Consider the following 225,932-nt stretch of genomic DNA (forward strand, 5'->3'; position numbering starts at 1 on the left):
CCGAGCAGACCCGTGCGCTGATCCTGGAGACCGCGATGCGGTTGTTCCAGGAACGCGGGTACGACAAGACGACGATGCGGGCCATCGCCAAGGAGGCGGGGGTCTCCGTCGGCAACGCCTACTACTACTTCGAGGGCAAGGAACACCTGATCCAGGGTTTCTACGACCGGATCGCCACCGAGCACCAGGCGGCGGTCCGGGAGGTCCTGGACCGGGAGACCGATCTGGAGGCGCGGCTCGCCGGCGTGCTGACCGCATGGCTGGACATCGCCCGGCCGTACCACGAGTTCGCGGTCCAGTTCTTCAAGAACGCCGCCGACCCCGACAGCCCGCTCAGCCCCTTCTCGCCGGAGAGCGAGCACGCCCGCGAGCAGGCCATCAGCGTGCACCGGGAGGTGCTGGCCGGCTCGAAGTCCAAGGTGGCTCCCGAACTGCGGGAGGTGCTGCCGGAGTTGATGTGGCTCTCCCAGATGGGCCTGGTCCTGTACTGGGTCTTCGACCGCACCGAGGACCGCGAGCGCAGCTACCGCCTGGCCCGGCGCGGCGCCCGTCTCACCGCCCGCGGCGTGTCCCTGGCCCGCTTCCGCGTCCTGCGCCCGCTGGTGCTGGAGGTCCACGAACTGTTCACGGACTTCCTGCCGGGCATGACGAAGGCGCTGCCGGATCCGGGGCGCAGGCGGGGCGAGTGACTCAGATCCAGTTCAGCCGCCACAGGCGGAACACGCCCGTGCCGTCCGTCAGATACTGACTGCCGCCCACGTCCTCGGTGCTGACCACGTACTCCTTGCGCTGCCACAGCGGGAGCAACGGGACGTCCCGGGCCACGGCCTGCTGGATGTCCTCGAAGTCCTGCCCGGCCCGGCTGCGGTCGGCGAACTGCCGGCTGTCCAGGATGAGATGATCGACCAGCTTGTTGCTGTACCCGGTGCTCATGGTGGAGCCGGTGCCGATGAGCGGGGCGCCGAAGGTGTCCGGGTCGGGATAGTCGGCCACCCAGCCGACCGCCCACGCGTCCAGCTTCCCGGCGGCCCAGCGCTTCTGGAAGTCGGTCCACTCGTAGCCTTGGACGTCGACCTTGAACAGGCCGCTCGACTCCAGCTGCTTCTTCAGCTCCGCGGCCTCCTCGGCGCCCGCGCCACGACCCGTGCCGTAGCCGAAGGTGAAGCGCACCGGCAGGGCGACCCCGGCCTCGGTGAGCAGCTCGCGCGCCTTGCGGGTGTCCGTCTTCGGGTAGGTGTCGAAGAACGACGTGGTGTGGCCGGTGATGCCGGTCGGGATGAGCGAGTACAGCGGATCGACCGTGCCCGCGTAGACCTTCGCGGCCAGCCGCTCGCGGTCGACCAGCCAGGCCAGCGCCCGACGCACCCGCACGTCGTGCAGCGGGGAGCGGGAGCGGGTGTTGAGGTACAGGTTGCGGGTCTCGGAGCTGTCGGCCTCGGTGACGCGCTGGTGGGGGTCGCTCGGGTTCAGCGCGGAGAGCACCTCCGGCGGCAGCGTCCGGGTGGCGACGTCGATCTGCCGGGCCTGCCAGGCACGGTCGAGCTTCGCGGAGTCGGCGTAGTAGCGCAGCTCGATCGGGCGGCCGGTGCCGCTCAGATAGCCCCGGTAGCGCTCGTTGGGGGCGAGGTCGGCCTTCTGGTCCTTGGTGTACGCCGTCAGCCGGTACGGCCCGGTGCCGTCGGCGGCGGCGTCCGTGCGCAGGGCGTCGGCCGGGTACTTGTCCTTGTCCACGATCGAGCCGGCGCCGGTGGCGACCTTCAGCGGGAAGGTGGCGTCCGACGAGGACAGGTGGAAGGTGACGGTGTCCGGGCCGTCGGCGCTCACCGAGGCGAGCGTGTCGAACAGGGACGCCGGACCGACATCGGAGTCGATCTTCTTGACCCGGTCGAAGGAGTACTTCACGTCCTCGGCCGTCATGGCGCGCCCGCTCGGGAAGGTGATGCCGGAGCGCAGCGTGCACCGGTACGTCTTCAGGCCGCTGCCCCGGAATGAGCAGCTCGTCGCCGCGTCCGGGACCGGCTCGACCCCGCCCGGCTCGAACGTCAGCAGGGTCTGGAACACATTGCTGAACAGCGCCCAGGATCCGGCGTCGTAGGCGCCGGCCGGGTCGAGTGCGGTGATCCCGTCCGTCGTACCGACGGTGATGGTCCGGTTCCTGCTCTCCTGCGACGGCAGCAGCTGCCAGCCGCCGATCCCCACGACGGCGAGTACGAGCAGCGTCACGAGAATGCGCATGCGAACAGATCGCATGGTGGTGCCCTCCCCAGGCCCGTCAGGGCCCTACCCCTGGCCCAGCACGAATCGGTCACTCCCCTAAGTGACGCGGCTCACCTAACCACACGCGTTTCACCGGGGGGAAGGGCTTTCTGACCAGATGAGGAAGAACTTACCGAGGCGTGGTTTCTCCCGGGTTTCACAGCTCGTTCACGGCCGGGGTCCTGCTATGACCTCCGGCGCAGTGCGCGCAGGCCGCGCAACCCGATGACCCCGATGACCGTCCCCAATACGAAGGAAACGACCGCCAGCAGCAGGTGCACCCAGAAGTACGCGGTCGGGTGACCGTCGTCGAAGGCGAGCCCGCTGCTGTCCTTGACGAGGTTCTTGACGAAAGTGACCCAGATGACCCAGCTCCACACCCCGAAGGCGAGCAGGAACCAGGACACGGGGCGGCTGAGCTTCATAGGGCCAGTATCGCCGTTCCGGGTCCGGAGCCGTGTCGGGGGTGGGGCCGGAGGCGGGACTTCACGGTCCGGTGCCGGTACGTTCTCGATCGTGCCCGCACCGAAGAAGACCGGCCGGCGATCCCTGCTGGTGACCACCGCCACCCTGCTGTCCCTGTCCGTCACCGCGCCCGCCGCCCTCGCCGACCCGACCCCTTCGGCCTCGACGAGCCCGACGGCCACGCCCCCGGCCCGGATGTCGGCCCTGGGCGGTGTCCGGCTCGGGCAGCCGGGCACCCAGGTCAACCTCGCGCCCGGGGTGCCGGTGCTGCCCAAGGACCTCACCGCCCGTTCCTGGATCGTCTCCGACGCCGAGTCGGGCCAGGTGCTCGCCTCCCACAACGCACACTGGCAGCTGCCCCCGGCGAGCACGCTGAAGATGCTGTTCGCCGACACCGTGCTGCCCCGCTTCCCCAAGGGCACCCGGCACAGGGTGGCCCCGTCGGACCTCAAGGGCGTGGGCGCCGGCTCCAGCGTGGTCGGGATAAAGGAGGGCGACAGCTACACCGTCCACGACCTGTGGCTCGGAGTCTTCCTGCGCTCGGGCAACGACGCGGTGCACGTGCTGTCCGCGATGAACGGCGGGGTGAAGCAGACCGTCGGCGACATGCAGGACCACGCCGAGGAGCTCCAGGCCCTGGACACGCGCGTGGTCTCGCCCGACGGCTACGACGCGCCGGGCCAGGTGTCGTCGGCGTACGACCTGACGCTGATCGCCCGCTCCGGGCTCCAGAAGAAGGACTTCCGCGAGTACTGCTCGACCGTGCGGGCGAAGTTCGGATCCGCCGAGATCCGGAACACCAACCGGCTGCTGAGCGGCGACACCGACGTCCCGGTCTACCAGGGCATCGCGGGAGTGAAGAACGGCAACACGACGAACGCGGGCGCCACCTTCACCGGGGTCGCCGAGCGGGGCGGCAAGGTGCTGCTGGTCACGGTGATGAACCCGGAGAAGCACGAGCACAACGAGGTCTACAAGGAGACCGCGAAGCTGCTCGACTGGGGCTTCCAGGCGGTCGGCAAGGTCGATCCGGTGGGCGAGCTGGTGCCGCCGAAGAGCGCCGCGTCGGCCACCGCCCAGCCGGACGCCGGAGCGTCCGCCGGGCAGGCGAACGCCGGGAGCGGCGGGCCAGGGGCGAAGCCGGCGGCGAGCGCCGGCGCCGCGTTCGGCTCCGGCGGCATGGGGATCGCCCTGGCCGTCGCGGGCGGGCTGCTGGTGCTGCTCGGGGGCGGGGCGTTCCTGGTCAACCGCCGGTGGCCGCTGCCGGATCTGATGCGCCGTCGGACCCGTTCCTGAGCTCGGCCTCCTTGCTCCGGGTCGCCGTCCAGGAGGCGCAGAACAGTACGAGTTTCGCGGTGAAGTTGATCCACAGCAGCAGCGCCACGGGGACGCCGAACGCGCCGTACACGCTCTTCGCCGCGATCCCCTGGATGTAGCCGCTGAGCAGCAGCTTCAGCAGTTCGAAGCCGATCGCGCCGAGCAGCGCGGCGACCAGCAGGCGGTGGCGCGAGGGCTCGACCCCGGGCAGCAGGGTCAGCACGTAGAGCAGGACCAGGAAGTCGGCGAGCACGGCGATGGCGAACGCGGCGATCTGCAGCAGCACGCTGCCCCAGCCGTGTTCGTCCAGGCCGATCTGCCGGGACAGCCAGCCTATGGCGGCCGAAGCGAGGGTGGACGTGGCGAGCGTGACCAGCAGGGCGCCGCCGAGCCCCAGCAGGATGCCGGCGTCCTTGGCCTTGGCGAGGACCGGGTTCTCCTCGTGGTCGGGCAGCTCCCACACCGCGCGCAGGCAGTCCCGTGTCTGGCCGACCCAGCCGATGCCCGTGAACAGCAGCGCCGCGCCCGCGATGACGCCGACCGTGCCCGCGTTCTGCACCAGGGAGGTGAGGTCCAACTGTTCGGAGAGGCCCGGGAACTGATCGGCGATCCGGTGCTCGACCGTCTTCTGGCGGGCGGGGCTGAGCGTGGCGGCGGTGATCGCGGCGGCCACGGTCAGCAGCGGGAACAGGGCCACGAAGCTGACGAACGTCATGGCCGCGGCCAGCCGGCTCCACTTCACCCGGTCCAGGCGTTCGTAGGACCGCCACGCGTGCGTGACCATCAGCCGGGTGACGATCGGCCCGATGCCGGGGAGCTTCTTGAGCCAGTCCATGATCCGACTGTGCCCGCTGCGCGGGAGCGTCAACACCGCGTTTCTTCGCCAAAACCGTCATATGCGGGCTATACGGTCAGCTGTCATGAAGGATGCCACGCCACCGCCCAGCGCACTGCCCCGTTCCCTGCTCGTCCTCGGCGGCACGTCCGAGATCGCGCTGGCCACCGCCCGTCGGCTGATCGCCCGCCGCGCCCGCACGGTGTGGCTGGCGGGTCGCCCCTCGGTGGCGCTGGAGAACGCCGCCGGAAGCCTGCGGGAGCTCGGCGCGGACGTCCGCACCGTAGCCTTCGACGCGCTCGATCCCGAGTCCCACGAGACGGTCCTCGGCAAGGTGTTCGCCGAGGGCGCCGTCGACATGGTGCTGCTCGCCTTCGGCATCCTCGGCGACCAGGCGCACGACGAACGCGACCCGGTCCGCGCGGTCCAGGTGGCCCGGACGAACTACACCGGGGCCGTCTCGGCGGGCCTGGTCGCCGGCAGCGAACTCCAGGCACAGGGCCACGGCGCGCTCGTGGTGCTGTCCTCCGCCGCCGCCGAACGCGTCCGGCGCGCGGAATTCATCTACGGCTCCAGCAAGGCCGGTCTCGACGCCTTCGCCCAGGGCCTCGGCGACGCCCTGTACGGCACGGGCGTGCACGTCATGGTCGTACGCCCTGGCTCCGTGCGGACGCGGAAGACGGCCGGACGGCGACGGACACCGCTCGCCACCACGCCGGAGGCGGTCGCCGCGGCCATCGAACTCGGCCTGCGCAGGCGCTCGGAGACGGTCTGGGTACCGGGAACGCTCCGCCCGGTGATGTCGGCCCTGCGGCACGTCCCGCGGGCGTTGTTCCGCCGGCTCGGCTGAGCGCCCCCGAGTCCGCGGGCGACTGCGCGGCCGGCTACAACGGATCCGCGGCCGGACGGCGGCGCATCGCGGTACTACCAGGACGTCACGGCGCAACCCGCGGCGCGTACGCGTCCGCGTGGCCGGCCTGAGGCGGTACGACCGTTCCTCCGAAGGTGTACTCGCGCAGCTTGCGCCAGACGCCGTCGGTGCCCTGCTCGTACAGCGCGAAGCCGGTGCACGGCCACTCGGCGTCGAAGTCCGCCAGCTCCTCGAAGGCGCGGTCCATCGCCGCCTCGTCGATGCCGTGCGCGACCGTGACATGCGGGTGGTACGGGAACTGGAGCTCGCGCGCCACCGGCCCGGAGGCGTCCCGGAGCCGCTGCTGGAGCCGGGTGCACGCCTCGGCGCCCCGGACGACCCGGACGTAGACCACCGGTGACAGGGGCCGGAAGGTGTCGGTGCCGGACAGGCGCATCGGGAACGGCCGGCCGGCCGCGGCGACGTCGGTGAGGTGCGCATCGATCGCCGGCAGGTCGGCCTCGTCCACCTCGGTCGGCGGCAGCAGCGTGACATGCGTGGGGATACCGTGAGCCGCGGCGTCGCCGAAGCCCGCGCGCCGCTCCTGGAGCAGGCTGCCGTGAGGCTCCGGGACCGCGATCGACACGCCGATCGTTACGGTCCCCACGTCGTCTCCTGTCGTCGCGTCTGTTGTGTTCTCAGTCGTCCGGGTATCGACTGTACGGCTATGAGTGTCCTGTGGGCAGGCGCAGCGGAAGTGATGTGCAGCGCTCTGCCCGCGCGGACCCGGGCGGTCGTACGCCTCAGTGCTTCGCGGGGAGGAAGCCCACGCGGTCGTACGCCTGCGCGAGCGTCTCGGCGGCGACGGCGCGCGCCTTCTCGGCACCCTTGGCCAGGACCGCGTCCAGCGTCTCGGAGTCGTCCAGGTACTGCTGGGTGCGCTCGCGGAACGGCGTCACGAACTCGACCATGACCTCGGCGAGGTCCGTCTTGAGCGCGCCGTACATCTTGCCCTCGTAGTCCTGCTCCAGCTCGGCGATCGACCTGCCGGTCAGCGTGGAGTAGATGGTGAGCAGGTTGGAGACGCCCGGCTTGTTCTCGGCGTCGAAGCGGATCACCGTGTCGGTGTCGGTGACCGCGCTCTTGACCTTCTTGGCCGTGGTCTTCGGCTCGTCGAGGAGATTGACCAGACCCTTCGGCGTGGACGCCGACTTGCTCATCTTGATCGACGGGTCCTGGAGGTCGTAGATCTTCGCCGTCTCCTTGAGGATGTACGGCTTCGGCATGGTGAAGGTCTGGCCGTACCGCCCGTTGAAGCGCTCGGCGAGGTCGCGGGTCAGCTCGATGTGCTGGCGCTGGTCCTCGCCGACCGGCACCTCGTTGGCCTGGTACAGCAGGATGTCCGCGATCTGGAGGATCGGGTACGTGAACAGGCCGACGGAGGCCCGTTCGGCGCCCTGCTTGGCGGACTTGTCCTTGAACTGGGTCATGCGGCTGGCCTCACCGAAGCCGGTGAGGCAGTTCATGATCCAGGCCAGCTGGGCGTGCTCGGGGACATGGCTCTGCACGAAGAGCGTGCAGCGGTCCGGGTCCAGGCCGGCGGCCAGCAGCTGGGCGGCGGCGAGCCGGGTGTTGGCCCGCAGCTCCTTGGGGTCCTGCGGGACCGTGATCGCGTGCAGGTCGACGACCATGTAGAACGCGTCGTGGGTCTCCTGGAGGGCCACCCACTGGCGGACGGCGCCGAGGTAGTTGCCGAGGTGGAACGAGCCGGCGGTGGGCTGAATACCGGAGAGCACGCGAGGTCGGTCGGAAGCCATGTTTTTCATTGTCGCAGAGAGACGGGGTGGGGTCGGTGCGTGGGGAACTGCGGGCCGGTGGTGGCCGGTCGCGCAGTTCCCCGCGCCCCTTTCGGGGCGCTTCAGCCCAGGTCGACTTCCGGGTACAGCGGGAAGCCGGCCACCAAATCCGTCGCCCGCTGGGCGATCTCCTGCGCCACCTTCTCGTCCAGGACGTGGGCCGCCTTGGAGGGGGCGCCGGACTTGGTGGTGCCCGGCTCGGTGGTGGTCAGGACGCGGTCCATCAGGCCCGCCACCTCGTCCATCTCCGCCGTGCCCAGACCGCGGGTGGTCAGGGCGGGGGTGCCGACGCGGATGCCGGAGGTGTACCAGGCCCCGTTCGGGTCGGCCGGGATGGCGTTGCGGTTGGTGACGATGCCCGAGTCGAGGAGGGCGGCCTCGGCCTGGCGGCCGGTGAGGCCGTAGGAGGTGGCGACGTCGATCAGGTTGAGGTGGTTGTCCGTGCCGCCGGTGACCAGGGTGGCGCCGCGGCGCATCAGTCCCTCGGCGAGGGCGCGGGAGTTGTCGACGATGCGCTGGGCGTAGTCCTGGAAGGCGGGCCGGCGGGCCTCGGCCAGGGCGACGGCCTTGGCGGCCATGACGTGCGGAAGCGGGCCGCCGAGGACCATCGGGCAGCCGCGGTCGACCTGGTCCTTGAGGGAGTCGTCGCACAGGACCATGCCGCCGCGCGGGCCGCGCAGGGACTTGTGGGTGGTCGTGGTGACGATCTGGGCGTGCGGGACCGGGTCGAAGTCGCCGGTGAGGACCTTGCCCGCGACCAGGCCGGCGAAGTGGGCCATGTCGACCATGAGCGTGGCGCCGACCTCGTCCGCGATCTCGCGCATGATCCGGAAGTTCACCAGGCGGGGGTACGCGGAGTAACCGGCGACGATGATCAGCGGCTTGAACTCGCGGGCCTGGGTGCGCAGGGCCTCGTAGTCGATGAGGCCGGTGGCCGGGTCGGTGCCGTAGGAGCGCTGGTCGAACATCTTGCCGGAGATGTTCGGGCGGAAGCCGTGGGTGAGGTGGCCGCCGGCGTCCAGGGACATGCCGAGCATGCGCTGGTTGCCGAAGGCCTGGCGCAGCTCGGCCCAGTCGGCCTCGGTCAGGTCGTTGACCTGGCGGGCGCCGGTCTTCTCCAGGAAGGGCACCTCGACGCGGTCGGCGAGGACGGCCCAGAAGGCGACGAGGTTGGCGTCGATGCCGGAGTGCGGCTGGACGTAGGCATGGCGGGCGCCGAAGAGGGCCTTGGCGTGCTCGGCGGCGAGGGACTCGACCGTGTCGACGTTGCGGCAGCCGGCGTAGAAGCGGCGGCCGATGGTGCCCTCGGCGTACTTGTCGCTGAACCAGTTGCCCATGGCCAGCAGGGTGGCCGGGGAGGCGTAGTTCTCGGAGGCGATCAGCTTGAGCATCGCACGCTGATCGACGACCTCCTGGCCGATGGCGTCGGCGACCCCCGGCTCGACGGCGCGGATGACGTCGAGGGCGGCGCGGAAGGCCGTCGACTCGGTGGAGAGGTGGGCGGAATTCTCGGGCATCGGGAAACCTCCGGACGGCGTGCGTACAGCGTTCACGTTCGGCCCAGGCGCACGGCACTCTTTCCCGCTCGGGCCGCTCCCTGATGGTCCGTCCCATCCCAGCGCGCCAGTCACGGCCCGCTGATCAGCCTACCGGGCGCGCCGCGCGGCACAGATCCCGCGTCCACCATCCGAGCGAGGATAGGAAGGAGGTCACCGTCGAGTCAGAGTCGTCTCCGGGAGAGGCCGTGACCGCTGCGAAAGACCTCATCGCCACCGCCGACGCGCACTGCGCGCCCACCTACGACCCGCTGCCGGTCGTGATCGCCACCGGTGAGGGGGCGTGGCTGACGGATGTGGAGGGGAGGCGGTATCTGGATCTGCTGGCCGGCTACTCGGCGCTGAACTTCGGGCACGGCAACCGGCGGCTGGTCGAGGCGGCCCGGCGGCAGCTGGACCGGGTGACGCTGACCTCCCGTGCCGTCCACCACGACCGGTTCGCGGCGTTCTGCCGCGAGCTGGCGGAGCTGTGCGGGATGGAGATGGTGCTGCCCGTGAACACGGGCGCGGAGGCGGTGGAGAGCACGGTGAAGACGGCCCGGAAGTGGGGGTACCGGGTCAAGGGGGTGCCCGCGGAGATGGCGAAGATCGTGGTCGCGAGCGGCAACTTCCACGGCCGTACGACGACGGTCATCAGCTTCTCGACCGATCCGGAGGCGCGGGCGGACTTCGGGCCGTACACACCCGGGTTCCAGATCGTGCCGTACGGCGACCTGACGGCGATGCGGGCGGCGCTCACCGAGAACACCGTCGCCGTGCTGCTGGAGCCGATCCAGGGCGAGTCCGGGGTGATCGTGCCGCCGGCCGGCTATCTGGCGGGGGTGCGGGAGCTGACGCGCGAGCGGAACGTGCTGTTCGTCGCCGACGAGATCCAGTCGGGGCTCGGCCGGACCGGGCGGACCTTCGCGTGCGAGCACGAGGGGGTCGTGCCGGATGTGTATGTGCTGGGCAAGGCTCTGGGCGGCGGGATCGTGCCGGTGTCGGCGGTGGTGTCGAGCGCGGCGGTGCTCGGGGTGTTCCGGCCGGGCGAGCACGGGTCGACGTTCGGCGGGAATCCGCTGGCCTGCGCGGTGGCGCTGGAGGTGATCGCGATGCTGCGGACCGGGGAGTACCAGGCGCGGGCGGCCGAGCTGGGCGAGCGGCTGCACCGGCTGCTGGACGAGCTGGCCGGGACGGGCCGGGTGAGGGCGGTGCGCGGGCGTGGGCTGTGGGCCGGGGTGGACGTCTCCCCGGCGGTCGGCACCGGGCGGGAGATCTCCGAGAAACTGCTGGCCCGTGGGGTCCTGGTCAAGGACACCCACGGGTCGACCATCCGGATCGCGCCCCCGCTGGTGATCGGCGAGGAGGATCTGGACTGGGGGGTGGAGCAGCTGCGGGCGGTTCTGGAAGGCGCTTAGCGGCCGTCAGCGCAGCGGCAGGCCGGTGCCGTGCTCGTCGGCGGGCCGGGGGCCGAGGATGCGCCGGTCGGCCTCGGTGATGGGGACGTCGTGGATGCCGGCCTCGCGGCGGCGCATCAGGCCGTTGTCGTCGAACTCCCACAGCTCGTTGCCGTAGGAGCGCCACCACTGGCCGTCGGCGTCGCGGCACTCGTACTGGAAGCGGACGGCGATCCGGTTCTCGTGAAAGCTCCAGAGGTCCTTGCGGAGTGCGTAGTCGCGTTCGCGCTCCCACTTCTCGGTCAGGAAGGCGACGATCTCCTCCCGGCCGGTCAGGAACCGGTCCCGGTTCCGCCAGACGGAGTCCGGGGTGTAGGCGAGGGCCACCCGGCGGGGGTCGCGGGTGTTCCAGGCGTCCTCGGCGGCCTGCACCTTCTGGCGGGCGGTCTCCAGGGTGAACGGCGGATACGGCGGGCGGCCTTCGGTCACGGCGACCTCCTCAGATCGAGAACGGGCGTTCTCCACGTGCTGCGCCTAAGGTAGAGAACGACCGTTCTCAGCGTCAAGGAGATTCCGGATGCCGGCCCCGATCACCGAAGAACAGCACCGCCTGGACCGCGAAGCGCTCCTGGACGCGGCGGAGGCACTCTTCTACGCGCACGGCATCCAGGCGGTCGGCATGGACCGGGTCCGCGAGGCGTCCGGCCTGCCGCTGAAGCGGATCTACCGGCTCTTCGCGACCAAGGAGGACCTCGTGGTCGCCATGCTCCGGCGGCGCGACCGGCGCTGGCGCGCGAGCCTTGCCGCCCATGTGGAGAGCGTCCCGGACCCCCGCGCGCGGGTGCTCGCGGTCTTCGACTGGCTCGCCGGATGGTTCGCGGAGCCCGGCTTCCGCGGCTGCGCCTGGGTCAACGCCCACGGCGAGCTGGGCTCGTCGTCCGAACCGGTCCTCGCCGAGGTCCGGTCCCACAAGCGCGCCTTCCACGACCAGCTCGCGACCTGGGTACGCGCCACCGGCGCACCGGTGACCGAGGCGGTGTTCCTGCTGGCCGAGGGGGCCATCGTGACGGCGGGCATCAGCGGCGACCCGGCCCCGGCCCGGCACGCCCGCGCGGCCGCGGAGCGGCTGCTCGGCGGCTAGGCCCTGTCGTCGAACTCCCGTCGTCCGCCCGGAGGACGGGCCGCGCGGCGTCAGGTGCGTGCTCTGGGGTCCCCCCGGCCGAAGGCGGGGGGAGTGCCGGGCCCTGGCCCTCGTACCGGATGTACCTAGAGGATCACATGGGGCAGGAAGCGGGCGTACTCGTCTGTGATCAGGCCCGTGGACTCGCGGATGCCGAGGCCGGCGGATTCGTTCCGGACGACCCAGGCGCCGAGGACGACGTGGTTGCCGTCGAAGGCGGGCAGCGGGGCCAGTTGCTGGTAGCAGCAGGGCTCGTCACGCAGGACGGCCGGCGCGCCCGGCTCGTGCACGGTGACGCCCTCGCCCTCGCGGCCGAGGAGGGGCTTGGCGACATAGCCGGTGGTGTCGGTCAGGTCGCGGGGGCCGTCCAGGTAGGCGGGGAGGAGGTTGGGGTGGCCCGGGTACAGCTCCCAGAGGATCGGCAGAAGGGCCTTGTTGCTGAGCAGCATCTTCCAGGCCGGTTCGACCCACAGGGTGCTGCCGGTGCCGCCGCCGTTGTCCAGGGTGTCCAGGACGTGCCCGCCGAAGGCGTCGGTGGTGAGCCACTCCCAGGGGTACAGCTTGAAGATGCCGCGGATGAAGCGGAGCTGGTTGTCGACGAAGCGGCCGGAGAGGCTGTCCCAGCCGATCTCCTCCATGGCGAGCCAGTCGGTGGCGAGACCGGCCTGTTCGGCGGTCTCCTTGAGGTAGGCGACCGTCATCAGGTCCTCGCCGAGTTCGTCGGCCGAGGAGTGCGCGAAGTGCAGCGGGCTGCCGGGGGGCAGCAGGGCGGCCTGGGACCGCCAGGCGTCGACCAGGCGTTCGTGCAGGGAGTTCCACTGGTCCGCGCCGGGGAAGCGGTCCTCCATCCAGAACCACTGCGGGGACGCGGCCTCGACCAGGGAGGTGGGTGTGTCGGCGTTGTACTCCAGGAGCTTCGCCGGTCCCGTGCCGTCGTAGCGGAGGTCGAAGCGGCCGTAGACGGACGGCAGTTCGGCGCGGCGGTGCCAGGCCTCGGTGACCGCGGCGGCCACCCGCGCATCGGTGATGCCGAGGTCGGCGAGCCGGTCCTTCGCCACGATGTGCTCGGCCGCCTCCAGGCACATGCGGTGCAGTTCCTCGACGGTCTCCTCCAGCGCCTCGACCTCCTCCAGGGAGAAGACGTAGTAGGCGCTCTCGTCCCAGTACGGGCGCAGGGAGCCGTCGGGGTGGCGGGTGAGCGGGTAGACGAGGCCCTGCTCCTCCACGGTCTGCTGCCAGCCGGGGCGGGGTGTGATGGTTCGGCGTTCCATGTGCGTGGTCCGGTCAGCCGCCGGAGCTGCCCTTGCCACCGCCGAAGCCGCCGCGGTGGACTCCGCCGCCACCGCTGTGGTGGTCGTCGTCATCGTCGTACGAGCCGCTGCCCGAGCCGCCGCTGGGCTTGGTGAAGGAGCCGCCGTCGACCCAGCCGTCCTCCTCGTCGCCCTCGTAGTACCAGGCGGCGTCGAGCTGCTTCTTCAGGCCCTTCTTCTTGCCCGTCGACTTCCCGGGCGCGCTCGTGGTCCTGCACTTCTTGTCGGAGACGACCTTGTACCCCTTGGTGAGGTGGTAGCTGTCGCGGTCGACGCAGCGCTTGTCCGGGTCGTCGGAGGAGCAGGCGGTGAGGGCGGCGGCCAGCAGGCCCATTCCGCCCAGGACGACCGTGCCGGAGCGGAGCTGCCTTCGTGTCTGCGCCATGGTGGTTTCTCCCCCGTCGTATGCCGTGTTCGGCGGTCAGCCTAGAGATCGGTGTGCGTGCCCACCCCAGCGGGGCCCGGGTCTCCGGCTGCCCCTAGAGTCACTTCGTGTTGTTTGGAATGGTGTGCGCCCTTGGCGCGGCGGTCTGCTTCGGTACGGCGACGGTGTGGCAGGCGGTGGCCGCGCGGGCGGCGGGCGCCGAGGGGGACGGCGGCGGGGACGCGGCGCTGCTGCTGCGGGCGCTGCGCCAGTGGCGGTACCTCGCCGGACTCGCGCTGGACGGGCTCGGTTTCCTGCTCCAGATCGCGGCGCTGCGGTCCGTGCCGATCTACGCGGTGGGCGCGGCACTGGCGGCGAGCCTCGCGGTGACGGCGGTGGTGGCGGCGCGGCTGCTGCGGGTCCGGCTGAGCGGGCGGGAGTGGGCCGCCGTGGGGGTGGTGTGCGCGGGGCTCGCCATGCTGGGGCTGGCCTCGGGCACGGAGGGTGAGCGAAGCGGGCCGGACTGGCTGCGGTACGCGATGGTGGCGGCGGCGGTCGCCGTGCTGCTGCTCGGCGGGGTCGGCGGACGCCTGTCGGGGCGGACCCGGGCGCTGCTGCTTGGGCTCGGCGCCGGGTTCGGGTTCGGGGTGGTGGAGGTGACGGTACGGCTGATCGACTCGCTGCGGCCGGCGGATCTGCTCGGCAATCCGGCGACGTACGCGCTGCTGCTCGGCGGCGGAGCCGCGTTTGTGTTGCTGACCTCGGCCCTCCAGCGGGGGTCGGTGACGACCGCCACGGCCGGCGTGGTGATCGGCGAGACGGTCGGCCCGGCCGCGGTCGGCGTGGTCTGGCTCGGCGACCGCACCCGGGAGGGCCTGACATGGCTCGCGATCCTGGGCTTCGCGGTGGCGGTGGCGGGCGCCCTGCTGCTGGCCCGGTTCGGGGAGGCGCCGGCGGAGCGGGAGGCGTGACGAACGCGGGCTCGGTGGGCGGCGGATCCGCCGCCACGCCGCGCGGGCGTCGTGTGCCGGATCGGCCGGTTGTACGCCTGGCGCAGTCGCCGCTCGTCGTCCGTCAGGCCGGTTGCGCCCGACGAGGGGGACCGGGCGCGGCCATGTCCTACGGCAGTACCCGGCACAGCGTCTCCAGGGCGCCCGTCCACGCGCTGTCCGTCGGTGTCGCATAGCCGACGACGAGGGCGTCCACCGGTCCGGCGACGGCCTGTTCGTGGCGGTGGAAGGCGAGGCCGTGCAGTGCCAGGCCCTGGTCCGCCGCCGCCTGGATCACCGACGGCTCGGTACCGGGCGGCAGGCGCAGCACCGCGTGGAGTCCGGCGGCGATCCCGGTGACCGACACCCGTGGCGCGCGGTCGGCGACGGCCGCGGCGAGGGCGTCGCGGCGGCGCCGGTAGCGCAGCCGGGACGAGCGCACGTGCCGGTCGTAGGCGCCGGAGGTGAGGAACTCGGCCAGCGTCAGCTGGTCCAGCGCCCCGCAGGTGTCGACCTGGCCCTTGACGGCGGCCGCCTCCTCCGTCAGGGCCGGCGGCAGCACCATCCAGCCCAGCCGCAGCCCGGGGGCCAGGGACTTGCTGGCGGTGCCGATATAGACGACCCGGTCGGGGTCGAGGCCCTGGAGGGCGCCGACGGGCTGGCGGTCGTAGCGGAACTCGCCGTCGTAGTCGTCCTCCAGCACCAGCCCGCCGGTCCGCCGCGCCCAGTCCACGACGGCCGTCCGCCGGTCGGGGTGCAGCGGCACGCCCATGGGGAACTGGTGGGCGGGGGTGAGCAGTACGGCTCCCTCGGTGGTCAACGGGCCGGGGTCCGTGCCCCGTTCGTCGTACGGCAGCGCGGGTGTGGCGAGCCCCGCGTCCCGCAGCAGTCCGCGGTGGACGTCGAGCCCGTACGACTCCACCGCCACCGCCCGCGCCCCGCGCGCCCGCAGCAGCGTCCCGAGGATGCGCAGGGCGTGCGAGAAGCCGGCGGTGATCACGATCGCGTCGGGGTCGGTGCGCACACCGCGGGCGCGGGCGAGGTAGCCGGCGAGCGCGGTGCGCAGTTCGGGGCGGCCGCGCGGGTCGCCGTAGCCCAGAGCGTGGAAGGGGGCGGTGGCCAGGGCGCGGCGGGCGGCCTTGAGCCACTCGGCGCGCGGGAACGCGGCGAGGTCGGGGGTGCCGGGGATGAGGCTGACGGCGGGGCGAGCGGGTTCCCGGGGCCGGGGTGCGGTGTCCGCGGGCGGGGTCACGGCCCGCTCCCCCACCCGGGTGCCGGAGCCCTGCCGGGCGGTGAGCCAGCCCTCGGCGACCAGGTCGGCGTAGGCCTCCGCGACGGTGTTGCGGGCGAGGCCGAGGTCGGCGGCGAGGGTGCGGGAGGAGGGCAGCCGGGTGCCGGGGGCGAGCCGGCCGGTGCGGACCGCGTCCCGCAGCGCGTCGGTCAGGCCCCGGCGCACGCCGCCCACGCCGGTCGGTTCGAGGTGCAGGTCGACGCCCAAAGTGGCCCAGGATCTCGCCATGGAAATGGACCATACTCCTGGGCTGCCCGGCCCCTAGGGTCGAGGCCATGAGCACTGCACAGGAAACCGTCGAGTACGCCCCCGAGCAGCCGCCGCGGCTGCGCTGGGCCGAGCACGCGCCCGAGGTCTACAAGGCGATGATCCGCCTGGACACCGCCGCCAGGCAGGGGCTGGACCCCAAGCTGTACGAGCTGGTGAAGATCCGCGCCTCGCAGCTCAACCACTGCGCGTTCTGCCTCGACATGCACACCAAGGACGCCCTCGCGGCCGGCGAGAGCGTGGAACGCATCGTGCAGCTCAGCGCGTGGGAGGAGTCGCAGCACTTCTACACGGCGAAGGAGCTGGCGGCGTTCGAGCTGACCGAGGCGATCACCGTGCTCACCGAGGGCTTCGTGCCGGACGAGGTGTACGAGAAGGCCGCCAAGCTGTTCGAGGAGGCCGAGCTGGCCCAGCTGATCGCCGCGATCACGGTGATCAACGCGTGGAACCGGTTCGGCGTGACCACCCGGATGACTCCGGGCCACTACCGGCCGGGGCAGCACACGTGAGCCGTACCCAGCTGCTGGACCCGAAGGTGCACCAGGCGATGGTCGCGGTCAGCGCGGCCGCGAAGAGGGGGCTCGGCGATCCGGTCCTCGCCGAGCTGGTCATGATCCGTGCCTCGCAGCTCAACCACTGCGCCTTCTGCCTCGACATGCACGTCCGGGCGGCCCGGGAGAACGGGGAGTCGGAGGACCGCATCCAGCTCCTTGACGCCTGGGAGGAGACCGAGGACCTCTACGGCGAGCGGGAGCGGGCCGCGCTGGCGCTGACCGAGGCGGTCACGGTCCTCACGGAGGGCTTTGTGCCGGACGAGGTGTACGAGCAGGCCGCCAAGCACTTCGCGGAGGCCGAACTCGCCCATCTGATCGGTCTGATCACCGTCATCAACGGCTGGAACCGCCTCATGGTCAGCCGTCGCGTCCCGCCGGGGGGTATGCAGCCGTGAGCAAGGTGGAGCAGTTCCGTGCCCTGCACCGGGGACGCGCCCCGGGCGACCCGCTGATCCTGCCCGGCCCCTGGGACGCGGCCAGTGCGCGGGTCTTCGTCGCGGCCGGGTTCCCGGCGCTGGCCACGCCGAGCGCCGGGGTGGCCGCCTCGCTCGGGTACGAGGACGGGGACACCCCGGCCGACGAGATGTTCGCGGCGGTCGCGCGGATCACGCGGGCGGTGGACGTGCCGGTGTCGGCGGACGTCGAGGGCGGCTACGGGCTCGCGCCCGAGGAGCTGGTCGAGCGGCTGCTGGAGGCGGGCGCCGTCGGCTGCAACCTCGAGGACTCCGCCGGGGGTGTCCTCAAGGACCCGCACGCGCATGCCGAGTTCCTCGCCGAGGTCCGTTCGGCCGCCGCGGACCGGCTCTTCGTCAACGCCCGGGTCGACGTGTTCGTCCACGGCGACAAGGATCCCGAACGGGTCATCGAGCGGGCCGCGTTGTACGTGGCGGCGGGCGCCGACTGCGTGTACCCGATCCTGGCTCCGGCGGACGTGCTGCCGCTGCTGCGGTCCGGGATCCAGGGCCCGCTGAACGCGCTCGCCCGGCTGGACCCGGGCGGCCCCTCCCCCGCCGGACTCGGCGAACTGGGCGCCAGCCGGATCACGTTCGGGCCGGGACTCCAGCGGCGGGCGGCAGCGGCGCTCCAGCAGATCGCCGACGGGATCTGCGGGCGTCCGCTTCCGTAGCGCGTCCCGTTCTCCGTCAGCCGTTGACCTCACAACATGTGAAGGGTCAATGGCTTACCCGTTCTTTGCAGCGGAGTTGCAGACCGGGACGGCCTGCCGCCTACTGAAAGGGGGCCTTCAGCCCGGAAAGAACGGCCTCACATGACGATTGAACGCAACCCACGTTTCGACAGCGAGGAGAGCCGGCCGGCCCCCGCCCCCGGCTCCGCTAGCGTGACCGCCTCTCCCGCCGAGGCCCGCGCCCGGCTGGAGGAGATCCACCAGCATCTGCGGGACCAGTACGCCCGCCGTGAGGTCGTCGCCGACACGGTGACCGACGGTGGCATCATGCTCGACTGGGTGCCGATCGAGTCGCAGCTGAGCGACGGCGGCCGTATCGCCGACCCGCCCGGTGAGGACCGCCCCGCGCAGCCGGTCGCCGGGGACCGGCCCGCCGAGCCCACCCGGTTCGAGCTGGCGAACGGCAAGCTGGGACCGCCCGGCACCGTGCCCCTCGTACGCCTGCCGCTGGAGAGGATCCAGCCGGAGGTCGGACTGAACGACTGGCTGGCCAAGGGCACCTACGCGATGGTGGAAACGCCGGCGGGTGAGCTCGTCCCCCGCGCGACCGCCGCCGTGCACAAGTACGGCTACAGCCGCCAGGCCGTGACCTGCTTCGGCACCTCGGGGAACATCAACACCTGGCTCACCTACGTGGAGTACAGCAACGAGTTCTCCCTGGGGCAGCTGTCGATGAGCCGCGGCAGCGGGACCGGCAAGCAGACCCTGGAAGTCGGCCACCAGGTGTACAAGGACCTCTACGGAGACTGGCAGCCGCATCTGTTCACCTTCTACACGACCAACGGCTACACCCGGAGCGGGGACGATCTCGGCGGGTACAACCAGAACGTGCGCGGCTGGGTGCAGTACTCCAACACCGTCCATCCCGGCGCGCTGTCCGCTCCGCTGAGCACCCTCGGCGGCACCCAGTACCAGATGGGCCTGAAGGTTCAGCTGTCGCAGGGCAACTGGTGGGTGCAGGTCAACGGTGTCTGGATGGGGTACTACCCGGCGTCCCTGTACAACGCCGGCGGTCTGCGCTCCCAGGCGGACGGTGTGGCCTGGTACGGCGAAGTGGTGGACGACGGCAACGACCCGGCCACCACCCGGACCGACATGGGCAGCGGCCGCTGGCCCTACCAGGGCTGGCAGCAGTGCGCGTACATGAACAACCTCATGTACCAGTCGGACGCCGCCGGCACGATGCAGCCCTATCGCGGGTCGACGTGGGCACCCAACCCGAACTGCTACACGATCGAGGACCACTTCGCCGCCGCGGACGCCTCCTGGGGCTCGTACTGCTGGTGGGGTGGCAGCGGCAGGAACAGCTCGTGCCCCTAGCGGCCCAGCCACCGGAGGAGGGGCGTGCCCGCCCGGACTCCGCGCCGGGTCCGGACATCCTGCCGTGCCCGGGGGATCCCGACTGCGTGTGCGTACGCGTGGGATCGGCCGCGCACGGCGGGGCACCCCCGGCAGAGCCCCCGCCCGGCGGCCGGTCCGACGGCCCGGGCGGGGGGCTGTGCCCGCCGGGGTACGTGCCACGGCGGCTGGGCCCCCGCCCGGAACGCGGCGAGGGCGGCAAGACGATCCGCCGGCCGGGCCGCCCGGAGCGCAATCCGGCGGCCGGGGACGAGTGAGTCCTGCCGTCCGGGTCCGGTCAGGGCAGCCACCGCTTCCACGCGGAGGGATGGTTGTCCACCCACTTCTTCGCCGCCTCCTGCGGGCTCAGTTTCTGCTCGGCGATCATCAGGGAGACCTCGTTCTGGTCCTCCGTCGTCCACCTGAACCTCTTCAGGAAGGCCGCCGCCTTGCCGCCGGACTTCGCGAAGTCGGCGTTGAGGTACTTCTGGAGCGGGGTGTGCGGGTAGGCGCAGGCGACCTTCGCCGGATCCGCGTCACAGCCCTCCTTGTACGGCGGCAGCTTCACCTCGGTCATGGGGACCTTCTTGAACAGCCACTGCGGCGCGTACCAGTACGTCAGGAACGGCTTCTTCTCCTTGGCGAACTGCTTGATCTGCGTGATCTGCGCCGCCTCGGAACCGGCGAAGACGACCTGGTAGTCCAGCTTGAGGTTCTTCACCAGCGCCTTGTCGTTGGTGACGTAGGACGGGGAGCCGTCCATCAGCTGGCCCTTGCCGCCGCTCTCCGCGGTGCGGAAGAGCGAGGCGTACTTGTTCAGGTTCCTCCAGTCGGTGATGTCCGGGTGCTGCCGGGCGAGGTACGTCGGCACGAACCAGCCGATGTGCCCGGTCACCCCGAGGTCGCCGCCGCGCGCGATCGTCTTCTTCTCGGTGACGTACCGCTTCTCCTGGTCCGGGTGGCCCCAGTCCTCCAGGAGGGCGTCGACGCGGCCCTGGCTGAGAGCGTCCCAGGCGGGCACCTCGTCGACCTGGACGGTGTCGACGCGGTAGCCGAGCTTGTGTTCCAGGATGTACTGGGCGACGGCCACGTTGGACTGCGCGCCCACCCAGGACTGCACGGACAGGGTGACCGTCTTCGCGCCCTGGGCGTTCGCGAACGGGCTGGCCTGCTTGGTCATGTCGGCGGCGCCGCACCCGGTCGCGGTCAGCAGCACCAGCGAGCCCACCAGGGCGGTGGTACGTCGTCGCATGTCAGGCTCCCTTCTTCGTGCGTCGCTCGGTCGGCTGGGTCACCCGGTCGAGCATCAGGCCCAGGCAGACGATCGCGGCACCGGCCACCAGACCGGTGGCGAGGTCGCCCTGGGCGAGGCCGAACGCGACGTCGTAGCCGAGGGCGCCGCCGCCGACCAGGCCGCCGATGATGACGACGGCGAGGACCAGGACCACGCCCTGGTTGGCGGCGAGCAGCAGCGCGCGCCGGGCCAGCGGGAGCTGGACCTGCCACAGCTGCTGACGGCCGGTAGCGCCGAGCGAGCGCGCCGACTCCAGCGCGGCCTGGTCGACCTGGCGCAGGCCCTGCGCGGTGATCCGGACGACGGCCGGCAGGGCGTAGACGACGGCCGCGGCGACCGCGGGGGCCCGGCCGACGCCGAACAGGGCCACGACCGGGATCAGGTACACGAACTGCGGCATGGTCTGGCACACGTCCAGGACCGGCCGGAGGACCCGCTCGACGCGGTCGCTGCGGGCCGCGGCGATGCCGGTCGCGAAGCCCAGGACGAGGGTGACGGCGACGGCGGCGAGCACCTGCGAGAGGGTGTCCAGGGACGGCTCCCACACGCCGAGCACGCCGATCGCGGCCATGGCGAGTACGGCGGTGAGCGCGGTCCGCCAGGTGCCGATCAGCCAGGCGAGGGCGGCGACGACGAGCAGCACCGCCCACCAGGGCAGCCACTGGAGGCCGTCGCGGACGGGGTCCAGCACCCAGGTGGTGAAGTGCCCCGCCCAGACCGCGGTGCCGCCGATCACCGGGACGCCCGAGTAGAGGTGGGCGGTCATCCAGTCGACGGCGCGGTTGACCGGTTCGGCGATGTTCAGCGTCCAGCCGGCGGGCCAGTCGAGGGCGCCGAGCAGGCGGGTGGCGAGGGCGACGGCCACGGTGACGGCCAGGGCGTACGGCCCGCCGATGGTCCGCGGGCGGTCGGCCCCCGGGGTGCCGGCTCCGGCCGCCGCCGTGACGCGGTCCAGGACGACCGCGAGCAGCACGATCGGGATGCCGGCCGCCAGGGCCGCGCCGACGTCGACCGAGCCGAGGGCCTGGTAGACGCGGTCGCCGAGGCCGCCGCCGCCGATGACCGCGGCGATGACGGCCATCGACAGCGCCATCATGATCGTCTGGTTGAGGCCGAGGAGCAGTTCCTTGCGGGCCAGCGGGATACGGGCGGTCAGCAGCCGCTGACGCCAGGTGGCGCCGAGTGACTCCACGGCCTCCAGGACTTCGGGGTCGGCACCGCGCAGGCCCAGCGCGGTGAGGCGGGCCATCGGCGGGGCGGCGTAGACGACGGTGGCGAGGACGGCCGCGGGGACGCCGATGCCGAAGACCAGGACGACGGGGAGGAGGTAGGCGAAGGCCGGGAGCACCTGCATGGTGTCCAGGACCGGACGCAGGGCGCGGTCGAGCCGGTCGGAGAGGCCGGCGGCGAGGCCGAGCAGTGCGCCGACGAGCACGGAGGCGAGCACCGCCACGACCATCAGGGCGAGGGTCTGCATGGTCGGGACCCACATGCCGAGGGCGCCGCAGGCCAGGAAGGCGACGGCCGTGCCGGCGGCCAGCCGGGGACCGGCGACGCGCCAGGCGACCAGGGCGCCGAAGACCGTGACGCCGGTCCAGCCCGCGGCGAGCAGGGTGAGGTAGACGGCGCGTACGGAGAGGACGACCGCGTTGCTGATGTAGCCGAAGAAGTACAGGAACAGGGGGTGGCTGTCCCGGTTGTCGATGACCCAGTCGCTGGCCGTGGCGAGCGGCTTGGAGAGGCTGATCGTCAGCTCCTGCGGCCATGTTCCGCCGTGCAGAAGGGGCGACAGGACCGCGGTGACGAGCGCGAGCAGCAGGAGTTTGCCCGCGGCTCGGCTCTTGAGGAGGCGGGGTGCGGCGCTACGGGAGGTGGGGACGGTGAGGGTTGCCATCAGACGGCCTCCGGGCTGGTGCGGGGGGCCGGCGGGGTCGGAAGGCTGCCCGCGGCCGCGGCGGGGACACCGGCCACGACGCCGAGCAGGCGCTCGTGGTCGACCACTCCCAGGCACCTGCCCTCGTCCATCACGCGGGCGGGTTCTCCCGCTCGGGCCACCGCTTCGATCGCCTCCGCGACCGTCGCCTCGGGCCTGATCGCGGGGCCGCCCGTGGTCTCGTCCGAGGACGCCGGGCGCATGGCCGTACGGCAGGTCACCACCTGCTCGCGCGGCACGTCCCGGACGAACTCGCGGACGTAGTCGTCGGCCGGGGAGCCCACGATCTCCTCCGGGGTGCCCAGCTGCACGACCCGGCCGTCGCGCATCAGCGCGATGCGGTCGCCGAGTTTGAGGGCCTCGGTGAGGTCGTGGGTGATGAAGACCATCGTGCGGCCCTCTTCGCGGTGCAGGCGGGCCACCTCGTCCTGCATGTCGCGCCGGATGAGCGGGTCGAGGGCGCTGAAGGGCTCGTCGAAGAGCAGGACCTCGGGGTCCACGGCCAAAGCGCGGGCGAGGCCCACGCGCTGGCGCTGGCCCCCCGACAGCTGGCCGGGACGGCGGTGCTCCATGCCCTCCAGGCCGACCTTGGCGACGACCTCGGCGGCCCGCTCGCGCCGCTCGGACCTGCCGAGGCCCTGGATCTCCAGGCCGTAGGCGACGTTGTCGAGGACCGTGCGGTGCGGGAGCAGGCCGAAGTGCTGGAAGACCATCGCTGCGCGGTGCCGGCGCAGTTCACGCAGCCGGGCCTTGTCCATCGCGCGGACGTCCTCGCCGTCGATGGCGATGCTGCCGGCGGTGGGTTCGATCAGCCGGGTCAGGCAGCGCACCAGGGTGGACTTGCCGGAGCCCGAGAGGCCCATCACGACGAAGACCTCGCCCTTGCGGACGTCGAAGGAGACGTCCCGGACGGCGGCGGTGCAGCCGGTGCGGGCGCGGAGATCGGCGGGGCTGAGGCCGCTGAGTTCGGGGTCGGCCGGGACCCGGCCGGGCTTCGGGCCGAAGACCTTCCACAGTCCGGACACCGAGAAGACGGGCTCGGCCGTGGTGGGCGGCTTGCGGGTGGGGACGGTGAGCGTCATCGGGGATCTCCTCCGATCAGGTCGACGGCCTTCTCCCCGACCATGAGCACCCCGATCATCGGGTTGACGGCGGTCATGGTCGGGAAGACGGAGGCGTCGGCGATGCGGATGCCGTCGAGACCGCGGATCCTCAGCTCCGGGTCCACCACGGCCAGTTCGTCGTCGGCGGCGCCCATCTTGCAGGTGCCGGCCGGGTGGTAGACGGTGTGCGCGACCTTGCGGGCGTACTCGCTCAGCTCGGCGTCGCCGAGGATCTCCGGGCCCGGGCACACCTCGCGCTTGAGCCAGCCGGCCAGCGGTTCGGTCCTGGCGATCTCGCGGGCGATGCGGATGCCGTCGACCAGGGTCCGGGCGTCGTAGTCGTCCTCGTCGGTGAAGTACCGGAAGTCCAAGGCGGGCTTCACGGACGGGTCGGCGCTGGTGAGGTACAGCCGGCCGCGCGACTTCGGCTTGGGGATGTTCGGGGTCATCGAGACGCCGTACGACGGGCGTTCGTAGCCGAGGCGCTCCGGGTTGTCCGTGAACGGGATCTGGTAGAAGTGGAACATCAGGTCCGGGCCCGCGTGCCCGGGGTCGCGGCGGACGAACAGGCCCGCGTCGGAGTCCATCGCGGAGTTCTCCGGGATCGGGCCGTGGGTCTCCCAGACGATGACCGACTCGGGGTGGTCGAGGAGGTTCTCGCCGACGCCGGGCAGGTCGTGCACGACCGGGATGCCGAGCGCTTCGAGGTCCTGGCGGGGGCCGATGCCCGAGTGGAGCAGCAGGCGCGGGGAGTCGACGGCACCCGCGCACAGCACGACCTCGTTGCGGGCCCGTATCAGCAGTTCCTCGCCGTCCTTGGTGCGCACGTGGACGCCCTCGGCGCGGGTGCCGTCCAGCTCCAGCTTGTAGGCCCAGGTCTCCAGCAGGACGGTCAGGTTGGGGCGCTCGTCCATCACCGGGTGCAGGTAGGCCACGGAGGCGGAGGAGCGCTTGTTGTTCTCCGGGTGGTAGGCGAGGTCGAAGAAGCCGACGCCCTCGGTGAACGGCTTGCGGTTGAAGCCCTCGACCCGGGGCACCCCGAGTGCCGACCGGGCCGCGTCGACGAAGTCGCGGGCGATGGCGTTCCGGTCCTTCTCGTCGACGGAGACGATGTTGTTCTTCAGCCGGGCGAAGTAGGCCTCCATGGGGACGGCGCCCCAGCCCTTGGCGCCGGCGGCCTCCCACTCGTCCCAGTCGGAGGGCAGGGGCTTGAAGGAGATGAGGGTGTTGTGCGAGGAGCAGCCACCGAGGACGCGGGCGCGGCTGTGCCGGATGTGGGAGTTGCCGCGCGGCTGTTCCACCGTCGGGTAGTCGTAGTCGAGTTCGCCGCCGAGCAGGCCCATCCAGCGGCGCAGGGTGAGGACGTCGTCGCGGCCGACGTCGCTCGGGCCGCCCTCGATGACGGCGACGGTGACGTCGGGGTTCTCGGTGAGGCGGGAGGCGATGACGGAGCCCGCCGTGCCGCCGCCGATGACGACGTAGTCGAACTCGTGGGTGTGATCGGGCATCGGGTGGTTACTCCTGGGGGGTGGGAGGTCGAGCGGGGACCGGGAGCGGGGATGTGGGGCCCTGCTCCCGGGCCCGGGGGTGCGGTGGTCCGCGGCAGCGAGGGGTCAGCCGGCGAACCAGCGCACCGGCTTGGGCGCGAGGTTCTCGTAGACGTGCTTGGTCTCGCGGTACTCGGCGAGTCCGGCGGGCCCCAGCTCGCGGCCGGTGCCGCTCTTGCCGAAGCCGCCCCACTCCGCCTGCGGCAGATAGGGGTGGAAGTCGTTGATCCAGACGGTGCCGTGGCGCAGGCGGGCCGCGACCCGGCGGGCCCTGGCGGTGTCCGCGCTCCATACGGCGCCCGCGAGGCCGTACTCGGTGTCGTTGGCGAGGAGGACAGCCTCCTCCTCGGTCCGGAAGGTCTCGACGGTGAGGACCGGGCCGAAGACCTCCTCGCGGACGACCCTCATCTCGCGGTGGCAGGCGTCGAGCACGGTCGGCTCGTAGAAGTAGCCGGACTCGGGGCGGTCCGCGGACGGTTCCGGCCGCTTGCCGCCGCAGCGCAGCACCGCGCCCTCCCCGAGTGCGGCGGCGACGTACGCCTCGACCTTGGCGCGCTGCTGCTCCGAGACGAGCGGACCGCACTCGACGCCGTCCGCCGTGCCGCGGCCGAGCCTGATCTTCTGTGCCCGGCGGGCGAGTTCGGCGACGAAGCGCTCGCGGACGGACTCCTCGACGATGAGCCGGGCGCCGGCGGAACAGACCTGGCCGCTGTGGATGAAGGCCGCGTTGAGGGCCTGGTCGACGGCGGTGTCGAAGCCCTCCTCGGTGGCGCAGGCGTCGGCGAAGACGACGTTGGGGTTCTTGCCGCCGAGTTCGAGGGCGACCTTCTTGACGGTGGGCGCGGCGGCCTGGGCGACCTTGGTGCCGCTGACCAGGCCGCCGGTGAAGGAGACCAGGTCGACGTCGGGGTGCTCGGCGAGCCGGGCGCCGACGGTGTGGCCGGGGCCGGTGACGATGTTGGCGACGCCCTCCGGGAGGCCGGCCTCGGTCAGCAGCTCGATCAGCGCGACGGTCGTCAGCGGCGTGATCTCGCTGGGCTTGATCACGAAGGTGTTGCCCGCGGCGAGCGCCGGGGCGATCTTCCAGCTGGCCTGGAGGAGCGGGTAGTTCCAGGGGGTGATCAGCGCGCAGACGCCGACCGGCTCGTGCACGACCACGCTGTGGATGTCGGGCGAGCCGGCGTCCACCACCCGGCCCGGGGCCTCGGCGGCCACCAGGTCGGCGAAGTAACGGAAGGCGTCGGCGACACAGTCGATGTCGACGCGGCCCTCCTCGACGGTCTTGCCCGCGTCCCGGCTCTCCAGCAGGCCGAGCTCCTCGCGGTCGCGTACGAGGAGGCCGGCGACGCGGCGCAGCAGCGCGGCGCGCTCGGCGACCGGGGTGTGCGGCCAGAGGCCGTGGTCGAAGGCCCGCCGGGCGGCGGCCACGGCGCGCTCGGCGTCCTTCTCGTCACCCTCTGCGACCACGGCGAACGGCCGGGCGTCCGCCGGGTCGAGAATCTCCCGGGTCGCGCCGGAGATCGCCGTCAGCCACTCGCCACCCGCGTGGATGGTCGCCCGGGCCTGTCGTTCCGTTCTGTCCGCCATGATCGGTGTTGCCTTCCGTTCCTGTTTCGTGCCCCTGTGTCACCTGGGTGACCCGCTCAGAGACCGTGGCCGCCTGCCCCGGGCCTCCCCATCACATGCGCAATCGGTGGCCGAAAGTGGCCCGCGTCACTGAAAATACGGTCGAAGCACGGCCAAAAAGGGGCAAAGGTTGGCTGCGGCAGGATGTGGAAAGGTGGCGTGGCGGCCGGAAGACCGCGCTTCTGTGCGGCGGCAAGCGCCGAGCTGGTCGAGCTGGGGCGCGCCGGTGCGGAGGAAGCCGGACCGGGAGAGGGGGGCTAGGCGGTACCCGGCCCCTCGGCCATCAGCTCCCGTACGCAGCCGCGCAGCCAGGCGTGTGCCGGGTCGGCGTCGTGGCGCGGATGCCAGGCGAGTCCGATCTCCACCGCGGGGAGATCCAGCGGGATCTCGAAGGTGACCAGGCCGAGGGTGTCGGCCAGCGGCCGGCTCCACTGGCTGATCAGCCCGATCAGGTCGGTCTCGCGCAGCACGAACAGCGAGGCCGGATAGGTGCCGACGCCGCCCACCACCCGGCGCTCCAGGCCGAGCCCGGCGAGGGCGTCGTCGATCGGCCCGCGCTGCCTGCCGCGCCGGGAGACGATGAGGTGCCCGGCCGCCCGGGCGAACCGCTCGGGCGTCAGCTCGCCGTCGAGCAGCGGGTGCCCGGCCCGTACGACACCGAGCATGCGGTCCTGATGGACCGTCTCCACATGCACCTCGGGGGCGACCGAGTCGATCACCCCGACCTCCAGGTCGGCGGTGCCCTGGCGCAGCAGCGGCGCGTCCACGTGGCTCTCGTTCAGAAAGCGCAGCCGGATGCCGGGGGCCTCGCGGGCGGCGCGGGCGAAGAGGGCCGCGCCATGAGCGGCGGCGATCGTGTCGTGGCCGAGGATCGTGAAGGTACGGGTCACCGTGCGCACGTCGGTGTCCCGGCCCAGGGCGAACAGCGCCCGGGCCCGCTCCACCACCGCGCCGACCTCGGCGCGCACGGCGAGCGCGTGCGGCGTCGGCACCATCCGCCGGCCGGCGCGGACCAGCACCGGATCACCGAGCGCCCGGCGGATCCGGCCGAGGGTGCGGCTCATCGCGGGCTCGGACAGGTGCAGCCGGCGGGCGGCGCCCTGCACGCTCTCCTCCTCCAGCAGCACGTCCAGTGCGACCAGCAGATTCAGGTCCAGGCCCGTGGATTGCGTCATGCGCAGGCATCCCTTGCGAAGGTTGCACTGGAGTACAGGTCAGTGCCGAGCCTACGGTGAGAGCGCATCCCACACCACCCACCTGCTCCCGGGAGGAGCCGTGCCCGCGCACGCCCTGAAACGCTCGACCCTGCTGTCCCTGTGCGCCTGCGTCCTCGTCGCGCAGAGCATGGTCGCCGCAATCAACCTGCTGATCCCCCAACTCGGTTCGTCCGCACTGCACCCCTCGCACACCCAGATCCTGTGGACGGTGGACGCCTACGTCATCGTCTTCGCGGGACTGCTGATCCCGGCCGGCGCGCTCGGCGACCGGTACGGCCGCAAGGGCGCCCTGCTCACCGGCCTGGCCGTGTTCGCCGCGGGCGCCGCGACCAGCGCCCTCGCGTCCGAGCCGGCGCTGCTGATCGCGGGCCGCGGCCTGTCCGGCGCGGGGGCCGCGCTGATCACCCCGGCGACGATGTCGATCCTGGTGCAGCTGGCCGGCCCCGAGCGCCGCGCCCAGGCGATGGCGTCCTGGACGCTGGCCATCGGCCTGGGCGGTATGGCGGGCAACCTGGGCGGCGGCCTGGTCGGCCAGTACCTGTCCTGGCGGGCGCTGTTCGCCGTGATGGTCCCCCTGGCAGGCGTCCTCGCCGTCGCGGTGGCGCTGACCACCCCGCGCACGGCCCGCTCCGCGCCGAGCAGCCCCGACCCGGCCGGCACCGTGCTCCTCACCGCGGGTCTGGTCGCCGTGCTCTTCGGCATCATCGAGGGCCCCGACCACGGCTGGACCTCGACGCGCATCCTGACCGCCTTCGGGACGGGCGCCCTGCTGGTGGCGGCCTTCACCGCCCACGCCCTGCGCTCCGACGCCCCGCTGTTCGACCCGCGCGTCTTCCGCTCCGCCGGGCTGCGCGCCACCACGCTGGGCCTGGCCACCGGATTCTTCGGCCTGTTCGCGCTGTTCTTCGTCAATTCCCAGTACCTCCAAGAGGTCAGGGGCTTCGGGCCGGGGCTGACCGGGGTCGCGATCGTGCCGCTGATCGTCGGCATGGCCCTGGTCCCGAGGTTCGCGGCCCGCTGGTCGGCGCATCCGCGCCCGGTCGTCGGCACCGGACTCGCGCTGATCGGCCTGGGCCTGCTGGCCGCCTCCACGGCGGACGCCCACACGCCCTACCCGCTGTACGCCTGCTGGCTGCTGGTCATCTCGGCGGGCACCGGACTGGCCATGCCGGCCCTCACCCTGGGGGTCGTCGTCTCCCTCCCACCGCACCAGGCGGGGCTCGGCTCCGGGCTCGGCACCTCGGCCCGCGAGGTCGGCGCGGCCCTCGGTGTCGCCGTCGCCGGCACGGCCCTGGCCGGCCACGCCGACTTCGCGAGCGGGATGGGGCCGGCCCTGCGCGTGGTGGGAGCGACGGTGCTGGTGGCAACGGCCGTGGTCGTGGCAGGTTTCCGGGGCTCCGGCCGCGCCTCCCGGGCGCATTCGCAGGCGCCGGCGGTCAACGAACCGGTGGCCTGAACCTGTCGGCGGGTCCCGGCCTGCAGCACAGAATGCGGACACCGATTCGAGAAAGGACCCCACCGTGCGCCGTATCCCGACCTGTGTCCTGAGCGACGCGGGCCCGCCCCGGGTCAGCGACGGACACGCGGTGGACCGTTACGTCGAGATCGGGTCCCTCACGAAGGCGCTCACCGGCACGCTGCTCGCCCGGCTCGCGGAAGCGGGCGTGGTCGGCCTCGACGACCCCGTCGAACGGTGGCTCCCGGCGCCGCCCGGCACGGGCGTCACCCTGCTCGACCTGGCGCGGCACACCTCGGGGCTCCCCCGGCTGCCGCCCCGCGTCGGGCGCCGGGACCCGTACGCGGCCTTCGACCGGGCGGAGTTGCTGCGGCTGGTGCGGGGCCTGGACACCCTCGCCGTACGCCCGCCGGGGGAGGAGGAGTACTCCAACCTGGGGTATGCCCTTCTCGGCGCGGCCCTGGCCGCGGCGGGCGGGGCCGACTACGAGGAACTGCTGGACAGGTACGTCCTGCGCCCGCTGGACATCACCGAGGTGACGGCCCGTCCGCCCGCCGAACGGCGGCTGACGGCACCGGGGCTGCTGCCCGGCACGCGGCGCAGGCCGTGGACGATGGACGGGGCGATCCTGCCGGCGGGCGGACTGTGGGCGACACCGCGTGCCGTCGCCGATCTCGTCGTACGGCTGCTGGTGGAACGGCGGTTGGGCGAACCGGCCGTGAGCTGGCAGGCGGCGGGGCCGCTGCGCTGGCACAACGGCGCCACCGGGCACGCGTCCGCGTTCGCCGGGGCGTTGGACGACGGCCGGTGGGTGGTGGTCCACCGGCTGGGCGGCCGCGCGGAGGAGACGGACCGGGCCGGGGTCGAGGTGCTCAGGCGAGAAGGGTGAGGCGGCCCCCGGCTCCGGCCGGGCAGCGCCCATACGACGAGATCCCCTCCCGCAGCAGCGGGAGGGGATCTCGTGTCTGGAGCGCCGGGCAGGCCTTGCACCTGCATCTCCCCGCAGGAAGCGGGGCGTCTTTCCTTGGACCACCAACGCATCACCTGGTGCCGGGTTTCCGGCGGCCGGTGCGTGATCAACTATAGCGCACCGGCCGGCGGGGTCACACCACGTCAGGTCAGATGAGGCCGAGGCCGCGGACCGCCTCGCGCTCCTCCGCGAGCTCGTTGACGGAGGCGTCGATGCGGGCGCGGGAGAACTCGTTGATGTCCAGGCCCTGGACGATCTCGTACTTGCCGTCCCTGCAGGTGACCGGGAAGGAGGAGATCAGGCCCTCCGGGACGCCGTAGGAGCCGTCCGACGGGATGCCCATGGAGGTCCAGTCGCCCTCGGCGGTGCCGTTGACCCAGGTGTGGACGTGGTCGATGGCGGCGTTGGCGGCGGAGGCGGCGGAGGACGCGCCACGGGCCTCGATGATCGCGGCACCACGCTTGGCGACGGTCGGGATGAAGTCCTCGGCCAGCCACTTCTCGTCGTTCACGACCTCGGCGGCGTTCTTGCCGGCGACCGTGGCGTGGAAGATGTCCGGGTACTGGGTGGCGGAGTGGTTGCCCCAGATGGTCAGGCGCTTGATGTCGGCGACCGTGGAGCCCGTCTTCTTCGCCAGCTGGGTCAGCGCGCGGTTGTGGTCCAGGCGGGTCATCGCGGTGAAGCGCTCGGCCGGGACGTCCGGCGCGGCGGCCTGCGCGATGAGCGCGTTGGTGTTGGCCGGGTTGCCGACGACGAGCACCTTGATGTCGTCCGCGGCGTGGTCGTTGATGGCCTTGCCCTGCGGCTTGAAGATGCCGCCGTTGGCCTCCAGCAGGTCACCGCGCTCCATGCCCTTGGTTCGCGGACGGGCGCCCACCAGCAGGGCTACGTTGGCGCCGTCGAAGGCGACGTTCGGGTCGTCGGTGATCTCGATGCCCTGGAGCAGCGGGAAGGCGCAGTCGTCCAGCTCCATGGCCGTGCCCTCGGCGGCCTTGAGCGCCGGGGTGATCTCCAGCAGGCGAAGCTTGACCGGCACGTCCGCGCCGAGCAGCTGGCCGGAGGCGATGCGGAAGAGCAGGGCGTAACCGATCTGGCCGGCCGCGCCGGTGACGGTGACGTTCACGGGAGTGCGGGTCATGGCGTTCTCCGTATGACAGCTGGCGGTGGGGCTCCCTGCCCCGGGCGGATGATCGATCTCTTGGCGTCAAGAGAGATCCAGCGGTCAGGCTATCGCGCATCCGGCATGCGAGACGTCCGGGGCCGTGTGGCTCACCCCACAAGGGGATCAGCAGGGACGTATCGCCGGTGACGGCGGCGGACGGAGGGGCGGTACGGATACCAAAAGGCGGCCGTCCGTCCGGGAGAGGAGTGGACGGCGGCCGCCGGTGGGGGGTACCGGCGTACCGGACTCCCGTGGGGGTAACCGTTCGCGTGCCCAGGATCCGGCCCGCTATGCGCCGCGTCTTGGAATTTCCCCCTCCTAATTTTTTCCGGCCCGCTCCGGCCTGCCGTTTCCTACCTGTTCCTGCGTGTTCCTGCGGGTTCCTGCGTGCCGCGCGATCCGTCCGTCATTCCGTGCAGCCCGTCAGGCCCGAGGCGAGCGTGGCGCAGGCCCTGGCCTCGGCCGGGGTGCGTACGGCGACCATCGGGGTGTACCCGATCGTGTCCCCGGCCGCCGTGATGTCACCCGTCTGCCGGGTCTTGCCCACGGAGAGCCGCACGGTGTCGCCCGGCGCACCGCTGGTGATCCGGCCCCAGGCCGCGCCGCACGCCTTGTTGTAGCGGACCTCCAGGGTGGTGGTGCCGATGGTGGCGGTCTTGGCGGTGGTCACCAGGTCGCCGCCGCACCCCATGGCCTCGGCGTCCTTGCCGGTGCAGGCGGAGCCGGCGCACTTGACGCCGGGGGGCGGGCTCGTCCGGGTACGGGCCGCCGGGGAGGGCGACTTGGCGGCACCCTCCTTCGTGTGGCCGTCGCCGTCGCGATGGGTGAGGAAGAAGGCGCCGGCGATGAGCACGAGCACGCCGACCAGGCCCGCGAAGAACATCGTCACCTGCTGGCGGCGCGCGGACCACTGACCCGGTGGCGTCGGCGGCGCGGCCGCGGTCTGGCCGTCGAGAGGGGTGGGGGTGTCCGGTCCCGGGGCGCCGGAGGGGCCGGCCGGGGTGCGGGTGGAGACACCCGCGACGCCGGTAGAGCCGCCCGGGGCGCGGGTGGAGACACCCGCGACGCCGGTAGAGCCGCCCGGGGCGCGGGTGGAGACACCCGCGACGCCGGTAGAGCCGCCCGGGGCGCGGGTGGAGACACCCGGGGCGCCGGTGGGGCCGGCCGGGCGGGTCGGGGGGCGGCTGTTCGGGCGGGCGCTCGCCTGGGACGGGCCCCGGTAACCGGCCAGTCCCCAGGAGTTCTTGACGACCGGGGCTTCGCCTCCGTCCGCCGAGCCGCCCGCGGCGCCGTCGCGCGCCTCGGTGTCCGGGCCGGCCGGCTGGGCGGGGACGGTCGGCGAGACTCCGGCGGGACCGGCGACCCCCGGCACCGCGGCGCCACCGCCGCCCTTGCGGGCGGCCGGTCCCGCGTCCTCTTCCGTCGTCGCCCCGACGTCCCCGAGCGCGGCACGCGCCTGTGCGATGCGCAGGGCCTCCATGGTGGTGTCGTGCCGCATCTCCGAGCGGCTCCAGGCTCGTTCGGCCAGCTCCCACAGGGTGGTCAGGTGGACGGGATGGGTGCCGGTGACCTCGGCCAGCGCGATGACCGCGCCCTTGGGGGCGAGGAGCCGGCCGCCCAGGTACCGCTCCCAGGACGTCTTGCTCCAGCCCGTGCGGTCGGCCAGTTGCGCGATGCTCAGGCCGCTCTGGTCCACGAGCCGTCGCAGCCGGCCGGTGAACTCCTTGATCTGCGGGTCCAGATCCTCCGGCAAGGCTTTCCAACGAGGCATCGCTCCCCCTCTTCCCCCCGGTCGTGCTGACGTTCTCGCGCGCGGTCCCCCCGGTCCGCCCCCGTGGTCCGGTACCCGTCCTGGCCGGCCACCCACAGGGATGCGCTGACCAAGGATCCCAGTTCCGCAAGGCGGGTGCACACGCGCGGGGCGGCACTGCCGCCGCCGGGGGGTCAGCCGCCCGGGGTCACCAGGCCGGTCTCGTACGCCAGCACCACCGCCTGCGCCCGGCTGCCCAGATCGAGCTTGGTCATCGTGCGGTTGAGGTGGGTCTTGACGGTGGCCTCGCTGATGAAGAGGCGGTCGGCGATCTCCAGGTTGGACAGGCCGCGGGCGGTGAGCTTGAGGACCTCCGTCTCGCGGGAGGTGAGCACGCCGAGGTCGGGCGGGGCCGCGGTGCCGGCGGCGGGCGCCTGTTGCCGGGCGAACGCCTCCACCAGGCGCCGGGTGACGCTGGGCGCGAAGAGCGCGTCGCCGCCGTCGACGGCGGTGACCGCCGCGAGCAGCCGCTCGGGTCCGGAGTCCTTCAGCAGGAACCCGGAAGCGCCGGCACGCAGCGCCCCGTACACGTACTCGTCCAGGTCGAAGGTGGTCAGCACCAGGATCCGGGGCGGGCGTTCGGCGGCCTGGGCGAGGATCCGTTCGGTGGCCTCGATGCCGTTGACGCCGGGCATCCGGATGTCCATGAGGACGACGTCGGGACGGGTCTCGACGGCGAGCCGCACGGCCTCCTCGCCGTCCGCGGCCTCGCCCACCACCTCGAAGCCGGGCGCGGCGTCGAGCAGGCCCACGAGTCCGGCGCGGATGAGGAACTGGTCGTCCACGACGAGCACTCTGGTCACCGTACGGTCGTCCCCCCGCCGTGCGCTCCCGCTACCGCTCCGCCTCCGGCGCGTCCCTCCGGCTGCGCTCGGCGGCCGAGGTGGGCAGGGTCAGCCGGACCTCGTAGCCGCCCTCGGAGCGTGGGCCGACTGCGATCGTCCCGCCGTAGAGCTTGGCCCGCTCACGCATGCCAATCAAGCCGTGTCCACTGCCCGTCGGCACTCTGGCCGGATCCGCCCCCTCGCCGTCGTCGGCGACGCGGACGGTCAGCTCGTGGACGCCGTAGCGGAGTTCCACGCGCGCGCGTGCCGGGCCGGCGTGTTTGAGGGCGTTGGTGAGGGCCTCCTGGACGACGCGGTAGGCGCACAGTTCGACGCCGGGCGGCAGCGGGCGGGCGGTGCCCTCGACGGCGAGGTCCACGGGCAGGCCGCCGGCCCGGACCCGGTCGCAGAGTTCGCCGAGCCGGGCCAGGGTGGGCAGGGCGCCTTCGGGGGCCTCCGGGTCCTGCTCGCGCAGCACCTGGAGCATGCGGCGCAGCTCCTCCAGGGCCTCGCCGCTGGTGTCGGCGATGGTGCCGAGCGCGCCGCGCGCCGTGCCGGGGGCGGAGTCGAAGACGAACCGGGCGAGGCCGGCCTGCACGGAGATCACCGACATGTGGTGGGCGACGACGTCGTGCAGTTCGCGGGCGATCCGGCCGCGTTCCTCGGCGACCGCGCGCCGGGCCCGCTCGGCCTGTTCGGCGCGCAGCCGCCGGGTGAGTTCGGCGGTACGGCGGGCCAGGTGGCCGAACCAGACCAGCACCGAGCAGTACAGCAGCGCCTGGCCGAGCACGGACGCCATGGACGGGCTGTGGCTGACCACACCGGCGTACACCCAGACCGCGGTCATGGCGGCGGCGCAGGCCAGGGCGGTGCGCACCGGACGGACGGAGGCCACGGTGTACAGGGCGAGCATGGAGCCGAAGGTGGACACCACCGGCCAGTAGCCGAGGGAGATGTAGGCGACGGCGGCGGCCTGGACGACGGCGAAGACGGTGAGCGGGCGGCGACCGCGCAGGGCGACCGGGAGGTGGGCGAGCGCGACGAGGACGTAGGCGCGGGCGTCGAGTTCCGGCCATCCCTGCGACCGGGACTCCCGTCCGAGCAGAACGGCCACCACGACCATGGCCACCGCGATCAGGGTGTCCACGACGAGCGGGCGGAGGGTCCTCGGTCGCATCGCCGCAGGGTAGCCCGCACGCCCCGGCCCCCGAGTCAACCAGACGCGGTACCGCGGAAGTTGCAGACCCCGGGTGGCTACCGCCCGAGACGGTACGGCGGTTCAGCCCGGGGACGGAGGCGGCGCGCGGCGGGCGGCCGTAGCGTCGGGGACGGGGGAGACGGCGGTGGCCCGCGTCCCCGGGGGAGGCGCGGGCCACCTGCCGTAGCGGCTTCGCTACTTGGCGAGCGTGAAGTGCAGGATGTCCTTCAGGAACGGGATCCGCAGCCACGGGTCGGGCTGCACCATCATCGCCAGCAGGACGATCGCGAGTCCGAGGATGCCGTAGGTGGCGATGTCCGTGAAGCGGGAGCGGACGGCGAGCATGCCGACGCTCGGCAGAATCCAGCGCAGGACCGCGCCGGCCAGCAGGGCGGCGCCGACCAGCAGGGTGCCGACGCGGAACACGTCCAGCGCCGTCAGCAGCAGGCCGAGCGCGACCCCCGACAGCACGACGAGCATGGGCCACTGCCGGGCGGGCGCCGGGGCGCCGCCGGGCGCGGCCCGGCCGCCGCCCTCGGGCCGTGCGGTGTCCCTCGTGAACAGCGGGAAGCGGCGGGTGGTACGGCGCGGACGCCCCTCGGCGTCGGGGGCGCTGATCGCGTCACGCACGCTCGGCTCACCGCCGCGCGTGTTCTCAGCCGGCACTGCGCTCCGCCGCCTCGACCACGTTGACCAGCAGCTGCGCCCGGGTCATCGGACCGACACCGCCGGGGTTCGGGGAGATCCAGCCGGCCACCTCGGTCACGTCCGGGTGGACGTCACCGACGATCTTGCCCTCCGCGTTGCGGGAGACGCCGACGTCCAGGACCGCCGCGCCCGGCTTGACGTCCTCGGCGCGGATCAGGTGCGGGAAGCCGGCCGCCGCGACGATGATGTCGGCCCGCTTCAGGTGCGCGGACAGGTCGCGGGTGCCGGTGTGGCACTGGGTGACGGTGGCGTTCTCGCTGCGCCGGGTGAGCAGCAGCGGCATCGGGCGGCCGATGGTGACGCCGCGGCCGACGACCACGACCTCGGCGCCCTTGATCTCCACGCCGTGGGCCCGCAGGAGGCTGATGATGCCGTTGGGCGTGCAGGGCAGCGGGGCCGGCTCGTTCAGCACCAGGCGGCCGAGGTTCATCGGGTGCAGGCCGTCGGCGTCCTTGGCCGGGTCCATCAGCTCCAGGATGCGGTTCTCGTCGATGCCCTTGGGCAGCGGCAGCTGGACGATGTAGCCGGTGCAGGCCGGGTCCTCGTTCAGCTCGCGGACGACCGCCTCGATCTCCTCCTGGGTGGCCGTGGCCGGCAGTTCCCGCTGGATGGAGGCGATGCCCACCTGGGCGCAGTCGCGGTGCTTGCCGGCGACGTACTTCTGGCTGCCGGGGTCGTCCCCGACGAGGATCGTGCCGAGGCCGGGCGTGACGCCCCTCTCCTTCAGCGCCGCCACGCGGGCGGTCAGATCGGACTTGATCGCGGCTGCGGTGGCCTTGCCATCGAGAATCTGGGCGGTCATGCTCCCATCCTCCCGGATGACCGGGTCCCGGTTCCAATCCGGGTGTCACAGCTTGATCGATGATGTTGCACTTGCACAACACCTCGCTTTCCAGCTGGACAAGTAAGAGCGTGTTAAAGAACGATGAGCACACAGTGCCGCGGGCAGTGCCGGGGGGACGGACCGCATCACAGAACTCTCCTCCGAACCGTGCCGCGCGTCGTCCCCGCACTTGAGCAACGCAACGGAGGAAAACCGCCATGAGCTTTGGCGACCCGAACAACCCCTACGGCCCGCCGCAGGGCCAGCAGCCCGGCTACCCGCCCCAGGCGCCGCAGGGCTACGGCTACCCGCAGCAGCCGGCCTACCCCGGTTACCCGGGCGGTAACGCGATGCCGCAGACGATGCCCGGTCTGGTGACCACCGCCCGGGTCCTGCTCTACATCGTGGCAGCCGCGCAGATCCTCATCGGCATCTTCGCCCTGTTCGGCGCCGCAACGCTCAACGACGCGTCCAACGCGAGCGAGGACACCTTCGGCAGTAACGGCTTCGCCGACATCGGGCATGACGGCGCCGGCATCATCTTCGTCGTCGCGCTGCTCTTCCTCGGGCTCGCCGCGCTGTCGATCACGCTGGGCGTGAAGTTCTCCAAGGGGGGCCAGGGCATCCGCATCACGACCATGGTCTACGGCATCCTGGGTGCTCTCTTCGGCGTCCTGATCCTCATCAGCGCGGCCGACGCCGGCTCCAGCGCTGGTCTGGTGTGGGCCCTGATGTGGATCGGCTTCGGCGGCGTGATGGCGGCAGCGATGATCGTCTCGTCCGGCGCGGCCTGGTTCAACCGGCCGCGGTACTGAGAACTACCGACAGGCGCACCACCGGGCTGTGCCCCTCTCTTGGCAGAGGGGCACAGCCCGGTTCGCTTTCTCGGCGACGACGCGTCGCTCATGCCATCGACCGGCGCCAGAGACAGCCACCGATGGTAACTGGGAGCGAAGAAGAGGTAACTTGACGCACATGATTGGCCAATGATTAGCTCCCGTCGCCATCACATTGACCAAGAGATGGCCCACAGCCGATGACCAACGGCTGTGGAGCAGTACAGGGGGCCGTACGCCATACGCGCACTCCCCTGCAAAATCGGGAGTCTCACACTTGAATACTTCGTCGCGACGCAAGGTCCGCACCGGCATCTTGGCTGGTACGTCCGTACTCACCGCGGTCGCCATGCTCTCCGCTGCATCCCCCGCCCTTGCCGATACGGATGGCAGCACAACTGCACAGGCCGCCGCCTCGGTGGTGGAACGAGCCACCGGTACCAGCGACCTGGCTCAGTCGACTGCCGCCCCGGAAAGCGCAGCCCGCGCCGTCACCAGCTCCAAGTCGAGCACTGTGACGGTCACCGCGCCCACTGATTCCAGCGGTTACGTGGAGTCCACCGCAGCCGACGGCACTTCTCTCCGTCTCCACCTGCCCGAGACCCAGAAAGTCACCGGCGTCAAGGCCGGTGTAGGCACCGTTGTCTACGCGAACGCGGCCCGATCGACCGACATCGCGGTACAACCGATCGCGGACGGCGGAGCACGCGCCCTCGTCGCACTCAAGGACAGCACCGCTCCGGGCGAGTACCGCTTCGACCTCGAACTCCCTTCCGGCACCGAGCTGATCCCGGACGGCCAGGGCGGATACCTGATCACCAAGGAGGGAACCCAGGGCGCGACGGTGCTGGGTTCCATAGACGCGCCCTGGGCGAAGGACGCCAACGGGAAGGCGGTTCCGACCGCCTACCGGATCGAGGGCCGTTCGATCGTTCAGACGGTGACGACCACCGAGAGCACGGCCTTCCCCGTAGTGGCCGACCCAACGGTCAGCTACGGCTGGAACATCTACATCAAGTTCAACAAGAACGAGGTCAAGCGCCTCAATAACAAGGTGCAATACGCTGACTCCGCGGTGGCCCTGTGCGGTCTGCTCATCAACCCGGTGGCCGCTGTCGGCTGCGCCGGGATCAGCGGCGCGATCATCAAGAGGATCCAGCGCGTGTGGCGATACGCCGCAGACCACAAGCGGTGCGTGGAACTGTCGATCACGTACACCGGCTTCTTCAACGACATCAAGCACTACAAGTGCTGAGGCATGCCTCCGGGCGCGGCGGATCCTCCGCGGCCTGATCCGCGTCGTCCGAGCGCTGAACAACGCCAACCGCAACCGGGCCGCCCGGGCGGGCGGCCGGTCTCCCTGCGCGCGCCTGGGGCCCATCAAGCCGCTGCCGTGCCGGGCGCGTCCCGGCACGGCAGCGGCTGCGGCTCAGTGGAAGAAGTGGCGCGTGCCCGTGAAGTACATGGTCACGCCCGCCTTCTTGGCGGCCTCCACGACCTGCTCGTCACGGATCGAGCCGCCCGGCTGGACGATCGCCCGGACACCGGCGTCGATGAGGATCTGCGGGCCGTCGGGGAAGGGGAAGAAGGCGTCGGAGGCCGCGTAGGAACCGCGGGCCCGCTCCTCGCCGGCCCGCTCGACGGCCAGCTTGCACGAGTCGACGCGGTTGACCTGGCCCATGCCGACGCCGACCGAGGCGCCGTCCTTGGCGAGCAGGATCGCGTTGGACTTCACCGCACGGCACGCCTTCCAGGCGAAGGCCAGCTCCTTCAGCTCCGCGGCGGAGAGCGCCTCGCCGCTGGCCAGCGTCCAGTTGGCCGGGTCGTCGCCCTCGGCCTGGAGCCGGTCGGCGACCTGGAGCAGGGCACCGCCGTCGATCGGCTTGACCTCGACCGGGTGGGCCGGGGCGTCGGGGCAGCGCAGCACGCGGATGTTCTTCTTCTTGGTGAGGGCCTCAAGCGCGCCCTCCTCGTAGTCCGGCGCCACGATGACCTCGGTGAAGATCTCCGCGACCTGCTCGGCCATCTCCTTGCTGACCGGCCGGTTGACGGCGATCACGCCGCCGTACGCGGAGACCGGGTCGCAGGCGTGGGCCTTGCGGTGCGCCTCGGCGACGTCCGCACCGACCGCGATGCCGCAGGGGTTGGCGTGCTTGATGATCGCGACACAGGGCTCGGCGTGGTCGTACGCGGCACGGCGGGCGGCGTCCGTGTCCGTGTAGTTGTTGTACGACATCTCCTTGCCGTGCAGCTGCTCGGCCGCCGCGAGCCCGCCCTCGCCGGAGGTGTAGAGGGCGGCGGGCTGGTGCGGGTTCTCGCCGTAGCGCAGGGTGTGCGCGCGCTCCAGGGTGGTGCCGAGGAAGTCGGGGAACGACGAGTCGTCGGCGGGCGCGTAGGCGGAGGCGAACCACGACGCGACGGCGATGTCGTACTCCGCCGTGTGCCGGAAGGCCTCCGCGGCCAGGCGCTTGCGGGCGGCGAGGTCGAAGCCGCCGGTCTGCGCCGCGGCGAGGACGTCGGCGTACCGCTGCGGGCTGGTCACCACGGCCACCGACGGGTGGTTCTTGGCGGCGGCGCGGACCATCGACGGACCGCCGATGTCGATCTGCTCCACGCACTCGTCGGGCGAGGCACCGGAGGCGACGGTCTCGCGGAACGGGTAGAGGTTGACGACGACCAGGTCGAACGGCTCCACGCCCAGCTCGGCGAGCTGCCGCTGGTGGTCCTCCAGGCGCAGGTCGGCGAGGATGCCCGCGTGCACCTTCGGGTGCAGGGTCTTGACCCGGCCGTCCAGGCACTCGGGGAAGCCGGTCAGCTCCTCGACCTTCGTGACGGGGACACCGGCGGCGGCGATCCGGCCGGCCGTGGACCCGGTGGAGACCAGCTCCACACCGGCCTCGTGCAGCCCGCGGGCCAGCTCCTCCAGGCCGGTCTTGTCGTAGACGCTGACGAGCGCGCGACGGATGGCCCGCTTGTTGCTCTCGGCGGTCACTGGATAACTACCTTTCGTCCCTCAATGCGATAGCCGTTGCGGGCGAGCCGCCCCACGACCTCGACGAGCAGCCTTCGCTCGACTTCCTTGATGCGCTCGTGCAGCGCGCTCTCGTCGTCCTCGTCCCGGATCTCGACCACGCCCTGGGCGATGATCGGCCCGGTGTCGACGCCGTCGTCGACGAAGTGGACGGTGCAGCCGGTGACCTTGGCGCCGTACGCGAGCGCGTCACGGACCCCGTGGGCCCCCGGAAAACTGGGCAGCAGGGCCGGGTGGGTGTTGACGAACCGCCCGCCGAACCGCGCAAGGAACTCCTTGCCGACGATCTTCATGAACCCGGCGGAGACGACGAGGTCGGGCTCGTACGCGGCCACGGCCTCGGCGAGGGCGGCGTCCCACTCCTCCCGCGTACCGAAGTCCTTCACCTTGCACACGAAGGTGGGCAGCCCGGCCCGCTCGGCGCGGGCGAGCCCCTCGATACCGGTGCGGTCGGCCCCGACGGCGACGATCCGCGCGCCGTACGACTCGGCTCCGGTTCGCTCGATCTCGTCCAGGAGCGCCTGGAGATTGGTGCCGGATCCGGAGACCAGCACGACGAGGCGCTTGACCGCGGGGCCAGGGGTGGTGGCGGCCACGATGGGGCCCTTTCTCGGGTTGCGATCCGTGCACGGCCGTCGACCGGCCGGGCGGTTTGTACAGTCGTACGAATGCTTCGCACTCCCGGATACGGGGAAGTCTACGAAGCGGCCGACCGCCAGCAACGATACCGGCACTTCGGACGGGGCCCCCGGGACGGGTGGCCGGCCGGAAGGTAGCGTTCGCAAGGAATCACGAAGAGCAGCCTCGGGAACGCGGTCGTCGTGCGGTGCGTTCACGGGGTGGAAGCTCACGTCGACTGCCGTAGTCACCTAGGGGAAGACGCTCTTTTGATGCCCGATCGCAGCCTGCGACTCCTCACGTTCCCGCCGCGCCCGGCCCAGGGAGGCGAGCGTGGCGCCGCACTGCTGCGCGAGCAGCCGACGTCACCGCCGGCCCAGACCCCGCGCGGCGGCCCGGGCGGCTCGGGGCAGGGCGGGTCCGGCTACGGCTCCGGGCCGGGTGACCCGGGGCACGGCGGCTTCGGGCGGGGTGACTCGGGGCAGGGCGGTTCCGGGCACGGCGGGGAGCGACAGGACGACAATCCGTTCGCGCCGCCGCCGGAGGGGACTCCGGACCGGCCGTGGCAGCCTCGCCACCCCGGAGGAGCGACCGGGCCCGGGTACGGTCCGGGTCCCGGGCAGGGACATGGGCCTGGTCCTGGGCAGGCGCACGGTCCGGGGCCGGGAATGGGTCATGGTCCGTGGCAGGGACAGGGACAGGGACCGTGGCAGGGACAGGGACAGGGACAGGGTCCGTGGCAGGGACAGGGGCAGGGTCCCGGTCCGGGCGCGGGTCAGGGGCCGGGGCACGGTCAAGGGCCCGGCGATGGTTCGCCCTGGGGTAATCAGTGGAGTGACCGTCAGCCCGGCCGCTCCCCCGACGGCTTCGGTGAGCGGCCCGGTGGCGGCCCGCAGGGCCCCGGCGGGCCGGCCGGTCCGGACATGCGCTGGGACCCGACGGACCCGGCCCAGCGCCGCGCGCGGTACGCCTTGCTCTCCGGCATATGGGCGGTCTTCTTCGCCCTGTTCAGCTGGCCGTACGTGGCCCTGCTGCTGGGCGCGCTGGCCCTGTACTGGGGCAGCAGCGCGCTGCGCGCCAAGCCGCGCCGCCCGGAGCCGGGCGCCCCGGCGGCGCCCACCGGCCGGCCGCCCCAGACGACGGCGGCCGTCAGCGGCCTGGTGACGGCGTCCCTGGCCCTGGTCCTGGTGGCCTCGACCTTCACGGTCCAGCTGGTCTACCGCGACTACTACACCTGCGTGAACGACGCCCTCACCCACGAGGCCAAGCAGTCCTGCGAGACCCTGTTGCCGCGCGAGCTGCGGGGCGTACTGGGTACGCAGAACAGCTGACGCTCTCACTCGGGGGACTCCGGGTGGGAGCCGGGGTCGGACTCCGGGGGTGACCAGGGGGCGCTGCCGGCCGCGTCCCGGGCCGCGGCGGCCTCCTTCAGTGCCGCCCAGCGGGAGGCACGGGCGACATCGTCGTGCCAGTCCCCTGGGAGGGGCTCGCTGAACGCGGTCGGGAACGGGTCGGCGGCCGGCACGAAGTCGTACAGGTCCTCCTCGGCGGCTTCCGTTCGAGCGGGCGCCGGGCCCTTGTCGGTGCCCTTGGGCCGGGCCGGTCCCTTGGCTCTGTTCCAGAGCCTGCCCGTGGCCGCGACTCCGCCGACTGTGTCCCTGCCCGCGCTCGTGCCTGCGCCTGCGCCCGTCCCTGCGGCTGCGGCGTCCCCGCCATCGCCCGGGGCCGGCACCCCGCCGGTAGCGCCCGATTCCGGATCCGCCGCCTCCCCCGCGTCCCTCGCCTCCCCCACGTCCCTCGCCTCCCCCTCGTTCCTGGCCTGCACCGCGTCGCTCGCCTCGCCCGCGCTCCTCGCCTGCCCGTCATCCGTCCGGGCCGCGGCCCGCTTCGCCGCATCCATCACAGCCGCGGCCCGCTTCCCCGCATCCGTCACCGCCGTGCCCTTCTTCGGCGTGTCCGACGAGGCCGCGGCCTGCGCTCCCTGCGCTCCCTGCGCTCCCTGCGCTCCCTGCGCTCCCTGCGCTCCCTGCGCCAGGATCGCGCCGGGTTCCCCGCGCCGGCCGCGCAGGCGCCAGGCCCGTGCGCTCAGCGCCACCGGCAGCGCGAAGACCAGCGTCCAGGCCCCGGCCGCTCCCCCGGTCTGCCACCACAGCGGGCCGAGGCGGGCCAGGGCGGCGACGCCCAGGGGGCCGCCCGCCAGCGCGGCGAGCAGGGCGAGGGCCCCGGCGCAGACCGTCGCCGTCAGCAGGACCACCCCGGCGGTCCGGCCGGCCGACCAGCGGGCCGTTGACCGTCCCCCGGCCTCCGGCCGCCGCACGGCCGCCCGCGCCACGAACCACCCGGCCGTCATCCCGGCCACCGCGGGCACCAGCCCGGCCGCCCAGTTCTGCGGCGTACCGGCGCCCGGATCCGGCACCGCGGCCAGCAGCGGGAACGGCGGCAGCAGCGGGGCGGGGTCGGAGGCGAGCGGGTGGACCAGATGTCCGGTGCCGAGGGAGAAGCCGGGGCCGAGTGCGTAGGAGGCTGCCCACACCGCCGCGTTGGGGACGAGCGCGACACCGAGCAGCAGTACGGCGAACCGACCCGTCCAACCCTCCGTCAGCTGGAGGAAGGACGCCCGCGCCGGCCCGCCGTGCCACACCAGGGACACCCCGACCAGCAGCGCCCCGCCCCCGAAGAGCACCACCGTCGCGGCACCGGCGGCCCGTACGGCCGCGCCCAGCCGTCCCCGCGCGTCCGTGCCGAACCCCAGCCGCCGCACCGGCCCCGGCAGCACCACCAGCACGCTCCGCAGAAGCCCCCCGGCTCTCGGCTCCGCCCCGGCAGGAAGGTGCCCGTCGCGCCGGCGGTCGTACGCCGACGCCACCCCCGCGCCGGCCGCGACCGCCACGACGAGCGGCAGACACACCGTCACCCAGCTCCACTGTGGGCGCAGTTCGCCGCCCGAGCAGTACAGCGCCGCGGCGGTGCCGACACCCAGGTAGCCGAGGACCACGCCCGTCCACGCGGTCCGCGCCGGCACCGGTGGCGGGCCGTCCGGTTCGGCGGAGGCGTCGGTGGCGTCCCGCGCCGCCCGGTACACCAGCCACAGCGGCAGGGCGAGCAGCAGCAGCGGAGTGATACCGACGGGCATGGGAGCGCCGGAGAGCGTGTCGGTGCGGACCAGTTCGACGCCGTGCGCCAGCAGCCACAGGGCGGCGGCGACGTGCAGCGCCCCGGCCGGGCCGCTGTCCGGGTAGGGCGAGCTGACCCACAGCATCATCACCAGCACGGCGATCGAACCGAGCCCGAGTCCGGCCGCGACGGCCCCGCCCAGCAGGCTCGCGGTCAGCCCTGGCGAGCTGTCACGCAGCCAGGGGAGCAGAGGCGACAACGGCGGGCGGCGAGCGGTCATCCGGATCACGCACGCCATGCTCCCAACGACACGCGCTTTCCCGTCGTAACGGGCGAACTCCCGTAGTGTCGCTCAATATATGTTTATGTTCTTTTTCGCACGGAAGGGCGTACGGTGACGACGCAGAACCAGCTGCCACCGCCGAACGAACGCCGACGCCTGCGCCGGCCGCGCTCGCTGACGGCGGATCAGAAGACCTCCGAGCAGACGGGCTCGGGCACCGGGCAGGGCTGCCCGCAGCCGCTGACGCCCGCTCAGGCGTTCGACGCGCTGTACGCCTTCTGCGCCCCCGCCCTCGTCCGCCAGACATATCTGCTGACCGGGCGCCGGGAGCTGGCCCGCGAGGCCGTGGAGCAGGCCTTCCAGCTGGCCTGGCAGCGCTGGCCCGAAGTGGCCCTGGACCGGGACCCGGGCGGCTGGGTGCGGGCGGTGGCGTACGACTGCGCGCTCTCCCCCTGGCACCGTTTCCGCCCCCGCCACCGGTCCCCGGAACCCCCGCCCGCCGACCCCGCCGACCGGGCGCTGCTGCACGCGCTGCTCGGGCTGCCGCCGTCGTACCGGCGCACGCTCGTCCTGTACGACGGTGTGGGTCTCGACCTGCCGGAGACGGCGGCGGAGACGGAGGCGAGCACACCGGCGGCGGCCAGCCGGCTGACCCACGCCCGCCAGGCGCTGGCCGCGCGGCTGCCGGAACTGGCCGATCCCGCCGAGCTCCATCGCCGGCTGCTCGAACTGGCCTCGACCGAGCGGCTGTGCGCGGCCCGGCCGCCCACGGTTCGTGTCGGCTGCGAACGCCGGAACGTCTTCTGGACCCGCGCGGCCATCGCCTTCACCGTGACGATCATCGGCGCGACGACGCTCACGCTGCGGACGGCGCCGACGCGGTACGAGGCGCCGGTGGCCCCGGCCCAGGCGGTACAAGGGGTTCCGCCGCCCGGGGTGATGGGCCCGCTGTCCTGGGAGGAGCAGGCGCTGCGGGCGAAGCTGCGGGGTGCCGCCGCCAAGGGGCCCGAGAGGCTGGCGCCGGATCCGCGGTGAACGTCCGGAGGCCCGCCGTGGGGCGTGGGACCCAGTGCCGACGGCTGGCCCCGGCGTGGGACCGAGTGCCGACCGCTGGTCCCGGCGTGGGACCGAGTGCCGACCGCTGGTCCCTTGTGGCTGGTCGCGCCCACGCGGCTCAGCCGCATATCGACACAGCCCCGCGCCCCTGGGGAGCGGCAGTGCCGTCAGCTGCGTCGCGCCACCGCTGCGGCGCCGCCGAGCGTGGCGGGCGTAAACGCCGGTAGGCCCGTCCCTGCGAACGGGACGGGCCTACCGGCGTTCAGTCGACCGGCGTCGGAAACGCTCAGGCGCTCAGGATCTCCCGGGCCAGCTTCGCCGTCTCGGTCGGGGTCTTGCCGACCTTGACGCCGGCGGCCTCGAGGGCCTCCTTCTTGGCCTGGGCGGTGCCGGAGGAGCCGGAGACGATGGCGCCGGCGTGGCCCATGGTCTTGCCCTCGGGCGCGGTGAAGCCCGCGACGTAACCGACGACCGGCTTGGTCACGTTCTCCTTGATGAACGCGGCCGCCCGCTCCTCGGCGTCGCCACCGATCTCACCGATCATCACGATGAGGTCGGTCTCGGGGTCGTCCTGGAACGCGGCGAGCGCGTCGATGTGCGTGGTGCCGATGATCGGGTCGCCACCGATGCCGACGGCCGTCGAGAAGCCGATGTCCCGCAGCTCGTACATCATCTGGTACGTCAGCGTGCCGGACTTCGAGACCAGGCCGATGCGGCCCGGCTTGGTGATGTCGCCCGGGATGATGCCGACGTTCGACTGGCCCGGGGTGATGATGCCGGGGCAGTTCGGGCCGATGATGCGGGTCTTGTTGCCCTTCTTGCCGGCGTACGACCAGAAGGCGGCCGTGTCGTGCACGGCGATGCCCTCGGTGATCACGACGGCCAGCGGGATCTCGGCGTCGATGGCCTCGACGACCGCGTCCTTGGTGAACTTCTCCGGCACGAAGATGACGGAGACGTTGGCGCCGGTGGCCTCGATGGCCTCCTTGACGGTGCCGAAGACCGGTACCTCGGTGCCGTCGAAGTCCACGGTCTGACCCGCCTTGCGCGGGTTCACGCCGCCCACGACGTTGGTGCCGTCACCGAGCATGAGCTTGGTGTGCTTCATGCCGGTGGCACCGGTCATGCCCTGGACGATGACCTTGCTGTCCTTGTTGAGCCAGATAGCCATGGTGTGTTGTGTCCTCGTCCTGAGTGCTTACTTGGCGGCGTGGGCCAGTTCGGCGGCCTTGTCGGCCGCGCCGTCCATGGTGTCGACGCGCTGCACCAGCGGGTGGTTGGCGTCGGTGAGGATCTTCCGGCCCAGCTCGGCGTTGTTGCCGTCGAGGCGGACGACGAGCGGCTTCTCGACCTTCTCACCGCGGTCCTCGAGGAGCTTCAGGGCCTGGACGATGCCGTTGGCGACCTCGTCACAGGCGGTGATGCCACCGAAGACGTTCACGAACACGGACTTGACGTCCGGGTCGCCCAGGATGATCTCCAGGCCGTTCGCCATGACCTGGGCGGAGGCGCCACCGCCGATGTCCAGGAAGTTGGCGGGCTTGACGTTGCCGTGCTTCTCGCCGGCGTACGCGACGACGTCCAGGGTGCTCATGACGAGACCGGCGCCGTTGCCGATGATGCCGACCTCGCCGTCGAGCTTGACGTAGTTGAGGCCCTTCTCCTTGGCGGCGGCCTCGAGCGGGTTGGCCGCAGCCTTGTCGTGCAGCTCGTCCCAGTCGTGACGGAACTCGGCGTTGTCGTCCAGCGACACCTTGCCGTCGAGGGCGAGGACGTCACCGGAGGCGACCTTCGCGAGCGGGTTGACCTCGACCAGGAGGGCGTCCGACTTGATGAAGGTGTCCCACAGCTTGACCAGGACGTTGACGACCTTGTCCGCGACCTCGGCCGGGAACTTGGCGGCCTCGACGATCTCGCGGGCCTTGGCCTCGTCCACACCGTCGATCGCGTCGATCGGCGTCTTGGCGACGGCCTCCGGACGGGTGGCCGCCACCTCCTCGATCTCCATGCCACCCTCGACGGAGGCGATGGAGAGGAAGGTGCGGTTGGCACGGTCGAGGAGGAAGGAGACGTAGTACTCCTCGACGATCTCCGGAGCGGTCTCGGCGATCATGACCTTGTGGACCGTGTGGCCCTTGATGTCCATGCCGAGGATGTCCGTCGCGCGGGCGACGGCCTCGTCCGCGGAGGCGGCCAGCTTGACGCCACCGGCCTTGCCGCGACCACCGACCTTCACCTGCGCCTTGACGACGGACTTGCCGCCCAGACGCTCGGTGATCTCGCGCGCCGCCTCAGGCGTGTCGATGACTTCACCGGCCAGCACCGGTACATCGTGCTTGGCGAAGAGGTCCCTCGCCTGGTACTCGAACAGGTCCACGCGCTTCCGTCCCTATCAGTGATCTCGCGGTTCGTTGGATGCGTGGGCGTGCCGCGAAGGGCAACGTGACGTCCGCTTGTCACAAGGGAGGCGCACACGGTGTCCGAGCGCGCGGCATGTCCGTCTCGCAGGTTATCGCTGCTTGCGGGGGCCCCCTAAATCGCGGGTCACACCCGAGCGGTGATACCTGTCACATGATGCCGGAATTCCTGGCACGGCGTGCCGCCACATGGAGGGGTACGGGCGGTCTGCGAGACCTCACCGGGCTGGGGTTGACCCGGTGAGGCCCCCGGGCGGCCCCGGACGACCGGGGCCGGGGCGTTTGATCCCCACCCCAATGGGGACCACCCACCCCATCCGCGAGGCACCGCCCGGACGAGCCGACGGCTTTCGACCACCCGGGACCGGCCGCCCCGCGGAGTTGCTCCGGGCACGGGGCCCGACTGTCCACCGGGTGCCCTCGCGAGCCCGGTTCCACTCGCCTCTCCAGCCCTTCTCCGTCCTACCCGTTCCCCGCCCCGTTCGTTCGCCGGCTCAGCGGTCATGCCGTGTCCGGTATGGGCAGGGGCCGTTTCTCCAGCGCGGCGGCCATCACCTCGGGGAACAGGTCGGGCGTGCAGGCGAAGGCCGGTGCGCCGAGCGCGGCGAGCGCCACCGCGTGGTCGCGGTCGTACGCCGGTGCCCCCTCGTCCGACAGCGCGAGCAAGGCCACGAACTGCACCCCCGACGCCTTCATCGCCGCGACCCGCTTGAGCATCTCGTCGCGGATTCCGCCCTCGTAGAGGTCGCTGATCAATACGACGACGGTTTCGGCCGGGCGGGTGATCTGCGCCTGGCAGTAGGCGAGGGCCCGGTTGATGTCCGTGCCGCCGCCGAGCTGGGTACCGAAGAGGACGTCGACGGGGTCGTCCAGCTGATCGGTGAGGTCGACGACCGCCGTGTCGAAGACGACGAGCCGGGTGCTGATCGACCGCATGGAGGCGAGGACCGCCCCGAACACGGACGCGTACACCACGGACGCCGCCATCGACCCGGACTGGTCGATGCAGAGCACGACCTCCTTCTTCGCCGACCGCGCGGCCCGGCCGTAGCCGATGAGCCGTTCCGGTACGACCGTGCGGTGCTCGGGCAGGTAGTGCTTGAGGTTGGCCGCGATGGTGCGGTTCCAGTCGATGTCGTGGTGGCGCGGGCGGTGGATCCGCGCGCTGCGGTCCAGGGCGCCGGTCAGGGTCGCCCGGGTACGGGTGGCGAGCCGCTTCTCCAGGTCCTGGACCACCTTGCGGACGACCGCGCGGGCCGTCTCCCGGGTCGTCTCCGGCATCGCCTTGTGCAGCGAGAGCAACGTGCCGACCAGGTGCACGTCGGCCTCCACCGCCTCCAGCATCTCCGGCTCCAACAGCAGGGAGGCGAGGCCGAGCCGGTCGATGGCGTCGCGCTGCATGACCTGGACGACGGAGGACGGGAAGTAGCTGCGGATGTCGCCGAGCCAGCGCGCCACGGACGGCGCCGAGGCGCCGAGCCCCGCCGACCGGCCCCGGCCGCCCTGCGGTGTGTCGCTCCTGCCGTAGAGCGCCGCCAGCGTGCCGTCCATCGCCGCGTCCCGGCCGGACAGCACACATCCGGTACCGTCCGCCTGGTCCCCGCCGAGCACCAGCCGCCAGCGCCGCAACCGCTCCCGCGCCGGGTCGAGACCTTCCCCTGGCACGGGCCCGCCTGTCGAAGGCGCCGGCCCGCCCGACGGAGATGCCGTCCCGCCCGTGGTGGATGCCGACCTGCCTGCCGTGGATACCGGTGCACCCCCCGTGGATACCGGCCCGCCCGCCTCGGACACCGGCCCGCCCGTGGTGGATACCAGCCCGCCCGCCGTGGATACCGGCCCGCCCGTCGTGTCCGTCATGCGCCCACCCCCGCGAGGCTGTCGTCGTCCGTGGTGTCGTGCGTGGTGCTGTGCCTGGTGTCGTACATGGAGCCTGGGCTGGTGTCGGGCGGCGTGCCCTGCGGAGTGCCGTGCGGCCCGGCGTGAGCCGCGTCCAGGCCCAGCAACAGCCGCAGCACCGGGAGTACGGCGTCGGCGCGCCCGGTGTCGGGTGCGGCGGCGAAGCCGGGGATCGTGGCTGCTGCCCGGCCGGCGGCCCCGCCGGTGCGGTCCCCCGGGCCGCGCCGGACCAGTTCGCCGAGGGTTCTGCGTACACCGGGCTCGTAGGCCGCGAAGGTGCGCCGCAGCAAGGGCAGTACGTCCGTGAACGCCTCCGCCGGCACTCCGGTCAGCCAGCTGTCGAGCAGGCCGAGCAATCGCTCGTCGTGCACCAGCAGCAGGCCGCCCCCACCGCCGGCGAAGCCCTCGACCCAGGCGGCGGCAGCGGCGGGCGGCGTGCCCGGCGACAGCGCGAGCCCCATCAGCCTGGCCGCCTCCTCCGGCCGCAGCGCGCCGTCGTCCAGCAACAGCCGCACGGCCCGCCCCCGGATGACACCCGGCGCGGTGTCCCGCAGCGACAGCACCCGCAACACACCCCGCCACCGCTCCCGCAGCCCGCCCCCGTCACCGCGGTGCCCTGCGTGGTCCCGGGCGCCACGGTCCTGCCCGATGCCCGCGTCACCCCCGCTGCCTCCGTCCTTGCCGGTGCCCCCGTCATCACCCCCGTCTCCCGCAACCCCACCGGCCAGGCTCTCCGTCAGCAGCCCGACCGCCGTGTGCACCGCGTCCACATGGCCGCGCATCTCCTCCGCCGCGTCCGCGTCGAGGGCGGCGCAGGCCGGGGGCAGGCCGACGAAGACGCGTTCGGCGAGGCCCGCCGCGACGCCGGCCAGCGCGCCGGTGTCGGTGCCGCGCACGTCGCCGTAGCGCAGCGAGCGGACCAGGGCGGGCAGGGCCTGGGCGAGGTGGCCGACGTCGGTGTCCAGGGCCGCCCGGTCGGCGAGCACCCGCATGACCACGGGCAGCGCGTCCGGCAGGCCGGCCAGCAGGCACTGCTCGGCGAGCGCGGTGACGTCGGCGAGGGCGCGCGCCGCCACCGCGTCCGCCTCGGCCTTGGCCTGTGCCGCCGCCTGTACGGTCGTCCCCCACACGCCCGCCTCGGCGACCCGCACCGACAGTTCGGGCTCCCAGCGCAGCCGCCAGGTCTCCCGGAACGTGCCCGTGCTCCCCCGGGACCGGGACCGCTCCCCCCAGCCGACGCCGAGCAGCCGCAGCCGGTGCAGCAGCCTGCTGCGGCCGGCGTCGGTGTCCCCGCGCAGGTCGAGCTCCAGCTCACGCTCCAGCGCCTCGGGTTTGAGCCGCAGCGAGCGCTGCTGCCGGGCCAGGTCGCGCTGCAGCGGCACCGCGGGCGCCGACTCCGGGACCTCGCCGAGCACGTCCCCGACCACCAGCCGGTCGCGCACCAGCGCCAGCGGCACGTCCGATCCCTCGCACATCACCGCGCGCACCGCGTCGGTGGTCTCGCCGAGGCCGGGCAGCGGGCGGCCGCGCAGCGTCGCCAGGGCCTCGGCGAGCCGTACGGCCTCGATGACATGCGCGGAGGAGACGATCCGGTCCTCCTCCCGCAGCAGCCCGGCCACCCTGGTCAGCCACCGCTCGACCGGCCGGTCGGGGGCGTGGAACAGATGCGCGTACCACCCCGGCGAGTCGATGCCCGCGCCGTATCCGCCGGCCCGGGCGAGCCTGCGGTGGGTCCACGGCACCCAGGTCAGGTCGGTCCTGACCTTGGGCAGGCCCTTGAGCAACGCCCGATCGGCGGTGACGGTGGTCTTCTCGCGGAGCGCGGGCACATGCCAGGCCCCGCACACCACGGCCACCGCGTCCCCGGACTCCTTGCGCGCCTCCCGCAGCCGCAGCCGCATGTGCGCCTCGCGGACGAGATCCCGGGGGCGCCCGCCGGCGCCGTACCGCTCGCGCAGCGCGCCCATGGCCTCGGCCACTGCCGCGAACGGCGCGAAGGGGTCGCCGGTGCCCGGCCCCCGGTGTTCGACGACGTCCTCCCACCAGCGCTCGGGATCGTCGTATCCGGCCGCCTCGGCGAGCACGGCGAGCGGGTCGACGCGGAGCTGGTCGCCGTCGGAGACCGGACCGGATTCCGAAGCGCCGCCCCCGCCCCCGCCGCCACCGCCGTCTCCGTCGCCATCGCCGCTCATGTCCCCGTCGCCGTCGCCGTCGCCGTCGGGAGTGGACGCACGCGATTCCTCCGTCCACGCGAGCGTGTGCGTGGCCGGCAGGTCGATGAACCGGGCCGGGACGCCGTGCTCCAGGGCCCAGCGGATGGCCACCCACTCGGGGCTGAACTCGGCGAACGGCCAGAAGGCCGAGCGGCCGGGCTCGTCCACGGCGTGGGCGAGCAGAGCGACCGGGGGTCGCAGGCCCGGGTCGGCGGCCAGCGGGATCAGCGCGTCCGCCTCGGGCGGCCCCTCGATCAGCACGGCCGCCGGGCGCGCGGCGTCCAGCGCGGCCCGTACCGCGCGCGCGGAACCGGGCCCGTGGTGCCGCACCCCGAGCAGCAGCGGCCCGGAGGCGTACGCCGCGCTGCCGCCGGTACCGGTCATGCGCTCACCTCCCGGCAGGCGCGGTAGAAGTCGGTCCAGCCCTCGCGCTCGCGGACGACCGTCTCCAGGTATTCCTGCCAGATGACCCGGTCGGCCGCCGGGTCGCGGACGACGGCCCCGAGGATGCCGGCAGCGACGTCTCCCGGGCGCAGCACGCCGTCGCCGAAGTGAGTGGCGAGCGCCAGGCCATTGGTGACGACGGAGATCGCCTCCGCCGTGGACAGGGTGCCGCTGGGCGACTTCAGCTTCGTACGGCCGTCGGCGGTGACGCCGTCGCGCAGCTCACGGAAGACAGTGACGACCCGGCGGATCTCGTCGATGCCGTCGGGCGCGGCCGGCAGGTCGAGGGAGCGGCCGAGCTGCTCGACCCGGCGGGTGACGATGTCGACCTCGGCGTCGGCGCTCTCAGGCAGCGGCAGCACCACGGTGTTGAAGCGGCGGCGCAGCGCGCTGGAGAGGTCGTTGACCCCGCGGTCGCGGTCGTTGGCGGTGGCGATCAGGTTGAAGCCGCGGACCGCCTGGACCTCTTCGCCCAGCTCGGGGATGGGCAGGGTCTTCTCGGACAGGATGGTGATCAGCGTGTCCTGCACATCGGCCGGGATACGGGTCAGCTCCTCCACGCGGGCCGTCATGCCCTCGGCCATGGCGCGCATGACGGGGCTGGGTACGAGGGCGTCGCGGCTCGGGCCGTGGGCGAGGAGCTGTGCGTAGTTCCAGCCGTACCGGATCGCCTCCTCCGGGGTGCCGGCCGTGCCCTGCACGAGCAGCGTCGAATCACCGCTGACCGCGGCGGCCAGGTGCTCCGACACCCAGGTCTTGGCGGTGCCGGGCACGCCGAGCAGGAGCAGGGCGCGGTCGGTGGCGAGGGTGGTGACGGCTACTTCGATGAGGCGGCGCGGTCCCACGTACTTCGGTGTGATCACCGTGCCGTCCGGCAGGGTGCCGCCGAGCAGGTACGTCGCCACCGCCCACGGCGACAGCTTCCAGCGGGCCGGGCGCGGGCGGTCGTCCTGCGCGGCGAGCGCGGCGAGTTCGGCCGCGAAGGCGTGCTCGGCATGCGGTCGCAACGCCTGTGCGTTCTCTGCGCGGTCGGGTTCGGCGGTCGTCGGTCGCACGGACACAGTCATGGCTGAGGCCCCCTCCAGCTCGGCCGGTTCGGATCTGGCATCCACCGTGCACCACGCCACTGACAATCGCTCCGACCTGCACAGACGTGCTCGCCGGGCCGATTGTCAGTGGTGGGGCCTACCGTCGGTGACATGACTGAGCAGGGGGTGCGCTGGACCGCGGAGCAGGTGCTGGCACTGGCGCCTGACGCCGCGTCACGCAAGGCGGGGAGCAAACTCGGCGCGGCGGGGCCGTGGTCCGAGACGGGGAGCGGAGAGGGGACGGTGTGGGGGCTGTGCAAGGGCAGTGGCAGCAGGCCGTACCAGACGGTGGTGGACCTGTCCGACGCGGCCGGTCCGGCATTCAAGTGCAGTTGTCCGAGTCGTAAGTTCCCGTGCAAGCACGCGCTCGGTCTGCTTCTGCTGTGGTCGGGCGACGACGGCGCGGTGCCGGCCTCCGCGCAGCCGCCGGACTGGGCCGGGCAGTGGCTCGCGGGCCGGCGCAGCCGCGCCGAGACCAAGCGGACACGGGCCGAAGGGGGTTCCACGGCCGGGCCCGCCGACCCGGAGGCCGCCCGGCGGCGGGCCGAGCGCCGGGCCGAGCGGGTGACGGCGGGCGCGACGGAGCTGGAGCAGCGACTGGCGGACCTGCTGCGCGGCGGCTTGGCCGCCGCCGAGCAGGCGGGGTACGGGCTGTGGGACGAGACGGCGGCCCGCATGGTCGACGCCCAGGCGCCCGGACTCGCGGCCCGGGTAAGGGAGTTGGGGTCGATCCCGGCGTCCGGAGCAGGCTGGCCGGCGCGGCTGCTGGAGGAGTGCGCCCTGCTGCATCTGCTCGATCAGGGCTGGCTGCGCCGCGACGCGCTGCCGGACCCGCTCGCGGCCACGGTCCGATCCCGGCTCGGCCTGCCCGCCGCGCCGGACGGCCCGCCGGAGCGCGACCGCTGGCTGGTCCTCGCCCAGTACGACTCGGTGGATCCGAAACTGACGACGCGCCGGATATGGCTGCACGGCGCCGGATCCGGCCGGACCCGGCTGCTGCTGTCCTACGGCGCGGCGGGCCGGGCACCGGAGCTGTCCCTGCCGGTCGGCGTGGCCTTGGACGCGGAACTGACGGCGTATCCAGGCGCCGGTCAGCGCCGGGCCGCGCTGGGCGAGCGGTTCGCCCCGCCGGCACCGGCCGCGTTCCGCCCGCCGGGGGTGACCACCGCCGAGGCGGCGGCCCGGTACGGCGAGGCGCTGCGCGACGACCCCTGGCTGGACTCGGTCCCGGTCACCCTGGGCCGGGTGGTTCCGATCCCGGACGGCGACCAGTGGCAGCTGGCCGACGCCGACACGGACGCGGCCCTGCCGCTGTCCCGGACGGCCCGCTCCCGGCCCGGCCTGTGGCGGCTGGTCGCCCTGTCCGGCGGCGCTCCCGTCACGGTCTTCGGCGAGTGCGGCCACCGCGGTTTCACCCCGCTCACCGCCTGGCCGGAGGGAGCGGGCGAGGCGGTACCGCTGTGCTGACCGGCCGTACGGACACCCGCGGGGACGCCCAGGCAGGCGCAGGAAGAGAGGAAGGCAACGGGATGAACGGGGCACCGCCCAGCCGGAACACCACAGCGCCGGATAGCTCCTGGGAAGAGCTGGTCACCACCGCGCTCCTCGGCACCGACCGGCGCGCCCCGGCGCACGGCGCACCCGGCCGCGCGGCGCCGGTCGCGCTGCTCGACGCGGCCGCCGTGGCGACCGTACGGCGCCGGGCCGGGCTGCGGCCCGCGCCGGCGGCACAGCGGCCGGAGCGGGCGCCCGCCGACCCGCGCCCGGCCCTGCCCGCGGCGGCGGCACACAGGCTCACCACCCTGTTGGCCGACCGGTCCGGCGGTGCGTCCGGCGGCCGGCGGGGCAGTTCCCCGGACCTCATGGAGCTGCTTCCGCAGTGGCTCGCGGCGGCCAACGCGCACGGGTACGCGGCGCCTCCGCAGGCGCTGCCGGCCCTGCTCGACGCGGCCCGGGGCCGTACGGACCTGCGCCCGGCGGCCCTGGCGTTCGCGGGCCCGCGCGCGCTGTGGCTGGCCCGGCTGAACCCGGACTGGCGGTTCGCGCTGCGCGCGGCCCCGGGCGGCGGCGCGACGCTGCCCGATCCGAAGGACACCGAGGCGGTGCGGCGGCTGTGGCAGGAGGGGCTGTTCGCCGAGCGTGCCGCGCTGCTGGGCGCGCTGCGCTCCCGTACGCCCGCGCTGGGGCGCGAGCTGCTGGCGTCGACCTGGGCGACGGAGCGGGCGGAGGACCGGCTGATGTTCCTCGACTCGCTGCGCACCGGGCTGTCGGACGCGGACGAGCCGTTCCTGGAAGAGGCGTTGGGCGACCGCAGCCGCAATGTCCGGGCCACGGCGGCGGAACTGCTGTCGGCGCTGCCGGGTTCGGCGCTCTCCGAGCGGATGGCCGTACGGGCCATGGCGTGCGTGGCGCTGGACCGTACGGGAGACTCGCCGGCGATCGTCGTGGAGGCCCCGCACGAATGTGATCCCGGCATGGAGCGGGACGGCGTGGTGCCCACACCACCCGCAGGCCGAGGCGAACGGTCCTGGTGGATGGGGCAGTTGGTGGAGGCCGCACCACTCGGCACCTGGCCCGAGCGGCTCGGCGGGCGGACGGCCGAGGAGATCGTGGCGCTGGCGGTGACGGACGGCTGGCAGGGCGAACTCCACGCGGCCTGGTGCCGGGCGGCGGTACGGCAGCGGGACTCCGCGTGGTCACGGGCGCTGCTCGGCTCGCCGTCGGCACCGGAGGCGGGCGGACCGGGCGCGGTGTCCCTGGCCGAGCGGGCGAAGCTGCTGGCCGCGCTGGAACCGGCCGAACGGGCCGCGTGGGTGGCCGGGTTCATCGCGACACACGGCCTGTCGGAGGCGTTCCAGCTGCTCGGCGTGTGCGCCGTGCCGTGGGCTCCGGCCCTGGGCCGTGCGGTCGTGGACGCCCTCAACATCGCCCGCGATGCGGGCAGTTACCCGTGGAGCTTCAGCGGGGTGATGGGGCTGGCCGAGCGCTGCCTGGACCCGGCGGAGACGGTCCGACTGGAGGCGCTGCTGGCGATACCCGACGAGCGGGAGGACGCCGCGCCGGGCGCCGGCGGGTACTGGGCGGAGGCATTCCAGCGGCTGGTCACCACGCTGCGGCTGCGGGCGGCGATGACGCGGGAACTGGCCCCGCCCACACCGCCCACCGAACCGCCGGCGGCCGCCGATCAGCCCCCGGAAGCGGCCGGCTGACGGACGTTCTCCCGGACCCAGTCCACGATCGAGGTGGTCGTCGCACCCGGGGTGAAGATCGCCGCGACGCCCTTCTCCCTCAGCAGCGGGATGTCCTCTTCCGGGATGATGCCGCCGCCGAAAACCAGGATGTCCTCGGCCTCCCGCTCCTTGAGCAAGTCGATGACCGCGGCGAACAGCGTGTTGTGGGCACCGGAGAGGATGGACAGGCCGATCGCGTCGGCGTCCTCCTGGATGGCGGTGTCGACGATCTGCTCCGGCGTCTGGTGGAGCCCGGTGTAGATGACCTCCATGCCTGCGTCACGCAGGGCGCGCGCGATGACCTTGGCCCCACGATCGTGGCCGTCGAGCCCCGGCTTGGCGACCACCACGCGGATCGGACCGGCTGCCACACCCATCACTGCCTCCATCAAGCGACCACGGAAGCGATCGCTTCCGTCCGTATCGACAAGTACCGCACTTTTGGCGCGTTCCGCCACCGTCGCGAAGTGAACGAACGTTATCTCCAGCATCCCGCAACGGGCAGTTTTACGGCGCGCAGCGAGGGGGAAATCACATGGTGGGACATGAGGGCACACGGGGGTCGAGCCGTCCTCCGGCGTGCCGACAGGAGGTCGGCCATGAAGGTCACCTGGGTAATGCCGCTCTTTCTCCCGCTCTGCCGCCGCCTGTGGCCGGGCAGACTGGCCGGACTGTCGATGACACTGCTCAGGGCGACCGCCCTGGAGGCCGCGATCCTTGCCGGCCACCTCCTGCTGTACCCGACCGGCCTCGTCCAGGAACGCCGTTCCGGGGACCGGCCCGCTACGGACGGCACTCCCCGGCTGCCGGTGCCTCCCGGCCCGCCGGTCGTGCTGCTGCACGGCTTCATCGACAACCGCTCCGTGTTCGTCCTGCTCCGCCGCAGCCTCGCCCAGCACGGCAGACAGCGCATCGAGTCGCTCAACTACTCTCCGCTGACCTGTGACATACGCATCGCTGCCGAGCTGCTCGGCCGGCACATCGAGGAGATCTGCGAGCGCACCGGCAGCGCGCGGGTCGACATCGTGGGGCACAGCCTCGGCGGCCTGATCGCGCGCTACTACGCTCAGTGCCTCGGTGGTGACCTGCGGGTGCGCACGCTGGTCACGCTCGGCACCCCGCACGCGGGGACCCGGGTGGCACCGCTGGCGGACGCGCATCCGATCGTGCGGCAGATGCGGCCCGGTTCGGCGGTGATCGAGGAGCTGGCCCGGCCCGCGCCCGGCTGCCGGACCCGGTTCGTGAGCTTCTGGAGCGACTTGGACTCGCTGATGGACCCGCTGGAGACGGCCTGCCTGGAGCACGCCGATCTCGACGCGCAGAATGTCCGGGTGACCGGCATCGGCCATCTCGCCCTGCCCGTGCATCCCGCGGTGGCGGCCGGGATATGCGAGGCCCTCGACACCCCGCACCCCGAGGACCGGGTCGACGACGGCCTGACGGTGGCCTGAGGCCGGCCGCAGTCACGGCAGCACTCGGCGGTCACAGCCCGCACACAGCTGACACATCGCCACTCGACATCGAACACTCTTCGAACGCCAGGCCAAACTCGCGTCCGGGCTCCCCCGAAACACGGCCGAATGCCCGTTTCCGGCCCACGCGAAACCGGCGGAAGATTGTCGCGCCCAGGTACTGCCGGGTACAGTCGCCGCACTGCTCTGGCAGCCCCTGTTGTCGAGGCGAAAGAGAAGTTGGTGAACGACCGTCACCCGTCGGGGAGCATGACCACCCCGGCCCCGGCTTCCGACGCCTCCACCGCGCACTACGCGTCGTACGGCGCACAGGAAGTCCACTACGACGACCTCACCACGTACGGCGGTTACGACGCCACCGGTTTTACCGGCGGTGACCGAAGCAGCACGGCCTTCGACACCGACCCGCTCTTCGGCAGCCTTCCGGGCAACGAGCAGACCACCGGCGCGTACGACACCACGCAGTGGCAGACGAACACCGGCCAGACCCCGCACTACGACCCGTACGCGGCCCAGCACCTCGCCGCCTACGACTCCGGCGCCTACGACAGCACCGCCTGGACCGTCCCAGGGCAGGCCACCGGGAACGGCGTCAGCGGCCAGTGGGACACGAACGCCTGGCTCCAGCCCGACCAGTCCGGGACCGCCGAGCCCACCCAGCAGTGGGAGTGGGGCACTCAGACCTTCGACACGGGCGCGTACGACGCCACGCAGTGGAACTCCGCCGGACCGGCCATGGCGGCGGAGCCCGAGCAGGGTGGCGAACCGTTCGATCAGCAGGCCACCGCGACGTTCGAGGCGATGGGAGACCCGCAGACGTTCGAGCAGGGGGCGTACGACGACGCCGCCTTCGACGCGGACCCCTCGGGCGAGAGCGAGCCGGAGACCACCGGCGAACTGCCCGCCGTGACCGACCTGCTGGACGGTCAGGAAGAGATCATTCCGGCGCCGGCGACCCGCGCGGGCTCGCGCAGCGCGGCCCGCTCGCGGCGCCGTACGCCCGCCAAGCGCTCCGCGCTGCTGACCGTCGCCGTTCCCTCGGCCTGTGTCATGGGCGTCGCCGGGATCGCCGCCGCCTCGGTCGGGGCGCTCGCCGACGACTCCAAGGACACCTCCGCCACCGCCGCGGACGCGCAGCCGGTCAAGCCGGCGGTCGCCAACAGCAAGCTGGACACCCAGCTCAAGACCCTCTCCGCCGGCGCCGACGACTTCGCCGACCGGGCGAGCCGTACCCAGGAGCGGATCGACCTCAAGGCGCAGCAGGAGCTGGAGAAGAAGAAGGCGGCCGCGGAGGCCGCCCTCAAGGAGCGGCTGCGCCCGAAGTTCGCGCTGCCGGTCGCACAGCACGGGCTCAGCGCCTACTACGGCCAGGCGGGCATCAACTGGATGTCCGTGCACACGGGCATCGACTTCCCGGTCTCCTACGGCACCACGGTGATGGCCGCCACCGACGGCACCGTCACCACCAAGTGGAACAGCGCCTACGGCAACATGCTGATCCTGACGGCGAAGGACGGCACGGAGACCTGGTACTGCCACCTCTCCAGCTACCGCGTCGCCTCCGGTACGGCCGTCAAGGCCGGCCAGCCGATCGCCTACTCCGGCAACTCCGGCAACTCCACCGGTCCGCACCTGCATTTCGAGGTACGACCGGCGGGCGGCGCCGCCATAGACCCGCTGCCGTGGCTGCGCAGTCACGGGCTGGACCCGACGTAACCACGCAGGACATCGTCGACAAGGGGCCCCCGTCCGGCGAGGGCCCCTTCGGTTTACAGCTTCTCCACCGGTGCGTACCGCAGCAGCAGCCGCTTCGGCTTGGCGTCGCCGAAGTCGATCGTCGCCTCCGCGTTCGCGCCCGTGCCCTTCACCGCGACGACCGTGCCGAGGCCGAACTGGTCGTGCGTGACCCGGTCCCCGACGGTCAGTGCGACCACCGGCTTCTCCGCCGTGCGCCGCGTGGCGAACCCGGACGCGCCCGACGCCGAGGAGCGTGAACGGGTCGAGGACAGCGAGGCCGCGATCCCGGACGCCGGCCCGGAGGACACCGGTGCCGCCGCTCCCGTCCGCTTCCACTCCACATGGGCGGGCGGGATCTCCTCGAGGAAGCGGGAGGGCGGGTTGTACGACGGCTGGCCCCAGGCGCTGCGCATCGCCGAGCGCGTGAGGTACAGCCGCTCCCGCGCGCGCGTGATGCCGACGTACGCCAGGCGCCGCTCCTCCTCCAGCTCCTTCGTCTGGCCGAGGGCGCGCATGTGCGGGAAGACGCCGTCCTCCATGCCGGTGAGGAACACGACCGGGAACTCCAGGCCCTTGGCGGTGTGCAGGGTCATCAGCGTGATGACGCCGTCGCCGTCCTCCTCGTCGGGGATCTGGTCGGAGTCGGCGACCAGGGCCACCTGCTCCAGGAAGTCGGCGAGTGTGCTCTGCTCGCCCTCGCCGCGCTCCTGCTCGAACTCCAGGGCAACGGCCGCGAGTTCCTGGAGGTTCTCGATCCGGGTCTCGTCCTGCGGGTCGGTGGATGCCTGCAATTCGGCCAGGTAGCCGGTGCGTTCGAGGACCGCTTCGAGGACGGTGGCCGGTCCGGCGCCGGACTCCACGATGGTGCGCAGGTCTTCCATCAGCGTGTTGAACCGCTTGACCGCGTTCGTGGAGCGCGCGGCCATGCCGTACGCCTCGTCCACGCGCTTCAGGGCCTGCGGGAAGCTGATCTTCTCGCGCTGGGAGAGCGCGTCGATCATCGCCTCCGCGCGGTCGCCGATGCCCCGCTTGGGCACGTTGAGGATGCGGCGCAGCGGCACAGAGTCCTCGGGGTTGGCGAGGACCCGCAGGTAGGCGAGGACGTCCCGGACCTCCTTGCGCTCGTAGAAGCGGACACCGCCGACGACCTTGTAGGGCAGGCCGACGCGGATGAAGACCTCTTCGAAGACACGGGACTGGGCGTTGGTGCGGTAGAAGACGGCGACGTCTCCCGCGCGTGCCTTGCCGGCGTCGACCAGGCGGTCTATCTCGTCGGCGACGAACTGGGCCTCGTCGTGCTCGGTGTCCGCGACGTACCCGACGATCCCGGCGCCCTGCCCGGCGTTGGTCCACAGGTTCTTCGGGCGGCGGGACTCGTTGCGCTCGATGACCGCGTTGGCGGCGGACAGGATGGTCTGCGTGGAGCGGTAGTTCTGCTCCAGCAGGATCGTCGTCGCGTCCGGGTAGTCCTCCTCGAACTGGAGGATGTTGCGGATCGTCGCACCCCGGAAGGCATAGATCGACTGGTCCGCGTCACCCACGACGCAGAGTTCGGCGGGCGGGAGGTCGTACTCGCCGGGCGGGGTGTCGACGTCCTCGGCGGCACGCTCGCCCGTGCCGACCAGCTCGCGGACGAGGGCGTACTGGGCGTGGTTGGTGTCCTGGTACTCGTCGACCAGGACGTGCCGGAAACGGCGGCGGTAGTGCTCGGCGACGTCGGGGAAGGCGCGCAGCAGGTTGACCGTCGTCATGATCAGGTCGTCGAAGTCCAGCGCGTTCGCCTCGCGCAGCCGCGACTGGTACAGCGCGTAGGCCTGGGCGAGGGTCTTCTCGAAGCCGTCGGTGGCCTGGGCGGCGAAGTCCTCCTCGTCGATCAGCTCGTTCTTCAGGTTGCTGATCTTGGCGCTGAAGGACTTGGGCGGGAAGCGCTTCGGGTCGAGGTCCAGGTCGCGGCAGACCAGGGCCATCAGGCGCTTGCTGTCGGCCGCGTCGTAGATCGAGAACGACGACGTGAAGCCCAGCTTCTTCGACTCACGGCGCAGGATCCGCACGCACGCGCTGTGGAAGGTCATCACCCACATCGCGTGGGCGCGCGGGCCGACGAGCTGCTCGACCCGCTCCTTCATCTCGCCCGCGGCCTTGTTGGTGAAGGTGATCGCGAGGATCTGGCCCGGGTGCACGTTCCGCTCGGCGAGCAGGTGGGCGATGCGGTGGGTGAGCACGCGGGTCTTGCCGGAGCCGGCGCCGGCGACGATGAGCAGCGGGGAGCCGGCGTGCACGACCGCGGCGCGCTGGTTGTCGTTCAGCCCCTCCAGGAGCGCCGCCGAGTCGATCACCGGGCGCGGAGCGCCGTCGCGGTAGTACGCGTCCCGGTCCGGCGGCACGTCGAACTTCCCGCCGAACAGATCGTCCGGAATCGACTCCGGAGCGTGATCGTCCTCGGGCGGCGGTGGGGGTTCCTCCTGGTGCCCGCGAGGGGTCTGGAGGTCCGCCAGGAAGCTGTCGTCAAAGAGGCTGCTCATCGCTCTCCGAGTCTAGGGCGCCCCACCGACAACCGGTCGCCGTCCCCGGAACATGACCGGTTTCCAGAAGGGCCGATCTTCGCCTCGGCAGGCCCGCCCACCGTTTACGGAACGGAAGCGCCTGGTCACGCGGGCGTGAAACCACTCTCAGGTCACGGAAATGTATCGGACATACCTCGCACCAACCTTCACAGAAGACACACGAGTTGGCTAGGTTGCCGTCAGGCCGCACGACCCCCCTCCGGCGAACGTCGCCGGGCCGCGCGGCCTCCGCCGAGTCCGGCGCGCCCCCGCACGGTGCCCGGAGCCGGGGACCCACCGATCCTGGGGTGAATCGGCCGACTCCCGCCCGGGACGACGCCGTAGGGCAACCCTTCCAAGCAACCGCCCGAACCCGACAGCTAACCCGGTAGGCGGCAGCACGGAAGGAGTCGCCTCTCTTGGCGTCGCACCGCAAGCCGCGCCCCGGCGGGACCCCGGGAGCGGGCATCCGCACCCCAGCCCTCGCCACCGCCGCCCTCACCTCCGTGGCCGTGCTCTCCCAGAGCGCCGAGGCCACCCCCGCGGCCGGTCACGGCAAGCCGAGCCTGGAGGAGGTCGAGCGGAAGATCGACGATCTCTACCGCCGGGCGGAGTCGGCGGCCGGGACGTCCGGCACGAGTAAGGAGCGGGCTCTTCGGACCGAGCGGGCCGTTCGGAACGAGCGGGCCGGGCAGACCGGGCAGACCGAGTCGGCGGAGCGGGCCGAGGCCCCGCGGCGGCACGCGGACAGCCTGCAGCGGCTCCGGGACGAGGTCGCCCGGCGCGCGTCCCAGCCCCGCACCCTTCCCGCGCAGCGCGGCACCACCCCCGGCCGCGGCACGATCCCGCTCCAGCGCGGCGCGGGCCCGGCCCCGCGCACCGCCGGCCCCGCCCGGGACACGGCCGCCGTCCCGTCCGTTCGGAACACGGCCGTCACCCCGCACGCGTGGGACGCGGCCGCCGCCGGGCCCGGGTGGGACACCGCGGGCGTTCCCGCCCCGGACTCCTCCGTCGTGGCCGCCCGGGACACCGCCGCCCAGGAGGTTTCCGTCGTGCCCGCCCGGGACAGCGCCGTCGCGGGCCCCGCGGGCAGCCGGGCGGAGGCCGCCGCGAGCGGTCCGAAGGCGGCCAAGGCGGCCGTGCAGAAAAAGCTCGCCCACGCGCGCGTGCTGCTGTCGCAGCGGACCGCCCAGGGCGCCGCCGCGCCGTCCGGCGGGCACGCGACCAAGGCCAGGAAGGCCGTCGCCTTCGCCCGCGCCCAGCTCGGCAAGCCGTGCGTGTGGGGCGCCGCCGGTCCCGGCTCCTACGACTGCTCGGGCCTGACCCAGGCGGCCTGGAAGTCCGCCGGCGTCACCCTCCCGCGCACCGCGCGCGAGCAGGCCGCCGCCGGCACTCCTGTCCGGCCGGCCGAGGCCCGCCCCGGCGATCTGGTCTTCTTCCACGACGACGTCAGCCATGTCGGGCTCTGCACGGGCGACGGCATGATGATCCACGCCCCCAGGCCGGGCGCCTACGTCCGCGAGGAGCCGGTCTCCGGCGCCGGCGAGCCGGCCGTCCACAGTGTGGTGCGGCCGGGCTGACCCGGGGTACCGGAGATCAGGTCCACAGGACGGCGATGAAGATGTTGGCCGTGGTCAGCAGGCCGACCAGCCCGAAGAGGCCCTTGTCGATCCGCTCCTCGTCGCGCTTCACGTAGACCAGGCCGAGGATCACGATCAGCAGGGCCAGCTTCACGCCGATCTTGAGGGTGTTGACGTGGTGGTCGTCGGCCTGGTTGAGGCCGACGAGGGCCACGCCGGTGACCAGCATGGTGAGCGCGCCGTGCAGCATGCCGGGCACGAACCGGGCGGCGCCCTGGCCCATCGCCTTCATCTGGGTGAGGAAACCACCGAGCAGCGCGGCGATACCGATGATGTGCAAGCCGACGAAGAGATGGATGAGTACGTCCATGGTGCCGGAGCCTAGCCAGGAGGCCTCGGCCCTCCGGCCACCGGGCCCGCCGACCGGCCCCATGGATCTTGCATATATGCGCTCCATAGCACCCCACGACTCCCAGAGGTCCCGCTTTGCGCGCTTCGGTCACCACGCTGCGTGAAGGGGACGACTCCGGTGCGGCAGCACGGTCACATACGGTCACATCCCGGTCCGTCGCAGCCAGTTCCGTACAGTGCGTTACCCACTCGTCACCGTCCGGCCTAGCGTCCTCCCCCAGGTGACCGGCTCCCCACCGCCGCCCGACCAGGGAGGCAGTCGGCCACCACCCCCGAGAAAGGCCCGGCGACGGCCCGGTCCCCCTGTGTGGGCCGCCGCCGGGCGTACTGACCGCTCGGTCGTACGAGTCGGACGGAAGGACGTGACGGTCCAGGTGGCAGCGCACCGCAAGCCCCCACAACGCTCGCTCAGCGGCCATACGGCCCGCACGGCCGCGACGCTCGCTCTGGCGGGCGCGGCCACCGCGACGGGCTTCGACGGGACGGGGCACGCCGAGCCACAGCTGACGCCGGCGCAGGTGAAGGCCAAGGTGGACACGTTGTACCGAGAGGCCGAGGCCACCACCGAGAAGTACAACGGGGCGAAGGAGAAGGCCGACGCGGCCCAGGGGCGGCTGACCGCGCTTCAGGACGAGACCGCCCGCAAGCAGGAGAAGCTCAACTCGGCCCGGGAAACGCTGGGTTCGATGGCGGCGGCACAGTACCGGGACGGCGGCATCGACCCGGCCTGGCAACTGGCCCTCTCCAGCGACCCCGACCGGTACCTGGCCGGCGCCGCGTTCGCCGAGCGGGCCGGTGACCGGCAGGCCGTCGCGGTGTCGGGGGTCCGCGAGCAGCTACGGGAGATCGAGCGGTTGCGCGGTGCCGCGCGCATCGAGCTGACCTCGCTGCGGTCACGGCAGGCGGAGCTGAGACGGCACAAGAGGACCGTCACCGGAAAGCTGGACGAGGCCCGGCGGCTGCTCGCGCGGCTGACCCCGCGGCAGCGCACCGAGGTCACCGGTGCCGACGGCACGGGCGGACACGTCTCCCGGTCGGCCGCGGACCCGCGGAAGCCGCTGGAGCCGGCCGGGTCCTCCTCCCCCGCTCCGCCCACCACACGTGCGGCGGCGGCCGTCACCTACGCCTACGACAAGCTCGGCAGCCCCTATGTGTGGGGCGCCACCGGCCCCAACGCCTTCGACTGCTCGGGCCTGGTGCAAGCCGCCTACCGCTCCGCCGGCATCTCCCTGCCGCGCACCACCTACGCCCAGATCAACGCGGGCCGGCGGGTCTCCCGCTCCGAACTCCAGCCGGGTGACCTGGTGTTCTTCTACTCCGGGATCAGTCACGTCGGCATCTACGTGGGCAACGGCCAGATGATCCACGCCCCGAACCCGTCCGCACCGGTCCGCCTGGCCCCGGTCGACGAGATGCCGTTCGCTGGGGCGACGAGGGTGGCCTGAGGGTAGGAGCGAGGGTGAGGTGCGCGCGGGGTTCGCGCCGGGTGAGGGCCGGGCGGGGGCAAGCCCGTAGGGGTCAGGGCCCGTAGGGGGAGGTCGAGCGGGGTCAGGTCCGTACGGGTCAGACCAGCCGGCGCGCGGTCGCCCAGCGGGTCAGCTCGTGCCGGTTGGACAGCTGGAGCTTGCGCAGCACCGCCGAGACATGGGACTCGACCGTCTTCACCGAGATGAACAGCTGCTTGGCGATCTCCTTGTAGGCGTAGCCACGGGCGATCAGGCGCAGCACCTCGCGTTCCCGCTGGGTGAGGCGGTCCAGGTCCTCGTCCACCGGCGGGGCGTCGGTGGAGGCGAAGGCGTCCAGGACGAACCCGGCCAGCCGCGGGGAGAAGACGGCATCGCCCTCCTGGACACGGAAGATCGAGTCGACCAGGTCGGTGCCGGTGATGGTCTTGGTGACATAGCCGCGGGCGCCGCCCCGGATCACCCCGATGACGTCCTCGGCCGCGTCCGACACGGACAGCGCCAGGAAGCGGACGGGCCGCTCGGCGTCCGCCGTCAACGCGGCGCACCGGCGCAGCACTTCGACCCCGCCGCCGCCCGGCAGGTGGACGTCGAGGAGCACCACCTCGGGCCGGGTCGCGGTGATGACCGCGACCGCCTGGTCGACGTCCGCGGCCTCGCCGACCACCTCGACCCCGGTCTCGGCGGTCTGGCCGATCTCGGCCTGGACGCCGGTGCGGAACATCCGGTGGTCGTCCACGAGCACCACCCGTACGTGCCGCCCACCCGCGCCGCCGTTGTCGGGCCGGCCGGACCGGTCCGCCTCCGCCGCTCCCGCCGTGCCGTTCGCCTCGGTCGCGTCGCTCATGACGTCTTCTCCGCCCTCTCCATCTCCAGCTCGACCTCGGTGCCGCCGTCGGGCACCGCCCGCAGCCGGGCCGTGCCGCCGTTGCGTTCCATGCGGCCGATGATCGATTCTCTAACGCCCATGCGGTCGGCGGGTATCGCGTCGAGGTCGAAGCCGGGACCGCGGTCCCGCACGGACACGAAGACCGTCTTTCCCTCGACTTCGGCATAGACCTGTACGGCACCGCCCTCGCCACCGTACTTGGCGGCGTTCACCATCGCCTCGCGCGCGGCCTGCATCTGCGCGGCGGTCCTCTCGTCCAGCGGGCAGTCGCCGACGATGACGACCTCGATGGGCACGCCGTGCTTGTCCTCCACCTCGGCGGCGTTGCGCCGCACCGCCTCGGCGACCGTGTCCGGCTCGTCGGCCTCGTCCTTGCCGGTGCCCTCCGGCTTGTACAGCCAGGTGCGCAGGTCGCGCTCCTGGGCGCGGGCGAGGCGGCGCACCTCGTTCGCGTTGTCGGCGTTGCGCTGGATCAGGGTGAGGGTGTGCAGCACGGAGTCGTGGACATGGGCGGCGACCTCGGCGCGCTCCTGGGCGCGGATGCGCATCAGGCGCTCCTCGGACAGGTCCTGGGTCATACGGACCAGGTAGGGGCCGGCGAGCAGGGTGATGCCGACGAGGACGGCGAGCGCGGCCTGGAGGACCGCGCCGAGGTGTGCGGCCGAGCCCTGGAGCACGAAGACGGCGGAGACACCGGCCGTGACGAGCAGGACACCGCCGGCCGCGCGCAGCAGGGTCAGGGTTCGGCGCCGGCGGCCGGCCTCGACCCAGCGGGCCCGGCGGGCGTTGTCCGCCTGGCGCCAGACGAGGGCGACACCGGCCGCGACGAGCACGGCGGGCACCAGATAGGCCTTGGCCGCGCTGTCCAGATCGACGCTGCCGACGAAGACCATGGACACGATGACCATGAGGAGCAGTGCGACGATCTGGCCCCGGTCCGGCTTGCGGGCCACCAGTCTGCGGCGGCCGTCCGGTGAGGTCTCCGTGCCCACAAGCGACGGCTTCTGGTCGCTGACGCCGCCGACGCCGAGCGGGACGAAGAACCAGAACGCGGCGTACAGCAGCGCTCCGAGCCCGTCGGCCATGAACAGGCCGACGAAGGCGAGCCGCACCCAGATGACGGGCAGCCCGAGATGCCCGGCGAGGCCCCGCGCCACTCCGCCGAGCCAGCGTCCGTCGCTGCTGCGGTAGAGCTTGCGCGGCGGCCGCGGGTCGTCGAGTGGCAGGCTTGCGGCTTCCGGCATGCCAACGATGGTCACACGGCCGGCGGGGCAGGGCATCAGGGTCGGCCCCCGAGACGCCCCTGATCTTCCGTCGGGGCCGGTCCGGGTGGGCGGATCGGTCGGCGGCCCGAGCCGCGCGAACGCTTCCCCGCCCCGTCTCAGGGCCGATTTCAGGGTTGGCCCAGGGTCGTCCCGACTGCCGCGGCGGCGGACGGGCCGTCACCATGGACGCATGACGGATCACGAGCACGCCGCGACGGGTCCGGGACCCGGCCCCGGCCCGCGCCCGGCCCCGGGCACCGGGCCGACGGATGCCGCGCCCGCCGCGACGGAAGGGACGGAAGCGGCCGGCGCCGGCACCGCCGCCGGCAGCAGCACCGGCGCTGGAGACACCCACACCCACGCACACATCCACGCACACACCCACTCCCGGACCGGCACCCGGTCCCCCGCGGACGAGCCGGAGCGGCAGGAGGGCGCCGAGGCTCCCGGCCGGTTCCGGCGCGACCGCCGGCACAAGATGATCGCGGGCGTGTGCGCGGGACTCGGCCGGCAGACCGACTTGGACCCGGTGATCTTCCGGATCACGCTGGCCGTGCTGTCCGCGACCGGCGGCCTGGGCCTCATCTTCTACGGCTTCGCCTGGCTCCTGGTGCCGTACGAGGACGAGGAGCAGAACGAGGTCCGCAAGCTGTTCACGGGCCGGGTCGACGGCCAGGCGCTGGCCGCCGTGCTGTTCGCGCTGGTCGGCTGCGGGATCTTCCTGACGATGCTGAGAAACGGCGGGGTGCTGGCGTTCGCGACGGTGCTCTCGCTGCTGCTCGCGGGCGCCGGGTACTGGTCGCGGCGCCGTGGCGCCCCCGACCCCGACCCGCTGGCCGCGCAGGCCGCCGCCGACGCCCCGCCGGAGGCCCAGGCGCCGCCGGTCGTCACCACGTATCCCTCCTGGTGGCGGGAGCCGATCGTCAAGGACGGCAGCCATGTCGGCGGCACCGGCTATCTGTGGGGGCCGGGCGACGCCCGCCGGCGGGATCTCACCTCGGTCGTGGACGTCGGGGTCCCGAGCCCCTGGACGCACCCCGGCTCCATACCCCCGCCGCACACCACGCCCCCGAGACCGCGCGGCCCGCGCGGCCCGCGCTGGATCGGCGGCTGGGTGTTCCTGCTGGCCCTGCTGGCGGGCGGCCTGGGCACCGGGCTCGGCTGGCACACGCACCCGCTGGGCACCAGCCTCCAGACCGGTCTGGCGTGCGCGCTGGTGGTGTTCGGACTGGGCGTCACGCTCAGCGCGTTCCTCGGCCGGACCGGGGCCGGGACGGTGTTCCTGGCGCTGGTCACGGCGGCCCTGCTGGCCGGGGCGGCGGCCCTGCCCCGGGACATCACCGCCCACTGGCGGAACGCGTCCTGGAAGCCGGCCGAGACGGCCCAGCTGCGGTCCGCCTACGACCTCGGCACCGGGCGGGGCACTCTGGATCTGACCCGGGTGCATCCGGCCGAGGGGCAGACGGTCGCCACGGACGCCCGGGTGGGTGCGGGGCAGTTGAAGGTGATCCTGCCGGCGGACGCGACCGTGCGGATGAGCATCGATGTGGGGATGGGCGACATCCGTCTGCCCGGGGACGACGGAAAGGATGTGGACGTGGAGCCCGGCAGGCACCAGGACGTGACGCTGGCACCGGCCAAGGGTGCCGGGAAGTCCGGCACGCTGGACCTCACGCTCGGCGTCGGAGTGGGACAGGTGGAGGTCAGCCGTGCTGCGTCATGAGTTCCAGCCCGGGAAGCTGGTCGCCGGGCTCTTCCTCACCGTCACCGGTGCGGTCTATGCGGGGGACGCGGGCGGTCTGTGGGAGATCCCGTGGTTCATGGTCGTCCCGCTGGTCGTGGGCGGCCTCGTCCTGGCCGGTGTCACGGCCCTGCTGACCCGGGGGATACGCAGACGGAGTGGCGCCGAGAGCGGTCAGCGGTAGCCGCCGGCCCACCGTCGGGCCCGCCAGGCGGCGTCCAGGGAAAGGTAGGGGGTGCCGGCGAGGATCAGGGGAAGCCAGGCCATCAGATAGGCGAGGTCGTTGCCGTAGTAGTAGGGGGTGGTCGCCCAGCTCACCGTCAGCCAGAGGCTGAGCGAGATCAGCGCGCCACCGAGGGCGGCCAGCCGGCCGAACAGGCCGAGCAGGATGGCGATACCGACGGCCAGCTCGCCGAGGGCGATGGCGTAGCCGAAACCGACCGGGCTCTTCAGGGCCAGGTCGATCAGGGCCGGGGCGGCGGCGGAGTCACGGGCCGCGCGCATGGTCTCCCCGATCGAGCCGACGCCGCCGGACTTCATGAAGGCGCTGTCGGTGAGCTTGTCCAGGCCGGCGTAGACGAAGGTGACGCCGAGGAAGAGGCGCAGCGGCAGCAGGGCGTAGTGGCCGGCGGTGTCCCGCCAGCTGCGGGGGCTGTCCAGCCGGGGGGTGTGCGTGTCCGTCCGCATGCCGTGAGTCATCGCTGCCAGCCGCCTTTCGCCCGCCGTGCCACTCCTCACCTGACAATACGTATGACAAAGGAGGATCGTTCAATCCTCTCCCGGATGGAATTCCGCATTTCGGGTCCTCGTGCGAGCGGCGGGCCGGTCGGATCCGGACCGGATCTGCCGCACGGGGCGGCCGAGGATGCGGCCCACGGTGGTCAGTCCCCGAGGGGGAGAAGGCAACGCCGGGGTTCCGGGTGACGCTCTCGAAGCGGGCGAAACCGCAAGGTCCGGGGCCGCGGCGCGGTCGTCGGCGTCGGACGTCGGTTGTCCGTGGGGATCCGTCGGTGTCGCCTACAGGACCCTCTCGCTCATCGGTCTGCCGTTCTTGCCTCGTCTCGCCGGTCGTTCACTCCGTCACGACGACGATGCACCGGTTGGTCGCCACCCCGGCCGCGGTCACCACCTGCACCTCCACCGAGCCCGGCTCCACCTCGACCGGTACGGGCACGGTCAGGGTGGTGTCGGTGGGGTTGCGGAAGCCGCCGGTGACCGGGACCAGGGGGACGTGGACGTCGACCGCGCCGATGCGGACGACCATGCGGGAGAGCCGGTCGGCGGTGTGGGAGCCGGGCGGGACGAAGCCGCTGCCGCGGATCTCGATGTCGTCGCCGGTGCGGATCGGGCCGTCGAGGTCGCCCGGTTCGCGGGCGCGGACCACCGAGAGGATCACCGGTCGGCCGCCCTCGGAGTACTTGCCGGCCAGATAGGTCGCGGCCGAGATCAGCACGATCACGCCCAGGCCCCAGGGCAGGTCGGGCAGTTGGTCGGGGCGGCGGGCCAGCCGTACGGCGGCGAACAGCAGGGCGACGGCGCTGATGGCGACGTACTGGATGTCGGCGAAGGCACCCCGCCCGGAGTCGTCGGTGAGGAGGTCGGCGGCGCGCGGGCGGTGGGCCGGCACCTTCTGGAGCCGCTGGGCGAGGACGCGCACGCCCACCACCCGGCGGACCAGGACGGCGATGCCGCACACCACGGCGAGGACGGTCACCACGCCCGCCCCGCGCGCGAGGTCGAGGCCGGAGATCAGCGCGTCACGTTCGGCGTGGCCGGAGGCGGCGGCCAGGCGGGCGGCCAGCAGCAGGACGGCGTAGCCGACGAACAGCACCCAGCAGGCGGCAACGGTCCGGGAGGTGGAGAGGCGGTTGTCCTCTCCGATCACCGGCGCGAGCGCTCCGCCGCGCGCCCGGTGCAGGAAGCAGGCGGCGGTCAGCGCGACGGCGACGGCGAGCGCGGCGAGCAGGGCCGCGGTGCGGGCGCCGGTCCAGCCCGCGCCGATCGCGGTGAGTGCCTCGCCGAGCAGCAGCACGGTGACCGCGCCCCACACGGTGTACACGGTCCGCAGCCACAGCCGGGCGAGCCGTACCGCGCCCTCGGCCCGACTCTGTTCGGCGACGGCCTCGGCCCGCTGGGTCAGTTCCTCGGAGACCCACTGGCGGGACGCCGAGGCCGAGTGCGCCACGGCCGCCGGCAGGCCGAGGCCGACGGCGAACTCGTCGCGTCGGCGCAGAAACGCCGCGACGGCCCGCCGGTGTCCCTGCCGGGCACCGTGCGGACAGTCCCCGCAGGTGCAGCCGCCCTCGTGGACGCCCTCGGCACCCGTGTCGCCTCTCGCCTCCTGTACCGCCACGCCCGACGCCCGCCTTCCCCACGACCTGCCGACCCGGCCGCCGGTACCCGCGGTGCGCTGGGCGGCCCGGCAACTCCCCTGTGATGACAGCGAATTGTGCCCTACCTCAGGCCCTCCGGGGCGACCGGACAGGGTCACCGCGGGTGAAGCCGGAACCGCCGTGTTGACCCGGCTGCGAGAATCTCCGTGTGGCCGAGATCATCCAGCGGGACGGGACCTGGGCCTTCGACGGCAGCACGATCCGGATCACCCCCGGACCGCTCCGCTCCGTGCCGCGGTGCTCACGGACGAGGAGTTCGCGACGACCAAGGCGGTGATGCTCAGGGGCTTCGGCTGAGCGGGTCCGCCTCGGGCGGCTTCAGCTGAGCAGGTCCGGTTCGCTGCGACTGATGTCCTGCCACAGCGGCTGGTAGTTGATCCAGGCCACCAGGTCGCCGCCGAGCTGTTCGCGGGTGGCGACGGCCATCTTGTGGTCGATGAGCACCGGCCGGCCCGCCGCCTTGGCGAGCAGCTGCACCTGGCAGGACCGTTCCAGGGAGAGGAACCACCAGGCCGCCGCGTCCACCGAGTCGCCGACGGTGAGCAGCCCGTGGTTGCGCAGGACGAGGGCCTTGCGGGAGCCCAGTGCCATGGCGATCCGGCGGCCCTCGTCGGCGTCGACGGTGACCCCGGTGTAGCTGTCGTACAGGGCGAGGTCCTCGTAGAAGGCGCAGCTCTCCTGGGTGATGGGTTCGACGAGGTCGCCGAGGGCGGCGAGGGCGCGGCCGTGCACGGAGTGGCAGTGAGCGACGGCGACGACGTCCGGCCGGGCGGCGTGCACCTGGGCGTGCACGGTGAACGCGGCCTGGTTGACGTGGTAGCGGCCCTCGACGACCTGGCCGTCCTTGTTGGCGAGGACGAGATCGCCGACGGTGACGTGCTTGAACGGCATGCCGAACGGGTTGACCCAGAAGCAGTCGGTGAACTCCGGGTCGCGGGCGGTGATGTGCCCGGACACCCCGTCCTCGAACCCGGCCCGTCCGAAGATCCGCAGGGCGCCGGCGAGCCGCTCCTTGCGGTGCCGGCGCTCGTCCTCGACCGACTCGTGCATCGGCGGCATGGCGAACCGCAACTGGTCGGTGGGCAGCGGCAGGGGCGGGTTGGGCCCATGCATAGATCCTCCAGCGTGGGGATTGCTGTACGAGCCGGAAGTTACCGCCGGTCAGCGCAAAAGGGCAGAGCTGTTTTGTAAAGATGACGTACGCGACGAATACCCGACAGAGGTTGTCGGGATTGGCAAGGAGACTGGGCGCATGAACTGGGCATCCTTCACCATCGACGCACCCGGACTCGCAGTCGTCGCCGAGGAGCGCTTCGGCGCCCACCGGCACCACGTCCTCGCGACGCTCCGGAAGGACGGCTCTCCCCGCACCAGCGGTCTGGAGGTCCGTTTCCTGGGCGGGGAGCTGTGGCTCGGCATGATGCCGGGCTCCCTCAAAGCGCTCGACCTGCTGCGCGACCCCCGCTTCGCGCTCCAGGCCAATCCGGGCGCCGACGTGGGCAGCGGGGACGTCCGGGTCAGCGGGCGGGCGTTCGAGGTCGGGGACGGTGACGCCAAGGCCGCATACGTGAAAGAGGTGGAACCGCCGCAGCCGTTCCACCTCTTCCGCACCGAGCTGACGGAGGTCGTGCGGACCTACGTCGAGAACGACACCTACCTCGTCGCCGAAGTCTGGAAGCCCGGTGAGCCCCTGCGTACGCTCAAGCGCACCTAGGGGTTACTCCCACTCGATCGTGCCCGGCGGCTTCGACGTCACGTCGAGGACCACTCGGTTGACGTCCTTGACCTCGTTGGTGATGCGGGTCGAGATCTTGGCGAGGACGTCGTACGGCAGTCGCGACCAGTCGGCGGTCATCGCGTCCTCGGAGGAGACGGGCCGCAGCACGATCGGGTGGCCGTAGGTGCGGCCGTCGCCCTGGACGCCCACGCTGCGGACGTCGGCGAGCAGGACCACCGGGCACTGCCAGATGTCGCGGTCCAGGCCGGCCGCGGTCAGCTCCTCGCGGGCGATGGCATCGGCCTCGCGCAGCAGGTCCAGCCGCTCCTTGGTGACCTCGCCGACGATGCGGATGCCGAGGCCGGGGCCGGGGAAGGGCTGGCGCTGGACGATCTCGTCCGGCAGGCCCAGCTCCTGGCCGACCATGCGGACCTCGTCCTTGAACAGCTTGCGCAGCGGCTCGATCAGCTTGAACTCGAGGTCCTCGGGCAGGCCGCCGACGTTGTGGTGGGACTTGATGTTCGCGGTGCCGGTGCCGCCGCCGGACTCGACCACGTCCGGGTAGAGGGTGCCCTGGACCAGGAACTCCACGGCCGGGCCCTCGTCGGCGATGATCTCGGCCTGCGCCTGCTCGAAGACGCGGATGAACTCCCGGCCGATGATCTTCCGCTTCTCCTCGGGGTCGCTGACCCCGGCCAGCGCCTTCAGGAAGCGCTCCTCGGCGTCGACGACCTTCAGCTGGACGCCGGTGGCCGCGACGAAGTCCTTCTCGACCTGCTCGGTCTCGCCCTTGCGCATCAGGCCGTGGTCGACGTAGACGCAGGTCAGCTGGGAGCCGATGGCCTTCTGGACGAGGGCGGCGGCCACGGCGGAGTCGACACCGCCGGACAGACCGCAGATCGCGCGCTTGTCGCCGACCAGCCGGCGGATGGCCTCGACCTGCTCCTCGATCACGTTGCCGGTGGTCCAGTTCGGCTCAAGGCCGGCACCGCGGTACAGGAAGTGCTCCAGCACCTGCTGGCCGTGCGTGGAGTGCATGACCTCGGGGTGGTACTGGACGCCGTAGAGCTTCTTCTCGTCGTTCTCGAACGCGGCGACCGGGACGACGTCCGTGGACGCGGTGACCGTGAAGCCCTCGGGGGCGGCGGAGCAGGCGTCGCCGTGCGACATCCACACGTGCTGCTCGTCCGGGGTGCCCTCGAAGAGGGTGGAGGAGTTCCGGGAGACGTGCAGGTCGGTACGGCCGTACTCGCGCGACCCGGTGTTGTCGACGGTTCCGCCGAGGGTCTGCGCCATCAGCTGGAAGCCGTAGCACATACCGAAGACCGGGACGCCGGACTCGAAGATCTCACGGTCGAGGGTGGGCGCGCCCGCCTCGTACACGGACGAGGGGCCTCCGGAGAGGATGATCGCCGCGGGCTTCTTGGCGAGCATCTCCTGGACCGGCATGGTGCTCGGCACGATCTCGCTGTAGACCCGCGCCTCGCGGACGCGACGGGCGATGAGCTGGGCGTACTGCGCGCCGAAGTCGACGACCAGAACGGTGTCGGGGCTGGCGGCAGCGGGAGTCGCTGATGACACGGGGTGCCTTGCCTTCCGGCGGTGGGGCGGGGGTCTGTGTTTCCGATTCTAGCGGGGTGGGCGTGGGAGGCCGCCCGGTCGGCCGGGAAGGTGCCGTGCCATACTGGGCGCATGCTCACGCAGACGACCCGCTTCTTTACCTATGGCATCCGGCCCGCCGGCTGCCATGGTCGTGCTGCTTGAGCGAACCGCCAAGCGACTTCCCAGGCGCCCCGGGCCGACAAGGCCCGGGGCGCCTGTCGTTTTCCGGGTCGTGTCGTTTCCGGGGCACCCATCCCACCGAGGAGCCCGACATGACCACCACCGCGCCGGACACCGCGCCGGAAGCGACCATCGCCGACGCCCGGGAGCGCATCGACGCGCTCGACGACCGGATCATCGGTCTCATCCAGGAGCGGATGGCCGTCTCCTCCGTCGTCCAGCAGACCCGTATCGCCTCCGGCGGACGGCGGGTGCACCTGTCCCGCGAGATGGAGATCCTCGCCCGCTACCGGGACGCCCTCGGCAAGCCGGGCACCGGCCTCGCCATGACCCTGCTGGAGCTGTGCCGGGGTCGTATCTGAGTTCGGTCCCGCTCTCACCCGTACGGCGCGTGACCGGCCCGCGCACCGCTTCGTTGAGGGGGGTGTCCGTGCCAGCCAGGGGCGGGCCCGATCAGAACCACGCGTGGCTCGCTGGAGCGATGAGACGCACGGGTCGTGCCGTACGTCGTGGGACCTCGCTCCAGGTAAGTGACCGGACGGCAGGGGACAGCAGCCCGGTCACCCAAGAGAACGGCCGGCTCCGGGGACGCCCGGGGCCGGCCGGCGGAAAACTGCACACAGGTCACAGGGCATACGAAACAGGCGGCGCAATCCCCCGGCGCCGCTCCCGGGATCCGGCGCTGCCCTGACGCCGGTGCCGGCTGATCGAAGGGCCCCGCGGCCTCTCCGTCCCGCGGGGCCCTTCGGCGTACCCCCGGCCGGGCGGGCATCCGGCGTGACCCAGATCACACAAAAAACCCGGGGTATCCGGAGCAACCCTTCTCGCTTTCCGCTGATCAAACCTGCCGGATCAAGAAGCGGCGAGAGGGACCTGCCTTCGGAGGGGGATGCAGGTCCCTCTGGTGCCGTTCCGGGTCACTGTCCGTTGCGGTCACCGTGTCTCTGCGGTCGCCGTTGCGGTCACCGTTCCGGTCACTGTGCCCTTGCGGCCGCCGTTGCGGTCACCGTTTCGTTGCGGTCGCCGTTGCGGTCACTTCTTCGGCGGTACCGCCGGCATCCCCAGGAACGGCAGCCGCAGCGCGCCGAACGCCTCCGCCGGGACCACCGGAGCCTGCGGTTCCACCGGCTTCAGCCGCTCGTACGCCGCTCCCGGCGCCGGCCGCGCATCCCCCTCGCCCTTGTTCGGCCAGAACGACATCGCCCGCTCGGCCTGGGCGGTGATGGTCAGCGAGGGGTTCACACCCAGGTTCGCCGAGACGGCCGCGCCGTCCACGACCGAGATGCCGGGGTGGCCGTAGAGCCGGTGGTACGGGTCGATCACGCCCGTCTCCGGGGAGTCGCCGATGGGGCAGCCGCCGAGGAAGTGCGCGGTGAGCGGGGTGCCCATCAGCTCGCCGACGTTGCTGCCGGCGAAGCCGTTGATCTCGGCGGCGAGCGCGGAGGCGGCCTCGGTCGCGGCCCTGATCTGCTTGGGGTTCGGCGATCCGTGTCCCTGCCGGGCGGTGAGCAGGCCCTTGCCGACGCCGCCGGGCTTCAGATACGTGGTCAGCGAGTTGTCCAGGGACTGCATGACCAGCCCGATGATGGTCCGCTCCGACCAGCGCCGGTTGGACAGGGAGCGGGCGACCAGCAGCGGGTGCCGGGCCGCGTTCGCCAGCCAGGCCAGCACGCGTGAGGAGCCCTCCGTGTACGGCACCTGGAGGATCGACAGGCCGCCCATCGAGTTGGAGCCCTTGCCGTAGCGGACCGGCTCGATGTGGGTGTTCTCGTCGGGGTGGATCGAGGACGTGATCGCGACGCCCCGGGTGAAGTCGGCCTTCGGCGCGCCGGTCGCCCTGCGATAGCGCCGGTTGTCGGTCTGCGCACCGACCAGCGCCTCGGAGTTGGTGCGGGTCAGCTCCCCGAGCCGGGGGGACAGGTACGGCAGCTGACGGCCCGCCTTCATCCGGTGCAGCAGGGTCTGGGTGCCGTAGGTGCCGGCGGCGAGGACGACCCTGCGGGCGGTGAAGGTCCGGCCCTCGCCCTTCTTCTTCCGGTCCGTCGGCAGGGTGGCGAGCGCGTAACCGCCCCGGGAGTCGTCCGTGACGGACACGACCGTCGTCATCGGGTGGACGACCGCGCCCGCCTTCTCGGCCAGGTACAGGTAGTTCTCGTTGAGGGTGTTCTTCGCGCCGTGCCGGCAGCCGGTCATGCACTCGCCGCACTCGGTGCAGGCGTTGCGCGCCGGGCCGGCCCCGCCGAAGTACGGGTCGTCCACCTGCTCGCCGGGTCCGGCCTCGGTCTTGCCGTCCGCGTCCTTGCCGTCGCCGAAGAACACGCCCACCGGTGCGAGGTGGAAGGTGTCGCCGACGCCCATCCGCTGGGCCGCCGCCTTCAGATGGACGTCGGACGGGGTCATGGTGGGGTTGAGCCGTACGCCGAGCATGCGCCGGGCCTGGTCGTAGTACGGCTTCAGCTCCTCCTGCCAGTCGGTGATGTGCCGCCACTGGGGGTCGTCGAAGAACGCCTTCGGCGGTACGTAGAGGGTGTTGGCGTAGTTGAGAGAGCCGCCGCCGACGCCCGCGCCGGCCAGCACCATGACGTTGCCCAGCAGGTGGATGCGCTGGATGCCGTACATGCCGAGCTGGGGCGCCCAGAGGTAGTTCTTCAGGTCCCAGGAGTTCTTCGGGAGGGTGGCGCGGGTGAAGCGGCGGCCGGCCTCGAGGACGCCGACCCGGTATCCCCTCTCGGTCAGGCGGAGGGCCGACACCGAGCCGCCGAACCCCGAACCGACGACGATGACGTCGTAGTCGTACCCGTCCTCGTCCCGGGTCTGGACAGACTTCTCCTGCGACACGTGCTCTCCTCGTTGAGAACGGGGGTTTCTAGCGGAACCGGAAGGCCTTCATCAGGCGGAGACTCGTGCTCATGAACGCGGCGTACTTCTCGTCCGTCATGCCCAGCGAGGGCGCCATCGGCAGCAGGCGCTGCTGGGACACCGTCTGGGCCTCGGTGTACTTGAGGATGCCCTCGGAACCGTGGCGGCGGCCGAGGCCGGAGTCCTTCATGCCGCCCATCGGGGACTGGACGCTGCCGTAGGCGGGCGCGTAGCCCTCGTTGACGTTGACCGTGCCGGTGCGCAGGCGGGCGGCGATGTCCAGGCCGCGGCGGGCGTTCGTCGTCCAGACGGAGGAGTTGAGGCCGTACGGCGTGCCGTTGGCGCGTTCGATCGCCTCGTCGTCGGTCCTGAAGCGGTAGACGGAGACGACCGGGCCGAAGGTCTCCTCCTCGCAGACGGCCATGGAGGGCTCGACGCCGTCCAGGATCGTGGGCTCGAAGAAGTAGGGGCCGATGTCGGGGCGGGCCACACCGCCCGCGACCACCTCGGCGCCCTTGGCGACGGCTTCGCGCACATGCCGTTCGACGGTCGTCAGCTGGCGTTCGCCGACCAGCGAGCCCATGTCGGCGCCGTAGGCCAGTGAGTTGCCGAGCCGCATGGCCCTGGTGCGGGCGGCGAACCGCTCCAGGAAGGCATCGGCGATGGACTCGTGGACGTACAGCCGCTCGATGGAGATGCACAGTTGGCCGGCCGACGAGAAGCAGGCGCGTACCGCTCCGGCGGCGGCCTTCTCGATGTCTGCGTCGTCCAGCACCAGCATGGCGTTCTTGCCGCCGAGTTCGAGGGAGACGCCCACCAGGCGGGAGGCGGCGCCGACGGCGACCTCGCGGCCGGTGCGGGTGGAGCCGGTGAAGGAGACGTAGTCGGCCTGCTTGACCAGCTCGGGGCCGACGACCGGTCCCTCGCCGAGGACGACCTGGAAGACGCCCTCGGGCAGACCGGCCTCGACGAGCAGGTCACGTGCCCAGAGCGCGGTGAGGCAGGTCTCCGTGTCGGGCTTCATCACCACCGCGTTGCCGGCGGCGAAGGCGGGCAGGGCGTCGCCGACGGACAGCTCCAGCGGGTAGTTCCAGGGGGCGATCTGGCCCACCACCCCGCGCGGGTGGCGCAGTTCGAGGGTCTTGGTGAGGGTCGGTACGGCGCCTGCGTGCCGCTTGGGCTTCAGATAGGCGCCGGCGCGGCGGCCGTAGTGACGGGCGGCGACGGCGACGGCCTGCACCTCCTCGTGCGCGTGCAGCCTGGCCTTGCCGGTCTCCAGCTGGATCAGGTCGAGGATCTCGGCCTGCCGCTCCAGCATCAGGTCGTGAAAGCGGGGCAGGACGGCGGCTCGCTGCCGTACCGGGGTCTTCGCCCACACGGCCTGGGCGGCGCGGGCGGCCTCGAAGGCCCTGTGCACGTCCTCCGGGGTGGACTCGGGCAGGTCGGCCAGTTTCTCGCCGGTGAAGGGGGTGTGGTTGGCGGTGCGGCCGGAGCCGACGACGCCCTTGGTGAGCTGGGCCACCAACTCCGGGGTGACCACGTCGGCGGCGGTGCGGACGCCTTCGGGGGCGGGCGCGAGCGGATTGGTACCGGCGATGTCCGGGGCCTGCGTGTCCGTCATGACGCGCAGAGTATGCCGCAGCGCAAGCTTTGTGTACCCGTCGGTAACGCGGATTCACCGAGTGCTCACACGGTGCCAGTGATCACTGGCAGAGAATGCGCTGATCAGGGCGTTGACGGGGCGACGATCAGTCGATCCCGGGTTTTCTCGCGAGCAGCAGCCCGAGCGCGCCGAGCGGGGTGCGCCGGCGGGCGTCGGGCGCGGGACCAGGGGCCGGTGCCGCAGCGGACTCCGGCTCCGCCCCGGGACCGGGAGCCGGTACCGCAGCAGGCTCCGGCCCCTCCGCCTTCGCCTCCGCCGGCTCCGGCCGCGGGTCCGGTACGGAGGTGAGCCCGAGGTGGTCACGGAGTACGGCGGCGACCTCCTCCGCGCCGGGCCGGTCCGCCGGCTCGACGGCGTGCAGCCGGTCCAGCAGTGAGCCCAGCGCGCCGGGGTCCGCGTCCCCCGTCGCGGCGCGCAGCAGTGCGCCCAGGGACCACAGGTCGGAGGCGGGTCCGGCGCCGGGGCCCGCCGCCCGCTCGGGGGCGACGAAACCGGGGGGCGCGTCCTCCGCGTGCCCGTCGCCGATACCGAAGTCGGTGACCACGACCCGCCCGGTGCCGGCCTCCAGCAGGACGTTGGCCGGTTTGACGTCCCGGTGCACGATGCCGACGGCGTGCGCGGCGCGCAGCGCGCCCAGCACGGCGAGCCCGATGCGCGCGGCCTCGGTGGCCGGGAGCGGTCCGCGCCGCAGCACCTCGCGCAGCGACTCGCCCGCCACCAGCTCCATGACGATCCAGGGGGCCCCGGCCTCGGTGACGACGTCGTACACGGTGACGGCCGAGGGGTGCCGCACCCGGGTGGCGGCCCGGGCCTCGTGGTGCAGCCGGTGCGCGATGCGCCGGCTCTCCTCGTCGGCGGCCGGATCGCCGGGCAGCAGCGGCTCCTTGACGGCGACCAGCCCCCGCTCCTGTTCGTCCCGGGCACGCCACACGGTCCCGGTCGGCCCGGAGCCGAGGCGTCCGGTCAGCCGGTAGCGACCGCCGATCAGACGTGCGTCGGGCGGGTGTTCGCCGTCTTCAGTCATGTCACATGAGTACCGTGCACACCAGGCCGTTGTCGAAGCGGGCGGTCAGCCGGCCCACCGGAGCAGGCCGAAACCGCACGCGTCCTGCGGGTACCCCGCTCAGGGCTTCGTTATCTCCAGGTTGGCGATCGCCGCCTTCGCCACCTCTCGGCCGCGAGGGGTGACATCGCCCTTGGCCGGGTAGCCGACGGCCAGTTCGTACATGTCCCCCGAGCTGGTGCGGTAGTAGAAGATCCGGAGTTCGCGGGGGCGGTTGCGCAGGTCGTCGGACGGATAGGTGACGGTGTTCTCGGCGGCCTGCCGGCCGTGGTACGTGACGTCCGCGTCCGGGACCGTCTTCGTGGCCTTCGCCATCCGCAGGTCGTAGTCGCCGTCGCTCTTGAACTTCTCGTTGTCGTCGTACATCTGGGCCCGCGCGCTGGACTTGATGCGGTCCAGGGAGTCCTCCGACTTGCGGGCCACGTGCAGGCGGATCCAGATGGCGCCGCTCCAGTCCCAGTACGTCACCCAGTCCTTGTCCGTGTCGTCCTTGTCCGGCCGGGCGACCTGGTAGCCCGGGGGTACGGCGACGGTGGCGCCGAGCTTGGTCTCCTGCCGTTTCGCCCAACCGTCGGGGAGCGGGCCCGCGAAGGGGTCGGCGAGGACGAGGTACGCGGTGACGGCCGCCGCGACCACCGCCGCACCGGCACCGAGCCAGAGGAGACGACGGGGGCGGCGGGTGCGGCCCGGGCCGCCGGGGTGGGCGCCGGCCGGTGGCGTCCCGGACGGCACGGCGGAGGCCGTGCGGCCGAGGGGTGTGGGTGCCGGGGGCGCCGGGGGGTTCGCCGCCTGCTGGAGCAGGGTGCGGACCCGGTCCGCCGACGGGCGGTGCGCGGGGTCCTTGTGGAGCAGCCCGTTGATGACCTCGGCCAGCGGGCCCGAGGCGGACGCGGGCGGGGCCGGGGTGGCGTTGAGGACGGACTGGAGGGTGGCCGGCGTGTTGCTGCGGCGGAACGGCGACACGCCCTCCGTGGCCGTGTAGAGCACCACGCCCAGGGACCACAGGTCGCTCGCCGGTACGGGCCGCTGCCCCAGCACCCGCTCCGGCGCGACGAACTCGGGCGAGCCGACGAAACCGCCGGTGTCCGTGAGCCGCGGGTCGCCCTCGATCCAGGCGATGCCGAAGTCGGTGAGGACCACCCGGTCGTGCCGGCCCAGCAGGATGTTGTCGGGCTTGACGTCCCGGTGCAGGACGCCCGCCGCGTGCGCCGCCTCCAGCGCGCCGAGGACCTGCAGACCGATCCGGGCCGCCTCCCGCGCGTCCAGCGTGCCGTCCCGCAGCACGCTGCCGAGGGTGCGGCCGTGCACCAGCTCCATCACGATCCACGGCCGGCCGTCGACGACCGCGACGTCGTGGACGTTCACCACCGCGGGATGGTCGAGGCGGGCCGCCGCGCGGGCCTCGCGGCGCATGCGCTCGAAGGCGTTGGCCCGTTCCCGCTCGGGAAGGTGCTCCGGTACGCGGGGTTCCTTGACGGCGACCTCGCGGTCCACCGTCTCGTCCTTGGCCCGCCATACGGTGCCCATACCGCCGTGCCCCAGCTTGCCGAGCAACCGGTAGCGTCCCGCGACGAGCCGCCCGCCGTCCGGGTCCGGCCGCGGTCTCGGCGGCTGGAGGACAAAACTCGTCGTGTCGTCGGCCCCGCGGCCGGCTCCCCCGTCACTGCTCATGCGTCATCTCTACCGTGCGCCCGGCGCCCGCAGCCACAGGGAGGGCGAAGCGGTCACACACCCGTGACCGAGAACGTGTCGAGCGCCACGTCGAAGTACTCCCGCGCCTCCCGCACCTTCCCGACGGGCGCCGACACCCATACGTCGTACAGCCGCCCGTCCTCCTCCCAGACCAGGTCGTAGGTGTGGCGCGGGCCCTCCGCCGCACTGAAGCCGTTCCAGGTGAACTCCCAGAGCGCGGCCGGGTGTCCGGCGTGCGTGGTCCGGGAGACCCGGCCGTCGTGGTAACCGGGGTTGGTGACGGCCCCGTTGGCGGCCGACCGTTTCAGCACGGCCTCCGGGCCGCCCGGTTGCGACACGCTGATCTTGATGCCGAGGCGGAAGGTCTGCGCGGGCGAGAGGTAGAAGACGCGCTCGTCCTGCGGGCTGCGGGTGAAGTCCTCCGGTACGGCGAGGGAGAAGCCGGCCGGGTCCCGGGCCGTGCGGTAACCGGAGGGCGCGGTAGGCGAGTCGGTGGCGCTCGGACGGGGCGCGGTGGCGGTCGGGTCGGGCGCCGGTGGCGTTCCGGTCGCCGTCCGGGGCGGGGTCGTACCCGCCGTACCGCTCGTGCCGCCCGTGCCGGTCCCGGTCGCCGGGGTCGTCGCCGTGCCGCCCGGGGTGCCGCCGCCGTCCCCGTCCTGGTGCAGCAGCAGCGTCGCGGCCGACACGCCGGCCCCGGCCAGCGCGGCGACGAGCAGCGCCGCCACCAGCACCCCGCGCGGCGACGACCGGACCGGGGACGACTCGGCCGCCGGCCGGGTGGGTGCGTCCGGCAGCGGTGCGCCGCCCGGCAGGTCATGCTGGGTCGGCGTGTAGGGCGCGGGCGTCTTCGGCGTACGGCTGCCCCCGATGCGGTGGATGAGCCCGGCGCCGTGCACACCCACCGTGCCGGGGCCGCCCGGCGCGACCGGTGTCCGGCCGGTCTCCAGGTACGACCGCAGCATCCGCTCCGCGTCCGCCGCACCCAGCCGCCGGTCGGGGTCGCGCTCCAGGAGGCCCAGGACGACGGGCAGCAGCGGCCCGGCCTCGGCCGGCGGGCGGATCTCGTCGGCGACGACGGCGTGCAGGATGCCGCCGAGCGAGTCGCGGCGGAACGGCGACTCGCCGCTGAGCACCGTGCACAGCAGCGCGCCCAGCGACCACAGGTCGGACTCCGGGCCGGTACGCAGCCCGGACATCCGTTCCGGCGCGGTGTACTCGGGCGAGCCGACGAAGGAACCGGTCTCGGTGAGCGTCGTGGCGCCCGCGACCTGCGCGATCCCGAAGTCGGTGAGGACCACCCGGTCGGTCCCCGACTCGAGGAGGACGTTCGCGGGCTTGATGTCCCGGTGCAGCACCCCCGCCTCGTGCGCGGTGCGCAGCGCGCTCAGCAGGGCGATGCCGATCCGCGCGGCCTCGGCGGCGTCCACCGGGCCGTGTCGCGCGATCCGGTCGGCGAGCGAGCCGCCGTCGATCAACTCCATGACGAGGTAGGGCCGTTCGTCCTGCTCCACCACGTCGTGCACGACGATGATGTGCGGGTGCCGCAACTGGCAGACCGCGCGGGCCTCGCGGAACGTGCGTTCGCGACGGCGGCGCGTGTCCTCGTCCGGCAGCGAGTCGTCCGGAAGGAGCTCCTTGACCGCCACCTGACGGCCCAGCACCTGGTCGCTCGCCCGCCACACGACGCCCATGCCGCCGCGCCCGACGCGTTCCTCCAGGCGGTAACGGCCCGCGATCAGCCGGAAGCCGGCTCCCTCGGTCCCCATGCGCCCATCATGCCGCAGAGGGCGTCCACGTCCTCGAAAATCCGGTCGCCACCCGACGGCACTCGGCCTGCCCGGCGAGCGGGCACGAGCGGCACCGGCCGGCCCGGGTGCTACCGCGGCTGCTGCCAGCCCCGCAGCACCGCCGCGAACTGCTTGCCCCACGTCGGCCAGTCCGCCGCGGGCGACGAGAGGTAGATCACGTACTCGATGCCGTCGCGGGACATGTACGTCTCCTCGATCGCGCGCCGCGGTCCGGGGAACGGTGTGTCCTTCGCCTGCGCGGTCCAGGTGTACTCCCAGACGGAGCCGTCGAGGTCGCGGTAGAGGTTCTTCTCCAGCCGGACGCGGTGGTAGTCGACCAGCCGCCGCCCGAGCTGGTCGTCCAGGTCGAGCTGGTGCGAGTTGGCGTCCTTGAAGTCGGGTGAGGTGTCGATGGCGATCCGGACGAAGTGCTTGCCGCCGTCCGGCGTGTAGTCGACCTGCCGGAGGTCGCCGGGCACGCCGACGACCTGCCGCGACCAGCCCTTGGGCAGATAGATGCCGAAGCCCCAGTCGTCGTCGTACCGCCGCCACGACGCGGGCACCGCTCCCTCGGAACGCGCGCCGGCGCTGCCGCTCGCCGAGGGTGACGTCGTGGCCGGGCTCGCGCCGCCGCCCGTCGCGGCGGCCGGCTGCGAGCCGCCCCACTCCTGGAAGGCCACCGCCGCGCCGGCCCCGAGCACGGCCGCCATGGCGACGACGAGCGCGAGCGTGCGCAGCCGGCGCCGGGGCCGGGCCGGCGTCGGTCCCGGGGGCGTGGGCGCCACCACCGTCGGCCCGGTCGGGACAGGGACCGCGCTCACCGGCGCTCCGGGGAGCGTGCCGCCGGTCGGGTGACCGGGCCCGCCGAAGCCGGAGTTGCTCGTGGTGCCGGTGCGCAGGCCCGAACTCTGGGTGGGGACGAACTCCTGTGCGCTGCGCGGCCTGCGGCCCTCCGCCGCCTCGGCGAGCATGTGCTCCACCTCCTGCGCGCTCGGCCGCTGGGCCGGATCCTTGCGCAGCAGCGCGGCGATGACCGGTTCGAGCGGGCCGGCGTGGCGCGGCTCGGCAACCTCCTCCTCGACGACCGCCTGCATGGTGCTCAGCGGTGAGGTGCGCCGGAACGGCGAGCGCCCCTCGACCGCCGTGTACAGCGTGGCGCCGAGCGCCCACAGATCGGAGGACGAGCCGGGGTCGTGGCCGCGGACCCGCTCGGGGGCCAGGTAGTCGACCGAGCCGACGACCTCCCCGGTGCGGGTGATGGTGGTGTCGCCCTCGATCTGGGCGATGCCGAAGTCGGTGAGCAGCACCCGGCCGTCCCGGCCGAGCAGCACGTTGCCCGGCTTGACGTCCCGGTGCAGCACGCCGGCGGAGTGCGCGGCGCGCAGCGCCCGCAGCACCCACAGCCCGATCCGTGCGGCCTCGGCCGGCTCGAGCCGGCCGTGCTCCTTGACCGCGTCGGCCAGCGAGTTGCCCTCGACCAGCTCCATCACGATCCACGGCCGGCCGTCGTGTTCCAGGACGTCGTGCACGGTGACGACGGCGGAGTGGTTGATGCGCGCGGCGGCCCGCGCCTCGGCTCGGGTACGGGCGAGGAGAATGGCCTGATCGCTGTCGGAGACGTAGAGCGCGGCGGTCAACTCCTTGATGGCGACCGTCCGGTGCAACACCTCGTCGTGGGCGCGCCACACCCGGCCCATGCCGCCGCTGCCGATGGAATCGGCAAGCCGGTAGCGGCCCGCTATGAGCAGGCCCTGCATCTGATTCACGTTGCCCCGCAATGCTCTTGACAGGGTCAGACTAAGGACCACCCCTTCCTCTGGGAACAAGCGGGGTACCAAGGTGACAGCACTGTGACGGTTGCCGCCCGCGCGCCCGGAAGGAACCCGATCCGCCGGTATACAGGCTGCTCAACCGCTGTAGCGGTACGTCGCGGTGGCCTGCTCGAACAGCCGCGTCACCTCGTCCCGCTGCGCCTCCGGACCGCGCACCTGGACGATGTGGTAGCGGCCGTCGAGCAGCAGCGCCATGTTCCGCACGAAGAGGTCCCGCCCCTGCGCGTCGGTCCAGGTGAACTGCCCCTCGGCCATGGTCCGTCCGCCCACCTCGATGGTCCGCAGGCCGGTGGCCGTGGCCCAGCTGGAGTCGCGGTACGGCTGGAGTTCGCGTTCCTTGTCCCGCTGGTAGACCATCGGATCACTGCCGTACGCGGACGCCCCGTCCCGCCCCGGTACGACGACCAGCTCGAAGTTCCCGTGCGCGTAGACCACCTGGCCGCTGCCGTTCTTCGGGGTGCGGTCCCAGCCCTTGGCGACGGCGACCTGGAAGCCGTCCGGGTCCTTGCGCAGGGTGAACCCGTCGGCGACGGAGGGGTCCGCGCCGGTCTGGGTCTCGGTCGCGGGCGCGGACGCGGTGGCGCCGCCCGGCGCGCTCTGCCCGGCGGACGGCCGCCGGGTGGACGAGGGTGCGGGGCTCGCCTGTGCGGCGCTGCCGGTACGGTCGCCGCCCTTCCCCGGGTCCCGCCGCTCGCCCTGCTTCGGCATGAACAGCATCGCGTACGCGACCGCGCCGGCCAGCAGGAGCAGGATCAGCAGAAGCAGGGTCCGGCCGAGGCTGCGCGGCGAACGGCCGGCCTCCCGGGCCCGCTTGTGCCGGCCGTGCGGATGGGTCACGGGCAGCCCGGCACGGCGCCGGCGCACCAGCTCGCCGCGCCGCCGCACGATCGGCAGCCGGCTCGGATCCACGGGTGGCACGGGGACGACATGGGTGCCGGCGTCCGGCTCGGGTGCGGACCGCACCAGCGAACGCAGCCAGCCGCTCAGCTCCTCGACGTCCGGCCGCTCGGTGGGGTCCTGGCGCAGCAGGGACTCCACGACCGGCCGCAGCGGCCCGCACTCCTCGGCGAAGGCGGGCGGCTCGGCGCAGACCAGCTGCACCAGCTCGGCCGTCGACTCCTCCGGGTAGGGCGCATGCCCCTGCACGGCCCGGAAGAGCAACGCGCCCAGCGCCCACAGGTCGGTGGCCGGGCCGATCGGCGCCGCCAGCTGCCAGTTCTCGTGCACGGGCCCGGCCTGCTCCGGCGCCCATCGCTCGGTCACCGGCCCGACCACGGTCATCCGCACCTGCCGCGCCCGCTCGGCGGCGAGCGCGGTTCCGGGCCCTCGGCGCACGGCGGGCTGCTCGTCCCAGCGGCCGCTCTGCTGCGCGGGGAGCGCCGGAGCGGGGGCGAGTCGGGCGTGAGCCGCGCTCTGGTGGTTGGGTCCGGTCGACGCGGGCCGGGCCTGCGGGCCGTGCTCACCGCCCGGTGCCTGCCCGGGGCCGTAGCCCTGGCCCGGCACGGACGCGTGTCCCGTACGGCGTCCCCCTGCGGGAAGGCCGGACCGCTGGGCACCGCCGCCCAGGGCCGGGGGCGTCCCGCCGGACCCGGTGCGCGGCGCGGCGCCGTGCCACGGGGCGCCGCGCACCCCGTAGGGGTCGGCTATCCGGCCGGGCGGCGATGCGCTGCCCGGTTCCGGGGGGTACGACGACGGTGCCGTGCCGTCGGCCCGGTCGGCTCCGGTGCCGGTCTCGGCGGGCGGACGGGCGCCGGGCAGGGCGGCGCGCCCGTTCTGCTGCGCCTCGTGCACCCGGGCGGCGGCGTGGGCGCCCGCGCGGTACGCGGCGATGGCCCCGGCCCGGGCGGCCCGGATGTCCGCACCGCTCTCCAGGGCCTGCTGCCCGGCCGGACCGGCCGCGGCGGACACCCCGTTCGCCCCGGGCACCGGCAGCCCTCCGGCCGCCCGCGCCTGGATCGCGGCCCGCCGCGCGGCCTCGGGGTCGACGTCCGCGAACGGCGCGCCGACGGCTTCCTCGGCACGGCCGGCTGAACCGGAAGACCCCGTGCCTTCGGCGCCGGAACCCCGGCCCAGGGCTGCTCCGCCCCGGCCTTCGCCGCTCCCCGCCGCACCGTCCGGTTCACCCGGGCCGCCCGGCTCACCGGCGGAGCCCGGCCCGGTGCCGAGCGGCTCCCCTTCCGGAGCGGGCACCGGGTCGTATCCGCACAGCGCCTCCTCCGCCGCCCCGGCCGCGAGGCCGGTCAGCAGCACACGGCCGTCGTCGCAGACCAGGACCGTGCGGACGGTGATGTTGCGGTGCACCCAGCCGTGCGCGTGCAGCACCCGGAGTGCCATGAGCACGTCGGAGGCGACCTCGGCCGCCCGGTACGGCGTCAGCGGGTTCTCGGTGAGCAGGGCGGACAGCGGACGCGCGGCCACCAACTCGCTGACGATCCACAGGGACCCGCCCTCGGCGAACACGTCGAAGACCTGGTCCAGGCGTGGATGGTCGGGGATCCGGGCCGCGGCCTGGGCGGCCTCGACGGCGCGCCGTACCGCCGGATCGGCGGGCTGCCGGGTGGCGGTCCTGGCCTCCGGCGCCCGGCGGGATCCGCGCTCCCGGGCGGTGAATCCCTCGGGCAGCCCCTCCGCGTCGAGCACCTCGGCCTCGACGACCTCCGGCAACGGGACCTGCCGGACCAGGACTTCCTGTCCGCTGTACGTGTCGAAGGCGCGGGTCTCGGTGAATTCGTACTCGTCGGACGGGGGCAGTGGCAGGCGGTAGCGGTCGGCGAGCACCCGACCCGCGTAGTCGTCCACGTTGCCTCCCCCGGCCGCCCGGTTGGTCACATCCGTTCGCCTCACGGCCCGTTTCGCACACGCATGCGGCTGCGTACGGTCCGCGACCCTTCACGATACGTGCCGGAGGCAACCCGCATTGAGTGGATGACGGATTCTCACTCAACCAAACCGGCGCGGTGCGCCTATGACTTGGGGCGGAAGGATTTCGTCAGCGTCTTCCAGGTGTCCTTGCGCAGCGCGCCGTGCCAGTCGGCATCCTTCGCGGTGTACATCAGCGCGTAACCCAGGTGGTCGTTCACCACGAAACCGCGGTCGATCGTGCGGTACTCGGTGCCGCCCTCGACATAGGTGAACTCCCAGTCGGCGGTGTTCCAGCCGCGGTAGTCCACCTGCTCGATGCGTACCTTTCGGTACTGGGCACGCACCATGTAGCGCTCCTGGTTCTTCCAGTCCGCCACCGGGTCGTCCTTGGGCGTGCCGGTCCAGGCGACGAGCAGCTTCTGTCCGCCCGGCCCGGTGTAACGGTCGCCTGTGGCGCCGGCGGACCGGTACGTCCACCCCTTCGGCAGCCCGATCGAGTACCCCTGGCCGCCCTTGCGGGTGGAGACCACCGGAGCGCTCCCGCCGTCCTTCGCGCCGGAAGAACCGGACGCGTCGGCCGAGTCGGACGCGTCGGCGTCGTCGGCGTCGTCGGCGGACTCGCTCTCGTCGACGTCCGTCGCCGCATCGGTGCCGGCGGGCGCCGAACTCGCGCCGCCTGCCGGCTTGCCGGTGTCCTTGCCGGCCCCGGTGTCCTTGTCCCGCTTGGTGGATGCACTGGCACTGACCGCGGGCCCGGCCCCGCTGTTCTTGCCGTCGTCGCCGTTGAGGGCGAAGGCCAGCACGGTCCCGAGCACCGCGAGCACGACCACCACGGCGATGACCACCAGCGTGCGCTTGGGCACCACGTCGGTCAGCGGCGCCCGCGGCACCGGCCGCGTCGGCAGGTCCAGGTCCGGCGGCGGCACCACGTGCCAGCCCGAGCCGGGCTTGCCGGCGCTGGAGTTCGGCACACCGGCGGCACCCGCGGCCGGGCCTCCCGGTCGCGCGGCGGATCCGGCACCGGGCCCGCCGACGGAACCGGGCCGCGCCCCGGCGGACCCCGCACCCCCGGCGCCTACCGCGCCACCGGCGCCCGGTGCGGCCGGCTCGCTTGCGCTCTTCGTCCGCGTCGCCGCGGCGGTGGCCGCCCCGGCCGCCTTGCGGACCGAACGCAGTGCGCCGCGCAGCTTCTCCGACGCCTCCTCGCCTCGCTTGCCCTCCGGCCCGCCGGGCAGCACCGGCAGCGGAACCACCCGCGTGGCGTCCATCGGCTCCGGCTCGGGCGCGCGGATCACCGCGTTGAGCATGGCCCGGGCCCCGGCGTCGTCGAGCCGCTTGGCCGGGTCCTTCGTCAGCAGGCCGTAGATGACGTCCCGCAGCGGTCCCGCGTGCTTGGGCTCCTCCAGGGGCTCGGTCATCACCGCGGTGAGCGTGGCGATCGCCGAACCCTTGTCGTAGGGCGGCGCGCCCTCGACCGCCGCGTACAGCAGCCCGCCGAGCGACCAGAGGTCGGCCGCCGGTCCCGGCTTGTGGCCGCGGGCCCGCTCCGGGGAGATGTAGGAGGGGGCGCCGACGAGCATGCCGGTCGAGGTGATGGACGGGTCGCCCTCGACCTGCGCGATACCGAAGTCGGTGAGGACGACCCGGCCGTCCTCGGCGATGAGCACGTTGGACGGCTTCACGTCCCGGTGCAGGATGCCCTCCCGGTGCGCGGAGCGCAGCACGTCGAGGATGGCGAGCCCCACCTCGGCGGCGCGCTTCGGCTCCAGCAGGCCGTCCTCGCGGATGACCTCGGCGAGGGACTTGCCCTCGACCAACTCCATGACGATCCAGGGCCGGTCGTCCTCGTCGACGACGTCGAAGACCGTCACCGCGCTGTTGTTCCGGATCCGGGCGATCGCCTTGGCCTCGCGCAGGGTGCGCGTGATCAGGCGCCGCTTCTCCTCCTCGTCGATGTTCGACGGGAACCGCAGCTCCTTGACGGCGACCGTCCGGCCCAGGGTCTCGTCCTCGGCACGCCAGACCGTGCCCATACCGCCCCGGCCCAGCACGTCTCCCAGCCGGTACCGCCCGGCGAGGAGACGCCGCTCGTTCTTGTCCTGACGAGTCTCCTGACGAGATGTACCCGCCCGCTCCGCCTCCGACATGCGTCCCCTCAAACAACCCGCCCTGACAGAGCCTCCATTGTCTCTCACCCGACAAGTGGCCGACGCCCAGGGTGCCCCTGGCCGGGCCCCGCCCCTCACGCCGTGGAAGCCCCCCTGAAGCAGGTGTTCCGCTTACCGGGATGATGGGTCGCAAGAAGGGAGGAACCGCGATGCCGACGCTTCGGACAGTCCTGTCCATACCGGTGTTCCTCGCTCTGCTGCTCGCCCCGGCCGCATCCCAGGACACCTCCCCCGCCTCGGCCACGACCGCGGTTCTGTCGCTGCTCGTCACCGACGGCAGGGCACCCGCCGCGGCCCTGCTGGCCCGGGACGACGAGAGGGACGGGAGCCGCTTCCGCTACGCGGCCGCCGGCCGCGGCATCGCCCGCGCCGACCACTTCCGGGCCGGCAGCGTCACCAAGACCTTCATCGCGACGGTCGTGCTCCAACTGGCCGCGGAGCACCGGCTCGCCCTGTCCGACACCGTGGAGCGGCACCTGCCGGGACTGCTCCGGGGGCCCGGCACCGACGGCCGGCACATCACCCTGCGGGCCCTGCTCACCCACACCAGCGGGCTGGCCGACTTCACGGAAACCACCGGCGGCACCCTGCCCCTGACCCCGCTTCAGGCGGTACGCATCGCTCTCGACCTCCCCCCGGCCCGCCCGGGCCGCTACGTCTACTCCAACACCAACTACGTCCTGCTCGGCCTGGTCATCCGCCAGGTCACCGGTCACTCCTACGCCGCCGAGGCCGAGCGCCGCATCATCGCTCCGCTGGGTCTGACGGGTACCTCCTTTCCCGGGGCGCGCGGGTCACTGCCCTCGCCGCACGGCCGCGCCTACGCCGCCGACGGCTCCGACGTCACCGAGCTCGACCCGCGCGTGGCCGGCGCGGCGGGTGAGCTGGTGACCACGCTGGCCGACCTCGACCGCTTCTACGCGGCCCTGCTCGGCGGCCGGCTGCTGCCCTCGCACTGGCTGCGCGAGATGCGCGACACCCGTGCCGCACACGGCTCGTACGGCATGGGGCTGTTTCCGGTGAAGCTGCCGTGCGGCACCACCGTGTGGGGGCACAACGGCCGGATCTCGGGAAGCTACGTGCGCAGCGCAGCCACCGCCGACGGCCGCCGTGTCCTCACCTTCCGGCTGAACACGGACGCGATCGCAGATCCCCGCCTCGAACCGGCCTTGCTCGCTGCCGAGTTCTGCCCTCGCATCTGGTAGAACGGCCGGGCGCCGGGCAGAGATCCCGGCGGCGGTCATCCGTTCGGGTGAGGTTCGCTGCGGAGCGGGGCTCGCTCTCCAGCGGCTCGGCCGCCTAGAGCGGCACGATGTCCGGTGCGCCCAGCCGTGCCGCGTCCGCCGTCTGGTCGTCCGGCTGGAGCTGGGACTCGCGCTCGGCCTCCACCCGCTTCTCGTAGTGCTCGACCTCGCGCTCGATCTGGTCCTTGTCCCAGCCGAGCACCGGCGCCATCAGCTCGGCCGCCTCCCGGGCGCTGCGGGTGCCCCGGTCGAAGGTCTCGATGGAGATGCGGGTGCGGCGGGTGAGGACGTCGTCCAGGTGCCGGGCGCCCTCGTGCGAGGCGGCGTACACCACCTCGGCGCGCAGATAGTCGTCGGCGGCGTGCAGCGGCTCGCCGAGCGCGGGGTCGGCGGCGACGAGGTCCAGGACCTCCTCCGCCATCGAGCCGTACCGATTCAGCAGGTGCTCCACGCGGACCACGTGCAGTCCGGTGCGGGCGGCGATCCGCGCTCGCGCGTTCCACAGCGCCTGGTAGCCCTCCGCGCCGAGCAGCGGGGTCTCCTCCGTCACGCAGTCGGCGACGCGCATGTCGAGCCCGTGCACGGCCTCGTCGACGGCGTCCTTGGCCATCACCCGGTAGGTGGTGTACTTGCCGCCCGCCACGACCACGAGCCCCGGCACCGGATGGGCGACCGTGTGCTCGCGGGACAGCTTGCTGGTGGCGTCGGACTCCCCGGCGAGCAGCGGGCGCAGCCCCGCGTACACGCCCTGGACGTCGTCGCGGGTGAGCGGCACGGCCAGCACCGAGTTCACGTGTTCCAGCAGGTAGTCGATGTCGGCGCTGGACGCGGCCGGGTGGGCCTTGTCGAGGTCCCAGCCGGTGTCGGTGGTGCCGACGATCCAGTGCCGGCCCCAGGGGATGACGAAGAGGACGGACTTCTCGGTGCGCAGGATCAGGCCGGTGGTGGAGTGGATGCGGTCCTTGGGCACGACCAGGTGGATGCCCTTGGAGGCGCGGACGTGGAACTGGCCGCGCTCGCCCACCATGGCCTGGGTGTCGTCGGTCCAGACACCGGTGGCGTTGACGACCTGCTTGGCGCGGATCTCGTACTCCCCGCCGGCCTCCACGTCCTGCACCCGGGCGCCGACGACCCGCTCGCCCTCGCGCAGGAACCCGGTCACCCGCGCGCGGTTGGCCACCTTCGCGCCGTAGGACGCTGCCGTGCGCACCAGGGTCGCCACGAAGCGGGCGTCGTCCATCTGGGCGTCGTAGTACTGGAGGGCCCCGACCAGGGCGTCCTTCTTCAGGCAAGGGGCGACCCGCAGGGCGTGGCGGCGGGTCAGGTGCCGGTGCAGGGGCAGGCCCCGGCCGTGGCCTCGGGCCATGGACATCGCGTCGTACAACGCGACACCCGAGCCTGCGTACAGCCGCTCCCAGCCCTTGTGCTGGAGCGGGTAGAGGAACGGCACCGGTTTGACCAGGTGCGGGGCGAGGCGCTCCAGGAGCAGGCCGCGCTCCTTGAGGGCCTCGCGGACCAGGGCGAAGTCGAGCATCTCCAGATAGCGCAGACCGCCGTGGATCAGCTTGCTGGACCGGCTGGAGGTGCCGGACGCCCAGTCGCGGGCCTCGACCAGGCCGGTGGACAGGCCACGGGTGACGGCGTCCAGTGCGGTGCCGGCGCCGACCACTCCGGCTCCGACCACCAGCACGTCCAGCTCACGCTCCGCCATCGCCGCCAGTGCCTCGGCGCGCTGCGTCGGCCCAAGAGTCGCTGTCCTCACCGCTGCCTCCCGCTGTCGCTGACTCGCTCGCGTCGGCCGCGCCCATGGGCGAAGCCCGGTTCATCCCCTGCTCATGCCCAAATTCTGACCGGGTTGCCCGACTTCAGCCACCACGCGCTGCCAACCTGTGGACAACTCGCGCACAACCCCGGGAAGACACACGAACACAATCACACATAACGGTCATATGTGTACCTAGTCTGACAGGGCACTCGCTCATCCTGTCCACAGCGGTTGCGCACCTGTCCCGCTTCGGCTACTGGAAAGGACGGCCCACGCATGCCCGCAGACCTCGCCGTCATCGGACTCGGCCCCTACGGTTTGCCGCTGGCCCAGGCCGCCGTCGCCGCCGGTATCCACACCGTCGGCTACGCCACCGGCCCGGAGGCGGGCTCGCTCAGCCCCGCCGAGCTGCGCCGGATGCACGCGGCCGGCTTCCGGCCCGCCACCGATCCCACCCAGCTCGGCCGTGTCCGTACGGCGGTGATCTGCGCGCCCACCCCGCGTGGCGCCGATGGCGCGCTCGACCTCGGGCAGGTCGAGGCGGCGGCCCGCACGCTGGCCGCCCGGCTGCGCCCGCACACCACGGTCATCCTGGAGTCGCCGGTGCTGCCGGGGACGACGGAGGAGTTCCTGCGCCCGCTGCTGGAGGAGGGCTCGGGGCTGCGCGCCGGCCGCGACTTCCACCTCGCCTACTCCCCCAGCCGGGTCGACCCCGGCAACCGCGACCACACCCCCGCCAGCACCCCGAAGGTCATCGGCGGCCTCACCCCCGCCTGCACCGAGTCGGCCGCCGCCTTCTACGGCCGGCTCACCGACAAGGTCGTACGCGCGCGTGGGTTGCGCGAGGCGGAGACCGTGCAGTTGCTGGAGACCAACTACCGGCAGGTCAACATCGCGCTCGTCAACGAGATGGCCGTCCTCTGCCACGAGCTGGGCGTGGACCTGTGGGACGTCATCCGCTGCGCGGAGACCAAGCCCTTCGGCTTCCAGGCGTTCCGGCCGGGCCCGGGCGTCGGCGGCCACGGCGTCCCGCAGGACCTGACCGGGCACGCCACCCGCACCCTGCGCATGGTGGAGCTGGCCCAGCAGGTCAACAGCCGGATGCCCCGGTACGTCGTCCAGCGCGCCGCCACGCTCCTCAACGAGCACGGCAAGTCCGCGCGCGGGGCCCGTGTCCTCCTCCTCGGCGTCACCTACAAGCCCGACCTCGCCGACCAGCAGGGCACACCCGCCCAGGAGGTCGCGGTCCGGCTGATGGAGCTGGGCGCCTCGATCAGCTACCACGACCCCTACGTGCCGTCCTGGAACGTCTTGGACCGCCCGGTCCCGCGCGCGGACTCCCTGTACGAGGCCGCCGCCGACGCCGACCTGACGATCCTGCTCCAGCAGCACCGGACGTACGACTTGCAGGGGCTCTCGGTGAAGGCCCAGCTGTTGCTGGACACGCGGGGGGCCACGCCTACGGGGGCGGCGCATCGGTTGTGAAGGGGGGCGCGTGGGGTGCGGGGGCTGGGGTCGGTGGTGTGGGGGATTCGACGCCGGCGCCTTGGGGGCAGGTGGAGCTCATCGCAGCGGCCACTGCGGCAAACTCCGGGGAGTGATCGGAGTGTCCACCCCTGTTCCGTGTGGGGGGTGGCCGCTCACTTCGCGCAGATCTGCAAGACACACCTCCTCCGGAACGTCACCAGCCGAAGCCGGATGCGGTCCCAGTGGGTGGGCTTGCGGTGGTGTCCCATGGGCGCCCCCTCCCGCGCAACGCGTTCCCGCCGAGCCGGCCTGGGCGCGCAGAAGGCCGGTCACCCCGCCCGGGATGACCGGCCCTTCAGGCGTCGTGGAGACCGCCCGGCGACTACCGCCGGTGCTGGCTGTCCGCCACCGTCACCTCGACCCGCTGGAACTCCTTCAGCTCGCTGTAGCCGGTGGTGGCCATGGCGCGGCGCAGGGCGCCGAAGAAGTTCATCGAGCCGTCCGGGGTGTGGGACGGGCCGGTGAGGATCTCCTCGATGGTGCCGACCGTGCCGAGGTCGACCTTCTGGCCGCGGGGCAGCTCCTCGTTGACCGCCTCCATGCCCCAGTGGTGGCCCTTGCCGGGCGCGTCCGTGCCCCGGGCCAGCGGGGAGCCCATCATCACCGCGTCGGCGCCGCAGGCGATCGCCTTGGGCAGGTCGCCGGACCAGCCGACGCCGCCGTCCGCGATCACGTGCACGTACCGGCCGCCGGACTCGTCCATGTAGTCACGGCGGGCCGCCGCCACGTCGGCGACGGCCGTGGCCATCGGGACCTGGATGCCCAGCACGTTGCGCGTGGTGTGCGCGGCGCCGCCGCCGAAGCCGACCAGCACGCCGGCCGCGCCGGTGCGCATCAGGTGCAGGGCGGCGGTGTACGTGGCGCAGCCGCCGACGATCACCGGGACGTCCAGCTCGTAGATGAACTGCTTCAGGTTCAGCGGTTCGTGCGAGGACGACACGTGCTCCGCCGAGACCGTCGTACCGCGGATGACGAAGATGTCCACGCCCGCGTCCACGACCGCCTTGGAGAACTGGGCGGTGCGCTGCGGGGAGAGCGCGGCGGCGGTGACCACGCCGGAGTCACGCACCTCCTTGATGCGGGCGCCGATCAGCTCCTCCTTGATCGGCGCCGCGTAGATCTCCTGGAGGCGGCGGGTCGCCTGCTCGGCGGGCAGCTCGGCGATCTCGTCCAGCAGCGGCTGCGGGTCCTCGTGCCGCGTCCACAGGCCCTCGAGGTTGAGCACGCCGAGGCCGCCCAGCTCGCCGATGCGGATCGCGGTGGCCGGGGAGACCACGGAGTCCATGGGGGCGGCCAGGAACGGCAGCTCGAAGCGGTAGGCATCGATCTGCCAGGCGATCGAGACCTCCTTCGGGTCCCGCGTACGGCGGCTGGGGACGACGGCGATGTCGTCGAAGGCGTACGCCCGGCGGCCGCGCTTGCCGCGCCCGATCTCGATCTCAGTCACGTCTGTGGCCTTTCCCTGATGCGTTTCAGCGCCTTCCAGTATCGCCGACGGGTACGGCAACGGCGGCCCCGGAGGGTTCCGGGACCGCCGTCACTGTCCGTCACGCACGCGCGTGGAGGCGCGCAGGTACGACCTGAGAGCTACCTCTTGCTGCTGTAGTTCGGCGCTTCGACCGTCATCTGGATGTCGTGCGGGTGGCTCTCCTTCAGACCCGCCGAGGTGATCCGCACGAACCGGCCATTGGCCTGCAGATCGGGAACGGTCTTGCCGCCGACGTAGAACATCGACTGGCGCAGACCGCCGACCAGCTGGTGGACGACGGAGGACAGCGGGCCGCGGTAGGGCACCTGGCCCTCGATGCCCTCGGGGACGAGCTGCTCGTCGGAGGCGACGCCCTCCTGGAAGTAGCGGTCCTTGGAGAACGATTTGCGGTCGCCACGGGACTGCATGGCGCCGAGCGAGCCCATGCCGCGGTACGACTTGAACTGCTTGCCGTTGATGAACAGCAGCTCGCCCGGCGACTCCTCGCAGCCCGCGAGAAGCGAGCCGAGCATCACCGTGTCGGCGCCCGCGACCAGGGCCTTGGCGATGTCGCCGGAGTACTGGAGGCCACCGTCGCCGATCACCGGGACACCGGCGTCCTTGGCGGCGAGCGCGGCCTCGTAGATCGCGGTGACCTGCGGGACGCCGACGCCGGCGACCACGCGGGTGGTGCAGATGGAGCCGGGGCCGACACCGACCTTGATGCCGTCGGCACCCGCGTCTACCAGGGCCTGCGCGCCGTCGCGCGTGGCGACGTTGCCGCCGATGACGTCGACGCCGGAGGAGTTCGACTTGATCTTGGCGATCATGTCGCCGACCAGCCGGGAGTGGCCGTGCGCGGTGTCCACGACGATGAAGTCGACGCCCACCTCGATCAGGGCCTGGGCGCGCTCGAAGGCGTCACCGGCCACACCGACCGCCGCGCCGACCAGGAGACGGCCCTCGGCGTCCTTGGCGGCGCTCGGGTACTTCTCCGCCTTGACGAAGTCCTTGACGGTGATCAGGCCCTTGAGGACGCCGTCGTCGTCGACCAGCGGCAGCTTCTCGATCTTGTGCTTGCGCAGCAGCTCCATGGCCTCGGGCCCGGAGATGCCGACCTTGCCGGTGACCAGCGGCATCGGGGTCATGACCTCGTGCACGCGGCGGCTGCGGTCGCTCTCGAAGGCCATGTCACGGTTGGTGACGATGCCGAGGAGCTTCTTGTCACCGTCGGTCACCGGGACGCCGCTGATGCGGAACTTGGCGCACAGCGCGTCGGCCTCGGCGAGCGTGGCCTCCGGGTGGATGGTGATGGGGTCGGTGACCATGCCGGACTCGGAGCGCTTCACCAGGTCGACCTGGTTGGCCTGGTCCTCGATGGAGAGGTTGCGGTGCAGGACGCCGACGCCGCCCTGGCGGGCCATCGCGATCGCCATGCGGGACTCGGTCACCTTGTCCATGGCGGCGGACAGCAGCGGGATGTTGACCCGCACATTCTTGGAGACGTACGAGGCGGTGTCGATCTCGTCGGGTGCCATGTCCGACGGGCCCGGCAGCAGCAGCACGTCGTCGTAGGTCAGCCCGAGTGTCGCGAATTTCCCGGGCACTCCGTCGACGTTGGCAGTCATGACACCTTCCCCAAATGGCCTTGATCGGTGCGGATGTCCATGCTAACGGGAAGCGTCGCTAGCAAATTCCACGGTACGGGGTCGCTTCAGGCTTCGTATGTTCGTACGGAAACTGCGGCGCACCTGTTCAGCGAGGGAGCTACGGGGGCTCCGCGCAGGGGGATTACTGCTCGGCGAGCGCCCTGAGGCGGCTCAGGGCCCGGTGCTGGGCCACGCGGACCGCACCGGGTGACATTCCCAACATCTGCCCCGTCTCCTCCGCGGTCAAGCCCACGGCGATGCGCAGCAGGAGCAGCTCGCGCTGGTTCTCCGGGAGGTTGGCCAGCAGCTTCTTGGCCCACTCGGCGTCGCTGCTGAGCAGGGCGCGCTCCTCCGGGCCGAGGGAGTCGTCGGGCCGCTCGGGCATCTCGTCGGACGGCACCGCGGTCGATCCCGGGTGGCGCATCGCCGCGCGCTGGAGGTCGGCGACCTTGTGGGAGGCGATGGCGAAGACGAACGCCTCGAAGGGGCGGCCGGTGTCGCGGTAGCGCGGCAGGGCGAGCAGGACCGCCACACAGACCTCCTGGGCGAGGTCCTCCACGAAGTGGCGCGCGTCGCCGGGGAGCCGGGACAGGCGGGTGCGGCAGTAGCGCAGCGCCAAGGGGTGCACGTGGGCCAGCAGGTCGTGCGTGGCCTGCTCGTCCCCGTCGACGGCACGATGCACGAGCGCACCGATCGCCCCATGGGCCGTGCCCGCCTCGTCGTCGCGCATCGGTCCATGGTGCCTTGCGGCCGTCCGGTCCGTCGCATCGTGCTCGTGGTTGTGCACCGAAGCGTTATGAGCAGGTGCGCCGGCACTCATTCCCTGCGCCCTCCCCTTCCGCTCGACCGACTCGTCCCCGAGAGACTCCACATCTCAAGGATGCGGCATCCGCGCCGAAACGAGCAGCGCGCGTCCGGCGGGCCGCCTTGCACATGCCCCTCCGGAGGCTCGGGGATGGCGCGCCGGGGCGGGTGCCAGGCGGCGCGGATGGGGTGGTTGTAGGCCCGGCGGATGGCTGGTGGGGGTGGGGTGGTGCACGCCGGAGCGGTTGCTTGGGGGCGGGGGTGGGCGGACTGTGCGCCGGGCGGGTGGCTGTGGTGCCGGTGGTGCGGTTGTATGCCCGGCGGGTGGCGGGCGTCTGGTGGCACGGTTCGTGCGGCTGCGCGCCGGGGCGGTGCCTGGTGGCGCGGGTGGGTGCGCCGAGGGTGGCTGCCTACCGGCGCGTCTCCAGTGTCCCGGCGAACAGGCAGTGGGCAGCCCCCTGCCGGTGGGTTCGGCGGAGTCCTACGCCGGGGTGCCGGCCGACTGGCTGGCCGGCCGGCCGGAGCGTCTGCCCTTGCCGTTGCCCGGTCGGCCCCAGGGCCAGGTGCTCACGCAGGTTCCGGAGGAGAGCGGTGCCCCGAGCCTCCGCCGAGCAGGCAGCGCGCCTGAGCGCACCGCACCGCACCGCATGAGCCGGCACGGTCAGCAGTCGGCGTACCCGAGTGGCACCGAGGTGCGGGAGGGGGTAGCCCCAGGAGCGGCGCCGCACCGCACCTCGGATCCCCTCACGGACGCGTCGGGCGACCGCCTCCCAGGCCAGCCGCAGCCCGGGTGCAGTACGGCTGCACGACAGCGGCTCCTCCAAAGAGGGCACCGCCGGCGCGGCAGACCTGTGGGGTACGGGGTGTCCCGGCGGCCGTACGGCACCCGTGCCGACGCACCACCCCGCGCCGGTTTCGGTGGGCACTCGCAGACGCCCCGAGAGGCACCACGCCCGAACCCAGCCGGCCCCGACGGGAGCCGACGCCACCAAGCCACGCCATAGCCCCGCGCCGAGCACACGACCGCCGCCAGTCGGACCACACAACCCCAGCCCGCCACGAGCCGGCCCCGGCCGACCCGCAGGGCCCGCGGCTGCTAGCGGACCAGGCCCCAGCGGAAGCCGAGGGCCACCGCGTGGGCGCGGTCCGAGGCGCCTAGCTTCTTGAACAGGCGCCGGGCGTGCGTCTTGACGGTGTCCTCGGAGAGGAACAGCTCGCGGCCGATCTCGGCGTTCGAGCGGCCGTGACTCATGCCCTCCAGGACCTGGATCTCGCGCGCGGTGAGCGTGGGCGCGGCGCCCATCTCCGCCGAGCGCAGGCGACGCGGGGCGAGGCGCCAGGTCGGGTCGGCGAGGGCCTGGGTCACGGTGGCCCGCAGTTCGGCGCGCGAGGCGTCCTTGTGCAGGTAGCCCCGGGCGCCGGCGGCGACCGCGAGGGCCACGCCGTCCAGGTCCTCGGCGACGGTGAGCATGATGATGCGCGCCCCGGGGTCGGCGGACAGCAGCCGCCGCACGGTCTCGACGCCGCCCAGGCCGGGCATGCGCACGTCCATCAGGATGAGGTCGGAGCGGTCGGCGCCCCAGCGGCGGAGGACTTCCTCGCCGTTGGCCGCCGTCGTCACGCGCTCGACACCGGGCACGGTCGCGACCGCGCGGCGGAGCGCTTCTCGGGCAAGCGGGGAGTCGTCGCAGACGAGGACGGATGTCATGACCGCCCTCCGCAGCTGATGCGCGTCACCTTGAGCCTCCAGGCTGGTACGGAATCGTCACCTGTGCGGTCGACCGTCTCGGACGCCTGCCCGAGCGCTTGTGGTTTCAACCGCCTCCGCACTCTCAACGACGGTCACTCGAAAGAGTTACGGGGCTGCGTACCGTCTTCGGCACTCTACGTGAGGGCGCCGACACGGTGCAGACATGCCCGTCGGGCTCTCAACTTTTCATCACAACCCATGCCCCATTCGGCCCTTTTTCTTCCCGTTTCGTAGTGTCCGGGGCTAGATTCGCAATGAGTCATATTTTCATCTCCTTAGACCGGAGATGTACGGTCGTTGGCACCGTATCCGCCCAGAACGGCTACAAGGGGTCACGCAATGGCAGATTTCTCCCGCCTTCCCGGACCGAACGCGGACCTGTGGGACTGGCAGCTGTTGGCTGCTTGCCGCGGGGTGGACAGCTCGCTCTTCTTTCACCCGGAGGGCGAGCGCGGGGCGGCTCGGAGCGCTCGCGAGAACTCGGCCAAGGAGGTCTGCATGAGGTGCCCGGTCCGTGCGCAGTGCGCGGCACACGCGCTGGCGGTGCGCGAGCCGTACGGCGTCTGGGGCGGCCTGACCGAGGATGAGCGCGAAGAGCTGATGGGGCGGGCACGCAACCGCCTGGTGGCGGCCTCCACCACCAGCGGGGACACCGCACCCCGCCACTGAAGGAACGTTTCTGCACCCATGGCCCGCCGGGTGCTTCCCCTCCCCGTCGGGCACGCCACGCGCGTGCCTGCGATCGCGGCCGTCGTGACCCTATGTGCGCCCCGCCGCCCGAGCCGCCCGGGCCAGCTGCTCCAGCGTCGCCGACACGGCCGGCACCTGTGCCAGATCGGGCAGGGTGAGGGCGACGATCTCCCGCCGTACCGCCGGTTCCAGCCGTACCGTCCGAACGCCCCGCGGCCGTACCGACTCCACCGCCAGCTGGGGCAGTACGGCGACCCCCAGGCCCGCGCCGACCAGGCCGACCACGGCCGGATAGTCGTCGGTGGCGAAATCGATGCGCGGGGTGAATCCGGCCCCCTCGCACACCTCGACCAGTTGGCCGCGGCAGCGCGGGCAGCCCGCGATCCAGGGCTCGTGGGCCAGCTCGCCGATGGCGACGGTCTCCGCGCGCGCGAGCCGGTGCCGCTCCGGCACAAGGGCGACCAGACGGTCCGTCAGCAGGGGACGTACGACGAGGTCGTCCCAGTCCTCCGCAACCGCCGCTCCCTCGTAGCGGAAGGCCAGGGTCAGGTCACAGTCCCCCTCCCGCAGCAGTTCGACGGATTTCGGGGGTTCGGCCTCCTCCAGGGAGACACGGGTGCCGGGATGGGCGGCGCGCAGAGCGGCCAGGGCGGTGGGGACGAGGGTGGAGCTGCCGCTGGGAAAGGAGACCAGCCGCACCCGGCCCGCGCGCAGGCCGGCGATGGCGGCGACCTCCTCCTCGGCGGCGGTGAGTCCGGCGAGGATGCCGGAGGCGTGCCGGACGAGGGCCTCGCCGGCCTGGGTGAGGCGCATCTCGCGCCCGGTGCGGACCAGCAGCGGGGTGCCGACCGATGCCTCCAGGGCCTTCATCTGCTGGCTGACGGCGGGCTGGGTGCAGCCCAGCTGGCGCCCCGCCGCCGAGAAGGAACGTGTGGTGGCGACGGCGCGCAGAACGCGCAGATGACGAGCCTCGATCACGGTCCGAGCATAAGGCCGGCTTGGGCAGGGTGCCCCATATCCGATCGACGCTTTGAGGAGCGGTCACGTACCGTGCGGGCATGAAGCTTCTCTCGGTCAATCTGGGCCGCCGGCAGGCGGTGTCGTACACGGACCAGCCGCAGGGTGTGACGGGCATCGACAAGCGGCCCGCCGACGGGCCGGTGCGGGTGGCGGCTCCCGGCCGCAAGGGGGTCGGCGGCAGCGGGCTGGCCGGTGACGCGGTGTGCGATCTGCGCCATCACGGCGGCGACGACCAGGCGGTGTACGCGTTCGCGCGGGAGGACCTGGACGACTGGGAGCGCGAACTGGGCCGATCATTGGCCAACGGTTGCTTCGGGGAGAACCTCACGACGGACGGGCTCGACGTGTCCGGCGCGCTGATCGGCGAGCGCTGGCGGGTCGGTTCCGAGGTGGTTCTGGAGGTGACCTCGGGGCGCATTCCGTGCCGTACGTTCCAGGGCCATTTGGGCGAGCGCGGCTGGGTCAAGAGGTTCACACAGAAGGGCGCAACGGGTGCCTACCTCCGGGTGATCGAGCCGGGTGAGATACGGGCGGGCGATACGGTCGAGATCGTGCACCGGCCGGACCACGGGGTGACGGCGGCGATGCAGTTCCGCGCGGTCACCACCGAGCGGGAACTGCTGCCCCGACTGCTTGCGGCGGGCGAGGCGCTGCACTCGGAGACGCTGGCGCAGGCCCGGAAGTACGTGGAACGGCACGGGGCCTGAGGCACGCTCAGCAGCGCGGCCGACCGGGTCCGCGCGGCAGCGGAGACTGTCGGTCCGGGTCACTACCCTTGGGCCATGACAACGGCTCTGATTACGGGATCGACCGCGGGGATCGGTGCCGCGTTCGCGCGGCGGCTCGCGGCGGACGGGCACGACCTCGTCCTGGTGGCACGGGACACCAAGCGGCTGCGCGAGCAGGCGACCGAACTGCACGACCGGCACGGCATCGAGGTCGAGGTGCTGACCGCCGACCTGTCCGAGGACAAGGGCATCGAGGCGGTCGCCGACCGGCTCGGCGACCGGAAGAACCCGGTCGACCTGCTGGTCAACAACGCCGGTTTCGGCAACAAGGGCCGCTATCTGGACGTGACGATGGCGGACGAGTTGCGGATGCTCAAGGTGCACTGCGAGGCGGTGCTCCGGCTGACGTCCGCGGCGGCCGAGGCGATGCGCGAGCGCGGCCGGGGCGGGGTGGTGAACGTCGCCTCGGTGGCCGCCTTCGTCCCGCGCGGCACGTACGGCGCGTCCAAGGCGTGGGTCGTGCAGTTCACCCAGGGCGCGGCGCGGGACCTGGCCGGCACCGGGGTCCGGCTGATGGCGCTGTGCCCGGGCTTCGTGCGCACCGAGTTCCACGAGCGGGCCGGAATGGGCACGGACAACATCCCGGGCTGGATGTGGCTGGACGCCGACAAACTGGTCGCGGCGGCCCTGTCCGACCTCGCGCGCGGGAAGTCGCTGTCCATCCCCGACCCCCGGTACAAGGCGCTGATGGGGCTGGTGAAGGTGACCCCGCGTGGGCTGCTGGGCGGAATCAGCTCCCGGACGGGGCGCAAGTACGGGCCGCAGTAGCGCGCGGGTGACGCCGCCGTCCCGGTGGGAAAATGGGCGGGACGGTACCGGACCAAGGGGGGTTCGGAGGCGGTGTCATGACCTTTGTGCAGCTCATCGAGTGCAAAACGAGCCGGCTGGACGAGATGAACCGGCTCATGGACGACTGGGTCCAGCAGACCAGAGGGAAGCGGACGGTGACGCACGCGCTGGTCGGCAAGGACCGCTCGGACGCGTCGCACATCGTCGAAGTGGTGGAGTTTCCGTCGTACGAGGAGGCGATGCGGAACTCGAACCTCCCGGAGACCGGCGAGATCTTCCGGGAGATGGTCGCGCTCTGCGACGAGATGCCGACGTTCACCGACCTGGACGTCATCCGGGACGAGCGGCTGGCCGAGGAGACCGTGCGCAGGTTCTTCGCGGCGATCGCGAGCGCGGGCGAGCTGCCTCCGCTCAACGATCTGCTCGACGAGGACATCCACAGCCATGACCCGGTGAACCCGCAGGACACCATCGGGCTGGACAACGCCCGCGCCGAGTTCCGGATGTGGCGCGGTGCCTTCGACTTCGCGTTCACGGTCGAGGACGTGCTGACCCAGGGCGACCGGGCGTGCGCGCGGTGGACCTGGAGCGCCACGCACAAGAACGACTTCCTCGGCATCGCGCGCACCGGCAGGCAGGTCGGCATGACCGGGATGACGCTGTTCCGGTTCGGCGCCGACGGCAAGATCGCCGAACTGTGGTGGCAGCACGACCAGCTGGGGCTGATGCAGCAGCTCGGCGCGCTGGACGAGTTGGAGCAGTAGACGGCAAAGGGCCCGGCACCCCCGTCGGGAGTGCCGGGCCCTCGCTCAGGCGCGGTGCGCTCAGTGGGCGTGGCCGTGGCTGTGGCCGTGGCCCGCGGCCTCCGGCTCCTCTTCCTTCTTCTCGACGACCAGGGTCTCGGTCGTGAGCAGCAGGGAGGCGATGGAGGCGGCGTTCTCCAGGGCGGAGCGGGTGACCTTGACCGGGTCGATGACGCCGGCCTTGATCAGGTCGCCGTACTCGCCGGTGGCGGCGTTGAAGCCCTGGCCCTTGTCGAGCTCGGCGACCTTGGAGGTGATGACGTAACCCTCCAGGCCGGCGTTCTCGGCGATCCAGCGCAGCGGCTCGACGACCGCGCGACGGACGACGGCGACACCGGTGGCCTCGTCGCCGGTCTTGTCGAGGTTGCCCTCGAGGACCTTGGAGGAGTGGACCAGGGCGGAGCCACCACCGGAGACGATGCCCTCCTCGACCGCGGCGCGGGTCGCGGAGATGGCGTCCTCCAGACGGTGCTTCTTCTCCTTCAGCTCCACCTCGGTGGCGGCGCCGACCTTGATCACGCACACGCCGCCGGCCAGCTTCGCGAGGCGCTCCTGGAGCTTCTCGCGGTCCCAGTCGGAGTCGGTGTTCTCGATCTCGGCCTTGATCTGGGCGACGCGGCCGTGCACGTCCTCGGACTTGCCGGCGCCGTCGACGATCGTGGTGTCGTCCTTGGTGACGGTGACGCGGCGGGCGGAGCCGAGCACGTCGATGCCGACCTGGTCGATCTTGAGGCCGACCTCCTCGGAGATGACGGTGGCGCCGGTGAGGACGGCCATGTCCTGGAGCATCGCCTTGCGGCGGTCACCGAAGCCGGGGGCCTTCACGGCGACGGCGTTGAAGGTGCCGCGGATCTTGTTGACGACCAGGGTCGACAGGGCCTCGCCCTCGACGTCCTCGGCGATGATCAGCAGCGGCTTGGAGGAGCCGGCCTGGATGACCTTCTCCAGCAGCGGCAGCAGGTCCGCGATGGCGGAGATCTTGCCCTGGTTGATGAGGATGTACGGGTCCTCCAGGACGGCCTCCATGCGCTCCTGGTCCGTCACGAAGTACGGCGACAGGTAGCCCTTGTCGAAGGCCATGCCCTCGGTGAAGTCCAGCTCCAGACCGAAGGTGTTGGACTCCTCGACGGTGATGACACCGTCCTTGCCGACCTTGTCCATCGCCTCGGCGATGAGCTCGCCGACCTGCTGGTCCTGGGCGGACAGCGCGGCGACGGCGGCGATGTCGGACTTCTCGTCGATCGGGCGGGCCGACGCGAGCAGGTCGTCGGAGACGGCCTTGACCGCGGCGTCGATGCCCTTCTTCAGGGCGGCCGGGGAGGCGCCGGCGGCGACGTTCTTCAGGCCCTCACGCACCAGCGCCTGGGCGAGGACGGTGGCGGTGGTGGTGCCGTCACCCGCGATGTCGTTGGTCTTGGTCGCCACCTCCTTCACCAGCTGCGCGCCGAGGTTCTCGTACGGGTCCTCGATCTCGACCTCACGGGCGATCGTGACACCGTCGTTGGTGATGGTGGGGGCGCCGAACTTCTTGTCGATGACGACGTTGCGGCCCCGGGGGCCGATCGTCACCTTGACCGTGTCGGCCAGCTTGTTGACGCCGCGCTCAAGGGCGCGACGGGCGTCCTCGTCGAACTTCAGGATCTTCGCCATGACAGCGGGAGCCCTCTCGGAAATCTGTGGGTGAAAAGGCACTGCGCCCCGGGCGCCCGGCTACTTATCGGTCGCGGGGGCCAGGGGCGCAGCTCAAAGCAATCGGTTGCTTCGAGGGATTACTTCTCGATGATCGCGAGCACGTCGCGAGCCGAGAGGACGAGGTACTCCTCGCCGTTGTACTTCACCTCGGTGCCGCCGTACTTGCTGTAGAGGACGACGTCGCCCACCTTGACGTCGAGCGGAAGGCGCTCGCCGTTCTCGAACCGGCCCGGGCCCACGGCGAGGACGGCGCCCTCCTGGGGCTTCTCCTTCGCGGTGTCCGGGATGACCAGGCCAGAGGCCGTGGTCTGCTCGGCGTCCAGCGGCTGGACCACAATGCGGTCCTCGAGCGGCTTGATGGCAACCTTGGAGCTGGCGGTCGTCACGATCCGACCTCCCCCTTCGGAGATCTCACGGGGTTAACTGTCTGAGGTGGCGACCAGGTCGATCCGTCGTCGCGGGTGCCGGACCTGCCCGTCGCGTTTGTTGGCACTCTCCAGGGGGGAGTGCCAGAGCCGAGACTATGACCGCGGTTAGCACTCGGTCAAGCGGAGTGCCAATGCCGCGCGGCGCGTCGGCCGGATTGCGCGTGCCGGACCGTCCCCTTGATCAACTGAGGCAGTCATCTGATCAGCTGAGATAGTCCTCAAGACGTCCCACCGTCAGTCCCCGCTCCTGGGCCGTGCGCAGCACCCGTACCGTGCGTTCGCGCAGCGGCAGCCGCGTCGACTCGTCGGGACCCACCAGGACGATGTCTCCCGGGCGGAGGTGGCGAGTGCCGTGGGTGTAGCCGAGGCCCGCCGGGGTGAGGGCCGCGCGCCACAGGACGATCGTGGAGATGCCGCAGTCGGCCGCCGCGCGCAAGGTGGTGGCGTCGTAGGAGCCGTAGGGCGGGCGGAAGAGGCGGGGGCGGACGCCGAGGCGGGCGCGGAGGCGGTCCTGCTGGCCGCAGATCTCGGCGCGCTGGCCCGCGTACGGCAGCCCGGCCGGGGCCCGGTGGTCGACGGTGTGGTTCTGGATGCCGGCGCCGAGCGCGCGCAGCCGGGCGAAGTGGCCGTAGCCGGGGGCGGCGACGCTGTCGGTGAGGAACAGGGTGACCGGGAGACGGAGTTCGCGGACCATGTCGACGAACCGGGGGTCGCGTTCGGCGCCGTCGTCGTAGGTGAGGAAGACGACCGGGTCGCGGGTGGGGACGCGGTCGACCACCGGGGGCAGGGCGTGCGCTCCCGGCTGCGCGGTGAGCGGCCGGGCGGGGTGCAGCGGGGAGCGGGCGAGCGGCTGGGTCAGGCCCCAGTGCCGGTAGGCCCGGTCGGGGGCGGAGCCGTGCGGGCGTACTCCTTCGGCGGCCTTCTTGCCGAGGCGCTCGATGGGGTCGACGGACTGCGCGCAGCCCGTGAGGAGCAGGGCCGAGGCGAGGACCGCGGCCCGCAGGCGCCTCACAGGTAGTCCTCCAGGCGGGCCACGGCGTAGCCCTCGCGCGTGACCTTGTTCAGGAAGCGGCGCATGTCGTCCACCATCGTGCCGTCCCAGTCGTCCCGGCCGCGGAAGTGGGTGAGGACGATGTCGCCGCGGCGCAGCCGCTGGTCGTCCTCGCGATACTCCCAGTGGTCGACGAAGACCTCCTCGTTCCAGATCGGCGCGTACTTGATGCCGCACGCCTTGGCGGCGACCAGGGTGTCCTGGTTGTAGTTGCCGTACGGCGGACGGAAGACGGTGGGCGCCTTGCCGAACTGCTCCTTCATGACGGCCTGCATGCCGCAGATCTCGTCCTTCTGCTCCTCGTAGGACAGGCCCGGCAGGTAGGGGTGGTGCAGCGTGTGGTTGTCGAGGGTGTTGCCGTAGGACTTCATCCTGCGGAAGTAGGCGTAGTCGTCCTTCACCAGGTAGTCGCTGAGGAAGGCGGTGTACGGGACCTTGAGCTCGCGCATCATGGCCAGGAACCGCGGGTCCTTCTCCGCGCCGTCGTCGATGGTCAGGAAGACGACCTTCTGCCGGGTGGGGATCGTGGTGAAGACGGGGGGCAGGTCCCAGTCCTCCTGGTGGTCCACCTCGAATCCGTCGCGGGCGGTGATCCTGGGCTTCACCGCGGGCGGCGGCGGAGGGGTCAGCGGGGCCTGGTCGAGGCCCCAGCGCCGGGCGGCGGCGACCAGGCGGGTGTGTTCGGCGGCCCGGCGCGCGGCCGGGTCCTGGGACTGGCCGGGGCCGCCCCGGCCGGGCGTGGTGCGCACGGCGTCGGGCCCGGCACAGCCGGAGAGCAGGGCGGCGGTGGCCAGCGTGGCGGCTCCGCCACCGAGCGCCAGTCGCCGGAGATATACCCGACTTTTGTCATTTTGTACTACTGCTCGCATGGTGCCGGATCCTCCCAGGCCCCGGCCCGCGACCCGGGCCGACACCGCCGCCGGAGGCGCACCATCCACCGACTGGCCCACAATGACCCGGTGAACGACCTCGCTCTGCTCCTCACCCCCGAAGGCCGCGCCCTCCTCGACGAGGTGCGCGACACCGAGCCCGCGCAGGAGCTGGCCGTGGCCACCCGGCTGCGCCGGGACCACCCGGCCGAGCTGGTGTCGGCCGCACTCGGCCAGGCCCGGCTGCGGCAGCGGGCGGTGGCGAAGTTCGGGGCCGCGGACGCCGGGCGCATGTTCTTCACGCCGAACGGGGTCGAGCAGTCGACGCGGGCCGGCGTGGCGGCGTACCGGGCCCGGCGGCTCGGGGAGCTGGGCGTGACCTCCGTCGCCGACCTGTGCTGCGGCATCGGCGGGGACGCGATCGCGCTCGCGCGGGCCGGGATCCGGGTGCTCGCCGTGGACCGGGACCCGCTGACGGCGGCGGTGGCGCGGGCGAACGCGGAGGCGCTGGGGCTGGCCGGCCTGATCGAGGTACGGGAGGCCGACGTCACCGAGGTGGACACCGCCGGCTACGACGCGGTGTTCGTGGACCCGGCACGGCGGGGCGGGCGCGGCCGGATCTTCGATCCCGAGGCCTATTCGCCACCCCTGTCCTGGGCGGTCGAGGCGGCCCGTACGGCACCCCGCGCCGCCCTGAAGATCGCCCCGGGCATCCCGCACGAGGCGGTGCCCGCCGAGGCCGAGGCCGAGTGGATCTCCGACGGCGGGGACGTGAAGGAGGCGGTGCTGTGGTTCGGGACCGGGGCGCCGGGCGCCGTGCGGGCCACACTGCTGCCCGGCCCGCGCACCCTGCTCGGCCGCGGGCTGCCCGACCCCGACGTGCGGCCGGTGGGGCGGTACCTGTACGAGCCGGACGGTGCCGTGATCCGCGCGCACCTGGTCGCGGAGGTGGCCGCGGAGCTCGGCGGCGGGCTCGTCGACCCGACCATCGCGTACGTCACCGCCGACGAGCTGCGGCCCACGCCGTACGCCACCGCCTACGAGATCACCGACCGGCTGCCCTTCAACGTCAAGAAGCTGAAGGCCCTGCTGCGGGAGCGCGAGGTCGGCACGCTGACCGTGAAGAAGCGCGGCTCGGCGGTCGAGCCGGAAGAGCTGCGCCGGAAGGTCAGGCCGCAGGGGCCGAACGCGGCCACCGTGTTCCTCACCCGGGTGGCGGGGGCACCGACGATGCTGATCGGGGCCCCGGTCAAGGCGTCGGCCGGAGCGTCTCCGCTCGGCTGAGCAGCAGCCCCCGTTCCCTCTCGTTGCGCGCCAGGCCGGCCGCCCGGACGAACTCCTCGCGGGCCTCGGCGGTACGGCCGAGCCGGGCCAGCAGATCGCCGCGGACGCTGGGCAGCAGGTGGTAGTCGCGCAGGGCGGGGGCTTCGGCCACGGCATCCACCAGCCGCAGGCCCTCCGCCGGGCCCTCGGCCATCGACACGGCGACCGCGCGGTTCAGCTCGACCACCGGGGACGGCGCACGGGCGGCCAGCAGGCCGTACAGGGTGGCGATGGCGCGCCAATCGGTCTCCTCGTACGTGTACGCGTGCGCGTGGCAGGCGGCGATGGCCGCCTGGAGGGCGTACGGCCCCGGCGGGCCGCCGCTCGCGGTGGCCTCCGCCCGGTCGAGCGCGCGGACCCCGCGCGCGATGAGCATGCGGTTCCAGCGGCGGCGGTTCTGGTCCTTCAGCAGCACCGGTGCGCCGTCCGGGCCGGTGCGGGCGGCGGCGCGGGACGCCTGGAACTCCAGCAGCGCGGTCAGGCCGTGCACCTCGGGCTCCTTGGGCATCAGCGCCGACAGCACGCGGGCCAGCCGCAGTGCGTCCTCGCACAGGCCGGGGCGCAGCCAGTCGTCGCCCGCGGTGGCCGCGTACCCCTCGTTGAAGATCAGGTAGATGACGTCCAGGACGGAGCCCAGGCGGACCTCCCGGTCGGGTCCGTACGGCACCTCGAAGGCGACGTTCCGTGTGGCGAGGGTGCGCTTGGCCCGGACGATCCGCTGGGCGATCGTCGGCTCCGGGACGAGGCAGGCGCGGGCGATCTCGGCCGTGGTCAGGCCGCCGAGCAGGCGCAGGGTGAGCGCGATGCGGGCCTGCGGGGACAGCACCGGGTGGCAGGTGGTGAAGACGAGGCGGAGCAGGTCGTCGTCGATGTCGTCCGGGTCGGCGGGTTCCTCCGGCGGGGCCGCGGTCTCCAGGTCGCGGCCGATCTCGGCGAGCTTGCGGGCGTAGGTCTCGCGGCGCCGGATCAGGTCGACGGCCCGGTGCCGGGCGGTGGCCATCAGCCAGGCGCCGGGGTTGTCGGGCACCCCGTCCCGGGGCCACCGCTCCAAGGCGGCGACCAGGGCGTCCTGCGCCAGTTCCTCGGCGATGCCGACGTCCCGGACGATCCGGGCGACGCCGGCGATCAGCCGCGGCGACTCCAGGCGGAAGACGGTCTCGATCGCGTGCACTGCGGTGGGCCGTGATCCGGCGGTGGGGGGAGGTCCGGCGGGCGGCTGCGCCGCGGTGGGCTGTGGTTCCACAGCCCACATGCAACACCCCGCGGGCCGCCGGGCCAAACGGCCTCAGCCCTCGACGATCTCCCGCAGCTCGCAGGCGACCCGCCAGTCCGGGCCGTGGATCTTCAGGAAGCGCTGGGTCCACTCCAGCGCCTCGGCCCGGTCCTTGCACTGCATGAGCGCGTAGCCGCCGACGACCTCCTTGGACTCGGTGAACGGCCCGTCGGTGACGGACGCCTTCTGGCCGTCCCAGTCCACCCGGGCGGCCTCGGCGGACGGGGTCAGCCCGGCGGTGTCGAGCAGGACACCGGCCTTGGTCATCTCCTCGATCAGCTCGCCCATCCGCTGCATCAGGTCCGCGCTGGGGCCCCCGGCGGGGGCGGTGGACTCGTCGATGCGCACGAGCGACAGGTAGCGGGGCATGGTGACTCCTTCGGTGGCGGCGACGGGGCCGTTCCCCGCCGCTCATCCCTGCGTCGAACGGCGCACGCCCGGATCGACACGGGAGCGGAAAAAATCTCCGGGAGTTTTTCCGCCGCCCGTCACGCCCCCCTCGGCGGCCCGTGGCTACTTCAGCTCGAAGCCGAACGCCGCCTTCTGGTACGGCGCCCCGACCGCCTTCCCGCCGAAGGCCAGGGCGGCGTCCGTGGTCAGGCCGGACGGGCGCCCGCGCAGCACCCACACCGCGCCGTTGCCGCCGTCCTCGCCGGTGGCGGCGGCGGCCAGGTCGGCGTGGCCGTTGCCGTTGATGTCGAGCAGCCGGACGACGTACCCGAAGGAGTCGTACTGCTCGGCGGTGCCCGGGACGCCCTTGGTGTTCTGGCCGAACGCCTGCGCGCCGGCTCCGGTCAGCCCGGAGCGGCTGCCGCGCAGCACGTCGACGACGCCCTCGCCGTTCTCGTCGGGCGCGCCGACCGCGAGGTCGTCGATGCCGTCGCCGGTGATGTCCCCGACCGCGACCGACTGGCCGAACTTGTCGGTCCCCTCCCGGCTGCCGGGGACGCCTGGCGTGTCCTGCGTGAACTGCTTCCAGGTGTCCTGGCCGCCCAGCCCGGCGGCGCGGCCGTACATCACCCAGACCGCGTTGTCCTCCTGGAACCCGGTGACGAGGTCGTCGTACCCGTCGCCGTCGAGGTCGCCGATCGCCGCCGCGCCGTCGCCGCCCGGGTGGTAGTCGGTGACGCGGGTGAGGCCCGCGGAACTGCTCAGGTAGAGGACGCTGCAGTCGCTGCCGTCGCCGCAGTAGCCGGTCAGCACCAGGTCGGTGCGGCCGTCGCCGTTGATGTCGCCGGTGTCGCCGTCGCGGATGTCGATGTACTGGAGGTGGTCGGGGTCGAGCGGGGTGCGCGCGGCCGGGGTGCCGGTCCGCTTGAGCGGGCCCTTCCAGATCGTGGCGGTGGTGCCGGCCGGGTCGTCGCCCCCGCCGAAGCCGGCGCGGAAGACGGCGAGGTCGAGCCGCCCGTCGCCGTCGAAGTCACCGGTCTGGGTGTCGGTGGCCGGGATCGACCTGCCGCCGGACAGCCCGCGCGGTCCGCCCCACACCACGGCCCCGCCGTCCCGCTGCGACGTGCTGCCGACGACGAGGTCCGCGTAGCCGTCGCCGTCCAGGTCGCCCTTGGAGATCTGCAGCCCGAAGCCCTGCCCCTTGACGGGGTCGCCGGGGATGCCGGCGGTGGCCCGGCTGACGATCGTGCGGTGGCCGGTGGACAGGCCGTGCGGGCCTCCGTACACGACGGTGACGTAGCCCGCCTTGGACTGGCCGCCCACCGTGCCGTTCGGGGCCCCGATCGCCAGGTCGGCGTAGCCGTCGCCGTTGAAGTCGTCACGGACCGGGGCACTCTTCGGCGGGGCGGCGGACGCGGCCTGGCCGGTGAGGCCGAGGGCGGTGAGGCCCAGGGTCAGCGGCAGCGCCCAACGGACGTGCGAACGTGAGCGGAACAACGGGAAACCCCCTGGTGTACGGCGACTTGGTCACCGCAGCAGACCAGCGGATCATCCGGAAGGTTGTACGACTCGGCGCAGGGACGCCCACAGGTCGCTCGCCGCCGGCTCCTCGGCGATCACCCGGTTGGGGTCGGAGGGCGCCGTGACGACCGGCATGGTCACGGTCCGCACCCGGCCGGCGGTCAGGCCCTTGAGGCTCCGGCCGAGGCTCGTCAGCTCGCTCAGGGAGTCCAGTCCGGTGTCCGTGGTGAGGCCGGCGGTGACGGCGTCGGCGACCCGGTACAGCCCGGCCGGGTCGGTGAGCAGGTCGGTGACGGCCATCTGCTCCAACAGGGCCTTGACGATCGTCTGCTGGAGACCGATGCGGCCCAGGTCGCTGCCGTCGCCTATGCCGTGCCGGGTGCGGGCGAGGGCCAGGGCCTGCTTGCCGTCGAGGTGGTGGGTGCCGGCCCGCAGGTGCAGCCGGCTCTTGTCGTCGTCGATGTCCTGGGCGGTGGTGACGTCGACCCCGCCGAGCGCGTCGACCAGCTCGGCGAAGCCGGAGAAGTCGACCCCGAGGTAGTGGTTCAGGTGCCAGTACGCCCAGCCCGGCCGACGCCGCTCCCAGCACCAGGGCACCCGCCAGAGCGAGGCCGACGATCTTCAACGCTCTCGACCGCCGGCCCACCCGTCCGGCCGCGTCGCCTCGCTCCTCGTGTCGCGTCACGGCAGGAACATACGTCCGAATCATGAGCGGAGTGTCAGCGGGAGCCGTGAGAGGCGGCTTTCTCGGGAAATTCTCATCCGGCGGCTCAGCCCAACGTCACCGCCGGCACCGGATTGCTCCCGCTCCACGAGGCGTTGAACCCGAAGGTGACCGAACCGCCGTCCGGCACCGAGCCGTTGTAGGAGGCGTTGGCGCAGGACACGGCCGCGCCGGACTGGGTGCAGGTGGCGTTCCACGCCTGGGTGATCTGCTGGCCCGCGCCGTAGTTCCAGCTCACCTTCCAGGAGGACAGCGAGGCGCCGGAGCAGGAGATCTTCACCTGGCCGGTGAAGCCGGTGTTCCACTGGCTGGTGACGGTGTAGGCGGCGGTGCAGGCACCGGTCGGCGGCGGGGTCGTACCGCCCCCGCCCAGCGCCTCGGCGATGCCGTGGTACGCCGGTTTCGGTTGGTAGTTCTCGTCGTACGGCGTCGCCGCCCCGTAGCCCGGGAAGGTGCTCGGCACCCAGGAGTCGGCGTCGGTGAAGCCCCACACGGTGACGTTGACGCACCGGGACACGGCGGCGCACGCGGCCACCACGGACCTGAAGTCGGCGGCCTGCTGGGCGAGTTTCGCGCTGTCGGCCGGCAGCTGCATCCGGACGTCCAGCTCGGTGATCGCCACGTCCATGCCGAGGTCGGCGAAGCGCTGGATGTTCTGCTGGAGCGTCGACGGCACCTGGCCGAGGATCAGATGGGCCTGGAGGCCGACGCCGTCGATCGGAACACCCTGCTGCTTGAGGGACTTGACCAGGTTGTACAGGGCGGTGGACTTCGCGTTCACACCCTCGACGTTGTAGTCGTTGATGTACAGCTTGGCGTCCGGGTCGGCCGCGTGCGCCCACGTCAGGGCGTTGGCGATGTAGCCGGAGCCGAGGCCGTCGTACCAGAGCGTGGAGCGGTAGGTACCGTCCTCGTTGAAGGGCTCGTTGACGACGTCCCAGGCGGCGATTCTGCCCTTGTAGCGGCCGACCTCGGTGCCGATGTGGTTCTGGAGCAGGCCGCTCAGCTGGGCGGAGGTCCAGCTGCCGTTGGTCAGCCAGCCCGGGTTCTGGCTGTGCCAGACCAGTGTGTGGCCGCGCACCTGCTGGTTGTGGGCCTGCGCGAAGGCCACGATCTGGTCGGCCTCGGTCCAGTTGAAGCCGCCCCGGGTGGGCTCGACGCTCTCCCATTTCATGGCGTTGCCGGGGGTGACGGCGCTGAACTGGGTGCCGGTGATGTCGCCGTAAGCGCCGGTGAGTTTGGAGCCGGTGACGGCGGTGCCGATGACCTTGCCCTTGGCGGCGGCGAGGTCGCGCAGCGGGGTGTCGGCGGCCTGGGCGGTGCCGGTGCCGGCGAACAGGCCGACGGCGGTGACCAGCGCGGCCAGGCCGGCCCTGAGGGAGGTTCTGGAGGTTCTGGAGGTTCTCATGGCGGATGCCTCCGAAAGTTTCGGTTGTACAACCGATTGACTTCGGAGGAGTCTGCGGGCGGACACCCCACCGGTCAATACGTCAACTTCCGGCCACACCCGGCGCCGCCGTGCTGGAACGCACCACGAGGCTCGTCGCCAGCTCCACCCGGGTCGCGGCCCGGTCCTCCTCGGCGCGCCCCAGCTCCAGCACCAGCCGGGCCGCGGCCTCGGCCATCTCGGTCAGCGGCTGGCGGACGGTCGTCAGCGGCGGGCCCACCCAGCGGGCCACCGGCAGATCGTCGAAGCCGACCACGCTGAGGTCCTCGGGGATGCGCAGGCCCAGTTCGCGGGCGGCCTCGTACAGCCCGAGCGCCTGGAGGTCGTTGCCCGCGAAGACGGCGGTGGGCCGGTCCGGGCGGCGCAGCAGCTCCAGGCCCAGGCGGTAGCCGGCGTCGTGGTGGAAGTCGCCGGTCAGCACGAGCGCGGGGTCGACGGGCAGTCCGGCCGTCTCCAGGGCCGCCCGGTAGCCGTCGAGCCGGGCCCGGCTGCACATCATCCGGGACGGTCCGCTGATCGCGCCGATCCGGGTGTGCCCCAGCTCCACCAGATGGCGGGTGGCGGCCAGCCCGCCCTGCCAGTTGGTGGCGCCGATGGACGGCACGTCCGGGCCCGGGTCGCCCGCCGGGTCCATCACCACGAAGGGGATGGAGCGGCTGGTCAGCAGCGCCCGCTGGGACTCGTCGAGCCCGGACAGCACCAGCACCACGCCGTGCGGGCGGCGGGCGGCGACCTGGTCGGCCCAGGTCCGCCCGGGGGTGAGCCGCCCGGCCGACTCGGACAGGACCACGCTCAGGCCGGCGTCCCGGGCCACGTTCTCCACGCCCCGGATGACCTCCAGCGCCCAGGCGCTCTCCAGCTCGTGGAAGACCAGGTCGATCAGGGGCGAGCGGGAGGCCTCGGCGCGGCGGCGCCGGTAGCCGTGGGCACGGAGCAGCTCCTCGACGCGGGTGCGGGTCGCGGGGGCGACATCGGCGCGGCCGTTGAGGACCTTCGAAACAGTCGGAGCGGACACTCCGGCCTCACGGGCGATCTCGGCGAGGGTCGCCGTCTGTGCTTGTGCGGGCTTCGAAGGCTTCATGTCCGGATCGTATCCCCGCAGGGCCTCGCGACGAAGGCCCGGTCACGCCAGGCGGCCCCTGAACATTCGGTTCGCGTCTCGAAACATTCGGAGCCCACGGGCTCCTCACGTGTCCCTGAAACGCCGATACCCCGCCTCCGGGAAACCGGAGGCGGGGTATCGAATGGAGCGCCGGGCAGGCCTTGCACCTGCATCTCCCCGCAGGAAGCGGGGCGTCTTTCCTTGGACCACCAACGCACTCGCGTCCGGACCGGAGTTCCGGCCGTTCGCTGTGTGATGATCATAGCGCAGCCGGGCCCGTTCCCTCAACAGCGGCGAGGAGGTGGCTCGCCGGCCGCTAGCCGGACACCGCCTCGAACCGCCAGCGGTGTACACCCCGGGTCACCAACTCTGCCTCCGGCTCCGGCAGTTCGGGAAGAGCGGCGTCGTACGGGGCGTCCCACCACGTGATGACCAGGACCCGGTCCTGCGGTGCCCGGAAGGTCTCCCGGCGGAGCGGGGCCGGGCCGAGGTCCTGCCGCCGCACCCAGGCCAGCAGTTCCGCACCCCGCCCCTCGGCGGCCCGGGCCTCCCACATCAGCGCCACCGTCACGAGTACAGGTTCTCCTTGCTGACCTCGTGCACATGGTCGTGGCCCGGGACGTGCGGGTCGGTCACCGGCAGGGAGGAGTCGGCGGACAGGTCCCAGCTGGACGCGGGCCGGTTGCGGGCGACCATCTCGGCGCCGAGCGCGGCCACCATCGCACCGTTGTCCGTGCACAGCTTGGGGCGGGGCACACGGAGCCGGATGCCGGCCGCGTCGCAGCGCTCCTGGGCGAGGGCGCGCAGCCGGGAGTTGGCGGCGACACCGCCACCGATCATCAGGTGGTCGACGCCCTCGTCCTTGCACGCGCGGACGGCCTTGCGGGTCAGCACGTCGACCACGGCCTCCTGGAAGGAGGCGGCCACATCGCGGACCGGGACCTCCTCGCCGGCCGCCCGCTTCGCCTCGATCCAGCGGGCCACGGCGGTCTTCAGGCCGGAGAAGGAGAAGTCGTACGCGGGGTCGCGCGGGCCCGTGAGGCCGCGCGGGAAGGTGATCGCCTCCGGGTCGCCCTCGCGCGCGTACCGGTCGATGACCGGGCCGCCGGGGAAGCCCAGGTTCAGCACGCGGGCGATCTTGTCGAAGGCCTCGCCGGCCGCGTCGTCGATGGTCGAGCCCAGCGGGCGGACGTCGGAGGTGATGTCCTCCGACAGCAGCAGGGAGGAGTGGCCGCCGCTGACCAGCAGGGCCATCGTCGGCTCCGGCAGCGGGCCGTGCTCCAGCTGGTCCACGCAGATGTGCGAGGCGAGGTGGTTGACGCCGTACACGGGCTTGCCGAGGGCGTAGGCGTACGCCTTGGCCGCCGAGACGCCGACCAGCAGGGCACCGGCGAGGCCGGGCCCGGCGGTGACCGCGATGCCGTCGAGGTCCTTCGCGGAGACCCCCGCCTCCTTCAGTGCGCGGTCGATGGTCGGGACCATCGCCTCCAGGTGCGCCCGGGACGCCACCTCCGGTACGACGCCGCCGAAGCGGGCGTGCTCGTCGACGCTGGAGGCGACGGCGTCCGCCAGCAGGGTGGTGCCGCGGACGATGCCGACGCCGGTCTCGTCGCAGGAGGTCTCGATGCCGAGTACGAGAGGCTCGTCGCGTGAGTCAGCCATTGATCTCGGTTCCTTGTACGGATGCGGAAGGGTCGGTCAGGCGCATCACCAGGGCGTCCACATTGCCCGGCTGGTAGTAGCCGCGCCGGAAGCCGATGGGGGCGAAGCCGAAGCGCTCGTAGAGCCGCTGGGCGCGGACGTTGTCGACCCGGCACTCGAGCATCACCTCGTGACACTCGAACGTGGTCGCCGCGCGCAGCAACTCGGCCAGCAGGCGGGCGCCGAGGCCGGTGCCCTGATGGTCGCGGGCGACGGCGATGGTCTGGACGTCGGCCAGCTCACCGGCGGCGGCCAGGCCCGCGTACCCCACGATCCGGCCGGCGTCGGACTCGGCGACGAGGTAGCGGCGGGTGGCCTCGGGGCCCCGGGAGTGGGCCAGTTCGGACCAGAACATGCCCCGGGACCAGGCGTCCTCGGGGAAGAGGTCCTTCTCCAGCTCCAGGACCGGGTCGATGTCCCACCAGCGCATCTCGCGCAGTCGTACCGTCACTTCGGTGTGACCACCTTGTAGTTCTTGGGCACCTGGGCGTCCGGCCGGCGCAGGTACAGCGGCCGGGGCGCCGGGAGTTCCTCGCCCGCGGCCAGCTTCTCCGCGGCGAGCGAGGCGAGGGCGGCGGCGGACACGTGCTCGGGCTCGTGGGCGGCCGGGAACGTGTCCGGGTAGAGCAGCGCGCCCGCGCCGACCGCCGGGAGTCCCTCGACCTGCTCGGCGATGTCGGCCGGGCGGTCGACGGCCGGGCCGGTCAGCCGGGTCCGGGAATCGGCGTACGTGGCCCAGTAGACCTCCTTGCGGCGGGCGTCGGTCGCCACGACGAAGGGGCCCTTTTCGATGTCGGCGGCGTAGGCGAGGCCGTCCAGGGTGCACACGCCGTGCACCGGGACGCCGAGCGCGAGGCCGAAGGTGTCGGCGGTCATCAGGCCGACGCGCAGGCCGGTGTAGGGGCCGGGCCCGGTGCCGACGACGATCCCGGTGACGGCCTCCAGTTTCAGACCGGCCTCGGCGAGGACCCGGTCGACGGCCGGCAGCAGCAGCTCTCCGTGCCGGCGCGCGTCCACCTGGCTCGACGAGGCGATGACGTCGGTTCCGTCGTGCAGCGCGACGGTGACGGCGGGTGTTGCGGTATCCAGAGCGAGCAAGAGCACGCGAACAGCCTACGGCGCCCGCGGCTCGCGCACGGCCGTCCGGGACGAACGGTTACCGGCTGCTACGGTCTGTACGAAGTACGACATATGGTGCGATGCAGAGGTGGGCGCAGGTGGCAGGGACCAGCACGGGAATCGTGGCCGGCCTCACCGCGGCGGCCCTGGGAGCGGTCGGTTTCCTCACCTACCAGGCCCGGGCGACCGTCCCGGCGAGCCTGGGCGGCAAGCCGGGGGCGAACGCCTCCCCCGCGGCGGCCGTGACCAAGGCACCCCGGGACCGGCACAACCCGACCGCCCTGCCGAGCGGCTCCGGATCGGGTGAACGGGTCGTGTACTCGGTGGACGACGACCGGGTGTGGCTGGTCGGCGCCGGGAACCGGGTGCAGCGCACCTTCCCGGTGAACCCGGGCACCGTCGACCCGCCACCGGGCATGTACTGGGTCACCTCCCGCTCGAACGCGGTCACCGGCACCGACGGCATCCCCATCGAGCACGTGGTGCGGTTCACCAGCGTGGAGGGGGTCGTGATCGGGTTCAGCGCGGCGGTGGACGGCGTCACACGCATGGCGGCCGACCCGAGCGTGAAGACGGGCGGCATCCGGGAGACCCGGCAGGACGGCGACGCGATGTGGAGGTTCGCGACGATCGGCGTGCGGGTCGTGGTGATCCGCTGACCCCTCAAGCCGCCTTGGGGCGCTCCTCGGCCGGCTCGGGGAGCTGCTGCGGCTCCGGGTCGCGCGGCGGCCGGGAGACGGCGTCCGCCGCCGCGCACGACGCCAGCAGGTCGCGCACGGAGACTCCGGCGGACACGGCGGCGGGCCGGGGCTGCTGCGGGGGCCGTGGTGCGGTCATGGACGCCTCCTGAGGTGCGGGGGCGGGCGTAGTTAGGCAGACCTAACTACGGGCTGGCCACCATGTCACCACGCCCGGGACGTCCTGCGCAATATGGTTCCGACAGCTTGTCGGTACGTTCCGCGGCCTCAGCCGGACAGCGCCTCCAGGCCGGCCTCGGCCCACCGCTCCCCCAGCCCGGCCACGGTCACGTGCCGGACCTCGTCCGAGGTGTCACCGAAGGCCCGGTGGATGACGACCTGGAGCCGGTCCTCGGTCAGCTCCTCGACCTTGCCCTCGCCCCACTCCACGACGATCACCGAGTCGGGCAGCGAGACGTCGAGGTCCAGATCCTCCATCTCGTCCAGACCGCCGGAGAGCCGGTAGGCGTCGACGTGCACCAGGGGCGGACCGTCGACGAGGGACGGGTGCACCCGGGCGATCACGAAGGTCGGCGAGGTGACGGCGCCGCGCACGCCCAGGCCCTCGCCGAGCCCCCGGGTCAGCGTGGTCTTGCCCGCACCGAGCTCGCCGGTGAGCATCACCAGGTCGCCCGCGCGCAGCAGCTTGGCCAGTCGTCGGCCCAGCTCCCGCATCTGCTCGGGAGAGGTGATGGTCAGCCGGGTCTCAGCGGGGTTGTGCGGTGCTGCTGGTGCTTCCATAGCCACTTACGGTAGCCCCTGCGGGCACCGCTCCCGCCCGGGTGAGGAGGTCGGCGAGGCGGTCGGTGACCACTTCCGGGTGTTCCAGCATCACCAGGTGGCCGGCGTCCGGTACGAGCACCAGCTCGGCGTCGGGCAGCAGGTCGGCGATGGCCTCGCTGTGCTCGCTGGGCGTGACCAGGTCCTGGACGCCCGCCAGCACCAGCACCGGCATGTCCTGGAAGCAGTCGAGCACCTCGGTCTTGTCGTGGTCGGTGAAGGCCGGGTAGAACTCGGCGACCACGTCGATCGGTGTGGACTCGATCATCCGCTCCGCGAACCGCTCGACCGCCGGGTCGACGTCCCGGCCCGCGAACGAGTACCGCTTGATGATCCCGGCGAACAGGTCGGCGGTGGCCCGGCGCCCCTTCTCGACCAGCTCCGCCTGCTGTCCGAGCGCCTTCAGCACTCCGGGGAGGATCCGGCGCACCGCGTTGACGCCGGCCACCGGAAGCCCGAAGTTGACCTCGCCGAGCCGCCCGGAGGAGGTACCGACGAAGGCGGTGGCGACGACCCGGTCGCGGATCAGCTCCGGATACTCGGAGGCGAGCGCCATCACGGTCATGCCGCCCATCGAGTGACCGACCAGCACCACCGGCCCGTCCGGCACGGCGGCGTCGAGGACGGCCTTCAGATCCCGGCCGAGCTGGTCGATGGTGAGCGGCACCCGGTCCCGGGTCTGGCCCACGCCACGCCCGGAGCGCCCGTGGCTGCGCTGGTCCCAGTGCACGGTCCGCACGACCCCGCGCAGGGCCGCCCGCTGGAAGTGCCAGGAGTCCTGGCTGAGGCAGTAGCCGTGGCAGAAGACGACGGTGACCGGGGCGGGCGCCTTGCGGCCGAAGAGCCGGCGCCGGCGCGGTGAGACGTTCGGCCCCGGGTCGGGCTCGGCCTCGTCGACCTCGTAGTACAGCTCGGTGCCGTCGTCGGCGTACGCCTTGCCGGGGGTGCCGCGCAGGGTGCCGTACGGCCCCGCGGAGTCCAGCGCCAGCCGGGCCTTGCGGCGTATCCCGCGCCCGACCGTCATCCGCTCGATGGCGACGCCGGCCGCCGCGCCCGCGGCGAGGACGCCTATCGCGGCGCCGGCGATGCCGGTCGCCCTGCGCCAGCTCCCGGCCGCCCCCGCGGCGGAGGCGGCGGCCGCCGAGGCGACGACGTCCGCCACGGCCTCCGCACTGCTCTCGCTCACGTACCGCTCCTCTTCGCCGTACTGCTGTTCGCCTGGGTGGTGAAACGGATGGTGCCGCCGTGCTGTCAGTGACTGGATGTGACGGGTGTTCCGGGTAGGCGGCAGGTGCTCCGGGTCGCCGCTCCGAACGGGTTACCCGAGTTCTTTCCCGTTCACATAGACGCGGGGAACGCGCGTTCCGATGCGCGTGACGATTTCGTACGCGATCGTGCCGCAGGCCTGCGCCCAGTCCTCGGCGGTGGGCTCACCCCGGTCGCCGGGCCCGAACAGCATCACCTCGGCGCCCACCGGGGGCTCGTCGCCGGCCAGGTCCACCACGAACTGGTCCATGGCCACCCGCCCGGCGATCGTCCGCCACTTGCCGTCGACCAGCACCGGGCCGGTGCCCGAGGCGTGCCGCGGGATGCCGTCCGCGTAGCCGACCGGGATCAGGCCGAGGGTGGTCTCGCCCGGAGTGACGTAGTGATGGCCGTAGCTGACGCCGTGGCCGCCGGGGACGCGCTTGACCAGGGCCAGGGAGGCGCTGAGCGTCATCACCGGGCGCAGCCCGAAGTCCGCCGGGGTGCCGAGCTCCGGGCTGGGCGAGATGCCGTACATCGCGATGCCCGTGCGGACCAGGTCGAAGTGGGTCTCGGGCAGGGTGAGGGTGGCCGGCGAGTTGGCGATGTGCCGCACCTCGGGGCGCACGCCCTGCTCCTCGGCGTACGCCAGCACCTCGCGGAAGCGGTCGAGCTGGGCGGCGATGGACGGGTGCCCCGGCTCGTCGGCACACGCGAAGTGCGACCACAGCCCGGTGATCCGGACCAGCCCCTCGGCCTCCGCGCGCAGGGCCGCGCCGACGAGTTCGGCCCAGTCCTCGCCCGGCTGGCAGCCGTTGCGGCCGAGGCCGGTGTCGGCCTTGAGCTGCACGCGCGCGGGCCGCCCGGCCTCACGGGCGGCGGCGGTGACCTCGCGCAGGGCCCACATCCCGCTCAGCGACACGTCGATGTCGGCCTCGATCGCCTGCCGCCAGGGCCCGCCGGGCGTCCACAGCCAGCACAGGATGCGGCCGGGCAGGCCGGCCGCGCGCAGCGCCAGGGCCTCCTCGGCCGTGGCCGTGCCGAGCCAGCTCGCCCCGGCCGCGAGGGCGGCGCGGGCACACGGCACCGCGCCGTGGCCGTACGCGTCGGACTTGACGACGGCCATCACGGCGGCGCCCTTCGCCCGGGCGCGCAGGGCCCGCACGTTGGCGCGCAGGGCGCCCAGATCGATCTCGGCCCGGGCGCGCAGGGCGGCGGTCGGCACAGCTGCTGTCTCACTCATGGCGCCCCCAGTCTCTCAGAGGCCGCCGACCGCCCTCCGGTGCCGCCCCCTGCGCCGGCTCAGGTACCCGGCCGGCGCCCCCACACGTACACCTTGTCGCCCTTCTTCAGCACGTCCCACAGCTTGCGTGCGTCGCCGAGCTTGAGGTTGACGCAGCCCATGGAGCCGACGGTGGTGTAGATGCTGCCGTACACGGCGTGGAAGGCCTGGCCGCCGTCGAAGAACTGGGCGTACGGCATGGGCTGGTTGTACAGCGTCGACCAGTGGTTCTTGTGCCGCCAGTAGACGGTGTGCCAGCCCTTGCGGGTGACGTACCCCTTCCGCCCGCTCCGCATGGGGACGGGGCCGAACAACACCTTGCTCCCCTTCTGCACCCAGGTGAGTTGCCGGCTCAGGTCGACACAGGCGACGCGGTACGACTTCACCGGGCACTTCCTGGCGGCGTTCGGGTCCTTCCTGGCCGACAGCAGCATCATGGTCGACCAGGTGACGGGGCCGGCGAAGCCGCCGGCGGGCTTGATCTTGTACGTCACCTGGAACGCCCGGATGGCCTTGCAGTCGGCGGCGGACTGCTTCCCGTCCACCTTCAGCTTCAGCCACTTCTCGACCTGCCGTTGGTAGGGCCCGGTCTGCTTGCTGCACGTCACCTTGTCGACGGCATCGCCCAGCGGCACGTATTCGATGAGGTCGTACGTCCCCGGCGCCGCGTCCTTCGGCTCCACGGCGTCCTCCGCCTTCGTCGGCGTGTACACCTTGGGCGGCAACGCCTGGTCGGGCGTGTCGATCTGCCAGGGCTGGGCGGGGCCCGGAGGCACCCCGGGGACGAGGTCGGAGAGGGGCACGGGCGGTGTGGGCGAGGTCGCGCTCGGGCCGGCGACGGCCGGGGACACGGCGGGTAGGGCTGGTACGGCGGCCACGGCGGTACCGGCCGCCGGGAACACCGTCGCGGCGGCGAGCGACACCGCGAGGCTTCGACGCGTGACAAGTCCGCTGATCATGCGATCAGCCAAACGCGGGGGGCGCGGGGAAACGGGGTGCCGCGCGGTCGGGTCACCCGGGAAGCGGACGGACGCGTGGGCCGGGGGGCGCAGTGGTGGTGCGAGGGGCGGTCCCACCGTTGCCGGTACGGCCGTCACCGGGCTGCGGACGCCGACGCTGCGGTGGCCGCACACCGAACCGGCCCCGCGCCCTCAGGGGTGCTCAGCCCCCGGCGGCGTACGCCTGCCCGGCGCCCTCACCCTCGTACGTCCCTCCACGCCTCCCCGATGCGTGACGCCACGTCATGCGCCCCCACCGGCGCCCCCGCGGCCGCGAACCTCCCCGCCAGCCCATGCAGATACGCGGCCGCACTCCCCGCGTCCACCGCCCCCAGCCCCGCCGCCAGCAAGGACCCGGCGAGCCCGGACAGCACATCCCCGCTGCCCGCCGTGGCCAGCCACGGCGTCCCTGTGGGGTTCACCCGCACCGCCCCGCCCTCGAAGCCGGCCACCAGCGTCGTCGAGCCCTTCAGCAGCACCGTCGCCCGGTACACCGCCGCCAGCTCCCGCACCGCGGCCAGCCGGGCCGCCTCGACCTCCTCCCGCCGTACCCCCAGCAGCGCGGCGGCCTCCCCGGCGTGCGGAGTCATCAGCGTCGGCGCCGCACGCCCCCGCACCGCGTCCCGCTCGGCCAGCCGCAGCCCGTCCGCGTCGAGCAGCACCGGCACGTCCGTCTCCAGCACCTCGGCGACGGTCACCGCGTCGTCCCCGGCGCCCGGCCCGACCACCCATGCCTGCACCCGCCCGGCCTTCGCGGGCCCGGCGTCGGAGACGAGGGTCTCGGGGAAGCGGGCGATGACCGCCTCCGCGGCCGGCCCGACGTAGCGCACGGCGCCCGCCCCGCCCCGCAGCGCCCCCGACACGGCGAGCACAGCGGCCCCCGGATACCGCGCCGACCCCGCGGCGATCCCGACGACCCCGCGCCGGTACTTGTCGCTCTCCGCCATGGGCACCGGCAACAGCCGTGCCACGTCGGCGTGCTGCAGGGCCTCCAGCTCGGCCGCCCCGGCCGGCGGCTCCAGGCCGATGTCGACGAGCCGTACGACCCCGGCATACTCCCGCGCGGGATCGATCAGCAGTCCCGGCTTGTACGTGCCGAAGGTGACGGTCAGGTCGGCCCGCAGCGCGGCCCCCCGCACCTCCCCGGTGTCCGCGTCGACGCCACTGGGCAGGTCCACCGCCACGACGGCGGCCCGGGAGGCGGCCACCAGCCCGGCGAGCCGCTCGGCGTCCGGCCGCAGCCCGCCCTTGCCCCCGATCCCGACGATCCCGTCCACGACCAGGTCGGCGCGCCGGATCAGCTCCCCGGCCGAGCCCGCGGCGGCGACCGTGCCGCCCGCCCGGCGCAGGGCACGCAGCCCCCCGCCGTGCGCCCGTTCGGGCGTCAGCAGCAGGGCCGTCACCCCGGCACCGCGCCGGGCCAGCCGGGCCCCGGCGTAGAGGGCGTCGCCGCCGTTGTCGCCGCTGCCGACGAGCAGCACCACCCGGCTGCCGTACACCCGTCCGAGCAGTTCGGCGCAGGCGGCGGCCAGCCCCGCGGCGGCCTGCTGCATCAGCGCACCCTCCGGCAGCCGCGCCATCAACGCCCGCTCGGCCGCCCTTACCGTCTCCACGCTGTACGCAGTACGCATGCGGTCGAGTCTCCCCCGGAACCGCGAGCCCCACGCACCCGGTTGTCGCCCCGGCGGCGGTCCTGCTCCTCACCGGGCACACCGCCGCTCGCCGTCGGGCCCCGGGACGGTCAGCCCTCGGCGACCACCACGGCCGAGGCCACGCCCGCGTCATGACTGAGCGACACATGCCAGGACCGCACGCCCAGCTCCGCGGCCCGCGCGGCCACGGTCCCCTTCACCCGCAGCCGCGGCTGCCCGCTGTCCTCCACGTACACCTCGGCATCGGTCCACTGGAGCCCGGGCGGCGCTCCCAGCGCCTTCGCCAGCGCCTCCTTGGCGGCGAACCGGACCGCCAGCGAGGCGATGCCCCGCCGGTCCCCGCTGGGCAGCAGCAGCTCGCGCTCCACGAACAGCCGGTCGGCCAGCCCGGGCGTCCGCTCCAGGGACGCCCGGAACCGGTCGATCTCGGCGACGTCGATGCCCACCCCGATGATGCTCATGCCCAGCACCCTACGACCCCGGGGAGCTGGGTTCCGGCGACACCACGTCGCCTACGCTTCCGGCATGACCTCCTCACCTGCGTATCTCTCCGATCTCTTCTCGCTGGACGGCCGTACAGCGGTGGTCACCGGGGGAAGTTCCGGTATCGGGCGGGCCATCGCCGGGGCGCTGGCGCGGGCCGGCGCGAGGGTGGTGGTCGTGGCCCGCCGGAAGGAGGAACTGGCGGCCACCGTGGACGAGTTGACGGCCGAGGGCTGCCGAGCCGGCTGGGTGAACGGGGATCTGAGCACCCGTGACGGGGTGCGCACGGCGGCCGAGGAGGCGGCGGCCGTCTTCGGAGAGCCCGACATCCTCGTCAACTCCGCCGGCATCAACCTGCGACCGCCGCTGGGTGAGTTGGGCGAGGACGTGTGGGACACCACCATGGCGGTGAACCTGGAGGCCCCCTTCCTGCTGGGGCAGCGGTTCGGGCCCGGCATGGCCGAGCGGGGCTTCGGCCGGATCATCCACATCACCTCCCAGCAGGCGCACCGCGCCTTCGTGCAGAGCGGCGCCTACGGCGTCTCGAAGGGGGCGCTGGAGTCCCTGGCCCGCTCGCAGGCCGAGGCGTGGTCGCCGCACGGCGTCACCTGCAACACCCTCGTTCCGGGTTTCGTGATGACCCCGCTCAACACGCGGCTGTCGTCCGACCCCGAGCGGGTGGCGGCCCTGGCCGCACGCACGATGATCGGGCGGAACGGCCTCGCCGAGGACTTCGCGGGCGCGGCGGTCTTCCTGGCGAGCCGCGCCTCCGCCTATGTCACGGGCCAGTCGATCCACGTGGACGGCGGCTTCTCCGTCCACTGAGCACCGGCCCCGGGCGCCCCGAGATCACGACAAGCCCCCGCTCCCCGTAGCCTTCCCCGTGACCGGTGCGCCGTTCTCACGGGGCACCTTGCACGTAACGGGAGGACACAGCTGTGAAGTTGAAGTCTCTGGGCACCGCGCTCACCACCACGGCCCTCATCGGTACCGCCCTCACCGGCGCCGTCGCCACCGCGGGCACCGCCTCCGCCGCTTCCCTGCCGAGGGACTGCAGCAAGGCGATCATCAACGTCAAGGCCAAGGAGACCGTCAACGTCCGCACCTCGCCGAAGACGACCGCCACGGCCGTCGGCATCTGGGGCAAGGGCAAGAAGGGCACGGTCTGCAACGACGGCAAGGCCTTCAAGGGCGGCTCGTACACGGCCTGCGGCAAGAAGAGCAACCTGTGGTACTACGGCGGCGACAAGAAGACCGGCTGGGTCCCGAAGACCTGCATCAACTGGTAGTCGACCGGCCGGCCGGCTGCTCAAGGGGCGAACGGCACCCGGCCGTTCGCCCCTTTCCCACTCACTCCACCGTCACGGACTTCGCCAGGTTCCGCGGCTGGTCCACCTCGTTGCCCCGGGCCGTCGCCAGCTCGCAGGCGAAGACCTGGAGCGGCACCGTCGCCACCAGGGGCTGGAGCAGGGTCGGGGTCGCCGGGATGCGGATGAGGTGGTCGGCGTAGGGCACGACCGTCTCGTCACCCTCCTCCGCGATCACGATCGTGCGCGCACCCCGCGCGCGGATCTCCTGGATGTTGGAGACGATCTTGTCGTGCAGGACCGACCGGCCGCGCGGGGACGGTACGACGACGACCACCGGCAGGTCCTCCTCGATCAGCGCGATCGGACCGTGCTTCAGCTCGCCTGCGGCGAAGCCCTCGGCATGCATGTACGCCAGTTCCTTCAGCTTCAGCGCGCCTTCGAGAGCCACCGGGTAGCCCACGTGCCGGCCGAGGAACAGCACCGTGTTCTTCGACGCCAGCGTCCGCGCCAGCGCCCGTACCGGCTCCATGGTCTCCAGGACCCGCTCGACCTCCACCGAGATCCGGGACAGGTCCTTGATGACCGCCAGGATCTCGTCGCCCCACTTGGTGCCGCGGACCTGGCCCAGGTAGAGGGCGACCAGATAGCAGGCGACCAGCTGGGTGAGGAACGCCTTGGTGGAGGCGACGGCGACCTCGGGACCGGCGTGCGTGTACAGCACCGCGTCCGACTCGCGGGGGATCGTCGAGCCGTTGGTGTTACAGATCGCCAGCACCTTGGAACCCTGCTCCCGGGCGTGCCGGAGCGCCATGAGCGTGTCCATGGTCTCGCCGGACTGGGAGATGGCGATCACCAGCGACCGTCCGTCCAGGATCGGGTCGCGGTAGCGGAACTCGCTCGCCAGCTCCACCTCGCACGGGATCCGCGTCCAGTGCTCGATGGCGTACTTGGCGATCAGGCCCGCGTGGAAGGCCGTACCGCAGGCGACGATGACGACCTTGTCGATCTCGCGCAGCTCGGAGGGGCTGATCCGCACCTCGTCCAGGGTCAGCGAGCCGGACGGGTCGATCCGCCCGAGCAGCGTGTCGGCGACCGCCTTGGGCTGCTCGGCGATCTCCTTGAGCATGAAGTAGTCATAGCCCCCCTTCTCGGCCGCCGAGGCGTCCCAGTCCACGTGGTACGAGCGGACCTCGGCCGGGCGGCCGTCGAAGCCCGTCACCGTCACGCCGTCGCGGCGCAGCTCCACCACCTGGTCCTGGCCCAGCTCGATCGCGGAGCGCGTGTGGGCGATGAACGCGGCGACGTCGGAGGCCAGGAACGCCTCACCCTCACCGACGCCCACCACCAGCGGCGAGTTCCGGCGCGCGCCGACCACCACGTCCGGCTCGTCGGCGTGCACCGCGACCAGCGTGAACGCGCCCTCCAGCCGGCGGCACACCAGCCGCATCGCCTCCGCGAGGTCGGCACAGGAGGAGAACTCCTCGGCCAGCAGGTGGGCGACGACCTCCGTGTCCGTCTCGGAGGTCAGCTCGTGCCCCCGCTCGGCCAGCTCCGCGCGCAACACCGCGAAGTTCTCGATGATGCCGTTGTGGACCACCGCGACCCGGCCGGCGTTGTCCAGGTGCGGGTGCGCGTTGGCGTCCGTGGGACCACCGTGCGTGGCCCAGCGGGTGTGGCCGATACCGGTCGAGCCTGTCGGCAGCGGCCGCTCGACCAGCTCCTTCTCCAGGTTGACCAGCTTCCCGGCCTTCTTCGCCGCGGCCAGCCCGCCGTCCGCGAGCATGGCGACGCCCGCCGAGTCGTACCCCCGGTACTCCAGCCGCTTCAGCCCGGCCATCACGACATCGAGCGCCGACTGCGACCCTACGTATCCCACAATTCCGCACATGAGCGGCAGCCTACGGGCCACAACCGGTCGAAAACCGCTGCCGCCTGCCCGGAATCGGAAATTACCACCGTCGTACGCAGCCGGTGGCCGGAGTTCGCGCGTGACGGACCCCACCCGCCGAGCCGTTCAAACTCCGTTAACAATGGACTGTGATCTCACCGGTCTCCTCGATGCCCCGGAGCGCCAACCGGCACAGGCCGGAGGCGACTCCCTACGTCGACCTCACCCGCGCCGAGTGGAGCGCGCTGCGCGACAAGACGCCGCTGCCGCTCACCGCCGAGGAGGTGGAGAAGCTCCGCGGCCTCGGCGACGTCATCGACCTGGACGAGGTGCGGGACATCTACCTCCCGCTCTCCCGGCTCCTCAACCTCTACGTCGGCGCCACGGACGGCCTGAGAGGGGCGCTGAACACCTTCCTCGGGGAGAAGGGCTCCCAGTCCGGCACCCCGTTCGTGATAGGTGTCGCCGGCTCGGTGGCCTGCGGCAAGTCCACCGTCTCCCGCCTCCTCCAGGCCCTGCTCTCCCGCTGGCCCGAGCACCCGCGGGTGGAGCTGGTCACGACGGACGGCTTCCTGCTGCCCACCCGGGAGCTGGAGGCCCGCGGCCTGATGTCGCGGAAAGGATTCCCCGAGTCCTACGACCGCCGGGCCCTCACCCGATTCGTCGCCGACATCAAGGCCGGCAAGGGCGAGGTGTCCGCGCCGGTCTACTCCCACCTCATCTACGACATCGTGCCGGGCGAGAAGCTCACCGTCCGCCGCCCGGACATCCTGATCGTGGAGGGCCTGAACGTCCTCCAGCCCGCCCTGCCCGGCAAGGACGGCCGCACCCGGGTCGGTCTCGCCGACTACTTCGACTTCAGCGTGTACGTCGACGCCAGCGCCGACGACATCGAGAGCTGGTACCTCAACCGCTTCAGGAAGCTCCGCCAGACGGCCTTCCAGAACCCGAACTCGTACTTCCGCAAGTACACCCAGGTCTCCGAGGAGGAGGCCGTGGACTACGCCCGCACACTGTGGCGGACCATCAACAAGCCGAACCTGGTCGAGAACATCGCCCCGACCCGCGGCCGCGCCACGCTCATCCTGCGCAAGGGCCCCGACCACAAGGTCCAGCGACTCAGGCTGCGCAAGCTGTAGCCGCCCCTGTTAGATGGGCGCCATGCTGCATCTGCGCCTGATCACCCCGGCGGAGCAGACCGACGAGGTGGTCCGACTGATCGAGAAGACGGTCGGTACCACCCACCTCGTCGTCCTGCCCGGCGCCGCCCGCAACCCCGCCGGAGACCTCGTCCTGTGCGACGTGGCCCGCGAGGCGGGTGACGAACTCATCAGCGGTCTGCGTCACCTGGCCCTGGACGAGACCGGCTCGATCGCCGTCGAGGACATCGGTCTGTCGCTGTCCCGGCGGGCCGACAAGGCCGAGGAGGAGGCGCCGGGCGAGGGCGCGGACGCGGTGCTGTGGGAGGGCCTGACCGACGCCACCCACGAGGAGTCGACGCTGTCGGTCACCTATGTCGCCTTCATCACTCTGGCGACGATGATCGCGGCCTGCGGTGTCGTCCTGGACAACGCCATCCTGATCGTGGGCGCGATGGCGGTGGGTCCGGAGTTCGGCCCGCTGGCGGGCATCTGCACGGCCCTGGTGCAGCGCCATCCGCGCCTGGCGTGGCGTTCACTGATCGCCCTGCTGGTCGGCTTCGCGGTGGCCATGGCGCTGACCTCGGCATTCAGCCTGCTGATGGATACGGTCGGCCTGTTCAGCAAGGCACAGCTGGAGGCCGACCGGCCCAACACCGGGTTCATCTACGCCCCGGACTGGTTCTCGTTCGTCGTGGCCGTGCTCGCGGGGATCGCCGGCACGCTGTCCCTGACGTCCGCCAAGTCCGGCGCCCTGGTGGGTGTCGCCATCTCCGTGACGACCGTCCCCGCGGCCGCCAACGCCGCCGTGGCACTGATCTACAGCGACACCAACCAGACCCTGCGTTCCTCGGAACAGCTGCTGCTGAACCTGCTCGGCATCATCCTCGCCGGAACGCTCACCCTGCTCACCCATAAGTACTTCTGGAAGCGCCGGCGACCACGCCCCTGAAAGGGGCGCGGGGAACTGCGCGATCAACCACGTACCACCCGCGGCCCGCGACGCACGGTTCCCCCCGCCCCGGACCCGGACCTATCCCAGGGCCGACTTCACCGCATCGGCCAGCCGCCCGGCCACCGACCGAGCCTGATCGATGTCCGCGGCCTCGACCATGACCCGCACCAGCGGCTCGGTTCCGGAGGGCCGCAGCAGCACCCGCCCCGTCGACCCCAGCTCCTTCTCCGCCTCGGCGACGGCGGCGGCGAGGTCGGCGGACGTCTTCACCCGGGACTTGTCCACGTCCGGCACGTTGATGAGCACCTGCGGCAGCCGCTCCATGACGGACGCCAGCTCCCGCAACGTACGCCCGGTCTCGGCGACCCGCGCCGCCAGCAGCAGCCCGGTCAGCGTGCCGTCACCCGTGGTCGCGTGGTCGAGGATGATCACGTGCCCGGACTGCTCGCCGCCGAGGGCGTAGCCGTGCTCCTTCATCTCCTCCAGCACATACCGGTCGCCGACGGCGGTCTGCACCAGCCGGATGCCCGCCCGCTCCATCGCCAGCTTGAAGCCGAGGTTGGACATCACGGTGGCGACCACGGTGTCGGACCGCAGCGTGGAGTGCTCCCGCATGGCCAGCGCGAGCACGCAGAGGATCTGGTCGCCGTCGACCTCCTCGCCGGTGTGGTCCACGGCCAGGCAGCGGTCGGCGTCGCCGTCGTGCGCAATGCCGAAGTCCGCGCCGTGCTCGACGACCGCGGCCTTCAGCTTGTCGAGGTGCGTCGAGCCGCAGCCGTCGTTGATGTTGAGCCCGTCCGGCTCGGCACCGATCGTGACGATCTGGGCACCGGCCCGGGCGAACACCTCCGGCGAAACCCCCGAGGCCGCGCCGTGCGCTTCGTCCAGAACGATCTTCAGCCCGTCGAGCCGGTTGGGGAGCACCGTTAGCAGGTGGGCGATGTACTGCTCGAAGCCCTCGTCGTACGAGCGGACCCGGCCCACGCCGGCGCCCGTGGGCCGCTGCCACGGCTCGCCGTGCCGGTGCGACTCGTACACCGCCTCGATCCTGTCCTCCAGCTCGTCGGCGAGTTTGTGGCCGCCGCGGGCGAAGAACTTGATGCCGTTGTCCGGCATGGCGTTGTGGCTGGCGGAGAGCATCACACCCAGGTCGGCACCGAGCGCGCCGGTGAGGTGCGCCACCGCGGGCGTCGGCAGCACGCCGACGCTCAGGACGTCCACGCCCGCGCTGGCCAGGCCGGCCACCACCGCAGCCTCCAGGAACTCCCCGGACGCGCGCGGGTCCCGCCCGACCACTGCCGTCGGCTTGTGGCCCTCGAAGGTGCCCGCCTCGGCCAGCACATGCGCCGCGGCGACGGAGAGGCCGAGCGCCATCTCGGCCGTCAGATCCGCGTTGGCGACACCGCGCACGCCGTCCGTGCCGAAGAGTCGTCCCACTTGTCCTCCTGAGGAAGCGTTCGATGTCGGAAGCGGACAGGCGCCGCGTCGGGTGTCAGGCGCTCCGGCATCCGATCACACAAGCCTCTGAGCGTCTTGTGTCGTTATACGCCCTTGGCTGGGATAAACGAACGCCCCGACGGCACATGTGGCGTGCCGCCGGGGCGTTCGGAGTACGCGGGGCCGAAGCCCGTACCACGTACGAGCAGGCAGCGAAGCTTAGCGCTTGCTGTACTGCGGAGCCTTGCGGGCCTTCTTCAGACCGGCCTTCTTGCGCTCGACCGCACGGTCGTCGCGCTTGAGGAAGCCGGCCTTCTTCAGCGGGCCGCGGTTGTTGTCGACGTCGGCCTCGTTCAGCGCACGGGCGACACCGAGACGGAGCGCACCGGCCTGACCGGAGACACCGCCACCCGCGATGCGGGCGATGACGTCGTAACGGCCCTCGAGCTCCAGAACCTTGAACGGCTCGTTGACTTCCTGCTGGTGCACCTTGTTCGGGAAGTAGTCCTCGAGGGTGCGACCGTTGATCTTCCACTTGCCGGTGCCCGGAACGATCCGGACGCGGGCGATGGCGTTCTTGCGGCGGCCCAGGCCGGCGGCCGGCTGGGGCTCGCCGAAGCGGGAGGCCAGGGACTCCGAGGTGTACTCACCCTCGACGGGGACCTCGGACTCGGTGGTGTAGCTGTCGATGTCAAGCTCTTCGAGCGGCTGCTCGGCAGTGGTCTCGGCCACGATTCTCCTCAGATTCTCTTCAGTCTTAGGGGGTGGCCGGACTTACTGCGCGACCTGGGTGATCTCGAACGGCACCGGCTGCTGGGCAGCGTGCGGGTGCTGGTCACCCTTGTAGACCTTCAGCTTCGAGAGCATCTGACGGCCCAGAGTGTTCTTGGGGAGCATGCCCTTGACGGCCTTCTCAATGGCCTTCTCGGGGTTCTTGTCGAGCAGCTCGTCGTAGCGGACGGAGCGCAGACCACCCGGGTAGCCGGAGTGGCGGTACGCCATCTTCTGGGTCCGCTTGTTGCCGGACAGGTGCACCTTGTCGGCGTTGATGATGATGACGAAGTCACCAGCGTCGACGTGCGGAGCGTAGATCGGCTTGTGCTTGCCCCGGAGGAGGGTCGCAGCGGTGGTGGCGAGACGGCCCAGGACAACGTCCTGAGCGTCGATGACGTGCCACTGGCGCGTCACATCGCCGGGCTTGGGGCTGTACGTACGCACGGTTCGTAGCCTTCGCTTCGAGTGAATGGTCCTAAACAAGGTCACCGAAACGATCACGACAGCCTTGACCGCACTGCGGTGACGCAAACCGCGTGCTGATCGCTGGTCATCGGCCCGGTGGACCGGTGTAAGGGCCCGTCCCGTGAGAATGAGCAAGCCAATACACAACGAAGAAGTAGGTTACCGGGCAGCCCCCGGACGGGTCAAAACGAGGCAGGCCGACTGACGGACTCCACACCACCGGCCCCCCGTCTAAGATGCGCCCCATGAGTAACGGGCAGGGGGGACCCCAGTCTCAGTGGGATCCCTGGAAACCGCAATCCCAGCAGCCATGGAACAGCGCAGCCGACGACGGAACTCCGGACTGGGCCGCGCTCGCCGAGGCATCGGAGACGCGGAACAAGCGCCGCAAGCTGCTGTTCATAGCCGGCGGCGCGCTCGCCACGATCGCGATAGGCACGGCGGTCGCCATGGCCGTCGTCTCCGCGAACGGCGGTGACCCGGAGGCAGGCCCCAGCAATCTTCCCGCCAGCGCCTCCATTCCCGGGTCCGCCACCGCGACGCCGTCCTTCGCACCGACCAGCGCGCCGCCGCCGCTGGACCCCAAGGACTTCATCTCCAGCGCCAAGAAGGACACCGCTCCGCTCAGTCCGGAGACGCTCTTCCCGGGCACCCAGCTGACCATGGGCGAGACGGTGTACAAGAAGGGCACCACCGCCGACACCACCTCCTGCGCCTCGGCGGCCAGCGGCACCCTGCCCAAGATCCTCACCGCCAACGGCTGCACCCGCCTCATGCGTGTCACCTACACCAACGGCGGCGTCGGGGTAACCGTGGGCGTCGCGGTCTTCGACAACGCGGCGCAGGCCGCGAAGGCCAAGGCCCAGACCAACGACAGAAGCATCGTGCGCTCGCTGTTCGGCAAGGGCGTCAAGCCGTTCTGCGACGGGGCGTTCTGCCGCTCGACGAGAAACGCCTACGGCCGCTACGCCTACTTCACCATCGCCGGCTTCTTCAACGGCAAGGACGTGACGAAGACGGACACGAAGGTCTTCGGCACCGGCGACGACCTGGCCCAGTTCACCGTCAACCAGATCCACCGCCGCGGTCAGGCCCAGGCCTCCGCCGCCGCCCGGTAGCCGGGCCGGTGCCGCTTCGACCGAAGCCGCACCGGCACCACCGCCGCCTCGGGACGGGTGCGCGGCGCAGGCACCGCGTCTAGGGGGTTTCGTTTGGATCAGGTCGGATCAGGCCGCGGCGCATGGTGCGGTGCATCGCAAGGCGGAGGATCACCCGCGTACTGGGCGTACTCGGGTGGTCCGACAACGCGGCGAGGTGCCGTGCCGGGCGTCGCGGACCCGGGCTGATCCAAACGAAGCCCCCTAGCAGGTCGCGCAGCCCGCCCCGGGAAGCGAGCGCTTGTTCCGCGCCTCCTTGTTCCGGGCCGCCAGCAGCTCGTCGGCCGGGTAGCCGACCTCCTCCAGGGTCAGCCCGTGCGGGCGTACGACGTGCACGGCGGAGTCGCGCACCCCCACGGCCAGCACCTTTCCGGGCCACTCCGGGCCCCGGTGCCCGTCCCCGACGAACAGCAGCGCGCCGATCAGCGAGCGCACCATGTTGTGACAGAACGCGTCCGCGCGGACGGTCGCGGTGATGATCCCGTCGTCCCCCCGCACCAGGCTCAGCTCCTGGAGCGTGCGGATGGTGGTCGCGCCCTCCCGCCGCTTGCAGTAGGCGGCGAAGTCGTGCTCCCCGAGCAGTGCCCGCGCGGCCTCGTTCATGGCGTCCACGTCGAGCGGCCAGTCGTGCCACAGGACGTGGTTGCGCAGGATCGGGTCGACACCGCCGGGGTTGTCGGTGACCCGGTAGGCGTACCGGCGCCAGACGGCGGAGAAACGGGCGTTGAAGCCGCTCGGGGCCGGCCTGAGGGCCCACACCCGCACGTCCTTCGGCAACCGCCCGGCGAGCCGCTTCAGCAGCTTCTGGTTGTGCTCCCGCCAGACCCCCTCGGGCAGGTCCACGTGCGCCACCTGCCCGCGCGCGTGCACCCCGGCGTCGGTCCGCCCGGCGACGGTCAGCTCGAACGTCTCCCGCGACCGCGTCACCGTGCGCAGGGCGTCCTCGATCTCGCCCTGCACGGTCCGCTTGCCGCCGGCCTGCTTGGCCCAGCCATGGAAGTCGGTGCCGTCGTAGGAGATGTCGAGGCGGACACGGACGTACCCGGGCTGTACTTCGTCACTCACGCAGAAATCCTCTCAGGGCCGTGCCCTTGGAAAAGACGCGAAAGCGGGCCCGCCCCGAAGGGCGAACCCGCTTGTCGCGTCAGGCAGAGCCTCAGGCGTCCTTCGACTCCTCGGCAGCGGCCTCCTCGGCCGGCGCCTCGGTGGTCTCCGCAGCCTTGGCCTCCTCGGCCTCCTTGACCGCACGCTTGGTGGCGGCCTCGGCCTCACCCACGGCGTTCTGCTGCACCGTCAGCGCCTCGACCAGCTCGATGACGGCCATGGGCGCGTTGTCGCCACGGCGGTTACCGATCTTGGTGATGCGGGTGTAACCACCCGGACGGTTCTCGTAACGCGGGCCGATCTCGGTGAAGAGCGTGTGGACGACACTCTTGTCCGTGATGACCTGGAGCACCTGGCGGCGGTTGTGAAGGTCGCCCTTCTTCGCCTTGGTGACCAGACGCTCGGCGTACGGGCGCAGGCGGCGGGCCTTCGCCTCGGTGGTGGTGATACGGCCGTGCTCGAAGAGGCTCTTCGCCAGGTTCGCGAGGAGCAGCTTCTCGTGCGCGGCGCTGCCGCCCAGACGGGCACCCTTGGTGGGCTTCGGCATGGTTCTTCTCCTGTGTGTCTGCCCCGGCCGTATCAGGTACCGGGGTCAGTATCCGAGCAGGCGGTCGCCTGTCGGAGATCCGGGGTGTCCCCGAAGGGGCGCCCCGGAAGGGGCGCGGGGAACTGCGCGATCAAGCACAGCGCACCCGCACCCGAGTACGGACCGGAAGGCCCGAGCTCTTAGTACTGCTCGGTCTCGACGAACCCGGCGTCCGCGTCGTCGTCGGCGCCGAAGGCGTCCGCAGCGGCGGTCGGGTCGAATCCGGGCGGGCTGTCCTTCAGGGCCAGGCCCATGCCGGCCAGCTTCGCCTTGACCTCGTCGATGGACTTCGCACCGAAGTTGCGAATGTCGAGGAGGTCGGCCTCGGAGCGCGCGACCAGCTCACCCACGGAGTGGATGCCCTCACGCTTGAGGCAGTTGTAGGAGCGGACGGTCAGCTCGAGCTCCTCGATCGGGAGCGCGAGGTCGGCCGCCAGCGCCGCGTCCGTCGGGGACGGACCCATGTCGATACCCTCGGCGTCGATGTTCAGCTCGCGGGCGAGACCGAACAGCTCGACCAGGGTCTTACCGGCGGAGGCCATGGCGTCACGCGGACGCATCGCCTGCTTGGTCTCGACGTCGACGATCAGCTTGTCGAAGTCGGTGCGCTGCTCGACACGGGTCGCCTCGACCTTGTACGTGACCTTGAGCACCGGCGAGTAGATGGAGTCGACCGGGATACGGCCGATCTCCTGGCCCACCTGCTTGTTCTGCACGGCGGAGACGTAACCGCGACCGCGCTCGACGGTCAGCTCCATCTCCAGCTTGCCCTTGCCGTTGAGCGTGGCGAGGACCAGGTCGGGGTTGTGCACCTCGACACCGGCCGGGGGCGCGATGTCGGCGGCGGTGACCAGACCCGGGCCCTGCTTGCGCAGGTACATCACGACCGGCTCGTCGTGCTCCGAGGAGACGACCAGCTGCTTGATGTTGAGGATCAGGTCGGTGACGTCCTCCTTGACGCCCGGCACGGTGGTGAACTCGTGCAGCACGCCGTCGATCCGGATGCTGGTGACAGCGGCACCGGGGATCGAGGACAGGAGGGTGCGGCGGAGGGAGTTGCCGAGGGTGTAGCCGAAGCCCGGCTCCAGCGGCTCGATCACGAACCGGGAGCGGAACTCGTCGACGACCTCTTCGGTCAACGAGGGACGCTGAGCGATCAGCATGTGTGGATCAGATCCTTCTTTCGTGGACGCCCGCTATTTGACGTCCGACGGAAACCGCACCCGTGAAAAGTGCGGGTACTGCAAGGGTACGGGCGGCACGACCCGTAGGGGACGTACCGCCCGGAAACCGCAGCTGAAGCGGGTCAGACGCGACGACGCTTCGGCGGACGGCAGCCGTTGTGCGGGGTCGGGGTGACGTCCTGGATGGAGCCGACCTCGAGGCCCGTGGCCTGCAGGGAGCGGATCGCGGTCTCACGACCGGAACCCGGACCCTTCACGAACACGTCGACCTTGCGCATGCCGTGCTCCTGGGCGCGGCGGGCAGCCGACTCGGCGGCCATCTGCGCGGCGAACGGCGTGGACTTCCGGGAGCCCTTGAAGCCGACGTGGCCGGCGGAGGCCCAGGAGATCACGTTGCCGGACGGGTCCGTGATCGAGACGATCGTGTTGTTGAACGTGCTCTTGATGTGCGCGTGGCCGTGAGCGACGTTCTTCTTTTCCTTGCGGCGCACCTTCTTGGCAGCGCCCTGACGTCCCTTGGGGGGCATCTACTAACTCCTACGGGAGGTGGTCGGTCCTACAGCGAAGACCGTGGACAGGTGTCCGCTGCGGACTACTTCTTGCCCGGCTTCTTCTTGCCGGCGATGGCGCGACGCGGGCCCTTGCGGGTGCGGGCGTTGGTGCTGGTGCGCTGACCGCGGACGGGCAGACCGCGACGGTGACGGAGACCCTGGTAGCAACCGATCTCGACCTTGCGGCGGATGTCGGCCTGGATCTCGCGACGGAGGTCACCCTCGGTCTTGATGTTGTTGTCGACGTACTCGCGGATCGCGACGAGCTGCTCCTCGGAGAGGTCGCGGACGCGGGTGTTCGGGTCGACGCCGGTCGCAGCCAGCGTCTCCTTCGAGAGGGTCCGGCCGATGCCGAACACGTAGGTGAGGGCGACCTCCACGCGCTTTTCGCGCGGGATGTCAACACCGGAAACGCGTGCCATTCAATGGCTCCTGGTGAATCTTCGGAGGTCTTCCGCAGAACCGGCTCCCGGCCGCCGTACCAGGTACGAACCGGGTCCCCGGCCTCCGAACCGGGGGTGTCGAGCCGTATCGGGCGGCTCGGGTCCTGCGTATGAACATATTCAGCTCGCGTCGCGCGAAAACTCTGCGATAGAGGTGCAGAGGGAGATGGTCGTGCGTCAGCCCTGGCGCTGCTTGTGGCGCGGGTTGTCGCAGATGACCATGACCCGGCCGTGACGGCGGATCACCCTGCACTTGTCGCAGATCTTCTTGACGCTCGGCTTGACCTTCATGGGGTGAGGTTCTCCGGGTCAGTGCCATCGCTCCGGGCGGGCCCGGGGCGCGGGCAAGATCTACTTGTACCGGTAGACGATCCGGCCACGCGTCAGGTCGTACGGAGACAGCTCCACCACGACCCGGTCGTCAGGGAGGATGCGGATGTAGTGCATACGCATCTTGCCGCTGATGTGTGCCAGGACCTGGTGGCCGTTCTGGAGCTCGACCTTGAACATGGCGTTCGGCAGAGACTCGACGACAGTGCCCTCGATCTCGATGGCACCTTGCTTCTTGGCCACGCTTCGCCCTTCGAATCGACTACCTTGATCGACTCTCCCGCTTCCCTTACGGGTGCATGCGGACATGCGGGTGCACGAGAGCCGACGAGTCAGTCTACGTCGCCGCTCCCGGAAAGGCGAATCGAGGAAGTCTGCCCCATGCCGGTGACGGTCATGCCAGAGGGTCGGGGGCGGTCGTGACGCCGTACTCGGCGAGCTTGGCCCTGCCGCCGTCGGGGGCCGTCAGGACCAGGGGGCCCTCCGCCGTGAGGGCGACCGAGTGCTCCCAGTGGGAGGACCAGGTGCCGTCGGTCGTGATGACCGTCCAGTCGTCCGACAGGACCTCGGTGCGCGGGGTGCCCAGGGACACCATCGGCTCGATCGCGAGGCAGAAGCCCGGGACCAGCTTGGGGCCCTTGCCTCGGCGGCGGTCGACGTAGTTCAGCAGGTGCGGGTCCATGTGCATCTCGGTGCCGATGCCGTGGCCGCCGTAGTCCTCGATGATCCCGTACTTGCCGCCGCCCGGCTTCGGCTGGCGGCGGATGTAGGTCTCGATCGCCCGCGAGATGTCGACCAGGCGGTTGCCCAGCTTCATGGCCGCGATGCCGGCCCACATGGACTCTTCCGTCACCCGGGACAGCTCGACCAGCTCCGGAGCGTGGCCGGAGCCCACGAAGGCCGTGTAGGCGGCGTCACCGTGCCAGCCGTCGACGATCGCGCCGCAGTCGATGGAGATGATGTCGCCGTCCTTGAGGACGACGTCGTCGGAGGGGATGCCGTGGACGACCACGTCGTTGACCGAGGTGCAGATCGTCGCGGGGAAGCCGCCGTAGCCCAGGAAGTTCGACTTCGCACCGTGCTCGGCGAGGACCTTGCGGGCCACCTCGTCCAGGTCCTTGGTGGTCGCACCCGGCACCGCGGCTTCACGCGTGGCCGCGTGGATGGCGGCCACCACCAGGCCCGCCGCCCGCATCTTCGCGATCTGCTCGGGGGTCTTGATCTGGACCATGGGGGGCCTGCGCTCTCCGTCACTCACGTCGACTGGGATACCTGTACAACAGTACGGCCGCGGCACCCGGGAGGGCACCGCGGCCGGAAGGGCCGGAATCTACTTCCCGGCCTTCTCGCGCTTGAGGGCCTCGAGCGCCCGCTCGGTGATCTCGGCCACCGGGCCCAGGGAGGAGATCGTCACGACCAGGCCCTGTGCCTTGTAGTAGTCGATGATCGGCTCGGTCTGCGTGTGGTAGACCTCCAGCCGGGTGCGGACGGTCTCCTCGCGGTCGTCGTCGCGCTGGTACAGCTCACCGCCGCAGACGTCGCACACGCCCTCCTGCTTCGGCGCGTTGTACGACTCGTGGAAGACGTGCGAGGAGTCGTTGCGGCAGATACGCCGGCCGGCGATCCGCTTGACGACCTCGTCCTCGGGTACCTCGAGGTCCAGGACGGCGTCCAGCGTGATGCCCTCGGTCCGGAGCAGCTCGTCCAGGGCCTCGGCCTGCGAGACGTTGCGCGGGAAGCCGTCCAGCAGGAAGCCGTTCTCCGCGTCCGGCTGCTCCATCCGATCCTTGGCCATCGCGATGGTCACCTGGTCCGGGACGAGGTTGCCGGCGTCCATGTAGGACTTCGCGAGCTTGCCCAGCTCCGTCTGCCGGCTGATGTTGGCCCGGAACAGGTCGCCCGTGGAGATGTGCGGGATGGCCAGCTTCTCTGCGAGCCGGACGGCCTGCGTTCCCTTACCGGCACCCGGCGGCCCGACGAGGACGATACGCATCAGCGGAGGAACCCTTCGTAATTGCGCTGCTGGAGCTGGCTCTCGATCTGCTTCACCGTCTCCAGGCCGACACCCACGATGATGAGGATGCTGGTCCCGCCGAACGGGAAGTTCTGGCTCGCGTTGAAGCCCACCAACGCCATTGTCGGTACGAGAGCGATCAGACCCAGGTACAGCGAACCCGGCCAGGTGATCCGGTTGAGCACGTAGCTGAGGTACTCAGCGGTCGGTCGGCCAGCCCGGATGCCCGGGATGAAGCCACCATACTTCTTCATGTTGTCGGCGACTTCCTCGGGGTTGAAGGAGATCGCCACGTAGAAGAACGCGAAGAAAACGATGAGCAAGAAGTACGAAGTGATGTAAATCGGGTGGTCGCCCTTGGTGAGGTTCGCCTCGATCCACGTCTTCCAGCCCGACTTACCCCCCGAGAACTGCGCCACGAGCGCCGGGATGTAGAGCAGCGAGGAGGCGAAGATGACGGGAATCACACCCGCCTGGTTCACCTTGAGCGGGATGTACGTGGACGTACCACCGTAGGAACGCCGGCCGATCATGCGCTTCGCGTACTGCACCGGGATGCGGCGCTGGGCCTGCTCCACGAAGACGACGAGCGCGACCATGACCAGGCCCACGGCGATGACGGTGCCGAACTCGATCCAGCCGCCGGCCAGCGTGCCCTGCTTCTTGATGGCCCACAGCGCGGACGGGAAGGTCGCGGCGATCGAGATGAACATCAGGATCGACATGCCGTTGCCGATGCCGCGGTCGGTGATCAGCTCACCGAGCCACATCACGACGGCCGTACCGGCGGTCATGCAGATGACCATCGTGATCGTCGTGAAGATCGCCTGGTCCGGGACGATCTGGCTCGCCACCGAGCAGGTGCCGAACAGGGCACCACTGCGAGCGGTTGCCACCAAACCAGTGCCCTGCAGGATGGCCAGCGCCACGGTCAGGTAGCGGGTGTACTGCGTGATCTTGGCAGTGCCGGCCTGCCCCTCCTTCTTGAGCGCTTCGAGGCGCGGGATCACGACCGTCAGCAACTGCAGAATGATGCTGGCCGTGATGTACGGCATGATCCCGAGCGCGAAGATCGTGATCTGCAGCAGCGCACCACCGCTGAACATGTTGACCAGCCCGAAGAGGCCCTGGTTACCGGAGGCCTCGCGGACGCACTGCTGAACGTTCCTGTAGTTGACGCCCGGGATCGGGATGTGGGTACCGACCCGGTAGACCACGATGATGCCCAGCGTGAACAGCAGCTTCTTGCGCAGGTCGGGCGTCTTGAACGCCCGGGCGAACGCGGTGAGCACGGTGCCTCCTGCGACCCCCGCGTATGCGCGTGAGGTGACGACTAATTTCGGGTTGATGACCTGTGGAACGAGGTTACGGCATGCCAAGACAGCGCTGGATGCCAGTCGCCACAGCCTACCTATATCAGGGCTCCGCCGGAACGCCGACCGATGGCCCGTCAGAGGTGAGCCGTCGCCCCTTCGCATCTCACGGCACCTTCGACCACACGTCTCCTCCGGCGGCCGTCACCGCCGCTGCGGCGGCGAGCCTGCCGCCGACTTCAACGGCGGCGACTGCGTCATGGCCCCGCCGCGAGCCGGGCCGCCGGTTCTAGAACCTCCTGCTCCGGTCACCGGATCCCGCTTCGCATCCTCGTGCGCCTGCCCCCTCTGCAGTTGATTCCATGCGGGATCGCCTTGACTCGCTGCTGCCACGGCGTGAACGGCGCTTCCCGGGGGACGCGCCACAGGGTGCCGGATTCAACAATTCCAATTCGGATACCGCCGATTTTCGGCCAACCCCTGTCACTCGTGCGCGCCAAAAAGGATTGACATGTGCAACCCATGAATCTTATGATCACCGGCGACCAAATCGATCAGTAATCTCGAACTGATCCCACCCGTGCGCAGGCACATTGCGCATAGATAGTTGAAGCGAAAAGGGGGAATTGTGGCGAAGGTACGTCTGGTCGCTACTGCGGCGGCAACCGCCGTTGCCGGGATCGCTATGGCCGCAACGTTCACGTCACCTGCCGTCGCTCGTACGGGAGACGGAAAGTGCGAGAAGACAGAACTGTGCGTGTACGACTCCTACGGCGAAAAGACGGATGAGGGCTACTACGACCTCAGGGGCGGACACAAGAATTTCCACGGAATGTACTGGTTCCGTGGCGATCACGGCTACATCGGCGATGACATCAGCTCTGTCAAGGCAGGGACGAGCCCTGACTGCGAGGGCTGGACCATCTGGAAGAACGTGGACTACACGGGCTACAGCTTCCATATCGCCAAGGGAGTGAAGTTCGACTTCACGGGTGGCTACGCCTGGATGTACAACGAGGCCTCGTCCCTCTCCAAGTGGCGCTGTTGATCTCCAGCTGGTGCTGACAACCAAACACCGTGAACGAGTGCCGGTCCTTCAGGGCCGGCACTCAGCCGTCTTATGGGGGCAGTTGAAAACCGGATGAAGAATCTCACTCAGTACAGCATGAGCACTCTTGCGCTCGCCGCAGCGCTGGTCGCCTGCTCGACAGCAGGGAAGGGCACAGAGGAGAAGCACAGTCAGCCCGAACGCGCGAACATCGACGTGAAGACGGGACACGTCAACCGACCGCTGGACAGATACTTCCCGTCCCCGCAGGAAGTTTTCCAAATCAGGACGGCGGAAGTATCTCTGACCAATCGATGCATGCGCGATCTTTCTTATGAGAGTCACCCACTGCCGCTGCCCCGGATGGAGCACGAGGAGTCGAATCGTTCCGAGTTCCTGGTGTTCCCTCTGTCCCAGGTTCGAAAAGACGGATACAAAGTCACCCACAAGACACCCGAATCAAAAACAGAGTGGAGTCGTCGGGCTACACGTACACAGCGCGGACTACTGGACGGAAGCCTAAGACGCTACAAACACAAAGTCGTTCCCAAAGGTGGCTGCTCGACATTCGCCGCCCAGACCCTCATGAAAGGAACGAAGCCCCACCGGATTCAAATCGAGGGCATGTCCATTACCCATGACGCGAGTGCAACACCAGATGGGATCATCGACACCGTGATGAGCGCCATGCGATACTCCACGGCCGTGAAATCCGACAACGATAAAAGGGTCAAGGGCGTCAACGAGAAGTGGGCTTCCTGCATGCGGAAAGCAGGCTTTCACTACGCCTCTCCGCAGGCGGCGGCGAATGACGGCAGGTGGTCCAGGGGCAACAAGCCGACAAAGCTGCAGACATCCGTTGCGGTAGCGGACATGGAATGCAAGAAGACGGTTCGCTACCTGGACACTGTGGTCGAAGTGCAGTCCGAGTACGAGCGAAGCATGATAGCAAAGGAGTCAGCGACTCTCACTTCGCTTCAGGAAGACTTGAAGGTATGGCTGTCCAACGCCAGAGATGAAGTGAACAAATAGCCGCCCACAAAATACGACACAGGTCGGCCTGTAAACGCTGCCCACATGAATAAGTAGAGCCGCCCCCGCGGTAACGCGGGAGCGGCTCTACTTGGAACTACGAACTAGCTCAGACGAGCTCGGTGACCGTACCGCCGGCGGCGGTGATCTTCTCCTTGGCGGAGCCGGAGACGGCGTCGACCGTCACCTGCAGCGCCACGGAGATCTCGCCCTGGCCGAGGACCTTGACGAGGCTGTTCTTGCGAACGGCACCCTTGGCCACCAGACCCTCGACGGTGACCTCGCCACCCTCGGGGTAGAGCGCGGCCAGCTTGTCGAGGTTCACGACCTGGTACTCGGTCTTGAACGGGTTCTTGAAGCCCTTCAGCTTCGGGAGGCGCATGTGCAGCGGCATCTGGCCGCCCTCGAAGCGCTCCGGAACCTGGTAGCGGGCCTTGGTGCCCTTGGTACCACGACCGGCCGTCTTACCCTTCGACGCCTCACCACGACCCACACGGGTCTTGGCGGTCTTGGCGCCCGGGGCGGGACGGAGGTTGTGGATCTTCAGCGGGTTCTGCTCCGCCATGATCAGTCGACCTCCTCGACCGTCACGAGGTGGCGGACGGTCTGCACCATGCCGCGGAACTCGGGGCGGTCCTCCTTGACGACCACGGTGTTGATCCCCTTGAGACCAAGCGACCGCAGAGTGTCACGGTGGTTCTGCTTGCTGCCGATGTAGGACTTGACCTGCGTGATCTTGAGCTGCGCCATGATTACGCACCCGCCCCGGCACGCGCACGCAGCAGAGCCGCGGGAGCGACGTCCTCGAGCGGCAGACCACGGCGGGCCGCGATCTCCTCGGGACGCTGCAGACCCTTCAGGGCCTCCACGGTGGCATGCACGATGTTGATGGCGTTGTCGGAGCCGAGCGACTTCGACAGCACGTCGTGGATACCGGCGCACTCGAGCACGGCACGCACCGGACCACCGGCGATAACACCGGTACCCGGGGACGCGGGCTTGAGCAGCACGACGCCGGCAGCCTTCTCACCCTGGATGGGGTGCGGGATGGTGCCCTGGATCCGGGGGACCTTGAAGAAGTGCTTCTTGGCCTCCTCAACGCCCTTGGCGATGGCGGCCGGCACCTCCTTGGCCTTGCCGTATCCGACACCCACGGTGCCGTCACCGTCGCCCACCACGACCAGCGCGGTGAAGCTGAAACGACGACCACCCTTCACAACCTTGGCGACGCGGTTGATCGCGACGACGCGCTCAACGTACGCGGTCTTCTCGGCGGCAGCAGCGCCGCCGTCACGGCCCTTCCGGTCCCGCCGCTCGCCGCCACCGGCACCGCTTCCGCGGCGCTGGGGTCCAGCCATTGGATTACCTCTCTCTTTCCGCTAGCTACAAGCGGCTCAGAACTTGAGCCCGGCTTCGCGGGCGGCGTCCGCCAGGGCGGCGATGCGCCCGGCGTACTGGTTGCCACCACGGTCGAACACGACGGCCTCGACACCGGCGGCCTTGGCACGCTCGGCGACCAGGGCGCCGACCTGCTTGGCCTGCGCGGACTTGTCGCCCTCGCCACCGCGGATCGAGGCGTCCAGGGTGGACGCCGACGCCAGGGTGTGGCCCTTCAGGTCGTCGATCACCTGCGCCACGATGTGGCGGTTGGAGCGAGTCACGACCAGACGGGGGCGCTCCTCCGTACCCGCGATCCGCTTGCGGATCCGGATGTGACGGCGCTTGATCGCGGCGCGCTTGTAGGCGTCGCCCTTGAGGATCTTCTGCCCGTATGCCATGGCTTACTTACCCGCCTTTCCGACCTTGCGGCGGATGACTTCGCCCTCGTACTTGACGCCCTTGGCCTTGTACGGGTCAGGCTTGCGCAGCTTGCGGATGTTGGCCGCAACCTCGCCGACCTTCTGCTTGTCGATGCCCTCGACCGAGAAACGGGTCGGGGACTCCACCTTGAAGGCGATGCCCTCGGGGGCCTCGACAACGATCGGGTGGCTGTAACCGAGAGCGAACTCCAGGTTCGAACCCTTGGCGGTCACTCGGTAACCGACACCGCTGATCTCGAGCTTCTTGACGTATCCCTGGGTCACACCGGTGATCATGTTCGCCACCAGCGTGCGGGACAGGCCGTGCAGGGCCTTGCTCTGCCGCTCGTCGTTCGGGCGGAGCACCTGGAGGGTGCCGTCCTCGCCCTTAGCGATGTCGATCGGCGCGGCAACGGTGTGGGTCAGTTCGCCCTTGGGGCCCTTGACCTTGACCGTACGGCCGTCGATGGTGACGTCCACGCCGGCGGGAACCGGGATGGGGAGCTTGCCGATGCGCGACATAGCTGTTTCCTCCGTTCCCTTCCGTTACCAGACGTAGGCGAGGACTTCCCCACCCACGCCCTTCTTCTGCGCCTGCTTGTCGGTGAGCAGACCGTGGGACGTGGAGATGATCGCCACGCCGAGGCCGCCGAGCACCTTGGGCAGGTTGGTGGACTTCGCGTAAACCCGGAGACCGGGCTTGGAGATCCGCTTGATGCCCGCGATGGAGCGCTCACGGTTGGGGCCGAACTTCAGCTCCAGGACGAGGTTCTTGCCGACCTCGGCGTCCTCGACCTTCCAGCCCGTGATGAAGCCCTCCTGCTGGAGGATCTCCGCGATGTGAGACTTGATCTTCGAGTGCGGCATCGCCACCGAGTCGTGGTACGCCGAGTTCGCGTTACGCAGACGCGTCAGCATGTCTGCGATCGGATCAGTCATGGTCATGAATTGGCCTGTGGCCTTTCTCGCCGGGGTTTCCTATATGCGCCATCCCTCTCCCCATACATGGACGGGACGGGTGCGGCGCGGGGACCTACGGCGTAGTAAGTCGATCCAGGGCGGCAGAGGCCCAACCCTCCTAGCCTAAGGCATGAAGGGGGTGGGCCTCCGCCGACCCAGTTGCTTACCGAGAGGTCCAGGAATCCCTAAAAGTGGGGATTACCAGGAGCTCTTGGTCACGCCCGGCAGCTCGCCACGGTGAGCCATCTCACGAAGGCACACGCGGCAGAGGCCGAACTTGCGGTACACGGAGTGCGGACGACCGCAGCGCTGGCAGCGGGTGTAGCCACGCACACCGAACTTGGGCTTGCGAGCAGCCTTCGCGATGAGAGCCTTCTTCGCCATCTCGCTCACGCCTCCTTGAACGGGAAGCCGAGGTGACGGAGAAGGGCACGGCCCTCTTCGTCGTTGGTCGCCGTGGTGACCACGGTGATGTCCATACCCCGGACGCGGTCGATCTTGTCCTGGTCGATCTCGTGGAACATGACCTGCTCCGTGAGACCGAAGGTGTAGTTGCCACGGCCGTCGAACTGCTTGGGGGACAGGCCGCGGAAGTCGCGGATGCGCGGCAGCGCGAGCGACAGGGTGCGGTCCAGGAACTCCCACATGCGGTCGCCACGGAGCGTGACGTGGGCACCGATCGGCTGGCCCTCACGCAGCTTGAACTGCGCGATGGACTTGCGGGCCTTGGTGACGGCCGGCTTCTGACCGGTGATCGTGGTCAGGTCGCGGATCGCGCCCTCGATCAGCTTCGAGTCACGGGCGGCGTCGCCGACACCCATGTTGACCACGATCTTGACGAGGCCGGGGATCTGCATGACGTTCTCGTACTTGAACTCGTCACGCAGCTTGCCCGCGATCTCCTCGCGGTACTTCTGCTTCAGACGCGGAGTGGTGGTGGTAGCCATCAGATGTCCTCACCCGTCCGCTTGGCAACGCGGATCTTGTTGCCCTCTTCGTCGAAGCGGTAGCCGACACGCGTGACGACCTTCTGACCGTCCTTCTCCACGACCAGCTGAACGTTGGACACGTGGATCGGGGCCTCGGTGGTCACGATGCCGCCGGCCTGGGAACCGCTAGCGGTCGGACCGGCCTTGGTGTGCTTCTTGACCCGGTTGACACCCTCGACCAGGACACGCTCCTCGCGCGGGTAAGCGGCAATGACCTTGCCCTGCTTGCCCTTGTCCTTGCCGGTGATGACCTGGACCAGGTCGCCCTTCTTGATCTTCATGCTTACAGCACCTCCGGCGCGAGCGAGATGATCTTCATGAACTTCTTCTCGCGCAGCTCACGGCCGACCGGGCCGAAGATACGGGTGCCGCGAGGGTCGCCGTCGTTCTTCAGAATGACAGCGGCGTTCTCGTCGAAGCGGATGTACGAGCCGTCCGGACGGCGGCGCTCCTTGACGGTGCGAACGATGACCGCCTTGACGACGTCACCCTTCTTCACGTTGCCACCGGGGATCGCGTCCTTGACGGTGGCGACGATGACGTCACCGATGCCCGCGTAGCGGCGACCGGAGCCACCGAGCACACGGATGCAAAGGATCTCCTTCGCACCAGTGTTGTCGGCGACACGCAGTCGCGACTCCTGCTGGATCACGTCTATCTCCTGATCGTCTGCCGGTTCCCGGCAGGGGCCTCAGTACGAGGACCCCTGCCGAGCCTGGCGGAACTGACCTGCGGGTTTGCCCCGCAGGAATTACTTGGCCTTCTCGAGGATCTCGACGACGCGCCAGCGCTTCGTCGCGGACAGCGGCCGGGTCTCCATGAGGAGGACGCGGTCGCCGACACCCGCGGCGTTCTGCTCGTCGTGCGCCTTGAGCTTGTTGGTACGGCGGATGACCTTGCCGTACAGCGCGTGCTTGACGCGGTCCTCGACGGCGACGACGACGGTCTTGTCCATCTTGTCGCTGACGACGAGGCCCTCACGGGTCTTGCGGAAGCCCCGCGCCTCGGTGTTCTGCTCAGTCACGTTGTTCTCGCTCATGCGTTCTCCACCGTTTCGATGCCCAGCTCGCGCTCGCGCATCAGGGTGTAGATCCGCGCGATGTCCTTACGGACGGCCTTCAGCCGACCGTGGTTCTCGAGCTGACCCGTCGCCGCCTGGAAGCGGAGGTTGAACAGCTCTTCCTTGGCCTCGCGGAGCTTCGCCAGAAGCTCCTCGTTGCCCAGCTCGCGCAGCTCGGACGCCTTGGTACCGGCCGACATCACGCTTCACCTGCCTCGCGCTTGACGATCCGGCACTTCATCGGCAGCTTGTGGGCCGCACGAGTCAGCGCCTCACGGGCGATCTTCTCGTTGGGGTACGACAGCTCGAACATCACACGTCCGGGCTTGACGTTCGCGATCCACCACTCCGGAGAACCCTTACCGGAACCCATGCGGGTCTCGGCCGGCTTCTTGGTGAGGGGACGGTCCGGGTAGATGTTGATCCAGACCTTGCCGCCACGCTTGATGTGACGGGTCATCGCGATACGAGCCGCCTCGATCTGGCGGTTCGTGACGTAGGCCGGGGTCAGCGCCTGGATGCCGTACTCGCCGAACGCAACCTGCGTCCCACCCTTGGACATACCGTTGCGCTTCGGGTGGTGCTGCTTGCGGTGCTTGACCCTACGGGGGATCAGCATTTCGGTCAGGCCTCCGTTCCGGTGCTCTCAGCCGGAGCGGCAGCCGCGGGGGCCTCGGCCTTGGGGGCCTCGGCACCAGCAGCCTGCTGCGGCTTGCGACCGCGCCGCTCGCCACCGCGGCCACCACGGGCCGGGCGGTCGGCGCCACCGCGGGCCGGGCGGTTACCCGCACGGGCGGCAGCGTTCTCGGCGCGGACCTCGGCGATGTTCTTGACGTCGCCCTTGTAGATCCAGACCTTCACACCGATGCGGCCGAAGGTCGTCTTGGCCTCGAAGAAGCCGTAGTCCACGTTCGCGCGGAGCGTGTGCAGGGGCACGCGGCCCTCGCGGTAGAACTCCGAGCGGGACATCTCGGCGCCGCCGAGGCGGCCACCGCACTGGATCTTGATGCCCTTGGCGCCGGCCTTCATGGCGGACTGCATGCTCTTGCGCATGGCCCGACGGAAGGAGACGCGGGAGGACAGCTGCTCGGCGACGGCCTGGGCCACCAGCTGAGCGTCCGTCTCCGGGTTCTTGACCTCGAGGATGTTCAGCTGGACCTGCTTGCCGGTCAGCTTCTCCAGGTCACCGCGGATGCGGTCGGCCTCGGCGCCGCGGCGGCCGATGACGATGCCCGGGCGAGCGGTGTGGATGTCCACGCGGACGCGGTCACGGGTGCGCTCGATCTCCACCTTGGAGATACCGGCGCGCTCCATGCCGGACGTCATCATCCGACGGATGGCGACGTCTTCCTTGACGTAGTCCTTGTACAGCTTGTCGGCGTACCAACGCGACTTGAAGTCGGTCGTGACACCGAGCCGGAACCCGTGCGGGTTTACCTTCTGGCCCATTACCGGGTTCCTTCCTTGCTGCTGACGACCACGGTGATGTGGCTGGTCCGCTTGCGGATCCGGTAGGCACGGCCCTGGGCACGCGGACGGAACCGCTTCAGGGTCGGGCCCTCGTCGACGTAGGCCTCGGAAACGAAGAGGCTGTCGACATCGGTGTGGTCGTAGTTGTGCGCGGCGTTGGCGATGGCGCTGTCGAGCACCTTGCCGACCGGCACGGAGGCGGCCTGCGGAGCGAATCGCAGGACGGCCTGGGCCTCCGTGGCGTCCATGCCACGGATGAGGTCCACCACGCGGCGGGCCTTCATGGGCGTGACGCGGATGTACCGCGCCTGGGCCCTGGCTTCCATGGTTGTCCCTTCAGTTACTTACGTGTCTGAATGCGATCCGCTACTAGCGGCGCTTCGACTTCCGGTCTTCCTTGACGTGGCCCCGGAAGGTGCGCGTCGGCGAGAACTCGCCGAGCTTGTGGCCGACCATCGACTCGGTGACGAACACCGGGATGTGGGTCTTGCCGTTGTGCACCGCGATCGTGTGACCGAGCATGGCCGGGACGATCATCGAGCGACGGGACCAGGTCTTGATGACGTTCTTAGAGCCCGCTTCGTTCTGGGCGTCCACCTTCTTGATCAGGTGGTCGTCGACGAAGGGTCCCTTCTTCAAGCTACGAGGCATCTCAACCCGTCCTTAGCGCTTCTTGTTCGTCTTGCGGCGGCGGACGATGTACTTGTTCGACGCCTTCTTGGGCGAACGAGTACGGCCTTCCTTCTTGCCCCACGGGGACACAGGGTGGCGACCACCGGAGGTCCGGCCCTCACCACCACCGTGCGGGTGGTCAACCGGGTTCATGACCACACCACGGACGGTCGGGCGAACGCCCAGCCACCGCTTGCGGCCCGCCTTGCCCCAGTTGATGTTGCTCTGCTCGGCGTTGCCGACCTCGCCGACGGTGGCGCGGCAGCGGACGTCGACCAGGCGGATCTCACCGGACGGCATGCGCAGGTGGGCGTAGGCGCCCTCCTTCGCGAGCAGCTGCACGGAGGCACCGGCGGAGCGGGCGAACTTGGCACCGCCACCGGGACGGAGCTCGATCGCGTGGATCGTGGTACCGACCGGGATGTTGCGGAGGGCCAGGTTGTTGCCCGGCTTGATGTCGGCCCCGGGACCGTTCTCCACGGTGTCGCCCTGCTGCAGGTTGCGCGGGGCGAGGATGTAGCGCTTCTCGCCGTCGGCGTAGTGCAGCAGCGCGATGCGCGCGGTGCGGTTGGGGTCGTACTCGATGTGCGCGACCTTCGCCGGCACGCCGTCCTTGTCGTGACGACGGAAGTCGATCACACGGTAGGCGCGCTTGTGTCCGCCACCCTGGTGGCGAACGGTCACACGACCGGCGTTGTTACGGCCGCCCTTGCTGTGCAGGGGACGGACCAGCGACTTCTCCGGCGTGGACCGCGTGACCTCGACGAAGTCGGCAACGCTGGCGCCACGACGGCCCGGCGTAGTCGGCTTGTACTTGCGGATTCCCATTTCTCAGTCCTCGTCCGATATCGGACGATCCGACCCGCTTACGCGGTCGGACCGCCGAAGATGTCGATACGGTCGCCCTCGGCGAGGGTCACGATCGCGCGCTTGCTGCCGGCACGCTGACCGAAGCCGGTCTTCGTGCGCTTGCGCTTGCCCTGGCGGTTGATCGTGTTGACCCCGGTGACCTTGACGTCGAAGACCGCCTGGACGGCCTGCTTGATCTGGGTCTTGTTGGCGTTCGGGTCGACGATGAACGTGTACTTGTTCTCGTCGAGGAGCGCGTAGCTCTTCTCGGAGACGACCGGCTTCAGCAGGACGTCACGGGGGTCCGTGTACGACTTGCTCAGCGGAGTCTCGACGGTGTTCTTGCCCTCGGTGGCGTGGCGACGCGCCTTGGCGACGCGCGCGGCCTTGGCGGCCTTGGCGGCCTTCGAGGCAATGCTCGGGTGACGCGTAGCCATCAGGCCTCGCTCCCTTCGGTGTCAGCGGCCTTGGGGCCAGACACGAAGGACTCGAAAGCGGCCTGGGTGAAGACCACGTCGTCCGAGACGAGAACGTCGTACGTGTTCAGCTGGCCCGGCTCCAGGATGTGGACCTGGGGCAGGTTGCGGGCGGACAGCCACGCGGCCTCGTCCGAGCGCTCGGCGACCAGGAGCAGGTTCTTGCGCTCCGAGATCTTGCCGAACAGGCTCTTGGCGGCCTTGGTGGAGATCGCACCCTCGACCACGTCGGAGACGACGTGGATGCGGTTGTGACGCGCCCGGTCGGTGAGGGCACCGCGCAGGGCGGCGGCCTTCATCTTCTTCGGGGTCCGCTGCGAGTAGTCACGCGGCACGGGACCGTGCACGACGCCACCACCGGCGAACTGCGGCGCGCGGGTCGAACCCTGACGGGCGCGACCGGTGCCCTTCTGGCGGTACGGCTTCTTGCCACCACCACGGACTTCACCGCGGGTCTTGGTCTTGTGCGTGCCCTGACGGGCGGCAGCCAGCTGCGCGACGACGACCTGGTGGATCAGCGGAACGCTGACCTTGGCGTCGAAGATCTCCGCGGGGAGCTCGACGGAACCGGCCTTCTCGCCCGCCGGCGAAAGGATGTCAACAGTGCTCATCGGTTACCTCAGGCCCCCTTGGCCGCGGTGCGGACCAGGACGAGGCCGCCGTTCGGACCGGGAACCGCGCCCTTGATGAGCAGCAGACCCTTCTCCGCGTCAACGGCGTGGACGGTCAGGTTCTGGGTGGTGACCCGCTCGTTGCCCATGCGACCCGCCATGCGGAGGCCCTTGAACACGCGGCCCGGGGTGGCGCAGCCACCGATGGAACCGGGCGAGCGGTGCTTGCGCTGGGTGCCGTGTCCGGCGCCGAGGCCACGGAAGTTGTGGCGCTTCATGACACCGGCGAAGCCCTTGCCCTTGCTCTTGCCGGTCACGTCGACCTTCACACCGGCCTCGAACACCTCAGCGGTGATCTCCTGGCCGAGCGTGTACTCGGAGGCGTCCGCGGTGCGGATCTCGACGAGGTGACGGCGCGGGGTGACGTCGGCCTTGGCGAAGTGGCCCTTGAGGGGCTTGTTCACCTTGCGCGGGTCGATCTCGCCGAAGGCGATCTGGACCGACTCGTAGCCGTCGATGTCGTTCGTACGGACCTGGGTGACGACGTTGGGGCCGGCCTTGACGACGGTGACCGGAACAACACGGTTGTTCTCGTCCCACACCTGCGTCATGCCGAGCTTCTCGCCCAGGATGCCCTTGATCTGCTTAGCCATTCTCAGCCCACCAGCCTCAGAGCTTGATCTCGATGTCGACACCGGCCGGCAGGTCGAGTCGCATCAGAGAGTCAACGGTCTTGGGGGTCGGGTCGAGGATGTCGATCAGGCGCTTGTGCGTGCGCATCTCGAAGTGCTCGCGCGAGTCCTTGTACTTGTGCGGCGACTTGATGACGCAGTACACGTTCTTCTCAGTGGGCAGCGGCACCGGGCCCGCGACCGACGCACCAGTGCGGGTCACCGTCTCGACGATCTTCTTCGCCGAGGAGTCGATGACCTCGTGGTCGTAGGCCTTGAGCCGGATGCGGATCTTCTGTCCCGCCATGGCTACTCAGTAGTCCTGTCTCTCTTACGCTCTGGAACCCGGCGGATTCCTTCTGCTGCCTTCGTTTCTCCGACCCACGCGGTCGGGTGTGTCGCGCTCCCGCTGACACAGATGTCCCTTGTTCGAACATCCCTGCGGGGAATGCGACGGCCCTTCCGGAACCGCGGACCGGGGACCCTAGGCCCACCGGGCGCCTGGCCGGTGTCGCGCCCACGCTTCCCGGAAGATTCCCGTACGTCCGCCCCAGTGCTGCCCGAGGGCAGTTAGGACGACGAGTACTGTGGGACTCGCTTCCGGTCCTCCCGGCGGGAGGCGCGCAGCATCAACACTCGACCGAGCAACTCCGACAGTCTGCCATATGGGGCAGGGGCTCCGCCAATCGAGCCGAAGAGATTACCCCGGGAGTGACGTAGGTCAAACCCGTGGCCCGCCTCGCCCGGTCATGCCGGTGCGGCCGCGGGCCGGTCCGCCGGAGCCGTCACCGCGCCCCTGAGCGTGCGGTCGGGGGCAGGGTGCGGCCGGGCCACGGTCCCGTCGGCGGCGTTACGCGCCGCGAGCGAAACAGCGAGGCAGCTCCCGATCGGTAGGATGTCTCCCCTGCGCCGACAGCCGGGGGGAATGCGCGCATGGAGCAGCTGCGTCAGGACGACCCGCGGTGGATCGGGCCGTACGCCGTTCTGGCGGAGGTCGACGAGGAACGTGAGCGGCAGCGGACACCCGATCGCCGGTACATCGCCCGCAGCGCGGACGGCCTGCGCACGGTGCTGGTGCAGGTGCCTCGCGCGGAGACCGATCCGGCCCGCTGGGCCGCAGAGGCCGAGGATGCCCGGCGACTGTCGGTGCCCGGCTTCGCGCCCGTGACGGAGGTGGCCCAGGCTGCCGTTCCCCCGTGGCACGCGGCGCCGTACACCCCCGTACTGCCCCTGACCGCCGCCCTCGCGGTACACGGCGGTCCGCTGCCGGAGGCCGTCGTACGAGCCCTGGGCGCGGCCCTCGCCTCCGCGCTGGCCACGGCCCACGCGCAGGGTGTGACCCATGCGGGCCTGTCCCCGGCCGCCGTGCTGCTCGGTGCCGACGGACCGCTGCTCACCTGCTTCGGTGCGGTGCGCGCCGTCGCCCCGGACGGCGAGCAGCGGCTGGGCAGGCCCGGACTGGATCCCGGGTGCCTGGCACCGGAGCAGGCCCAGGGCGGGCGTCCCCGTCCGCTCGGTGACGTGTACGCCCTCGGCGCTGTGCTGTCGTACGCGAGCACCGGGTACACCGTCCCCGAGTGGGCGGAGCTCCCGGCGTCGCTGCGTGAGCCGATCACCGCCTGCCTGGCACGTGACCCGGCCCGACGGCCCTCGGCAGCCGATCTCGCGGCCGGCTTCGCGGTGCCCGCGCTCCAGCCGCAGGCCGCACGGCGGTCCCCGTCACCGATCCCGACGGTCCTCGACCGGCGGTCCCCGTCACCGGTCCCGACGGTCCTCGACGGCCACCCGTTCGCCCTCCCCGCCCGAATCGTGGCGGCCCTCGCCCGTCAGTCGGCCGCCGTCCTGGTGGCCCCACCGGTCGCCCGCGCCCAGGAGGCGGGAAGCTCCTGATGTTCTCGCCCCTCGCGCACGACGACCCCGCGCGGCTCGGCGCGTACCACCTGATGGCCCGCCTCGGCAGCGGTGGCATGGGCACCGTGTACCTCGGCCGCTCGGACACCGGGCGTGTCGTCGCCGTCAAGACGATGCACGCCCACATCGCCGCGGATCCCGTCTTCCGGACCCGGTTCCGGCTGGAGACGGACGCCGCCCGGGTCATCGGCGGCGAACACGGCGCCCGGGTCTTCGACGCCGACATCGTCCATGAAACCCCTTGGCTGGCCACGGAATACCTGATCGGACCTCCTCTCGACGCCGCCGTCCGGCTGAACGGGCCATTGCCGGAACCGGCGGTCCGGGCCCTTGGCGCCCGGCTGTGCGCCGCGCTGGCCCAGCTGCACGAGTCGGACGTCGTCCACCGGGACCTGAAGCCGTCCAACATCATGGTGACGGCCGACGGCCCCAAGGTCATCGACTTCGGGATCGCCCGCGCGCTGGGCGACGACCGCCTCACCCGGGCCGGGGCTGCGGCAGGCACGCCCGCCTTCATGTCGCCGGAGCAGGCGGCGGGCGGGGAGCACTCCCCGGCCGGTGATGTGTTCGCGCTGGCGGGAGTGCTGGTCCACGCCGCGACGGGCCGGGGTCCGTTCGGCGCGGGGCAGGCCGCGGATCTGCTGTACCGGGTGCGGTACACGGAACCGGACCTGACAGGGGTCCCGGCGGGCCTCGTCGCCGTACTGGGCCCGTGCTTCGCCAAGGACCCGCGGCAACGACCCACGACCGGCCGACTGCGTTCCCGGCTGGGCGGCGAAGAGCAGGACTTCGCGGACTGTCTGCCGGAGCCGGTGCTGCTGGACATCGCCCGGCGGGCCGCCGGCGTCTGGCGGGTCGAGCCCCGCCGGCTGCCGCCCCCGGCCGGGCACGGTCTCCCCGAGACCACGCCCGACGGCGGCCCGGCGGGAATGTCCCGCCGCAGGCTGCTGTCCATCGGCGCGGGTTCGGCCCTCGGCGCCGCCGCGGCCGGAGCGGGCGCCTGGGCCTGGCTCGGCCACCGTGGTGGCGGCACTCCGGCGCAGCCCGCGCCGACCGGCTCGGCGCAGCCCGCATGGGATCTGCGCTGGCAGGTGGTGGCCGAGTACACCGACCCGCCCGTTCCGCCGGCCCCGCTGCTGCTCGACCGGCTGGTGATCGTGGGGGAAACGAACACCAAGGGTCTGGACCCGACGTCGGGAAAGACGGTGTGGCCCGATCCCAGCGTGTACTTCGGGCACCTCACGGTCACCGACGGCAGACGGCTGCACACACTGACCTACACCGCGGACGAAGCCGGTCCGCTGTCCGTCTGCCCGGTCGGCCTTGCCGACGGCAAAATCGGGCACCCCTACCTCGAACTGGAGGACTTCAACGGCGGCCTGCACGGCACCCAGCTGCTGTGCGCCTCGGGCACCGCCGTCTACGCGGTCGGCGGCCGGGGCCACCAGCCGTCCGACCCGTCGCGCAAGGACTCCTTCCGCAAGGGCCAGACCTGGCACCTGCTCGCGCTCGACATCCACGCCCGCCGCAAGCTGTGGGAGATCCCCCTCCCCGCCCGGCCCGACGGCTCCGAGCGCCTGCACTTCCTGTCGGCCCGGGTTTCGGGCGAGCGTCTCGTCCTCGTCCAGCAGTCGGCCGACGGCGCGACGGAACTCGTCGTACGCAGCACCCGCACCGGGCAGCTGGCGTGGAGTCGCCCGCTGGACAGTCGGCAGCCCGCCTTCAGCCGGGCCCACCTGGCCGTCGACGACCGGCACGTGTACCCGTCGGCCGGCCGGCTCGTCGCCCTCGGCCTGAACGACGGCAAGGTCGCCTGGCAGTACGACAAGGGCGGCGCCCGTGCCGAGTACGGCCCCCCGGCGGTCAAGGACGGGGTGGTGTACGCGGTGCGGGCCGGCCGCGGCGTCGTCGCGGTCGACGCCCGCAGCGGGAGCGAGCGCTGGACCGAGAAGACAGCGCAGGCGCACGGAGCCGCCTCCGCCGACCTCGGCATTCCTCCGGTCGTCGGCATCGCCTACGTGTACCGCCCGGCATCATCCGGACTGATGGCCGTCGACCTGACCGACGGTTCCTCGTCCGTGTCCGTCAAGGCCGCCGCCGGAGCCCGGTACTTCGCCCACGAACCCTCCCGCCGGCTCATCGCCCTGGGCGAGCAGTACGCGGCCGGCTACCCCCTCCTCTGAGACGACGGAAAGCAGCACGGAGATGAAGCCACTGGACACCGGGGACCCGATTCGTCTCGGGCCCTACCGACTCCTCGGCGTACTCGGCGAGGGCGGCATGGGCAAGGTCTACGTCGGCCAGGACCGCGACGGGCGAACGGCCGCCGTGAAGGTGCTGCACCGCCATCTGGCGGACGACCCGCAGCTCGTCCAGCGCTTCGTGCGCGAGGCCCGGATGGCGCGGGCGGTCAGCGGCCCGGGCGTGGCCCGTGTGCTGGACGCACAGACCGAGGGCGGGCGCCCGTGGATCGCGACCGAGTTCCTGAGCGGCCCGACCTTGGAGGAGGCGGTCGGCGCGTACGGTCCGCTCGACGAGAACGGGGTCCGGGCCCTCGCGGTGGCGCTCGCGGAGGCGCTGCGGGTCATCCACGCCGCCGGACTGGTGCACCGCGACCTGAAACCCGCCAACGTCGTGCTCACGTCGGCGGGCCCCCGCGTCATCGACTTCGGCATCGCCCGTCCCGAGCACGGTCTCACCCTCACCACCACCGGGCAGGTGCCGGTCACCCCGGGTTTCGGGGCGCCGGAACAGGCTCTCGGGCACCGCGTCGGCCCGGCCGCCGACGTCTTCTCCCTCGGCGCCCTGCTGGTGTACGCGGCGAGCGGGCAGCGCGCGTACGAGGGTTCGCACGTCGCCGCCGTCCAGTACGAGGTCGTCCACGGCACGCCGCGCATGGACCGCGTGCCGCCCGCCCTGCAGCCCCTCATCGGCCCCTGCCTGGCCAAGGACCCCTCGCACCGGCCCTCCCCCGAGGCCGTCGCGCAGGCCTTCACTCCGCCACGCGGAGCCGACCGGGTATGGCGTTCCGGCCCGCTGGCCGAGGACGTCCAGCGTCGTGAACGCGCACTGCACGAGCTGACCACGCTGCCGGGCACGAGTACGCCGGGCGGGGTCCCGCGGCGCCGCGTGCTGACGGCCCTCGCGGTCGGCGGCCCGGTCACCCTCGCCGGTGCGGGCGGCGTCACCTGGTGGTTCTGGCGGAAGAACCACAGCGGCCCCTTCGACGTCCCGCCGGCAGCGCGCACCCCCAAAGCCCGGCTGCTGTCGGCGGACAAGGGGGACTACGTCCTCGGACAGACGCCCGATCCGCTCTGGAGCCGGCCGTCCGCCCTCGGTTCCCGGACACCCGCCCCGTTGCCCGTACGCGACGTCCTGATCGTCGGAGACCCCGAGGGCGGCATCACGGCGCGCAGCGTCGTCGACGGGAAACCGCGCTGGTCCGCGCCCGAAGCAGTGGCGGTACGCCGTTTCGTCTCGCTCTCCGACCGGCTGATAGCCGCCGTCGACGGCCACGGCAGGTTGCTGACCTTCGTCGCGTCCACCGGCGAACCCAAGTGGACGGCGCCCGCGGACGCCTCGTCCGTTCTCGCGGCCGACTCCGAGGCGGTCTACGTCGTCACCGGCAATGGCCGGCTGCGCAGCGTGGGCCGCTCCGACGGGCAGATCCGCTGGACCGTGAAGCCCCGTGCCGACCTCGGTACGACGGGCACGGCGCGGGGCGTCGTGTCCCAGGGCATCCTGGCCGTCGCCACGGACGCGGGGGACGTCCTCGCCGTCGACACCCGCGACGGCCACACGGTCTGGGTGCTGCGCGACCAGGACGACGACCGGCCGGGGATCGCCGCGTCGGGCGGGACCCTGTTCGTGAGCGGCAGCCCGTACTTCACGGCTCGTGACATCACCCACGGGAAGCGACTGTGGCGCCCGGACCTGAGACGGCGGGACGGCACGAAGGTCTTCTGGGGCCCCTCTGTGATCCACGGCCCCTACGTCTTCACGGCCGCCCTCGGAGCACCGCTCCGTTTCGACATCAAGGACGGGAAACAGAGCGGCTGGCTCTACGACCTCCTCCTCGCGCGCGACCCGCTCGGCCCGCTGGTGGTCCAGGGCAACGGCTTCTGGTCCGTGGAGGTCAACGCGGAGGAAGGCGTGGTCGGCGTCCTCAATGTGGCCGACGGCACGAACGACGGCACCCACAACGATCCCAACTCCACACTGAGCAAGACCACCTGGGCCTTCCGCATCATCAAGAACCCCAAGAATTACTGGATGACAGCAGACGCCAATCGCGTCTTCATCGCGGACGGCGACTCACTCACCGCCCTACCGGTCTTCTGACCCCTGGCCCGTCCGGCCGCCCTCCTGCCCCACCGCCTGACGGCCCAGCTCCGACGGAGGGCCTGCCGCTCTACGGGTGACCGCCCCCCACCCGCCGGCTCTCCTGCGGCCCCAGATACAGCTCCGGCAACCCACCCGTGTCGATCAGCAGCCGCTGCACCACGACGGTCGGGTCCACCATCCAGAACTTCAGCCGGTGGACGCCGGGTGACGTCACGGAGTGGCGGGTGGCCGTGCGGTTGACGTTGTCCGAGGTGTTCCGGGCCCACACCGCGTTCAGGGCGCCGTCGTCCGCGCCCGCCGTGAGGTCCACGGTGCGGAGGGGGCCGTCGTCGAGCGAGATGCCGTAGCGCAGGCCCGCCGTCCCCGGCAGGGCCGGGTTGCGGGGGGACAGGTGCGCCCAGACCGTCACTTCGGTGCCCGGCTCCGCGAGGAGGGTCACCTCGTACTCCAGGCGCGGGGAGGAGCCCCCGGGGGTGTGGCTGGGTGCGGTCGGCGGCCAGGGGGTCATGCCCGCGCCGGTCCGGCCGATGCCGTCGATACGGCGCCACCGGCCGACCGCCCGGTCGTAGTGCTCGGCGTCGATCGCCAGGTACCCGCCGGCCTCCACGAAGCCCCGCACCCGCACGTCCGACGGGCGCTCGGCCACGCATCGGACCGGCACCGACGCGCCCGCACCGTGCACGGTCAGAGTCGCCTCCGCGCGGCCGGCCGGGGCCCGGGTCCAGTCCACCCGTACCTCCAGGCGGACCTGCTGTTCCACCCGGCCGCGTGGGCGGTCCACGCGGAGCCAGGGCGCCGAGGCCGAGACCTCGTAGGTGAAGGGCGTACGGCCCCGGTTGAAGATCTCCAGGTACTGCTGGGGACGGGTCTGGTACGGGCTGAACGGCGGCAAGGACGCGGCCCCGGAAGAACCCCCCGGCCACCACTCCCCCGCGTCCTCCGCCCCGTCCACCGACACGCCCAGCTCCGCCGCCCGCGGCACCTCGATGCGCCGTACCGCCGGGAAGAGGACGTCGGGCAGGGCCACGTTGTCCTTCTCCGGCTGCTGCCAGCCCGCGTTGGGGCCGTAGCGGTCGACGTCGCCGTAGTCGATGTGCGGCTGGGTCTGGAAGCCCTGCCATTTGCCGTTCGCCACCGCGGAGTCGAAGCGGTCGGCGAGGGCGAAGTCCCGGCCGAGGGCCGCTTCCGCCTGGACCGCGCGGTCGTTCGTGGCCGCCCGGCCCTGCGCGGCGTACAGCAGGTTCGTGAACTCCGCCGCCCGCAGCGCGTACAGGTTCGCGGTCGCCGTGACGGCGTAGCCGGCCAGTTCGAACCACGCGTCCCTCAGCTGCGGCGGGAGTCTGCGCTCGACGCGTTCCGCGCGGCGGCCCAGCTCGCGCCACTCCTCGGTGACCCGCTCCAGTTCCCGGTGCGCGAAGTAGTACGGGCTCTGCCGGTCGTCGTAGACCACCCGGCCTTCGGAGAGGGTGATCCGGCGGTTCAGCAACTCCGGTTTGCGGCGGGCCTGGAGCCGGCCGTAGGCGGCCAGCAGCGACGCGATCTCCTGCGCCTGCGCCTCGCCGAAGTTCTGCCGGGCGTAGCGCTCCTCCCACTCGCCGAGGCGCTCCAGGGGCCAGGCAGCGGGGTTCCAGGCGTACGTCAGGAAGAACTCCGTCGGCAGTTCGTTGCCCTTCAGGTCGCCGACGTTGGCCACCCACAGGCCGTGGTTGCCGTAGGCGTGTGCCTGGTGGAGCTGGTCCCAGACGTTTCTGAGGTTCGCGGTGTCGACCCATTTGTAGTTGCGGCCGGCGCCGACGTAGTCGAAGTGGTAGTAGAGGCCGTAGCCGCCGGGGCGCGGGCCGTCCGGGTGTTTGCGGATGTTGCCCCAGTTGTCGTCCGTGAGGACCACGGTGACGTCGTCCGGGGCGCGCAGGCCGCGGTCCCAGTAGCGCTGTACCTCCTTGTAGAGCGTCCAGACCTGGGGGGTCTCGGCCGCCGGCCTGCCGGTCACCTCCTCGATGATGCGGCGCTGGTCGGCGATGATCTGCTGCATCAGTTCGATGCCGTCGCCGTCGGGGAGGCCGGTGTCGCCGTTGCCGCGCATGCCGAGGGTCACGACGCCCTCGAAGCCCTGGTCGACCATGCGCTGGATGCCGGCGCGCCAGTACGCGCGGATGGCCTCCGCGTTGCGGCGGTACGACCATTCGCCCGTGCCCCCGTAGGGGTCGGTCCCGGAGCCGGCGTGCCGGTTCCACTCCTCGATGCCCCGCATCATCGGCGCCTCGTGAGATGTGCCCATGACAATGCCGTACTCGGCGGCCCGCCGGTGGTTCTCCGGGTCGTCCTCCGCGAAGGCCCGGCCCCAGACCGCCGGCCAGAGGTAGTTGCCCTTCAATCGCAGCAGCGCCTCGAAGATCTTGGCGTAGAAGTCGGCGGTGAAGCCGCCGGGGTGGCCCGGTGCCTTGCCCGGTCCGAAGTAGGCCGGGGCCCAGGTGCCGAGCGCCGGATTCTCGTCGTTGACGAAGATGCCCCGGTACCGCACCACCGGGGTCCCCTGGGTGAAGCGGCCGGCCCGCACCCACACCCCGCTGCGCCTCGTCGGCGGCACGTCGTCCCACCAGTGCCAGGGAGAGACTCCGATGCCGTACGACACGTCGTACGCCCCGAAGATCGTGCCCCGCGGATCGCTGCCCGCGATGACGAACGCCCGCTCCACGCCCGGCATCGGGTGGTCCACGACCGTCTGGAGCGAGGTCTCCCACCTGCCGCGCACCCCCGTGACGTCCAGCTTTCCGGACCGGACCAGTCCGTCGATCAGCGGGCTGCGGCCGATCGTGCCGAGCAGGACCGGGAAGCGGCCGATCGTCGTGCCCGGGCGAACGCCCGTCACCCGCGCGAGGTCGTCCCGGAGGTCACCCGCGACCCGCACGACCCCGAGGTGATCCTCCGGGCTGACCACTACGGGCGCGCCCACGAGGGAGAACACCCCACCGGTGAAGGAGATGTACGACCCCGGGTCCGTCAGGGCCGGGCCGCCCCCTCCCCCGGCCCACGCGCCCCCCGAGGTCAGCACCGGTACGGCGGTGAGCCCCGCCCCCAGTACGGTTCTGCGCGCCACGGACATGCGGCCCCCTCTGCTCGACTCCTATTTGCTCACCGGCATGACAAATAGTGGGGGGAGGTGGCGGCGGGGGGAACGGGTCGTCGGCGCCGAATAGTTTCGAAGCAGCCGTAGGGGCCGAGGCCCGTCTGAAGCCCTGTGCGCATCGAGGCCCCCCCGCTCACGCGGAGAACCGTATGCGGTCCACGACCGGGCAGACATGCCAAGAGGCCCGTACGACCGGAGTCGTACGGGCCTCTCGTAAGGCCAGAGACCTTCAGGTCAGGCAGTGACCCTCAAGCAAGCGGAACTTACTTGACGATCTTGGTGACCTGGCCGGCGCCCACGGTGCGGCCACCCTCACGGATGGCGAACTTCAGGCCCTCTTCCATGGCGACGGGCTGGATGAGGTCCACCTTCATCTCGGTGTTGTCACCCGGCATGACCATCTCGGTGCCCTCGGGGAGGGTCACCACGCCGGTCACGTCCGTCGTACGGAAGTAGAACTGCGGACGGTAGTTGTTGAAGAACGGCGTGTGGCGGCCACCCTCGTCCTTGGACAGGATGTAGGCCTGCGCCTCGAACTCGGTGTGCGGGGTGACCGAGCCCGGCTTGATGATGACCTGGCCGCGCTCGACGTCCTCGCGCTTGATGCCACGGAGGAGCAGACCGACGTTCTCACCGGCCTGGCCCTCGTCGAGCAGCTTGCGGAACATCTCGATGCCGGTGACCGTGGTGGTGGTCTTCTCGGTCTTGATGCCGATGATGTCGACGGTCTCGTTGACCTTGAGGACACCACGCTCGATACGGCCGGTGACGACCGTACCGCGACCGGTGATGGTGAAGACGTCCTCGATCGGCATGAGGAACGGCTTGTCGACGTCGCGCTCCGGCTGCGGGATCGACTCGTCGACGGCCTTCATCAGGTTGAGGACGGAGTCCACCCACTCCTGCTCGCCCTCGAGGGCCTTGAGCGCGGAGACCTTGACGACCGGAACGTCGTCGCCGGGGAACTCGTACTCGGAGAGGAGCTCACGGACCTCGAGCTCGACGAGCTCCAGGATCTCCTCGTCGTCCACCATGTCGGCCTTGTTCAGGGCGACGACGATGTACGGAACGCCGACCTGGCGGGCCAGGAGCACGTGCTCCTTGGTCTGCGGCATCGGGCCGTCGGTCGCGGCGACCACCAGGATCGCGCCGTCCATCTGCGCGGCACCGGTGATCATGTTCTTGATGTAGTCCGCGTGACCCGGGCAGTCGACGTGGGCGTAGTGACGCGCCTCGGTCTGGTACTCGACGTGCGCGATGGAGATGGTGATACCGCGCTGGCGCTCCTCAGGAGCCTTGTCGATGTTGTCGAACGGGGTGGCCTCGTTCAGGTCCGGGTACGCGTCGTGCAGCACCTTGGTAATGGCGGCCGTGAGGGTCGTCTTACCGTGGTCGATGTGACCGATGGTGCCGATGTTGACGTGCGGCTTAGTCCGCTCGAACTTCGCCTTCGCCACTGGGGTCCTCCTGTGGAGTGGTTCTGTACGCCTTACTTCATCGGCGCCAGGTGATCTTTGCTGTAAAGGCCCGGAACCCGGGGCAAACGCTCACGATTGCGGACGTTTGCCCCTGGAGGCTCCGGAGTCAAGCCTACGGCGTGTTAACGCGGTGCGTTACTCGCCCTTGGCCTTCGCGATGATCTCCTCGGCGACGTTCCGCGGAACCTCGGCGTAGGAGTCGAACTGCATCGAGTAGCTTGCGCGACCCGACGTCTTGCTGCGGAGGTCGCCGACGTAGCCGAACATCTCCGACAGGGGCACGAGGCCCTTCACGACGCGGGCACCAGCCCGCTCCTCCATGGCCTGGATCTGGCCACGGCGGGAGTTGATGTCGCCGATGACTTCACCCATGTAGTCCTCGGGCGTGGTGACCTCGACGGCCATCATCGGCTCGAGCAGCACAGGGCTGGCCTTGCGCGCGGCCTCCTTGAAGGCCTGCGAACCGGCGATCTTGAAGGCGAGCTCGGAGGAGTCGACCTCGTGGTAGGCACCGTCGTGGAGGATGACACGGACACCGGTCATCTCGTAGCCGGCCAGGATGCCGAACTGCATGGCCTCCTGCGCACCGGCGTCGACCGAAGGGATGTACTCCTTCGGGATACGACCACCGGTCACCTTGTTCACGAACTCGTACGAGGTGTCGCCACCCTCGAGCGGCTCGATGCCGATCTGCACCTTCGCGAACTGACCGGTACCACCGGTCTGCTTCTTGTGGGTGTAGTCGACGCGCTCGACGGCCTTGCGGATCGTCTCACGGTACGCGACCTGCGGCTTGCCGACGTTGGCCTCGACCTTGAACTCACGGCGCATACGGTCGACCAGCACCTCGAGGTGCAGCTCGCCCATACCACCGATGATGGTCTGGCCCGTCTCCTCGTCCGAGTGGACCTGGAAGGACGGGTCCTCCTCGGCGAGGCGCTGGATCGCGACGCCCAGCTTCTCCTGGTCGCCCTTCGACTTGGGCTCGATGGCGACCTGGATGACCGGCGCCGGGAAGTCCATGGACTCCAGGATGACCGGGTTCTTGTCGTCGGACAGCGTCTCACCGGTGGTGGTCTGCTTCAGGCCCATGACGGCGACGATGTCACCGGCGCCCACCGACTCGATCTCCTCACGCTTGTTGGCGTGCATGCGGTAGATCTTGCCGATGCGCTCCTTCTTGCCCTTGACGGAGTTCAGCACCGAGGTGCCGGACTCCAGGCGGCCCGAGTAGACCCGGACGAAGGTGAGCTTGCCGAGGTGCGGGTCGCTCATGATCTTGAACGCCAGCGCCGACAGCGGCTCCTCGTCGGACGGCTTGCGGCGGACGACCTCCTCCGGGTCGTTGACCGCGTGGCCCTCGATGGCCTCGATGTCAACGGGGGAGGGCAGGTAGCGCACGACCGCGTCGAGCAGGGGCTGGACGCCCTTGTTCTTGAACGCGGTACCGCAGAACACCGGGGTCACGGTGGTGCCGGTGCCCTTGCCGGAGGCGATGGTGATACGACGGACCGCGGCGTACAGCTGCTCCTCGGAAGGCTCCTGGCCCTCCAGGTACAGCTCCATGATCTCTTCGTCGTTCTCGGCCACGGCCTCGAGCAGCTTGCCGCGCCATTCCTCGGCAGCCTCGGTGTGGGTGTCCGGGATGTCGACGACGTCGTACATCTCACCCTTGGTGGCCTCGGCGGACCACACGAGCGCCTTCATGCGGACCAGGTCCACGACGCCCTTGAAGTCGGCCTCGGCACCGATCGGGAGCTGCATGACGATCGGCTGCGCACCCAGGCGGTCGCTGATCATGTCGACGCAGCGGTGGAACTCGGCACCGGTCCGGTCGAGCTTGTTGACGAAGCAGATACGCGGAACGCCGTAGCGGTCCGCCTGACGCCACACCGTCTCGGACTGGGGCTCAACACCGGCGACGCCGTCGAACACCGTCACGGCACCGTCGAGCACGCGCAGGGAGCGCTCCACCTCGACGGTGAAGTCGACGTGACCCGGGGTGTCGATGATGTTGATGGTGTGGTCGACGTTCTCCAGCGGCCAGTGACAGGTGGTGGCAGCAGAGGTGATCGTGATGCCACGCTCCTGCTCCTGCTCCATCCAGTCCATGGTGGCAGCGCCGTCGTGGACCTCACCGATCTTGTAAGACACACCGGTGTAGAACAGGATCCGCTCGGTGGTGGTCGTCTTGCCCGCGTCGATGTGGGCCATGATGCCGATGTTGCGCACCTTGGCCAGGTCAAGTGAAGTGGTAGCCATAAGGCTTCAGTCTTCTCTCGGTCTCGATGTGGGTAGCGACTACCAGCGGTAGTGCGCGAAGGCCTTGTTGGACTCGGCCATCTTGTGGGTGTCCTCGCGCTTCTTCACAGCGGCACCAAGGCCGTTGGAGGCGTCGAGAAGCTCGTTGAGCAGACGCTCGGTCATGGTCTTCTCGCGACGGGCGCGGGAGTAACCGACCAGCCAGCGCAGCGCGAGCGTGTTGGCACGACCGGGCTTGACCTCGATCGGAACCTGGTACGTCGCACCACCGACACGGCGGGACTTGACCTCGAGGGTCGGCTTGATGTTCTCCAGCGCGCGCTTCAGCGTGATGATCGGGTCGTTGCCCGTCTTCTCACGCAGACCCTCCATGGCGCCGTAAACGATGCGCTCGGCGGTGGAGCGCTTGCCGTTCAGCAGCACCTTGTTGATCAGGGAGGTCACCAGAGGAGAACCGTAGACCGGGTCGATGATGACCGGGCGCTTCGGGGCGGGGCCCTTACGAGGCATTCTTACTTCTCCTTCTTGGCGCCGTAGCGGCTGCGGGCCTGCTTGCGGTTCTTGACACCCTGGGTGTCGAGCGAACCACGGATGATCTTGTAGCGAACACCCGGCAGGTCCTTCACACGGCCGCCGCGCACGAGCACGATGGAGTGCTCCTGCAGGTTGTGTCCCTCACCCGGAATGTAAGCGGTGACCTCGATCCCGCTGGTCAGACGCACACGCGCGACCTTACGCAGGGCCGAGTTCGGCTTCTTCGGGGTGGTCGTGAACACACGCGTGCAGACGCCGCGACGCTGGGGCGAACCCTCGAGTGCGGGCGTCTTGTTCTTCTCGACCTTGTCCTGCCGGCCCTTACGGACCAGCTGCTGGATCGTAGGCACTACTTCTCCGGTTTCTGTGTGCCGAATGGTGAAGCTAACCCGGAACGTCGCCGACCCACGCGGTCGGGTGTGTCGAATCCGCCAGACTCCCGCCGCAAGGCGAAAAGGGCGCGAATTACGGTGGCCGCGCTCGGCCCGAATGCGGTTTGTAGGCACGCACGAGGGCCAGGGCACACCCCAGGCACAAGGTCTGAGCGTACCTACCTCATTCGCTGCGGTCAAAACAAATGGGGTCCGGGGGCCCTGGGCTGCGGGGGCTGTCAAGACGGAGTAACCTACGCGATCTTCGAAGCGGCGAATCGGCGCATCTCAGAACGGCCGGCGCGCCGCAGGGTCGGCCGAGCGGAGGGCTCCGGGTGCGCGCCCGGCGGCACCCGAACACACTGAGGGCCATGTCCCCGCCGCAGGAGCCGTCGGCCGGCCAGCAGCCCCCTCCGCCGCGCTCCCCCATGTCGGCGTTCGTGGAGAAGCTGGCGTACATCGCGGCCCCGGGGACGATCACCCTCGGCCTGCTGTACTACTTCGGCAGCCTCTACGTCAGGGAGTACTACTCCACCCTCGGCGTGGTGCCCGAGGACCTCGGGATGTCCGTCCAGAACGTCATGGCCACCAGCACGAGCGCGATCTTCCTCCCCCTGTGTCTGCTACTGGCCGGCGGGCTGCTCGTGTTCCTGCTGTTCGGCCTGGTGGGACGGACCCTGGCCGGGCCGGAGCACGCCGCCCGCCGCCGTACGGCGACCATCGTGCTGCTCGCCGTCGGCCTGGCCATGGTGTTCGTGGGCCTCCCGGCCCTGTTCTCGGACGTCGCGATCCCTTTGCCGGCGGGCTGGCCGAGTGTGTTCATGCCGGCCCTGATCGTGGCCGTGGGGTCCACGCTGGCCATCTGCGCCGTCCATCTGCGGCTGAGCCGGAACACCGGCCTGCCGGGCCCGCAGCCGGCGCCCGACGGCGACCGGGTGTGGCTGGCCATCGGCGCGCTGCTCATCGGCCTGCTGACAGTGAGCCTGTTCTTCGACATGGCGGAGTACGCGGCGGTCGTCGGTCACAGCGATGCCAAGCGGGCCGCCGAGAGGGGGTACGAGGGCCTGCCGCGGGTGGTGGTGCACTCCAGGGTGCGCCTCACCCACCACGCGCGGGACATCAAGTTCCGCGACTACGGCAGCGGCAGCGGGCCGTACCGGTACCAGTACCAGGGCTTCCGCCTCCTCGCGAAGGCACCGACCCGCTTCTACCTGATCTCCCACACCGCGGGCTACCGCAGCGCCGTGGTGGTGCTGCCGGACAACGGCACCGCCTGGCTGGAGACCCGCGCCCCCGAGGGATCGCCCGGCGTCACGTCTGCGGCGCCGGCGTCTCGTCCTCGGACGGGGTCGTCGGCTCGGGGGTGACGGAGTCGGAGATCGTGGGCTCCGGGGTCTCCGAGCCCGTGTCCGAGGTCTCGGCCCCGACCGCTTCGCCGTGGATGGGAGCGGTGACGGTCGAGCCGTCGGCCATCGTGAAGGTCAACTCCCCGGAGTACGGTCCCGGTTCCGTCGGCGTGTACAGGAAGCTCACCGTGCAGCCCTCCGGCGGCACCTCGCCCTCACAGCTCTGGGTGATCTCGAGGTCCTCGCCGTTGATCTCGCCCTTGACGTCCTGGAGGGGCGAAGGCGGCCGCTCGCCCGACGCCGCGATCTCCGCCTCCCCCTGGACCGGCTTGCCCACCTCCGTCTCAGGCACCTCGATCTCCCGCGCGGAGGAGTTCTCGGAGTCGGCGTCCAGGAAGACGTCGGCGTCCGTCTCGCCGTCGTCCGAGGCCGTCCCGGTGTCGTCCGTGGTCGGCGTCCCGGTGTCGTCCGTGGTCGGCGTCCCGGTTTCCTCGTCCGACTCGGTGGACGCGGTCTCGGTGGGCGAGGGAGGCGTCGGGCCGTCGGATCCGCCGCCCCCGCAGGCCGCCGTCGTCATCAGTGCGGCCAGCGCCGCCGCCACCGCGAGACGCCGGGCAATCGCTGACGTCATGGCGTCCGCCTCCGCTCACGCACGGCCGGGTTCGGCCACAACGTCGCACACCGGGCGTCGGGAAGTGGGGACGGTCGGTGCGGACACGAAGCGATCACTCGAACGCCAGACCCGAACAACGCCGAAGGGCGGCCACCCCGGAGGGTGACCGCCCTTCAGTGGACGTACGCCTTACTGGTTGTACGGACCGTAGTCGTAGTCCTCCAGCGGAACGGCCTGGCCGGAGCCCGTGCCGAACGGCGAGTAGTCGATGTCGTCGTAGCCGACGGCCGAGTACATCGCGGCCTTGGCCTCCTCGGTCGGCTCGACCCGGATGTTGCGGTAGCGGGACAGACCCGTACCGGCCGGGATGAGCTTACCGATGATGACGTTCTCCTTGAGGCCGATGAGGCTGTCGGACTTGGCGTTGATCGCCGCATCCGTCAGGACTCGGGTCGTCTCCTGGAAGGAGGCGGCCGACAGCCAGGATTCCGTCGCCAGCGAGGCCTTGGTGATACCCATCAGCTGCGGACGACCGGAGGCCGGGTGACCGCCCTCCTGGACCACACGACGGTTCTCCTGCTCGAAGCGGGAGCGCTCGACCAGCTCGCCGGGCAGCAGCTCGGCGTCGCCGGACTCGATGATCGTCACACGGCGGAGCATCTGCCGGATGATGATCTCGATGTGCTTGTCGTGGATCGACACACCCTGCGAGTTGTAGACCTTCTGGACCTCGCCGACCAGGTGGACCTGGACGGCACGCTGGCCCAGGATGCGCAGCACGTCGTGCGGGTTGGTGGCACCCACGGTGAGCTGCTGGCCCACCTCGACGTGGTCGCCCTCGCGGACCAGGACCTTGGCACGCTTCGAGATCGGGTACGCCGTCTCGTCGCTGCCGTCGTCCGGAGTGACGACGATCTTCTTGGTCTTCTCGGTCTCCTCGATGCGGACGCGGCCGCTCGCCTCGGAGATCGGGGCGACACCCTTCGGGGTACGGGCCTCGAAGAGCTCGACGACACGCGGCAGACCCTGGGTGATGTCGTCACCGGCCACACCACCGGTGTGGAAGGTACGCATCGTCAGCTGGGTACCGGGCTCACCGATGGACTGGGCGGCGATGATGCCGACCGCCTCACCGATGTCGACCAGCTTGCCGGTGGCGAGCGAACGGCCGTAGCACATCGCGCAGGTGCCGACGGCGGACTCGCAGGTCAGGACCGAGCGGGTCTTGACCTCGGAGACGCCGTTCTTGACCAGCTCGTCGATGAGCACGTCGCCCAGGTCGGTACCGGCCGGGGCCAGCACCTTGCCGTCGACCACGATGTCCTCGGCGAGGCAGCGCGCGTACACGGACGTCTCGACGTTGTCCGCCTTGCGCAGCACGCCGTCCGCGCCGACCTCCGCGATGTGGAGCTTGAGGCCACGCTCGGTGCCGCAGTCCTCCTCGCGGATGATGACGTCCTGGGAGACGTCGACCAGACGACGGGTGAGGTAACCCGAGTCGGCGGTACGCAGGGCGGTGTCCGCCAGACCCTTACGGGCACCGTGCGTGGAGATGAAGTACTCCAGCACGGACAGACCCTCACGGAACGAGGCCTTGATCGGACGCGGGATGGTCTCGTTCTTCGCGTTCGACACCAGACCACGCATACCGGCGATCTGCCGCATCTGCATCATGTTTCCTCGGGCACCCGAGTCAACCATCATGAAGATGGGGTTGGTCTTGGGGAAGTTCTCGTTCATCGCCTCGGCGACCTCGTTGGTCGCCTTGGTCCAGATCGCGATGAGCTCCTGCGTGCGCTCTTCCTTGGTGATCAGACCGCGCTCGTACTGCTTCTGGACCTTCTCGTCCTGGGCCTCGTAGCCGCGGACGATCTCCTTCTTCGCCTCGGGAACGACGACGTCGGAGATGGCCACGGTGACACCGGAACGGGTCGCCCAGTAGAAGCCGGCCGCCTTCAGGTTGTCGAGCGTCGCCGCCACGATGACCTTGGGGTAGCGCTCGGCCAGGTCGTTGACGATCTCGGAGAGCTGCTTCTTGCCCACCGAGTAGTCGACGAACGGGTAGTCCTCGGGCAGCAGCTCGTTGAAGAGCGCGCGGCCCAGGGTGGTGCGCAGGCGGAACGAGTCACCCTGCTGCCACTCGGGCTCGCCCTCCTCGCGGGCCGGCGGGGTCCAGCCGCGCGGCGGGATGGTGCCCACCGGGAAGCGGATGTCGATCTGCGACTGCAGCGCCAGCTCGCCGGCGTCGAACGCCATGATCGCCTCGGCCGTGGAGCCGAACGCGCGGCCCTCGCCCTTGGTGTCACGCAGCTCGCCGTCGGTGGTGAGGAAGAACAGACCGAGGACCATGTCCTGGGTCGGCATCGTCACCGGACGGCCGTCGGCGGGCTTGAGGATGTTGTTCGAGGACAGCATCAGGATGCGGGCCTCGGCCTGCGCCTCCGCGGACAGCGGCAGGTGCACGGCCATCTGGTCACCGTCGAAGTCCGCGTTGAACGCGGTGCAGACGAGCGGGTGGATCTGGATGGCCTTGCCCTCGACCAGCTGCGGCTCGAAGGCCTGGATGCCGAGGCGGTGCAGGGTGGGAGCACGGTTCAGCAGAACCGGGTGCTCGGCGATGACCTCTTCGAGGACGTCGTACACGACCGTACGGCCGCGCTCCACCATGCGCTTGGCGCTCTTGATGTTCTGCGCGTGGTTCAGGTCGACCAGGCGCTTCATCACGAACGGCTTGAACAGCTCCAGCGCCATGGCCTTGGGCAGACCACACTGGTGCAGCTTCAGCTGCGGGCCGACGACGATGACGGAACGCGCCGAGTAGTCGACACGCTTACCGAGCAGGTTCTGACGGAATCGACCCTGCTTACCCTTCAGCATGTCCGACAGCGACTTCAGCGGACGGTTGCCGGGGCCCGTGACCGGGCGACCACGACGGCCGTTGTCGAAGAGCGCGTCGACGGCCTCCTGGAGCATGCGCTTCTCGTTGTTCACGATGATCTCGGGGGCACCGAGGTCGAGAAGGCGCTTCAGGCGGTTGTTGCGGTTGATGACACGGCGGTACAGGTCGTTCAGGTCGGAGGTCGCGAAACGGCCACCGTCCAGCTGCACCATCGGACGCAGGTCCGGCGGGATGACCGGCACGCAGTCGAGCACCATGCCCTTGGGGCTGTTGCTGGTCTGCAGGAACGCGGAGACGACCTTGAGGCGCTTGAGCGCACGGGTCTTCTTCTGGCCCTTGCCGGTACGGATGATCTCGCGGAGGCGCTCGGCCTCCTCCTCCAGGTCGAAGGACTCCAGGCGCTTCTGCAGCGCCGCGGCACCCATCGAGCCGTCGAAGTACGTGCCGAAGCGGTCACGCAGCTCGCGGTAGAGCAGCTCGTCGCCCTCGAGGTCCTGGACCTTGAGGTTCTTGAACCGGTTCCACACCTCGTCGAGGCGGTCGATCTCGCGCTGCGCGCGGTCACGCAGCTGCTTCATCTCGCGCTCGGCACCCTCGCGCACCTTGCGGCGCACGTCGGCCTTGGCACCCTCGGCCTCCAGCTCGGCCAGGTCGGTCTCGAGCTTCTTGGCGCGGGCCTCGAGGTCGGCGTCGCGGCGGTTCTCGATCTGCTGCCGCTCGACCGAGACGTGCGCCTCCAGGGAGGGCAGGTCGCGGGTACGACGCTCCTCGTCGACGTACGTGATCATGTACGCCGCGAAGTAGATGACCTTCTCGAGGTCCTTGGGCGCCAGGTCCAGCAGGTAGCCGAGGCGCGACGGGACACCCTTGAAGTACCAGATGTGCGTGACGGGAGCGGCCAGCTCGATGTGGCCCATCCGCTCACGGCGCACCTTGGCGCGCGTGACCTCGACGCCACAGCGCTCGCAGATGATGCCCTTGAAGCGGACGCGCTTGTACTTGCCGCAGTAGCACTCCCAGTCCCGGGTCGGACCGAAGATCTTCTCGCAGAAGAGTCCGTCCTTTTCGGGCTTCAGGGTGCGGTAGTTGATGGTCTCGGGCTTCTTGACCTCGCCGTGGCTCCACTGACGGATGTCGTCAGCGGTGGCCAGGCCGATCCGGAGCTCGTCGAAGAAGTTGACGTCGAGCACTATGCGTCAATCCCTCTCAGGGTCGAAAGTCTGTGGTCTGAAACGGGGGCCTGGGGGTCGGCGGGGCCCTGTGGGTGAGGGCCCCGCCGGACTCCCGTCAGACCTCTTCGACGCTGCTCGGCTCGCGCCGGGACAGGTCGATACCGAGCTCCTCCGCAGCGCGGAAGACGTCCTCGTCGGTGTCGCGCATCTCGATGGACATGCCGTCCGAGGACAGCACCTCCACGTTGAGGCACAGGGACTGCATTTCCTTGATGAGCACCTTGAAGGACTCGGGAATGCCGGGCTCAGGGATGTTCTCGCCCTTGACGATGGCCTCGTAGACCTTCACGCGGCCGGTGACGTCGTCGGACTTGATGGTCAGCAGCTCCTGGAGGGCGTACGCGGCGCCGTAGGCCTCGAGGGCCCACACCTCCATCTCACCGAACCGCTGGCCACCGAACTGGGCCTTACCACCCAGCGGCTGCTGGGTGATCATCGAGTACGGGCCGGTCGAACGGGCGTGCAGCTTGTCGTCGACCAGGTGGTGCAGCTTCAGGATGTACATGTAGCCGACCGAGATCGGGTCCGGGAACGGCTCACCGCTACGGCCGTCGAACAGCCGCGCCTTACCGGTCGGGAGCACCATGCGCTCGCCGTCGCGGTTCGGGATGGTGTGCTGGAGCAGACCCGCGAGCTCGTCCTCACGCGCACCGTCGAAGACCGGGGTGGCGACGTTGGTGCCGGGCTCGACCTTGTCGGCGCCGATGACCTGCAGGCGCTGGGCCCACTCCTCCGCGAGGCCGGAGACGTCCCAGCCGCGGCTGGCGAGCCAGCCGAGGTGGATCTCCAGCACCTGTCCCGGGTTCATTCGGGACGGCACACCCAGCGGGTTGAGGATGATGTCGACCGGGGTGCCGTCCTCCAGGAACGGCATGTCCTCGATCGGCAGGATCTTGGAGATGACACCCTTGTTGCCGTGACGGCCGGCGAGCTTGTCACCGTCGGTGATCTTGCGCTTCTGCGCGACGTAGACGCGGACCAGCTGGTTCACGCCCGGCGGCAGCTCGTCGCCCTCCTCGCGGTCGAAGACGCGCACGCCGATGACCTTGCCGGTCTCGCCGTGCGGCACCTTCAGCGAGGTGTCACGGACCTCACGGGCCTTCTCACCGAAGATCGCGCGGAGCAGACGCTCCTCGGGGGTCAGCTCGGTCTCACCCTTCGGGGTGACCTTGCCGACGAGGATGTCACCGGCGATGACCTCGGCACCGATGCGGATGATGCCGCGCTCGTCGAGATCGGCGAGGACCTCCTCGGAGACGTTCGGGATGTCCCGGGTGATCTCCTCGGGGCCGAGCTTGGTGTCACGGGCGTCGACCTCGTGCTCCTCGATGTGGATCGAGGAGAGGACGTCGTCCTGCACGAGGCGCTGCGACAGGATGATCGCGTCCTCGTAGTTGTGACCCTCCCACGGCATGAACGCCACGAGCAGGTTCTTGCCGAGCGCCATCTCGCCGTTCTGGGTGGCCGGACCGTCGGCGAGGACCTGGCCCTCGATGATCCGGTCGCCCTCGTTGACGATGACCTTCTGGTTGACCGAGGTGCCCTGGTTGGAGCGGGCGAACTTGGCCAGGCGGTACGTGATGTACGTGCCGTCGTCGTTGGCCGTGGTGATGTAGTCCGCGGAGACCTCCTGGACCACACCGGCCTTCTCGGCCTTGACGACGTCGCCGGCGTCGACGGCGGAGCGGTACTCCATGCCGGTACCGACGAGCGGGGCCTCCGACTTAATCAGCGGAACGGCCTGGCGCATCATGTTCGCGCCCATGAGGGCACGGTTGGCGTCGTCGTGCTCGAGGAACGGGATCATGGCGGTCGCGACCGACACCATCTGGCGCGGCGAGACGTCCATGTAGTCCACGTCCTCGGGGCCGACGTAGTCGACCTCGCCGCCACGGCGGCGGACGAGCACGCGGCTCTCCTCGAAACGGAGGTCGTTCGTCAGCGGCGCGTTGGCCTGCGCGATGACGAAGCGGTCCTCCTCGTCGGCGGTCAGGTAGTCCACCTCGTCGGTGACCTGGCCGTCGATGACCTTGCGGTACGGGGTCTCGACGAAGCCGAACGCGTTGACCCGGCCGTAGGAGGCGAGCGAGCCGATCAGACCGATGTTCGGTCCTTCCGGCGTCTCGATCGGGCACATACGGCCGTAGTGCGACGGGTGCACGTCACGGACCTCGAAGCCGGCCCGCTCACGGGACAGACCGCCGGGGCCGAGCGCCGAGAGACGACGCTTGTGCGTGAGACCAGACAGCGGGTTGTTCTGGTCCATGAACTGCGACAGCTGGCTGGTGCCGAAGAACTCCTTGATGGAGGCGACGACCGGCCGGATGTTGATCAGGGTCTGCGGCGTGATCGCCTCGACGTCCTGAGTCGTCATGCGCTCGCGGACGACGCGCTCCATACGCGCCAGACCCGTACGGACCTGGTTCTGGATGAGCTCGCCCACGCTGCGCAGACGACGGTTGCCGAAGTGGTCGATGTCGTCGGTCTCGACGACGATCGACTCGCCGCTGTCGCCGACCGTCTCGGTCTCGCCGGCGTGCAGCTTCACCAGGTACTTGATCGTCGAGATGATGTCCTCGACGGTCAGGATGCCCGCGTCGAGCGGAGCGTCCGCACCCAGCTTCTTGTTGACCTTGTAGCGGCCGACCTTGGCGAGGTCGTAGCGCTTGGGGTTGAAGTAGAGGTTCTCGAGCAGCGTCTGCGCGGCCTCACGCGTGGGGGGCTCGCCCGGGCGCAGCTTGCGGTAGATGTCGAGCAGCGCGTCGTCCTGGCCCTGGGTGTGGTCCTTCTCCAGGGTGGCGCGCATCGACTCGTAGTCGCCGAACTCCTCAAGGATCTGCTCGGTCGTCCAGCCGAGCGCCTTCAGCAGCACGGTGACCGACTGCTTGCGCTTGCGGTCGATACGGACACCGACCATGTCGCGCTTGTCGATCTCCATCTCCAGCCAGGCACCCCGGGACGGGATGATCTTGGCGGAGAAGATGTCCTTGTCGGACGTCTTGTCGATGCTGGAGTCGAAGTAGACACCGGGGGAACGGACCAGCTGAGACACCACGACACGCTCGGTGCCGTTGATGACGAAGGTGCCCTTGTTCGTCATGAGCGGGAAGTCGCCCATGAAGACCGTCTGGGACTTGATCTCACCGGTCTCGTTGTTGGTGAACTCGGCGGTGACGAAGAGCGGGGCGGCGTACGTGAAGTCGCGCTCCTTGCACTCGTCGATCGAGTTCTTCGGCGGCTCGAAGCGGTGGTCCCGGAACGTCAGCGACATCGACCCGGAGAAGTCCTCGATCGGAGAGATCTCCTCGAAGATCTCCTCCAGACCGGACTTGGTGGGGACGTCCTGACCGTTCTCCAGAGCCTCCTCGACCCGAGTCTGCCAAGCGGTGTTGCCGAGCAGCCAGTCAAAGCTCTCGGTCTGCAGCGCGAGCAGGTTCGGAACCTCGAGGGGCTCCTTGATCTTTGCAAAGGAGATGCGCAGCGGGGCGGTGCTGGCGCCGTTGTTCGTATTCGCGGTCGAGGCAGTGCGCGAGGCGGCCAAGAGGGGGTCCTTCCGAGGGCTCGGACTCACTACGCGCGTACCGGTCCCTTCCCGTACACAGAGACGGAAACCCCAGGTCAGGGGGGCTTCGGTCGACTGTGCTCAAGAGAGGGCAGACCCCTGGTGACGGGCAGGGGACAGCTAACAGGCAGCGCAAAGGGTCAGTGTAGCCACTTGGCACACTGATGTCCAGTGCGGGTTTTCGAAGACCCTCGTTGTCCTCAACGCCCTTGTAAACGCCCTCGGCATACCTGCCCTCAACGCACGTTGATACTGCCCTCTTCGTCGTCGATCCATGCCTCGGATTCGGATCCTTGTGACGACGCGTCCTGAGAATTGCGCGCTGCGTGCGGTTCGTCAAGGGCTCCTCGCCGGAACCGGGGCATCCGAAGACACGACGAAGATCACCTTACCCCTCGCGAACACAGGTGCAAGGCAGCCCAGGCCGGACTCCGGGGAACGCCGAAGGGCGACCACCCGGATGGATGATCGCCCTTCGGTGCGTTCGCGTTACAGCCCTAGGAGGCCGTTTCGGCGGTCGCGAAGGTCTTACTTGACCTCGACGGACGCGCCGGCGCCCTTGAGGGACTCGGCGGCCTTCTCCGCGGCCTCCTTGTTGACCTTCTCGAGGACCGGCTTCGGGGTGCCGTCGACGAGGTCCTTGGCCTCCTTCAGACCCAGCGAGGTCAGCTCACGCACGACCTTGATGACCTGGATCTTCTTGTCGCCGGCGCCGGTGAGGATGACGTCGAACTCGTCCTTCTCCTCCTCGGCCTCGGCAGCGGCGCCACCAGCGGCACCGCCGGCAACGACGACCGGGGCAGCAGCGGCGGCGGTGACGTCGAACTTGTCCTCGAAGGCCTTCACGAACTCGGAGAGCTCGATGAGGGTCATCTCCTCGAACTGGGCAAGCAGCTCGTCCTGGGTGAGCTTCGCCATGATGGCGGTCCTTCCACTCAAATCGGCAGGTGCCGGATGTACTGGATAAGGCGGGCGTACGTCGGCCCGCTGCGACCCGCGCCGGTGGTGCGGGTCAGAAAGCGAGCCGAATTACTCGGCACCGCCCTGCTCGGCCTGCTTGGCGCGCAGCGCGTCCACGGTGCGGACGAGCTTCGACGGCAGCGCCTGGAAGACGGAGGCAGCCTGGGACTGCTTCGCCTTGAAGGCACCGGCCAGCTTGCTGAGCAGAACCTCGCGGGACTCGAGGTCCGCAAGCTTCTTGATCTCGTCGGCGGACAGCGCCTTGCCGTCAAGGACACCGCCCTTGATGACGAGATTCGGGTTGTCCTTGGCGAAGTCACGGAGACCCTTCGCCGACTCCACCGGGTCACCGGTGACGAAGGCGACGGCCGTCGGACCAGCGAAGAGCTGGTCGTCCAGCGTGATCCCGGCCTCGTTGGCCGCAATCTTGGTCAGCGTGTTCTTCACCACGGCGTACTGGGCGTTCTCACCGAGCGACCGGCGCAGCGTCTTGAGCTGCGCCACGGTGAGACCGCGGTACTCGGTCAGCACGGCGGCGTTGGAGCTGCGGAACTTGTCCGTCAGCTCCGCAACCGCGGCAGCCTTGTCGGGCCTCGCCATAGAGCCTCGGCCTCCTTCCGGGTGATTCGGACCGCGCGGACCCGAAGGAGGACTGGGGAAAACGAAACGCCCCGGCGCAGGCGCACGGGGCGGACTCGACCGGCCGCACACACGCTCGGCGCGCGCATTCCGGGAGTCTTCCACTGTCACCTGCGCGGGTCGCCCACTTTTCAGCGGATCCTTCGGCCACCGCACCCTCGTACAAGCGCGCGGCAACGACCAGCGGTCTTTGGCTTCTCCAGGAGAGTACGGGACCGGACCGCACTCGAGCAAATCGGTCCGTTTGCGGTCGGTACGGCACTCGTCCACCGGCCCCGGGCACACCGCTCACGGTCTCCGGGCCGTCGGCACGGCGCTCAGCCGCCGGCCCCCGTCGGTACGTCGGTGAACCCCCGGTCGGAGTCGTCATCGCGCTCGCTCCGGGGCTGCTTCGACGGCTTGCGGACGTCCACCGTGTCGGCGGCGGCGGGGGCGCCGACGCTCACCGGGCGGCCGAAGTCGCGGAAGGTGACGGTGAGGTCCAGCTCGCCGTGGCGGGCGAAGCCGCGTACCCGCTGGCGCCGCACGTGGTCCTGGCCGTCCAGCCACACGTCCAGGGTCAGCTCGTCCAGGCCGAGCTCGGCGTACGCGTCCAGGCTCCGCTTCCGGCCCGCCCGGCCGGGGCCGTCCTGGTCCTTCAGCCGGCTGCGCAGGCCGTCGACGGTGACCGTGCCGGTGTAGTGCGTGCTGCGTGTCGTGCCGACGGTCTCGGTGCCGGCCCTGCGGAGGTCCTCCGCACCGGCGAGGAAGGCTGCCTCCCGGGCCGGGTTGCGTCCGGCCTCGTCGCGCAGGGCTCCCATGTCGACCCGCAGGCCGCCGCCCGAGCGGAACTTCGCGGTGGGCCCGAAGTCCAGCCAGTGCCTGCCCTGAGCCTCGCGGACCTCGTCCGCCGGCATGCTCGTGTACAGGTGCCCGCCGACCATGCGCAGCTCCAGGGTGCCCGGGTGGGCGCCGCCGAGGGTGGTGGTCCGCACCCGGCTCACCGAGGGCTCGGTGCCCACCCAGCCCTCGGTACGGATCCACCCCTGCTCGGGCATCCGCCCGGTGATGCGGTAGCGCAGCGAGCCGGCGGCCTCGGTCTTCAGGGCCGCGCGGGCGACGGCCGCCGCTGCCGGCCGCTCCGGGGCCTTCTCGCCGTCGGCGGCCGTCGTACAGCCGGCCGCGCCGGCGAGGACGAGCAGAGCAGCGAAGGGCATGCCTGTGGACCGTCTCATGGAATTCCCCCCGAGGAACGCTCGGCTCTCACGTGGCCGTACGTGGTCGGGCACGGCAAGATCGCGAGCGTATCCCAGGGGGTCCCGGGACGCGGCTGGTTTCAGGAGGTGGTGCCGGTGCCGGTGCCGCCCGTCATGCCGCCGGACTTCAGCAGGTCCGCGAAGTCCTTGGTGTCGCCGGCCGGGGGCGCCTCGGCGGTGACCTTCACGCCGTAGTCGCTGTAGACGGTCGTGTTGGTCATGGTGCCGTTGGCCGTGTCGGCCTTCTCGGTCTTCTTGACCAGCAGGTCCTGGTCGTTGATCCAGAGGTCGACGGTGTCGGTGGTGACGCCGGCCTGGCTGAGCTGCTTCTTCAGGGCCGCCAGCTGATCGGCGCTGAGGTTGCTGGTCTTGTCGGCGAGGTCGGCGACGTTCACCGTGCCCGAGTAGTGCGTGGTGTGGGCACCGGAGATCGTCTCCTCGCCGACCTTCTTGACGTCACCGGAGGCCAGCAGCATCTTCACGGACTGGTTCGGCGTGGCGTTCTGGATCTGGTCCTTCATGTACGAGCCGGACGCGCCGCCGAGCTTGGCGAGGTCGTCGTAGGAGTACTTGATCCAGTGCTTGCCGCCGCCCGCCTGCTGGGCGTAGGTGTCGCTCATGTGCGCGTAGTAGGCGTCCGGCAGATACCGGGCCTCCATCGACGAGGTGCCGGCCTTCTTCATCATCTCGGCCATCTGGCCGCCGGTGTACGTGATGGTGAGGTTGCCCTTGAGCCCGTCGCCCCAGGTGAGGGCGCCGTTCGCGGTCATCGACATGAGGTCGCCGACGGACGTCGTGGAGCGCACCTTGGCCGAGTCGGCCTTGTCGGTGGACTTCTCGGCGGAGCGCAGGGCCGCTATGGGGCTGACGTGCGTCACCTTGCCTGCGGCCTTGTCGCCGTCCTTGTCCCCGTCGGAGGAGCCACAGGCGGCCACTGAGGCCAGCGCGGCGACCACGGCGATGGAAAGGGTCGTCCGGCGCACGGTCGTGCTGTTCATCTAGTCCCACCCCTAATGCGAGTCCTGTGCCTGCACCGTAACCCAGGCCACTGACAGTCGTACGAATGGTCGTACACAGAAAGGACGGGCCCGGAACCTTCAAGGTTCCAGGCCCGCCCTTTCAGTTCACGCGTACCTGACGCGGCTGCCGGGCTGAGCTTCAGGCTCAGACGGCGGCCGGGTCCTCCTCGACGAGGAGGTTACGGGTGCGGTTCGGGTCGACCGGGATGCCGGGGCCCATCGTGGTGGTGATGGCGGCCTTCTTGATGTAGCGACCCTTGGCGGCGGACGGCTTCAGGCGGAGGATCTCCTCCAGCGCGGCGCCGTAGTTCTCCACCAGCTTGCTGTCGTCGAAGGACGCCTTGCCGATGATGAAGTGCAGGTTCGAGTGCTTGTCGACGCGGAACTCGATCTTGCCGCCCTTGATGTCGTTGACAGCCTTCACGACGTCCGGGGTGACGGTGCCGGTCTTCGGGTTCGGCATCAGACCACGCGGGCCGAGGACGCGGCCGAGGCGGCCGACCTTGCCCATGAGGTCCGGGGTGGCGACGACGGCGTCGAAGTCCAGACGGCCCTTCGCCACCTCGTCGATCAGCTCGTCGGCACCGACGATGTCGGCGCCCGCGGCACGCGCGGCCTCGGCACGGTCACCGGTCGCGAAGACCAGGACCCGGGCGGTCTTACCGGTGCCGTGCGGAAGGTTCACGGTGCCACGGACCATCTGGTCGGCCTTGCGCGGGTCGACACCCAGACGGAAGGCGACCTCGACGGTGGCGTCGAACTTGGTCGTGGAGGTCTCCTTGGCGAGACGGACGGCCTCGAGCGGGGCGTACAGCTTCTCCCGGTCGACCTTGGCGTCCGCAGCGCGGAGAGCCTTGCTGCGCTTGCTCACAACTTGCTCCTGTGTGTTCTGAAAGGAGTCGTGGTCCCTGGGCCGAGCAGGCCCTGCCACGTGCGACCGGCTACGGCCGCATGACTGCTAGGGGTGGGTTCAGCCCTCGACCGTGACGCCCATGGAGCGCGCGGTGCCGGCGATGATCTTCGCGGCGGCGTCCAGGTCGTTCGCGTTGAGGTCGGGCATCTTGGTCTGGGCGATCTCGCGGACCTGCGCCTCGGTGATCTTGGCGACCTTGGTCTTGTGCGGCTCGCCGGAGCCCTTCTCGACACCCGCGGCCTTGAGGATCATCTTCGCGGCCGGCGGCGTCTTGGTGACGAAGGTGAAGGAACGGTCCTCGTAGACCGTGATCTCCACCGGGATGACCCAACCACGCTGCGACTCGGTCGCGGCGTTGTAGGCCTTGCAGAACTCCATGATGTTGACGCCGTGCTGACCCAGCGCCGGGCCGACCGGCGGAGCCGGGTTGGCGGCGCCGGCCTGGATCTGGAGCTTGATGAGCCCCGTGACCTTCTTCTTCTTGGGAGGCATAGCTCTCCGGGTCCTTTCGATTCGGGTCCTGCCCGCTCCCAGGGACCACCCGGATGCAGGCATACCGCACAACGATAACGGGTATAGATGCGCGGCCAAAAACCGAGCAGGTCAGACCGGCTGCAGCAGCCTGCCTGACCTGCTCGGAAGCAGTACGTCCAGAAAGAACTAGTTCTTCTGGATCTGGTCGAAGGAGAGCTCGACCGGCGTCTCCCGGCCGAAGATCTCCACCAGGCCCTTGACCTTCTTCGAGTCGGGGTTGATCTCGTTGATGGTCGCCTGGAGCGTGGCGAACGGGCCGTCGGTGACGGTGACCGAGTCGCCGACCTCGAAGTCCAGCACCTGGACCTCGACCTTGCGCTGCGGGGCGGGCTTGCCCTCGGCCTCGGCGGCCTCACGGGCGGCCTTCTCCTCGGCCTCCGGGGCGAGCATCTTGACGATCTCGTCCAGGGTCAGCGGGTAGGGGTCGTAGGCGTTGCCGACGAAGCCGGTGACGCCCGGGGTGTTGCGGACGACGCCCCAGGACTCGTTGGTCAGGTCCATGCGGACCAGGACGTAACCCGGCAGCTTGTTCTGCTTGATCGTCTTGCGGTCGCCGTTCTTGATCTGGACGACCTCTTCCTGCGGCACCTCGGCCTGGAAGATGTAGTCCTCGACGTTCAGCGAGACGGCGCGCTGCTCCAGGTTGGTCTTCACGCGGTTCTCGTAACCGGCGTACGTGTGGATGACGTACCACTCGCCGGGCAGGGTGCGCAGCTCCTCGCGCAGGGCCTCGACCGGGTCGACCGGAGCGGCAGGCTCCTCCTCGGCCTCGGCCTCGGCGGCGGCTTCCTCGCCGGCCTCGTCGGCCTCGTCAGCCTCTTCGTCCTCGACGTGCAGGGCGGCCTCTTCGGCCGGCTCGCCCGACTCGGCCTCGGCAGCCTCGAACTCGTCCTGCTCGTCCGCGCCTTCGACGATGTCGAGCTCGTCGTCCACCGTCTCGGCAGCCAGCCCGCGGGGCTCAGTGGCGTCGTCGTTCAGGTTCGGGTCAGACACGATGGCTGCTTCTTCCTGGATACATAGGGGTGGAACATGCGAAAACGGGCGCCGGTACCACGGCGCCCTTCGCTCTTGGCTCAGCCGAAAACGTACTTGGCCGCGTGGTTGAGCCCATAGTCAATCACGGTCACCAGGGCGATCATGATGGCGACGAAGAAGATCACCACGGTGGTGTACGACGTCAGCTGGTTGCGCGACGGCCAGACGACCTTGCGGAGCTCCGCGATGATCTGGCGATAGAAGGTGGCGAGGCGCTTGAGCGGGCCCTTCTTGGCGCGCTTGCCGCCCTTACGGGCCTTCTTGGACTCGTGTACCTCGTCCTGGGCATCAGGCGTGTCGATGGAGCCCACGGCGTCCGTCATAATCCTCACCTGATCCCGGGTCGTGGCCGTGCCGCGCCCGGTTCCTGAGCCGCACGGCGGTGCATTGCTGTACGTACATGCGCACACATCCTGGCGGTGTGTGTAGCAGGGCCGGAGGGACTTGAACCCCCAACCGCCGGTTTTGGAGACCGGTGCTCTACCAATTGAGCTACGACCCTTTGTGTGTCCCCCAACGTACCGCATCCGGCCGGGTGCTCGGTGTGCACCGGCTGGGTGGCGGCTGCTGAAGGCCAACGAGGTGAGAGTGTACGTGTTCCGCGGCCCCGCGTCGAACAGAAAGGGCCCGTCAGGGGGCGCCCGACCAAAGATCGTCCTGGCCGGGGACCGGATTCGGACCGGTGTTCACGCCTCGACCCCTTGTTGTTCAGTCTGTGAAACCCGTGTGCCGGGGGGATTTCCGGTCTGGAACGATGGGCCTCATGAGCGCTGCAATCCCACCCACCGAGCGCCGGGTCTCCGCCCGAGTCGGCGCGATCTCCGAGTCCGCCACCCTCGCCGTGGACGCCAAGGCCAAGGCCCTGAAGGCCGCCGGGCGTCCGGTGATCGGCTTCGGCGCCGGTGAGCCCGACTTCCCGACGCCGGACTACATCGTCGAGGCGGCCGTCGAGGCCTGCAAGAACCCGAAGTACCACCGCTACACGCCGGCCGGCGGCCTGCCCGAGCTGAAGGCCGCCATCGCCGCCAAGACGCTGCGCGACTCCGGGTGGGAGCCCGACGTCTCGCAGATCCTCATCACCAACGGCGGCAAGCAGGCGATCTACGAGGCGTTCGCCGCGATCCTCGACCCGGGCGACGAGGTCATCGTCCCGGCGCCGTACTGGACGACCTACCCGGAGTCGATCCGCCTCGCCGGCGGTGTCCCGGTGGAGGTCGTGGCCGACGAGACGACCGGCTACCGCGTCTCGGTGGAGCAGCTGGAGGCCGCGCGCACGGAGAAGACGAAGGTCGTGCTCTTCGTCTCCCCGTCCAACCCGACCGGCGCGGTGTACTCGGAGCCCGAGACCGAGGCGATCGGCCGCTGGGCCCTGGAGCACGGCCTGTGGGTGCTCACCGACGAGATCTACGAGCACCTGGTCTACGGCGACGCCGCCGCCGTCTCCCTGCCGGCGCTCCTGCCCGAGCTGCGCGACAAGTGCGTCGTGGTCAACGGTGTGGCGAAGACGTACGCCATGACCGGCTGGCGCGTGGGCTGGGTCATCGGCCCGAAGGACGTGGTCAAGGCCGCGACGAATCTCCAGTCGCACGCCACCTCGAACGTCTCCAACGTCGCCCAGGTGGCCGCGCTGGCCGCCGTCTCCGGTGACCTGGAGGCCGTGGCGAAGATGCGCGAGGCCTTCGACCGGCGCCGCAAGACGATCGTGCGGATGCTCAACGAGATCGACGGCGTGGTCTGCCCGGAGCCCGAGGGCGCGTTCTACGCCTACCCGTCGGTCAAGGCCCTGCTCGGCAAGGAGATCCGCGGCAAGCGCCCGCAGGACACGGTCGAGCTGGCCGCGCTGATCCTGGAGGAGGCCGAGGTCGCGGTCGTCCCGGGCGAGGCCTTCGGCACGCCGGGCTACCTGCGGCTGTCGTACGCGCTCGGTGACGAGGACCTCGTCGAGGGCGTGAGCAGGATGCAGAAGCTGCTGGCGGAGGCGCGGGACTAGTTCCCGGCCGCCACGCGCGCGTGCGGGCCGTCTCCCTGCGGGAGGCGGCCCGCTTCTGTGTGCGAGCAAGACCACGAACGGGGAAACGGCTACCGGGACGGCGGTGCCGTACGGCAGGATCTGGGAATGGAGCCTGTACGTGATCTCTCTGAGCTGCCGAAAGCCCATCTGCACCTGCACTTCACCGGCTCGATGCGGCCGACCACCGTGCTGGAACTGGCCGACAAGTACGGCGTGCGGCTGCCCGACGCCCTGACGGACGCGCTGACCAGCGGCGAATCGCCGAAGCTGCGGGCCACGGACGAGCGGGGCTGGTTCCGTTTCCAGCGGCTGTACGACGCGGCGCGCTCCTGCCTGCGCGAGCCGGAGGACATCCAGCGCCTGGTGCGGGAGGCCGCCGAGGAGGACCTGCGGGACGGCTCGGGCTGGCTGGAGATCCAGGTGGACCCGACGTCGTACGCGCCCCGGCTGGGCGGTCTGATCCCTGCTCTGGAAGTCATCCTGGACGCGGTCGACACGGCCTCCCGGGAGACCGGCCTCGGCATGCGCGTCCTGGTCGCCGCCAACCGTATGAAGCACCCGCTGGACGCGCGCACGCTGGCCCGCCTGGCGGTGCGGTACGCGGACCGGGGCGTGGTCGGCTTCGGGCTCTCCAACGACGAGCGCCGGGGCTTGGCCCGGGACTTCGACCGGGCCTTCCACATCGCGCGCGAGGGCGGTCTGCTGTCGGCCCCGCACGGCGGCGAGCTGACCGGTCCGGCGTCGGTCCGGGACTGCCTGGACGACCTGCACGCCTCCCGGATCGGGCACGGGGTGCGCGCGGCGGAGGACCCGCGGCTGCTGAAGCGACTGGCGGACCGGGGTGTGACCTGCGAGGTGTGCCCCGCGTCGAACGTGGCGCTCGGCGTGTACGAGAAGCCGGATGACGTACCGCTGCGCACGCTCTTCGAGGCGGGTGTCCCGATGGCCCTCGGGGCCGACGACCCGCTGCTGTTCGGTTCCCGGCTCGCCGCCCAGTACGAGATCGCCCGCCATACCCACGGCTTCACGGACGCCGAGCTCGCGGAGCTGGCCCGGCAGTCCATCCGGGGCTCTGCCGCCCCGGAGGAGGTCAGGGAGCGGCTGCTGGCCGGCGTGGACGACTGGCTGGCGCGCCCGGCCGTCTGAAGCGGGCGTAGGGCGGATAGCGCCTCGTCGGTCCGGACGGTCAGCGGGGTGCCCCGGACGTGTGGGTCATGTGCTCAGGCTGATGGTCACGCGGAGGGCTCCGCAACGGAGATTCCGCGCAGCAGGGTGTGCACGAGCCGGGTGGCGAACGCGTCCACCGGCGGCCGTTCGCCGCTCGCGGTCGCGTCGTAGGCGAACGCGCGCTGCGCGCAGGCGCCCAGGAGCAGGGAGGCGGCCGCGAAGGTGTCGGCACGGGTGTCGAGGCGGCCGGCGGCCTGTTCGGCGCGGAGGTAGGCGTCCAGGCCCTCGATGGGCATGTGCGGGCCCGAACCGATCGTGCGCAGGGCGTCGTCGTGGCGGCGCTTGAGCTGGGTCTCGGCGTACAGGGAGGCGGCGATCGGGAAGCTCTGCTCGTAGAAGAGCGCGGCCTGCCGGGCGATCTCGGTGAGGTTCTCCTCCAGGGTGCCCTGGCCCGGTTCGGCGACGAGGCTGGCGAGCAGCGGGGTGAGCCGGGGCAGGCGCTCGGTGAGGACCCGCACGAACAGGTCTTCCTTGCTGTCGAAGTACTTGTAGAGGGCCGCTTCGGAGCAGCCGGCCGCGCGGGCGATCTCCTTGGTGGTGGCGCGGGCGAGGCCGACGGTGCGCATCAGCTCGTGCGCGGCGTCGAGGATGCGGACACGCGCGGGCTTCGTCTCCATGGGGCTCCTGTCGGGCTTGACGGGTGGGTGAGTGCTTACCCACTCTAGGGGGCAGTGAGGTGAGTAAACACTCACCCACCTCTACGTAGCAGGGGGATCGCCATGAAGCTCACCGTTTTCGGCGCCACCGGGGGGATCGGCCGGGAGCTGGTCCGTCAGGCCTTGGACGCCGGCCACGAGGTCACCGCCGTGGTACGGGACCCGGCCCGGCTCGATGTCGCCGGGGACCGCTTGGAGGTCGTCCGCAGCGGCCTGAGCGGCCCGGAGGAGCTGCTCACCGCCGTGCGGGGCCGGGATGCCGTCCTGTCCGGCCTGGGCGCGCGCAGCCGCAAGGACGCCGGCGTCGCCGCCCGGCTGACCCGGACGGTGCTCGGCGCGATGGAGGCGGAGGGCGTACGCCGGCTGCTGGTGGTCAGTGCCGGCCCCGTCGGCCCGGCTCCGCAGGACGACGGTGCCCTGGACCGCGCGATGCGGGGCCTTGTGGCGGCCGTCCTGAAGGACGTCTACGCCGACCTGCGCGCGATGGAGGCCGAGCTGGCCCGCAGCAGCACCGACTGGACGTCGGTACGGCCGCCGCGCCTCCAGGACAAGCCGCTCACCGGCCGCTACCGCACGGTCGTCGGCGGCTTCCCGCCCAAGGGCCGCTTCATCGCGCGCGCGGACGTCGCGCACGCGATGCTGGCGATGATCGACGACGTGGAGAGCCTCAAGCAGGGCGTGGGGGTGGCCTACTGAGCCGGCCCGGCTAGAGGCTCACGCCCACGGTCACCGGCTCGTTGACCAGCGTGACACCGAAGACCTCGCGGACGCCGGCGATCACCTCGCGGGCCAGGGCCAGCAGGTCCTCCGTGGTGGCAGCGCCCCGGTTGGTGAGAGCGAGGGTGTGCTTGGTGGAGATGCGCGCGGGGCCGGTGCCGTAGCCCTTGGTGAAGCCCGCCTTGTCGATCAGCCAGGCAGCGGAGGTCTTGGTACGGCCCTCCCCCGCCGGGTAGGCGGGCGGCTCGACGCCGTCGCCCAGCCGCTCGCGCACGCGCGCGTGGAACGCGGCGAACTGCTCGTCGGTGAGGATCGGGTTGGTGAAGAAGGACCCGGCCGACCAGGTGTCGTGGTCCTCGGGGTCCAGCACCATGCCCTTGCCGGCGCGCAGCTTCAGCACGGTCTCGCGGGCGTCGGCCAGCGGCACCCGGTCCCCGGGCCCGGCCCCGAGCGCGCGGGCCGCCTCGGCGTACTTGACCGGCGCGGACAGCCCGCCCGCGTCCTCCAGCCCGAAGCGGACCCGGAGTACGACATAGCGCTCGGGATCGGCCTTGAAGCGGCTGTGCCGGTACGAGAAGGCGCACTCCTCGTTCGTCAGCGTGACGGTCTCGCCGGCCCGCCGGTCGTACGCGATCACCTCCGTGATCGTCGAGGAGACCTCCTGGCCGTACGCGCCCACGTTCTGGATCGGCGTGGCACCCGCGGAGCCCGGGATGCCGGCCAGGCACTCGATGCCGGCGAGCCCGGCCTCCACGGTGCGGGCGACGGCGTCGGTCCACACCTCGCCGGCCGCCAGCTCCAAGGTCGTGCCGCGCAGCTCGACCCCGCGCGTGGCGATGCGCAGGGCGGTGCCGTCGAAGCCCTTGTCGCCGATGACCAGGTTCGATCCGCCGCCGATGAGCAGCAGCGGGGTGCCGCTGTCGTCGGCCTCCCGGACGGCGGCGATCACCTCGGCGTCGGTCGCGGCGGTCACCAGCCGCGTCGCGGGACCGCCCAGCCGGAAGGTGGTCAGCGGGGCAAGGGGGGCGTCGTGGAGTACCTGCACGGGCCCAAGACTACGAGACACCTCCGACCCCGCCGCACCCGCAGGAACGGGTCCCGCACGGCTCGGCGGCCTCGTGCGGGGTGCGGCGGGGTGGGCCGGCCGCCGAGGGCGCTCGTGGCTGCCGCCGGTACGCGCGTGTGCGGCCCTCCTCGCGCGTGGCCGGCCTCCCGTACCCGCACGCGTGCGGGTACTCCACACGCACGCACGCGCGCGTGGACCGCCGTAGGGCGCAGGTCCACGCGCGCGTGCCCGGTGCCGCCGCCGGTGGCTACGCGAGCCGCCGTATCGCTTCGTCCCAGCTCACCGGCAGCTCGTCGGCGGAGGTCTGCCAGGTGGCGAACGCAACGGAGTGCATCTGGGCCTTGAGCGAGCTGGACGCCGGCCGGTGGGCGCCGGAGCGGGCGAACTCCTTCAGCGCGCCGGCCGACTCCCAGGCGGACAGGGTCCAGAAGGTCCGCCGCAGGGGCTGCGCCTTCAGGGAGGCCCCGTAGGCGCCGGGCGCGCGGCCGGCCTGCCGCCACACGGCCGGTGTCCGGACGAGGAAGAGCAGGGCGCCCCACAGCGTGCGGGTCTCGAAGCGGGAGGCGAAGACGTGCACCTCGGCGCCTTGCGGCGGCGTGTTCGGCACGGTCCAGGGAAGCGTGGGCATCGCGGGCTCCTTGCGGCGAGGGATCGACGGTCAGCGGCCGGTGGTCTCGAGGACCGGTGCGGGCGCCTGGTCGGCCGCCGGGACGGACCTGGCGGCGCTGCGGCGGGCGGGGATCACCAGGGCGGCGACCGCGGCGAGGGCGACCACCGCGGAGCCGGTGACGAGGGCCGGCCGCAGCCCGTCCACGAAGCTCTGCGCGGACGCGTAACCGCCCTGCGCGGAGAAGATCGACGACATGACCGCGATGCCGAGAGCGCCGCCCACCTCGCGCAGCGCGTTGTTGGCACCGGAGGCGATGCCCTGCTCGTGCGGGCGGACGCTGGACATGACCAGGTTGGCGGCCGGCGCGAAGAACAGAGCCATGCCGACGCCGCTGATGACCAGGGCGGGCAGCTGGACGGCGTAGGAGGCGTCCGTGGTGGCCACCGAGGCCATGTAGCCGAGGCCGGCGGCCTGGAGGAACAGGCCCGCGGCGACGACCGGCCGGCCGCCGATGCGGTCGGAGAGGATCCCGGCGACGGGCGCGACGAGCATCGGCATGCCGGTCCAGGGCAGCATCCGCAGGCCCGCCTCGGTGGGCGAGTAGCCGAGCACGCCCTGCATGTACTGGCTGAGCAGGAAGATCGAGCCGAACATCCCGACGAACATCAGCAGGCTGGCCGCGTTGATCCCCGCGAAGGCGCGGGAGCGGAACAGCCGCATGGGCAGCATCGGGTGGGCGGCGCGGGAGCTCCAGAGCACGAAGCCCGCCAGCAGCGCTCCGCCGGCGATCAGCGCGGTCAGGACGGTGGTGTCGGTCCAGCCGTCGGCGGGGCCGCGGACCAGGCCGTACACGATGCCGAAGAGGCCGCCGCTGGCGAGCAGCGTGCCGGGCACGTCGAGCCGGGCACCGGTGCCGTAGGACTCCGCCAGGCGCAGCCGGGCGAGCGGCAGCACGGCCACACCGAGCGGGACGTTCAGCCAGAAGATCCAGTGCCAGGAGACGTGCTCGGTGAGGCTGCCGCCGATCAGCGGCCCCGAGGCGACGGCGAGCCCGTTGACGGCGCCCCAGATGCCGTACACCATTCCGCGCCTGGCCGCGGGCACGGCAGCGGTCAGCAGGGTCAGGGTGAGCGGCATCATCACGGCCGCGCCGACGCCCTGGACCGCGCGGGCGGCGATCAGGGAGCCGATGCCGGGTGCCATGGCCGCGACGGCGGAGGCTCCGGTGAAAACGGCGAGTCCGGCGATGAAGAGCCGGCGGCGGCCGAAGCGGTCGCCCAGCGCGGCACCGAACATCAGCAGGACGGCGAAGGTGAGCGTGTAGGCGCTCACGGTCCACTCCAGGTCGTCCAGCGCCCCGCCCAGGTCCTTGCGGATGGAGGGCAGGGCGGTGGTGACCACGAGGTTGTCCAGAGCCGCCATGAAGCCGGCGATGCTGGTGATGACGAGGGCCCACACGGCCCCCGCGCGCGATGTGGTGGTGCTGGGTGTTGCCGTCTTCCGTGACATCGCTCCCCCTGAGCTGTCTCAGTTAGTTATTGCTGACTAACTTTCGTGGCCATGAAGAGACGCGGTCCGCCCGCGCTCCCCCTACTTCTCCAGTCGCCCGGTGATCCGGGCCGACGGGTACAGCCCCTGCCACACCCGGTGCTCGGGCGGGAAACCCATGGCAGTGAGGGTGTTGATGAGCATCCCGTACGCCAGGAAGGTCGTCGTCTCCTGGACGTCGGCGCCCAGCGGCAGATGCACGGTGTCCCAGAGCCGCAGCCAGGCGGCGCGTACGGTCTCGCCGAACTCGCGGTCACCCTCGGCCTCGGCGGCCGCCACCGTGATGTACGTCTGCATCTGCATCTGGAGCTTCTCGGGATGCTCCGTGATCAGCCGCACATAGGCGTTCGCCATGGCATGCAGGGCCTCCTCGCCCCGGAGCCCGTCGGCCGCCTCCTCGAAGACCCGGCACGTGTCCTCCACGCACCGCAGCGACGCGGCGGCGAAGATCGCCTTCTTGCCCGGGAAGAGCCGGAAGAGGTAAGGCTGCGAGACACCCACCCGCTTGGCGATCGTCTCCGTGGAGGTGCCGTAGTAGCCCTTCCGGGCAAACTCGGCGATCGCCGCGCGGATGACGCTCTCGCGCCGCTCTTCTGCGCTCATCCTGACCATGCAAGGAAGTTAGTACTCAATCACTAACTAAGTCAAGGGCGCTGGGGGTGCCCGGTGCGAGCCCCGCAACGCAAGGGACGCCCACCATGGATGAGCGCCCCTTACACAGACTGTCGTCAGGCCAGCCGTACAACCGCCCGGGACATGCCCAGCACCTTCTGGCCGCCGCTCGTCACCGTCAGGTCCACGCGCACGGTGTTGTCGTCCAGCTTGGCCGCGACCTTGCCGCCGACCTCGATCACGGCACCCTGGTCGTCGTTGGGCACCACGACGGGCTTGGTGAAGCGGACGCCGTACTCCACGACCGCGCCGGGGTCCCCGGTCCAGTCGGTGACCACGCGGATCGCCTCGGCCATCGTGAACATGCCGTGTGCGATGACGTCCGGCAGGCCCACCTCCTTGGCGAACTTCTCGTTCCAGTGGATCGGGTTGAAGTCCCCGGAGGCACCCGCGTAGCGCACGAGCGTGGCACGGGTCACGGGGAAGGTCTGCGCCGGCAGCTCGGTGCCGACCTCGACGTCGTCGTACGCGATCTTCGCCGTCATCGGGTCCTCACGCCTCCTCGGCCGCGCGGGCCACGAGCTTCGTCCAGGCGGTCACGACGCGCTCGCCCGCCTCGTCGTACACCTCACCGCGGATGTCCAGGATGTCGTTGCCCGCGAGGGACTTGACGGCCTCGATCGTGGAGGTGACCGAGAGCCGGTCGCCGGCGCGCACCGGGCGGACGTAGGAGAACTTCTGGTCGCCGTGCACCACGCGGCTGTAGTCCAGCCCCAGCTGCGGGTCCTCGATGACCTGTCCGGCGGCCCGGAAGGTGATGGAGAACACGAAGGTCGGCGGCGCGATCACATCGGAATAGCCGAGCGCCTTGGCGGCCTCGGGGTCCGTGTACACCGGGTTGGTCTCGCCCACCGCCTCGGCGAACTCGCGGATCTTCTCCCGGCCCACCTCATAGGGCGCGGTGGGCGGGTAGGTCCGTCCCACGAAGGACTGGTCGAGCGCCATGGCCCGGCACCTCCTGATGTCTGCTGTGTTGGCCCCAAATTAGCCGGAGACCGGTCGCGGAATGCGCACCGGGCCGGTGGGGCGCAGGCGGGGCGCAAGGGGCGCCGAGCCGCTGAAAAACGCCGTGAGGCCGCCCCCTCGGAAGGGGACGGCCTCACGGACGAGCCTGTTTTATCGCGTCTCGCGGTGCGCGGTGTGCGCGTTGCAACGCGGGCAGTGCTTCTTCATCTCAAGACGGTCCGGGTTGTTACGCCGGTTCTTCTTGGTGATGTAGTTCCGCTCCTTGCACTCCACGCAGGCCAGCGTGATCTTCGGGCGGACGTCGGTGGCAGCCACGTGAGTGCTCCTATGCCGAACGGATGGACTGATTTAACGCAAGAAAGAGTAGCCGATCGAAGGACCGACCCCACAATCGGCTACTGTCAGTAGCGGTGACCGGACTTGAACCGGTGACACAGCGATTATGAGCCGCTTGCTCTACCGACTGAGCTACACCGCTTTGATGAGATCGGCCCCGCCTTGCGGCGGGAACCTCTCACACCAGAGCCCCAAAACGGAATCGAACCGTTGACCTTCTCCTTACCATGGAGACGCTCTGCCGACTGAGCTATTGGGGCGAGCGATGAAGACATTACACGGTCCGCCGCCGTTCACCCAAATCCGTATCCCGTCGCCCGGCGCGACCCTGCTCGCAGCGCTCTCGCCTGCCCCATGAGCCCCATACGGCGCCACTCTCCACCACCGGCCGTCACGCGCGTGCGTGCGCTTTCCGTGCCGGCTTCGTCCCGGTGGGCAGTGCCCGGGAGTGGCGACACGCGCGCGTAGGCGTCATCCGGTACGGCGCCGCCGGCCTCGCGAATGGGCGACACGTGTACCGCCTGAGGCGGACCACGCCGGTACGACTATTGCGCCCCTATTGCGCCCCTACGCGACCCGCACGGCTCGCCACCCTAGGCTCGACTCACTCTGCGTGATCTTGGGGCGTCGACACGGCCTCGTCGCTCACGCCGGCCCGTCCGAGCCCCGGTCCCTACTCCTGGAGCGCGATGCCCGACAGCCAGCCGCAGCCGCACCCGCCGTCGAACTCGTCGGGGTCCTCGGGACCGTCCGACGCGGCCGCCCTCCTGCTCTGCGGGGCGCGGCTCACCGACGGCCGGACCGTGGACGTACGGCTGGGCGGCGGGCGTATCGAGGCCGTGGGCACCACCGGCAGTCTCACGCCGGGCCCGGCCCGGACGAGTGCCACGCGCGTGGACCTGAGCGGCTACCTGCTCCTGCCGGCCCCCGCCGAGCCGCACGCGCACGGGGATACGGCCCTGTCCGCCGACAGCCCCGGCCCGGCGTCGTACGCCCCGGAGGACGTCCAGCGCCGGGCCACGGAGGCGGCCCTGCTCCAACTCGGGCACGGGGCGACGGCGGTACGCGCGCATGTGCGCGTGGGCGACGTCCAGGAGCTCGGCGCGCTGGGGGCGGTCCTCCAGGCACGGCGGTCGCTGCGGGGGCTGGCGGAGCTGACGACGGTCGCGATGCCGCGACTGCTGACCGGGGCGGCCGGGGCCGACGGGCTCGCGATACTGCGGGACGCGGTGAAGATGGGCGCCTCCGTCGTGGGCGGCTGTCCGGACCTGGACCCGGATCCCACCGGCTATGTGGAGGCGGTCCTGGAGGTGGCCTCCGAACACGGCTGCCCGGTGGACCTGCACACGGACGCCGCCGACCCGGCCCGGCTGTCCCGGCTCGCGGTCATGGCGGGGGGCTTGCGCCCCGGCGTGACGATCGGGCCGTGCGCCGGTCTCGGGCGCCTGCCCGCCGAGGCCGCCTCCCGCGTCGCCGACCAGCTCGCGGCGGCCGGCGTGACCGTGGTGTGCCTGCCTCAGGGTGGCTGCGGCGGCGCCGACCGGCGGGGCGCGGCCCCGGTACGGCTGCTGCGCACGGCCGGGGTGCGCGTGGCGGCCGGCAGCGGCGCCCTGCGGGACGTCGCGAACCCCGTCGGCCGCGGCGACCCTCTGGAGGCCGCCTACCTCCTCGCCTCCGCCCATGGCCTGCGCCCGGAGGACGCCTACGACGCCGTGTCCGCCTCGGCGCGCGCGGTGCTGGGCCTTCCTGAGGTCCGTGTGGAGGCGGGCTTCCCCGCCGAGCTGCTGGCCGTACGCGGCGACCATCTGGCCGGCGCGCTCTCCCTGGCCTACAGCCGGATCGTGGTGCACCGGGGCCGGGTGGTGGCCCGCACGAGCGCGGTGCGCGAGTACTGCAACTCGGCGGCGGCAGCGGAGCTCGGGCTGCCGCGGCAGGGGCGCGGGCAGCTGTCGTGACCGTGGGCGCGGACGCAGGGCCCCTGCCGGGTGGTTCGTGCGTTGGTGAGCGTGTGCTCGGCGCGGACGCGGGGCCCCGAGTGGGCACTGGGTGTGCAGAGCTGAGCATGCGCTTGGCGTGCGTCGATGAGCGTGCGCTCGGCGCGCTCCGGGCGCGCCGGTCAACTCGTACGGCGGATGCGCCTCTTCGGGCGTACGGTCGGAATCATGCGCATTGTCATCGCTGGTGGTCATGGTCAGATCGCGCTGCGGCTGGAGCGTCTGCTCTCCGCGCGCGGGGACGAGGTCGCGGGCATCATCCGCAAGCCCGAACAGGGTGACGATCTGCGGGCGGTCGGCGCAGAACCGGTCCTGCTGGACCTGGAGTCCGCCTCGGTGGAGGAGGTCGCGGCGCACCTCCAGGGCGCGGACGCCGCGGTCTTCGCGGCCGGCGCCGGCCCGGGCAGCGGTGCCGCCCGCAAGGACACGGTGGACAGGGGCGCGGCGGTGCTGTTCGCGGACGCGGCCGTACGCACGCGCGTGCGTCGCTTCGTGATGGTCTCCTCGATGGGCGCGGATCCCGCGCACCAGGGGAACGACGTCTTCGACGTGTACCTGCGCGCCAAGGGCGAGGCCGACGCGTACGTCACCCGGCGGGAGGCGCTGGACTGGACGATCCTGCGTCCGGGCGCGCTGACGGACGACGCGGGCACCGGTCTGGTCCGTCTGGAGGCACATACGGGGCGCGGTGCGATCCCGCGGGACGACGTGGCGGCCGTCCTGGCCGAACTGGTGGACACGCCGGCGACGGCCGGTCTCACGCTGGAGCTGATCAGCGGTTCGACGCCGGTGTCGGTGGCGGTGAAGTCGGTGGCCGGGAACTGAGGCCGGCCGGCGGTCGTCGAACGGTCGGGCCTGCCACCCGCCTGCCCGGACGGCCGGTCTGCTGACGAGCCGTCGGAGCGTCCCGTCCGGCGCGCTGCCGGCACGTCAGCACTCAGAACAGCGGCAGCTGCCCGGGAAAGACCGGCACGACGTACCCGTCCAGTGTCGGCTGGGCCGCCCCGAGTCGCGCCTGCCACCGCGACCCGGCACAGGAGACGAGTTCCCCGGTCTCCCGCGTCCCGGGCGGGTCGTGGCGCGCGAAGCGGCCCGCCACCACGGCGATTTCACGGCGGCACACAGGGCAGGTTCTGCGTCGGGAGGCCATGCCGCCAGTCTGCCCCGAAGGCACCGGCCGTGTGCCCGGGCCCGAGCCGGCACGGCGGCGCCGTCACGTCCTGGTCTCCGCTTCCCAGCGATCGGGTCCCACTCCACGCCAGTCGATCAGCGGGGAGTCGGCCACCTCCTCCGGTTCGATCTCCAGACCCGCCCGGCGCAGGAACTCCACCAGGTCCCGCACGCTGTGCGCGAGGCCGAGGATCTCGCCGTCCACCCGGACCCGGCGGCCGCCGGTCGGGGACGGCAGGTGCACGATGATCGGACGCTTCCCGGCCATGGCTCCAGCATCATCCGGACCGGCCGGGCCCGCACCCGGGCCGGTCATTCGAGAATCCCCAGCGTGGTGTCCGGCCGGCACAGCGGGCACGCCGGGACACCTCCTTCGGTGAGGGCCCGTACCGCCTGCTCCCGGCCGACGCCCTTCGCCCGCCCGCCGACGCTCGCACAGCCGCCGACGTGGACGTACACCGCGCTCCGGCCGTTCAGACCGCGCTCGATGGCCCACTCCGGGGCGTTCTGCCGCGCGGCGAGCCGGCGCTGCCGTTCGGCCTCCCGGCGCTCCTCGTCGGCGATCCACCGGTCCATCAACGCAAGCTGCCCGGCAGCCTGGTGTTCGACGACGCGGCGGGCGAAGCGCAGCATGTCGAGACGCGTCAGCGGACGGTCCTCGTTCACACGTTCGATTCTACGGGCGCGGCCCGGAAGCGCGAGCAGCGGGACGCCGCTTCCGCAGAGCCGGGCGGGGTCAGGAGTGGGCCCCGGCCGTCGCTCGTCCCGGCTCGGCCCGAAGTCGCGCCGGGCGGTCGCCGCGGAATTCCACCAGGTCGATTCACGCACACGGGCCTCACGGTCGACGCGCCCTGCATCGAATCAGCTCGGTCCCGGGACGGCGCGTGCTCGTCTGAGGCAGAATGCCAGGACAAGTCGATCTGTCAGTCACTTCCATGGGGGTAGCGGGTGACGGCGCGCCGTGTTTCGCGACAGGAACTGATCCGGCGACGACGCCGGAACGGCTTGGTCGGGCGCCAGGAAGAGCAGGCCGCGTTCAGGGATGCCTTGCAACAGTCGCCGGAAGAGGCGACACAATTTCTCTTCCATGTCCATGGTCCAGGCGGCGTCGGGAAGTCGACTCTGGTACGCCAGCTGGAATCCCTGGCCCGTGACGCCCGAGCCCTCACGGCCTACATCGATGAATCCACGACGGGCGTGGTCGAGACGATGGAGGCCATCAGCTCACAGTTCAGCCAAGAGGGCATAGAGCTGAAAGGCTTCGACAAACTGCTGAGCACCTATCGGCAACGTCGGCATGAGGCGGATGCCGGTGCGGGCTTGGCAGCGGTATCCAGTGAGAGCCCCGGGGGCGGTCAGGGAAGCGACCAACAGAACCCCTCCCCGTTCAGTGTGATCGGCTCGCAGCTGACACTCGCGGGATTAGGCATGATTCCTGGCGTGGGGGCCTTCACCGGCATCCTGGATCCGAACCAGGTCGCGACGGGGGCTGACCGAATCAAGGCGCTGCTCAGCTCCCGGTTGCGTAGTCACGAGGATGTCGAACTGGTCCTGTCGCCATTGCAGGTCCTCACTCCGGCGTTTCTCCAAGGTTTGTCCGATGCCGCAGAGCGCCGACCTTGGGTAGTGCTGTTCTTCGACACGTACGAGCGAACCGGGACCTTGCTGGACGGCTGGCTGCGGGACATATTGGTCAGCGATCGATATGGGCAGCTACCGGCCAACGTTCTTGTGGTTCTGGCAGGTCAGTCCCGGCTGAATCCCCAGTGCTGGGGGGACTGGCTCGACCTCGTGACCTATCTTCCGTTGGAAGTGTTCAGCGAGGCGGAAGCACGTCAACTTCTCAGCGCCAAAGGAATCACCGATGAAAAGGTCATCAAGGTGATTCTGGAGCTGTCCGGGCGGCTACCGGTTCTGGTCTCGACCCTCGCCCAAGCGCATCCCACCAGCGCCGCTGACGTGGGCGACCCCAGCGGTACCGCCGTCGAGCGGTTCCTCAAGTGGGAAACAAACCCGGTGCGCCGCGCGGCTGCCTTGGCTTGCGCACTTCCGCAGGAGATCGACGAGGACACTTATCGCACGGTGGTGGACGAGGAAGCCAAGGCGGAGTTCCCTTGGCTCCAGTCAATGCCCTTCTTCATCAATCGGGCCGGCCGTGGCCACTATCACGATGTCGTGCGTTCTGCGATGCTCCGCCTGCAACGCCATCAGTCACCGCAACGATGGAAGGAGCAGCACACCCGTCTGGCCGACGCGTTCAGAGAACGACGCACCCACTTGGAGGAAGGCACCCCTCCGACCGACGGCTGGTGGGAAGACGAACGATGGCGTCATCACCGGCTCCAAGAGACTTACCACCGATTGTCCGCGGATCACAGGGCCGCGCTGACTGACGCCCTACGCGAACTGATCGACGCCCACCACCACGACATCACCACCCTGCGGAGGTGGGCGCAAACCGTCTCCCATGCCGGGCAGGACGCCGACGCACCCGCGGTACGAAAATGGGGGGACGAACTCCTAGCCGCTCTCGACGGTCCCCAACCAGGCATAGCCGCACTCACACTTCTCCTGTCCCGCGGCGGCCTCGACCCGTCGACAAAACAGCGCGCCTACCTGAAGCGGGGTCTCGAACACCGCCTGGTCAACAACTACGAGCAGGCTTTGGCCGACTACGCCGCCGCGATCGAGATGGAGCCGACAGCTCGCGCTTTCCGGGACCGCGGTGAGACCTACCAGCTCGCCGGCCGGCACGAGGAAGCGCTCGTGGATTTCAACCGTGCCATTGAAATGGAGCCCGACGTCACCTGGGCCATAGTGGGCCGCGGTCAGGTCTATCATTCCATGCGCCGGTACGAGGAAGCCCTGGCAGACTTCAACCTCGCCATCGAAGCCGACCCCGACTACGCGTGGGCATTTGCAAACCGCGGCGAGGTCTACCGCCTCACCGACCGGCACGAGGAAGCACTCGCAGACTTCAACCGCACCCTCGAGATCAACCCCGACTACGCGTGGGCGCTTGCGCACCGCGGTGAGACTCACCGCCTCGCCGGCCGGCACGAGGAAGCACTCGCGGATTTCAACCGGGCCATCGAGATCAACCCCGACTACGCCTGGGTCCTGGCAATCCGTGGAGAGACTCACCGCCTCGCCCGCCGATACGAGGAAGCACTCGCAGACTTCGACCGCGCCATCGAAGCCGACCCCGACAATGCGTGGGCCATCGGCAGCCGCGGTCAGACCTATAAATCCATGCATCGCTACGAGGAAGCACTCGCGGACTTCACCCGGGCCGTCGAAATCAACCCCGACTACGCGTGGGTCCTGGCGAACCGCGGAGAGATCCACCGCCTCACCGGCCGGGACGAGGAGGCACTCGCAGACTTCAACCGCGCCCTCGAAATCAACCCCGACTATGCGTGGGCCATCGGCAGCCGCGGCCAGACGTACCACTCCATGTACCGGTACGAGGAAGCACTCGCGGACTTCAACCGGTCCCTCGAAATCAAACCGGACCGGGCGTGGATCCATTCCGCCCGGGGCAGTATTTTTCGCCTCACGGGCCGACTACAAGAGGCCCTGGCCGACTTTGATCGTGCCGTCGAAATCGACCCGAGCAGCTTCTACGCCATCGCGAGTCGAGGCGTCGTACACCGCGTTTCAGGCCGCTATGCGGCCGCCCTGGCCGACTTCGACCGTGCCATCGAGATCGATCCCGGAAATGGTTGGGCGCATTACGAGAAGGCCGTCGCTCTCTACGCGGAGGGGGATCCCGAATACCAGACCATGGCCGCCCGCACCGTAGACATCTGCTCGTCAGGCGATCACATTGCAGACACGGGGAATCTGTTCCTCGTGCACTGCCTGACCTCGGAGTGGGTGACGGCGAATCAGCACCTTGCCACCTTCTTGAGCAGGAATCCATCGCGCGGAAACCTGGCCGAGTTGCTCACCGTCACGGATACGCTGCGACAGATCGTGCCCGCAGCCGACGAGCAGCTGCTCTCCTTCCGGCATCGACTGGAGGCCGCACTGAGGGAATGACCCGCCCACGGCAGCAAGGCGCCCGAGGACCGCGGCGGTCCCAGCCGAGCGTGGGCGGCGCCAGGATTCGAGCCCTGGGAAGGCTGAGCCGGCAGATTTGCAGTCCGTGCGGAGGACAACCTCCGAGCTGCGCTTTCGTAGCCGAGAACGACGGTCACCCCACGTCTGCCCCGCCGGAAGGTGCCCCTGGCAGGCCGTATAACCGGTCGGCGACGATCATCGCCACATCGTCCGCCAGATCGCCGCGGGTATGACGGGCCAGCGCTTGGTGCAGTCGCTCCAGGAACTCCGGCGGGGCGGGGTCGGCGCCTATCCGCTCCATGGCCTCCGGCAGGGCGAAGAACTCGCCGGCGCGGTCGCGCGCCTCGATCACACCGTCGGTGTACAACAACAGACGGTCACCAGGGAGGAACGCATAGCTCTCAGGCTTCTCGGGGAGGCCGGTGATGAGGTCTTCGAGACCGAGCGGCGGCGACGCCAGGCTCGGTGTCAGGGGTGCAGCCCTGCCCTGGTGCAGCAGCAGCGGTGGTGGGTGCCCACGGTTGACCAGCTGTACCACGGGCTGATCCGGCACCTGTGCGATGAGCGCCGTGGTGAACCCTTCCAGCAAAACCTCCGGCCCATACGCACCTGGCACGGAGACTTCTCGTCTCAGGGCAGCCGCACAGCGGTTCATGACCTCCGCCAAGTCCTCCTCGTAGTGCACGGCTTCCCGGAATGCGCCCAGCGCCACCGCGACGGCTCGCACCGCGGACAGTCCCTTGCCCCGCACGTCCCCAACAATCATCCGAACGCCATAGCGCGTCTGCACGGCCTCGTACAGATCACCGCCCACCCGCGCCCCGGTCCCGGCCGCAAGACACAGGCTGCCGGCCCGCAGTGGGCCCAGGCGCGCGGGCACGGCCCGCAACACGACCTCCTGGGCCGCCACCGCGATCCGGCGGACCCGGTCGAGTTCTCTCCGCCTGCGCTCCTGCATAGCGCGGCTGGTGATGAACCCAGCCACGGAGACCGAGGCCAGAGCCAGGAAGTTGCTGTAGACCATCAGCGTGCCCCACGCCCCGTTATAGGTCGCGGTGATCACACTGATCGCCAGCGCGAGGGCTGCCGCAGCTGTGGTGCCCTTGGGCCCCAGCGTCACGGCTGCCAGCGCCGGGACAGCGGTGAGAAAGGGCCCTGTATAGATGAAGTGCGCAGGAGTGAGCTCGATGACCAGCACGGCCAGCGCGATCAGATAGGGCACACACTGCATCAGCGTGAAGAGGACCCGGTGATGACCGTCTGCTCCAGGCCACGAGGGTGAGCGCGAGAGCGACTTCATGCATCAAGCCTGCCTCGCTGGAACCTACGGCTCCACCCGGCCGGCGGCCCTGGGCAGCCCGGAACCAGCCCGGCCCATGGACAGGCCGCGCGACGAAGAGACTCCGATCTGCGACTTCCTTCTACAGGGGCCCGGCTGCCCCACTGGTGCCCCGGACGATGAAGGTCCCGACCCCCTAAGACGGTACGGACGGCGCTCTGTAGCTGGGCATTCAACGTGAGCGGATCCCGCCCGATCTCGTGAACCTGCTCCGGTGGCACGTCACGGCGTACGGCGTCGCCCCCGGCGGGCGACTGTTCCAGACGCAACGCGGCGGCCTCATCCAGGACAGTGGATACGGCGAGGTGTGGGCGGAAGCCCGCGCGCGCCCTCACGCCCGCTCAGTGCGCGTCACCGCTCGCGAAGCATCCATATGATCTTCGCCATGCCGCCGTGAGCACGTGGCTCAACTCCGGGGTGGAACCGCAGGAGGTGGCCGCGCGCACCGGCCACAGCGTGGCCGTGCTGTTCCGGGTGTACACGCTGGAAAAAGCACCCGTAGCAAGCAGGTAGCAGCCGTGAACGACGAAAGGGTCTGTGATCAGCTTGATGCTGATCACAGACCCTTTCGGTCGTGTGGCGGCGCCAGGATTCGAACCTGGGAAGGCTGAGCCGGCAGATTTACAGTCTGCTCCCTTTGGCCGCTCGGGCACACCGCCGGGTAATACTGCCGTTCGAACCCGCTTTCGCGGTGCTCCCCGGCAACGACGTAAACAATACCCGATACAGGGGGGTGCTTCGCCACCCGGTTGATCTCCACCCCTCGGGTCCCGGGGTGGCTAGGCTGGTGCGGATGCGGCCCGGTGCTCCACCGGGCCCGGCGGTCGCCGCCGCGCACGCCGGTACGCACCCGATACGCACCCGATACAAGGAGCCACAGGACATGGCCGACTCCAGTTTCGACATCGTCTCGAAGGTCGAGCGGCAGGAGGTCGACAACGCCCTCAACCAGGCCGCCAAGGAGATCTCGCAGCGCTACGACTTCAAGGGCGTGGGAGCCTCGATCTCGTGGTCCGGTGAAAAGATCCTCATGGAGGCGAACTCCGAGGACCGGGTGAAGGCTGTCCTCGACGTCTTCCAGTCCAAGCTGATCAAGCGCGGCATCTCGCTGAAGGCGCTGGACGCGGGCGAGCCGCAGCTCTCCGGCAAGGAGTACAAGATCTTCGCGTCGATCGAGGAGGGCATCTCCCAGGAGAACGCCAAGAAGGTGGCGAAGATCATCCGCGACGAGGGCCCCAAGGGCGTGAAGGCCCAGGTCCAGGGTGACGAGCTGCGGGTCAGCTCCAAGAGCCGCGACGACCTCCAGGCCGTCATCGCCCTGCTCAAGGGCAAAGACTTCGACTTCGCGCTCCAGTTCGTGAACTACCGGTGAGCGCGGAAGGGTGGGCACCCGGTGGTGCCCACCCTTCCCCGCTGCCGCGCCGCGCTCAGTCGCGTGAGTTGCCGAACAGGATGCGGTAGACGATCAGCAGCACCAGGGAGCCTCCGATGGCCGCGGCCCAGGTCGCGCCGTCGTAGAAGTTCTTGGTGACCGGGTGGTCCAGCCAGCGGGCCGATATCCAGCCGCCGATGAACGCGCCCGCGACGCCGATGAGGGTCGTACCGATGAAGCCGCCGGGGTCGCGTCCCGGCAGGAGGACCTTGGCGATGGCTCCGGCCAGCAGTCCCAGGATGATCCAACCGATGATGCTCATGCCGTGAACCTGCCCTTCCGCGCTGTGTCCGCACTGGGCGGGCGCTGATTTTCCGGTGAAAACCCGCGTGCGTCGCGCGCGTGTTCGTGCCGTGTCGATGAAGAGGACGTCACGGATCCATCCGCCGGTTGCCGCGCTCAGTAGGGTGCGGCGCATGACGCGTACGGATGCCGGTCTGCGGCGCACTCTGGGCGTGGGAGACGCCGTGGTCGTCGGCCTCGGCTCGATGGTCGGGGCCGGCGTCTTCTCGGCTCTGGGGCCGGCCGCGCGGACGGCCGGCTCCGGGCTGCTGCCGGGGCTGGCCCTCGCGGCCTTGGTGGCCTACTGCAATGCCATGTCCTCCGCCCGGCTCGCCGCCCGCTATCCGGCCTCCGGCGGGACCTACGTGTACGGCAGGGAGCGGCTGGGCGCCTTCTGGGGGTATGTGGCCGGCTGGGCCTTCGTGGTCGGCAAGACGGCCTCCTGCGCGGCCATGGCGCTCACGGTGGGCGCGTACGTGTGGCCCGGGCAGGCGCACGCGGTGGCGGTCGCGGCCGTGGCGGCCCTGACCGCCGTGAACTACGGCGGGATCCAGAAGTCGGCGTGGGTGACGCGGGTGATCGTGGCCGTCGTCCTGGCCGTGCTCGCGGCCGTCGTCGTGGTGTGCCTGGCCTCGGGGCGGGCCGAGGCGGGACGGCTGGACGTCGGTCTGCCGTCGGGTGCCGGCGGGGTGCTCCAGGCGGCCGGGCTGCTGTTCTTCGCCTTCGCCGGGTACGCGCGGATCGCCACCCTCGGGGAGGAGGTGCGCGAGCCGGAGCGCACCATTCCGCGAGCCGTCCCGCTCGCCCTGGGGATCGCTCTCGTGGTGTACGCGTGCGTGGCCGTCGCCGCGCTCGCCGTCCTCGGCGCGGACCGGCTCGGGCACGCGACGGCGCCGCTGGCCGACGCGGTGCGCGCGGCCGGGGCGCCGGGGCTCGTGCCCGTGGTGCGCGCCGGAGCGGCGGTGGCCGCGCTGGGCTCACTGCTCGCGCTGATCCTCGGTGTCTCGCGTACGACGCTCGCCATGGCCCGGGACGGGCACCTGCCGGGCGCGCTGGCCGCCGTGCACCCGCGGTTCCGGGTGCCGCACCGGGCCGAGCTGGCCGTGGGCACGGTGGTCGCCGTGCTGGCCGCGACGGTGGACGTGCGCGGCGCGATCGGCTTCTCCTCCTTCGGCGTGCTGGCCTACTACGCCGTCGCCAACGCCTCGGCCTGGACGCTGAGCGCGGCCCCGCTGTCCCGTGTAGTGCCCGTGCTGGGTCTGGTGGGCTGCGCCACGCTGGCGTTCGCGCTGCCCGTGGCCTCGGTGGCCGCCGGCGCGGGCGTGCTCGCGGCCGGCGTGGCGGCCTACGGCGTACGACGGTGGTGGGCGGGCCGGCGCGGGGTGTGACGCCGTCGGCGGACCCGCCGCGCGTACGGCGGCGGCCCGGCATACGGCAGCGGCCCCGCGAACCGCGGCGGCCCCGCGTACGGTGGCTTGCTGAGCTCAGCGCGTCGCGAACGGCTGGTCGGTGGGGACGATCTCGCGGCCCAGCGGCAGCAGGGAGACCGGGATCAGCTTGAAGTTGGCGATGCCGAACGGGATGCCGATGATCGTGATGCACAGGGCGATGCCGGTGACGATGTGGGCGAGCGCCAGCCACCAGCCGGCCAGGATCAGCCACAGGACGTTGCCGAGGCAGGAGGGAGCGCCCGCGTCACGCCGCTCGATCGTGGTGTACCCGAACGGCCAGAGGGCGTAGAGCCCGATGCGGAAGGCGGCGATCCCGAAGGGGATGCCGATGATCGTGATGCACAACAGGACGCCGGCGAGCAGGTAGCCGAGGAACAGCCAGAAGCCGCTCAGCACGAGCCAGATCACGTTGAGAATGGTCTTCACGGGCGGCCTGCCATCTTCTCGAGCCGGGCGATGCGGTCCGCCATCGGCGGGTGCGTGGAGAACATCTTGGACAACCCCTGGCCCGCGCGGAAGGGGTTGGCGATCATCATGTGGCTCGCCGTCTCGATCCGGGGCTCGGGGGGCAGCGGCAGCTGCTGGGTGCCCGTCTCCAGCTTGCGCAGGGCATGGGCGAGAGCGAGCGGGTCGCCGGTGAGCTGGGCGCCCGAGGCGTCCGCCTCGTACTCCCGGGAGCGGCTGATGGCCAGCTGGATGAGGGTGGCGGCGAGCGGGCCGAGGATCATGATCAGGAGCATGCCGAGCAGGCCGGGGCCGTCGTCGTCGTCCGAGCGGCCGATCGGGATGAGCCAGGCGAAGTTCACCAGGAACATGATCATCGAGGCGAGTGCGCCGGCCACCGAGGAGATGAGGATGTCCCGGTTGTAGACATGACTCAGCTCGTGGCCGATGACGCCGCGCAGCTCGCGCTCGTCCAGGAGGCGCAGGATGCCCTCGGTGCAGCACACGGCGGCGTTGCGCGGGTTGCGGCCCGTGGCGAAGGCGTTGGGGGCCTCCGTGGGCGAGATGTAGAGCCGGGGCATGGGCTGGCGGGCCTGCGTGGACAGCTCGCGCACCATCCGGTACAGCGCCGGGGCCTCGAACTCGCTGACCGGGCGGGCACGCATCGCGCGCAGCGCCAGCTTGTCGCTGTTCCAGTACGCGTAGGCGTTCGTGCCCAGCGCGACGAGGACCGCCACGATCAGTCCCGTACGGCCGAAGAGGCCGCCGATGACAATGATGAGTGCGGACAGCCCCCCGAGGAGTACTGCGGTCCTCAGCCCGTTGTGCCGGCGGTGCACGGTACGCCCTCCAAGTCGTGCAGCAGGGGAACCCTTTGGTCCAGTGGACCCTCCCGATCTGGTCAACGCCAGGCGGCGGCCACGAGTTCCCTGGTGCAGGCGGCGACGCGGGGCGGCCGTACGAGTGACGTGCTCATACGGCCCTCCGCGCGCGTGGGGCACGGGTCCCCACGCGCGTGTGGCGAGCCGTCAGAACAGGCCGGTGGCCGCGAAGCGGAGGACCAGCTGGGGTGCTCCGGACAGGGCGACGCCGAGGACGCCGGTGAGGGCGAGGGCTGCCGTGAGGGGGGCCGGGACGCGGTGCCGCGCGGGCTCGCCCTCGGGGGCGCGGAACAGCAGGGCCGTCCACTGGAGGTAGTAGAAGAGGGCGATCACGACGTTGACGGCCATGACGACGGCGAGCCAGCCGAGGCCCGCGTCGACGGCCGCGGAGAACACCGTGACCTTGGCGAACAGACCGATGACACCCGGCGGCAGCCCGGCCAGGCAGAGCAGGAAGAAGGCCAGCAGGAGCGCGGTGACCGGGTTGGTGGCGTACAGGCCCCGGTAGTCGCTGATCCGGTTCAGCGCCCGGCCGCGGCCCACCAGGGCGGCCACCGCGAAGGCACCGAGGTTCACGGCGGCATACATGAGGGCGTACGCGACCGTGGAGCCGATCGCCTTCTGGGCGTCCTTGGTGTATCCGGCCGCGGCGATCGGCACCAGCAGGTAGCCGGCCTGGCCGACGGAGGACCAGGCGAGCAGCCGTACAGCGCTGTACGCGCGCGTGGCCTGCTGGCGCAGGGCGGCGACGTTGCCGACAGTCATGGTGAGAGCGGCCAGGGCGGCGAGCGCGGGCCCCCAGACTTCGGCGTACGACGGGAACGCGACGACGGTGACGAGGATCAGGCCGGAGAAGCCGACCGCCTTGCCGACGACGGACAGGTACGCGGCGACGGGCAGGGGCGCGCCCACGTAGGTGTCGGGCACCCAGAAGTGGAAGGGCACGGCGGCCGTCTTGAAGGCGAAGCCGACGAGGGTGAGGACGACACCGGTCTGGGCGAGGATGTGCAGCTGCGCGTCGGTGTGCGGCAGGCGCTGGGCGATCTGGGTGAGGTAGAGCGTGCCGGTGGAGGCGTAGACGAAGCTGACGCCCATCAGGCTGACCGCGGTGGCCGTGACCGAGGACAGGAAGAACTTCAGGGCCGCCTCGGAGGAGCGCTTGTCGCCGTGCCGGATTCCGACGAGGGCGAAGGCGGGCAGGGAGGCGACCTCCAGGGCGACGATCAGGGTGGCCAGGTCGCGGGAGGCGGGCAGCAGGGCGGCGCCGGCCGCGGAGGACAGCAGCAGGAACCAGAACTCGCCCGTCGGGATGCGCCGCCGGTCGTCGTCGAGGTTCGTGACCGACAGCAGGGCGGCGAGCAGGGCGCCGCCGAGGACCAGGAACTGGATGACGAGGGTGAAGTGGTCGGCGGTGTAGCTGCACGCGCGCGTGCCGCCGGTCAGGCAGAAGGTGCTGCGGTCGCCGTCGAGGAGGGGCAGGAGCAGCGCGGTCGAGGCGGCGAGTCCCGCGACCGAGACCCAGCCGAGGACGGCCTTGCGGGGCTCGGGCACGAACAGGTCGGCGACGAGGACGGCGAGCGCCACGACGGCGGCGAGCGTGGGCGGGGCGATCGCGAGCCAGTCCACGGACTGGACCAGCGACTCGGTAAGCGGCTGAGCGCTCATCTGGTGCCTCCTGCGAGGAGCTGCTGCACGGCCGGGTCGGTCAGGCCGAGCAGCGCCTTCGGCCACAGTCCGGCGAGGACGGTCAGGGTGACGAGCGGGGTCCAGGCGGCGAACTCGTACCCGTGCACGTCGGCGAGTTCCGGCACCTCCCGCTCCGCGCCGCCCATGCAGACGCGGCGGACCACGATCAGCATGTACGCGGCCGTCAGCAGGGTGCCGAAGGCGCCGATCGCCATGAACGTGAGGAAGGCGGGCCGGCTGAGGTCGGCGGCGGGCTTGAACGCGCCGAACAGGGCCAGCATCTCGCCCCAGAATCCGGCGAGGCCGGGCAGGCCGAGGGAGGCGACGGCGCCGAAGGCGAGCAGCCCGCCGAGGCGCGGGGCCTTGCCGTACAGCGCGGCGCCCGTCTCCTCGGCGAGGGTGTCGAGGTCGGTGGTGCCGGTGCGGTCCTTCAGCGCGCCGACCAGGAAGAAGAGCAGGCCGGTGATGAGGCCGTGGGCGATGTTGGCGAACAGGGCGCCGTTCACGCCGGTCGGGGTCGTGGTGGCGATGCCGAGCAGGACGAAGCCCATGTGGCCGACGGAGGAGTAGGCGATCAGGCGCTTGAGGTCGCCCTTCGCGCCCCGCTTGGCGAGGGCCAGGCAGGCCAGGGACCCGTAGATGATCCCGACGACGGCGAAGGCGGCGAGGTACGGCGCGAAGGTGTGGAAGCCGTGCGGCGCCACCGGAAGGAGAATCCGGACGACACCGTACGTCCCCATCTTCAGCAGGACGCCGGCCAGCAGGACCGAGCCGACGGTCGGCGCGGCGGTGTGGGCGTCGGGCAGCCAGCTGTGCAGCGGCCACATCGGCGTCTTCACCGCGAGCCCGATCCCGATGGCCAGAACGGCGATGACCTGCACGGATGCGGTCAGCGACCGGCCGTTGTCAGTGGCGAGTGCCACCATGTCGAACGTGCCCGCCTTGATCCCGATCAGGAGCAGGCCGAGCAGCATGACGACGGAGCCGAGCAGCGTGAACAGGATGAACTTCCACGCGGCGCGGGTCCGGCCCTCGCCGCCCCAGCGGGCGATGAGGAAGTACATCGGGATGAGCACCATCTCGAACGCGAGGAAGAACAGCAGCAGATCGAGGACGGCGAAGGTCGCGAGGGTGCCGGACTCGAGCAGGAGCAGCAGCGCGACGAACGCCTTCGGGGACGGGCCCGAGGGCAGCTTGAAGTACGAGTAGAGCGCGCAGAGGAAGGTCAGCAGCGCGGTCAGGACCAGAAGGGGGAGGGAGATGCCGTCGATGCCGAGGTGGATCCGCACGTCGAGTGCGGGGATCCAGCTGATGTCGGTCGTGGCCTGCATCTTCGACGGATGGTCGTGGTCGAAGCCGAGCGCGAGGACGATCGCGGCGATGAGGATCGCGCCGGTCGCCGTCACGCCGTGCCGCAGCACGGCCTGCTCGGGGGACTTCCCCTTCAGTCCGGGCGGGGCCGGGAGGAGAGCAGCGGCGGCGCCGAGGAGCGGGCCGACGACGACGAATGCCAGAAGGAACTGCATCACGGACTCGTTGATATCGATCACGCCTGCTCACGCTCCCGTGGCGACGAGGAGGACGGCGACCGCCAGGACGACGGTGCCGGCGAGCAGCGCGCTCACATAGGTCTGCACATTGCCGGTCTGGGCGCGCCGTACGGCGGACCCGAGCAGCCGGGGCAGGGCGGCCGCGCCGCGTACGTAGGTGTCGACGACCTCGCGGTCGAGGAACCGGACGAGACTCGCGCCGGCCTGCACCGGGCGGACGAACAGGGCCGAGTACACGGCGTCCAGGTGGAAGCCGGCGGCCGCGTGCCGGTGCAGCGGGCCGAGCAGCAGCCGCCCGGGGTCCGCCGGGTCGGGGGCGTGGGCGATGTCGCCGTAGGCCGGCTCGTGGGTGGCGATGGCCTCGGCCTCGACCAGTCCGGCGTCGCCCTCGGGGTGGGCGGCGACGGCGCCCAGCGGGGCACGGGCGGCGAGCGCGGAGGTGCGCTGCCAGGCTCCGTAGGTGATGAGCCCGCCGACCAGGGCGAGGCCCGTGCCGAGGACCGAGGTGAGCAGGGTCGGGGTGAGGTCGCGGCCGTCGAACCAGCCGGGCAGCGAGCGGTAGGCGAACCCGCCGAAGGCCAGGGAGGGGATCGCCAGGACCCACAGCACCACGGTCATGGTGAGCGGCTGGCGACCGTGATCGGGGGCCTCGGTGCCCTGGCCGCGGAAGGCCAGCAGCCACAGCCGGGCGGCGTAGGCGGCGGTCAGCAGGGCGGTGAGCAGGCCGGCGACGAGGACGATCCAGCCGGCGGCGCCGGGGGCGTGCTCGGTGTGGCCGGCGGTCACGTGCTCGGCGGCGCCGAGGACGGACTCTTTGGAGAAGAAGCCGCTGAAGGGAGGGATCGCGGCGAGCGCGAGCAGCGCCACGGTCATCGTCCAGTAGGCGTCCGGGATGCGCTCGCGCAGGCCGCGCATGCGGGACATGGCGGCCAGCGAGTTGGTGCCGGCGGCGTGGATGATCACGCCGGCGGCGAGGAACAGCAGCGCCTTGAAGGCGCCGTGCGACAGGAGGTGGAAGACGGCGGCACCGCGGTCGCCGACGGCGAGGGCGCCGGTCATGTAGCCGAGCTGGCCGACCGTGGAGTAGGCGAGGACGCGCTTGATGTCGTCCTGGGCGAGCGCGGCGAGACCGGAGCCGGCCATCGTGACGGCGGCCATGACGGCGAGAACCACCATCGCGGTCTGGGAGGCCTCGAACACCGGGAGCAGACGGGCGATGAAGTAGACACCGGCGGCGACCATCGTCGCGGCGTGGATCAGCGCCGAGACGGGCGTCGGGCCCGCCATCGCGTCCGGCAACCAGGTGTGCAGCGGGAACTGCGCCGACTTGCCCGCGACGCCCGCGAGCAGCAGCAGGGCGATCAGCGTCGGGTGGTCGAGTCCACCGCTCGCCACGGCACCGAGGACGCGGGTGATGCGGAACGACCCGGCGTCGGCGCCGAGGGCGAACAGGCCGATGAGGAACGGCACGTCGCCGAGCTTGGTGACCAGGAAGGCCTTCAGGGAGGCGGCGCGGGCCTCGGGGGTCTCCCAGTAGTGGCCGACCAGGAAGTAGGAGCAGATGCCCATGACTTCCCAGCCGACCAGCAGCACGATCAGGTCGCCGGAGTAGACGACCAGGAGCATCGCGGAGGTGAACAGGGAGACGAGAGCGGCGTACGAGGGGTAGCGCGGGTCCTCGCGCAGGTAGCCCGTGGAGTAGATCTGCACGCAGGTCGCGACGAAGGCGACCAGGACGGCGACGAGCGCGGCGAAGCCGTCGATGTGCAGGGCCAGCTCGATCGGGACGGAGCCGGTGGGCGTCAGCTCGGTGTGGGCGTCCACGGCCGCGTCGCCGCCTTGCCGTACGGCGACCAGCGCGGCCAGCACCAGCGAGACCAGCGGCGGCAGGACGGCGAGCGGACGGACGAAACCGGGGGCGGTGCGGCCGAGCAGCAGGCCGGCCGCGGCGCCCAGGAACGGCAGAAGGGGGACGAGGACGGCGAGGGTGGTCGTGGTCACGCGGTGGCCTCAGCCTTCTCGGCCGCGGAGGTGCCCGGGTCCTCGGTCTCGGGGCCCTCGGCGGTGTCGCGGAGCTTGTCGATGTCGGAGGTGCCGCGGTTGCGGTAGACGGCGAGCACGATCGCCAGGCCGATGCCGATCTCGGCGGCGGCGATGGCGATGGTGAACAGGGCCAGCGCCTGGCCGGAGTGCAGGGTCTCGTGCGCGGCACGGCTGAGCCAGACGTCGAAGGCGACCAGGTTGAGGTTGACGGCGTTGAGCATCAGCTCGACCGACATCAGGACCAGGATCGCGTTGCGGCGGGCGAGGACGCCGTACAGGCCGGTGCAGAACAGGAGGGCGGAGAGGACGGCGGGGTAGGCGAGGTGCATCAGCGGGCGCCTTCCTTCCCGGGGACCGCAGGTGTGGCGTCCGTGTCCGCCTCGGCCTTGCGGGACAGGACGATCGCTCCGACCAGGGCCGCGAGGAGCAGCACGGACAGGGCTTCGAAGGGCAGCACCCAGTGCCGGAACAGGCTCGCGCCGGTGACCCGGGTGGTGCCGGCGGCCGGGCCGTCCAGGTCGATCCAGGTGGTGCGGAAGGCGTCCACGACCACCCACACCAGGGCGACGGCGGCGGCGGTCGCGACGGCCAGGGCGGCCCACCGGTTGCCGGAGTCGGCGTCCGGGGAGCGGCCGATGGGGGCCTTGGTGAGCATCAGACCGAACAGGAGGAGGACGACGACGGAGCCGACGTAGATCAGGACCTGTACCCAGGCGATGAACTCGGCCGTGAGCAGCAGGTACTCCACGGCGAGGCCGCCGAGCGTGACCACCAGCCACAGCGCGGCGTGCACCAGCTGCCGGGTGGTGACCGTGACGAGCGCGGCGCCGAAGGTGACCAGGCCGACGAGGAGGAAGGCGATCTCGACGCCGGTCGGGGACAGGAAGCCGTTCGGGGCGGGGGCGGCCAGGGTGGCCGTCGCTGCGGCGAGGGTCACGACGCGCCCTCCTGCGGCTCGGCCGGCTCGGCCTGGGCGGCGGCCAGCTTCTCGGCGGTCTTGCGGGCCGCGGCGATCTCCTTGGGCTCCTCCGCGCCGGCGTCCAGGGCGGGCGGGGCCGGCACGGTCCACATCCACTCGCGGAGCTTGTCCCGCTCGTGGGTGAGGTCACGGATGTCGGTCTCGGCGTACTCGAACTCCGGGGACCAGAACAGCGCGTCGAAAGGACAGACCTCGATGCAGATGCCGCAGTACATGCACAGGGAGAAGTCGATCGCGAACCGGTCGAGGACGTTGCGGCTGCGCTCCCGGCCGCCGGGGGCGGCGGGCGGGACGGTCTCCTTGTGGGAGTCGATGTAGATGCACCAGTCCGGGCACTCGCGGGCGCACAGCATGCAGACCGTGCAGTTCTCCTCGAACAGACCGATCACACCGCGGGTGCGGGGCGGCAGTTCGGGCAGGACGTCCGGGTACTGCTCGGTGACCGTCTTCCTCGTCATCGTGCGCAGGGTGACGGCCAGGCCCTTGGCCAGGCCACTACCGGGGATGGGGGCCATGGTTACTGGATCACCACCTTGACGATGCCGGTGAGGGCGATCTGGGCGAGGGAGAGAGGGACGAGGAGGGTCCAGGAGAGCTTCTGGAGCTGGTCCTCGCGCAGCCGGGGGTAGGTCACGCGGAGCCAGATGACCAGGAAGGCGAGGATCGCGGTCTTCAGCAGGGTCCAGACCCAGCCGAGGCCGTCGGCGCCCCATGGGCCGTGCCAGCCGCCCAGGAAGAGGACGGTGGTCAGGCCGCACAGCACGACGATGCCGGCGTACTCGGCGAGCAGGAACAGGGCGAAGCGCAGGCCGGTGTACTCGGTGTACGCGCCGAAGATGATCTCCGAGTCGGCGACCGGCATGTCGAACGGCGGGCGTTGGAGTTCCGCGAGACCGGCGGTGAAGAAGACGATCGCGCCGACGATCTGCCACGGCACCCACCACCAGTGGAAGGCGTGCAGGATCCCGGGCAGGGAGACCGTGCCCGCCGCCATCGCGACCGAGGCCGCCGCCAGCAGCATCGGGAGTTCGTAGGCGAGCAGCTGGGCGGCCGTGCGCAGGCCGCCGAGCAGGGAGAACTTGTTGGCGCTGGCCCAGCCGGCCATCAGCGAGCCGAGCACGCCGACGCCCATCACCGCGAGTACGAAGAACACGCCGGCGTCCACGACCTGGCCGACGGCGCCCTCGCTCGGGCCGATCGGGACGGCGAGCAGGACGAGGAGGTACGGCAGCAGGGCGACGGCGGGGGCGAGCTGGAAGACGCGGCGGTCGGCGCCCGCCGGGACCACGTCCTCCTTCTGCGCGAACTTCACGCCGTCGGCGATGAGCTGGGCCCAGCCGTGGAAGCCGCCCGCGTACATAGGGCCGAGGCGGCCCTGCATGTGCGCCATCACCTTGTGCTCGGTCTGGCCGACGATGAGCGGGAAGGTGAGGAAGACGACGAAGACGACCAGGAGTCGCAGAGCGACGTCCAGCACGTCGTTCACTGCGGGCCTCCTGTGGGGTCGTCGGGGGTGCTCGGGTCTTCGGTGTGCTCGGGCGCGGCGGGGCGCGGCTCGGGCGCGGCGGGGCGCGGCTCGGGCGCGGCGGGGTGGGTCCCGGGCGCCTGCTGCGGCCCCGGTGCGTGTGCTCGGTCCGGCTCGTCCGCCGGTGCCTGGTCCTCGTGAAGCCCGGGTTCGGGAGACTGCCCGGACTCGGGAGTGCCTTCCGGCTCGTCGAAGGCCGGGCGGGCGTGGTGCCACGGGGCGTCCGAGCTGCGCGGGGCCGTGCTCCGGCGGGTGGGGCGGGCGGAGGCGTCCGGTTCGGCCGGAGCCTCCGGCTCCGGCGCGGCCGTACCCGCAGGTCCCCCCGCGGGTCCCGCTTCGGCCGGTCCCGTCGGTTCCCTCGCTTCCGTCGGTTCCTGCGAGGCCGGTTCCGGTGTCCGGGTGCGCTGGGACGCCGAGCCTTCCGAGGCGCTGCGCGCGCGGTGCGGCCGTGCGGGTGCGGGCGCCGGGCCGGGCTCGTGGGCCACCGAGGCCTCGGCGGCCGGACCCTCCGCCGGCCCCTCCGCCGCCGCCCGGGTGGCGTCATCCTCGGCCGCGGCCTGCTTGCGCGTCGCCGCGTCCTCGGCGCGCGCCGTCTGCTGGCTCACCGAGCCCTCGCTCGCACTCCGCGTCCGACGCGGCCGGGCACCGGCACCAGCACCAGCCTCTTCCACCTGGCCCGGCTGGGCCGGCTGGGCCGCCTGGCTGGCCGAGCCCTCCGATGCCGAGCGGGTGCGCCGTACCGGACGGTCGCCGGCCGCGCGGGCCGGGCGGTCCGCCGCCGCGCGCCCGGCCGCCCTGGCCGGACGGGCCGGGGCCGGCGGCAGCTGGCCCTTCAGCGGGCCCCACTCGTTGGGGTCGGGCACGCCCGGGGGCAGCATCTGGCGGCGCTTGGGGCCGTGCGCCGCGCCCGCCGCAGGCTCCCCGGGCTCCTTCGCGCCCGGCCAGGCCTTGGCGACGCGGGCGGCGAGGACGAAGTCCTTGCGCAGCGGGTGGCCCTCGAAGTTCTCGGGGAGCAGCAGGTGCTCCAGCCCCGGGTGGCCCTCGAAGACGACGCCGAACATCTCGTGGGTCTCGCGCTCGTGCCAGGCGGCGCCCGCGTAGACGCCGACGGCGGAGGGCAGGGCCGGGGCCTCGTGCGGGACCGTCGTACGGACGAGGAGGCGGCGCACCGGGTTCAGGGCGACGACGTGCGCGGAGACGCAAAAGCCCGTGCCCGGTTCGTCGACCGCGCTCAGCCAGTCGAAGTAGGTGCAGGACAGGGTCGTACGGGCCGTCTCCAGGGCGGTGAGCCAGGAGGACGGCGGTACGTCCACGGTCAGCAGGTCGTACGACTCCTCGGCCGTGGCGTCCGTGCCGAAGAGTTCCTCGGCGGGGGCGGGCAGCCAGCCGGCCGTGCTCATCGGGCCTCCCCCTCGGACGAAGCGGAACCAGAAGCGGGATCCGGAGCGGAATCCGAAGCGGAAAGGGAATCCGGACCGGGGGCCGGGGGCTTCACCAGGCCGCTCTGGAGAGCGGCGGCGGACGGCCGGGGAAGGTCGCCGTACCGCTCGTCCAGCGACTCGCGGGCGATCTTCTCCTGGAGCTTGAGGATGCCCTGGAGCAGCGCCTCGGGACGCGGCGGGCAGCCGGGGACGTACACGTCCACCGGGATGATCTGGTCGACGCCCTTGGTGACCGAGTACGAGTCCCAGTAGGGGCCGCCGCAGTTGGAGCAGGCGCCGAAGGAGATGACGTACTTCGGCTCGGGCATCTGCTCGTACAGGCGCTTGACGGCCGGGGCCATCTTGTCCGTCACCGTGCCCGACACCACCATCAGGTCGGCTTGGCGGGGGCCGGGCGCGAACGGGATGACGCCGAGCCGGATGAAGTCGTGACGGGCCATCGACGCGGCGATGAACTCGATCGCGCAGCAGGCCAGGCCGAAGTTGAACACCCAGAGCGAGTAGCGGCGGCCCCAGTTCAGGACCACCTTCATGGGCTCGGGGGCCAGGCGGGCCAGGGCACCCAGCTGCTTCGGCTCGGGCAGGTGGACGGGGTCCGGGTTCACGTCCATGCCAGGACGCCCTTCTTGTATGCGTACAGCAGGCCTACGGCGAGGAAGCCGAGGAAGATGAACATCTCCACGAGGGTCGTGGCGCCGTAGCCGGGAGCGGCGAAGACCGTCGCCCAGGGGAACAGGAAGATCGAGTCGACCGCGAAGATCACGTACAGGAAGGCGTAGACGTAGTAGCGGACCTGGGTGTGGGCCCAGCCCTCGCCGACGGGGTCGACACCGCACTCGTAGGTGAGCAGTTTCTCCGGGGTCGGCACGACCGGGCGCAGCAGGCGGCCGGCGCCGAAGGCGACCGCGACGAAGAGCACGCCGAGCAGGGCGAGCAGTCCGACCACCGAGTAGGACCGGAAGTAACCGGCCGCGACGACGTTCGCCGCGGCGAACGACGAGTCCGCCAACGTCTCCCGCACCGTCCGTCCCTCGCTCTCTGAACTCGTGACCTTGAGTGTTCTGCTGCGACATGATTCGAGGATCTGTACGCACGGGAGTCTAGGCCCTGATAAAGAACCGGTAAGCAGCCCGTCACACCGTGAGACGCGCCGAGCGTGGCGTGGCACCGCCCGGGTGGGGTTTTCCCCCGTCGGCGGAGGGCGGCATACCGCATGGCGTGAGAGGTGCCGCCCACGGCAGGCTGATCAGCATGACCGCTCCCAGCCCCGCCGCCGACCGGACCGGCGCCACCGACCGACACGACGGCACGCACGGCACGCTCGGCACGCACGGCACCGACCGGCTGCCTCCGCCCCGGCCGGCCTACGACGCGCACACCTGGAAGGAGATCGCCCATCTCCTGCTGAACCTGCCGGTGGCGGTGTTCGGATTCACGTACGCGTTCACCGTGCTGGCGGTCGGCGGCACCCTCACCCTCACCGTGATCGGTCTGCCGCTGCTCGCGCTGTGCCTGCTGGGCGCCCGGCAGCTGGGGAAGCTGGAACGGTCCCGGGCCCGGACCCTGCTCGGGGTACGGGTGGAGGAGCCGACGCCGCTGCCGCTCGCCAAGGGCGGGGGCCCGGTGCAGCGGCTGTGGATGGCGCTGAAGGACCCGGTGGGCTGGCGGACGCTGCTGTACGAGGCCGTCCGCCTTCCCTGGGGCATCCTCACCTTCTGCACCGTGCTGACCTCGCTGTTCGTGCTGTGGCCGGTGCTGCCGTATCTGGTCCGGGGGCTGGCGAACCTGGACCGGATGATGGTGCGCGGGCTGCTGTCGCCCTCGGACGAGCTGGAGCGCCGGATCGCCGAACTGGAGTCCGACCGCGGGATCGTGGTCGACACGGCCGCCGCCGACCTGCGGCGCATCGAGCGGGACCTGCACGACGGTGCCCAGGCGCGGCTGGTCAACCTGGCCATGGGGCTCGGCCTGGCCAAGGAGAAGCTGCTGGAGGACCCCGACACCGCGGCGGCCATGGTGGAGGAGGCGCACGGCGAGGTGAAGCTGGCTCTCCAGGAGCTGCGCGACCTGGCCCGGGGCATCCATCCGGCCGTGCTCACGGACCGCGGCCTGGACGCGGCCCTGTCGGCCGTCGCCTCGCGCTGCACGGTGCCGGTGACGGTGGCCGTGGACCTGCCGGCCCGGCCGGCGGCGGCCATCGAGGGCATCGCCTACTTCACCGTCTCCGAGCTGCTCCAGAACGTCAGCAAGCACAGCGGGGCCCGGACCGCTTCGGTCGACGTGTGGCGTACGGAGCACCGGCTGCTCCTCCAGGTCCGGGACGACGGCCGGGGCGGCGCCCGGCTGGACGGCGGCAGCGGCATGCGGGGCCTGGCGGAGCGGCTGGGCGCGGTGGACGGCCTGTTCGTGGTCCACTCCCCGGCCGGCGGCCCGACGGTGGTCACCGCGGAACTGCCCTGGCGGGACCGGCAGGAGTAGCCGCACGCGGCCCACCACGCACGCATGGGACCCATCTCTCCCCCGCGCGCGTGGGAGGGACATGTGGAGACGTGATTCACCCGTACGCGCGCGTGCGCGCACAGCACGGACGGATCACAGGCACACGCGCGCGTAGGGCACCACCACAACGCCCCACGGCACCCCGCGCAGCGCCGAGGTGGGGAAAACCCCCCGCTCAAGACGCCGACGGCCTCCATGGCCCGGGAGGCGTGCTCGGACGACTCTGGAGTCACGGCTGAACCGCCGCTCGGACGAGGAGAACGGGACGACATCGATGGCCATGGAGTACGGACACGGGTACGGACCCGGGCACGGGCACACGGCCGGGACCGGCTACCGGCTGCCCGCCGCGCTGCGGGCGCCGTTCGCGGCGCGCAGCTGGCGCGAGTTCGCCTATGTGCTGCTGAGCCTGCCGGTCTCCGTCGTGCTGTTCACCTGGACGGTGACGATGGTCGCGCTCGGCGCGGGCCTGCTGGTGACCTTCCTCGGCATCCCGGTGCTGGCGGCGGCGCTGGCCGGCTGCCGGGGCTTCGGCGTGCTGGAGCGGGCGCGGGCGCGCGGGCTGCTCGGTCTGGAGGTGGCCGGCCCGGAGCCGCTGCGGGTGCGCAAGCCGGGTGCATTGGCCTGGATGGGCGCGGTACTCAAGAGCGGCACCTCCTGGCGGCACGCGCTGTACGCGCTGGTGCAGTTCCCGTGGGCGGTGTTCTCGTTCTCGGTGGCGGTGAGCTTCTGGACCTGCGGCTGGGTGCTGCTGAGCTATCCGCTGTGGTTCTGGGTGTTTCCGGCGTACGCGGGCCAGGGCGGTCTCCAGTTGTACGGCGACGCCCACCACAGCGTCTTCCTCGACAACCCCTTCGAGATCACCGTGACCGCCCTGATCGGACTGGTGTTCACGCTGGTCACGCCGTGGCTCGTCCGGGCCCTGACGACCGTGGACGGGCTGCTGGTGCGCGGGCTGCTCGGGCCGTCGCCGCTGTCGGCGCGGGTGGTGGAGCTGGAGTCGGACCGGGGAGCCGTGGTCGACACCGCCGCCGCCGACCTGCGGCGCATCGAGCGGGACCTGCACGACGGTGCCCAGGCGCGGCTGGTGGGACTGGCGATGGACCTGGGGCTGGCGAAGGAGAAGCTGCGGGAGGACCCGCGATCGGCGGCGCGGATGGTGGAGGAGGCGCACGGCGAGGTGAAGACGGCCCTCCAGGAGCTGCGCGACCTGGCCCGGGGCATCCATCCGGCCGTGCTGACCGACCGCGGCCTGGACGCGGCCCTGTCCGCCGTCGCCTCCCGCTGCACGGTGCCGGTGACGGTGGACGTCGACCTGCCGGCCCGGCCGGCGGCGGCCATCGAGGGCATCGCCTACTTCACCGTCTCCGAGCTGCTCCAGAACATCAGCAAGCACAGCCGGGCGCGCTCCGCCTCGGTGGACGTCTGGCGCGCGGAGGACCGGCTGATGCTCCAGGTGACCGACGACGGCGTGGGCGGCGCCGACGCCTCCCGAGGCTCCGGCCTGGCCGGCCTGGCCAGCCGCCTGGACGCGGTGGACGGCGTCCTCATAGTGGACTCCCCCGCCGGCGGTCCCACCCGGGTGATCGCGGAACTTCCCTGGCGCTCCTGACGGGCGGCCGGCGCCGGCCGCCCGGTATTCCTCCCGGTACGGCGGCGGTCCGGCGCGAATCCTGGAATGCTGGTCCTTCGTAGGACGTCACGAACGCGCCGCACGGACCATGCGCGTCACGGACGACGGGGACACCGCGGACGCACGCACGAGCGGGCGCGTCACGACGGGCACGTCACAGACGCGCACGTCGCGGACGCACGCAGGGGCGGCGTGCCGCGGATCGGGCCGTGGGGAGCCGAAGGATCGTGGAGGACAGGGTGCGGGTGGTCATCGCCGAGGACTCGGTGCTGCTCAGAGAGGGCCTGACCCGGTTGTTGACCGACCGCGGGCACGACGTCGTGGCCGGCGTCGGCGACGCGGACGCGCTGGTGAAGACCATCTCGGAGCTGGCGGACCGGGGCGAGCTGCCCGACGTGGTCGTGGCCGACGTACGGATGCCGCCGACACACACGGACGAAGGCGTCCGGGCGGCCGTACTGCTGCGCGGGCGGCACCCGGGACTCGGGGTGCTCGTGCTGTCGCAGTACGTGGAGGAGCGCTACGCCACCGAGCTGCTGGCCGGTTCGAGCCGGGGCGTGGGCTATCTGCTCAAGGACCGGGTCGCGGACGTACGGGAGTTCGTGGACGCGGTGGTGCGGGTGGCCGAGGGCGGTACGGCGCTGGACCCGGAGGTGGTCGCGCAGCTGCTCGGCCGCAGCCGCAAGCAGGACGTGCTGGCGGGGCTGACCCCGCGCGAGCGCGAGGTGCTCGGGCTGATGGCGGAGGGGCGGACGAACTCGGCCATCGCCCGGCAGCTGGTGGTGAGCGACGGTGCCGTGGAAAAGCACGTCAGCAACATCTTCCTGAAGCTCGGCCTGGCCCCGAGCGAGGGGGACCACCGGCGAGTTCTGGCCGTTCTCACCTACCTGAACTCTTAGCCGGACGACCCGGTTCAGGCGCGGGGCCGGCGCCGCGCCGGCCCCTCCGGCTTCCGCGCACCGCGGGCCCCGGAGGAGAGGGCCGGAGCGCCTTTATCGAGGCTTAGGCGCCACGGGACATGATGTGAAGTCAGCGCGACAGGCCATCTCGAAATTCATCCAATCCACGGATGACCTCGGGAAGGCGACCCTAACCGACGTAGGGTTGATCCTGGGATGGTCCGTGGGACGACCACTCCCCGGACAGCCGCCTCGAAGGAGGTCCAGTTCAGTGACCAGCCAGGTCAGCAGCCCAGCGGAGCAGACCGACGGATCGGTCGTGGGAGAGCAGCGCAAACCAGGCGGCACGAAAGACGTGCGGCGCCTGGACCGGGTGATCATCCGGTTCGCGGGGGACTCGGGTGACGGAATGCAGCTCACCGGTGACCGGTTCACCTCGGAGACCGCTTCCTTCGGCAACGACCTCTCCACCCTCCCCAATTTCCCCGCCGAGATCCGTGCTCCCGCCGGCACCCTGCCGGGTGTCTCGTCGTTCCAGCTCCACTTCGCCGACCACGACATCCTCACCCCGGGAGACGCGCCGAACGTCCTGGTCGCGATGAACCCGGCCGCTCTGAAGGCCAATCTCGGCGACCTCCCGCGCGGGGCCGAGATCATCGTCAACACCGACGAGTTCACCAAGCGCGCCCTGCAGAAGGTCGGCTACGCCAGTGATCCGCTGGAGGACGGCTCCCTCGACGGCTACAACCTCCACCCGGTGCCGCTGACGACGCTCACCGTCGAGGCGCTGAAGGAGTTCGACCTCTCCCGCAAGGAGGCCGAGCGCAGCAAGAACATGTTCGCGCTGGGCCTGCTGAGCTGGATGTACCACCGGCCCACCGAGGGCACCGAGAAGTTCCTGAAGTCGAAGTTCGCGAAGAAGCCGGACATCGCCGCCGCCAACATCGCCGCGTTCCGCGCGGGCTGGAACTTCGGCGAGACGACCGAGGACTTCGCGGTCTCCTACGAGGTCGCCCCCGCCGCCAAGGCCTTCCCGGTCGGCACCTACCGGAACATCTCCGGCAACCTCGCCCTGGCCTACGGCCTGATCACGGCGTCCCGGCAGGCGGATCTGCCGCTGTACCTGGGGTCGTACCCGATCACGCCGGCCTCGGACATCCTGCACGAGCTGAGCAAGCACAAGAACTTCGGCGTCCGCACCTTCCAGGCCGAGGACGAGATCGCGGGCATCGGCGCGGCGCTGGGCGCGGCGTTCGGCGGCTCGCTGGCGGTGACGACGACCTCGGGGCCGGGTGTGGCGCTGAAGTCGGAGACGATCGGTCTCGCTGTCTCGCTGGAGCTGCCCCTGCTGGTGGTGGACATCCAGCGCGGCGGCCCGTCGACGGGTCTGCCGACCAAGACCGAGCAGGCCGACCTGCTCCAGGCGATGTACGGCCGCAACGGCGAGGCGCCGGTGCCGGTGGTCGCTCCGAGGACCCCGGCGGACTGCTTCGACGCCGCGCTGGAGGCGGCCCGGATCGCGCTGACGTACCGCACGCCGGTGATGCTGCTGTCGGACGGCTATCTGGCCAACGGGTCCGAGCCTTGGCGCATCCCCGACCTGGACGAGCTGCCCGACCTGCGGGTGCAGTTCGCCTCCGGTCCGAACCACACGCTGGAGGACGGCACCGAGGTCTTCTGGCCGTACAAGCGGGACCCGCAGACCCTGGCCCGGCCGTGGGCGATCCCGGGCACCCCGGGCCTGGAGCACCGCATCGGCGGCATCGAGAAGCAGGACGGCACGGGCAACATCTCCTACGACCCGGCCAACCACGACTTCATGGTCCGCACCCGCCAGGCCAAGATCGACGGCATCGACGTACCGGACGTCGAGGTGGACGACCCGCACGGCGCCCGGACCCTGGTCCTCGGCTGGGGCTCCACCTACGGTCCGATCACGGCGGCGGTACGGCGGCTGCGCGCGGCCGGCGAGTCCATCGCCCAGGTCCATCTGCGCCACCTCAACCCCTTCCCGCGCAACCTCGGCACGGTCCTGAAGAGCTACGACAAGGTCGTGATCCCCGAGATGAACCTCGGGCAGCTCGCCACTCTGATCCGGGCGAAGTACCTGGTCGACGCCCACTCCTACAACCAGGTCAACGGCATGCCGTTCAAGGCGGAACAGCTCGCCGCGGCGCTGAAGGAGGCCATCGATGACTGACGCCACCCACGGGCTGCTCCAGCTGGTCCCCAAGGCCGAGGCCAAGCAGTCGATGAAGGACTTCAAGTCGGACCAGGAGGTGCGCTGGTGCCCGGGCTGCGGTGACTACGCGATCCTCGCGGCCGTACAGGGCTTCATGCCGGAGCTGGGTCTCGCGCGCGAGAACATCGTCTTCGTCTCCGGCATCGGCTGCTCCTCCCGCTTCCCGTACTACATGAACACCTACGGGATGCACTCCATCCACGGCCGCGCCCCGGCGATCGCGACCGGTCTCGCCTCCTCCCGCCGCGACCTGAGCGTGTGGGTGGTCACCGGCGACGGCGACGCGCTGTCGATCGGCGGCAACCACCTCATCCACGCCCTGCGCCGCAACGTCAACCTGAAGATC

The 225,932-nt window shown here is 71.2% G+C and carries 207 protein-coding genes, 4 tRNA genes, 3 pseudogenes and 2 riboswitches (2 of these 216 running past the window's edge); of the genes and pseudogenes, 60 read left to right on the forward strand and 154 right to left on the reverse strand.

Translation table 11 applies throughout. From position 1 onward, the window contains the following. A protein-coding gene (locus tag ACZ7DL_RS02080) for a TetR/AcrR family transcriptional regulator (RefSeq protein WP_470770683.1) crosses the window boundary here: on the forward strand, positions 1-689 show its 3' portion. The gene continues 52 nt to the left of window position 1, outside the view; only the last 689 of its 741 coding nucleotides appear in the window; its start codon lies off the left edge, out of view; it ends in the stop codon at positions 687-689. Between the two features lies 1 nt (position 690). Here ACZ7DL_RS02080 and ACZ7DL_RS02085 read toward each other — a convergent pair whose 3' ends face one another. Both ACZ7DL_RS02085 and ACZ7DL_RS02090 read right to left on the reverse strand, forming a co-directional pair. Further along, complete coding sequence (locus ACZ7DL_RS02085; protein ID WP_470770685.1) at positions 691-2,235, reverse strand: ABC transporter substrate-binding protein; 1,545 nt, start codon at positions 2,233-2,235, stop codon at positions 691-693. Positions 2,236-2,441: 206 nt separating this feature from the next. After that, on the reverse strand, positions 2,442-2,681 hold the full coding sequence (locus ACZ7DL_RS02090) for an SCO4848 family membrane protein (RefSeq protein ID WP_360741473.1): 240 nt from the start codon (positions 2,679-2,681) through the stop codon (positions 2,442-2,444). A 91-nt stretch (positions 2,682-2,772) separates the two neighbouring features. Between ACZ7DL_RS02090 and ACZ7DL_RS02095 the strand changes: the two genes are divergently transcribed. Continuing rightward, positions 2,773-4,017, forward strand: a complete 1,245-nt coding sequence (locus ACZ7DL_RS02095; RefSeq protein WP_470770687.1) for a D-alanyl-D-alanine carboxypeptidase family protein — start codon at positions 2,773-2,775, stop codon at positions 4,015-4,017. Here ACZ7DL_RS02095 and ACZ7DL_RS02100 read toward each other — a convergent pair. Beyond that, positions 3,965-4,873: a YihY/virulence factor BrkB family protein gene (locus tag ACZ7DL_RS02100; protein ID WP_470770689.1), complete on the reverse strand. Its 909-nt coding sequence runs from the start codon at positions 4,871-4,873 to the stop codon at positions 3,965-3,967. The two genes, ACZ7DL_RS02095 and ACZ7DL_RS02100, sit on opposite strands and share 53 nt — an antisense overlap. A gap of 85 nt (positions 4,874-4,958) precedes the next feature. Here ACZ7DL_RS02100 and ACZ7DL_RS02105 point away from each other — a divergent pair, with 85 nt between their 5' ends. After that, a complete protein-coding gene (locus ACZ7DL_RS02105; RefSeq protein ID WP_470770691.1) occupies positions 4,959-5,723 on the forward strand; it encodes a decaprenylphospho-beta-D-erythro-pentofuranosid-2-ulose 2-reductase in 765 nt (254 codons plus the stop codon). 85 nt (positions 5,724-5,808) lie between these two features. On the opposite strand, the gene ACZ7DL_RS02110 is transcribed toward ACZ7DL_RS02105, so the two are convergent. The 3 genes from ACZ7DL_RS02110 to ACZ7DL_RS02120 form a co-directional block, all read right to left on the reverse strand. Next, the gene (locus tag ACZ7DL_RS02110; protein ID WP_470770693.1) at positions 5,809-6,390 is read right to left on the reverse strand and encodes a 2'-5' RNA ligase family protein; all 582 of its coding nucleotides are present in this window, start codon (positions 6,388-6,390) and stop codon (positions 5,809-5,811) included. A gap of 136 nt (positions 6,391-6,526) precedes the next feature. Beyond that, entirely contained in the window at positions 6,527-7,540 is a 1,014-nt protein-coding gene (gene trpS / locus ACZ7DL_RS02115) for a tryptophan--tRNA ligase (protein ID WP_470770695.1), read from the reverse strand. 101 nt (positions 7,541-7,641) lie between these two features. Further along, positions 7,642-9,096 (reverse strand): glycine hydroxymethyltransferase, encoded by a 1,455-nt coding sequence (locus ACZ7DL_RS02120; RefSeq protein ID WP_470770697.1) that lies wholly within the window; start codon positions 9,094-9,096, stop codon positions 7,642-7,644. Between the two features lie 34 nt (positions 9,097-9,130). Then, positions 9,131-9,220: riboswitch (ZMP/ZTP riboswitch) on the reverse strand. A 103-nt stretch (positions 9,221-9,323) separates the two neighbouring features. On the opposite strand from ACZ7DL_RS02120, the gene rocD reads away from it, so the two are divergent. Continuing rightward, on the forward strand, positions 9,324-10,532 hold the full coding sequence (gene rocD / locus ACZ7DL_RS02125) for an ornithine--oxo-acid transaminase (protein WP_470770699.1): 1,209 nt from the start codon (positions 9,324-9,326) through the stop codon (positions 10,530-10,532). 6 nt (positions 10,533-10,538) lie between these two features. On the opposite strand, the gene ACZ7DL_RS02130 is transcribed toward rocD, so the two are convergent. Continuing rightward, entirely contained in the window at positions 10,539-11,000 is a 462-nt protein-coding gene (locus tag ACZ7DL_RS02130; RefSeq protein ID WP_470770701.1) for a nuclear transport factor 2 family protein, read from the reverse strand. An 88-nt stretch (positions 11,001-11,088) separates the two neighbouring features. Here ACZ7DL_RS02130 and ACZ7DL_RS02135 point away from each other — a divergent pair, with 88 nt between their 5' ends. Next, entirely contained in the window at positions 11,089-11,652 is a 564-nt protein-coding gene (locus ACZ7DL_RS02135; protein ID WP_470770703.1) for a TetR/AcrR family transcriptional regulator, read from the forward strand. A 125-nt stretch (positions 11,653-11,777) separates the two neighbouring features. Here ACZ7DL_RS02135 and ACZ7DL_RS02140 read toward each other — a convergent pair whose 3' ends face one another. After that, positions 11,778-12,962: a glutathionylspermidine synthase family protein gene (locus ACZ7DL_RS02140; RefSeq protein WP_470770704.1), complete on the reverse strand. Its 1,185-nt coding sequence runs from the start codon at positions 12,960-12,962 to the stop codon at positions 11,778-11,780. Positions 12,963-12,975: 13 nt separating this feature from the next. Next, positions 12,976-13,386 carry a hypothetical protein gene (locus ACZ7DL_RS02145; protein ID WP_470770706.1) on the reverse strand — a complete coding sequence of 137 codons (411 nt, stop codon included), beginning with the start codon at positions 13,384-13,386 and terminating at the stop codon, positions 12,976-12,978. A 119-nt stretch (positions 13,387-13,505) separates the two neighbouring features. Here ACZ7DL_RS02145 and ACZ7DL_RS02150 point away from each other — a divergent pair, with 119 nt between their 5' ends. Next, positions 13,506-14,336 carry a DMT family protein gene (locus tag ACZ7DL_RS02150; RefSeq protein WP_470771189.1) on the forward strand — a complete coding sequence of 277 codons (831 nt, stop codon included), beginning with the start codon at positions 13,506-13,508 and terminating at the stop codon, positions 14,334-14,336. A gap of 148 nt (positions 14,337-14,484) precedes the next feature. On the opposite strand, the gene pdxR is transcribed toward ACZ7DL_RS02150, so the two are convergent. Beyond that, complete coding sequence (pdxR, locus tag ACZ7DL_RS02155; RefSeq protein ID WP_470770708.1) at positions 14,485-15,873, reverse strand: MocR-like pyridoxine biosynthesis transcription factor PdxR; 1,389 nt, start codon at positions 15,871-15,873, stop codon at positions 14,485-14,487. Positions 15,874-15,920: 47 nt separating this feature from the next. Here pdxR and ACZ7DL_RS02160 point away from each other — a divergent pair, with 47 nt between their 5' ends. The 4 genes from ACZ7DL_RS02160 (at position 15,921) to ACZ7DL_RS02175 (ending at position 18,972) form a co-directional block, all read left to right on the forward strand. Continuing rightward, entirely contained in the window at positions 15,921-16,421 is a 501-nt protein-coding gene (locus ACZ7DL_RS02160; protein WP_470770709.1) for a carboxymuconolactone decarboxylase family protein, read from the forward strand. Next, positions 16,418-16,861 (forward strand): carboxymuconolactone decarboxylase family protein, encoded by a 444-nt coding sequence (locus ACZ7DL_RS02165; RefSeq protein ID WP_470770711.1) that lies wholly within the window; start codon positions 16,418-16,420, stop codon positions 16,859-16,861. Before ACZ7DL_RS02160 ends, ACZ7DL_RS02165 begins: the two co-directional genes overlap by 4 nt. Next, the gene (locus tag ACZ7DL_RS02170; protein WP_470770713.1) at positions 16,858-17,592 is read left to right on the forward strand and encodes an isocitrate lyase/PEP mutase family protein; all 735 of its coding nucleotides are present in this window, start codon (positions 16,858-16,860) and stop codon (positions 17,590-17,592) included. The genes ACZ7DL_RS02165 and ACZ7DL_RS02170 overlap by 4 nt, the downstream gene beginning before the upstream one ends. Positions 17,593-17,733: 141 nt before the next feature. After that, a complete protein-coding gene (locus ACZ7DL_RS02175; protein ID WP_470770715.1) occupies positions 17,734-18,972 on the forward strand; it encodes a neprosin family prolyl endopeptidase in 1,239 nt (412 codons plus the stop codon). Positions 18,973-19,288: 316 nt separating this feature from the next. Here ACZ7DL_RS02175 and ACZ7DL_RS02180 read toward each other — a convergent pair whose 3' ends face one another. From ACZ7DL_RS02180 to ACZ7DL_RS02205, 6 genes are all read right to left on the reverse strand, one after another. Continuing rightward, complete coding sequence (locus ACZ7DL_RS02180; RefSeq protein WP_470770717.1) at positions 19,289-20,242, reverse strand: ABC transporter substrate-binding protein; 954 nt, start codon at positions 20,240-20,242, stop codon at positions 19,289-19,291. 1 nt (position 20,243) lies between these two features. Next, positions 20,244-22,178 carry an ABC transporter permease gene (locus ACZ7DL_RS02185; RefSeq protein ID WP_470770719.1) on the reverse strand — a complete coding sequence of 645 codons (1,935 nt, stop codon included), beginning with the start codon at positions 22,176-22,178 and terminating at the stop codon, positions 20,244-20,246. Beyond that, the gene (locus ACZ7DL_RS02190) at positions 22,178-23,299 is read right to left on the reverse strand and encodes a quaternary amine ABC transporter ATP-binding protein (protein ID WP_470770721.1); all 1,122 of its coding nucleotides are present in this window, start codon (positions 23,297-23,299) and stop codon (positions 22,178-22,180) included. The genes ACZ7DL_RS02185 and ACZ7DL_RS02190 overlap by 1 nt, the downstream gene beginning before the upstream one ends. Beyond that, complete coding sequence (locus tag ACZ7DL_RS02195; RefSeq protein WP_470770723.1) at positions 23,296-24,828, reverse strand: GMC family oxidoreductase; 1,533 nt, start codon at positions 24,826-24,828, stop codon at positions 23,296-23,298. Before ACZ7DL_RS02195 ends, ACZ7DL_RS02190 begins: the two co-directional genes overlap by 4 nt. 105 nt (positions 24,829-24,933) lie before the next feature. Beyond that, entirely contained in the window at positions 24,934-26,454 is a 1,521-nt protein-coding gene (locus ACZ7DL_RS02200; RefSeq protein WP_470770724.1) for an aldehyde dehydrogenase family protein, read from the reverse strand. A 296-nt stretch (positions 26,455-26,750) separates the two neighbouring features. Beyond that, positions 26,751-27,668 carry a LysR family transcriptional regulator gene (locus ACZ7DL_RS02205; RefSeq protein ID WP_470770725.1) on the reverse strand — a complete coding sequence of 306 codons (918 nt, stop codon included), beginning with the start codon at positions 27,666-27,668 and terminating at the stop codon, positions 26,751-26,753. A gap of 100 nt (positions 27,669-27,768) precedes the next feature. On the opposite strand from ACZ7DL_RS02205, the gene ACZ7DL_RS02210 reads away from it, so the two are divergent. Beyond that, positions 27,769-29,166 (forward strand): MFS transporter, encoded by a 1,398-nt coding sequence (locus ACZ7DL_RS02210; RefSeq protein WP_470770727.1) that lies wholly within the window; start codon positions 27,769-27,771, stop codon positions 29,164-29,166. A gap of 64 nt (positions 29,167-29,230) precedes the next feature. Then, positions 29,231-30,055: a serine hydrolase domain-containing protein gene (locus ACZ7DL_RS02215; protein ID WP_470770729.1), complete on the forward strand. Its 825-nt coding sequence runs from the start codon at positions 29,231-29,233 to the stop codon at positions 30,053-30,055. A 229-nt stretch (positions 30,056-30,284) separates the two neighbouring features. Here the strand turns inward: ACZ7DL_RS02215 and ACZ7DL_RS02220 are convergent, their stop codons facing one another. From ACZ7DL_RS02220 to ACZ7DL_RS02245, 6 genes are all read right to left on the reverse strand, one after another. Then, positions 30,285-31,274, reverse strand: coding sequence for a malate dehydrogenase (locus ACZ7DL_RS02220; RefSeq protein WP_470770731.1), 990 nt, complete (start codon positions 31,272-31,274; stop codon positions 30,285-30,287). Positions 31,275-31,704: 430 nt separating this feature from the next. Then, positions 31,705-33,069 carry a helix-turn-helix domain-containing protein gene (locus tag ACZ7DL_RS02225; RefSeq protein ID WP_470770732.1) on the reverse strand — a complete coding sequence of 455 codons (1,365 nt, stop codon included), beginning with the start codon at positions 33,067-33,069 and terminating at the stop codon, positions 31,705-31,707. A gap of 173 nt (positions 33,070-33,242) precedes the next feature. After that, entirely contained in the window at positions 33,243-33,911 is a 669-nt protein-coding gene (locus ACZ7DL_RS02230; RefSeq protein WP_470770733.1) for a response regulator, read from the reverse strand. 31 nt (positions 33,912-33,942) lie between these two features. Continuing rightward, entirely contained in the window at positions 33,943-35,109 is a 1,167-nt protein-coding gene (locus ACZ7DL_RS02235) for a sensor histidine kinase (RefSeq protein ID WP_470770734.1), read from the reverse strand. A 216-nt stretch (positions 35,110-35,325) separates the two neighbouring features. After that, complete coding sequence (locus ACZ7DL_RS02240; RefSeq protein ID WP_470770735.1) at positions 35,326-35,796, reverse strand: DUF3017 domain-containing protein; 471 nt, start codon at positions 35,794-35,796, stop codon at positions 35,326-35,328. Beyond that, on the reverse strand, positions 35,786-36,640 hold the full coding sequence (locus tag ACZ7DL_RS02245) for a bifunctional methylenetetrahydrofolate dehydrogenase/methenyltetrahydrofolate cyclohydrolase (RefSeq protein WP_208033845.1): 855 nt from the start codon (positions 36,638-36,640) through the stop codon (positions 35,786-35,788). Before ACZ7DL_RS02245 ends, ACZ7DL_RS02240 begins: the two co-directional genes overlap by 11 nt. A 239-nt stretch (positions 36,641-36,879) precedes the next feature. Between ACZ7DL_RS02245 and ACZ7DL_RS02250 the strand changes: the two genes are divergently transcribed. Together ACZ7DL_RS02250 and ACZ7DL_RS02255 are read left to right on the forward strand one after the other, a co-directional pair. Further along, positions 36,880-37,476, forward strand: a complete 597-nt coding sequence (locus ACZ7DL_RS02250) for a hypothetical protein (protein WP_470770737.1) — start codon at positions 36,880-36,882, stop codon at positions 37,474-37,476. A gap of 298 nt (positions 37,477-37,774) precedes the next feature. After that, complete coding sequence (locus tag ACZ7DL_RS02255) at positions 37,775-38,752, forward strand: hypothetical protein (RefSeq protein WP_470770739.1); 978 nt, start codon at positions 37,775-37,777, stop codon at positions 38,750-38,752. Positions 38,753-38,926: 174 nt separating this feature from the next. Here ACZ7DL_RS02255 and purH read toward each other — a convergent pair whose 3' ends face one another. Together purH and purN are read right to left on the reverse strand one after the other, a co-directional pair. Beyond that, complete coding sequence (gene purH, locus ACZ7DL_RS02260; RefSeq protein WP_470770741.1) at positions 38,927-40,489, reverse strand: bifunctional phosphoribosylaminoimidazolecarboxamide formyltransferase/IMP cyclohydrolase; 1,563 nt, start codon at positions 40,487-40,489, stop codon at positions 38,927-38,929. Next, the gene (gene purN, locus ACZ7DL_RS02265) at positions 40,486-41,124 is read right to left on the reverse strand and encodes a phosphoribosylglycinamide formyltransferase (protein WP_470770742.1); all 639 of its coding nucleotides are present in this window, start codon (positions 41,122-41,124) and stop codon (positions 40,486-40,488) included. The genes purH and purN overlap by 4 nt, the downstream gene beginning before the upstream one ends. 294 nt (positions 41,125-41,418) lie before the next feature. Here purN and ACZ7DL_RS02270 point away from each other — a divergent pair, with 294 nt between their 5' ends. Further along, positions 41,419-42,477, forward strand: coding sequence for a hypothetical protein (locus ACZ7DL_RS02270; protein ID WP_470770744.1), 1,059 nt, complete (start codon positions 41,419-41,421; stop codon positions 42,475-42,477). A 5-nt stretch (positions 42,478-42,482) separates the two neighbouring features. Here ACZ7DL_RS02270 and ACZ7DL_RS02275 read toward each other — a convergent pair whose 3' ends face one another. Further along, entirely contained in the window at positions 42,483-44,558 is a 2,076-nt protein-coding gene (locus ACZ7DL_RS02275; protein WP_470770746.1) for a cell division protein PerM, read from the reverse strand. Between the two features lie 96 nt (positions 44,559-44,654). Between ACZ7DL_RS02275 and ACZ7DL_RS02280 the strand changes: the two genes are divergently transcribed. Next, a complete protein-coding gene (locus tag ACZ7DL_RS02280) occupies positions 44,655-45,578 on the forward strand; it encodes an RNA polymerase sigma factor (RefSeq protein ID WP_470770748.1) in 924 nt (307 codons plus the stop codon). Positions 45,579-45,885: 307 nt separating this feature from the next. On the opposite strand, the gene sucD is transcribed toward ACZ7DL_RS02280, so the two are convergent. From sucD to ACZ7DL_RS02305, 5 genes are all read right to left on the reverse strand, one after another. After that, positions 45,886-46,770, reverse strand: a complete 885-nt coding sequence (gene sucD, locus ACZ7DL_RS02285) for a succinate--CoA ligase subunit alpha (protein WP_470770749.1) — start codon at positions 46,768-46,770, stop codon at positions 45,886-45,888. 27 nt (positions 46,771-46,797) lie between these two features. Continuing rightward, complete coding sequence (gene sucC, locus ACZ7DL_RS02290; protein ID WP_470770751.1) at positions 46,798-47,976, reverse strand: ADP-forming succinate--CoA ligase subunit beta; 1,179 nt, start codon at positions 47,974-47,976, stop codon at positions 46,798-46,800. A gap of 541 nt (positions 47,977-48,517) precedes the next feature. Then, a complete protein-coding gene (locus ACZ7DL_RS02295; RefSeq protein ID WP_470770753.1) occupies positions 48,518-49,873 on the reverse strand; it encodes a vWA domain-containing protein in 1,356 nt (451 codons plus the stop codon). Next, positions 49,870-52,509: a DUF5682 family protein gene (locus tag ACZ7DL_RS02300; RefSeq protein WP_470770755.1), complete on the reverse strand. Its 2,640-nt coding sequence runs from the start codon at positions 52,507-52,509 to the stop codon at positions 49,870-49,872. Before ACZ7DL_RS02300 ends, ACZ7DL_RS02295 begins: the two co-directional genes overlap by 4 nt. Further along, entirely contained in the window at positions 52,506-53,636 is a 1,131-nt protein-coding gene (locus ACZ7DL_RS02305; RefSeq protein ID WP_470770756.1) for an ATP-binding protein, read from the reverse strand. Before ACZ7DL_RS02305 ends, ACZ7DL_RS02300 begins: the two co-directional genes overlap by 4 nt. A gap of 132 nt (positions 53,637-53,768) precedes the next feature. Here ACZ7DL_RS02305 and ACZ7DL_RS02310 point away from each other — a divergent pair, with 132 nt between their 5' ends. Both ACZ7DL_RS02310 and ACZ7DL_RS02315 read left to right on the forward strand, forming a co-directional pair. Further along, positions 53,769-55,124 (forward strand): SWIM zinc finger family protein, encoded by a 1,356-nt coding sequence (locus ACZ7DL_RS02310; RefSeq protein WP_470770757.1) that lies wholly within the window; start codon positions 53,769-53,771, stop codon positions 55,122-55,124. Positions 55,125-55,186: 62 nt separating this feature from the next. Continuing rightward, the gene (locus ACZ7DL_RS02315) at positions 55,187-56,866 is read left to right on the forward strand and encodes a DUF5691 domain-containing protein (protein ID WP_470770758.1); all 1,680 of its coding nucleotides are present in this window, start codon (positions 55,187-55,189) and stop codon (positions 56,864-56,866) included. Here the strand turns inward: ACZ7DL_RS02315 and ACZ7DL_RS02320 are convergent. Further along, the gene (locus ACZ7DL_RS02320) at positions 56,842-57,264 is read right to left on the reverse strand and encodes a cobalamin B12-binding domain-containing protein (RefSeq protein ID WP_470771191.1); all 423 of its coding nucleotides are present in this window, start codon (positions 57,262-57,264) and stop codon (positions 56,842-56,844) included. The genes ACZ7DL_RS02315 and ACZ7DL_RS02320 overlap by 25 nt on opposite strands. Before the next feature lie 222 nt (positions 57,265-57,486). Here ACZ7DL_RS02320 and ACZ7DL_RS02325 point away from each other — a divergent pair, with 222 nt between their 5' ends. Further along, positions 57,487-58,338 (forward strand): esterase/lipase family protein, encoded by an 852-nt coding sequence (locus ACZ7DL_RS02325; RefSeq protein ID WP_470770760.1) that lies wholly within the window; start codon positions 57,487-57,489, stop codon positions 58,336-58,338. A gap of 243 nt (positions 58,339-58,581) precedes the next feature. Then, positions 58,582-60,075 carry a M23 family metallopeptidase gene (locus ACZ7DL_RS02330; RefSeq protein ID WP_470770761.1) on the forward strand — a complete coding sequence of 498 codons (1,494 nt, stop codon included), beginning with the start codon at positions 58,582-58,584 and terminating at the stop codon, positions 60,073-60,075. 53 nt (positions 60,076-60,128) lie between these two features. Here ACZ7DL_RS02330 and pcrA read toward each other — a convergent pair whose 3' ends face one another. Continuing rightward, a complete protein-coding gene (gene pcrA, locus ACZ7DL_RS02335; protein ID WP_470770762.1) occupies positions 60,129-62,618 on the reverse strand; it encodes a DNA helicase PcrA in 2,490 nt (829 codons plus the stop codon). Between the two features lie 306 nt (positions 62,619-62,924). Further along, a riboswitch (cyclic di-AMP (ydaO/yuaA leader) is annotated at positions 62,925-63,029 on the forward strand. A gap of 29 nt (positions 63,030-63,058) precedes the next feature. Here pcrA and ACZ7DL_RS02340 point away from each other — a divergent pair. Continuing rightward, a complete protein-coding gene (locus ACZ7DL_RS02340; RefSeq protein WP_470770763.1) occupies positions 63,059-64,219 on the forward strand; it encodes a C40 family peptidase in 1,161 nt (386 codons plus the stop codon). A gap of 16 nt (positions 64,220-64,235) precedes the next feature. Here ACZ7DL_RS02340 and ACZ7DL_RS02345 read toward each other — a convergent pair whose 3' ends face one another. Beyond that, on the reverse strand, positions 64,236-64,589 hold the full coding sequence (locus ACZ7DL_RS02345) for a hypothetical protein (protein WP_470770765.1): 354 nt from the start codon (positions 64,587-64,589) through the stop codon (positions 64,236-64,238). 415 nt (positions 64,590-65,004) lie between these two features. Between ACZ7DL_RS02345 and ACZ7DL_RS02350 the strand changes: the two genes are divergently transcribed. Beyond that, positions 65,005-66,075 carry a C40 family peptidase gene (locus ACZ7DL_RS02350; protein ID WP_470771193.1) on the forward strand — a complete coding sequence of 357 codons (1,071 nt, stop codon included), beginning with the start codon at positions 65,005-65,007 and terminating at the stop codon, positions 66,073-66,075. 118 nt (positions 66,076-66,193) lie between these two features. On the opposite strand, the gene ACZ7DL_RS02355 is transcribed toward ACZ7DL_RS02350, so the two are convergent. Next, a complete protein-coding gene (locus tag ACZ7DL_RS02355) occupies positions 66,194-66,940 on the reverse strand; it encodes a LuxR C-terminal-related transcriptional regulator (RefSeq protein WP_470770766.1) in 747 nt (248 codons plus the stop codon). Further along, the gene (locus ACZ7DL_RS02360) at positions 66,937-68,226 is read right to left on the reverse strand and encodes an ATP-binding protein (protein ID WP_470770768.1); all 1,290 of its coding nucleotides are present in this window, start codon (positions 68,224-68,226) and stop codon (positions 66,937-66,939) included. The genes ACZ7DL_RS02355 and ACZ7DL_RS02360 overlap by 4 nt, the downstream gene beginning before the upstream one ends. A 211-nt stretch (positions 68,227-68,437) precedes the next feature. Here ACZ7DL_RS02360 and ACZ7DL_RS02365 point away from each other — a divergent pair, with 211 nt between their 5' ends. Then, on the forward strand, positions 68,438-69,970 hold the full coding sequence (locus ACZ7DL_RS02365; RefSeq protein ID WP_470770770.1) for a PspC domain-containing protein: 1,533 nt from the start codon (positions 68,438-68,440) through the stop codon (positions 69,968-69,970). Beyond that, entirely contained in the window at positions 69,957-70,172 is a 216-nt protein-coding gene (locus tag ACZ7DL_RS02370) for a hypothetical protein (protein ID WP_470770772.1), read from the forward strand. Before ACZ7DL_RS02365 ends, ACZ7DL_RS02370 begins: the two co-directional genes overlap by 14 nt. Here ACZ7DL_RS02370 and ACZ7DL_RS02375 read toward each other — a convergent pair. Next, positions 70,163-70,687 carry a DoxX family protein gene (locus ACZ7DL_RS02375; protein ID WP_470770774.1) on the reverse strand — a complete coding sequence of 175 codons (525 nt, stop codon included), beginning with the start codon at positions 70,685-70,687 and terminating at the stop codon, positions 70,163-70,165. The two genes, ACZ7DL_RS02370 and ACZ7DL_RS02375, sit on opposite strands and share 10 nt — an antisense overlap. 373 nt (positions 70,688-71,060) lie before the next feature. After that, complete coding sequence (locus ACZ7DL_RS02380) at positions 71,061-72,341, reverse strand: hypothetical protein (protein ID WP_470770776.1); 1,281 nt, start codon at positions 72,339-72,341, stop codon at positions 71,061-71,063. Between the two features lie 188 nt (positions 72,342-72,529). On the opposite strand from ACZ7DL_RS02380, the pseudogene ACZ7DL_RS02385 reads away from it, so the two are divergent. Beyond that, positions 72,530-72,631: pseudogene (locus tag ACZ7DL_RS02385) on the forward strand (DUF4429 domain-containing protein); the annotation flags it as partial. A 68-nt stretch (positions 72,632-72,699) separates the two neighbouring features. On the opposite strand, the gene ACZ7DL_RS02390 reads toward ACZ7DL_RS02385, so the two are convergent. After that, complete coding sequence (locus tag ACZ7DL_RS02390; protein WP_470770777.1) at positions 72,700-73,494, reverse strand: class II aldolase/adducin family protein; 795 nt, start codon at positions 73,492-73,494, stop codon at positions 72,700-72,702. Between the two features lie 139 nt (positions 73,495-73,633). Between ACZ7DL_RS02390 and ACZ7DL_RS02395 the strand changes: the two genes are divergently transcribed. Further along, positions 73,634-74,095, forward strand: a complete 462-nt coding sequence (locus ACZ7DL_RS02395; RefSeq protein ID WP_470770779.1) for a pyridoxamine 5'-phosphate oxidase family protein — start codon at positions 73,634-73,636, stop codon at positions 74,093-74,095. 3 nt (positions 74,096-74,098) lie between these two features. Here the strand turns inward: ACZ7DL_RS02395 and guaA are convergent, their stop codons facing one another. Continuing rightward, the gene (guaA, locus tag ACZ7DL_RS02400; RefSeq protein ID WP_470770781.1) at positions 74,099-75,679 is read right to left on the reverse strand and encodes a glutamine-hydrolyzing GMP synthase; all 1,581 of its coding nucleotides are present in this window, start codon (positions 75,677-75,679) and stop codon (positions 74,099-74,101) included. 293 nt (positions 75,680-75,972) lie between these two features. Between guaA and ACZ7DL_RS02405 the strand changes: the two genes are divergently transcribed. Then, positions 75,973-76,242, forward strand: a complete 270-nt coding sequence (locus ACZ7DL_RS02405) for a chorismate mutase (protein WP_470770782.1) — start codon at positions 75,973-75,975, stop codon at positions 76,240-76,242. 670 nt (positions 76,243-76,912) lie between these two features. On the opposite strand, the gene ACZ7DL_RS02410 is transcribed toward ACZ7DL_RS02405, so the two are convergent. The 8 genes from ACZ7DL_RS02410 to ACZ7DL_RS02445 form a co-directional block, all read right to left on the reverse strand. Beyond that, positions 76,913-78,718, reverse strand: coding sequence for a GMC oxidoreductase (locus tag ACZ7DL_RS02410; protein WP_470770784.1), 1,806 nt, complete (start codon positions 78,716-78,718; stop codon positions 76,913-76,915). A gap of 28 nt (positions 78,719-78,746) precedes the next feature. Beyond that, on the reverse strand, positions 78,747-80,360 hold the full coding sequence (locus tag ACZ7DL_RS02415; RefSeq protein ID WP_470770786.1) for a succinic semialdehyde dehydrogenase: 1,614 nt from the start codon (positions 80,358-80,360) through the stop codon (positions 78,747-78,749). Positions 80,361-80,487: 127 nt separating this feature from the next. Continuing rightward, a complete protein-coding gene (locus ACZ7DL_RS02420; protein WP_470770788.1) occupies positions 80,488-81,426 on the reverse strand; it encodes a serine/threonine-protein kinase in 939 nt (312 codons plus the stop codon). Between the two features lie 99 nt (positions 81,427-81,525). Then, positions 81,526-83,136: a serine/threonine-protein kinase gene (locus ACZ7DL_RS02425; RefSeq protein WP_470770790.1), complete on the reverse strand. Its 1,611-nt coding sequence runs from the start codon at positions 83,134-83,136 to the stop codon at positions 81,526-81,528. Between the two features lie 53 nt (positions 83,137-83,189). Beyond that, on the reverse strand, positions 83,190-84,923 hold the full coding sequence (locus ACZ7DL_RS02430) for a protein kinase domain-containing protein (protein ID WP_470770792.1): 1,734 nt from the start codon (positions 84,921-84,923) through the stop codon (positions 83,190-83,192). A gap of 110 nt (positions 84,924-85,033) precedes the next feature. Continuing rightward, positions 85,034-86,701 carry a serine/threonine-protein kinase gene (locus ACZ7DL_RS02435; protein WP_470770794.1) on the reverse strand — a complete coding sequence of 556 codons (1,668 nt, stop codon included), beginning with the start codon at positions 86,699-86,701 and terminating at the stop codon, positions 85,034-85,036. A gap of 150 nt (positions 86,702-86,851) precedes the next feature. Next, positions 86,852-89,575, reverse strand: a complete 2,724-nt coding sequence (locus tag ACZ7DL_RS02440; RefSeq protein ID WP_470770796.1) for a protein kinase — start codon at positions 89,573-89,575, stop codon at positions 86,852-86,854. Positions 89,576-89,739: 164 nt separating this feature from the next. Next, positions 89,740-91,785 carry a serine/threonine-protein kinase gene (locus ACZ7DL_RS02445; protein WP_470770797.1) on the reverse strand — a complete coding sequence of 682 codons (2,046 nt, stop codon included), beginning with the start codon at positions 91,783-91,785 and terminating at the stop codon, positions 89,740-89,742. A 170-nt stretch (positions 91,786-91,955) separates the two neighbouring features. On the opposite strand from ACZ7DL_RS02445, the gene ACZ7DL_RS02450 reads away from it, so the two are divergent. Continuing rightward, positions 91,956-93,011, forward strand: coding sequence for a serine hydrolase domain-containing protein (locus ACZ7DL_RS02450; protein ID WP_470770799.1), 1,056 nt, complete (start codon positions 91,956-91,958; stop codon positions 93,009-93,011). A 94-nt stretch (positions 93,012-93,105) separates the two neighbouring features. Here ACZ7DL_RS02450 and ACZ7DL_RS02455 read toward each other — a convergent pair whose 3' ends face one another. Beyond that, complete coding sequence (locus ACZ7DL_RS02455; RefSeq protein WP_470770801.1) at positions 93,106-94,812, reverse strand: glycerol-3-phosphate dehydrogenase/oxidase; 1,707 nt, start codon at positions 94,810-94,812, stop codon at positions 93,106-93,108. Positions 94,813-95,091: 279 nt separating this feature from the next. Here ACZ7DL_RS02455 and ACZ7DL_RS02460 point away from each other — a divergent pair, with 279 nt between their 5' ends. Then, complete coding sequence (locus ACZ7DL_RS02460) at positions 95,092-96,300, forward strand: nucleotide sugar dehydrogenase (protein WP_470770803.1); 1,209 nt, start codon at positions 95,092-95,094, stop codon at positions 96,298-96,300. 364 nt (positions 96,301-96,664) lie between these two features. On the opposite strand, the gene ACZ7DL_RS02465 is transcribed toward ACZ7DL_RS02460, so the two are convergent. The 4 genes from ACZ7DL_RS02465 to ACZ7DL_RS02480 form a co-directional block, all read right to left on the reverse strand. Continuing rightward, complete coding sequence (locus ACZ7DL_RS02465; RefSeq protein ID WP_030345529.1) at positions 96,665-97,789, reverse strand: GuaB3 family IMP dehydrogenase-related protein; 1,125 nt, start codon at positions 97,787-97,789, stop codon at positions 96,665-96,667. Between the two features lie 140 nt (positions 97,790-97,929). Further along, positions 97,930-99,438 carry an IMP dehydrogenase gene (gene guaB, locus ACZ7DL_RS02470; protein ID WP_470770805.1) on the reverse strand — a complete coding sequence of 503 codons (1,509 nt, stop codon included), beginning with the start codon at positions 99,436-99,438 and terminating at the stop codon, positions 97,930-97,932. Between the two features lie 163 nt (positions 99,439-99,601). Further along, positions 99,602-100,189 (reverse strand): sigma-70 family RNA polymerase sigma factor, encoded by a 588-nt coding sequence (locus ACZ7DL_RS02475; RefSeq protein WP_030641278.1) that lies wholly within the window; start codon positions 100,187-100,189, stop codon positions 99,602-99,604. A gap of 1,170 nt (positions 100,190-101,359) precedes the next feature. Beyond that, a complete protein-coding gene (locus tag ACZ7DL_RS02480) occupies positions 101,360-101,971 on the reverse strand; it encodes a response regulator transcription factor (protein WP_003948568.1) in 612 nt (203 codons plus the stop codon). A 381-nt stretch (positions 101,972-102,352) separates the two neighbouring features. On the opposite strand from ACZ7DL_RS02480, the gene ACZ7DL_RS02485 reads away from it, so the two are divergent. Then, positions 102,353-102,682, forward strand: a complete 330-nt coding sequence (locus ACZ7DL_RS02485) for a WhiB family transcriptional regulator (RefSeq protein WP_470770807.1) — start codon at positions 102,353-102,355, stop codon at positions 102,680-102,682. Positions 102,683-102,772: 90 nt separating this feature from the next. On the opposite strand, the gene ACZ7DL_RS02490 is transcribed toward ACZ7DL_RS02485, so the two are convergent. Beyond that, positions 102,773-103,681 (reverse strand): LysR family transcriptional regulator, encoded by a 909-nt coding sequence (locus tag ACZ7DL_RS02490; RefSeq protein ID WP_470770809.1) that lies wholly within the window; start codon positions 103,679-103,681, stop codon positions 102,773-102,775. An 80-nt stretch (positions 103,682-103,761) separates the two neighbouring features. Here ACZ7DL_RS02490 and ACZ7DL_RS02495 point away from each other — a divergent pair, with 80 nt between their 5' ends. The 3 genes from ACZ7DL_RS02495 to ACZ7DL_RS02505 all read left to right on the forward strand — a co-directional run bounded on the left by ACZ7DL_RS02495 (position 103,762) and on the right by ACZ7DL_RS02505 (position 106,064). Then, positions 103,762-104,430, forward strand: a complete 669-nt coding sequence (locus ACZ7DL_RS02495; protein ID WP_470770810.1) for an MOSC domain-containing protein — start codon at positions 103,762-103,764, stop codon at positions 104,428-104,430. 75 nt (positions 104,431-104,505) lie between these two features. Beyond that, on the forward strand, positions 104,506-105,279 hold the full coding sequence (locus ACZ7DL_RS02500; RefSeq protein WP_470770812.1) for an SDR family NAD(P)-dependent oxidoreductase: 774 nt from the start codon (positions 104,506-104,508) through the stop codon (positions 105,277-105,279). A 77-nt stretch (positions 105,280-105,356) separates the two neighbouring features. Beyond that, complete coding sequence (locus ACZ7DL_RS02505; protein WP_470770814.1) at positions 105,357-106,064, forward strand: ester cyclase; 708 nt, start codon at positions 105,357-105,359, stop codon at positions 106,062-106,064. 60 nt (positions 106,065-106,124) lie between these two features. On the opposite strand, the gene groL is transcribed toward ACZ7DL_RS02505, so the two are convergent. From groL to ACZ7DL_RS02525, 4 genes are all read right to left on the reverse strand, one after another. After that, positions 106,125-107,753 carry a chaperonin GroEL gene (gene groL / locus ACZ7DL_RS02510; protein WP_470770816.1) on the reverse strand — a complete coding sequence of 543 codons (1,629 nt, stop codon included), beginning with the start codon at positions 107,751-107,753 and terminating at the stop codon, positions 106,125-106,127. A gap of 119 nt (positions 107,754-107,872) precedes the next feature. Further along, a complete protein-coding gene (gene groES / locus ACZ7DL_RS02515) occupies positions 107,873-108,181 on the reverse strand; it encodes a co-chaperone GroES (protein ID WP_039652762.1) in 309 nt (102 codons plus the stop codon). 244 nt (positions 108,182-108,425) lie between these two features. Next, positions 108,426-109,235: a polysaccharide deacetylase family protein gene (locus ACZ7DL_RS02520; protein ID WP_470770818.1), complete on the reverse strand. Its 810-nt coding sequence runs from the start codon at positions 109,233-109,235 to the stop codon at positions 108,426-108,428. Then, on the reverse strand, positions 109,232-110,143 hold the full coding sequence (locus tag ACZ7DL_RS02525; protein ID WP_470770820.1) for a polysaccharide deacetylase family protein: 912 nt from the start codon (positions 110,141-110,143) through the stop codon (positions 109,232-109,234). Before ACZ7DL_RS02525 ends, ACZ7DL_RS02520 begins: the two co-directional genes overlap by 4 nt. Before the next feature lie 90 nt (positions 110,144-110,233). Between ACZ7DL_RS02525 and ACZ7DL_RS02530 the strand changes: the two genes are divergently transcribed. Continuing rightward, positions 110,234-111,427 (forward strand): THUMP-like domain-containing protein, encoded by a 1,194-nt coding sequence (locus tag ACZ7DL_RS02530; protein ID WP_470770821.1) that lies wholly within the window; start codon positions 110,234-110,236, stop codon positions 111,425-111,427. On the opposite strand, the gene ACZ7DL_RS02535 is transcribed toward ACZ7DL_RS02530, so the two are convergent. The 10 genes and pseudogenes from ACZ7DL_RS02535 to tsaB all read right to left on the reverse strand — a co-directional run bounded on the left by ACZ7DL_RS02535 (position 111,393) and on the right by tsaB (position 120,728). Then, positions 111,393-112,709, reverse strand: coding sequence for an RNA polymerase sigma factor (locus ACZ7DL_RS02535; protein WP_470770823.1), 1,317 nt, complete (start codon positions 112,707-112,709; stop codon positions 111,393-111,395). The two genes, ACZ7DL_RS02530 and ACZ7DL_RS02535, sit on opposite strands and share 35 nt — an antisense overlap. A 42-nt stretch (positions 112,710-112,751) precedes the next feature. After that, positions 112,752-113,108, reverse strand: a complete 357-nt coding sequence (locus ACZ7DL_RS02540) for a YciI family protein (protein WP_470770825.1) — start codon at positions 113,106-113,108, stop codon at positions 112,752-112,754. A gap of 144 nt (positions 113,109-113,252) precedes the next feature. After that, positions 113,253-114,626 (reverse strand): FG-GAP-like repeat-containing protein, encoded by a 1,374-nt coding sequence (locus ACZ7DL_RS02545; protein ID WP_470770827.1) that lies wholly within the window; start codon positions 114,624-114,626, stop codon positions 113,253-113,255. 51 nt (positions 114,627-114,677) lie between these two features. Continuing rightward, a pseudogene (locus ACZ7DL_RS02550) lies at positions 114,678-115,193 on the reverse strand (LCP family protein); the annotation flags it as partial. A 227-nt stretch (positions 115,194-115,420) separates the two neighbouring features. After that, on the reverse strand, positions 115,421-116,782 hold the full coding sequence (locus ACZ7DL_RS02555; protein WP_470770828.1) for an endo-1,4-beta-xylanase: 1,362 nt from the start codon (positions 116,780-116,782) through the stop codon (positions 115,421-115,423). Positions 116,783-116,864: 82 nt separating this feature from the next. Then, on the reverse strand, positions 116,865-117,902 hold the full coding sequence (locus tag ACZ7DL_RS02560) for a LacI family DNA-binding transcriptional regulator (protein WP_470770830.1): 1,038 nt from the start codon (positions 117,900-117,902) through the stop codon (positions 116,865-116,867). 337 nt (positions 117,903-118,239) lie between these two features. Further along, positions 118,240-118,494: a hypothetical protein gene (locus tag ACZ7DL_RS02565; protein ID WP_470770832.1), complete on the reverse strand. Its 255-nt coding sequence runs from the start codon at positions 118,492-118,494 to the stop codon at positions 118,240-118,242. Further along, positions 118,491-119,585 (reverse strand): tRNA (adenosine(37)-N6)-threonylcarbamoyltransferase complex transferase subunit TsaD, encoded by a 1,095-nt coding sequence (tsaD, locus tag ACZ7DL_RS02570; RefSeq protein WP_470770834.1) that lies wholly within the window; start codon positions 119,583-119,585, stop codon positions 118,491-118,493. The genes ACZ7DL_RS02565 and tsaD overlap by 4 nt, the downstream gene beginning before the upstream one ends. Then, on the reverse strand, positions 119,578-120,054 hold the full coding sequence (rimI, locus tag ACZ7DL_RS02575; RefSeq protein ID WP_470771195.1) for a ribosomal protein S18-alanine N-acetyltransferase: 477 nt from the start codon (positions 120,052-120,054) through the stop codon (positions 119,578-119,580). The genes tsaD and rimI overlap by 8 nt, the downstream gene beginning before the upstream one ends. Before the next feature lie 17 nt (positions 120,055-120,071). Then, on the reverse strand, positions 120,072-120,728 hold the full coding sequence (gene tsaB, locus ACZ7DL_RS02580) for a tRNA (adenosine(37)-N6)-threonylcarbamoyltransferase complex dimerization subunit type 1 TsaB (protein WP_470770836.1): 657 nt from the start codon (positions 120,726-120,728) through the stop codon (positions 120,072-120,074). 113 nt (positions 120,729-120,841) lie between these two features. Between tsaB and ACZ7DL_RS02585 the strand changes: the two genes are divergently transcribed. Then, on the forward strand, positions 120,842-121,402 hold the full coding sequence (locus ACZ7DL_RS02585; RefSeq protein ID WP_470770838.1) for a hypothetical protein: 561 nt from the start codon (positions 120,842-120,844) through the stop codon (positions 121,400-121,402). A gap of 4 nt (positions 121,403-121,406) precedes the next feature. Here the strand turns inward: ACZ7DL_RS02585 and ACZ7DL_RS02590 are convergent, their stop codons facing one another. From ACZ7DL_RS02590 to ACZ7DL_RS02620, 7 genes are all read right to left on the reverse strand, one after another. Continuing rightward, on the reverse strand, positions 121,407-121,580 hold the full coding sequence (locus ACZ7DL_RS02590) for a hypothetical protein (protein ID WP_470770840.1): 174 nt from the start codon (positions 121,578-121,580) through the stop codon (positions 121,407-121,409). A gap of 128 nt (positions 121,581-121,708) precedes the next feature. Beyond that, on the reverse strand, positions 121,709-122,221 hold the full coding sequence (gene tsaE, locus ACZ7DL_RS02595) for a tRNA (adenosine(37)-N6)-threonylcarbamoyltransferase complex ATPase subunit type 1 TsaE (protein WP_470770841.1): 513 nt from the start codon (positions 122,219-122,221) through the stop codon (positions 121,709-121,711). Continuing rightward, positions 122,187-123,446, reverse strand: coding sequence for an alpha/beta fold hydrolase (locus ACZ7DL_RS02600; RefSeq protein WP_470770842.1), 1,260 nt, complete (start codon positions 123,444-123,446; stop codon positions 122,187-122,189). Before ACZ7DL_RS02600 ends, tsaE begins: the two co-directional genes overlap by 35 nt. Before the next feature lie 132 nt (positions 123,447-123,578). Next, positions 123,579-124,748: an alanine racemase gene (gene alr / locus ACZ7DL_RS02605; protein WP_470770844.1), complete on the reverse strand. Its 1,170-nt coding sequence runs from the start codon at positions 124,746-124,748 to the stop codon at positions 123,579-123,581. A gap of 59 nt (positions 124,749-124,807) precedes the next feature. Then, the gene (locus ACZ7DL_RS02610; RefSeq protein ID WP_470770845.1) at positions 124,808-125,746 is read right to left on the reverse strand and encodes a L,D-transpeptidase; all 939 of its coding nucleotides are present in this window, start codon (positions 125,744-125,746) and stop codon (positions 124,808-124,810) included. 236 nt (positions 125,747-125,982) lie between these two features. Next, positions 125,983-127,416, reverse strand: a complete 1,434-nt coding sequence (locus ACZ7DL_RS02615) for an NAD(P)H-hydrate dehydratase (RefSeq protein WP_470770846.1) — start codon at positions 127,414-127,416, stop codon at positions 125,983-125,985. Positions 127,417-127,526: 110 nt separating this feature from the next. Then, entirely contained in the window at positions 127,527-127,898 is a 372-nt protein-coding gene (locus tag ACZ7DL_RS02620; protein WP_470770847.1) for a holo-ACP synthase, read from the reverse strand. A 64-nt stretch (positions 127,899-127,962) separates the two neighbouring features. Here ACZ7DL_RS02620 and ACZ7DL_RS02625 point away from each other — a divergent pair, with 64 nt between their 5' ends. Next, positions 127,963-128,745, forward strand: coding sequence for an SDR family NAD(P)-dependent oxidoreductase (locus ACZ7DL_RS02625; protein ID WP_470770849.1), 783 nt, complete (start codon positions 127,963-127,965; stop codon positions 128,743-128,745). 113 nt (positions 128,746-128,858) lie between these two features. Continuing rightward, the gene (locus ACZ7DL_RS02630; protein WP_470770850.1) at positions 128,859-129,209 is read left to right on the forward strand and encodes a hypothetical protein; all 351 of its coding nucleotides are present in this window, start codon (positions 128,859-128,861) and stop codon (positions 129,207-129,209) included. A gap of 61 nt (positions 129,210-129,270) precedes the next feature. Here ACZ7DL_RS02630 and glmS read toward each other — a convergent pair whose 3' ends face one another. After that, positions 129,271-131,118, reverse strand: coding sequence for a glutamine--fructose-6-phosphate transaminase (isomerizing) (glmS, locus tag ACZ7DL_RS02635; protein ID WP_470770851.1), 1,848 nt, complete (start codon positions 131,116-131,118; stop codon positions 129,271-129,273). Positions 131,119-131,288: 170 nt separating this feature from the next. Between glmS and coaA the strand changes: the two genes are divergently transcribed. Together coaA and ACZ7DL_RS02645 are read left to right on the forward strand one after the other, a co-directional pair. Next, positions 131,289-132,257, forward strand: coding sequence for a type I pantothenate kinase (gene coaA, locus ACZ7DL_RS02640; RefSeq protein WP_470771197.1), 969 nt, complete (start codon positions 131,289-131,291; stop codon positions 132,255-132,257). Between the two features lie 22 nt (positions 132,258-132,279). Beyond that, positions 132,280-133,209 carry a DUF389 domain-containing protein gene (locus ACZ7DL_RS02645; RefSeq protein ID WP_470770852.1) on the forward strand — a complete coding sequence of 310 codons (930 nt, stop codon included), beginning with the start codon at positions 132,280-132,282 and terminating at the stop codon, positions 133,207-133,209. 81 nt (positions 133,210-133,290) lie between these two features. Here the strand turns inward: ACZ7DL_RS02645 and glmM are convergent, their stop codons facing one another. The 3 genes from glmM to rplM form a co-directional block, all read right to left on the reverse strand. Next, entirely contained in the window at positions 133,291-134,649 is a 1,359-nt protein-coding gene (glmM, locus tag ACZ7DL_RS02650; RefSeq protein WP_470770853.1) for a phosphoglucosamine mutase, read from the reverse strand. Positions 134,650-134,868: 219 nt separating this feature from the next. Next, positions 134,869-135,381, reverse strand: a complete 513-nt coding sequence (rpsI, locus tag ACZ7DL_RS02655) for a 30S ribosomal protein S9 (RefSeq protein ID WP_103812805.1) — start codon at positions 135,379-135,381, stop codon at positions 134,869-134,871. Positions 135,382-135,423: 42 nt separating this feature from the next. Further along, positions 135,424-135,867, reverse strand: a complete 444-nt coding sequence (gene rplM / locus ACZ7DL_RS02660) for a 50S ribosomal protein L13 (RefSeq protein ID WP_030345455.1) — start codon at positions 135,865-135,867, stop codon at positions 135,424-135,426. A 266-nt stretch (positions 135,868-136,133) separates the two neighbouring features. On the opposite strand from rplM, the gene ACZ7DL_RS02665 reads away from it, so the two are divergent. After that, a complete protein-coding gene (locus tag ACZ7DL_RS02665) occupies positions 136,134-137,006 on the forward strand; it encodes a hypothetical protein (protein WP_470770854.1) in 873 nt (290 codons plus the stop codon). 243 nt (positions 137,007-137,249) lie between these two features. Here the strand turns inward: ACZ7DL_RS02665 and truA are convergent, their stop codons facing one another. The 10 genes from truA to secY form a co-directional block, all read right to left on the reverse strand. Next, complete coding sequence (truA, locus tag ACZ7DL_RS02670) at positions 137,250-138,110, reverse strand: tRNA pseudouridine(38-40) synthase TruA (protein WP_470770855.1); 861 nt, start codon at positions 138,108-138,110, stop codon at positions 137,250-137,252. Between the two features lie 91 nt (positions 138,111-138,201). Continuing rightward, entirely contained in the window at positions 138,202-138,696 is a 495-nt protein-coding gene (gene rplQ, locus ACZ7DL_RS02675; protein ID WP_470770856.1) for a 50S ribosomal protein L17, read from the reverse strand. Positions 138,697-138,875: 179 nt separating this feature from the next. Further along, positions 138,876-139,898, reverse strand: coding sequence for a DNA-directed RNA polymerase subunit alpha (locus ACZ7DL_RS02680; protein ID WP_003966937.1), 1,023 nt, complete (start codon positions 139,896-139,898; stop codon positions 138,876-138,878). Positions 139,899-140,041: 143 nt separating this feature from the next. Further along, positions 140,042-140,446 (reverse strand): 30S ribosomal protein S11, encoded by a 405-nt coding sequence (gene rpsK, locus ACZ7DL_RS02685; protein ID WP_003956432.1) that lies wholly within the window; start codon positions 140,444-140,446, stop codon positions 140,042-140,044. Between the two features lie 65 nt (positions 140,447-140,511). Then, entirely contained in the window at positions 140,512-140,892 is a 381-nt protein-coding gene (rpsM, locus tag ACZ7DL_RS02690; protein WP_009300593.1) for a 30S ribosomal protein S13, read from the reverse strand. Positions 140,893-141,090: 198 nt separating this feature from the next. Next, entirely contained in the window at positions 141,091-141,204 is a 114-nt protein-coding gene (gene rpmJ / locus ACZ7DL_RS02695) for a 50S ribosomal protein L36 (RefSeq protein ID WP_003974245.1), read from the reverse strand. A gap of 60 nt (positions 141,205-141,264) precedes the next feature. Continuing rightward, complete coding sequence (gene infA / locus ACZ7DL_RS02700) at positions 141,265-141,486, reverse strand: translation initiation factor IF-1 (RefSeq protein ID WP_003948620.1); 222 nt, start codon at positions 141,484-141,486, stop codon at positions 141,265-141,267. A gap of 151 nt (positions 141,487-141,637) precedes the next feature. After that, complete coding sequence (gene map / locus ACZ7DL_RS02705) at positions 141,638-142,474, reverse strand: type I methionyl aminopeptidase (protein WP_470771199.1); 837 nt, start codon at positions 142,472-142,474, stop codon at positions 141,638-141,640. 99 nt (positions 142,475-142,573) lie between these two features. Beyond that, positions 142,574-143,236 (reverse strand): adenylate kinase, encoded by a 663-nt coding sequence (locus ACZ7DL_RS02710; protein ID WP_470770857.1) that lies wholly within the window; start codon positions 143,234-143,236, stop codon positions 142,574-142,576. Then, on the reverse strand, positions 143,236-144,549 hold the full coding sequence (gene secY / locus ACZ7DL_RS02715) for a preprotein translocase subunit SecY (RefSeq protein ID WP_470770859.1): 1,314 nt from the start codon (positions 144,547-144,549) through the stop codon (positions 143,236-143,238). Before secY ends, ACZ7DL_RS02710 begins: the two co-directional genes overlap by 1 nt. Before the next feature lie 649 nt (positions 144,550-145,198). On the opposite strand from secY, the gene ACZ7DL_RS02720 reads away from it, so the two are divergent. Both ACZ7DL_RS02720 and ACZ7DL_RS02725 read left to right on the forward strand, forming a co-directional pair. After that, the gene (locus ACZ7DL_RS02720; protein WP_470770861.1) at positions 145,199-145,618 is read left to right on the forward strand and encodes a hypothetical protein; all 420 of its coding nucleotides are present in this window, start codon (positions 145,199-145,201) and stop codon (positions 145,616-145,618) included. A gap of 93 nt (positions 145,619-145,711) precedes the next feature. Continuing rightward, the gene (locus ACZ7DL_RS02725) at positions 145,712-146,650 is read left to right on the forward strand and encodes a hypothetical protein (protein WP_470770862.1); all 939 of its coding nucleotides are present in this window, start codon (positions 145,712-145,714) and stop codon (positions 146,648-146,650) included. Positions 146,651-146,759: 109 nt separating this feature from the next. On the opposite strand, the gene rplO is transcribed toward ACZ7DL_RS02725, so the two are convergent. The 21 genes from rplO to rpsJ all read right to left on the reverse strand — a co-directional run bounded on the left by rplO (position 146,760) and on the right by rpsJ (position 156,514). Continuing rightward, positions 146,760-147,215: a 50S ribosomal protein L15 gene (gene rplO, locus ACZ7DL_RS02730; protein ID WP_014674382.1), complete on the reverse strand. Its 456-nt coding sequence runs from the start codon at positions 147,213-147,215 to the stop codon at positions 146,760-146,762. Between the two features lie 2 nt (positions 147,216-147,217). After that, positions 147,218-147,400, reverse strand: coding sequence for a 50S ribosomal protein L30 (gene rpmD, locus ACZ7DL_RS02735; protein ID WP_470770865.1), 183 nt, complete (start codon positions 147,398-147,400; stop codon positions 147,218-147,220). Between the two features lie 2 nt (positions 147,401-147,402). After that, entirely contained in the window at positions 147,403-148,008 is a 606-nt protein-coding gene (gene rpsE / locus ACZ7DL_RS02740; RefSeq protein ID WP_019753099.1) for a 30S ribosomal protein S5, read from the reverse strand. Between the two features lie 36 nt (positions 148,009-148,044). Continuing rightward, positions 148,045-148,428: a 50S ribosomal protein L18 gene (gene rplR / locus ACZ7DL_RS02745; RefSeq protein WP_470770866.1), complete on the reverse strand. Its 384-nt coding sequence runs from the start codon at positions 148,426-148,428 to the stop codon at positions 148,045-148,047. Positions 148,429-148,431: 3 nt separating this feature from the next. After that, positions 148,432-148,971: a 50S ribosomal protein L6 gene (gene rplF, locus ACZ7DL_RS02750; protein WP_470770868.1), complete on the reverse strand. Its 540-nt coding sequence runs from the start codon at positions 148,969-148,971 to the stop codon at positions 148,432-148,434. A gap of 24 nt (positions 148,972-148,995) precedes the next feature. After that, on the reverse strand, positions 148,996-149,394 hold the full coding sequence (gene rpsH, locus ACZ7DL_RS02755; protein ID WP_003992367.1) for a 30S ribosomal protein S8: 399 nt from the start codon (positions 149,392-149,394) through the stop codon (positions 148,996-148,998). 213 nt (positions 149,395-149,607) lie between these two features. Next, positions 149,608-149,793: a type Z 30S ribosomal protein S14 gene (locus tag ACZ7DL_RS02760; RefSeq protein WP_003948630.1), complete on the reverse strand. Its 186-nt coding sequence runs from the start codon at positions 149,791-149,793 to the stop codon at positions 149,608-149,610. Between the two features lie 5 nt (positions 149,794-149,798). Further along, entirely contained in the window at positions 149,799-150,356 is a 558-nt protein-coding gene (gene rplE / locus ACZ7DL_RS02765; protein WP_309095770.1) for a 50S ribosomal protein L5, read from the reverse strand. Next, positions 150,356-150,679 (reverse strand): 50S ribosomal protein L24, encoded by a 324-nt coding sequence (gene rplX / locus ACZ7DL_RS02770; protein ID WP_014674376.1) that lies wholly within the window; start codon positions 150,677-150,679, stop codon positions 150,356-150,358. The genes rplE and rplX overlap by 1 nt, the downstream gene beginning before the upstream one ends. A 2-nt stretch (positions 150,680-150,681) precedes the next feature. Next, complete coding sequence (rplN, locus tag ACZ7DL_RS02775) at positions 150,682-151,050, reverse strand: 50S ribosomal protein L14 (protein ID WP_003998823.1); 369 nt, start codon at positions 151,048-151,050, stop codon at positions 150,682-150,684. 99 nt (positions 151,051-151,149) lie between these two features. Continuing rightward, positions 151,150-151,437, reverse strand: coding sequence for a 30S ribosomal protein S17 (rpsQ, locus tag ACZ7DL_RS02780; RefSeq protein ID WP_020941675.1), 288 nt, complete (start codon positions 151,435-151,437; stop codon positions 151,150-151,152). Next, positions 151,434-151,658 carry a 50S ribosomal protein L29 gene (gene rpmC, locus ACZ7DL_RS02785; RefSeq protein WP_007494763.1) on the reverse strand — a complete coding sequence of 75 codons (225 nt, stop codon included), beginning with the start codon at positions 151,656-151,658 and terminating at the stop codon, positions 151,434-151,436. Before rpmC ends, rpsQ begins: the two co-directional genes overlap by 4 nt. Then, positions 151,658-152,077 carry a 50S ribosomal protein L16 gene (gene rplP / locus ACZ7DL_RS02790; protein ID WP_009190136.1) on the reverse strand — a complete coding sequence of 140 codons (420 nt, stop codon included), beginning with the start codon at positions 152,075-152,077 and terminating at the stop codon, positions 151,658-151,660. Before rplP ends, rpmC begins: the two co-directional genes overlap by 1 nt. A gap of 5 nt (positions 152,078-152,082) precedes the next feature. Further along, positions 152,083-152,907 (reverse strand): 30S ribosomal protein S3, encoded by an 825-nt coding sequence (rpsC, locus tag ACZ7DL_RS02795; protein ID WP_010036723.1) that lies wholly within the window; start codon positions 152,905-152,907, stop codon positions 152,083-152,085. Beyond that, positions 152,907-153,254, reverse strand: coding sequence for a 50S ribosomal protein L22 (gene rplV, locus ACZ7DL_RS02800; RefSeq protein WP_030778516.1), 348 nt, complete (start codon positions 153,252-153,254; stop codon positions 152,907-152,909). The genes rpsC and rplV overlap by 1 nt, the downstream gene beginning before the upstream one ends. 43 nt (positions 153,255-153,297) lie before the next feature. Continuing rightward, positions 153,298-153,579 (reverse strand): 30S ribosomal protein S19, encoded by a 282-nt coding sequence (rpsS, locus tag ACZ7DL_RS02805; protein WP_095748093.1) that lies wholly within the window; start codon positions 153,577-153,579, stop codon positions 153,298-153,300. A 12-nt stretch (positions 153,580-153,591) separates the two neighbouring features. Continuing rightward, positions 153,592-154,428: a 50S ribosomal protein L2 gene (gene rplB, locus ACZ7DL_RS02810; protein ID WP_030601203.1), complete on the reverse strand. Its 837-nt coding sequence runs from the start codon at positions 154,426-154,428 to the stop codon at positions 153,592-153,594. Positions 154,429-154,466: 38 nt separating this feature from the next. Continuing rightward, the gene (gene rplW / locus ACZ7DL_RS02815) at positions 154,467-154,886 is read right to left on the reverse strand and encodes a 50S ribosomal protein L23 (RefSeq protein ID WP_190018758.1); all 420 of its coding nucleotides are present in this window, start codon (positions 154,884-154,886) and stop codon (positions 154,467-154,469) included. Further along, on the reverse strand, positions 154,886-155,536 hold the full coding sequence (rplD, locus tag ACZ7DL_RS02820; protein ID WP_470770870.1) for a 50S ribosomal protein L4: 651 nt from the start codon (positions 155,534-155,536) through the stop codon (positions 154,886-154,888). Before rplD ends, rplW begins: the two co-directional genes overlap by 1 nt. Before the next feature lie 8 nt (positions 155,537-155,544). Next, on the reverse strand, positions 155,545-156,189 hold the full coding sequence (gene rplC, locus ACZ7DL_RS02825) for a 50S ribosomal protein L3 (RefSeq protein ID WP_470770872.1): 645 nt from the start codon (positions 156,187-156,189) through the stop codon (positions 155,545-155,547). A gap of 16 nt (positions 156,190-156,205) precedes the next feature. Further along, positions 156,206-156,514 (reverse strand): 30S ribosomal protein S10, encoded by a 309-nt coding sequence (gene rpsJ, locus ACZ7DL_RS02830; RefSeq protein WP_003948644.1) that lies wholly within the window; start codon positions 156,512-156,514, stop codon positions 156,206-156,208. A gap of 626 nt (positions 156,515-157,140) precedes the next feature. Here rpsJ and ACZ7DL_RS02835 point away from each other — a divergent pair. The 3 genes from ACZ7DL_RS02835 to ACZ7DL_RS02845 are packed head-to-tail and all read left to right on the forward strand — an operon-like array spanning position 157,141 to position 162,459. Continuing rightward, positions 157,141-158,097: a protein kinase family protein gene (locus ACZ7DL_RS02835; protein WP_470770874.1), complete on the forward strand. Its 957-nt coding sequence runs from the start codon at positions 157,141-157,143 to the stop codon at positions 158,095-158,097. Then, positions 158,097-160,301, forward strand: coding sequence for a protein kinase domain-containing protein (locus tag ACZ7DL_RS02840; RefSeq protein ID WP_470770876.1), 2,205 nt, complete (start codon positions 158,097-158,099; stop codon positions 160,299-160,301). The genes ACZ7DL_RS02835 and ACZ7DL_RS02840 overlap by 1 nt, the downstream gene beginning before the upstream one ends. Positions 160,302-160,323: 22 nt before the next feature. Next, the gene (locus ACZ7DL_RS02845) at positions 160,324-162,459 is read left to right on the forward strand and encodes a protein kinase domain-containing protein (RefSeq protein ID WP_470770877.1); all 2,136 of its coding nucleotides are present in this window, start codon (positions 160,324-160,326) and stop codon (positions 162,457-162,459) included. Positions 162,460-162,529: 70 nt separating this feature from the next. On the opposite strand, the gene ACZ7DL_RS02850 is transcribed toward ACZ7DL_RS02845, so the two are convergent. From ACZ7DL_RS02850 to rpsL, 5 genes are all read right to left on the reverse strand, one after another. Then, positions 162,530-165,565, reverse strand: coding sequence for a glycosyl hydrolase 115 family protein (locus tag ACZ7DL_RS02850; protein WP_470770878.1), 3,036 nt, complete (start codon positions 165,563-165,565; stop codon positions 162,530-162,532). 287 nt (positions 165,566-165,852) lie between these two features. Continuing rightward, a complete protein-coding gene (gene tuf / locus ACZ7DL_RS02855) occupies positions 165,853-167,046 on the reverse strand; it encodes an elongation factor Tu (RefSeq protein WP_470770880.1) in 1,194 nt (397 codons plus the stop codon). 156 nt (positions 167,047-167,202) lie between these two features. After that, entirely contained in the window at positions 167,203-169,329 is a 2,127-nt protein-coding gene (gene fusA, locus ACZ7DL_RS02860) for an elongation factor G (RefSeq protein ID WP_470770882.1), read from the reverse strand. A 39-nt stretch (positions 169,330-169,368) separates the two neighbouring features. Then, positions 169,369-169,839: a 30S ribosomal protein S7 gene (gene rpsG / locus ACZ7DL_RS02865; protein ID WP_003992340.1), complete on the reverse strand. Its 471-nt coding sequence runs from the start codon at positions 169,837-169,839 to the stop codon at positions 169,369-169,371. A gap of 2 nt (positions 169,840-169,841) precedes the next feature. Continuing rightward, complete coding sequence (rpsL, locus tag ACZ7DL_RS02870) at positions 169,842-170,213, reverse strand: 30S ribosomal protein S12 (RefSeq protein WP_003948652.1); 372 nt, start codon at positions 170,211-170,213, stop codon at positions 169,842-169,844. 392 nt (positions 170,214-170,605) lie between these two features. On the opposite strand from rpsL, the gene ACZ7DL_RS02875 reads away from it, so the two are divergent. After that, complete coding sequence (locus ACZ7DL_RS02875) at positions 170,606-171,601, forward strand: hypothetical protein (RefSeq protein ID WP_470770883.1); 996 nt, start codon at positions 170,606-170,608, stop codon at positions 171,599-171,601. Here ACZ7DL_RS02875 and ACZ7DL_RS02880 read toward each other — a convergent pair. The 12 genes from ACZ7DL_RS02880 to ACZ7DL_RS02935 form a co-directional block, all read right to left on the reverse strand. Beyond that, a complete protein-coding gene (locus ACZ7DL_RS02880) occupies positions 171,546-172,211 on the reverse strand; it encodes a hypothetical protein (RefSeq protein ID WP_470770884.1) in 666 nt (221 codons plus the stop codon). The two genes, ACZ7DL_RS02875 and ACZ7DL_RS02880, sit on opposite strands and share 56 nt — an antisense overlap. 171 nt (positions 172,212-172,382) lie before the next feature. After that, on the reverse strand, positions 172,383-176,282 hold the full coding sequence (locus tag ACZ7DL_RS02885) for a DNA-directed RNA polymerase subunit beta' (RefSeq protein ID WP_470770886.1): 3,900 nt from the start codon (positions 176,280-176,282) through the stop codon (positions 172,383-172,385). A 97-nt stretch (positions 176,283-176,379) separates the two neighbouring features. After that, the gene (gene rpoB / locus ACZ7DL_RS02890) at positions 176,380-179,865 is read right to left on the reverse strand and encodes a DNA-directed RNA polymerase subunit beta (RefSeq protein ID WP_470770888.1); all 3,486 of its coding nucleotides are present in this window, start codon (positions 179,863-179,865) and stop codon (positions 176,380-176,382) included. 549 nt (positions 179,866-180,414) lie between these two features. After that, the gene (rplL, locus tag ACZ7DL_RS02895) at positions 180,415-180,804 is read right to left on the reverse strand and encodes a 50S ribosomal protein L7/L12 (protein ID WP_470770889.1); all 390 of its coding nucleotides are present in this window, start codon (positions 180,802-180,804) and stop codon (positions 180,415-180,417) included. 111 nt (positions 180,805-180,915) lie between these two features. Continuing rightward, positions 180,916-181,446, reverse strand: coding sequence for a 50S ribosomal protein L10 (gene rplJ, locus ACZ7DL_RS02900; protein ID WP_030641169.1), 531 nt, complete (start codon positions 181,444-181,446; stop codon positions 180,916-180,918). A gap of 356 nt (positions 181,447-181,802) precedes the next feature. Further along, positions 181,803-182,681 (reverse strand): SCO4651 family lipoprotein, encoded by an 879-nt coding sequence (locus ACZ7DL_RS02905; protein WP_470770891.1) that lies wholly within the window; start codon positions 182,679-182,681, stop codon positions 181,803-181,805. Between the two features lie 119 nt (positions 182,682-182,800). Continuing rightward, positions 182,801-183,718, reverse strand: coding sequence for an SCO4651 family lipoprotein (locus ACZ7DL_RS02910; protein ID WP_470770893.1), 918 nt, complete (start codon positions 183,716-183,718; stop codon positions 182,801-182,803). 166 nt (positions 183,719-183,884) lie between these two features. Next, the gene (gene rplA / locus ACZ7DL_RS02915; protein WP_470770894.1) at positions 183,885-184,610 is read right to left on the reverse strand and encodes a 50S ribosomal protein L1; all 726 of its coding nucleotides are present in this window, start codon (positions 184,608-184,610) and stop codon (positions 183,885-183,887) included. Positions 184,611-184,709: 99 nt separating this feature from the next. Next, positions 184,710-185,144: a 50S ribosomal protein L11 gene (gene rplK, locus ACZ7DL_RS02920; RefSeq protein ID WP_030747472.1), complete on the reverse strand. Its 435-nt coding sequence runs from the start codon at positions 185,142-185,144 to the stop codon at positions 184,710-184,712. Between the two features lie 168 nt (positions 185,145-185,312). Continuing rightward, positions 185,313-186,179, reverse strand: coding sequence for a transcription termination/antitermination protein NusG (nusG, locus tag ACZ7DL_RS02925; RefSeq protein WP_470770895.1), 867 nt, complete (start codon positions 186,177-186,179; stop codon positions 185,313-185,315). Positions 186,180-186,259: 80 nt separating this feature from the next. Further along, the gene (secE, locus tag ACZ7DL_RS02930) at positions 186,260-186,544 is read right to left on the reverse strand and encodes a preprotein translocase subunit SecE (protein ID WP_470770897.1); all 285 of its coding nucleotides are present in this window, start codon (positions 186,542-186,544) and stop codon (positions 186,260-186,262) included. Between the two features lie 106 nt (positions 186,545-186,650). After that, positions 186,651-186,723: transfer RNA gene (locus tag ACZ7DL_RS02935), tRNA-Trp, on the reverse strand. 261 nt (positions 186,724-186,984) lie between these two features. Here ACZ7DL_RS02935 and ACZ7DL_RS02940 point away from each other — a divergent pair. Together ACZ7DL_RS02940 and ACZ7DL_RS02945 are read left to right on the forward strand one after the other, a co-directional pair. Continuing rightward, positions 186,985-188,211: a pyridoxal phosphate-dependent aminotransferase gene (locus ACZ7DL_RS02940; protein ID WP_470770899.1), complete on the forward strand. Its 1,227-nt coding sequence runs from the start codon at positions 186,985-186,987 to the stop codon at positions 188,209-188,211. A gap of 126 nt (positions 188,212-188,337) precedes the next feature. Continuing rightward, the gene (locus tag ACZ7DL_RS02945; RefSeq protein WP_470770901.1) at positions 188,338-189,378 is read left to right on the forward strand and encodes an adenosine deaminase; all 1,041 of its coding nucleotides are present in this window, start codon (positions 188,338-188,340) and stop codon (positions 189,376-189,378) included. Between the two features lie 86 nt (positions 189,379-189,464). Here the strand turns inward: ACZ7DL_RS02945 and ACZ7DL_RS02950 are convergent, their stop codons facing one another. After that, entirely contained in the window at positions 189,465-190,076 is a 612-nt protein-coding gene (locus ACZ7DL_RS02950) for a TetR/AcrR family transcriptional regulator (RefSeq protein WP_470770903.1), read from the reverse strand. Positions 190,077-190,178: 102 nt separating this feature from the next. On the opposite strand from ACZ7DL_RS02950, the gene ACZ7DL_RS02955 reads away from it, so the two are divergent. Then, the gene (locus ACZ7DL_RS02955) at positions 190,179-190,811 is read left to right on the forward strand and encodes an NAD(P)-dependent oxidoreductase (RefSeq protein WP_470770905.1); all 633 of its coding nucleotides are present in this window, start codon (positions 190,179-190,181) and stop codon (positions 190,809-190,811) included. A gap of 10 nt (positions 190,812-190,821) precedes the next feature. Here the strand turns inward: ACZ7DL_RS02955 and ACZ7DL_RS02960 are convergent, their stop codons facing one another. From ACZ7DL_RS02960 to ACZ7DL_RS03000, 9 genes are all read right to left on the reverse strand, one after another. Then, complete coding sequence (locus ACZ7DL_RS02960; protein WP_470770907.1) at positions 190,822-191,898, reverse strand: UDP-N-acetylmuramate dehydrogenase; 1,077 nt, start codon at positions 191,896-191,898, stop codon at positions 190,822-190,824. Positions 191,899-192,145: 247 nt separating this feature from the next. Further along, on the reverse strand, positions 192,146-192,526 hold the full coding sequence (locus ACZ7DL_RS02965; RefSeq protein WP_470770909.1) for a DUF3291 domain-containing protein: 381 nt from the start codon (positions 192,524-192,526) through the stop codon (positions 192,146-192,148). 30 nt (positions 192,527-192,556) lie between these two features. Further along, on the reverse strand, positions 192,557-194,017 hold the full coding sequence (locus ACZ7DL_RS02970) for a DHA2 family efflux MFS transporter permease subunit (protein ID WP_470770911.1): 1,461 nt from the start codon (positions 194,015-194,017) through the stop codon (positions 192,557-192,559). Positions 194,018-194,098: 81 nt separating this feature from the next. Continuing rightward, positions 194,099-194,668 (reverse strand): TetR/AcrR family transcriptional regulator, encoded by a 570-nt coding sequence (locus ACZ7DL_RS02975; protein WP_470770913.1) that lies wholly within the window; start codon positions 194,666-194,668, stop codon positions 194,099-194,101. A gap of 116 nt (positions 194,669-194,784) precedes the next feature. Beyond that, entirely contained in the window at positions 194,785-195,213 is a 429-nt protein-coding gene (locus ACZ7DL_RS02980; RefSeq protein WP_470770915.1) for a MaoC family dehydratase, read from the reverse strand. A gap of 7 nt (positions 195,214-195,220) precedes the next feature. Continuing rightward, positions 195,221-195,673 carry an FAS1-like dehydratase domain-containing protein gene (locus ACZ7DL_RS02985; RefSeq protein WP_470770917.1) on the reverse strand — a complete coding sequence of 151 codons (453 nt, stop codon included), beginning with the start codon at positions 195,671-195,673 and terminating at the stop codon, positions 195,221-195,223. 171 nt (positions 195,674-195,844) lie between these two features. Then, entirely contained in the window at positions 195,845-196,009 is a 165-nt protein-coding gene (gene rpmG, locus ACZ7DL_RS02990) for a 50S ribosomal protein L33 (protein WP_003948671.1), read from the reverse strand. Between the two features lie 90 nt (positions 196,010-196,099). Next, positions 196,100-196,172, reverse strand: a tRNA-Met gene (locus tag ACZ7DL_RS02995). Between the two features lie 45 nt (positions 196,173-196,217). Further along, positions 196,218-196,290 (reverse strand) — tRNA-Thr (locus ACZ7DL_RS03000). A gap of 429 nt (positions 196,291-196,719) precedes the next feature. Between ACZ7DL_RS03000 and ACZ7DL_RS03005 the strand changes: the two genes are divergently transcribed. Beyond that, positions 196,720-197,985 (forward strand): amidohydrolase family protein, encoded by a 1,266-nt coding sequence (locus tag ACZ7DL_RS03005; protein WP_470770918.1) that lies wholly within the window; start codon positions 196,720-196,722, stop codon positions 197,983-197,985. A 207-nt stretch (positions 197,986-198,192) separates the two neighbouring features. Further along, positions 198,193-198,849 (forward strand): SDR family oxidoreductase, encoded by a 657-nt coding sequence (locus ACZ7DL_RS03010; RefSeq protein ID WP_470770920.1) that lies wholly within the window; start codon positions 198,193-198,195, stop codon positions 198,847-198,849. A 112-nt stretch (positions 198,850-198,961) separates the two neighbouring features. On the opposite strand, the gene ACZ7DL_RS03015 is transcribed toward ACZ7DL_RS03010, so the two are convergent. The 3 genes from ACZ7DL_RS03015 to ACZ7DL_RS03025 form a co-directional block, all read right to left on the reverse strand. Beyond that, positions 198,962-199,174, reverse strand: a complete 213-nt coding sequence (locus tag ACZ7DL_RS03015) for a hypothetical protein (RefSeq protein WP_470770922.1) — start codon at positions 199,172-199,174, stop codon at positions 198,962-198,964. 63 nt (positions 199,175-199,237) lie between these two features. After that, positions 199,238-199,462, reverse strand: a complete 225-nt coding sequence (locus tag ACZ7DL_RS03020) for a hypothetical protein (protein ID WP_030747440.1) — start codon at positions 199,460-199,462, stop codon at positions 199,238-199,240. A 44-nt stretch (positions 199,463-199,506) separates the two neighbouring features. Next, entirely contained in the window at positions 199,507-199,860 is a 354-nt protein-coding gene (locus ACZ7DL_RS03025; RefSeq protein WP_470770923.1) for a DUF6233 domain-containing protein, read from the reverse strand. A gap of 282 nt (positions 199,861-200,142) precedes the next feature. Here ACZ7DL_RS03025 and ACZ7DL_RS03030 point away from each other — a divergent pair, with 282 nt between their 5' ends. Continuing rightward, positions 200,143-203,238 carry a tetratricopeptide repeat protein gene (locus ACZ7DL_RS03030; protein WP_470770925.1) on the forward strand — a complete coding sequence of 1,032 codons (3,096 nt, stop codon included), beginning with the start codon at positions 200,143-200,145 and terminating at the stop codon, positions 203,236-203,238. A gap of 154 nt (positions 203,239-203,392) precedes the next feature. On the opposite strand, the gene ACZ7DL_RS03035 is transcribed toward ACZ7DL_RS03030, so the two are convergent. Then, positions 203,393-204,559 (reverse strand): PP2C family protein-serine/threonine phosphatase, encoded by a 1,167-nt coding sequence (locus tag ACZ7DL_RS03035; protein ID WP_470770926.1) that lies wholly within the window; start codon positions 204,557-204,559, stop codon positions 203,393-203,395. Between the two features lie 224 nt (positions 204,560-204,783). On the opposite strand from ACZ7DL_RS03035, the pseudogene ACZ7DL_RS03040 reads away from it, so the two are divergent. Beyond that, positions 204,784-205,111, forward strand: a pseudogene (locus ACZ7DL_RS03040) (site-specific integrase); the annotation flags it as partial. Positions 205,112-205,175: 64 nt separating this feature from the next. Here the strand turns inward: ACZ7DL_RS03040 and ACZ7DL_RS03045 are convergent. Then, positions 205,176-205,257 (reverse strand) — tRNA-Tyr (locus tag ACZ7DL_RS03045). 224 nt (positions 205,258-205,481) lie between these two features. On the opposite strand from ACZ7DL_RS03045, the gene ACZ7DL_RS03050 reads away from it, so the two are divergent. After that, on the forward strand, positions 205,482-205,970 hold the full coding sequence (locus tag ACZ7DL_RS03050) for a YajQ family cyclic di-GMP-binding protein (RefSeq protein ID WP_030174428.1): 489 nt from the start codon (positions 205,482-205,484) through the stop codon (positions 205,968-205,970). 55 nt (positions 205,971-206,025) lie between these two features. On the opposite strand, the gene ACZ7DL_RS03055 is transcribed toward ACZ7DL_RS03050, so the two are convergent. Further along, positions 206,026-206,292 carry a GlsB/YeaQ/YmgE family stress response membrane protein gene (locus tag ACZ7DL_RS03055; protein WP_470770928.1) on the reverse strand — a complete coding sequence of 89 codons (267 nt, stop codon included), beginning with the start codon at positions 206,290-206,292 and terminating at the stop codon, positions 206,026-206,028. Between the two features lie 154 nt (positions 206,293-206,446). Here ACZ7DL_RS03055 and ACZ7DL_RS03060 point away from each other — a divergent pair, with 154 nt between their 5' ends. After that, complete coding sequence (locus ACZ7DL_RS03060; protein ID WP_470770930.1) at positions 206,447-207,700, forward strand: APC family permease; 1,254 nt, start codon at positions 206,447-206,449, stop codon at positions 207,698-207,700. A gap of 96 nt (positions 207,701-207,796) precedes the next feature. Here ACZ7DL_RS03060 and ACZ7DL_RS03065 read toward each other — a convergent pair whose 3' ends face one another. The 12 genes from ACZ7DL_RS03065 to ACZ7DL_RS03120 form a co-directional block, all read right to left on the reverse strand. After that, positions 207,797-208,189, reverse strand: a complete 393-nt coding sequence (locus tag ACZ7DL_RS03065) for a YccF domain-containing protein (protein ID WP_470770931.1) — start codon at positions 208,187-208,189, stop codon at positions 207,797-207,799. Continuing rightward, on the reverse strand, positions 208,186-209,046 hold the full coding sequence (gene htpX / locus ACZ7DL_RS03070) for a zinc metalloprotease HtpX (protein WP_470770932.1): 861 nt from the start codon (positions 209,044-209,046) through the stop codon (positions 208,186-208,188). Before htpX ends, ACZ7DL_RS03065 begins: the two co-directional genes overlap by 4 nt. A gap of 189 nt (positions 209,047-209,235) precedes the next feature. Continuing rightward, positions 209,236-210,753 carry an NADH-quinone oxidoreductase subunit N gene (locus ACZ7DL_RS03075; protein WP_470770934.1) on the reverse strand — a complete coding sequence of 506 codons (1,518 nt, stop codon included), beginning with the start codon at positions 210,751-210,753 and terminating at the stop codon, positions 209,236-209,238. Beyond that, a complete protein-coding gene (locus ACZ7DL_RS03080; protein WP_470770936.1) occupies positions 210,750-212,324 on the reverse strand; it encodes an NADH-quinone oxidoreductase subunit M in 1,575 nt (524 codons plus the stop codon). Before ACZ7DL_RS03080 ends, ACZ7DL_RS03075 begins: the two co-directional genes overlap by 4 nt. Positions 212,325-212,330: 6 nt before the next feature. Further along, positions 212,331-214,325 carry an NADH-quinone oxidoreductase subunit 5 family protein gene (locus ACZ7DL_RS03085; RefSeq protein ID WP_470770937.1) on the reverse strand — a complete coding sequence of 665 codons (1,995 nt, stop codon included), beginning with the start codon at positions 214,323-214,325 and terminating at the stop codon, positions 212,331-212,333. After that, on the reverse strand, positions 214,322-214,696 hold the full coding sequence (gene nuoK / locus ACZ7DL_RS03090) for an NADH-quinone oxidoreductase subunit NuoK (protein ID WP_470770938.1): 375 nt from the start codon (positions 214,694-214,696) through the stop codon (positions 214,322-214,324). The genes ACZ7DL_RS03085 and nuoK overlap by 4 nt, the downstream gene beginning before the upstream one ends. After that, on the reverse strand, positions 214,696-215,304 hold the full coding sequence (locus tag ACZ7DL_RS03095) for an NADH-quinone oxidoreductase subunit J family protein (RefSeq protein ID WP_470770939.1): 609 nt from the start codon (positions 215,302-215,304) through the stop codon (positions 214,696-214,698). Before ACZ7DL_RS03095 ends, nuoK begins: the two co-directional genes overlap by 1 nt. Beyond that, on the reverse strand, positions 215,301-215,861 hold the full coding sequence (locus ACZ7DL_RS03100) for a NuoI/complex I 23 kDa subunit family protein (RefSeq protein WP_470770940.1): 561 nt from the start codon (positions 215,859-215,861) through the stop codon (positions 215,301-215,303). Before ACZ7DL_RS03100 ends, ACZ7DL_RS03095 begins: the two co-directional genes overlap by 4 nt. A 2-nt stretch (positions 215,862-215,863) precedes the next feature. Further along, on the reverse strand, positions 215,864-216,832 hold the full coding sequence (locus ACZ7DL_RS03105) for a complex I subunit 1/NuoH family protein (RefSeq protein WP_470770942.1): 969 nt from the start codon (positions 216,830-216,832) through the stop codon (positions 215,864-215,866). Beyond that, positions 216,829-218,271, reverse strand: a complete 1,443-nt coding sequence (locus ACZ7DL_RS03110) for an NADH-quinone oxidoreductase subunit C (protein WP_470770944.1) — start codon at positions 218,269-218,271, stop codon at positions 216,829-216,831. The genes ACZ7DL_RS03105 and ACZ7DL_RS03110 overlap by 4 nt, the downstream gene beginning before the upstream one ends. Then, the gene (locus ACZ7DL_RS03115) at positions 218,268-218,924 is read right to left on the reverse strand and encodes an NADH-quinone oxidoreductase subunit B (protein ID WP_470770945.1); all 657 of its coding nucleotides are present in this window, start codon (positions 218,922-218,924) and stop codon (positions 218,268-218,270) included. The genes ACZ7DL_RS03110 and ACZ7DL_RS03115 overlap by 4 nt, the downstream gene beginning before the upstream one ends. After that, positions 218,915-219,334, reverse strand: a complete 420-nt coding sequence (locus ACZ7DL_RS03120) for an NADH-quinone oxidoreductase subunit A (protein ID WP_470770947.1) — start codon at positions 219,332-219,334, stop codon at positions 218,915-218,917. The genes ACZ7DL_RS03115 and ACZ7DL_RS03120 overlap by 10 nt, the downstream gene beginning before the upstream one ends. A 230-nt stretch (positions 219,335-219,564) precedes the next feature. On the opposite strand from ACZ7DL_RS03120, the gene ACZ7DL_RS03125 reads away from it, so the two are divergent. The 5 genes from ACZ7DL_RS03125 to ACZ7DL_RS03145 all read left to right on the forward strand — a co-directional run. Beyond that, entirely contained in the window at positions 219,565-220,791 is a 1,227-nt protein-coding gene (locus ACZ7DL_RS03125) for a sensor histidine kinase (protein WP_470770949.1), read from the forward strand. 295 nt (positions 220,792-221,086) lie between these two features. Then, positions 221,087-222,424 (forward strand): sensor histidine kinase, encoded by a 1,338-nt coding sequence (locus ACZ7DL_RS03130; RefSeq protein ID WP_470770952.1) that lies wholly within the window; start codon positions 221,087-221,089, stop codon positions 222,422-222,424. Positions 222,425-222,684: 260 nt separating this feature from the next. Continuing rightward, the gene (locus ACZ7DL_RS03135) at positions 222,685-223,344 is read left to right on the forward strand and encodes a LuxR C-terminal-related transcriptional regulator (protein WP_470771201.1); all 660 of its coding nucleotides are present in this window, start codon (positions 222,685-222,687) and stop codon (positions 223,342-223,344) included. A gap of 271 nt (positions 223,345-223,615) precedes the next feature. Beyond that, on the forward strand, positions 223,616-225,544 hold the full coding sequence (locus tag ACZ7DL_RS03140; RefSeq protein WP_470770954.1) for a 2-oxoacid:acceptor oxidoreductase subunit alpha: 1,929 nt from the start codon (positions 223,616-223,618) through the stop codon (positions 225,542-225,544). Continuing rightward, on the forward strand, positions 225,537-225,932 hold the 5' portion of the coding sequence (locus ACZ7DL_RS03145) for a 2-oxoacid:ferredoxin oxidoreductase subunit beta (protein ID WP_470770956.1). It continues 666 nt past the right edge of the window; 396 of the gene's 1,062 nt are visible here — the first part of the coding sequence; it begins with the start codon at positions 225,537-225,539; its stop codon lies off the right edge, out of view. Before ACZ7DL_RS03140 ends, ACZ7DL_RS03145 begins: the two co-directional genes overlap by 8 nt.

Source organism: Streptomyces sp. NPDC036984, assembly GCF_055607665.1.

Coding starts and splice junctions, on each gene's coding strand:
- ACZ7DL_RS02085 (WP_470770685.1), bottom strand. CDS start 2,235: ATGCGCATTCTCGTGACGCTGCTCGTACTCGCCGTCGTGGGGATCGGC.
- ACZ7DL_RS02090 (WP_360741473.1), bottom strand. CDS start 2,681: ATGAAGCTCAGCCGCCCCGTGTCCTGGTTCCTGCTCGCCTTCGGGGTG.
- ACZ7DL_RS02100 (WP_470770689.1), bottom strand. CDS start 4,873: ATGGACTGGCTCAAGAAGCTCCCCGGCATCGGGCCGATCGTCACCCGG.
- ACZ7DL_RS02105 (WP_470770691.1), top strand. CDS start 4,959: ATGAAGGATGCCACGCCACCGCCCAGCGCACTGCCCCGTTCCCTGCTC.
- trpS (WP_470770695.1), bottom strand. CDS start 7,540: ATGGCTTCCGACCGACCTCGCGTGCTCTCCGGTATTCAGCCCACCGCC.
- ACZ7DL_RS02120 (WP_470770697.1), bottom strand. CDS start 9,096: ATGCCCGAGAATTCCGCCCACCTCTCCACCGAGTCGACGGCCTTCCGC.
- ACZ7DL_RS02135 (WP_470770703.1), top strand. CDS start 11,089: ATGCCGGCCCCGATCACCGAAGAACAGCACCGCCTGGACCGCGAAGCG.
- ACZ7DL_RS02140 (WP_470770704.1), bottom strand. CDS start 12,962: ATGGAACGCCGAACCATCACACCCCGCCCCGGCTGGCAGCAGACCGTG.
- ACZ7DL_RS02145 (WP_470770706.1), bottom strand. CDS start 13,386: ATGGCGCAGACACGAAGGCAGCTCCGCTCCGGCACGGTCGTCCTGGGC.
- ACZ7DL_RS02150 (WP_470771189.1), top strand. CDS start 13,506: ATGGTGTGCGCCCTTGGCGCGGCGGTCTGCTTCGGTACGGCGACGGTG.
- pdxR (WP_470770708.1), bottom strand. CDS start 15,873: ATGGCGAGATCCTGGGCCACTTTGGGCGTCGACCTGCACCTCGAACCG.
- ACZ7DL_RS02160 (WP_470770709.1), top strand. CDS start 15,921: ATGAGCACTGCACAGGAAACCGTCGAGTACGCCCCCGAGCAGCCGCCG.
- ACZ7DL_RS02175 (WP_470770715.1), top strand. CDS start 17,734: ATGACGATTGAACGCAACCCACGTTTCGACAGCGAGGAGAGCCGGCCG.
- ACZ7DL_RS02180 (WP_470770717.1), bottom strand. CDS start 20,242: ATGCGACGACGTACCACCGCCCTGGTGGGCTCGCTGGTGCTGCTGACC.
- ACZ7DL_RS02185 (WP_470770719.1), bottom strand. CDS start 22,178: ATGGCAACCCTCACCGTCCCCACCTCCCGTAGCGCCGCACCCCGCCTC.
- ACZ7DL_RS02190 (WP_470770721.1), bottom strand. CDS start 23,299: ATGACGCTCACCGTCCCCACCCGCAAGCCGCCCACCACGGCCGAGCCC.
- ACZ7DL_RS02195 (WP_470770723.1), bottom strand. CDS start 24,828: ATGCCCGATCACACCCACGAGTTCGACTACGTCGTCATCGGCGGCGGC.
- ACZ7DL_RS02200 (WP_470770724.1), bottom strand. CDS start 26,454: ATGGCGGACAGAACGGAACGACAGGCCCGGGCGACCATCCACGCGGGT.
- ACZ7DL_RS02205 (WP_470770725.1), bottom strand. CDS start 27,668: ATGACGCAATCCACGGGCCTGGACCTGAATCTGCTGGTCGCACTGGAC.
- ACZ7DL_RS02220 (WP_470770731.1), bottom strand. CDS start 31,274: ATGACCCGCACTCCCGTGAACGTCACCGTCACCGGCGCGGCCGGCCAG.
- ACZ7DL_RS02225 (WP_470770732.1), bottom strand. CDS start 33,069: ATGCCTCGTTGGAAAGCCTTGCCGGAGGATCTGGACCCGCAGATCAAG.
- ACZ7DL_RS02235 (WP_470770734.1), bottom strand. CDS start 35,109: ATGCGACCGAGGACCCTCCGCCCGCTCGTCGTGGACACCCTGATCGCG.
- ACZ7DL_RS02245 (WP_208033845.1), bottom strand. CDS start 36,640: ATGACCGCCCAGATTCTCGATGGCAAGGCCACCGCAGCCGCGATCAAG.
- ACZ7DL_RS02250 (WP_470770737.1), top strand. CDS start 36,880: ATGAGCTTTGGCGACCCGAACAACCCCTACGGCCCGCCGCAGGGCCAG.
- ACZ7DL_RS02270 (WP_470770744.1), top strand. CDS start 41,419: ATGCCCGATCGCAGCCTGCGACTCCTCACGTTCCCGCCGCGCCCGGCC.
- ACZ7DL_RS02275 (WP_470770746.1), bottom strand. CDS start 44,558: ATGGCGTGCGTGATCCGGATGACCGCTCGCCGCCCGCCGTTGTCGCCT.
- sucD (WP_470770749.1), bottom strand. CDS start 46,770: ATGGCTATCTGGCTCAACAAGGACAGCAAGGTCATCGTCCAGGGCATG.
- ACZ7DL_RS02295 (WP_470770753.1), bottom strand. CDS start 49,873: ATGACGGACACGACGGGCGGGCCGGTATCCACGGCGGGCGGGCTGGTA.
- ACZ7DL_RS02300 (WP_470770755.1), bottom strand. CDS start 52,509: ATGACCGGTACCGGCGGCAGCGCGGCGTACGCCTCCGGGCCGCTGCTG.
- ACZ7DL_RS02305 (WP_470770756.1), bottom strand. CDS start 53,636: ATGACTGTGTCCGTGCGACCGACGACCGCCGAACCCGACCGCGCAGAG.
- ACZ7DL_RS02310 (WP_470770757.1), top strand. CDS start 53,769: ATGACTGAGCAGGGGGTGCGCTGGACCGCGGAGCAGGTGCTGGCACTG.
- ACZ7DL_RS02315 (WP_470770758.1), top strand. CDS start 55,187: ATGAACGGGGCACCGCCCAGCCGGAACACCACAGCGCCGGATAGCTCC.
- ACZ7DL_RS02320 (WP_470771191.1), bottom strand. CDS start 57,264: ATGGGTGTGGCAGCCGGTCCGATCCGCGTGGTGGTCGCCAAGCCGGGG.
- ACZ7DL_RS02325 (WP_470770760.1), top strand. CDS start 57,487: ATGAAGGTCACCTGGGTAATGCCGCTCTTTCTCCCGCTCTGCCGCCGC.
- pcrA (WP_470770762.1), bottom strand. CDS start 62,618: ATGAGCAGCCTCTTTGACGACAGCTTCCTGGCGGACCTCCAGACCCCT.
- ACZ7DL_RS02345 (WP_470770765.1), bottom strand. CDS start 64,589: ATGGACGTACTCATCCATCTCTTCGTCGGCTTGCACATCATCGGTATC.
- ACZ7DL_RS02355 (WP_470770766.1), bottom strand. CDS start 66,940: ATGAGCGACGCGACCGAGGCGAACGGCACGGCGGGAGCGGCGGAGGCG.
- ACZ7DL_RS02360 (WP_470770768.1), bottom strand. CDS start 68,226: ATGCCGGAAGCCGCAAGCCTGCCACTCGACGACCCGCGGCCGCCGCGC.
- ACZ7DL_RS02365 (WP_470770770.1), top strand. CDS start 68,438: ATGACGGATCACGAGCACGCCGCGACGGGTCCGGGACCCGGCCCCGGC.
- ACZ7DL_RS02375 (WP_470770774.1), bottom strand. CDS start 70,687: ATGACTCACGGCATGCGGACGGACACGCACACCCCCCGGCTGGACAGC.
- ACZ7DL_RS02390 (WP_470770777.1), bottom strand. CDS start 73,494: ATGCATGGGCCCAACCCGCCCCTGCCGCTGCCCACCGACCAGTTGCGG.
- ACZ7DL_RS02395 (WP_470770779.1), top strand. CDS start 73,634: ATGAACTGGGCATCCTTCACCATCGACGCACCCGGACTCGCAGTCGTC.
- ACZ7DL_RS02405 (WP_470770782.1), top strand. CDS start 75,973: ATGACCACCACCGCGCCGGACACCGCGCCGGAAGCGACCATCGCCGAC.
- ACZ7DL_RS02415 (WP_470770786.1), bottom strand. CDS start 80,360: ATGACGGACACGCAGGCCCCGGACATCGCCGGTACCAATCCGCTCGCG.
- ACZ7DL_RS02420 (WP_470770788.1), bottom strand. CDS start 81,426: ATGACTGAAGACGGCGAACACCCGCCCGACGCACGTCTGATCGGCGGT.
- ACZ7DL_RS02425 (WP_470770790.1), bottom strand. CDS start 83,136: ATGAGCAGTGACGGGGGAGCCGGCCGCGGGGCCGACGACACGACGAGT.
- ACZ7DL_RS02430 (WP_470770792.1), bottom strand. CDS start 84,923: ATGGGGACCGAGGGAGCCGGCTTCCGGCTGATCGCGGGCCGTTACCGC.
- ACZ7DL_RS02435 (WP_470770794.1), bottom strand. CDS start 86,701: ATGCAGGGCCTGCTCATAGCGGGCCGCTACCGGCTTGCCGATTCCATC.
- ACZ7DL_RS02445 (WP_470770797.1), bottom strand. CDS start 91,785: ATGTCGGAGGCGGAGCGGGCGGGTACATCTCGTCAGGAGACTCGTCAG.
- ACZ7DL_RS02450 (WP_470770799.1), top strand. CDS start 91,956: ATGCCGACGCTTCGGACAGTCCTGTCCATACCGGTGTTCCTCGCTCTG.
- ACZ7DL_RS02460 (WP_470770803.1), top strand. CDS start 95,092: ATGCCCGCAGACCTCGCCGTCATCGGACTCGGCCCCTACGGTTTGCCG.
- guaB (WP_470770805.1), bottom strand. CDS start 99,438: ATGACTGCCAACGTCGACGGAGTGCCCGGGAAATTCGCGACACTCGGG.
- ACZ7DL_RS02475 (WP_030641278.1), bottom strand. CDS start 100,189: ATGCGCGACGACGAGGCGGGCACGGCCCATGGGGCGATCGGTGCGCTC.
- ACZ7DL_RS02480 (WP_003948568.1), bottom strand. CDS start 101,971: ATGACATCCGTCCTCGTCTGCGACGACTCCCCGCTTGCCCGAGAAGCG.
- ACZ7DL_RS02485 (WP_470770807.1), top strand. CDS start 102,353: ATGGCAGATTTCTCCCGCCTTCCCGGACCGAACGCGGACCTGTGGGAC.
- ACZ7DL_RS02495 (WP_470770810.1), top strand. CDS start 103,762: ATGAAGCTTCTCTCGGTCAATCTGGGCCGCCGGCAGGCGGTGTCGTAC.
- ACZ7DL_RS02500 (WP_470770812.1), top strand. CDS start 104,506: ATGACAACGGCTCTGATTACGGGATCGACCGCGGGGATCGGTGCCGCG.
- ACZ7DL_RS02505 (WP_470770814.1), top strand. CDS start 105,357: ATGACCTTTGTGCAGCTCATCGAGTGCAAAACGAGCCGGCTGGACGAG.
- groL (WP_470770816.1), bottom strand. CDS start 107,753: ATGGCGAAGATCCTGAAGTTCGACGAGGACGCCCGTCGCGCCCTTGAG.
- ACZ7DL_RS02525 (WP_470770820.1), bottom strand. CDS start 110,143: ATGCGAGCAGTAGTACAAAATGACAAAAGTCGGGTATATCTCCGGCGA.
- ACZ7DL_RS02540 (WP_470770825.1), bottom strand. CDS start 113,108: ATGCCCCGCTACCTGTCGCTCGTGCGCATCGACGAGTCCACCGCCCCC.
- ACZ7DL_RS02555 (WP_470770828.1), bottom strand. CDS start 116,782: ATGAGAACCTCCAGAACCTCCAGAACCTCCCTCAGGGCCGGCCTGGCC.
- ACZ7DL_RS02560 (WP_470770830.1), bottom strand. CDS start 117,902: ATGAAGCCTTCGAAGCCCGCACAAGCACAGACGGCGACCCTCGCCGAG.
- tsaD (WP_470770834.1), bottom strand. CDS start 119,585: ATGGCTGACTCACGCGACGAGCCTCTCGTACTCGGCATCGAGACCTCC.
- rimI (WP_470771195.1), bottom strand. CDS start 120,054: ATGCGCTGGTGGGACATCGACCCGGTCCTGGAGCTGGAGAAGGACCTC.
- ACZ7DL_RS02590 (WP_470770840.1), bottom strand. CDS start 121,580: ATGACCGCACCACGGCCCCCGCAGCAGCCCCGGCCCGCCGCCGTGTCC.
- tsaE (WP_470770841.1), bottom strand. CDS start 122,221: ATGGAAGCACCAGCAGCACCGCACAACCCCGCTGAGACCCGGCTGACC.
- alr (WP_470770844.1), bottom strand. CDS start 124,748: ATGAGTGAGACAGCAGCTGTGCCGACCGCCGCCCTGCGCGCCCGGGCC.
- ACZ7DL_RS02610 (WP_470770845.1), bottom strand. CDS start 125,746: ATGATCAGCGGACTTGTCACGCGTCGAAGCCTCGCGGTGTCGCTCGCC.
- ACZ7DL_RS02615 (WP_470770846.1), bottom strand. CDS start 127,416: ATGCGTACTGCGTACAGCGTGGAGACGGTAAGGGCGGCCGAGCGGGCG.
- ACZ7DL_RS02620 (WP_470770847.1), bottom strand. CDS start 127,898: ATGAGCATCATCGGGGTGGGCATCGACGTCGCCGAGATCGACCGGTTC.
- ACZ7DL_RS02625 (WP_470770849.1), top strand. CDS start 127,963: ATGACCTCCTCACCTGCGTATCTCTCCGATCTCTTCTCGCTGGACGGC.
- glmS (WP_470770851.1), bottom strand. CDS start 131,118: ATGTGCGGAATTGTGGGATACGTAGGGTCGCAGTCGGCGCTCGATGTC.
- coaA (WP_470771197.1), top strand. CDS start 131,289: ATGCCCCGGAGCGCCAACCGGCACAGGCCGGAGGCGACTCCCTACGTC.
- ACZ7DL_RS02645 (WP_470770852.1), top strand. CDS start 132,280: ATGCTGCATCTGCGCCTGATCACCCCGGCGGAGCAGACCGACGAGGTG.
- ACZ7DL_RS02665 (WP_470770854.1), top strand. CDS start 136,134: ATGAGTAACGGGCAGGGGGGACCCCAGTCTCAGTGGGATCCCTGGAAA.
- rplQ (WP_470770856.1), bottom strand. CDS start 138,696: ATGCCGAAGCCCACCAAGGGTGCCCGTCTGGGCGGCAGCGCCGCGCAC.
- ACZ7DL_RS02680 (WP_003966937.1), bottom strand. CDS start 139,898: ATGCTGATCGCTCAGCGTCCCTCGTTGACCGAAGAGGTCGTCGACGAG.
- rpsK (WP_003956432.1), bottom strand. CDS start 140,446: ATGCCCCCCAAGGGACGTCAGGGCGCTGCCAAGAAGGTGCGCCGCAAG.
- rpsM (WP_009300593.1), bottom strand. CDS start 140,892: ATGGCACGCGTTTCCGGTGTTGACATCCCGCGCGAAAAGCGCGTGGAG.
- rpmJ (WP_003974245.1), bottom strand. CDS start 141,204: ATGAAGGTCAAGCCGAGCGTCAAGAAGATCTGCGACAAGTGCAGGGTG.
- map (WP_470771199.1), bottom strand. CDS start 142,474: ATGGTCCAGATCAAGACCCCCGAGCAGATCGCGAAGATGCGGGCGGCG.
- ACZ7DL_RS02710 (WP_470770857.1), bottom strand. CDS start 143,236: ATGCGTATCGTCCTCGTCGGGCCGCCGGGTGCCGGTAAGGGAACGCAG.
- ACZ7DL_RS02725 (WP_470770862.1), top strand. CDS start 145,712: ATGAAGAATCTCACTCAGTACAGCATGAGCACTCTTGCGCTCGCCGCA.
- rplO (WP_014674382.1), bottom strand. CDS start 147,215: ATGGCGGAGCAGAACCCGCTGAAGATCCACAACCTCCGTCCCGCCCCG.
- rpmD (WP_470770865.1), bottom strand. CDS start 147,400: ATGGCGCAGCTCAAGATCACGCAGGTCAAGTCCTACATCGGCAGCAAG.
- rpsE (WP_019753099.1), bottom strand. CDS start 148,008: ATGGCTGGACCCCAGCGCCGCGGAAGCGGTGCCGGTGGCGGCGAGCGG.
- rplR (WP_470770866.1), bottom strand. CDS start 148,428: ATGGCATACGGGCAGAAGATCCTCAAGGGCGACGCCTACAAGCGCGCC.
- rplF (WP_470770868.1), bottom strand. CDS start 148,971: ATGTCGCGCATCGGCAAGCTCCCCATCCCGGTTCCCGCCGGCGTGGAC.
- rpsH (WP_003992367.1), bottom strand. CDS start 149,394: ATGACCATGACTGATCCGATCGCAGACATGCTGACGCGTCTGCGTAAC.
- ACZ7DL_RS02760 (WP_003948630.1), bottom strand. CDS start 149,793: ATGGCGAAGAAGGCTCTCATCGCGAAGGCTGCTCGCAAGCCCAAGTTC.
- rplE (WP_309095770.1), bottom strand. CDS start 150,356: ATGGCTACCACCACCACTCCGCGTCTGAAGCAGAAGTACCGCGAGGAG.
- rplX (WP_014674376.1), bottom strand. CDS start 150,679: ATGAAGATCAAGAAGGGCGACCTGGTCCAGGTCATCACCGGCAAGGAC.
- rpsQ (WP_020941675.1), bottom strand. CDS start 151,437: ATGAGCGAGAACAACGTGACTGAGCAGAACACCGAGGCGCGGGGCTTC.
- rpmC (WP_007494763.1), bottom strand. CDS start 151,658: ATGTCGGCCGGTACCAAGGCGTCCGAGCTGCGCGAGCTGGGCAACGAG.
- rplP (WP_009190136.1), bottom strand. CDS start 152,077: ATGCTGATCCCCCGTAGGGTCAAGCACCGCAAGCAGCACCACCCGAAG.
- rpsC (WP_010036723.1), bottom strand. CDS start 152,907: ATGGGCCAGAAGGTAAACCCGCACGGGTTCCGGCTCGGTGTCACGACC.
- rplV (WP_030778516.1), bottom strand. CDS start 153,254: ATGGAAGCCAGGGCCCAGGCGCGGTACATCCGCGTCACGCCCATGAAG.
- rpsS (WP_095748093.1), bottom strand. CDS start 153,579: ATGCCTCGTAGCTTGAAGAAGGGACCCTTCGTCGACGACCACCTGATC.
- rplB (WP_030601203.1), bottom strand. CDS start 154,428: ATGGGAATCCGCAAGTACAAGCCGACTACGCCGGGCCGTCGTGGCGCC.
- rplW (WP_190018758.1), bottom strand. CDS start 154,886: ATGGCTACGCGTCACCCGAGCATTGCCTCGAAGGCCGCCAAGGCCGCC.
- rplD (WP_470770870.1), bottom strand. CDS start 155,536: ATGAGCACTGTTGACATCCTTTCGCCGGCGGGCGAGAAGGCCGGTTCC.
- rplC (WP_470770872.1), bottom strand. CDS start 156,189: ATGGCTAAGCAGATCAAGGGCATCCTGGGCGAGAAGCTCGGCATGACG.
- rpsJ (WP_003948644.1), bottom strand. CDS start 156,514: ATGGCGGGACAGAAGATCCGCATCCGGCTCAAGGCCTACGACCACGAG.
- ACZ7DL_RS02835 (WP_470770874.1), top strand. CDS start 157,141: ATGGAGCAGCTGCGTCAGGACGACCCGCGGTGGATCGGGCCGTACGCC.
- ACZ7DL_RS02840 (WP_470770876.1), top strand. CDS start 158,097: ATGTTCTCGCCCCTCGCGCACGACGACCCCGCGCGGCTCGGCGCGTAC.
- ACZ7DL_RS02845 (WP_470770877.1), top strand. CDS start 160,324: ATGAAGCCACTGGACACCGGGGACCCGATTCGTCTCGGGCCCTACCGA.
- ACZ7DL_RS02850 (WP_470770878.1), bottom strand. CDS start 165,565: ATGTCCGTGGCGCGCAGAACCGTACTGGGGGCGGGGCTCACCGCCGTA.
- fusA (WP_470770882.1), bottom strand. CDS start 169,329: ATGGCTACCACTTCACTTGACCTGGCCAAGGTGCGCAACATCGGCATC.
- rpsG (WP_003992340.1), bottom strand. CDS start 169,839: ATGCCTCGTAAGGGCCCCGCCCCGAAGCGCCCGGTCATCATCGACCCG.
- ACZ7DL_RS02875 (WP_470770883.1), top strand. CDS start 170,606: ATGTCCCCGCCGCAGGAGCCGTCGGCCGGCCAGCAGCCCCCTCCGCCG.
- ACZ7DL_RS02880 (WP_470770884.1), bottom strand. CDS start 172,211: ATGACGTCAGCGATTGCCCGGCGTCTCGCGGTGGCGGCGGCGCTGGCC.
- rplL (WP_470770889.1), bottom strand. CDS start 180,804: ATGGCGAAGCTCACCCAGGACGAGCTGCTTGCCCAGTTCGAGGAGATG.
- rplJ (WP_030641169.1), bottom strand. CDS start 181,446: ATGGCGAGGCCCGACAAGGCTGCCGCGGTTGCGGAGCTGACGGACAAG.
- ACZ7DL_RS02905 (WP_470770891.1), bottom strand. CDS start 182,681: ATGCCCTTCGCTGCTCTGCTCGTCCTCGCCGGCGCGGCCGGCTGTACG.
- ACZ7DL_RS02910 (WP_470770893.1), bottom strand. CDS start 183,718: ATGAACAGCACGACCGTGCGCCGGACGACCCTTTCCATCGCCGTGGTC.
- rplK (WP_030747472.1), bottom strand. CDS start 185,144: ATGCCTCCCAAGAAGAAGAAGGTCACGGGGCTCATCAAGCTCCAGATC.
- secE (WP_470770897.1), bottom strand. CDS start 186,544: ATGACGGACGCCGTGGGCTCCATCGACACGCCTGATGCCCAGGACGAG.
- ACZ7DL_RS02940 (WP_470770899.1), top strand. CDS start 186,985: ATGAGCGCTGCAATCCCACCCACCGAGCGCCGGGTCTCCGCCCGAGTC.
- ACZ7DL_RS02945 (WP_470770901.1), top strand. CDS start 188,338: ATGGAGCCTGTACGTGATCTCTCTGAGCTGCCGAAAGCCCATCTGCAC.
- ACZ7DL_RS02950 (WP_470770903.1), bottom strand. CDS start 190,076: ATGGAGACGAAGCCCGCGCGTGTCCGCATCCTCGACGCCGCGCACGAG.
- ACZ7DL_RS02955 (WP_470770905.1), top strand. CDS start 190,179: ATGAAGCTCACCGTTTTCGGCGCCACCGGGGGGATCGGCCGGGAGCTG.
- ACZ7DL_RS02965 (WP_470770909.1), bottom strand. CDS start 192,526: ATGCCCACGCTTCCCTGGACCGTGCCGAACACGCCGCCGCAAGGCGCC.
- ACZ7DL_RS02970 (WP_470770911.1), bottom strand. CDS start 194,017: ATGTCACGGAAGACGGCAACACCCAGCACCACCACATCGCGCGCGGGG.
- ACZ7DL_RS02975 (WP_470770913.1), bottom strand. CDS start 194,668: ATGGTCAGGATGAGCGCAGAAGAGCGGCGCGAGAGCGTCATCCGCGCG.
- ACZ7DL_RS02980 (WP_470770915.1), bottom strand. CDS start 195,213: ATGACGGCGAAGATCGCGTACGACGACGTCGAGGTCGGCACCGAGCTG.
- ACZ7DL_RS02985 (WP_470770917.1), bottom strand. CDS start 195,673: ATGGCGCTCGACCAGTCCTTCGTGGGACGGACCTACCCGCCCACCGCG.
- ACZ7DL_RS03005 (WP_470770918.1), top strand. CDS start 196,720: ATGCCCGACAGCCAGCCGCAGCCGCACCCGCCGTCGAACTCGTCGGGG.
- ACZ7DL_RS03010 (WP_470770920.1), top strand. CDS start 198,193: ATGCGCATTGTCATCGCTGGTGGTCATGGTCAGATCGCGCTGCGGCTG.
- ACZ7DL_RS03015 (WP_470770922.1), bottom strand. CDS start 199,174: ATGGCCTCCCGACGCAGAACCTGCCCTGTGTGCCGCCGTGAAATCGCC.
- ACZ7DL_RS03020 (WP_030747440.1), bottom strand. CDS start 199,462: ATGGCCGGGAAGCGTCCGATCATCGTGCACCTGCCGTCCCCGACCGGC.
- ACZ7DL_RS03035 (WP_470770926.1), bottom strand. CDS start 204,559: ATGAAGTCGCTCTCGCGCTCACCCTCGTGGCCTGGAGCAGACGGTCAT.
- ACZ7DL_RS03050 (WP_030174428.1), top strand. CDS start 205,482: ATGGCCGACTCCAGTTTCGACATCGTCTCGAAGGTCGAGCGGCAGGAG.
- ACZ7DL_RS03055 (WP_470770928.1), bottom strand. CDS start 206,292: ATGAGCATCATCGGTTGGATCATCCTGGGACTGCTGGCCGGAGCCATC.
- ACZ7DL_RS03060 (WP_470770930.1), top strand. CDS start 206,447: ATGACGCGTACGGATGCCGGTCTGCGGCGCACTCTGGGCGTGGGAGAC.
- ACZ7DL_RS03075 (WP_470770934.1), bottom strand. CDS start 210,753: ATGAGCGCTCAGCCGCTTACCGAGTCGCTGGTCCAGTCCGTGGACTGG.
- nuoK (WP_470770938.1), bottom strand. CDS start 214,696: ATGCACCTCGCCTACCCCGCCGTCCTCTCCGCCCTCCTGTTCTGCACC.
- ACZ7DL_RS03100 (WP_470770940.1), bottom strand. CDS start 215,861: ATGGCCCCCATCCCCGGTAGTGGCCTGGCCAAGGGCCTGGCCGTCACC.
- ACZ7DL_RS03110 (WP_470770944.1), bottom strand. CDS start 218,271: ATGAGCACGGCCGGCTGGCTGCCCGCCCCCGCCGAGGAACTCTTCGGC.
- ACZ7DL_RS03115 (WP_470770945.1), bottom strand. CDS start 218,924: ATGGACGTGAACCCGGACCCCGTCCACCTGCCCGAGCCGAAGCAGCTG.
- ACZ7DL_RS03125 (WP_470770949.1), top strand. CDS start 219,565: ATGACCGCTCCCAGCCCCGCCGCCGACCGGACCGGCGCCACCGACCGA.
- ACZ7DL_RS03130 (WP_470770952.1), top strand. CDS start 221,087: ATGGCCATGGAGTACGGACACGGGTACGGACCCGGGCACGGGCACACG.